The organism is Lysinibacillus sp. FSL R5-0849, from assembly GCF_038595075.1.
GTDB classification, from domain to species: Bacteria; Bacillota; Bacilli; order Bacillales_A; family Planococcaceae; genus Lysinibacillus; species Lysinibacillus fusiformis.
This window is the reverse complement of sequence record NZ_CP152004.1, coordinates 1,095,760-1,326,445: the sequence shown is the minus strand read 5'-3', so window position 1 is coordinate 1,326,445 and position 230,686 is coordinate 1,095,760. Positions and strand designations below refer to the sequence as shown.

Here is a 230,686-nt window from a genome sequence, read left to right as displayed (position 1 = left end):
AAAATGATAAAGCTATTTTAGAAACGAAATTAAATTCATATTTCTTCATTCGTTAAGCTCCTTATGATTTTTTATCGTTCATCCTTTTCTCTATTTTGCAAAGGAATTTACTTGAAAGTTATTATTCAATTACTGTGTGTCCTTCTACAGTTAATCCATCTAAACTGATGTTTACATTTGGTGCATCAATGATTAAATCTCCTGAAATCGTACCCGTACTACCAGCTGGCATGAAAGTATATCTCCCTTTAGCTGTTGGAGCTGTTATCGTTACATTTCCATTCAAGGTATAACCATTCAAATCAAACATTACTAAATCTGTTAACGTTATATCTATAGTCACTGGAGCCATTAACTTAATTAAATCTCCTGCTTTTGCTTGTTTTAATGCTTGTTTTAATTCTTCAGCATTCTTGACATTAAATTCATTTACTTTTTCTGGTGGAATAACTGGATCGGGTGCTACATTTCCTCCGCCATTGTTTGGAACCCCAGTGCTTGGCGAAGAACCTCCAATAACGGCCTTAATTTGGGAAGCAACTGCTGCATAGTTCGTCATAATCTTTGTTACAGTTGAACCCGCTGGAATCGACAACGTATTGATCAGTAAACCTGAACCGATTGTAATTCGAGCATCGGCGTTTAGAACCGATAAATAATTAACTACACCACCAACATTCAACGCTAATTCCACGGCCGTTGAAAGCAATAGTCGTTCAAAATTTATATTTCCAGTCATTTTCAGTTTTGCCGTAGATTCTATTGTTACCTTCTTTACAGCTCCCTCAATATTTATAGCAGAAATAGTAGCTGTAATAATGATTTCTGGAATAACCGAGTTCGACATAATTGAGATATTATTGCGTTTGACATGGACTTTTCCTGTTTGCGAATTTTTGATTGTCAATACAGGTGTAGTGTGACTTGCATTTTTATTTTCTAATGAAGCTTTTGCTCCATCTATGGCTTCTGTTATTATATCGCCAGTAATTGTAGCACCATCAAATGCCACTTTTGCTTTAACATTTGAGCTAATAATTGCATTTCCTGTAATCGATACATTTTTAACTATCACAGCATCTGCGTTAATCGTTATGGAATCGAGCGTTGCATTTGTCTTGAATACAACTTCCTTCGCTGCTGAACCTGCCTTATTTAAAACAACATTATTTACTTTTGTTATAACACCATTTTTAATAGTTGCTGTAATTTCTGCCCCCGTAAGTGCAGTCTTATTTTCAGTAGTAAAGATTGATTTTACCGAATCATCAAAATAATACGTCTTTCCATTAATAGTAATTTCACTCGCCGCATATTCTTCAACTTTAAACGTTACACTTTTTGAAGGTTGGAAAATCGGATGACCAACAGCTTCTGAACGAGTAATAAATGCAGCCATTTGCCCTCGTGTTACATTTGAAGAACCATCAAATAATGTAGTTGTTTTACCAGTCGTTACGTTGTTTTCATATAAAGCAGCGATTGCTTCCTTGTAATCAGCGCGCACATCTGTGAATGGTAATGAATTTGTATTCGAAGCTTTTAAATGGAAGGCGTTCGCTAAAATTTTTGCTACATGGTTACGCTCAATATAATCGCCCTGACGGAATGTTCCATCTTCATAGCCATCAATAATCCCCTCTTGCTTTAAAGCAGCAATAGCTCCAAAGTATTGATGAGTAGTGGGAATATCTTTAAAGTTGGGATTGCTAACATTCAATGTATCCAGTTCTAATACACTTGCAATAATTTTAGCAGCTTGTCCACGTGTTAAGTTTTGTTCAGGTTTAAATGTGCCATCTTGGAACCCATTAATAATGCCCCGATCATTTAAATTTTTAATGTCGTCATAAAATGGATGCGTTCGATGTACATCCTTGAAGCTACTTGCTTCTGATGCAATCGGTGCTACAACTACTACGGCTGAAGCCGTTAAAGCCATTGCTGTTATTGCTTTTAAATACTTCGATTTCTTCGATTTCCTCCATTTACTCATACTTAGAGTAATACCTCCCCATCCCTATTTAATAAGGAAAATTTTAAATCCAATTAACATTACCAAAATATTGGTTAACATAATAATTTTAACAGAAAAATAATAAAAACATTCTAATTTATTATTAATATTCTAAATACTATGTAAAATAATCCATACTAAACTTTTACAATATGAATAAGAGCAGTAATAACAGTGCTTTTTTCCCGTAACGTTTCATTCAACTATTTCGGCTTATATAACTATGAACAAAAGCGTAAATGTGCCCCCTAGTTCCCACAAACATTAAATGGTTGTAACCAAGACATAGGCTCACTTTCTCCTTAATTTTTTACAATGCGATAATCTCATTAACTGTAAAAAGCTGAGGAGTCTAATCTACTCGTCAGCTATTCATGATATTGTTCTCCGTTAGCTTCATTTTATATTAAAAACTAAATTATGTAGTATATTCCATAAATACTATTTATGTTATATACTATACGCTAGAATAATAAAGGAGTTTACAAATTTGGTAAATAGTATTAATTTTTTATTGAAGGTTGTTTTCTTTTGCCATCAAATGCCAGACCGTTCATTTCATTATAATGGGAGAAAATTCCCCCTATGTGCAAGATGTACTGGTATGGCAGTAGGCTATTTTTTATCCGTAATATTAGTCATATGTTTTGGAAGATTTGATTTATGGATTATAGCCTTATTAATTTTACCAATGGCTATCGATGGTATTGGACAATTATTTGGTAAATGGACAAGTAATAATATTAGACGGTTCTTCACTGGATTACCTGGTGGAATCGGTATTATTTATCTCTTCTACACTATTGGCTACCAATTTTTTTTATTTGGTCAATATGTTGGAAAAAATCTATAGCAGGATATTGGAGGTACTATTATGTATTGTAAAAATTGTGGCGAACAAATTTCGGAGCATGCAGAAATTTGTATCCACTGTGGTGTACGTGTAAAAAATGCAAGTGGTGAAGACAAACCAAACTGGGCTGTTAACATAATTACACTTTGCTGCGTTCCACTTGTGGGATTAATTCTGTTCTTTGTTTGGAAAGACGAAAAACCAATTGCTGCTAAATCAGCTTTAATGTTCTTCTTTATTAATATAGGAATTATCATATTATTCTATATTGCCATGCTCCTTATTGGATTTTTGAGTTACTAAAACGAGGGATTACATATGTATTGTAAGTATTGTAGTGAACATAGTTTGGATTTAGTTGAAATTACACTAGAAGAGGCGTACAACCATACGTTATCAGTACTAAACCTATTGCTAAAACAGCAGGCGATAGTTGCAAAAGGGCATTTTTTAAGATGCAGGAGGTATAAATATGTATTGTCCTAATTGTGGTTCTAGCATTAACGAGAATGCCGAAATTTGTGTACATTGTGGTGTTAACGTATTAAAGTTTAGCGGTCAAGTAACTACTGCAAAAGATGATACACCAAACATTTGGATTAATGTACTCAGTTTATGCTGCTCCCCTATACTTGGAATTATTATCTATGTTGTCTGGAAAGATTCACAACCTAAAGCTGCAAAATCAGCATTAATATATGCTTTGTTTGGTATAGCTATTTCAATTATTGTCTTGGTTATTTCATTTGTAATAGGGTTTGCAGTAGAAATGATGGATGATAGCTATTATTACTAATAAAAAAAGAGTGTAGTATATTGTTACCTTTATTTAAGTAATAAAATTCGCAATCAGCCACTAAATAATTAAGAAGGGTAGACATAGTAAAGTCTCCCTTCTTTAATCCTATTACTATAGATAAAATCAACAAGCTGAAAAAATTGTATGTACAAGCCTATCGCTTTTTTATTTTAATAGTTTACTACTTATGTTCAATTAAGATTTAATAAGGTTCCCGTCACTATCAGTAAATTTACCAAGAATAATCATAATTAAATCAATGATTGTCCAAATACCGAATCCACCTAGTGTGAAAAACATTAAAATACCTGTACCGATTTTACCAGCATAAAAACGATGAACACCTAGACCTCCTAAAAAGAAACAAAGTAATACTGTTGTTACAAAACTTTTGTCTGACATTTAAATACCTCCGATAAATTAATAAATACTATAGTATGATACCCTACCAAATAATTATATTACAAAATAAGTATTTTTCAACATTTTTTTCCTCATAATACATTCTATTTTATTGGTATTTTACTCCTATAAAATTATCCTTCAGAAGGTCGATATTCTCTAGTCGATATATTTATCTACAACTATTAATCACCGCCTTTATTCAATAAAAAAAGAGCTGACAATGCAGCTCAATTCTCATGTTACGTTAATGACTATCCGTGTCTACTACTTCCTTTGGTTCCACTAACATGATATGACATTCTTTTTCGGCGAAAGGCTTGTGCTCGGGCCCTCCGGGAATAATAATCATCTCCCCTTGAGAAACTTTCACTTGGCCATCGCGAAAAGTAATAAATAGCTCTCCTTCGAGCACAATAAATACTTTATCGGCGCCTTGATGCTCATGCCACATAAATTCCCCATCAATCTTCACCACTTTGAATTGGAAATCGTGTATTTCACCAACAACTTTCGGAGACCAAAGTTCTTTTATTTGAGCTGCACTCTCATTAAGATTAATAGCTTGATAATTCATAGACATCTCTCCCTATTGTTTTATTTGTTTTCGATAGAATTCTACTTTATTTTTTAGTGCTTTTGCAGAGCATCCGTTATATTTTGCAAAGCGTATTCAATTGCTAATGGACCACCCGTAATAGCAGACGTATCCATCAAATAAATATTCCCTTTCTTTACTGCGTTCATATTGTTCCAAACATTATTTTGATTTAACTCACTCATTAATGTTTCTTTTTTTGTTATGTCACCTATAAGGAAAATGTGGTCTGCATGAATAGTTGAAATTCCCTCGAACGCAGAAAATTGATTACTCTTCCCATTGAATGTGGTATCTGGTGTAAGCCCCAACCCCCTTTCTTTATCAAACGCAAGTGTATAAACAGGATTATCTTCACCTAAAACATTAAAAGTTTTTCCATCCCATGACACGATAAGTGCTACTGTCTCTCCTTCAATCGTTTTTAAATCTTGTCGACCAGTTGTAATTGCTTGCATCATTTTTTCGATTACTTTTTCAGCTTCGTTCTCTTTGCCAATAATCTCAGCTACTGTACGGAGACCATATTGCCAATCTTCATAAATATCCTGGGATTTTAAAGTAATGACTGGCGCAATTTTTTCTAGTGATTCATACAGTTTTTCATGATGTTCTGTTGCTAAAATAAAATCAGGCTCAATCGATAGAGTTTTTTCAATACTAGGAGACAATTTATCTCCTAATTCCTCGGTTGAAGCTAGCTTTCCGTTTAAATATGCTAAAGAAGATAAATATTCTTTATCTGTAGAAGCAGCAGGAGGCTCACCCAATGCCACTAATATTTCCGGGTAAAAATACCAAAGGGAAGCTATTTTTTCAGGTTTCTTCTCGATCACTATTTCTTTACCCAAGGCATCCTTAATTGTTCTTGGCCAATCATTAGTATCCTGCTGAACCGTTGAAGTAGATGTTTCATTTGTAGATATTTCTTTATTTACAGTTGGTGTTTCATTACAGCCTCCTAGTATTCCTGCTAATAATAGTATTGAGAAACATAGTCCTTTCATCTTTTGCATCCAAAATTCCTCCAACATATGATCTTGATATGCCATTAGTATAGTAAAATCATTTATCGTTTTGAATGGATGCTTGTTGAAACTAGCATGGATTATTGATGAACTTCTCTCGATACTCTTTAGGGGGAATACCAAATTGTTTCTTAAACACTCTACTAAAATAAAAAGGGTCTTCAATTCCAACAGCCTGTGCAATTTGTTGGACAGGGGCCTCACTTGTATATAGCATTTTTTGCGCCATGTTTATCCGATATTTTAATAAATATTCTGCTGGTCCTATCCCTGCATGTTTTTTAAATACATAAGAGAGTCGATTTCGATTAACATGATTTTGTTCTGCAAGACAAGAAATGGTAAGGCTTTGATAATAATGCTCATGAATATAGTTACATACCCGTTCGAATAAAGTATGTGATTCACTGCTATATTGACTATTCACCACACATAATAAAGCCTCATTCAGTACATCTCGAAATAGCATCTCGGTTTGAAACCTCGAAATGCCTCCACGCTGATTGTACACCTGCCAAAGACGCAAAATTAATTCGATAAGACGAGGAGATTGTCCAGTCAATAATTCAAAATGCTGCTGTGAAAAGCTGGAATCTTGTAGCTCTGTGTTACATATTTGGTATTGAACAAGAATATATTCCCAGTTCGCATATTCAAATTTTTTTTGATCTAGCTTCATATTTGCACCACCATGTACAATTTTTCCTGGTGAAAAGATATACGGGGTGCCATTAAATTGAAATTGTATTTTTCCGTTAAGAGGAAAAACGAATCCAGGAAAAGAATCTGTATATTCAGCATAGGGCACACCAGTGCTTTTAGCATATCGGTATACCCCCTGTACTTGAAATGGAATATGTGCTAAATGCTCTGCTAATTGCTCAACATCGATTTTCAAATTAATTACCTCATTTCAAAATTGTATTTACCGCCTATAATGGTGGAATCTTAGCTGTATGTTCTGTGCGTTTTTGACTACAAACTGTTCCATCTAAGGGATACAGACATAAAAAGCCGATGTGTAAGGTCAATTCCTCTTCCTCTGAAATGCAAAAAGGTGGGTTGACGACCTTCGCCTATCCCCACCTTATCGATAATGATTATCATTGTCAATTTGAAATATAACCACCCATCTACTAATTGGTGGCTTACATTACTTATGAAAAGCTTGAACATAGAACCATTTCTCTAAAAGCCTTTCTAATCATTTTCCATATGTGAACCCTTGCTAAATTCAAGATGCAAATCCATTCTTGTTTGCTTTCAACAATCAATTTCGTTAAACCTTTTGATATAAAATAACATCAAATACATCCTGAGGATGCATAATCTCTTCTACTATATGCCATTTGGTATCATCTACCTTCTGCATCGGATAATTAAAAAGAGACTTTAACCCATTTCCGTAGCGCATAGCAACAAGCACATCTTTATTTGTTACATCGTATAGTTGATTTAAAATGTCATATTTATTGCTGACCGTTGAGCTAAATATAATATGACTAACTTGTTTTATTACTGCGAGCTCCGCTACCGTCTTTTTATCAATTTGAATGGATAAATGATCCCCTAATTTATTGACTACCTGTTTTCCTAATTGAATGGCTTCATCATCAATATCTATTCCAAAAACGTCTGCTCCCGTGCGCTCCGCAACCATTAATAAGGTAATCGGAAAGGATCCAGATCCAATTAAGAGTACCTTCGACTGACTAGTTATTTCAAAATCGCCAAATTCCTTTCCAATACAATTTTCTATGTTACGAAAATAATCTGTGACTGCTTCCTGTTCATGACTTAATAATAACGCTCGATATTTCTCCAAGATTTGCACACAAACAGACGCGTTCATTCTTAAGTTGTCGGTTAATAATAGGATTTCTTTCGATTCCTTCATATTCGCCCACTGTTCTTCATTGTCACGATTTATGATAAAAGAAGAATATTCATCCATTAATTCACACAGCTCAAAATAATTAATCTGTTGCTGCTCCATATTTTGCTGGATAATGAACTGAAATTTCTTATCAAAGTTCAGTAGTTCTTTTAAAAATAACATCCTATCCTTCACTTACCCCACTCCTAATTTGAGAATTAAAGTTCAATATATGCCATGCCTTGTAAAACTATTTCAGCATTTTTAAAGGTATGTGAATTATTTGGCCACTCTTCAAAATTAGGAGGATACAGTGTAAAACAATCAAAATCTATTTTTGATTGTTTTTTTACGTGTATTAATAGAATTATTGCTAGGTTTTCTATGAAACTAGTTTGAATGAGAGTAATATAGGAGCCTAAAAATTGCGAGAGGTGAGTATAGATTTCATTAGAAGCTCCAAGGGGTTAGATGGCAACCAATATGGGCAATATTGTTAGAAGGAGGTTTAAGATAAAATGAATAAAGTTATACAGCCAATCCATGTATATTGTTTGTTATTTTTATCAGTTAGTTTTTTAGCACATTTCATTTTAATTCCTACCATTTTCACAATCGTCGAACGTGAAGCATGGATAAGCGCTTTGGCAAGTTTAATCCCAATATTAATTTTAGCATTCCTTATTTCTAGAATTACCAATAAATTAAATAATACTTCGTTTTTTGAACAACAATTTTCACAAGATAATAGACCACTTTATTTATTTATCATTACTTCATATATCATGTATTTAATTTCATCAACGTTCGTCTCACTCAAATTTACAATTATTTGGGCAGAAGAAAGTTTTAACTCTGATTATCCATATTTTATTACAGTTATTTTATTTATATTATTATGCTTTTATGGTTCCCTAAAAGGGATCAAAACTATAGCTATCCTGTCTTTGATTATTTGTTCACTATACATTTTTTTATTTGTACTCCTCAATTTAGGGAATTCAATGAACAATGAATACGAACTATTATTACCAGTAAATACAAGTAATACTCCGTCCATTTTATGGGGAATATTATACATATGTATTGGTATTTTAGAAATGGGCTTTATTTTAATCGTTTTAAATAGTTATGTAAAAGAGCAAATGAAAAGGACAGGAATACTCGTTTTCTCTAGTATGTTTGTCTTATTAGTTTTTATCGCTATTGTGACTACTGTATCTGAATTTGGCATTTATCTCACTAAAAAAATGCTCTTTCCTATAAACGAGCAATGGAGAGTTTTGTCATTTGGTAAGTACTTTACAAGATTAGATTCTTTATCTGTTCTCCAAATATTATCAATGGCTTTTATTCGTATATGTTTATTTATGTATATTGTGTCATCCTTCTTTAAAAATCGAAAATTTATATTAATTATTGGTTATCTAAGCTTAACAATAGGATTATTAATTCCTTGGTCTGTTTCTGATTTTTTGTCATTTATAAAAAGCACTTATCTTCTTTCTATTTTTTTATTTTTATTCTTTTTTATGACTGTTTTCTACGTATTAGAAAAAAAGCAAAAGGGAGTTCATCATCTTGACTGAAAATAAGGATTTTTTTTATAAAGAATTTGACCACCAATCAGATTTAACGGTAAGTAGTAAATTCTATATGTTAAATAACGAAAAACATGAAGTTATATTTATCTATTGCCATAGTTTAATTGATAGTGTACTTTTTTTAAATTCATTATTACCAAATATTAGATTTCTGGCTGAACAAGGAAATTTATATGATGTGGAAATTATAAATCGCTATTTAGAAGTACAGGAGATCCAAGAGTACAGAATGAAGACAGATGAAATAAATAGAAAAATTTTCTCAGGTTTTTTATATTTTTATCATGTTCCATCGAATAGCTTATATTCAACCAATTTAGCTAAACTACCTGAACGATCCATTGAAGAATCAAATATGGAAGTCTCATTAAGAGGGCCTAGAGACGGGTTTGTTGAAAATATAGATACAAATTTTTCTTTAATAAGAATGAGATTAAAAAGTAAAAATTTATCAAGTGACGATTTTACAATTGGCGACACCAGTAAAACAAAAGTTTTATTGCTCTATATTGAGAACTATATTGATCAAAACACTTTAAAAAATGTACAAAACAAACTTAATAAAATAAAAGTAGATAATATTGCAAGTAGTTATCATATTGAAGAATTACTTTATGATAAGTTGACACTCTTTCCCCTCCTTGATTATTCAGGAAGGCCCGATTTTGTAGTAAGTTCCCTCAATAAAGGCCGTTTTGTCATATTGGTAGATGGAAGTCCAAGCTGTTTAATTGGACCTGTAAATTTATTACTTATTTTGAAAGCAGCTGAAGATGATCAAACGAATTTTTTATTTGTGAGTTTTTCACGAATTTTAAGGATTACCTCTTTATTAACAAGTATATTTTTACCTGGGTTTTGGATTGCATTAACTGTCCATCAACTTAACCAGCTACCCTTTCCCTTACTAGTATCCATATCTGCATCTAAAATTGGACTCCCTGTTTCCTCTTCGTTCGAAATTCTTATTATGCTCATTTTTTTTGACCTCTTTCGAGAAGCGGGAATACGCTTACCTAAAGCTGTAGGTCAAACTGTTGCAGTTTTAGGAGGCTTAATAGTTGGGGATGCTGCTATAAGAGCGGGATTTACATCACCATCAACATTAGTAATTGGAGCACTTACCGTTATATCTAGCTATACATTAATTAATCAAAATGTACTAGGCAATGTATTTTTAATAAGAGTCGCAACATTAATAATTTCCGCATTTTTTGGAATGTATGGCTTTGTTTTAAGCGTCTTATTTTTCTTAACATATATCTCGTCATTAGAAAGTTTCGGGCATCCTTACCTTTCTACATTTTATAAAGTTAGTATACCCAATCTTATTAGAGGTTTTTTAAAAATGCCATTTAGAATTAAAATAAAAGACTGACTGTTTTTTCAGTAGAAGGGAGATTATAAATGTCCCATTACTATACTTCCACATTCAAAATATCATTAATTTTTCCTTTATTATTTATTCTAGGCGGCTGTTTAGGTACGAAGGAAATACAAAGTGAAGTTTATATTACCGCTCTTGGTATTGATTATTCTAATGATGTGTATCATTTATATTTTCAAGCTTTCGGATTTACGAATGTTGCTGGCTCAGATCCTGGCATTGCATCTGAGCCAGCTCCAATTGTTGTTGGACATGGAGAAGGTGAAACAATTCAGGGAGCAATCGATGATATAGAAAAGAATTCTGTTAATCCTTTGTATTATGGACATATACAAACTTTCTTTATTTCCAAAAATATATTGGATGGTCATCTGGATGAATTTTTTGATTTTTTTAGTAGAGATTATTATCTACGTTACAATACGTTAGCTTATGGTTATGAAGATGATATTAAAGAGATAATGAATGTACATGGTCTCTTTTATAAACCGCCTATATTAACATTTCCTTATGATCCAAATGAACAATTATTCTTTAATTCATTCATCTCAACCAGTACTGTACAAGACATGATTAAAAGATATTATGAACCAGTTGGATCAATTATGGTTCCTACAATAAAAATTAGTGAAGATTATTGGATGGAGGATAATAAATCTAAAAATATATTAAAAATAAGTGGTGCTTATTTTCTTTCACGACAAAAATTCAATGGTTGGATAAAGGAAGAAGAACTTTCAGGGCTAGATTGGTTTAATAAGGATTTTAATAACATGAAATTATCAATAAAGGATCAATCTGTTTCCATGTTTATTGACAATTTAGATTATGATATAGAAATTGTCGGTGACACCATTCCTAAATTCATTTTAAATTTAGATGTAAAAGCTTCAATTAGAGAAAATCCAAAAAACATCGGAATAAAAACCATTGAAAAGGATGTCAAAAAAATTATTTCAGCACAGTTTCAAAGTACATTTATGAAAGGGTTGGAAATAGACTCCGATATTTTCAATCTTTCAGAAAAGGCTTATCGTTTCAGACCCCAATCATGGACTGTCGATAAATTAAATACCATTACTGAAAATTCTATTGAAAAAATAAATATAAATGTTTTCATAAAGGATAAAGGTGCTATTAAATAATATGGCACCTTCACCTTTTTTGCGTATGGCTACCGTTAAAACATATCCCGTTAGTTGGTGAAGGAGGAATGCAAAAATCGCGACTCTTCGTTCCAATCAACTCCATCATAAAGTTATGATGGAGAAAAATAACAAGAGCTATCGTGGAAGCCCCTCGAAGCTAAAAAATAAATAGTTGTATGATTTCAAGCCTTTGAATGCTGGGGACTAACCCAGGTTCATACTATCTTCTTTTTAAAAATATATGGTAGTTCCTCTAGTAACCGTCCGCGAGTAATGGGATCATCATAATTCCATATAGCATCTAAAAAATGAGTCTTACCGGGACTTAACTCGGCTAAAGCTGAAATATATGGACAGTGAGAGACAGTATGTAATTCCTTACGAGAAGCTAAGACAAAATTCCGATCTCCAGCATAGTAACTTATTTGATGGTGCTGAATTTCTAACCATGCCTCCCCTTGCTCGATGAGTTGCATCACTTTTTCTGAGGGACGAAAGCCTAGTGATTCATATAAAGAGCTCGCCAATCCATTCATGCCCATAATATAAAGTTTTTCACCTAACTTGAGATAAACAGTAGCTGTTTCTCCAGTTACATAGGCATCTGCTAACTGTCTACGCACCAATCTTACTTTGTCTTCATATGTAGTAATCCATTTCTCCGCTGCCTTACTGCGTTGAAAAAGTTTGGCGATATACCGTAACCGCTCAAATAATCTAAACTTTTTGTCCAGTATAACCGTTGGAGCAAGCGTATTTAGTTCCTGCAAATCTTTTGGATAATAGCTAAGTAATATAAATTCAGGCTGTAGCTGTGCTATTTTATCTGGATCGGCCCAATACCCGATACTCTGAATATTGCGTAGCTTATTATGATAAATTACGTTTTCTTTCATAATAGAGATAGCCGCTCCTATGGGAGATATACCTAGTACTAATAATTCGCCCAGTGTATGTTTGCCATCTGTTACAATACGTGTGGCATCTTGAGGAACAAGAATCCTTCTACCAAGTGAATCGATAACTGTTCTTTGCTGCGTACGAAGATGGATATTCGCATATTCACGTGGAGTGTTGCCAGTTAATTTATGAAAACACTTACTGAAATAATATTCATCCTTAAATCCTATTTGTCGAGCTATTTTGTTCAATGGCTCTGTGGAATTACATAGAAGTTTTTTTGCCTGGTCTATTCGTACATGGACTAGAAAATCAGTTGGTTTTTTGCCTGTCAAAATTTTAAACTGTTGACTATATTGCCACCTGACAATGCCAGCCATATTCGCTAGCTGTTCTACCGTTAAATCTTCATCATAATGTTGTTCCATATATTGGATCGTACGTTGAATCATTTTTGTCTTTTCTTCGCTCTGCAAATCGACAGCTTGCTGATCTAACTGGGCCATCATCCCTAGAATCAGTTGAAGTCTACCTTGCATCATAGCCATTTCTGATGAGGTTAGAGAGGAGAAAAATTGATTCTTCACCCATATTTCATTCCCTAGTACTTGCTTAACTTGAGAATATAATAGCCTATAAGGATAACCACAAAGTAAGGGTGGATGAGCAGCCGGATGTAAAGCCCTTCCTTTTACTTCAAAGGTTTCGAAGGTAAAACGTGCAAGCTGTGCCTCTCCAGTACTCGATTCCACAGTGTAGCGTTGTACTGGTAAAACGAGAATGCAGCTCCCTTGTCTTAGATCGATTGCAATTTTGTCTACATAGAGGCGTATGCCATGGCTAAGTGCTATTAATAATGTGCACAAATTCGTTTCATTGTCATTCCTCTTTTTATAGCTCATCGCTGCCGTCTGCTGATTAACTTGAAAACTATCATAGTGTTGTAGCCTAGTATATAGGCATGCAAAATTCATAAGCAACTCTCCAACAATTGAAAATGATTATCATTATCGTTATTATAACACAGAATGATTCACTATCAACTTTTGACCGAGGATGCTTAATTTTAGAAAACTAGCGGTTATAATAATTGATTGGATAGATACAATTTTTACTGTTTGTGCATCCATTCTGGTAGCTTTTTATATAATTGCTCCAAAGCTAGCAATTCATCTGTATTCCATTCATTAGCAATCACATAAACATTTCCCTTTTGGACTGCAGGCAATGTTCCCCATATTGGGCTTTGTAGTAGCCGGTCAGCTTCTGATTCACTTTCATCATCCTCTTGTACGATTACAAACAAATGATCACCAGCAAACTGAGAAAGCACCTCTTCTGAAACCGTAACGAAAGACACGCCTTCTACATCAATAATATTCTTCTGTACTGCTGGAGGGACAGCAAAGCCATTTTCTCCATAAATAATAGCACCAAGGCTACGATCGCCCATAACATAAAGCGTTTTACCTAACTGATAGAAAACTGTTGCAGTCTCCCCTTCTGCTAATTGAAGCTTTTCAAACATTTCTGTAAAACGTGTTTCAAATTTAGCAATTACTTGAGCTACTTCTTCCTGCTTGCCCAAAATATTCCCCATTTCCTTTACACGTTCTGTATAAGGAAGAGCTGGGTTGAAGGGAATCGTAGTAGCTATTTTTGCCAATTCTTCATTCAGGTTTGGATCCGCCTTGTAATAGCCATTAATAATCAGATCGGGTTTTAAGGTAAGTATCGTCTCTAAGTCAGCAGGATTTCCAATATCAACGATTCCTTCGAGTTTACCTTCATAGTAACTAGCAGGCTCTTTCGGAAGATTATTACCAACAACCGGAATATCCATTGCCAAGAAATCACCAATTGTCTGACCAATATAAACCACTCGTTTTGGATCCGCAGGTATTTCTACTTGTTCACCAGTAATCGTTGTATATAATACTGTTTTCTCACCTTCCTCTTTCTGTTCATCAGCCACATTGCTATTAGCATTAGAAGTACTGCATGCTGATATGATTAACAACAGGAGGAACCCCCCTACCCATTGTATAATTTTCTTTCCATGTTGTTTTGTCACACTTGTTGCTCCTTTCGATCTTTAATTGAAAATGATTATCATTTACAACATTATTATAATTTGTGTGAAAAGGTGAAACAATGGAAAAAACGCAACGATTTCTTTGTATAAATGTCAATTCTTGTCCAAAACAACGCTTTTCAATAAAGAAGAAGAAAAACCTATGGTCATGAAATGAAATTATCCCTACTACTATTTATGGAGCGCATTTATTGGAGGTGCAACTACCTTGTAGTTTGTGTGAGCGGAGAAGTGGAAATGACTAGTGAAGATTTGGTGGCTTCATGCAAAAAATATACGAAAGGAGCATGGCTGTAATTAGCCATGCTCCCATTTAAAAAATAGAAATAGATGAATCTATTAGTTTTCTCCGCTAATTGCAACTAAAATTTTAGATTGCGTTTTGTCGCTTGTTAATGTTTTAAATCCTCTGTCCACAATTTCATCTAGTTCAATTTGGCTTGTAATGATACCTTGTGGATTTAGTTGACCCGAGCTCATTGCATCAATCGTTCTTTGGAATATGGACGGTGTATATACAATCGAGGATAGTATATTAACACCAGTATTTGTAAGTTGCATTGGATTCCATTCGATTGGTCTAGCAAAAATTGAAACAATCATCATATTACCTCGAGGTTTTGTTACATCAATTGCTTGCTTAAAGGTAGGAGCAACTCCCGCCACCTCAAAGGATACATCCACCCCATCTGCAACAATTGACCGAACTGCTTGTACAGGATTTTCTTTACCTGAATTAATCGCATGGGTTGCGCCTAATTCTTTTGCCTTTTCTAAACGGTCATCAGATAAATCCAATACGATAACTTTGCTTGCGCCAGATGCTTTTGCAGCGATCACTGTTAATAACCCAATTGGTCCAGCCCCAAATACTGCGACCGAATCACCTAATGTAACCCCAGCATCTTTGACAGCTTGGACTGCTACAGCCATTGGTTCTACTAATGCACCATCTTGTAATGTTAAGTTATCGGCTAGACGGTGAATATTTGTTGCAGGAACATTAACATATTCCGCAAATCCACCATCTCCATGTAATCCGATAAAGTTAAATCCATCATAGCGATCAACATCTTCATGTTTGTTTCTATAAGTCAAAGTAGGATTGATGACAACTCGGTCGCCTACCTTTAAGTCCGTCACGTTAGAGCCAACTTCTTCAATGATACCAGCAAATTCATGACCCATTGTCAGTGGGGCAACTTCACCTGTTAATTCTGCTTTTACATCAACTGGTACGAAAACTGGACCTTCTTCGTATTCATGCAAATCACTTCCACAAATACCTGCCCATGCTACTTTTACTTTCACTTCATCTTCTCGTAAAGCGCGTAATTCAACCTCTTCTACTCGAATATCTTTTACACCATGCCAAACTGCAGCTTTCATTTATGTTACCCCCAAAAAATTATTTAAATTGGTACCATAAAATAACATCTTTAATAGCTACTCGTGCATGATCAAAATCCGATGCTTCTATACACCTAATAAATGTATTAATGGACATATGGTAGGATTCAACTAGATTCATTTTCCATTTTGTTTGGGCAGCTACATTTGTAACAAAGATTGTTTCTTTAAAGAATCGTAGCATCGCAATATTTCCTGAAACATCAAAAAACAATTGTAATAAGTGAGCAAACGAAACAACATATTCATAAATATTTTCAGCAGACTTTTTTTGTTTCATCGCTTCAAAACGAAATAAAAGTTCATTTTGCAAATCATCCGTCCATTTAGCTTCACACTTTGTCAGTGCAAAATCCAAAAGGTTATAAAGCGCTTCCAAATAATCCTTCAATTCCTGATCCGATATGGTCTTCACTCTTACACCTTTATGCTGTACTTTTTCAACTACACCATCTTTTTGTAAAAGATAAAGCGCCTCACGGACAGGTGCATGACTTACTTGTAACTCTTTTGCAATTTCCGCTTCTATTAAGCGCTGACCTTGTTCATAATAGCCCGAAAATATGCGAAATAATAATTGTTCAGCTATTTGCTCAGAAATTGTCTTTTTTGAAATTGAATTTTCATCAAACCCCATTAAACCACTCCAATAAATTTATATGTTTTATTTTAACATAGTTCAGTGTATAGAGTGATTAGCTACAGGTGTTATATATTATGGATTATAGATTATCGATAATCTATAAAAGTATTCTATTATAAAAATCCATATCTTTCAATTAACTTGTTTTGGGTATGAGAAAAACCACTAATGGAATAGTTATTACGTTGATTACTTTCATGGAGTTTGTTTAGAAGTTGTGTAACACTAAGTTGTAATCAATTAGTGCCCCTTTCGATCAAAGTACCCCCTGTAATCCCCTATATGAATTGTTTGTTTTTTTGCCAATTTGCAAATTACATTCCCCTTCACTTAGATTGAAATTTTTTTAAATTTATCACCAACTTTTTTCCCCTTCATATTCTATAGAATCAGATCGAATATTGAGGGGGAAACGTATGGGGGTTGAATTTACTGCTCTCCATTGGATTTACGTTATTTTTATTGTGCTTATCATCGGATTTATGGTTAAACGTCGCGATACCACCCTCATTTGTGTAGTAGGCATATTCATGCTAGCAATTGTTGCGACTGGCGATTTAACTTCATCCATTAGTGGTGTATTTAACAGCTTTATTTATGCCATTACAGAGTTGTTATCTACCATTCTTATCATTTCTATTATTGTTGCTATGAGCCGGGTCATGATGACTTCAGGAATTAACGAGGTTATGGTTGCACCATTTACGAAAATCATTAAAACACCCGCTCTTGCCTATTGGACGATTGGTCTATTAATGATGATTATTTCTTGGTTTTTCTGGCCTTCACCTGCTGTGGCATTGTTAGGGGCAGTACTCTTGCCTGTTGCCATTCGTGCAGGCTTGCCAGCACTCGGAGTGGCGATGGCGATGAACTTATTTGGTCATGGGATTGCATTATCAAGTGATTTCGTCATCCAGGGGGCACCGAAGCTAACAGCAGATGCTGCTGGTATTCCTGTTGGAGACGTGGTTTCTGCTAGTATTCCGCTCGTCATTACTATGGGGGTTGTAACGACAATCGTTGCTTATATTTTCTTGCGGCGAGATATGAAACGTGGAACTTTACTTTTAAACACAGCAAATTCCGCGGAAGAAAACGGTGAGCAAGAAACGCTAGAAAATCTACTGTCAATTGGACATAAACGTTTCTTCGCTGTGCTTATTCCTTTTGCTTTTATCTTAGATGTCATCGCCATGTCGGTTTTCAAATTACAGGGTAGCGATGCAACTGCATTAATTGGTGGAACCTCCGTTTTCATATTACTTTTGCTTAGTATCGTAGCCCATAAAACAGAGGGGCTCGAAAAGACAACAAGCTATTTAATTCAAGGGTTTCAATTCGGCTTTAAAGTGTTCGGACCTGTTATCCCGATTGCTGCTTTCTTCTATTTAGGAGATGCAGGCTTCACACAAATTCTCGGAGATCATTTACCCGCTGCCTCGCACGGTATTGTCAATGATCTCGGTGTTGGTCTTGCAGCAATAGTCCCTTTAACGAAGGAAATTGCAGTAATCACTTTGGCTGTAGTTGGTGCCATTACTGGATTAGATGGTTCAGGCTTCTCAGGAATTTCCTTAGCGGGCTCTGTCGGAAGCTTATTCGGCAATGCACTAGGCGGAGGAACTGCTACTTTAACGGCATTAGGGCAAATTACTGCCATTTGGGTTGGTGGCGGAACATTGATTCCTTGGGCATTAATTCCAGCAGCTGCCATTTGTAATGTGAGCCCATTTGAGCTCGCAAGGCGGAACTTAATCCCTGTAATCATTGGGCTTGTTGTGACAACAATTGTAGCGGTGTTTTTGATTTAAATAAGGCAAAAAGAGATGGCTCCTTAGAATAGGAGCCACCTCTTTTTATTTAACGCTCATTGTAATATTTCTGTAAAACCCCTTCAAACATCTGCCTAAGGTAAATTTCATTAATCCCTAAAACAGAAGATTCTATTATTATATGTTCGATACGTATAGATATTTGTTGAAGGGAAATATTTATTGCTTCCCCAGAATCTACAATAACAATTGCTTTTGAATGGGGTTTAATGGTGATGATCCCGCTCTTCTGAAGTTCCTTATAGCTTTTATGAACAGTATGAAGGTTAAGATTTGTTTGTGCAGCTAAATTTCGAATGGATGGTAAATGGTCACCCTTTTTTAAATTCCCAGTTATTATTGCTAATAGCAATCGTTGGTTTAGCTGCTGATATAGTGGAACCTTACTTGTTCGATTTACTTTCAGATTCATTGGCCAGTCTATCCCTTCATTTAAGAGCTAACTCTATAAATTTATATAATTGTACATAGTAATAAGATACAAGCTTAACAACTGATATCAATGGGTATGTTCAAACGAAAGATGGTCGATTATGAAAGTAGGTGCTTCGAATAATAAGTGTATTAATACAGTTGAATGGATATAATGGCTTCCGATGATTTTGACAAAGTACCTATAACAAATTCGCCATTACTCCCATTTAAAACTTCCTTTTTGCAATGAAATGGCGCATGGTTGCAATCATCCATATAACTAGGAGCATGGTAACTGCACTATGGAACCCATACCAAGCTTTCATACTCCCTGACATCAATATAGTAGTAGCATGCAAGCTATTACTGGCAGGATTAACAACATCCAAAAGCGGATGTAAACCAGCAATGAAACGGCAGATAAATAGGACGACAATACTTGCTAATGCTATAAAAGCCGAACTATTAAAAAACGTGCTCATCATGGCAACAAACGTAATAACAAACAATAGCCACACACAATAAAATAGCAAAGCCAGCAAAGCATGCGTCACTGGTACCGCCGTAAATAAAAAAGATGTATAGCCATATGACATACCATAGCCTAGAGCTATACAGAAAACAGCTACTAGATAATGGACAATAATTTTACTATTTAAGTAGGATGAGATAGACACTGGTCTTGTAAGAATAAATGCCATCATTCCATTTGCTTTTTCACCTTGTATAATGCTCATTGCTGCAACTGCCAAAATAATAATTCCTAACTGATCAAACTGCGAACTTAGGGTTGTGGCCAGTACTTCGCTTCCCTCCGGCTTTGCCAAGGTTGGGTCAATCATAATACCCTCCACACCACCCATTGATTGCAAAATAACCGGCATGTAGTACATCATAATCGGCTGAGTTAACCCAAGTAAAATAAAGACAATTGGTAGCCAGACAATTTTAAATTCCTTCGTCATTTGAGTTACTTCTTTTTTACTTAATGCCCAAAAAGTATTCACAATTTCACACCACCAATTCTAAAAATATTTCTTCTAAGCTTTCATGAATGCCCAATTCAAACTTTAACAACATGACATTTGAATCTATCGCATACTGTAACAATTTTTGAGCGTCTTCCTCCAATTGATGGACGTGTATTTTAAAGCCATTTCTTTCATTTTCAATTTTTCTGACATAGGATAACTGTTCAACCGTTGTTACCCAATTAAGGTCTTCTTGGCGAACCATCAAATAGATTGCAGATTCTTGGTGACGCTCCAGCAACTGACCTTTTGTAGCGTCCTCTATTTTTCTACCATTTTGAATAACGACAAAGCGCTCACAAATTTCCTCTGCGTCATTTAATATATGGGTTGAAAGTAAGATGGTCGTTTCTTTTTTAATTTCTTTTAAAAGATTCAACACTTCCCGTCTTCCAATTGGATCTAGAGCTGACACTGGCTCATCCATAATCATCAAAGCTGGTTTATGCAATAAAGCTTGTGCGATGCCAAGTCGTTGCTTCATACCACCTGAAAAAGTTCCAACCTGAAAATGGGCTTCTTTCCCTAAACCAACTTTTTCTAAAAGTAATGGAATTCTGTTTTGTAATTCATTCTTTGGTAAACCAGAAAGTGTTCCCATAAAGGATAATGTCTCAAATGCTGTCATCCAGGTGAAAAAATTAGGATACTGAGGTAAATAGCCAATCTGATTTTTCATCCTTGTAATTTGTTGACCATCTAGAAGAATTTCCCCCTCATCTGCATATAAAATATCTGCAATGATTTGAATCAATGTCGATTTCCCTGCTCCGTTTGGTCCAATTAATCCGACGCATTCATTCGCATTAACGACCATTGAAAAATCATGCACTGCCGTCTTTTGTTTAAACCTTTTTGTAATGCCTTTAATTTCTAAGCGCACGTGTATTGACATCCTTTCTACCAATCATGAAATATAAAACAGGACCAATTGTATTAAAAAACACAATAATAATTGTCCACATTAGTACGTTTTCTCTCCTATTTCTGTGACGGTATAAATCGATTAATGCAATTAGAATGAGGATAGATCCCACCAATAAAAATGGCAAAAGAATAGGAAGTATACTCGCCCAATCGAGTTGACTGATTTCATCAAAACCATAGTGTAATTTCATTGCTAAAACCTCCATTCATTATCATTATCAATAATGATAACAAAGTTGTTGAAAATTTTCATTACCTTTTTACTGTACATCTTCAAAAAATATCTATAGTATATTTTTTGATAATGTTCTCATTTTGATAACATTCGAATGCTTTCCTTGATACCATCTCATTATTTTATTAGGAGGATCGGTTTATGCGCAATAAAGCAGAGGTATTAATGCACCCTGTGAGAATGAAAATTTTACAAGCTCTGATGCACAATAAAGAAGAAGGTTTAAGCACTTTGGAGATGATTTCGGTCATTAAGGATGTACCGCAAGCTACTTTATATAGACATATCCAAATTTTAGTGGACGAAAACATCATAAAAATTGTGAAGGAGCGAAAAGTCCGTTCTGTTACAGAGAAGTTTTATGCATTAAATGAAGGAGCAGCAAAACTTAGTAAGGAGGATTGGACACAGCTCACAACTAAGCAAAAATTAAATTACATTTCCTACTATCAATTAGCACTACTATCTCAATATCAAAATTATTTACATTCACTTGATGAAAAAGAAAGTATTACAGATTTAGCTACTTTTTCTTTCATTGACTTATCGTTAACAGCTGATCAATTTAAGAGCTTTGAATATGAATTGAACGACTTATTAACTAAATACTATAATATGGCCGACTCAAGTAAAGGTTCGGAGACTAAAACAATTGCAATAAATATTATTCCAAAACCTTAGGTAGTATTTTACGTAAAGAAATGGAGAAGATTTATGAAAAAAGGAAAGTCACTAGAAAACACTCGAAAATTCATGATGATTATTATTGGGGCAGTAATTGCTGCTTACGGACTAGAAGCTGTATTAATTCCAAATGCTGTCATTGATGGTGGTGTAACGGGTCTCAGTATTATGGGGGCACACCTATTTGGACTCCCATTAGGGTTACTGCTCTTTGTCTTAAATATTCCGTTCATCTATATCGGTTATAAGCAAGTTGGAAAAACCTTTGCCCTAATGAGTAGTGCTGGGATCGCAGCATTATCCATATCAACAGTTCTTTTACATGATGTCAAAACCATTTTAGGCCCAAATGATCCCTTACTAATTGTCCTATCTGGTGGTATGCTGCTTGGGGTAGGTATCGGGATTGTCTTACGTAACGGTGGTGCTTTAGATGGTTCGGAAGTTTTAGCTGTATTACTATCACGGAAAATTCCATTTTCAGTCGGCGATATTATCTTATTTATCAATGCCTTTATTTTCTTAGGGGCAAGCTTCATCTTTGGCTTAGAGAGCGCTTTATACTCAGCGTTAACATATTATATTGCAAAAAATGTTATCGATATTATCCAAGTTGGTTTAGAGAAATCAAAAGAAGTCCGTGTTGTTAGTGCTAAATCGGAGGAGATTGGGGACGCAATCCAAGCTCGTCTCGGACGTGGTGTTACCTATACCCATGGACGTGGCGGCTTCTCCAATGAACCAACAGAAATTTTAAACTGTGTCATTAACCGTATGGAAGAAAACAAGTTAGTTACTATTATTAAAGATATCGATGAAGGCGCCTTTGTTGTGATTTCTGATGTTTCAGAAGTTCGTGGCGGGAACTTTAAGAAAAGAGATATCCATTAAAATAAGAGTAAGTAAGACGCCAACAGTCTTACTTACTTTTTTTCGTATTTTACCCCACCCAATAAACTCAACGCCCCAATGATTACAACTGTCGCTGCACCAACTAATGAATATTGGTAGCTATTAGTAGAGTTAGCAAGTACTCCTGCTACAGTAGGTCCTACCATCTGACCTAAAGCATAGCTAGCTGTTAAATAGCCTAAAATTTGATGACTGTTTACTGGGACAATGTGTCTTGCTAATGTTGTAACAATTGTTGTAATCCCCATAAAGGTTGCCCCAAAAATAAAGGCACTTAAATAAAGCGTAATTGTATTTGTTGCTAATGCCGGTAAAGCTATTCCGACTGCTTGAACAACCATTGAAATCAGTAATATTTTCACATAACCAAAGCGCTGTGATAGCTTGGAACATATGATGCACGATGGAATAGCAGCTAAACCAGCTACAAACCATACTAGTGCTGCATTTCCATGAAAGCTTGTTGATTCCTGAGCAATCGAAACAATAAAAGTTCCTGTGACAATATAGCCAAGCCCCTCTAAACTATAGGCGACAATTAACCATTTCAACCATGACTTCGGTGGCATTTTTGGTACTGGTATAGATTGATTCCCCCACTGTTTTTTACTGTGTGGGATGGGTTTGATGAATAAAGCAATAAAGACAAATAATAAAACACACATTAACGCTAAAGCTATCCATGTTCCATTCCATTTAAAGATTGCATGAATGGGCGAAACGATGATGGCACTGATAGCTATTCCAATTCCCACACCACTATAGAAAAGCCCTGATAGATGCGATTTATTATTATCCGCTAATTGATCGAGAACAAGACTAGCAATGACTACAAAAATAAAAGCACTCATTACCCCAGAAATAAATCTGAGGACATACCATATAATAATCGTTTCTGTAAAACCCATAAAGATCGTAGTCAACATACTGATGATAAGACCTACTTGCAAAAAGGGAACACGTTTTTGTTCAATTGATAATCGTCCCACCACTAATGCCCCAATCAGGTAGCCTAAATAATTGCTGGATGCTAAATAGCCTGCAGTAGCTCGACTAAACCCAGACGCTTCTTGCATATAGGGTAGAATGACTGTATATGAAAAACGTCCGATTCCCATCGCGATCATTAAAGCGAATACGCCACCTATTAAATAGTGGATGGTTTGCTTTTGCATAGTACCACTCCTTCTCTTCTCCACTATATCGAATTTTAGGTATCACAAATATGCTTAATTCGTTATAATTGATATCAATAAAATTGATAGATGGAGGGCATATGAATATTAATGATTTGACTATCTTTCGAACAGTCGTTCAAACAGGAAGTTTTTCTAAAGCAGCTGCAACACTTAATTACACACAATCCAATATATCTATGAAAATTCAAAGTCTTGAGGCTATGTATAATACAACATTATTTTATCGTGGGCATCGAGGTATTCAGCTAACAGCTAAGGGGGAACAATTTTACGAGGTCGCCTTAAAAATGCTTCATCTCTATGAGAAATCCTTTGAACTTTTACAAGATGATGAGCATTCAAGTGGTATTTTACGGATTGGCTCAATGGAAACAACTGCCGCTTTGCATTTACCTACCCTATTGACGACATTCCATCAAGCTCATGAAAAGATCGATATTACTATTTTAACAAGTCCATCTCAGTACAATATAGACCGGTTAATAAACTATGAAATAGATGGTGCCTTTGTGACTGGCCCCGTTTATAAAGAAAATATATTGATCAAGGAATTTGTCAACGAAGAGCTTGTCATCATTACATCAAGCAATCATAAACCTATCCAAGATTTGCTTGATATCGAGGACAGTACAGTAATTTCCTTCAGACATGGCTGCTCCTATCGAGCCGTTTTCGAGCATTGGTTACATGAGGACGGCGTACAGCCAAAAAATAGAATGGAATTTGGTACGCTTGATGGAATTATTGGCTGTGTGGCGGCTGGTCTAGGCATTACCTTACTTCCTCGCGCCATTGCAGAGAAGTATATGGCAGCCTATGCATTAAAACTACATGAAATAACAACCAAGCAAGCCCAAATTCCTACTTGGTTTATTTATCGTAAGGATGAAGTACAATCGCCCATCCTCCACTATTTTTTAGAAGCTATAGAAGCTTATCATCCTTTTTAGGGGGGATCTAGGATTTTTCGTATTTCTTTTCCCCAGCACTTTTGTGGGGCTATCCGTCATTCTCATAGTTTTATCCACTACTTTGGGCACTATAAAAAAGCTGTTCAGTAGTTTTTACTCTACTGAACAGCTCATTTTAGGAAATAACCGTTTCCGCTATATTGGATGCATGATCTCCGATTCTTTCCAAATTACTTACGATATCAGCAAATACAATTCCCGCTGAACCTGAGCATACGCCTTCATTTAATCGCTTAATATGCAATTTACGTAAACGTCTCTCCATATTATCTATTTCATTTTCCTTTTCTATCACTTGCTGTGCTAAAGATAAATCCTGTTTGTCAAGAGATTCAATAGCGACTTTTACAGTTTCTAATGTAAAAATAAACATATCTTCTAACTCTTTCAGCGCTTGATCGCTTAAGCGGACGCGGTTGCTATCTTTGTATTGTAGAAGCTCGATAATATTTTCTACATGGTCACCAATTCGCTCGATATCACGAATATTGTCAAACAAAGCATGATGCAGCTGAGAATCATGGTTCGATAGAGATTGCTTGGATAGCTCTATTAAATAGTCTGTAGATTGACGATCTAAGTTATTGATAGCTTCTTCCAATTGTTCGACCTTGCCTACCAATTTTGTGTCAGCTGTTTTTAAAATCGTTAACGTTTCTTCTAATCCTAGAATACTATATTCCCCCATACGCACGACTTCCATTTTTGCTTGGCCTAGTGCAATTGAAGGTGACTTGACAATTAAATTTTTATCCAAGAATTTTGGTTTATATTCGATGACTGAATCTTCACCAGGAATTAATTTTGTTACGACATATGCCCAAACGCCAATAAACGGCAGTTGAACGAGCGTATTAATGACATTAAAAGTTCCATGAGCAAAGGCTATTTGCATTTTTGGTTCTAAATTAAGCAACCCAGCAATCCATTCTACATAGTTCGTAAATAAGCCAAGTATCAGCATAAAAATAATAGTACCCACTACGTTAAATAGTAAATGAGTGGCAGCAGCTCTTTTTGCTGCTATAGAAGCACCTAAAGCCGCTAAGATGGCAGTAATAGTTGTTCCAATATTATCTCCAAACAAAACAGGTAATGCTCCGTGTAAAGAAATTAAGTCCTCAGCATAAAGTCCTTGTAAAATACCTACTGTAGCAGAAGAAGATTGAACAATTAACGTAAATATTGTCCCAACTAGCACACCTAAAATCGGTACATCGGACATTTGGACAGTCAAATCTAAAAATGGTTGCCAATCACGAAGGGGCTTCATCCCACCACTCATGAGCTCTAAACCAATAAATAAACCGGCAAACCCGAAAAGTACTTGTCCAATATTTTGAATGATACTTTTCTTAAAGAAAAATAAGCAAATGGCACCCACTGCCATAATGGGATATGCATATGCACCTACGTCAATCCCTATTATAAAGGCAGTAATAGTTGTTCCAATATTGGCACCCATAATAACGCCGATTGCTTGGCGCAATTTCATAAGTCCAGCACTTACTAGCCCTACTGTAATAACAGTGGTTCCTGAACTGGACTGTATAAGAACCGTAACAATAATACCAACTAGTACACCCATTAATGGATTTGTTGTAAATTTATCTAAAATATCTCGTAGACGGTCACCAGCAGCCTTCTGTAAACCATCTCCCATAAATTTAATAGCAAAAAGAAATAAGCCTAACCCTCCAAGAAATTGGAAAATCATCTCCTGTATATTGATATCCAATCTATTCAACCCTTTCCTTGTTGTCAGACTTTATTATTAATAGTTTTAAGCTTTCTGTACATATCATTTACAATGGATTAAATAAATGTTTACACTACCTTTACAATTAGTCCAAAAAACGGACATAATCAAACAAAATTCAACAAAAAGCAAACAAAAAAACATGAGAAAATTGCTGTTAAGATTTCCACATGTTTTCTTTTGACGACTGAGGAATTTTCCTTTAGGCTTGAAATAGACATAGAAGGGGGCTTTTTATGGATATTTTTATTGCCAGTAACCGTCAACTACCCATCCGTTATTATGTACAAGAAGCTGTTTGGATTCGCCGCGGTGGTAGTACCAAGCTTCCTGATTTAACATTGCCATTTTTCGTTGAAGTGGAAATTAACAGTCACTACAACCTTTCAATCATTAGAGATTATATTATTGATTTTCAAAAGCAATACAAACAGACAGAAATTCAAATATTAATTAAAAACACTGCTTTTTTAGCTGCCATGCAGGATATGCTTGCCAGACATGAACAACCACATCATGCTATAACCATTTATCCACTTTGGACAAATTAGTTACGTCGTAAAGGGCAGTGAGATAACAAAGTACAATGTTTCGTTCTTGTATTTCGCGTGAATTGTTCCTCCGTGAAGCTCCACGATGCTTTTGGCAATCGCTAGTCCAAGCCCCGAGCCCTCCGTCACATTTGTTCTTGATTGATATAGAAATATATATCCTACAAAAAAGCAAAAAAACCCTCCACAGATTTGTGGAAGGCAAAAGAAAACGTTGAAGCATTCTTTATCTATAGTTTTATTGGAAATTAAACGTCCAGGTCATCGTGCCCGTTTTGTTGTTGCTATCCGTGTAATCAAATGTTATTTGAACTGCGCCAACACCCTTTTTTTCTACGTTCAAAAAAACATGCCCCGATGGATTTGGACCCACAATCACTGCAGTTGCAATATTTATATCGTTACTTCTTGGATTACTAAACAGGACAATTGCGTTATCTTCTCCTACTATTACACCTGTCAAATTTACATTAGTTGATGATGAATAAGTTCCACCAATAGTCCCTTCATCAACATATGGTGCTGAAATATTTACTCTTGGTGTATCAGGAATTGAAATCGATACTGGAGCGGACTTGTAGACCACTACTTTTGTGTTAATATCCACAATTTTATAGGCTACAGTTACATCACCGGCTGTTACACCTCTGATAGCCCCAGTACTCGGGTGGATAAAAGCAGAACCTGTTCCATTGTTTGCTGTCCAAATGATAGATTGACCAGTAACTGGAGTCGTAAAACCTGTTGCCGCCGAGCCCCATCCGATAACTGAAAATGGTGCTGAAACTGTCGGTACTGCACCCACTGCTGCTTGGGAATAAACTGTCACCGTTATCGTTCCTTTTTCTACTACTACTCCATTATTGTCCTTCCCTACATACGTAATAACAGAACTTCCTGGACTTATTGCAGTTAATTGACCTGTCGTAGCATTAACCGTTGCCACACTCGTTGTACTAGATACAAAGCTTTTGTTTGTTGCACTGGCAGATAACCCTGTTCCCACTGTAGCTGTAGTTACTTCGCCCATTTGCAATACTTGCGTATAGGTTGGATTTTTTGCCATTGCTTCTCCATGTACGTTAAGATTGATAAAATTTTTTTTACCGTTACTACTTGTATACGAAATTGTTGCTATACCAGGAGCTTTAGCAGTAATTTTACCTGTGGTAGAATTGATTGTCACAACATTAGGATTGTTTGATGACCAAATAATTGTGCCTAACTCTATTGTTGCAGCAATTAATTCAGTAGTTTCACCCATTTGTAAAACAGATGAAGGGGTTCCTACTCCTGTAATTGCTGCACCTATGCCATTCTCGTCTTATCCTTCTTTTTCTTTAGGTTTATAACGAGCCTTCACCGCACAGGCGACTTTCATCGCATACGGCGATCCGTCAGCGAAAGACTTCTTAACTTACTTCCCCTACTATTAATTATATGCATGAATTTAAAATATAATATTGAGGAATGTTAATAATATTTATATATTGTTAATATTTTGGTTTATATAAACGTAAAGGCACTTATTGCACTAGAAGGGTATAGGATCAGTAGAAATATGTGAGACTACATCTATTTTTCCATCTAATATATGTGTGTTTAGTTTTATTGTGAAAGTCGATTTATCCCAAAATGTCATAATTAAATCATCTTCTATATTTGTTTTATAGTTTTCACCAAATTCTTTCTTATATTCTTCTAAATATATCTCATGTATATTTCTAATTGAATTGGATGCTTTCACTTGTGATTTCCAATTATATATATTCGTAATACTTTCAAGTTTTCCATCAAAAAACCCATAAGTAGTTTTCCCATCTAAACCATTCCTACCAACATTTGTAGAATACCACCTATCAGTTTGTTTATTAGTCATACGATGTTTAATTAACTCATATACTTCTGACTTAGATAAACCTAATTTTATCTTAGCATCATTAATCGGTTTATATCTTTCAGTACTCTCAATCAAAGGATCATTCAAAGGTACTTTTATGTTTTGCTCTTCTAAGTATTTAACTAATCTTGCCATAAACACATGTAAATGCATTTTCGTTAAAGGTTCATTGGGCTTAAATGTTCCATTACCATAACCTGTTGTAATCCCTGCTCCAACTAATTTTTTTACAGCTTTGTAAGCATCATTTGATTTTGGAACATCTCTGAACTCTTGATTACCCTCAGGCAAATATTTACCGAATGCTCTAACAATGAATAAAGCAAGATGTCCTCGCGTAAGACTGCCATCAGGCTTGAATGTGCCATCAGAATAACCATTTATAATCCCTAACTTAGATAATTCTAAAACGTGTCCACTAAATACTTCATCATAATCTACATCCTTATATGGAGTATATGTAGTGTACATTTTATAGCCCATTGTTTTTCCTATCATAGTCACAGCATCACCTCGTGTTGCTTTCCTATCTTTGCCAAAAGTTTGTTTCTTACCTACAACAGAATCAGATAATAAATCTTTATCATATAAAAATTTTAAGTCATTGTAATTAGGATTGGTTTCTTCAACATCTTTAAAAACAGATTCCGCACTTGCACTATTAGCAAAAATTGCAAAAAAGCTCAATAAAAATAAAAATGATAAAATCGTTATTTTCTTCATTATAATTCCCTCCATAACCAATAATATACATAAAAAGAGAGGTTTTGACTATATTTCAACAAAATTAACAGGGATAAAATACTAGTTTCTTCAATACTTTCTCTAGGTAATTAGTGACCACCAATTCATTCATGTGCAATATTGATATTCTCAATTTACTAATGGTCATCTATCTTTTCTATCTTTATATATACTGTCGTAATGAAGTGAACGGATATACGCTAAATGTTTCTTTCCTAAAAAGAGTGTCGATGTTTTTTCTCAAAAATCAAGATTTTAACTCGCTCACTGTCAGTTTAGTTAATTAAATCATGGTATACTATTAGTTAATTATTTCATAGTTTAGGAGATGATTATCCATGACATTAGAAGAAAAAATAGTGCAATTAACTAAAGAAACACTCGTTGATCTAGTAAATCTTCGCTACGATAAACTTAAAGAGGAGAATAAGATTAATGATGAGACTGCAGAGTTTTTACACGAAGTTTTTCAAATGCAAGGTACCCTTACCTTACCGAAAAGTGATGAAGAGATGGTCATAGATGTATACGAATATAATGATAAAAGCGGCTTTGGTACAGAAGTAAGGTATTTATGGTTTGACGATGAGGAAAGTGCAATAGTACTATTTTGCGAAGCTAAAACAAATGTTGAAAAAACTGAGGTAACTAAGTTTTTTATTGAAACCATTGATGCTTAGGGGCAATTAAGCCCTTTATCAATTTCCCAAATACTCGCTCCACTACGATCTATCTTAATTATTGTTAATTTGTGTATGACTTTACTTTGAACTTTTTATAGCCTTTGAAATATTGGGTTGAATCATTTTTCAACTTCCTTGTAGCTTCAATTCATACCTTGCCAATCCTCTATCTATTTAAAACATAGCGAATACTTTCAAACCAGTTTCATCTAATAAAGCTGGATGGTAACCATCCAATAAGTCCCCTCTCCCAATAACTCCACACATCTCCTCTTAGGACAAATTATTTTTTTTCGAAAGAGTCATAAAAGGTTAAAAGGTACATTGTTCTAATGATTATTTCCTACACAAATTAGGCATACAATTGCTACCAATCGAATAGAAACCTATATAGGGAACATTTTGTTATGGGAAAAATAAAGTGGGGTGTGAAAGGATGCTTAAAGTAAATGATGCAAAAGAGATGGTACTTGGAATTGTGCAAGATGACCCATTGTTTGTTGCGCTACAGCATACGCCTTTAGAGGAGAGCCTCTACAATGATGATTATTTAACGAACATCGATGAAACTAATCACTATACAATAGCAGAAATCGCTGGCTGGTTCGATATTACAGATGCCATGCTTCGCTACTATTTAAAGCCGTTTGAGCAGTACATTTTCGACAATGCTACACCGAATGAGCATGGAAATATCCGTTTAGACTTACCAGCTATATTAAGGCTAAGAATGATTTTATTATTAAAGGATGAATATCGTGTGAAGGGTATAAAATTATTGCTTGGTATTGATGATAATGGTCAGCTGTTGAGGCATCAAATTACGGCAACGACTATGGACTCCGGGGATTTATCCAATAAAATTGATGTTCTTGGGAATGTCCTACAGCAAATGATTCAAACAGGGCTCTTTCAGATTTTGCCGGATGAGAAGCATGGAACATTACAAGTTAACATTAATCAGGAATTTCTTGCCGAGAACATTCAACGATTATCCTCCGATTCGGCCCTTCAGTTTGAGGAAATTCAAAAGGAAACCTCGGAATTAAAACAGGAAAATGAAAATCTCCAACAACAGATTACCGAGCTACAAGAAAATGGTGTCAAGGAAATTGTACAGAAAATTAGAGAGCGTCATATCGAAAATGAAATCGTTTCTACCTTACGTACAGAAGCATTACAGCAATTTTCAATGAATAATCAAGTTAGTTTTTTCAAAAGGATGTTCAGATCCTCTCAAATTGAAATGGAAAAAGAGCAATTCGTTTTAAATTATATTTCTACACACTTAGAAGAACGCTTGGAAGTTGCATTAAATGATTATTATGGAAAATAAATTTGAATACGCTTAATTAGAACATGAGGTAGGCGATGTGAATGATGCCAATCATGTTCTTTTTCATTTTCCCATTGTTCTATTTCGCATACTTAGCGTTATTCTAGTTTTTATAAGGAGCAAAAATCTACATGGCCCATTCTACGTTATGTAGATTTTTGTGTTTAACTGCTAGCTACTACATTCCCTAAAAATCGCATTAACCGAAAATGCATCGTGACCATTTCTTCTACCGTTAAATTGTCATTGCCCTTTTCCAACCATTCTTGAATCACTCCTAAAATGGCAGATGCTATAAAGGCTTGTAAGTATTGCTGGAATTCCGGGTCCTTCACTTCCTCGCGAACTACCGATAATCTGTCCAAAATATGATTGCCAAATATGGTTTTCATCTTTTGTGTAAAGCTAGGTCTTCCCTGTTCACCTAATAACATACGATAGGCGGGTGCATGCTCTTTTATGCAGGTGATAACCTTGATGAACGGTTGATAGAGTTGTCCCATTTTCAATGTTTGAAAAGCATCTACTGGTTGTACATGCTTCACATAGCGTTCTAATTCCATCAACAGTTCCTGCTGCAAATCTTCCATTACTTTATATTTATCTGAGTAATGCAAGTAAAAGGTTCCTCGATTAATTTGGGCTGTTAGTGCTAAATTTTTTACTGTCACACGTTCAAAGCCCACCTCCTCTACTTGCTGGATCAATGCCGATTTAATGGCTTGTTTTGTTTCAAAATTCATCTTGTCATGTACGGACAATGTACTTCCCTCCATATACTTAACACATACTGGCAAACTGTTTATTGTATTTGCTCACATGCTACCTTAAAATTTTTATCAAATCAACATTGTGTTCAGTGAAGGAGTGAAATTTGTATGGTCGACCATGCGATCTTAATAAAAGACCTTGAAAAAAGTTTCCAACATAAGCAGGTTATTGCCCCCCTTTCTTTAACGATTCCAAAAGGGCAATTAATGGGTTTACTGGGTCCATCAGGCTGTGGTAAAACAACGTTAATTAAAATGATAATGGGCATGCTGAAACCTGATAACGGCACTGTTGAAGTATTAAATTTGGTTGTACCCCACCAACAATTATTGAAAGATATCGGCTATATGGCACAATCAGATGCTCTTTATACAGATTTAACGGGGGAGGAAAATTTACATTTCTTCGCTAAGCTTTATCCCTTATCGAAAGCCGAAAGAATGGAGCGTGTTGCCTATGCTGGCAATCTTGTCCGTCTTACCGATGATTTACAACGTAAAGTGGGGAATTATTCAGGCGGAATGAAAAGAAGATTATCGTTAGCGATTGCCCTTATTCAAGATCCTAAGCTATTGATTTTAGATGAACCAACAGTAGGAATTGATCCTGTCCTCAAAAAAGAAATTTGGCAAGAGCTCATTCGTTTAAAAGATCAAGAACAGAAAACGATTTTAGTAACGACTCATGCAATGGATGAGGCAGAAAGATGTGATCAATTAGCTATGTTAAGAAATGGTCGAATTATTGCACAAGGTACACCCCAAGCATTAAAGGATCATTACCAAGCAAAGGATTTTGATGAAGTATTTTTAATGGCTGGAGGAGACGTATTATGAGAATGGGTGCAATTGTAACAAGAATCATCCAACAGATGAAACGAGATAAACGGACACTTGCATTATTGTTCTTTGCCCCACTGCTCGTACTGTCATTAATGTACTTTATTTTTAATAGTAACGAAGCGACGATCACACTAGTTGTCTCCGATGCCCCCGCGCCATTAATAGAGAAACTTAAAAATGCGGATTTTTCGATTGTTGTAGACGATCATTTTACGAAAAAACAACTGCAGGATAAAGAGTATGACGGATGGCTAGAAATAGAGCCAAATAGTAGTAAATTAACTTTATTAAATGATGATCCTTCCCAGTCAAAAGCTTTAACCATGCAGCTTGCACAAATTTTACAGCCATCACAAGCCGCAATGAGGAGCTTGAAAACAGACTATGTGTATGGTGATGAAGATACTGCCATTTTCGATATTTTTAGTCCCATGCTCATTGGCTTCTTTGTCTTTTTCTTTGTCTTTTTAATTACTGGCATTGCCCTGTTAAAGGAACGCACCTCTGGAACATTGGAACGTTTACTCGCCACACCGATTAAACGTTCAGAAATTGTAGTAGGTTATATGGTCGGCTATGGTCTATTTGCCTTTCTACAAACGATTATTATCGTGTTGTTTGGTATTTATGTACTAGATATTGTTCATGTAGGCTCTATCTGGCTTGTTTTACTCATTAATATGGTAGTCGCTCTTGTGTCCTTATCATTGGGTGCGCTATTATCAAGCTTTGCCGCTTCCGAATTTCAAATGATGCAATTTATACCATTAATTATTGTTCCACAAGTATTCTTTTCGGGCATTTTCCCACTTGATAGTATGGCTGAATGGCTTCAAAGTATCGGCAGAATCATGCCCCTTTACTATGCAGCAGACGCATTGAATGGCGTTATGTATAAAGGGTATGCCTTCCTGGATATTATCCTGAATCTCAGCATACTTGCTTGTTTCGCCATTGTTTTCATCACTTTAAATATTATTAGTTTAAAAAAATATCGCTCGTTATAATAAAACGTTAAAAGTTCTGCTCCATTCGGCAGAACTTTTTTTATTGCGGGTATGATAATATCTAAATATAGGGAATTTATCCAATTTCATTGAAGTGAAAGACCAAATTTCTTTATAATAATTTTATAGTCGAGATTTATCTAAAGAATAAAGGTGAGTGAAGATGGCTACTATTTTGGAAGTACAAAACGTTAGTAAACAATTTAATGGGAAAACAGTTTTAGAGCATGCATCGTTTTCGATTGCAGCCAAAGAAATTATTGCGCTTGTCGGAAAAAATGGATCTGGAAAAAGCACTTTACTCAAAATTATTGCGGCTTTCATTAAACCAGACAGCGGTAAAATTGTGGCGCATAAAACTTCGCTAAAAGTCGGTTATGTCCCAGAAGTCACCCCTTCCCATATTTTATTTACCCCGCAAGAATATCTTTATCATATGGGGCGGATTCGGGGTATGCCTAAAAAGCGTCTTTTGCAGAAAATAGATGAATTGCTTGAGATGTTTCAATTAAAAGAGTCTCAAAATACAAGGATCGTCCACTTCTCAAAAGGAATGAGGCAAAAGGTGATGATCATGCAGGCAATGCTAGAAGAAACAGATTTACTAATAATGGATGAGCCATTATCGGGGCTTGATGCCAAAGCACAAAATGATTTCGAACAAATATTGGCCACAGTAAGAGATAAAGGACTAAGCATCATCCTAACTTGCCATGAAACGAAATTACTCGAAAGTCTTGTCGATTCAGTTTTACTTATTCAAGAAAATCAACTCATTCAAGCAAAGGATTTGAATAGCCAGCCTGTATATCGACTAATATTTGATATTGCAAGCCTAGCATTACTCGATGAAATTGTACCTTTGATGGAAATTCAACAAAAACAACCTTTAGCGAATGGTCATTATGAAATCGTATCGATAGTGCAGGCAAAGGATTCAGATCAAATTTTGCTAAAACTACTACAAAAAAATGCCTCTATTAAATATTTAGCTAATGGCCATCACAAAAAAGAACAATTTTCTTCTCATTTTTAATAGGAGGTATCGAAAAAGATGAGCAGTTTATTGCGCTATCAATTTATTAATTATTTAAGAACCTATCAATACGTTCCACCTTTTACAATATTCATCCTCTGTCTTGTCGTTAACTATACGTTTGTGCCTAATCCAATATTAGATAGCTATTCATTTACATCGCTTATTCTGTTCTTTTTAATGGGCTGGTTTACTGTTACATTATTTCATGCTGAGGATGAGGGGCAAAAGTTGATTACTACTCTTCATGCCAAAAGTCCAACACATTACAATATTGGAGTTTTCATTATTTGTGGTTTAATTGCTTTTAGCTTAAGTTGTGTTTCAGTCTTCTATCCTATTCTCATTGATGCGTTTTTCGAAAAACCAACACCATTACATATAGGATTAGGTTTCTTGTCTCATTTTAGTTTATCGATTCTTGCTATTGCACTCACTGCCTTGTTCACAAGAGAGATTGTGAACAATAGGCAAAATACTTGGTGGGGTGTCATAAGTATCCTAATTATTTCTGTCGTTATCGCTACTTTAAAAAACAATATCCAAGCTGGTCTCCTGTGGCTACTACCGCCTGTTCATTTTTCACTAGAAATAATGAGCATTGGCGATCAAATAGAAGTAGTCCCTAACGTATTTTACTGGCATTTTGCTTGGATAATCATTTACGCATTCCTTATCATTACTTTATTTTTCTTCCTCGTTAATCGGAGAAGAAAATGATTTAGACATTAAATTAAGGAGAGATCATTTTAATGAAGAACATCAACGTTCTAATTGTGGAGGACGAAAATGATATTGCCAATATTATAAAGGATTACTTAAGCGTTCATCAGTTCGATTCACATATTGTAAGAACTGGCCATGAAGCTATCCTTTATTTGCAAGAATCCGCTCCAGATTTCGTGATCCTTGATCTTTCTCTACCCGATTGTGATGGGATCGAAATATGCCGTAAGATCCGTGAACATAGTAATGTGGCAATACTCATTTTAAGTGCTAGAGGGAGTGATACCGATAAAGTATTGGGGCTAGGATTTGGTGCGGATGATTATATGACTAAACCATTTTCACTAAGTGAACTAGTGGCAAGAATTAATGCCCATTTACGAAGGCAGGATAGATGGCTTCAAGATCATGACGTTCAGAAGGATGTCCTTCACATTGATAATATCATTATTAATAAGCAGGAATATCTTTTTTTGCGCGATAACAAGCCTATTCCCCTGTCAGCAAAAGAGTTCGAGTTACTATTTTTTCTAGCTAAAAATAGAAATCAAGTCTTCTCCAAAAGTCAGTTGCTTGATGCAGTTTGGGGTTATGACACCTATGGAGACGAAAATACAATTACAGTCTACATTAGACGGATTCGAGAAAAAATTGAAATCAATCCTTCTCATCCTGTTTATCTTCAAACCGTTTGGGGAGTTGGTTATAAATTCAGTACATCCAATCACGTATAGGAGACTCAAATGTACTTAAAAAAATGGATCAACAAATGGATATGGACGCTTATCATCTGTGTTGGACTATTGTTTATAGGAACTCTTATTCTATTCTTTGCTACCAACAAATCTCAAGAAGTATCAGAGGATCAATATGTCATCAATCAAATTCGATTATCCGTGAACCAGTTATTATTGTACATAGAAGATCATCTTTCAATTCTAGAACGAGATTCCGAGATACGTAGTATGCTGCAACAAATGAGCGATGACCAAGAAATTGATATGACCGTACTTCACCTAGATGGCAAAGTAATATTCCATACAAAAGAGAATGACCTTACATCTACGATTCAAATTAAAAATGATATACATTATGATTTATTTACATCACAACAAGAACCGGGAAAAATAAATATTGCTTTTCCTATTGTTAATGATGAGAGTCATGAACAAATAGGAAATGCTATTTTTACCCTAAACAAAGATAGTCTATTTCCATCCAAACAACCAAATTCAAACTACTTATTTTTAGTAGTCATGATGGGCGCTCTGAGCTTCTTTATTATATGCTTCGCCCTATATATGAATAGGAAAGTACAGAAAGACATTTTAACACCATTACATGAGCTGAAAAAAAACACCGAGGAAATTGTCAAAGGGAATTACGAACAAATGAGTAGCTATCCGAAATTGGATGAGCTTGGTGAATTGTATGCCGTATTTGACCAAATGCGATTAGAGATTAAACAATTAGTCATCCAACGAAATGAACAGGAGCAACATCAAAAAAAGCTCATTTCGAATATCTCTCATGATGTGAAAACACCTCTAACTACTATAAAAGCTTATTTGGACGCTATATCTGAGGGCGTTTGTCGAGATGAAGATTCACTTATGTCCTACATTCATATCATGCAGATAAATACGGAAAAAATGTCGAGACTCATTGATGATTTATTTATTCATACATTAAAGGAACTCGGCCACATCCCCATCCATTTAAAAGAACAATATAGCCGAGACGTCCTTACAAACATTTTGCAGCCGATTCACTATTATGTCCAAACAACCAATATTCATTTTATCAAACCTGCAATGATTCCTAATGTCCTTATTCAAGTAGATGAGGGACGGCTAGAGCAGGTTATATCCAACCTTGTTACCAATGCATTAAAGCATACCTCCAATGGAGATACCATAACTATTACTACTTATATTGAAGATCAAACACTTTATATCCAAGTAATAGATAATGGCAATGGGATGCTTCCCGAAGATATGCCCTTTATTTTTGAACGTTACTTTAGAGGTCATCAGGCCGAAAGAGAATCTGCTATTAAAAACGAAGGAGCGGGGCTTGGCCTATCCATTTGTCAGCATATTATGGAGGAACACTATGGTTCAATTTCATTTCATAGCAAGCACAAGGAAGGCACTACCTTTACACTTACACTCCCTATCTCGTAAAAAGACTCCCATTTTAGGTAGTCTTTTTATCGTTCATCGTTCTTTTCCGATATGCTAAACAGATGGAAAGGGTCAGTACACTACAAAAAAATGAATCGATGATACGGACAACCCATACCCCGTAGCTGCTTAACGGAATGCCATTGATCCACTGCCAAAGACATACACAAACAAACGTTAAGAAAGCTAGCGCACTCCAAAAAACTATTTTTTTCTGAGGAGATACCGCCGGCACTTTATTATGTTTGATCAAAGATGCCCTGTAATACATATATCCAAAAATAAGCGTAATGCCTAACAATGTACTTCCGTGCTGTAAAAACTTATAAATGGGGATATGAAATCCAAATAAAGTAAATGTTTGAGAAAGAAAACGAAGATTGGTCACCATATACCCATTTTGATGTGTAAATGAATCCCATATGACATGGGTTAGCATACCTAATAATGCTGAATAACTAAAAACAATGATTTTCCATGTTTTAGTCCCTGAAATTTGATAGCTATTAAAATCCTGTAAAAATTCTGGTAAATGGCTCATGATTGGTTGATGGATAAACCGATGATAAATCAAGTAGATTATTAGTACGAGTGGAAGATTGAATAAAAAGAACCCTGCAAATGTATGACCAATCTCCCCTATTGGGCGTCCCCTTAAAAAGTATTCGAAATCTGGAGCCATGCTACCTAATACCAAGGCAGAAAAATGAATATATTTACTTTTTCGAGAAAAAGGTAGGACTGCTGCTGGATGAGCAAATGTTAATGGCATAACTTCCATCTCCTTTTATGACATCTTTCAAATCGTTTACTACAACGTTTTTTTGTTCAAAAGGTTACTTTGACTGTAAGAATTTATTAATAATTTCATAAGGACCTACTAATAATTACATATTACACTAAAGAAAATAAATCAAAAGGAGGCCTTACTATGGAAAAAGAAGTACTGATACGAGCCCAAAATGTATGTAAAACCTTTTCAACGGGTAGCGAACAATTCCATGCCATTAAAAATATGAATATTGATATTTATAAGGGGGATTTCACTGTTATTATGGGGAATTCTGGTTCTGGTAAGTCAACGCTTCTTTATCTTTTAAGTGGACTGGATACGATTACGGCAGGTGAAATTTACTTTCAAGGGGATAAGCTAGATACCTTTTCAGAAAGAAAGCTAGCGTCCTTTCGCTCACAGAAGGTTGGTTATATCTATCAAAATAGCAATCTCATCCCTGATTTGACGCTGCTAGAAAATATCGCCCTTCCTGGATACATCGCCAAAACTAATAAAAAAGTAATTATCCAAAAAGCAGAACAGCTACTACATTTAATGGGTCTTGATAAGCAACGAAATCGTTTACCTTCTCAAACATCAGGTGGTCAGCAACAAAGAGCTGCAATAGCTAGAGCATTGGTTAATAATCCTGAAGTGCTTTTTGCGGATGAACCAACTGGTAGTTTAAATTACGATCAAGGGGTAGCCGTATTAGATATCTTAACTAATTTAAATAGAAAAGGGCAATCTGTTGTTATGATAACCCATGATATAAAGGCAGCTTGTCGTGCAAATCGTCTTATTATCATTCAAGATGGAAAAATAGATGGGGTATTAAACTTCGAAAAATATGATCATCTTAATATACAAGAGCGAGAACATATTATCTTTTCTTATGTTGCTGGAAAGGAGTAGTCGATGTACGCAATTGTCACTCTTTGTTCCTCCCATTTAAGAAAAAGAAAATTGCAAAATAGTCTGATGGTTGTCCTTATTTTCCTATCAACGCTTTTACTCGCTACTTCTGTAACCATACTAATAAATACGAACAATATTTTTGAAAAAGCCCATTTTGATTCAAATGGTGCCCATCAAATTTTAACAATGGGTGATGATGTTCATAACCCTTTTGCCGTAAACGATTGGTGGCAGGAGCAGCAAGGGGTAACTTCCTCCGACTTAATACCCTATAGAAATTTATCTGGAATTACCTTCGATGGGAAAGAAATGCCCAATCTCTATTTATTTATGATGGATACGCAAAAAATGCCTTCAATGATCGATCAATTATTATTTTCTGAGGGAGAAAAGCAAACATCTCCACCTAAAGGGACCATATGGATTCCTACCTCATTGGCATCAAGTGCTCACATTTCACTTGGCGATGCAATTGAATTTAATACAGGTGAGAGAACGTTTAGCTTAATGGTTTCAGGTGTTGTAGTAGATATGCCCTATGGTGGTCCTTTTACAACAAACGCTCGTATTTGGATGAACAATATTGACTATCAGTTGCATTTAGCATCCATGATCGGTACTGAACAATACATGATGGCACTACGCTTTGACGATTATCAGCAAAGCTCTAGCTATTGGCGTGATTTTGAAAACTATCTGCAAGGACCTTATCTCGAATCTAAAATGGAATATGAAGAAATAGCTTCTTTTTATTTAATTATTAATAAAATCATTGGTTTTATCATGATTGCCTTTGGTATAGCTATGCTTCTGGTATCTTTATTTATCATTGGTTTTAGCATTTCCGACGCCATTTTAGCGAACTACAGAACAATAGGCGTTATGAAATCTCTCGGTCTATCGTCTCTACAGATAAGTGCTACTTACGTATTACAATTTGGCTTGTTATCTGCTTTCTCGATCATACCTGGACTCATCGTAAGTAAATTTCTTTCCAGAATCATTATAGAAAGCTCCTTATCCTACCTTAAAGCAGGAAATCATTTAGCCATTCACCAAGATACTCGACTAACCGTGCTAATTGCCCTCATCCTATTTGGGATTGTGCTACTCACCGCCTTTTTCTACTCGAACAAGGCACGCAAGGTGGAACCTGTCCAAGCAATCAAATATGGTATGTCGGAAAGTGCAAATAGTAAAATAAATCGTCGTAGAAGCAGCTCGAGTAGACTATTTCGTTTATCTAATCTACCTATTCAACTTCAAATTGGACTGAAAAGCATAACAAAAAATTTAAAAAGTTCCATACTAATTATAGCGCTTACCTCTATAACATCTGCCATACTCGTCTTTAGTGTGGTCATATTGAATAGTTTTATCTCCATCAAAGAGACTTCACCCTCGTGGGGGTATGATGCATCACATGTAGTAGTAACCGTATTTAATAAAGAGACATTTTCAAAACAACAATTTGAAGATTTTTTACTGGAAGATGAACGTATTAAAGATTATGCATGGCTAGATCAATTAACGGGAGTACTTCCTAACGACAACAATTCGCCATTAAATATCAGTGTCAATGTCATTGAGGGTAGCTTTGATGCCGTTGGCTATGAAACCATGTTTGGACGTAATCCTGTCAGTAAAAATGAGATAGCTATCGGCATTAATGTCGCGCGGTCTTTAAATAAAAATATTGGAGATATTGTAGAAGTTTACATTGAGGGGAAGCAGCACTTTCTGATCATTACAGGAATCTATCAATCTATAGCAAATATGTCCAACTCAGCGAGAATTTCAGCAGATGTTATTAAAGTTTATAACGCTACCTATTCTGCTTCTGAAATTAGTATGATGAATCTATTAGATGTAACATCCGCTCCTCAAATTGTCGAGGATTTGAATGCTCACTTTAAAAGCTCTATATCAGCAGTCACACAACAAGTATTACTAGATGCTGTTTTTAAAGAAGTTGCAGCCGTATTAGTTATCCCACTTTCAATCGTTGGCTTTTTATTTATCATCGTAACATGCATCATTATTTTTAGTGTATCGAGAATTAATGTTAGAAAAGAAAGTAGTACGTATGGAATTTATAAATCCATTGGAATGACCTCTCCAAATATTAGGTGGTCGATTACATCCGGTATTTTAATTCTTTCTATTTTCGGCGCAATCGGAGGATTTATTATCGGTATAAAATTAATTCCACTTGCTCTCCATTCCATTATTTTAGAATACGGCTTACTTGAACTTCCGCTTGTGATCAACTGGCCGATGAGTATCGGAATAAGCCTTGTAAGTGTAATGGCAGCTTGTTTTGGCGGCTGGGTCTCTACAAAAGTTATAGCTAAGACTTCACCTCGAATATTAATTGTGGAATAAGCTTGGCCCCTACAAATTAGGGGCCATTTCCATGGAGTGATTTTTGGAGGAACCGTAATTCATTAAATATCTTCTTCCGATAGCACGACAATATTATTTCTTCGAAGTAAGGCAGTGGTTACGCCTTCCCCGACTATTTTAGTACCGTTGAACTCGCCATTATAAATCGCTGCACTACCACAGGACGGGCTATCTTCCTTTAAGAAGACCTGTGTCGCTCCCACCTCTAGCGCTTTCTGTAAGGTCGCATACGCCCCCTTCATATATAGCTCTGTGACATCACGGCCAGACCTTTCAATAACGGTAGCTTTGCCATCAAGAACATCGTCTCCATTGCCTCCCACTATTTCAGCAGGCTCACGAGGTGTTGAAAATCCTCCCATGAGCTCAGGACAAACGGTGATAGCCTTTTTCTCTAACACAAGCTTTTGTAATCTGTCATCTATACAGTTCGTACTGTTATAACGAACATTTAATCCTGCTAAACAAGCACTTATTAAAATCACTCTATTCCTCTCCCCTTTACGATCATCGTCTATATGAATAACATCATTTTAACATGTGTCTCTGAAAAATTACTAAGTGGCCTAGTATTTTCTCTGATACAATACGTATCAAAGCAGTTCTAGTTTCTTAGAAATGGAAAGGGAATTTATAAAGAAAAGAAGGAGGAGTAGATTGTCGTGGAATTTACGATTTGTTTTTTAAAAAAGGGTGAGCACATCCTATTACTTAATAGAGACTATCCAACTTGGATGGGCGCATGGAATGGTGTAGGTGGAAAAATTGAACAAAATGAAACACCTTTAGCTGGTGCCCTAAGAGAAATTAAAGAAGAGACAGGTATTACGGTTGAGGATATTACTTATAAAGGTAAAATCACATGGACAGATGGGGTCATTGATTATGGCTGTATGTATGCGTTTATAGCAGAAATTCCTGATTCATTTACATATGTTACACCGATAAAGGTTGCAGAGGGCATTCTTGATTGGAAGGAGCTTACTTGGATTTTCCACCCTGAAAATGTAGGCATTGCAGATTTAAAGTATTATTTGCCTACAATGCTTAATGAAACTACGAACTACGAATACATCTTTACTTATCAAGACAAAAAATTAGTCAATATCTCTTCAACACCGATTGAACAAACATCTAACGTATAATAAATAACTAAGCCTCGTCTATGTAAAAAATACATGACGAGGCTTGTTTACTTAATATCTTGGCTGGGCGCAGCGCATTCGACACATTGACCAATGTAACGTTGTATGCTGAATTTCATCATGAATGTCCCATAGGCTATCTACTATTCTCAATTCGACATTACGTTCTAACATTGCACTATATATATCATCGATTTCAAATAACGCAATAGGAATTTGAGGCGTTTCACTAACCGAATAGCCCGCATTTTCATCCTGTAGCGTAAATCCGTTACCCTCAAACTCATATAAGTATAATCTTGTACTTTTCAATACCTCCACCCATTTGCGTTCGATAACCACTACATGAGGCGCTGTAGTGAGATAATGCTGTCTGTCCTGATTTGTCGTTTTACTCCCAGCATGAAAACAAACACGCGGACAATCTCTCGGAGTTAAATAATTAGGCAGGCAGCTCTCGTTGATCGCCCATACAAGACCTTTGCTTGCATCTAAATCTGGTCGCTCAGGTATACGAGGATGAAAAATCGATATCGTAGGGTCTTCACTAACATGAAATAATCTCACGGTCTCTCCTCCTTAATTTTTCAGTTTAAACACTATAAAATCAGCACAATGCAAATCTTCCTCAAATTGAGGGTACTTTTCAAGCATCTCTTGTGACGGTCTCGGCTCTATAATTTTTTCTATATGAAAGCCCGCTTCCGTAATTGCTTCCACATAGCTTGTTAATGTGCGATGAAACAATACAATAGGTGGGTCTGCAGCTAGTTGTTGATAAACACCTTCATAAAAGTAACGCTGTACCTTCCAATACTGCTGATCCAGCTGCTCATGTCTAATCCATCCACTATTTGGCGTGACAAAGCAGGGATGCAATATTGAAAAAACAAAAGTGCTATTCGGCTTTAAAAGACGATACATCTCACGTATTGTAGCACGATAATCCTCTAAATCTTGAAGTACCATATTCGAAACGATACAATCAAATTGATTGTCTGCTAAGAACGTTAAATTTTCACAATTACCATGAAAAAATTGAACGGGCAACTGCTGTGGTGTTCTTTCCATAGCAATGTCTAGCATTTTTTGTGAAAAATCAACAGCCGTTACGATAGCCCCTTGTTTCACTAGTAATCTACTTAAGTATCCTTCGCCACACCCCGCATCTAATAGATGCTTTCCATCCACCTCTCCCAGTAGAGAAAATATAGTGGGGTTTAATAGTACTTCACGATGGATATCACCATACTCATGATAATTAGCGGTATACCTTTCCGCATATTGATTCCAACGTTTAATGGCTTGTTCTGTATTCATAAAAATACCTCATTTCAATGTAAAATCGTAACGTTACGTCCCATGTGCACTTGTCTATTTTTCCATATAAAGAAAAAAATATATAGACTTTTATTTAATTTTTTAATATCATGTAGATAGAGGCACGCCTTCTTTAAGTAAATGACTCAAGCCAGAAATCCATATAGGATTTCTGGCTTTTATGCTTTATATCGAAATGGTATGTTCAGCAACAGCTTCTTTTTTTATGGTCAGCCATCTGCCCACTAACATCACTAGTAATGCCACAAAGACGATTATACCCGCAAAGACTAGCGCTGCCTTATAGCTATTATAAATATTGACCAGCTGACCCGCGACAATAGGTCCAATTATTTGTCCAAACGCATAAAACGTTGTTAGTAATGATACAACAAATCCACTTTGTGTAGGAAAAAGTTGCCGTGCATAGGATGTAGTCAGTGTCACAATACCTACAAAGGTTAGACCGAATAAAAATGATGCTACTAATACACTCCATACAGTTTGTGAAAATACAGGTAACAAGATGCCTATTACTTGAAGTATGTATACCACAAACAAAATTTTTATTGCTGAAAACTTCTCTAATAAGATCGTCCAAACAGGTGCCGATGGGATTGCCGCTAATCCTACAATGACCCAGCTATACGAGGAGTACGCTTGGAGAGAAGGAATATTATGAATAATATCCACTAAAAAAGTACCTGTAATAATATACCCTAGTCCCTCAAGTCCATATGACAAAATAAGCCATGGCATAAAGCCCTTTGTCATTTTCGTATTAGAAGAATTCGCTACTTTTAACGTATCTTGAATCTCTAAACCTCTCCATAAAATAGTAGTAATCAGTAAAAAAACAACTGATAGTATGCCTAGTCCTAACCATGTTCCTTGCCATGCAAGTCTCGCTTCAATAAGAGGAACGCATATGCCTGAAATGGCAATTCCTAGCCCTATACCACTAAATACATAGCCCGACCATCGGGATAGTGAGTGTTTCGCCAAATAATCCATGACAATACTAGACGTTAAAACAAAAATTAGTCCACCTGTAATACCAGCGATTAATCGAAGAATTAACCATATACTATACAGCTCCATCAAGCCCATTAATCCAACTGATAGGACATTAAAAATAACACTTACCATTAAAATTTGTTTACGCTGACGATGAATAAAGCCCGCCCATAGTGCACCAATGAAATAGCCAATATAATTACTTGAAGCTAAAAACCCAGCAACTTCTAAAGAAAATCCTACATCCTGTCGCATAAACGGTAGAATCGGCGTAAAAGCAAATCGACTAATGCCCATAGCGATGACGAGTAATAAAATTCCTCCGAAAACAATCCCCATATGTTGACGATTCATAGTGTCCCCCCTTTCCCCTATTGTAATTAAAAGGATACCGAGCAAAAATTAATAAATCTAATATATAATCTATATAAATGCATAAAAATAATTTATAAAAGGTGTGTCTATCATGAATCTACATGCACTGCGGTTATTTACAAAGGTAGCCGAGCTCAATAGTGTTTCCAAAGCTGCGCAAGCCCTTATGATTAGTCAGCCCGCTGTAACCATTCAAATTCGAAATTTAGAAAAAGAACTAGGTTTAACATTGCTAGAATCGAAAGGTAGAGGTATTACACTAACTCAGAGCGGTGCCTTTTTATATAAACAAGCACAGCGCTTATTTGATTTAGAAATAGATATCGAAAATAAAGTAGAACAGTTAAAAAATACAGGCCATGAGGAATTACAAATTGCTTCCACACATGTGCCCTCTCATTTTTTATTACCTAAATTATTAGCCCATTTTAAACAAGTCTACCCAACTACGCATATTCATTTAAAAACAGCTAATTCACAGCAAGTAATAGAGGAGTTACTCCATTATAAAGCAGATTTAGCCTTTATCGTTAAAGAAGATGGTCATCACCCTGATATTCATTACCAATTTCTGATGAATTTAGATTATTGGTTTATTGTGCCATACAATCACTCATTAGCCGGTCAAACGGTTTCACTTTCCGAACTCATGCAACAGCCCTTTGTCACAAGAGAAGATGGTAGCTCCACAAAGGAATATTTAAATGCATTATGTAAAGTACATAAGATACCCCCACCTAAAGTGGGACTACAACTAGATGGAATCAATGAGTCCATTCATGCAATTGCAGCTGGTTTCGGGACGATGCTTGCCCCATCCATAGCAGCATCCAGCTTTATCCATCAGCAACAAATAGCACGAGTGTTTATTGAAAATATTGACATTCAGCGCCCAGTTTATCTTTGTACACGGAAAAATGAACAACCTCATTCTTCTTCATTTAATAACTTTCTTCATATCATTCATGAAACAACTTCTTAGAAAAAAAGGCACTCTAGCATCAAAAAAGAGTGCCTTTTTCTATCTTTCAGCGTCTGTCAAAGCTGTAAAAATGTAGGCTGAGCCATTTTTTTACCACTAACCACTCCCTATTATTATTCGTTTTTTTATAGACTTAATAGTTTAAATAGCCTATAATAATCCGTGTTATTATCAATAAACGAACATTAAGGTGGTTTTTATGGCTGAATATACGCAAATTTTCAAAGGAACAGCTTTTACTAGTAAATCTGCTACTGAAGTTCAGATTTTAAAAGATTATTTATTTTTCATTAATGCAGATGGCATGATTGAAAAAACAGTCTCTCCTGAACATGTTGATTACCAACAACTATTAACTACATACCAACACCATAAACATTTTCATCCATTAGATGAAGGTCAATATTTCTTACCAGGATTTGTCGACTTGCATGTACATGCACCACAATGGGCGCAATCTGGTACAGCTTTAGACATACCACTTTATGATTGGTTGAACACATATACCTTCCCTATCGAATCAAAATTTTCGGATTTAGTATTTGCTCAAGAGGTTTACGAAGATTTAGTGAGCACACTCCTTGCTAACGGCACTACAACATCCTTATATTTTGCGACGGTTCATAAAGAGGCTAGTATTCTTTTAGCAAAAATTTGTGCTGAAAAGGGGCAACGAGGATTAGTCGGAAAAGTGGTGATGGATGATCCTGAACAAAATCCTCATTTTTACCGAGATGCTACTACACAAACAGCTCTTGCTGATACAGAAGAATTCATTTTAGCTGTTAAGGATTTAGCAAAGACAACTAAGCAAGGTGTATATCCTGTTGTCACTCCTCGCTTCATTCCAAGTTGTACCGACCATGCTTTAAAGGGCTTAGGGGAATTAGCAGCAAAATACAATACACATATCCAATCTCACTGTAGTGAAAGTGATTGGGAACATGGCTACGTCAAGGAAAGATTCCATAAAAATGATGCTGAGGCTCTCCATGATTTTGGTTTATTAGGCGAAAAATCTGTTATGGCCCATTGTAATTTCCTAAGCGATGATGATGCACGTTTATTTGCTGAGACAGGCACAGCTATCAGTCATTGCCCAATATCTAATGCCTATTTTGCAAATAGCGTTATTCCCATTGCCCGTTTCCATGCACTAGGCGTTGATATTGGATTAGGTTCAGATATATCTGGTGGATTTTCCCCTAGCCTTTTCGATAATGCAAGACAAGCTGTCATGTCATCGAGAATGCTTGAAGATGGGGTAGATACAGCAATCGCAGCCAATAAACGTGGTGTTCCAAATTCACGTATTACGATTAATGAAGCCTTTTATCTAGCGACAGCTGGTGGCGGTGAAAGCTTAAGCCTTCCAATTGGTCGTTTACAGGAAAACTATACATGGGATGTACAAATCATTGATACAAAGACCCATTCTGCAAAACTTCCGATTTTCGATAGCCAAGAAGCATTACACGATATTTTCCAAAAAATGATGTATCTTGTCCGTCCTGAAAATATCCGTGAGGTTTGGGTCCAAGGGAATAAAGTTCATTCTAGGGACTAATGATTCATCAACTGTCTATTAAAAATTTATCAATATGAGGTGCACATTTTCGTGGAAACGCAACATAGCAAACTAACTAATACAACGAGAAAAACAACCAAATTAACCGTACTGCCAGATGAAAAAGTTTCGATTGGTCAATCAGCGTTACTAGGTTTACAGCATGTCATGGCAATGGATGTTTACGTTGTCCCATTTTTAATCGCCATGCTAATTGGCTTACAAACTGGTCAAGCCAGTGCATTAATCCAATCAACCTTTATTGCTGCAGGGCTTGCAACTATTATACAAACACATTTCTGTATGAAATTACCAATGGCGCAGGGCCCTTCCTATGTTCCACTAGGAGCAATCGTTGGTATTTACGCAGCCAGTGGCAGTGGGGATTTAGGGTGGAGCACAATATTAGGCGCAAGCTTAGTTGGTGCCATTTTAGTAATTATTTTAGGCTACACAGGTATCTTCAATAAAATTGTACAAACATTTATTCCGCCAATTGTAGGGGGAACAATTATTTTTGTTGTTGGTCTATCGTTAATGCCTGTCGGTTTAAGCGATAATATTTTTAATGGAGCAGGTGCATCCATTCAACAAAATATTTATTTAGCATTGATATCAGCAGTAGTCCTAATGATTTGTGTAATGCTAGGTACAGTCTTCCATCAAAAGGGGCGTCTATTCCGTATTGGCTCCGTTATTATTGCTTTAATAGTTGGTAGTATTGCTGCAAATAGGATGGGAGTTTTAGATTTATCAGCTGTTTCACAAGCAAAATGGTTTAGTATGCCTCAAATTCCATTCGCGGATTTCAGCTTTAGCTTTAATATTTCTGCCATTATTACAATGGTCATTATTTATATTGTCTTAATGGCGGAAACAACAGGAACATGGTTTGCTATTAGTAATGTTATCGATAAACCTTTAACGGATCAGCAAATTAATCGAGGTGTTGTCGGTGAAGGGATTGGCTGTTTTATTGCTTCATTACTAGGTTCTACACCAGTAACTGGTTACTCAACAAATGCAGGGGTAATTTCCATTACAGGAATTGCCAGTCGTCGCGTATTTATCGCTGCGGGTATTTGGTTTATTGTTTTTGGCTTCTCTGGTAAATTAGCCGCTCTCATTTCAGCCATTCCCTCGGCTGTCATTGGAGGAGTATTTGTCATTGTTTGCGGCATCATTGCTATTAGTGGTTTACAGGTCATGAAAAATGAACATATTGGCGAAAAGGAAATGTATGTGATTGCTATTCCAGTTATTTTAACGTTAGCATTGACATTATTACCAGATGATTTCTTGTATTCATTACCGACAACTGTTCAATATTTATTCGGCTCACCAATTGCCACAGCTGCACTTGTAGCCATTATCCTCAATAAAATATTACCACGCTCAAAATAATCAACAATTTCATGCACAACCCACTTTCACTATTAGTGAGCGAGGGTTGTGCTTTTTTAATTTTTCGAAAATTTCTGTTTCATTTTCTAGCAATCTGTTATACTTGAGCAAAAAAGTAGGGATTATTATGGTATATGATGTCATTATAGTTGGGGCAGGCTCTATGGGGATGGCGGCAGGTTATTATTTAGCGAAGGCAGGAAAAAATGTCTTGTTGCTGGATGCTTTTGATCCCCCACATGAGGAAGGTAGCCATCATGGAGAGACAAGAATTATTCGCTTTGCCTATGGGGAGGGAGCTAGCTATGTACCTTTCGTGAAAAGAGCTGGGGAGCTATGGCAGGAGCTCGAATCTTTAGCAGATGAAAACTTATTTTTACAAACTGGTGTAGTAAATATCGGAGAACCAACCTGCAGTTTTATTCAAAATGTAAGAGCCAGTGCTACACTTCATGAATTAGCACTCGAACACTATTCAGCAGCTGAAGCCATGAACAAATGGTCTGGATTATCTTTACCAGCTAATTTAGTGGCCTGCTTTGAGCCGACAGCTGGTGTCCTTCGAGTTGAAGCATGTATTCGAGCCTATAAAAAGCTAGCTTTGGAAGCTGGGGCACGCTTACAAACAAATGAAAAAGTTGTTAGCATCCAAGCGGGAGAAATGGTGCAAGTTCAAACGGCCAATCAAGTCTATGAAACAAAGCAATTAATTGTCACTGCTGGGGCATGGGCAACTGAGCTACTGCAAACGTTGGATATCTCCCTCCCTGTTACACCAACGCGAAAAACCTTTGCATGGTTCGAAGCGGATGAAGAGCTTTATAGTGAAGAGGTCTTTCCAGCCTATTGCTTTGAATTCGCCGATTCCTCTTACTATGGCTTCCCTAGCATTGATGGTGCAGGACTAAAGCTAGGTCGACATGATGGTGGCGAAGAAATAAATCCAAATATGCCTCTTCATCCATTCGATGACAAGGATCGTGCAGATTTACAACATTTTATTCAGCAATTTATGCCTCGGCATGGCGCATTAAAATACGGGAAAACATGCAAATATTCCATGACGCCAGATGAAGACTTCATCATTGATTTCTTACCTACTCATCAAAATATTATAATCGCGGCAGGTTTTTCAGGTCATGGCTTTAAATTTAGCAGTGCTGTTGGAGAAGCTCTCGCAGAATTAACGTTATATGGTGAATGTCAGCAGGATCTAACACGCTTCCACCTTAGTCGATTCCATTAATTTTGGATACATGTGGGAAACGGCATTAATTGGATGCTTCATCATAAAAGCAGATGGGAACGTAAGGCGGCAATTTCAGTCCTGGAAATAAGCGACGTTACTTTAATTCATTCTAAATCAATCTACTATTTCATTTTTATTAGACTAAAAAGAACCCCAAATGATAGTAACTTTATCAGTCACTATAATTTGGGGTTCATCCATATAGAGAATCTTACGCTTCAATAAGTGCTAAAAAATCCTGCCAATGATGCAATCTTGGTAACTCAACATGCTGATTATACGATTGATTTTTTAACACTACTTTTGTCTGTATATTGTGAAGTGTCTCCAGCACTGCTGGTTTATCATCTACATAAACATCTAAAGCAAGATCTTTTATAATCGCTACCTTCTCTGCATCTTGCATACCACAGAAAAAATGGCCCTCTTTTATTGGAAATCCTTGTGCTCCCATCCATTCTTTTGTTTGCGTACAAAATTGCTTCGGACGAGAGGTAATGTAGTAAATATCATGGCCATGCTCCGCTAAAGCTTGTAGCATTTTTAATGACCCTTCAAAAGAAGGACAGTTCGTAAAATAAATCTCTTCTAATGAACTGTTCCACATCGCTGCTCCCTCTGCATCTGATAAGCCAAATGGCTCATGAATTTCAACTCTTTTTAGCGTATGAAAAATATCAATCGGAATATTTTTTCCCATTTTTTTATTGTAAATAGCAAAGGCATGTGCCCGTAAATCTATTAGTGTATCATCAATGTCAAAACCAAATTTCATTAGGTGTTACTTCCTTTCATGATGCTCTATTGACAAAATGAGCAGAAAAAGTTTGTTCCCTCTCTATTTGTACTGCTAAGACATCCTCAATAGCTTGCTTTCGCATATGCTGAAAATCTTGAACATTAAAATGAGCTAATGATTCCTTATCTAATAGAGACGCCAAACAATCAGCATCTTTTAACGCACTGTTCAGGCCAAATGCTCCGGTTGGCGTCATCGTATGAACCGCATCGCCTAATAGCACAAGACCTTTCGTACCCCAACAGTTACAGAGGCAGCTGAAAACATCTAATAGCACAAAATCTTTCCAAGACTGAATATGTTCCTTTACTGGCTCAGATAATGCGGGAAATTGCGTCGTAAGCTGTTGGATAAAAGGTATAAATGATTGTTTTCTGAGCTGTGGATAGCTCCCCTGTTCAATATTCCACCCAATTTGAATAAAGCCACCAGCTTGCGTGAACAATGATAGTTGCTTATCTCCGATTAATGCCATTTTAATAGAGGGCTCCCAGTCTGAAGGAGCTGGAATTTTAGCCCATAATAAGTCAAAGCCATGTTTTTGTTTTTGAACATCAATATGTGCTGCCTTACGAATCGTAGAATAGCGTCCATCAGCACCGATTATTAGTTGACTATTGATCTTTATGGTTGTTCCATCTTTTATGGCGATTACGCCTTTATAATTACCTGATGCGTCCTGGATGAGCTCCGTTACCTTCGTATGTAGCAGGCAAGTAAAGTGAGAAAATAGCAGCGTTTTTTGTAAAATTCCTTTTAATAGATTAGCTTGAGGAACATGAATTCCTAGATGGCCGACAGAGTCATTAGGAAAAATTGTTTTAAAGGCATTACCATCTGCATAATATTCTAGCTTTTCCATACGTAGTAAGCCGAGCGACTCGACTGCTTCGAAAAGTTGATGACTTTTTAAAACAGCCTCGCCTTCTTCATTTAAATGTTCGCCACGAAAAGACTTACCTAGGACCACATTTTGCTCTAGTAGAATGACCGATAGCCCTTTTTTGACTAGTAAATAAGATAAAAGAGCACCAGCTGGTCCAGCCCCTACTATACAAACATCCGCTTCATAGTTCAATTTCCTTCACCTTGCTTTGGATAAGCGATAATACGTAAATCCTCGCCTATCTTATCAAATGAGGCAAATTCAATATCCCATGCCTCATTCATGAAAGAGGGGTTATCGCCCGCAAATGGCGTTAAGGATAAATTCCCTCCTAGAACCTTTGGCGCTACATAAATCACATACTTGTCAATGGCACCTTGCTGTAAAAATGAAGCATTCACTTTACTACCACCCTCTAGCAAAATATCTGTAATGCCGTGTTCATAAAGTCTTGCAAGCATTTCATCAATATTTAGCCCACGTTCGTTCTTCTCTATAGGTAAAACTGTAAGGCCTTTATCTGTAAATGAATCGACCTTTTCCTGGCTAACCTCATTGCTGCAAACAAGAATTGTTGGGGCTTCTTCCGTATTGAACACATTCGCATCTAATGGTGAACGTAATAAACTATCCATAATGATGCGTGTTGGGTTTTTCCCATAGCCTTCGCTTAATCTTGTTGTTAAAGACGGATTGTCAGCGATGACTGTACCAACACCAACTAGAATACCATCTACCTCATGGCGAATATGGTGAACATCCTCACGCGCAGCATCACCTGTTACCCATTTAGAATGACCTGTATGCGTAGCAATTTTCCCATCTACAGTCATAGCAAATTTTGAAATAACAAACGGTCTTTTAGTGAGCATATTATGGATAAAGCGTTCATTTAAACGGCGTGCTTGTTGCTCCAAAACACCGACCTCCACTGCTATACCTGCATCGCGTAGCAATTGAATGCCACGACCTGCTACAGTAGGATTAGGATCTTGCATGGCAACCACCACTCGACTAACACCAGATTCCTTCACTAAATTCGCACAAGGAGGCGTTTTACCAAAATGTGAACAAGGTTCAAGCGTGACATATAGTGTAGCATTCTTTGCATGTTCACCAGCCATACGAAAAGCATGAACTTCTGCATGTGGTTCGCCTGCTTTTCTGTGTAAACCAGTACCTACAATAATGTCATTTTTGACAATTACCGCCCCGACAAGTGGATTAGGGTTTGTATTGCCTTTTGCACTAGCTGCTAGGTCTAGAGCTAGTTGCATGTATTTTTCGTCTTTATTAGTCATGGTCGCCACCTCCACTTATTGTTTTTCTCGTAAATGTCCAGATTTCTCAACCTTCGTTTCCAAATAAAAACGATTCGTTTCCGTTAAGCCACCCCATAAAGGAACATGCCCTTCTGCCGCTAAGCCTCGAGCCAGTAAAGCAGCCAATTTTTTAGGATTATTTGTAATAAGTGTCACAGGCTTTGCACGTAGAGTAGCTAAAACTGCGAGTGCTTCTTCATATGAACGTGTATCGTCAGGGAAGCCAAGTGCATGGTTTGCCTCTACTGTATCTAGCCCTTCTTCTTGTAATAAATAAGCGAGTGATTTAGAGAATAATCCGATGCCTCGCCCTTCATGATCAGCTAAATAAAAAATAGCTCCACAGCCGTGCTCTACAATCATTTTCATAGATTCATGCAATTGATAGCCACAATCACAGCGCTGACTGCCAAATATGTCACCAGTGTGACAAATACTATGCATGCGGATTAAAGCATCTTCTGAATGGGTAAAATCACCATATACAAGAACTGATGATTGCTGTAAAAAAGCCAAATTGGCTGTAGCTAAGCCATCAATGATTTCTTCTTTCGATACATTCACATCTACTGTAAGCCAGTTATACCACTGAAATGTAGCAGAAAAGTCACCTTGTTTAACAGGCAAATTCACAGGACCAACTAGGCAAATATTTTCTGTATTCGTGTGCTTTATAACTGTCATTTTATCTTTCACTATGTCCATAATTTTAGTAGTAATTGTCATATTAATCTCCAACCTTCTATAGGAAACAGTTGGTTAAAAACACCAACTGAGCACATGTATTTTCACAACACTTACATAACGTAACTTAGTTTATAATAATAACTAAAAAGTGTCAAACAACAGCTACTATCCTATGATTTTTAATAGTAAATACAAAAATTTTAGCATTACTTTTTCATCATATACTACTAGCTTATGGAGATGCTATTTTTTCTGTGCAGGCTAGTCTATAATAAGCTGTGGTACCTGTAATGACGAAAGGAAGTTTAAAATGAACTTAGAAAAAACTGTGCAACTGAAGCAGCCAAAATATCAACAAATCGCTATCGACCTTGCCTCCAAAATCGTAGAAAGAAAATACCGCATCGGCGATAAAATATATGCAAGATCTTCTCTTGCAAGTCAATATAATGTGTCTGCTGAGACTGCGAGAAGAGCAATCGCTGTCTTACAAGACTTAGAAATTGTAGAGGCATCGAAAGGTAGCGGTGTAATTATTAAGTCGTATGAAAAAGCAGCGCATTTTGTCCGACAATTTCATGACGTTCAATCCATTCATGAAATACAAAATGAACTTCTGACTAGTATTCAAAAGCAACAGCATGAATTAATAAATTTACAAGACAAGGCAAAGCAGCTAATTAGTCGTACGGAGCATTTCCGTTCAGTAAATCCATTTATTCCTTATCAATTAGAAATGACTGCTGAAAGTCCATGCATTCATCAAACTGTACAAGCCTTAAATTTTTGGCAAAATACATCAAGTACCATCGTCGGTATTCGTCGTGGTAATGAATTATTACTATCACCTGGTCCTTATGTATCATTCGAAGAAGGTGATATTATTTATTTTGTTGGAAATGATGAAAGCTTCGCTAGAGTACAAAGCTTTTTATACCCAAATTAAAAACCGTTTAAGCGCTGATATCACAGCGTTTAAGCGGTTTTTTTCTTATTGGTCGGTTTGACAAAAGTAACAACCCTTTGTTACAGTAAGGTTGTTACTTGTTTATTTTTGGGTATCACTATCTTCAAATAGTAATAATCTACGAAAGGAGTGCTTCTATGGAAAAATTAAAAGTAGAACACGTATCAAAAGTGTTTGGCAAACATATTCCCCAAGCACTAGAACTCGTCAAGCAACAAAAAAGTAAAACTGATATCTTAAAAGAAACAGGTGCAACTGTTGGTGTATACGATGCAAGCTTTACAGTGAACGAAGGAGAAATCTTCGTTATCATGGGATTATCAGGAAGTGGTAAATCAACATTAATACGGCTCTTAAACCGCCTTATTGAACCAACGAGCGGAAATATATATATCGATGGAGAAAATATTTCTAAAATGGGTAAAGAAAGTTTACGGACCGTAAGAAGAAACAAAATGAGCATGGTTTTCCAAAACTTCGGTTTATTCCCTCATCGTACATTACTTCAAAACACCGAATACGGCCTTGAAATCCGAGGCATTTCAAAGGATGAACGCCAAGCAAAAGCAGAGCAAGCTCTTGAAAATGCTGGATTACTCGCTTATAAAGATCAATATCCAAGCCAATTATCAGGTGGTATGCAGCAACGTGTTGGATTAGCGCGTGCTCTTGCCAATGATCCTGAAATTTTATTAATGGATGAAGCTTTTTCAGCATTAGACCCATTAATTCGTAAAGAAATGCAAGATGAGCTACTCGATCTACAACAAAAAGTCAAAAAAACAATTTTATTTATCACTCATGATCTGAATGAAGCATTACGCATTGGGGATCGAATCGCTATTATGAAGGATGGCTCTATCATTCAAATTGGTACGGGAGAAGAAATATTAACCAATCCAGCGAATGATTATGTCAAAACATTCGTGGAAGATGTGGACCGCTCTAAAGTATTGACGGCTGAAAATGTCATGGTGCGACCTGTTTATGTCAACGTAGATTTAGACGGCCCTAAAGTAGCACTAAAACGTATGCGACAAGAGGCTGTTAGTTTATTAATGGCTGTCGACAAAAACCGACATTTAAAAGGCTTTATTACAGCAGACGACGCATTAGCTTCTGCTAAGAAGCAAGAGCAAACTGTCCATTCCATTGTGCAATCAGAGGTGTTAACAGTTCCACCAGACATGCTATTACAGGATATATTAGGGATGATTTATAATTCACCTACTCCTATTGCCGTCGTAAAAGATGGTCGCTTGCTTGGTGTGCTGATTAGAGGCGTTGTCATCCAAGCACTTTCAACGAGTGACGAGGAGGCCGATGTACATGAATAATTTTTTAGATAATATTCCAACAATACCACTAGCTCCATGGGTAGAATCAGCTATGGACTGGTTGACGAGTAATTTTTCAGCGTTCTTTAACTCGATTCAGCAATTTGGAAAACTACTCATGAATCAGGTCACTGATTTGTTAAATAGTATCCCAGCCATTATTTTAATATTACTTGTCGTTGTTTTTGCCTTTTATGCAACTGGTAAAAAATTCGGGCTTGCCTCATTTTCATTAATAGGCTTGTTGTTTATTTATAATCAAGGTCTTTGGACAAATCTGATGGAAACAACCACGCTCGTCATCTTTTCAAGTATTATTTCCATCATCATCGGTATTCCACTTGGGATTCTAATGTCGAAGTCTACAATCGCTGAAAGTATTATTAAACCAATACTCGATTTCATGCAAACAATGCCTGGCTTTGTCTACCTCATCCCTGCCGTTGCCTTTTTCGGCATAGGAATTGTACCTGGTGTCTTCGCATCCGTTATCTTTGCTTTGCCACCAACTGTACGCATGACAAACCTAGGTATCCGTCAGGTACCTAAAGAATTAGTGGAAGCCGCAGACTCTTATGGTAGTACAGCTAGTCAAAAACTATTTAAAGTAGAAATCCCACTTGCTAAATCAACGATTATGGCAGGTATTAACCAAACTGTAATGCTGTCCCTTTCTATGGTAGTTATCGCCTCGATGATTGGTGCTCCAGGTTTAGGACGTGAAGTCTTAACAGCCCTACAACGTACACAGGTTGGGAATGGTTTCGTTGCAGGTTTAGGTTTAGTTATTTTTGCTATTATTATTGACCGTTTAACACAAAGCTTTAATAAAAAGAAAGCCTTATAAAATTAGTTTATTTTCTTGCCATGAAGGCAGTTTAATAGATAGAAATGATGTACAGAAAGGGAGATTAGATGAAACTGAAAACACTATCGAAATTAGGAATGGCTTTAGGTTTAGGCTTCATGCTCGCTGCATGTAGCGGAGGAGACTCTGGTTCTGGAAAAAATAGTGATTCTAAGGAGGTAAACTTAGCCTATGTAGAGTGGGATACTGAAATCGCCTCTACAAATGTAGTGGGGCAAGTCCTTGAAGATTTAGGCTATGATGTGACATTAACTCCTTTGGATAATGCCATTATGTGGGAAGCAGTTTCTAAAGGCGAGGCAGACGGCATGGTCGCTGCATGGTTACCACATACACATGAATCACAATATGAAAAATATAAAGATAAATTAGATGAGCTGGGCGAAAACCTTGCTGGCGCAAAAATTGGCTTAGTTGTACCAAGCTATATGAAAGCAAACTCTATTGAAGATTTAACAGATGAGGCTGATCGTACAATTACTGGTATCGAGCCTGGCGCTGGTATAACAGCCGCAACAGAGAAAGCATTAGATGAATATGATAGTTTAGCAGATTGGAATTTTGTTACGTCTTCGTCTGGTGCAATGACTACTTCTTTAGCTAAGGCTTTGAAAGAAAAGGAAGAAATTATTGTTACTGGTTGGTCACCACACTGGAAATTTGCTAAATATGATCTTAAATATTTAGAAGATCCAAAAGGTGTTTTCGGTGGTGAAGAAACAATCAATACTTTTGTTCGTAAAGGTTTAAAAGAGGATTTACCTGAAGTGTATTCCGTATTAGATAACTTTCACTGGACAGCTGAAGATTTAGAAAGCGTTATGCTAGAAGTAATGGATGGTAAGGATCCAAAAGACGCTGCTAAAGATTGGATTGAAGCAAATCCAGAAAAAGTAGCTGAATGGACAAAAGATGTAAAAAAATAATGTAAAAAAATGCACTTCCTTTTTTCAACGGGAAGTGCATTTTTTATAGGCCTCTTTTATGACAATATTTTCAACATGACGGCTGCTCCTAAAACAAGCACTATACAAACAACTCTTCTCCAATCCTTTGATTCATTAAAGAAGAACATTCCTAGCAAGGCTCCTCCAGCCGCACCTATCCCTGTCCAAATTGCATAAGCAGTACCCATTGGTAAGGTTTCCATAGCATATGCAAGACCTGCAAAGCTTAATGTAAATGCAAATATCAATAACCCCAAGTTTTTTTTATTCTTTTCGTTATTATATTTACTAATCATATAGACACCCATCATCTCACATAAGCCTGCAATTATTAATGCCATCCACGCCATTATTCAGCCACCTCTTTTTCCTTCGGCTCTCCTGTCACAAGCTTTAAGCCAACAACCCCTGCCAATAAAACAACAATACATAGTATTTTTGCTAGCTTCCATGGCTCTCCAAACAGCAAACTATCCGCGCATACAGTGCCCGCTGTCCCTAAGCCTACAAAAATTGCATATACCGTGCCAACTGGTAAATGCTCTCCCGCTTTAATAAGCAAATAAAAACTAACATAGATTGCAATTGCAGTGCCTATCCATTCCCATACAGTTGAAGCATGCTTTAAACCAATGACCCAGCCTACTTCAAAGCAAGCAGCGATAATGACACTTAACCAATGCTTATTCATAAAAAATCCCTCCATTTTATAGGACACGATGAATGACTACCTAGATGACTATCCTTTCTCAGCTTTCGCCAAATCACCTGATTTTAGCCAAAGAAAAAAGCCTAGAAGAAACTGTCCATCGACAGTATCTCCCAGGCTTTTATCCCTCCGTGTCACAAAAAAATTGTGGTTTTCTCTCGGACCAGACTAGCATCAGCTACGGAACCCTAGAAAACTTTACAATATTTTATTAACCTTAGTATAGCAAACTATTTAATAATTTTCCACTGGAACATAGCCGACTTTTTCTACTAATGCTTGACCTTCATCGGTACGTATCCAATCGATTAGCTTTTGAACATTTTCATTTTCTGTCCCTGCAGTGACTGCATAAAACTCGGATACTAAAGGATATGTTCCATTTCGAATATTCTCTTTAGTTGGAGCTACTCCATCAATGGATAGTAATTTGATTTTTTTATTTTGAACCATTTCTGTCGAATAATATCTAAAGGTATAGCCCATCGCATTTTTATAGTTTCGATATTGTGATACTTCATGGATAATGCCCCCCATTCCTGAAGCAATATTTTCAGAAGGTGCCTTCATAATCGGCATGTTGCCCATTAATTTCTCTAATGCCGTTTGACTTCCACTATCCGCCAGACGCTGGAAAGCACGGATGGCTTCATCCTCACCGCCTACATCACGCCAATTGGTAATGTCACCAGCATATATTTTCTTCACCTGTTCTAATGTAACATTATCCACATTGTTTTTATGATGGACGAAAAAAACAAATGCCTCTCGCCCTATTGGTGTCATATCAAACGTAAGTCCTTCTTTTTCTGCTTGCCATTCTTGCGAGACAGAAGGTGCTGCCACAAAAATAAGATCCACATCTCCCGCTATTAAACTTTGATAGGCTTCTGGCGTACGGCTCACTTGGACCCTACTATTATATGGCTGGTAGTCTCCTTTAGGGTAAGTAGCCTCCACAAAAGCTGCATATAAAGGATACATAGCCGTGGCTCCATCTAATCGCGGTAATGACTCTGTCAATTGTAATGAGGCTACTTCGTCAGGCTTTACCACTAGATTGCCCCGCGTAAATGGTTGATAGGCAGATATATCAATTTCTGCATCTACAGTGGGAATACTCAGTTTATAATAATGTTGAATAGGAGTAATTAAAGCAATTACTATTGCTACACCTAATACACTCATTAACCATCTCCTTTTCTTTTTTGTATGTATCCAATTAAATATTCCACCAACAAACAACACAAATAAACAAACGGGAACTGTATAAACTAGTGGTAGAAAGTGCATATGACCATTCAGAATGACAATAAGTGCTACCATTACTGTCACTACTGATAAACCAATCATAACGCTCACGATTTGTAAAAATTTAATCAAGACGCAACCCTCCAGTGTAATTTTACACTTTCAAATTCATCGTACTAGAAAAAGCAGGCATTCGCAACATTATAATCTGAAAATTATGTTAAAATTAAATTTATCTTGATTCGACATCTATTTGAAACAAGATCATGCCTAAGGTGATGGAAGAAAAATCGCCAAGGCGTAACTGATGATTAGGAGGAATGTACATATGGCAATAGAAAAAGTACGCAGCCATTTAGCCCAATGGCATGTGGAACACAAAATACAAGAGTTAGAGGAGAGCTCTGCAACTGTTGAATTAGCAGCTCAGGCACTTGGCTGTGAGCCTGCCCGCATAGCAAAATCTTTATCCTTTCTTGTCAATGATGGCGCTATATTAATTGTGGCAGCCGGTGATGCAAAAATCGATAATGCCAAATATAAAGCAGTGTTTGGGACAAAAGCAAAGATGCTAGGCAAAGATGATGTGGAAGCTATGATTGGTCATGATGTCGGTGGAGTTTGTCCCTTTGGTGTGAATGAAGGTGTTGTTATTTATTTAGATGAATCCCTTAAACGGTTTACAACGGTTTTTCCTGCATGTGGCAGTAGTAATTCCGCGATAGAGGTTACTATTTCTGAGCTTGAAACCTATACGCCCTATGAAGAATGGATTGATGTCTGTAAGGGCTGGCATGATTAGACGAACAAAAATCGGTGAAACTTTTCAACAGTCTCACCGATTTTTATTGTAGTTATTTCTCCTATTCTCTTTCATCAATGAAAAAAATCATAGAGCTTTTATGATTGCTTTTTCACAATTTTTTTACCATATGTCATATAGCGCCATAGCTTTTCAAATGGACCAATGGAAAAGAATTTGAACCAAATCATGCTAAAGATAATTTGGATGATAAAAATAATGCTTGCGATTACTACAATATCTGATGGTGAAACGACTTCTAAGCCCATAATCGAGATGATGGCCATACCAATAAAGCTTTGGGCTAAATAGTTGGTAAATGCCATTTGTCCCACTCGTCCGATTGGCTGAAAAATTTTCTCTATTTGACGATTCTCTAAAATAGTAAATAAACAAGCTAAATAAAAATATGTTGTCGGAACTACTCCTAAACCAATAATAGATTGTAACTGTTGGTCATCAGCTTGTGAGGCAAACCATATCCATAGTGAAAAACCAATAAAGAATGGGCCCGTAACAAGAAGCAGCCATTTTATTTGTTGGATATGAGCGCCAATATGACCAATCCAACCAGCTTTCGCTACTAAAAATCCACTTAAAAACATGATAAATATAGCGATAGCATCATTCCCTAAAAGACCTAAAATAGTGGCCATTATCGAATTAGTTGGCATATACAATTGACCTAATATAGCAAGAATATGAAGTGTAATGATTGTAAAAAGCCATTTACAAATTGTTGAAATTTTCGCAGAGTAAAATGGTAGCAATAAAAATCCAATAACTGCATAGATAGCTAAGATTGAACCCCAAAACAGGAAAATATGAATGATACCAATAATCAATAATGCAACTAAACGTCTTGCAAAGCGTCGTTTTGGTTTATCCCCACGAGCTTCTGCCCGAGAAGCAAAAATATAAAAACCAACACCGAATAGGAATGAAAAGATTGAAAAGAATTTCTTTTCAATAAAGATATCAATAAGTGAATCGATCACTCCATTGATGCCACTATAATCAGGCATAGGGCCGCCCTCTATTATGACCTGATAGGCGCCTACATTAATAAATAAAATACCAAATAATGCTAATCCTCGAATAATGTCCAAGGAAAGAATTCGTTCTTTTTGTGTAACGGATGGATTCATGTTCAAATAACTCCTTATCTTTTATGCTATAGCTAGCATAACTCTTCATCCTTACAACTATTTTTTTTTAAGCTTACAGGAACCTTACAAATCAAAAGATTAACTTTATAGTTTTTTATCCGATTCTCCCGAAAAAAATAACATATTTTATAGTAAGAACATAGTAGAAAAGAGGTTTCTCCGATGAAAAGAAATCGCAAATTTGGTTTTTGTTACCCGGGCTATCGATACTGTGGACCTGGTTGCTCGGGACCAGGTGAACCCACAAATGCTGTGGATAGTTGCTGTAAACAACATGATGAATGTTATGATCGTTACGGTAGCATAAGATATTGTGATGAACTATTTCAGAAATGCCTCAGACCTCACATGCATGCACCCAATAAGATGGCGAGAGATGCAAGACTATTCAATCGGGTATTCGAACTACGTAATCGATTCTTTTAACAATGAAGCTCACGTTATGTTGAAAACAGCGTGGGCTACTTTTTTGTATAAATCGCATATTTCTGTGGACCCATAAAGCCAAGCTTTGTCCCTAAATAAATGGATGCTGTATTGGAGATATCACAATCCCAGCAAGGCTTTAGCTCGTTGGCCAAACAATGATTGATAAATGTTGTCGCGATCAAACTAGCCAATCCCTGACCTCTATAATTCGAATCGGTCATAATATCAATTTCAGCATAGTCATTTGATTTAAAAATAGAAACGGCTTCACTGACGATTTGCTCCTTATGTATTAGACAAAAGCCAAAACCATTTGTCAGGAAATTAGCCGTAGAATCCCAATATTCATCATAGTAAGCACATGTAAACTCCATTGCGTTATTTATATGATGTTGAGTAATTGGCATGACCTCAAAATTGGATACTTCTTGCTTCTCCTTCCCACCATACAAGCTTTTATCAAATGTAAAGGTATAGCGTTCTAATTTTCTAAGCTGCCCATTTACAAGTTGTTCAATTTTAGTATTCCATTGCTCTGAATAAGAAAATAAGGTAAAACGCTTCCCTTGCTCTACAGATTGCTCGAGGCAAATGGCAAGCTGACGGTCAAACTCAGTTGTAGTTGAATCACCATATACAAAATAAATTCCTGATTTTGTATGTATTAGGAGCGTTTGAAAAGTAGCTGTATCTGCATAGACTGTCCCTTCTATTAATTGATCAAGAATACTATAAACAAATGTTGGAGCCCTTAGAATGTTTTGTTTAATGATTGGATAATGATTCGCTGTAACTTTTATCACGACGTTTCCCCCTTTTATTGGCATTAAGCACCTTATATTTTATAATAAAATATAGATCTAGTTGAAGGGACTGAATGATGCACAGATAGCAATATTTTTCATCCAACACCATTAAAATCTTGGAGGTAAAAGTATTGATTGAATGTATGGACACGGAAAGATTATTATTACGAAAAGTGGCTAGTGCTGATGCTAAAAGTTTATGGGCGATTTGGTCAGATCCTGCTGTGACCAAATTTATGAATATCTCAAACTTTACACACGAAGAACAGGCGCTGGAAATGATTGAATTACTCAATCAATTAGCTAATGAACATAGGGCCATTCGCTATTCTATCATTGAAAAGATAGGCAATTGTATCATTGGCTCCTGTGGATTTAATAACGTAGATTTCGATAAAGCTACCGCAGAAATTGGCTATGACTTGGCGAAGACTCATTGGGGCAAGGGCTACGCCACAGAAGCTATTATCGCTTTAATCGATATTGCTTTTACACATTTGGAGATGAAGACAATTGTAGCAAAGGTCGATGCCTCGAATATTAATTCCATCAAAGTCTTGCAGAAATTGAATTTTATTTTGCAGGGCTATGATAGCAATGAAGAAAATTTACAAGTATACACACTATGTAAAAGGTAATATAGAAAGCTAAGAATGGTTAGATAACCATTCTTAGCTTTCTGCTTAGTGATACATGCCGTGATAAATTTTCCCCGTCAACTTTTCTATTTGTACTTCGAATAACTCTATTTTAGGCATAATTGGATAGCCCTCTTTTTTCAAATGTCCATTCAGGATTACCGTATTTCTCTAAAAGCGCATCAAAGAGCCATTCCTTCCTTGACTCCTCTTCAATTCTTACAACTTGTCCAAATAGTACTACACTTTGGTAGACAAGTGCAGATTGACAAGCATATTTTTTCCCTGAGTGTAAATCGCCCATTTCACTTACTTCTATACTGATTTTAGGGTTTTGTTTAATATTGGACCAAAAATGGCTTTCTCGCATATTACCGATATGCAAATAAAGTTTATCATTTCTCTCATACACATAAACAAATGGAATCACATAAGGATATCCTTCTTCATCAACCGTCGCAACATGTGCTACTTTCCCCATCTTTAAAAATTGCAGTACTTCATCATGAGAAATTTCTACCCATTTGTTTTGAATCATACCCCTTATCTTATTTTAACCCCCACATCCAAATATGGAACGATTAAAAAAAAATCGTTCATTCTAAACATATATATATTTTACATCTTTGTGACACCTAAAAAAAGGATATTTTTTCTTTCAACAATAAGTAAAGCCAAGAATGCATTTGTTTAGCATTCTTGGCTTTACTTTATCGTTATTTAATTGGAATCCAAATTTCTGAGTATGAATCAGGACTATATGCATCTTCTTCAGGGTACACCTCAAGCTCCGCTGTTCCTGCTGGCTCATATGGATTGGATGGGAACCATTCTGAATATATTTGTTTCCACGTATTTTGCATGGCATCTGGCATAGGGCCATGTACCTCAAATACAACCCATTTTGATGCAGGTACTTCCATTGTTAATAGATCTTCTCCTACATCCCCTTCATGATTTGTAGCAATCCAATAATCAATGAACCCCTGTTGTCCTTGGCTTGTATTAGGTACACATACGCCCAGTACCCCATTGATATTGCCATTATTTAATTGATATAGATGGTGATCGAAGGCACTCTCATTGATTTCCTGCCAGAATAATGGTATTTCTCGAGTATTCTCTCCATCTTGGCAGTTGTACGTTCTTTTTACCCCAACAACTTGAAACTTGTCTTTTTCTACGATTTTATACTTCATTGGTTCTGCTCCCTTCAAGCTTACCTGTATAACCAGGCGATTGTATGATTGTAATGGTCCTTGCTTCTTTCTCGCTTCACTCGGCGTTACATAATGCTGTTTACGAAACGCTTTTGTAAAGGCTTCAGGAGTTTCATAGCCATATTTGTAGGCGAGATCGATTATTTTTTGATCTGTATCCATTAATTCCTGAGCTGCTAATGTTAATCTCCTCCGTCTTAAATAATCCGCAATCGACATATCCGTTAAAATCGCAAACGTTCGCTGAAAATGAAAGACAGATGAATTTACCTCCTGTGCAATTTGTTCAATGGTTATGTTTTCTAATAAATGATCCTCCATAAAATTAATGGCTTTTTGAATCGACTCAATCCAACTCATTGCTCTCACTCCCTGATAACATCTTAAAATAGTTCATGCTTTCCAGCCTGTCTTTTTATGCTAACTTTGGACAGGTATGTGTAGAAGCAGTTTTTCATCACTAACACTCCTTCTATTTTCGTTACTTTACATACGATTTTCGCTCTTTCTCCACTAAAATCCATTGTACTAACTATCAAAAAATATCGAAAAATAACCATTATATTTATAATAACGGACAAGGCCTTTATTGTCCTTAAATCAAGGATAGTCAACATCGTATCTTACCAAAGGAGGAAGAAAAGACTTAGGCTATGCCTTCAGATGAAAAGGAGGCAATGGGAAATTTCCAAGCACGTTGTAATCATGAAGTATACGAAGGATTAGGCTACAGGTAGTATTGATGATAAATCAAATGCAGCTGTAGAATTCTGTTACTTTGAAGCCATCATAATTGGCGGACAAATGACCCTTCTTAATCTTGAATAAATTAATGTACGATATCGCATGGCAATCTAAAGATGATGTTGCACGACTACCATTGACATTCCCAGAAGATCGACCATTTCTCTTATCTTTATTTCCATAAAAAAAAGTCACGTCTTCTCGACATGACCATCCTTTTACATATAAATTTATTGGCTACTCTCGTCTGGATGTTGATAAATAATTAAGGCAGAATGGATGACCGTTTGTTCTCCGATATAGAGGGTATTGTATTTGATATCAAGTATGAAAAAGTAACTTAAATCTAATAAAGCCCGATTAATATCATGTTCAAATTGCACAATATCGTTGTTTTGAATTGTCACAACTTGAGTCGTTTGTGTCATTGCCCACACCCCTTTTCTTTAATAAAGGGTATGAAAGTCAGTATAAAAATATTGGAGCTTTTTAGCTCCAATATTTTTTAGTACATCGTTAAATATTCCTCACGCTCCCAGTTATGGACCCGTGTGCGGTATTTATCCCATTCGATTTCTTTGGCAACATTAAACTTTTCATAAATATGATCACCTAGAGCATCTCGTACAACTGAATCCATTTCTAATTCAATTAACGCATGTTCTAATGAAGAGGGTAAGCTATCAATGCCATTTAATTCACGCTCTGGACCTGTCATTTTATAAATATTTCGATCTACCGCTGCTGGAGGCGTTAAATCCTTGCGTATGCCATCAAGCCCCGAAGCCAAGATCACAGCCATTGCTAAATAAGGATTCGCCGCTGGATCCACTGAACGTAATTCAACACGTGTTGATAATCCTCGAGCTGCTGGTATACGAATAAGTGGTGAACGGTTTTGAGCAGACCAAGCAACATAGCATGGGGCCTCATAGCCTGGGACTAATCGTTTATAAGAATTAACAAGTGGATTCGTAATTGCCGTAAATCCGTGTACATGCTGGATGATTCCTGCCATAAAGCTACGAGCTGTTGCACTTAATTGAAGTTCTGCGTGTTCATCATAAAATGCATTTTTATCCCCTTCAAATAATGATAGATTAAAATGCATACCAGAGCCGTTAACTCCGAATAGTGGCTTCGGCATAAATGTTGCATGTAGCCCATGCTGTGCAGCGATTGTTTTTACGACTAATTTAAATGTTTGAATATTGTCGCATGCTTCAATGGCACTAGCATATTTAAAATCAATTTCATGCTGTCCAGGTGCTACTTCATGGTGAGATGCCTCAATTTCAAAGCCCATCCCTTCTAGCTCTAAAACAATATCCCGACGACAATTCTCTCCTAAATCTGTCGGAGCTAAGTCAAAATAACCTCCGCTGTCATTTAGCTCAAGTGTCGGATGCCCCTTTTCATCCAGCTTAAAAAGGAAAAATTCTGGCTCTGGGCCCAAGTTAAAGGAAGTGAAACCTAACTCCTCCATTTCCTTTAAAACGCGCTTTAAATTGGAGCGTGGGTCTCCTTCAAATGGTGACCCATCTGGCCTTGCAATATCGCATATAAGGCGTGCCACCTTACCTTTTTCAGCTGTCCAAGGAAAAATGACAAATGTATTGAAATCTGGTCTCAAGTACATATCAGATTCCTCTATACGTACAAAGCCTTCAATCGAAGAGCCATCAAACATAACCTTATTGTCTAAAGCTTTTTCTAATTGACTCACAGGTACTTCTACATTTTTAATCGTTCCTAATATATCAGTAAATTGTAGGCGAATAAACTTCACATTTTCTTCCTTTACTCGGCGTATAATACCTTCTTTTGTATAATGTTTCATTTTCCACCACTCCAATGTAAATTTAGTTAACACATTTTTTATAACTGCTTTTAAAATACATCATTTTATTGTTATTAGCAATATGTACGTAAGGTTTTATAACATCGTTTTTTTAGAATATATTTATCTTGAATTTCGATACATAAAAAAAGGCGTACCCATTTACTAAATGGATACACCTTATATATATTTTTAAAATTGAAATAGCATATTAACGAATACTACGAGTATGACAGCAGGTACTATGATTAACATTAACATCCTGTAAATCGCATAATACCCCTGCCCCATCTGGCTTCCCATTAGCAGTTCTCTTTTCACAAATTCCTTATCCACTACATATGCAATAAAAATCGCAATGAACAAGTTCCCCAATGGCAGCATTAAGTTTGATACTAAAAAGTCAGTTGCATCAAAAATATTCTTTCCAAAAATCGATACATCCGCTAGCAGGCTAGAGGAAAGGGATGCTGGGATGGCCGCAAGAAAGACGACTACACCAAGACATGAAGTCCATACCAGACGAGACTTCTGACTATTTTCCATAAATGCCGCAACAATAATTTCGTATAAACTAAATGAGGACGTTAATGTGGCAAATAAGAATAATAATAAAAACATCGCTAAAAATACTTCCCCAAATGGCATTTGGCTAAACGCTGTCGGTAGTACCATAAATAACAAACCCGGCCCAGCTGCCGGCTCTAAATCAAAAGCAAAAACAACCGGGAAAATAGCTAGTCCAGCTAAAAATGAAACAAGTACCGTTAGCATAACGACAGAGCCCGCTGAATTCGGTAAACTCACATCTTTTTTGAGGTAGGAACTATATGTAACAAGACAAGAAAATCCAACGGCTAACCCAAAGAATGATTGTCCTAAAGCTTCTAATAAGGCTTTTCCGGTAATATTTGAAAAATCAGGCCATAAAAAGAATTTTACCCCTTCCATGGCGCCATCTAATGTGACAGCACGTATCACTAGGACAATGAACATAATAAAGAGCAATGGCATCATCCATTTATTCGCCTTTTCAATACCATTTTGGACACCTAACGAAATAACAAGTACGTTTGCTAATGTAAACAAAGCCAAACCTACAATTGTAATCCAAGGTGTACCAATTATCTTTCCAAATAGTTCTCCAGGATCAATAGCCGGATCAATGACAGCACCCGCTACGCCTAGCCCACTATAAATAAAAATCCAGCCACCGACAACGCTATAAAATGTTAGTAATAAAAAACATCCGAGAACACCCATGCGACCAATCCATGCCCATCCCTTTTTCATAGGAACAATTTTTTTATAGGCAGTGATTGCCTCTGACTGTGTACCTCGTCCTAAAATATATTCAGATAATAGCATCGGGAGCCCAATTAACAATGTAAACAATACAAAGATTAAGAAAAATGCGCCTCCGCCACTTTGTCCGGTTACATACGGGAGCTTCCAAATCGCTCCTAGTCCAATTGCAGCACCTGCTGATGCTAAAATAAATCCTAACTTACTAGACCACTGTCCTTTTTTTCCGCTCATCTCTTCAAACTCCTCAAACTTTCTAAACTCTTCTCTAATTTTACATGAAAATATAGCTTTCGACTAGGTATTACTAAAAAAGAACTAGTTATACTTGGACAACCCATTACCTTTTTCTATTTTTTCTACATTTCGCCATAAAAAAGCCTCGAGTTCATCCCTCGAGGCTTAGTGCAATTTATTTTGTTATATACATAGAACGCTGGCGGTCAATCCATTTACGCATTGTCGTAAATAATAACGCCATAATACCCGTTAATAAAATCCCTTTGACAATATTAAATGGTAAAATACCAGCGATAATCATTTTATAAAGTGAGTCACCTACAACAGGCTCCATTCCTAAGAAGTAAGTGTACATTGGTAAAAATACAGCATAGTTTAAAACACTCATTCCTACTGCCATCACAACTGTTCCCATTGCTAAACCTCCAACAAGACCAGCGATTGTTTTAAAGCGATTAAAAATAAAGCTTACTGGCAAGATGAATAAAATACCTGTTACAAAATTGGCCATATGCCCTACCGGAACGCCTGTTGGAGTGCCTGAGAAAATCCAATCCAACACATTTTTAAACAATTCTACTAAAATACCAGCTACAGGTCCCATTGTGATTGCTGCAAGCAAGGCAGGCATATCACTGAAGTCCACTTCCAAAAATGCTGGGAATGGCGGAATTGGGAAATTAAAAAGCATTAATAAAAATGAAATACTGCTCAGCATGCCAATCGTAATATACGATTGAAGTTTGACATTTTTCTTCATAGAAAACTCTCTCCTCTTTGCTGATTCAATCTCGCAAGAAGAAAGGTGACGATCTTTCAATTGTTTCATGAAAAAACCCTTATGCGTTTAATAAAGCATAAGGGAGAAAGGCATAACGAATAAGCGTCCTCATCAACTAATTTTTGAGCACAGTTTAATAAAACATACAAAAAAAGCGCTCGGTCATAGTTCATTTCATGACAATGAATGACGATCGTACCTTCATCTTCTCCCATCCAGACTTTAACTGTCGGCCTTGGAATTTCACCAAGTCAGCCATGCGAAAATTCGCACAGGTCGCGGGCTGAAGAGTTTAACATAAATCAAGCGAGCTAATGAATATATTCACTAGCGATTTATGACTCTATTACCGCCGGTCGGGATTTTCACCCTGCCCCGAAGATGAATCATATTATTTTATTCTACAGCTTTACTATAATGAATTACGAAGTAAAAGTAAATAGTTCTGCTCAAAAAATCCGATTAAATTGCTATGTTTTATAAATAGAAAAGGCACTCCCGCCATACAGGAATGCCTCTCTTGTTTTTTTCTTCCTTCGACTATGGTAAAAATTGTTTATTTGGTCCCACTGGCTTTGGTAAATAACCCTTTAAATCAAAGCCTTCCCAGCCTTCTTGCACAACATTATCTAAAAGGAGCTGTTGATTAAAGCTAGCAGCAGTTAACATCATGGCCTCAATTAATTGAGTAGCTCGTATTGGTTCCATAGATGTTAAATCAAGCGGAATATCAAAAGTAACAACGACACCTTCCGCTTGTTCAGTGACTGTGTATGTTACATTTTCAGGCACTACGGATGTATAGACATCATCATTTTTATTTTTCATCAGTGTAAGTGCCTCTGTGACTGTCTCAAAAGATTGACGGAAATCTGGTGATAAATATTCTGCACCATTGGAATCATGGTACAAGTAATAATTATAGTGCTTTGCATTCGTTAAGGACATTCCTTGACTTGGCTCACCTTCTTGAGAAAACTCATACGGGGTTCCATCTTCATTTTGGATTTCCACTTCGGTGTATTCAGAGTCCGAGAATGTGTCTTCCATTGTGCCTTTATATTCATTTACTGCAGCAGAGGCAACATCATAGTCATTCCCCTTTGGCAAGACATGGATAAGCTTATCATCCTTTTCCTTCAGCTCACCTTTATAAGGATGATACTCTGTAAACCCTTTGGCCTCCTCGTCAATTTGAGGAGCATACTTTTCATATATCCGTAAGGTAGAAGGCTTCTCTTCTCCAAAATCCGTAGCCACACGTTCATTTGGAATCACATACGTCATAGGAACACTTTCCGCATCACGCCCTGCCAAACCAATACGGAATACGACAGCATCTTTTACATCCTCCTCATAGACAGATGTACGTAAAGATAAAATGCGCTCATGTTCCGCAACAATACTTTTGGAATCCAGCATTTCATCCTGCGTGGCCGCTTCCTTTGCTGCTGAATCCTCTTGCATCGTCGAAAACTGAGCCGTTTCAGGCATACTCGCTTGATCTTTTTGCTCACCTTGATTGTTCTTCAATATTGTACCAACTAGTATTGTTAGCACAAAGACTGCGGCTACACTCATATAAATCTGCATATTACGTACTTTTGATTTCGTCGCAGGCTTTTGAATGATAGCACCTTCCTGTTGAGATGGTTCATCTTCTATAGGTTCTTGCATAGCTTCTTGAAGGTGGATATTATCTTGCAAGCGAGCATCTGCCATTAACCGATTTAATATATCTTCTTTCGAACGGTGGTCAGAAAGCTTAGGGGCATTGTTCAGTACATGTTCAAGCTGCTCATCATCAAATGCCTTATGTGTCATTGCCGTTTCGCCTCCTGTTCTCTGATCGGCTGTAGGTGTTGCCTTAAAAATTTAATGGCTCGATGCTGGGTTGTTTTTACCTTCGCTTCTGTCCAATCAAGTATTTGCGCCGTTTCTGCAATCGATAAATCCTGGAAATAGCGCATAATAATGACCATTTTTTGATCGCCAGTACAGTTTTCTAATGCTGACTCTACTTGCATAAATTCATCACTGGCCTGTAGCATTTCCTCCGGTGATGGTGTGTTTGAATGGAGCTGTTCCGTTTCCCAGTCAAAGAAATCAAGCGAATGCTTCTGACGCACTGCTTGCTTTCTAAAATGATCAATCGCAACATTTTTGGCTATTGCAAAAAGCCATGTTTTCTCACTACTATTGCCTGCAAATTGATCGTATGAGCGCAATACTCTTACATAAACTTCATGCGCTAAATCTTCAGCAAGTGTACGGTTTTTTACTAGATAGATTAGAAACTGGAACACGTCTTGATGATAGGCATCGTATAGTCGATGGAACACGGAGTCATTCAATGCACTCCACCCCCGTTCTATATTATTTGTCGTCTTACATTCACAGAAGTTACAGTCAATTAATAACAAACCATGTTATTAATCGAACGGTAAATAAAATGTGAAGGTAGTACCTTCCTTAAGCACACTATCTACCATAATATTTCCTGAGTGTGCCTTTATAATATTTCGTGCAATGGCTAAGCCAAGTCCCGTACCACCCTTAGATCGAGTACGTGCCTTATCTGCTTTATAAAAGCGTTCAAAGACATAAGGTAAATCATCTTGAGGAATACCATGTCCTGTATCTTGAACAGAAATTTTAGCGAATGTTGGCTCCTGCTCCACTTTTACTGTGACAGATCCCTCTTCCGTATGTCTTAGTGCATTGTCGACTAAATTTGTGAGTACTTGCTCGATGCGATCCTCATCTATATTAATCATCGCATCGTCATTAAATTCACTATCAAATAGTAGACGAATATGCTTTTCTTTTGCAACCTGTGCAAATTTTTGGGTAATACGTTCGAATGTAGAATTAATTGGCAATTCATCTTTATAGAGTGTCATATGCCCTGATTCCATGCGTGCTAAATCTAATAAATCCGTGACAAGGCGACCCATTCGTTTGGATTCATCATAAATAATTTTTGTTATTTCATTACGTTCTTCCTGATCTTGAATAAAATCATCATCCATCAATGCTTCAGAATAGCCTTGAAGCATGGCGATTGGCGTCCGCAATTCATGAGAGACGTTCGCAATAAAATCGGATCGAAGTTTTTCTAAGCGGTGTTGTTCAGTCATATCACGAATAACAGCGACTGCACCACGAATGTTTTCTCCACTATAAAGAGGACTAATTGTAAACGTATAGTAATTACCATCCATTTCAATTTCCTCTTCTAGCTTATCCTCAAACATGAGTACATGATCCAGCATATGATACAGCTCTGGCGGTATTGGCTTCGCACTTTGTGAGCCTTTGTTTACAAACCATTTTTGCATCAGACGTTCCGCTGGTGGATTACTTAATAATATTGTACGGTCGCGATTAAATGTAATCACTGCATCTGTCATAGATGTCAAAATATTGGATAGCTGTTCATTCTCTTGATTGATGACCTCTAAATTATGCTTTAATTGACGACCCATTTGATTGAAAGCAACTGCAAGCTGTCCAATTTCATCATTTTGAGTCGTAGGCATTTTCGCTTCAAAATTCCCTTTTGCAATTTCAAATGCCAGCTCACGCATTTTTCTAAGTGGAGAAGTAATACGTGAAGACAAGAAGAACGCAAAAAATGTAGTCAAAACAAATGCTATGAAAGCTGCCAAAAAGACAATTTTCGTCGTTTCCTTGGACGTTTTATGTAGGGCATCGGGGCTTTGATAGATGAAAACTGCTCCATGTACAGCATTCTCTACATTTAATGGGAAACCAAGTACAACGTAAGATTCCATTTTCTCTTGATCTGTAGAGGAGGGCATCATCATTTCTTTAGTAATTGGTTCATCTGATTGAAAAACCTCACGGAAAGATTTATTTGCCAAAATAGTATCTTGAATTTCCTTTTTATTGAGTCCCTCTTGCATGGCAAAGGATACCTCTACATGGCTGATTGCGATTAGTGCGTTGGTGCCTTTAGGTAAAATATCTTTTAATAATTCCGAAGTCGATTCAGCTGTTTCATTGTCATCCACTATACTTGCCACAGTGGCAGCGGTTTGACGTAAAGATATTTCCGCTTGCTGCATATGGTAGTTTTGAAGAAATTCAAGCATTAATACCGTGAAAACAAATAATACAAATGAAACGAGAAGCAATATGGTTACCCATAGCTTCCCGACAACACTATTCCATATTCTATTCATTGACAACCTCAAATTTGTAACCAACGCCCCAAACCGTCACGATCATTTTAGCAGCGTTTTCAGAAACACGGTTGAGCTTTTCACGTAAACGTTTTACGTGTGTGTCAACTGTACGTAAATCACCAAAGAAATCGTAATGCCAAACCTCTTTTAGTAGTTGTTCACGGTCAAATACTTTGTCTGGCGATTTCGCTAAGAAGTAAAGTAATTCATACTCTTTTGGTGTTAAATTCACCTCAATGCCCTCTGCCGTTACACGGTGTGCATCATGATCGATCATCAAATGCTGGAACACCACTAAATCTTTTGAAGAGGATGCATTTGTCGTTGGTGAGAATGCCTGTGAACGACGTAAAATGGCCTTCACACGTAACACTACCTCACGAGGACTAAATGGTTTTACAATATAATCATCTGCTCCTAGCTCGAAGCCTTGAACACGATTAGCTTCCTCGCCTTTAGCAGTTAATAAAATAATAGGAGTTGCAGCGCGTTCACGAATTTCTGCACACACTTCTAGCCCATCTTTTTCAGGCATCATAATATCAAGTAAAATACAGTGATATTCTTTTTCTAAAGATTTTTCGATCGCTTGTTCACCATTTTCTGCCTCGTCAACAAGGTATCCTTCTCGCTCCAGATACATTTTTAATAAGCGGCGAATTCGATCCTCGTCATCTACTACTAATACTGAAATATTTTCTGACACTTTCACGATCCCTCTCTTCCAATCTTTCTCTAACTTCTATTGTACATGGTGTGACACATATTGAAAAGAAAAGAAAGCCTCTTCGCTAGAGCGAAAAGGCTTGTTGTTTCACAGGTTATGCGTAGGAGTGTAAACCTGCAAGAATTAAGTTAACAGCAATTAGGTTAAATAATATAATACCAAAACCAATTAATGCTAACCAAGCAGATTTTTGACCTTCCCAGCCTTTTGATAAACGTAAATGTAGGAATGCCGCATAGAATAACCATGTAATAAGAGCCCATACTTCCTTAGGATCCCATCCCCAGAAGCGACTCCAAGCAATTTGCGCCCAAATCATCGCAAAGATTAAAGCACCTAGGGAGAATACAGGGAAACCAATTAGCACTGAACGATAACCAATTTCATCAAGTAATTGTAAATTAACACGCTTCACAAGTGGTTGGAAAATAGCACTTATTCGACGACGTGCAATTAAGCGAATTAATAAATACAATACTGACCCTACTAATAATGACCAAAAGACAGTTGTTAATTTCTTCGCATTAATTAATGCTGGCATTTCTACTATTGGTGACATGCCATGCTCTTCAACCGCCTCATACTCATTCATACCGAAAACTGGTGGTAAATTGTAAATGATTTTACGCGTAGTTCCTTCTTTATCCACATAATTGTAGCTAGATTCATAATCCATTGCACTGAATGTAGATGTCACAGCGACAAACCCAACAACTACTACAAGACAGTACATAACGGCTTCTAACCAAAATCGTTGTTTAGAAGGCTTCGTTAAATCTACAACCTTTAATAAGTAAATAAGTCCAGCCACAGCACTGATCGCTAAAATAGATTGCCCTAATGCCGCTGTAATCACGTGAATTGTTAACCAATGGCTTTGTAATGAGGGCACTAATGGACTTACTTCTTTCGGGAACATTGAAGCATAAGCGATAATTAAAAGTGCTACTGGTAATGCTACCAATCCAAGTGCAGATAAACGATAAATAAAGTAAATTAAAATAAACGCACCAACAATGAACATACCAAAGGCAGTTGTAAATTCAAACATATTACTTACTGGCGCATGTCCAGTATAAATCCATCGTGTAATAAAGTAGGCAAGCTGTGATACAAATCCAATAATTGTTACCACAATGGCAAGCTTACCCCATTTACCAGTGTTTTTACCTGTAGCATTCGCTTGTTTAATGGAACCACCAAATAATAACGTCGCAACTAAATAAGCAATAAAAGCTACAAATAACAGGTTTCCACTTATGTCAATCAAACTCATAAGGTGTTGTCACCTTCCTTTTCTTTAATGCCACCATCAGTGGACTCTTCGTCAGCCTCTTCTTTCTCTAACTGATCTTTGTATGAAGGCAATGCAGCAAATGCTGTAACAGCATCTAAATCCTTTTTCATGCTGAACATATTTTTATTAACATGGGCAGCCATTAAAACACGGCCATCCGGCTCTACTTGAAGCCATAAACGACGGTGATTCCAGTAAGATCCAATTACGACACCAATCATAAAGATAACGCCACCAACAAATAAGATAGGAATTGTACTATCTTTACGAACCGTAATACCAGACATATCACGCATCTCTGCTGCAGCAAATTTCATTCTATATTGATTTTCCCCCAGCGGTTCTAGTGGTGGCTGCATAATTTCCACAAAGCTTACTTCGCCTTCTGGTGTTTCTGGCGTAGTCATTTTAAATAAAAATGCTGGATTATTTGGAATCGATGTTTTTGTTTGGGGTTCTCCATTTTCAAAGCCATCAAAATCTGGTGTATAAACTAGAATTTGCACGGAAGACCCATTACCTAAATCATATTCTTTTTTAGGATTTGTTAAATCAATTTCCACTTTACCAAGTGATTTTTCACTCGCCTTATTAATTAATTCAAAATTCATTTGCTTTAATTCATTCAGACGATAATCCATTTGATAAAGAGCATAGCCATCTTCTTTTAATGGGTGATTGACACGAATCGAATAATCTTTAACTTTTTCCAGATTTTCCGTATCACCCGGGATTGCATCTTTAGGCTGTTTGTAAAGCGTAATGTCAGTTTGGAAGTTTTTTGCAACCACATTAACATTTTGCTTTACTTGCTCTCCTTGGGGTTCATTATCATGAGTTTCTAAAATAAAATCTCTGTTTTCAATGAAATAACCGTCCATGCCAGTAATAGCACGTGTTTCTCCCTCGCGGACCCATATCGACTCATCCACATAGAAGCCTGGTACAAGACGTAACATAACCCCACTTATGAAGATAATGAGCCCAACATGGTTTATGTACGGACCGTAACGAGAAAAGCGACCTTTTTCAGCTAAGAGAGCGCTACCATCTCGACGGACAGAGTATCTCATTTCAGTCATCTTTTGAGCCACTTTATCAAGCGTTTCCTCAGCGTCAGCCGTTATTTGACCCTCACCAAAAATGCGTTGACGCTTCATAAAGCTTTCATGTCTTTTAACACGTTGATTCTTTAGAGATTTATAGAGCGGGATTCCTCGGTCCAGACTGGCTACAATAATTGACACAGCTAACATGCCAACTAAAATTTGGAACCACCATGAACTATATAAATCTGAGAGTCCTAGCGTGTAATAAATTTTACCGAACGTACCATATACGTCAGCGTAATAAGCTCCCTTCTCCATATCAGAGGCTTTTACGTAAAACTCTTGTGGTAGTAATGTTCCGATTGAAGCAGCAATTAATGTGATAATAATTAAAGATATACCCACTTTAACACTCGAGAAGAAATTCCAAATTTTGTCGACAATCGATTTATTATAAGTCTTAGAACGAATGGCAGTACCATCATAGCGCATATCGACAACTTTATTTTGCTTCTCTTCTTCCGTTAAAGGACGACCACATTTCTCACAGAGCTTCGTGCCGTAAGGGTTACTATGACCACAAGCACAAATGATTTTTTCCATCGTCATTTACTCCTTATTTCGGCTTCACTAATTCCATGTACGAAGCAATATTTGCATCTGTCATTTCACCAGTAATAATTTTTGCCACTTTTCCTTCTGGATCAATTAACACTGTAGCAGGTAATTGACCTACGTTATAAGCAGTCATAACACTTTTTGTTTTATCAATGACAACTGGGAAAGACAATTTATATCGATCAACAAAATTCTGAACTTCAAAATCTGTTTGAGCGATATTGACCGCTAAAGTTTGTACACCTTGATCTTTAAATATTTGATACTGTCTGTCCATCGCAGGCATTTCCTTTTCACACGGCTTACACCAAGTTCCCCAGAAATTTAAAAATACCCCTTGTCCTTTATAATCCGACAATTTATGTTTTTCACCGTTTAAATCTACTAACGTGAAGTCAGGTGCTTCTGAGCCAACTGCTACTAACTCTACTTTTTCCTTTGTTGCTGTTCCATATACCGTGTACCCGATTGCCAATGCTAATACTGCTAAAATGACAGTCCGTAGTACGAGACGCTTTTTCTTTTTCTCCAAGTTAATAAACCCCCTATCATTTACGACTTTGCGTAAACATTGTAGACATGAAGCTTTTACATTATAAAGACTTTAGCATAGAACTTTTTCATTTTATAAACGTCTTTACGTATGTACAAACATCTATGAAAATTGTACGTTAACGATGTACGAAGTTCTTCTGGCTAAAATGTAACTAGGTGTACTATTCTCACCTATTATAGCAAAATGATACAAAAACACTTAGCTATTAATTATGAATGATTTATGAACGATTTCACCAAAAAGAAAGTGAAAATAGTTTTTATTACCTTTTAAGGTACTATCACTTTCTTCTGGCAAATTATTTAATCCAGTTTCCCTGTCTCTGCTAACACGCGTAATTGCTTGACTTCGTGCTTCGACAATTCACGGAACTCACCTGGTGCAAGGCCAAATAAATCTAAAAAGGCAAATCGTTCACGTTTTAATTTGACAACAGGTGTACCAATTGCTTCAAACATACGTCGAACTTGGCGATTACGGCCTTCATGAATTGTAATTTCGCAAATTGCCTTGCCAGCTTTTTCGTCAAAGGACGTCATACTTACTTTGGCAGGTGCAGTTTTGCCATCCTCTAATTTAATACCACGTTGAAGCTTTTTCAGACCTTCAATTGTTGGAATACCTTTGACACGAGCGATATACGTTTTGTCAATTTTAAATTTCGGATGCGTCAACATATAGGAAAATTCTCCATCATTTGTTAATAGCAATAATCCAGATGTATCATAATCAAGACGACCAACTGGGAAAATACGTTGCGGAATATGATGAAATAAATCTGTGACAGTTTTGCGTCCTTTATCATCCGTCACGGCCGAAATTGTTCCGCGTGGTTTATACAGTAAGAAATAAACTTTATCTTCTTTTTCAAGCTTTACGCCTTCCACTTCAATTGTATCTGAGTTAGACACCTTTGTTCCTAATTCACGGATAACTTTACCGTTCACTTTAACTTTACCTTCTAGTATCAATTGCTCTGCTTTTCGCCTTGAAGCAATCCCCGCATAGGCAATGACTTTCTGTAATCTTTCCATTTCTTCACCTCTAGTTTTCTTTCACATTAACAATTTCGTCGAAAATCGATTTCTCGTTCAATTGAATAGGGTTAATTTTCCCGCTAATCTGTGAAAATTATGTCATACTTTAGCGTAATATTAAAGAAAAACAAATTTCACATTCATTGTTGGAGTATTCGTAATACTTTTTCATTAGCGCATTGAACACCATATTGATCAATATTAGAATAGAATTTTCCTTGCACCATGCTAGTAGTATACTCTTTTTACCAAAAAGCAAATCGTTTTAAAAAAATGTTTATATTTCCTGTTTGCACTCCGATGTAGTGGAAATTTTTGTAGAACAAAAAAATCAGCCAATCGTTTTTCAACGATCCGCTGATTCAACTTTTACTGGTATTGCATAAATACGTTCTTCGCCTAGAAAGATGGATAAGACAGCTTCCTGACGCTTTCTTGAAACATGTAAAACTTGCCGCACTTGCGCTTTTTCCTCTTTATTTAACTGCAGGCGAACTGGCTCTTCTAATCGAATAGCCAACTTTTTATTCACGTTGTATTTGCCCTTCTTCACCACTGTTTCAAGATCATAATCTGTCCACACTTGATTGGAAAAGCTTCGATGAACATTCCAATCATCCGATACATTTAACGTGACAACTATGCAGGTTTGCCCGTCCTTTTGAAAGGCTGTTGCAAGCGTACGACCAGCTACCTTTGTAAAACCTGTTTTACCTGCATAAGCAACGCCAGTAGCAGATTTTAAAGAACTCACAGGCTGCTCCGTCTCATCATCAATTTCCGCAGCCATTCCTGAGCCTTCTCTTAATAGTCGATGCTTATTTTCCCATAGCATGCCGTTCACCGTATTCGCTCGATAAAGAACCGTTGAAGCAATTTTTTCAAATGTTTTGTTTTGCAAGGCAACTCTTAGCATCTCGGCTGTATCCCTTGCAGAAGATAAGTGGTCTTCATGATGTAAGCCAGAGGGGTTCATAAAAACCGTATTGGTAAGACCCGCAATAACAGCTCTTTCATTCATTAATTTGACAAAGCCTTCTACAGAACCACCTACATGCTCTGCCAAAGCAGTCGCAGCATCATTGCCTGAACGCAGCATTAAACCATATAATAACGTTTCTACGGTCACCGTTTCGCCTGCCTGCAAATAAATGGAGCTCCCTTCAGCCATGGCAGCCTTAGGTGAAATGACAACTTCCTCTTGCAAATCACTATTTTCGATGGCCACTAGGGCCGTCCAAATCTTCGTTAAGCTAGCAATTGGTAGCCGTTCATTACTATTTGAACCTATTAATACGCGACCTGTATCTCCATCTAAAACCGCGTAGCCACTTCCACCTCTCGCAAAGCTTGTTTGCGGAAGTATTACCATTAACACAATGATCATCAACATTATTAATCGAAATAACCGAAGCAACGAGCCACTCCTTATTCAATATGATAGGAAAGTATAGATTTATATTTATGTTGGTCGTTATGCTTTATTCCTATACATTACTTTGCACCATTAAACGCTTCTTGGAATTTAGTCATAAATAAATCGGTTTCTTGTTCATTTTCTGCAAGCTCTTCCTCAGGCAGAGGTGGCATTTCCTCTACGCTGTTTAAACCAAAATAATGTAAAAATTCTTTAGTTGTTCCATATAGGATAGCACGTCCAGTTCCCTCTGAACGTCCTACCTCTTTAATCAACCCTCTAGACACTAAAGTCTGAATAGGTCTTTCGCATTTAACACCTCGTAAATCTTCTATAGCTACCCTAGTAATTGGCTGTTTGTAAGCTACAATTGCTAATACCTCAAGAGAGGCTTGGGATAATGATTGTGCAGTAGGGTTTTCTACTAATCTTTGAATAGTATCTGCTAAATCGGATTTTGTAATAAGCTGAAAAACGCCTGCCATTTCTTTCACAGTTATTCCTCTAGCTAAATCTTCATCATAGACTTTTCGCAAGGCATCCATTGCCTGTATAATAATCTCATCCTGTTCACCTAACAGCTGAGAAAGTTGTTTAATCGTTAAGCCATCATCTCCGACAACGAACAATAAGGCTTCAATTTTACTCTGTAACATCGATGTTTTCGTCATCTTCCCATTCCTCCTTCTGTAGGGTAACCATTAATTCTTCAAAGTTACCATCTTGCTCTACGATGACGACTTGACGTTTCATCAATTCAAGAAGGGATACAAACGTCAAAATAAGTGTCGGCTTATCTTCATAGGGAAAAAGCTCGAAAAATGATGCACGTCCACCTGTTGATCGTAAAGTATCTACAACCGAACGCATTTGATCCTTCACGGACCGTTCTTGCCTCGTTACTGTCGTTTTTAGAGGCTTCTTTAATTTTTTTCGACGCATCAATTTTTGAAATGCTCCAAGCATATCATAAATATTTACATTCAAATCAAACAAAGCCATTTGTTCATCTGAAGCTAAACCTGTTAAATCGGCTGGCGGCCTTGTAAATACTTGTGCTCGATCTGTTTCAAGCTCTTGCAGATTGCTAGCAGCTTCCTTGTATTTCTTATACTCGATTAATCGCTGCACCAGCTCCTCACGCGGGTCTGGGCCATCTACTTCCAATTCGGCATCCTCCATTTCACCCTCATGAATAGGTAATAGCATACGGCTTTTAATCGCCAGCAGTGTTGCGGCCATTACTAAATATTCACTTGCTTCATTTAATTCCAATACTTGCATGGCATGTATATGGTCGATATATTGTTGTGTGATTTCAGCCATTGGGATATCATAGATATCAATTTCCAACCTGTGAATTAAATGCAATAATAGATCAAGAGGCCCTGAAAAGGCATCTAATTTTACTTCATAAGACATTATTTTACCACCCTGAGATTCTATGTTCTTATAGTATAGTGGAAAGGAGTTCAAAATGCATCCACAGCATCATACTTTATTTATCGAATACTGTGCTTATTTTAATGGCAATCAGGATTTTTTCGAATGCCATGAAGTGCTTGAGGAATATTGGAAGGAAATCGCGCCTGGTGATAAAATGCACCCATTGGTTGGCTATGTACAGCTCGCAACAGGCTTATACCATTGGCGGCGTGGTAATGATACTGGCGCTATACGAATTTTAGAAAAAGCACTTCATAATTTTCAACAAAATGAAGGTCATATCTTTTTCCATGAAATTAGTTATTATCAACTCCTGACCGAACTAAAAAATTGTCTCGCCGCGATCCAAGCAGGCAAGTCCTTCCATGCATTCCAGCTCCCCCTTTCACCCAAGTTGCTGGAATTAGCACTAGCGCGTATAGAAATTATGCCACCTAGTAACTCAAACTATCTTCTTCATAAGCATATGCTAAGGGATCGCTCACATATACTTGCAGAGCGACAAGAAAGCAAACAAAGAAAAAGTAGACGTTAATTTCCACTTTAGACAGACGCTTTCGGCTTGTGGAAATGAGTTGATTTCATCGCTTCCCTAGCTTCACTCTGACCAGAATCTCGATTTCATCGCTTTTCCCGCAGGTGTTGCCGGCTTTTATTCCATTCAACTAAACTTTGGCGATGCTAACCAATAATAGCCGAGTAGTGAATGAATGAACGTGGTCAATTAGTAGTTGACCACTTATAGAACGACAAAAACCATCGATAAGAGTTTACTCTCGATGGTCTTTGTTTACATTATGTGCAGACGATGTTACTCGTCTGCTTTTTTATCGATGCAATTGATACATTTTTGAACTAGTTGACGTGTTTCATCTGTCGCACGTACATTTTCATATTGGCCTAGCTCTCCTATTTCCTGAAGCATTTCCTTCGCAACACCCTCGCCTCTATAGGAAGGCACAACAGATACATGTTGGATCGTAGCAGTATTATTCTCATCTGTTACAAGCCCAACAATGCCAACATATTCATCATTTTTTTTCCATAAGTATAAAACCCAATTATCATCATTTTCATAGGAGTGGATGGTCTCGGTAAGCTTTTTTACGTCTTTTTCGTTCGGCATAAACGAAAGTAGCCCCATTGCTATTTTCTCTAAAGCTTTTTTATATCGAATTAACATATTTGTCTATTCCCTCTTTTTCTAGCTGTACATAATCTTTGACTATCCTACACGATTTGTACTTTTACCGCAAGCCAATTTCTGTCTTACGAACCAGGTCCGAGAATTCCTTTAGACGCCAACACCCAATAGACAATACCCCACAACACAATAAAAGTTGAAATGGATGCTAGTAATACCCATTTATTCTTTCTCAATTTTACTCACCCTTTTTTAAAGTTAGCGGGAGATCGTTTTGCACAATATCTTCATAACTTTCGCGGCGAATAGCTAATTGATGCTGTCCATTCTCTACAAATACAACAGCAGGTCTAGGAACACGGTTATAGTTACTTGCCATAGAATAACCATATGCGCCTGTACAGAAAATGGCTAAAATATCACCTGAAGCTGCATCTTGTAGTTTAGCATCAATAATTAATTTATCGCCAGATTCACATAATTTACCAGCAACCGTATAAATTTCATTTTTTGGCTCATTCGCTTTACTTGCAATGATTGCCTCATACTTAGCGTCGTATAATGCTGGGCGGATATTATCACTCATCCCACCATCTACAGCAATATATTTTCGCACATCTGGTACTGTTTTTTGTGATCCGATTGTATAAAGAGAAGTTCCTGCATCACCGACAAGTGATCGACCTGGTTCAATCCAAATTTCTGGCATTTTCAGTCCAAGTACAGTTGCTTTGTTTTTCACTACTGTAATCATGTCCTCTACATATACTTGTGGTTCAAGCGGTGCATCTTCTTCAGTATAACGAATACCAAAGCCCCCACCTAAGTTTAACACAGTACATGTAAATCCGTGAGCCTTGTTCCAATCAGAAATTTTGTCAATCAATTTTTCTCCTGCTAACCCAAAGCCAGCAGTGTCAAAAATTTGTGAGCCAATGTGACAATGTAAGCCCAATAGCTCTAGGAATTCATGGTTAAATGTTTGTTGGAATGCCTCATCCGCTTGACCATTGTTTAAGTCAAAACCAAATTTAGAATCAGCTTGACCTGTCGTAATGAAATCATGCGTATGTGCTTCAACCCCTGGTGTAACACGTAATAATATACGCATTTTTTGTTGACGACGTTCAGATATTTCTTTTAAAAGCTGAATCTCATAGAAATTATCTACAACAATACAACCGATTTTGGAGTCAAAAGCTAGCTCTAATTCTGAAATGCTTTTATTATTGCCATGGAAATGAATGCGCTCAGCTGGAAAACCTGCTTTTATGGCTGTAAATAATTCTCCACCTGATACAACATCCAAAGATAAGTTTTCTTCTGCTGCTAATTGATACACAGCTACACATGCAAATGCCTTTGAAGCATAAGCTACTTCTGCTTTTACGCCTAGTTTTTTAAACGTATCGATAAAGCTGCGAGCACGCTTACGAATAAGTGCAGTATCATACACAAAAAGTGGTGTACCGTACTCTTTGGCAAGCTCTAGTGTGTCTACCTGTCCAATTGTTAAATGACCATTCTCAGAAATCGCTTGTGTTCCATATAAATGCATGTGCATCTCTCCCTTTTCACTTCGTTCCATTCTGTCACTTTTACAGAAATATGATAGGATCTACCATTGGAAATAGAGCTATCCCATCAAAAATTAATTTCATCCAGCTTCAAGAGGCGTATGTATAAAACCTCCCTTTTGCTGAATGAAAATAATTTTTGCAAAAATCACAAAATACTATATGTGAACTTTATCACATGAAAAAAACGAGTGCAACGGCTCCTATGATCTTTTTCGCTGTTTGGAAGCGACTACATAAGGTCTTAATGCATCTGCCGTCATTGGGAAACGAATTAGGACACGTAGCATCGCCATTGGGAAGAATGGAACAAGCGGCCAAAAATAGGGTGCCTGCATTGGTCGTAATGAACATAAATACGTAAACACTAAGAATATGCCAATGAATAAACCATTAACTCCCCAAATACCTACCATAAGCAATAAGAATAACCTAAATATTTTTATGGAGATACTTAGCTCATAGGACGGAATAATAAAGATGAGAATAGCTGCAACAGCCGTATAGAGGACAACCTCTGCTGAGAACAGTCCCACATCGATCGCAATTTGACCAATAATTACCCCCGCAACCAAGCCCATCGCTGTAGACAGTGGTGTTGGAGTATGAATGGCGGCCATCCTCAAAAATTCAATACCAATATCTGCAATAAGTATTTGCAATAATAAGGGTACATGCGATTTCTCCTGCGTCCCTAAAAAAGAAAGAGCATCAGGAAGCAATGATTCATTTGTTGCAAATACATACCACAAAGGTAATAAAAGTAAACCCATAATGGCGCCGAAATACCGCATAAAACGTACAAATGTACCAACTAGTGGCGCCTGTCTATATTCCTCCGCATGCTGTAGTAAATGGAAAATCGTAATTGGCACAAGAATAACAGACGGTGAAGTATCTACCATTATGGCGATATGCCCTTCCAGTAAATGCGCCGCAGCAATATCTGGCCTTTCCGTGTAACGGACAAACGGAACTGGATGGAATTTTTGCTTAAACAGCCATTCTTCTAATGATTTATCAGCCATTGTCAAACCATCATGGTTAATTTGGTCAAGGCGCTGTCGTAATTTTTCGAGCATATCTTCATTGGCAACATCCTTCATATACGCTATGGCGACGTCGGTTTGGCCGATTTTGGATATTTTATGTAGCTCGAAACGTAAATTACTATTGCGAATCCGCCTACGAATTAAAGCTGTATTTTGAGATATTCCTTCTGTAAAACCATCCCTTGAGCCACGTATAACCTTTTCATTGTCGGGCTCCTCAGGGGAACGTCCTGGATAGTTTCTGAGCTCGGCAACGTAGCAATAGCCACTTTTAGTAATAAAGGTCACTTGCCCGCTTAAAATGGCTAATAAATAAGCTTTACGCTCAGTTTCCTCTGAACGTCCGTGAAAGTTAAAATAGGACTCGAAATACTCCTTCTCATCCTCCACATCAATTTCATAGTCCTCATCTGGGAGCATACTTGAAAGTAATTGTGTTAGGGCTTCTCCATCCACAAGTCCACTAATATAGGCACAAAGAACCGGCAAATCTTTGACAAATAAATGCTTAATTCCAACGTCAAATGATTCGCCGTCACCAAATTGCTCCTTAAGAAAATCTTCGGCTGCTTCTAAGTTGCTAAATAATTTATTTGTCATGCTGTCACCATTTTCTTAGATGTCTTTTTTTATTGCTTCTTGCTCTACAGTTGCGCTTGTAGCCATCCAACTTTTTAATTGAGCAAGAATTTTTTTCTCCAAACGAGATACTTGCACCTGTGATATGCCTAACCTATTTGCAATTTCAGTTTGCGTACAATCTGAAAAATAGCGTAAATAAATGATAGACTGTTCTCTCGGTTCAAGCCTTGTAAGCACTTCTTTAAGGGGGATATAATCAAATGGCTGCTCAGATTTTTCATCCTTCATTTGATCCATCAATGTGATGGAATCTCCTTCACTTTCATACAATTGCTCATGTAGAGATGCTGGATCTCTTAATGCATCCGATGCTGTCACGATTTCCTCGGTTGTCACACCAAGTACTTGTGCCAGCTCCTGTATCGTTGGCGGATGTTCATTCTTTTTAATAAATTCGTCTGTAGCATGTCGGATTTTAAAGTTCAGCTCCCGGATAGAGCGACTCACCTTCACCATGCCATCATCCCTTAAAAAGCGTTGAATCTCACCAATAATCATAGGTACTGCATAGGTTGAAAATTTAACATCATACGATAAATCAAACTTATCTACTGATTTCATGAGTCCTATGCAGCCTATCTGGAATAAATCCTCGAGCTCAACACCTCTCGTTGTAAAACGTTGAACAATGGACCACACAAGCCTCGTATTGCCTTCTACCATTCGTTTACGAGCCTCATGATCGCCCTTCTGTGCGCGTGCTATTAAATCACGCATTTCCTCCTGAGACAAAAGCTTTTCGGACGACTGTTCTAACGGCTTCACGATGATACCCTCACATTACCGCTGTGCGAACTGTGTAAAATTTCTTCGTAAATGTTACAGTTGTGCCTTCACGCCACTTGGACATAACTGTTAGCTGATCAGAAAAACTGTCCATAATCGTAAAGCCCATACCTGAGCGCTCCATTACACTTTTTGTAGTAAATAACGGCTCCATTGCTTGACTCACGTCTTCAATGCCTACTCCTTTATCCATCACAGACACCGTTACAATGTCATCTTCACGTTTAGCATGAACAGTAACAACACCTCTGCCATCCTCTTCATAGCCATGAATAATGGCATTGGAAACTGCTTCTGAGACGACTGTTTTAAATTCAGATAGCTCATCAATAGTTGGGTCTAATTGAGCAATAAAGCCAGTGACTGCTACACGGGCTAAGGCTTCATTTTCACTAAGTGCTAAAAAAGTTAATGTCATTTCGTTATCCATTTACAATCCCCCTTACGCGATCAATCGCTTGTTCCTCTGTTGCATCCATCATCCAAGGCCCTAAACCTGAAAATTGAAAAACTTTCCGCATGGTTGGCGATGGATTCAATAAAATAGTTCGCCCAGCAACTGCCTCTAACTCACGCATACGACCAAGCACTAAGCCTACTCCCGAACTATCCATAAAAGATAGCCCTTCTAAGTTCCATATGATGGTCGTCACAGTGCCTTGGAAAATTGCTGCAGAAATTTTCGCTCGAATTTGCTCTACTGCATGATGATCGAGCTCCCCAAATAAACGTATAACGACTGTCTCTCTTGTGACCATTTCTAATTGAAAATGCATGAACATCGCCTCCTCCTCGTGCAATTCCACATTTAATACGCTGATTCCTTGCGGCTGACAGAACTAGTGCAAAGTCTTCTGAAATAGTGTCAAATCGACATACTTATAGCTTTTTAGGTTTAAGTGCAGTATGGGATAAGTGAACGTGTTTTAAACAAGCTGCTGTTATCTCAATATGAAATTTCTACGAAAATGTAAACATTTCATAGGTTTAATGTTGGAACGATAAAAAAAGCGAGAACCCTCGTATGTGAGAGCTCTCGCAAATAAAATGTTATGCAATTGTATAAGCTTGCTGTATTTTATGAATCGTATCTTGATCGATTTGGTTATTGGAATATAAATAAGCAATAATATCCCCATTTTTTACACGATCGCCTTTTTTAGCAATCAGCTGAATGCCTGCATCGTAATCCAGCGCAGATTCCTTCGTTAAACGTCCAGCACCTAGACTAACACTAGCTTCACCAACTAAAAGGGCATTAATTGTTTCCACAGTACCCTCTGTCACTGCCGTTACTGAAACTTTATGGGCTGTTTCATTTTGTACGATATCTGATACGTCCCCACCTTGAGCAACAATAAACTCCTCAAATTTAGCAGCGGCAGAACCATCTGCCAGTACGCGCTTAACAGCGGCTGTTGCTTCCGTTTCATCAACACCTGCGGCAACTTGATACATTAAAGAAGCAATGACTACACATTCATCTAGTAAATCCTCATGTGTTTCTTCCATACGACCGCTTAATAATGCATAGGCTTCCAATACCTCAAGTTTATTGCCAATCATTTTACCTAGTGGATTATCCATATCACTAATATGAGCAACAACTCTGCGCCCAAGTTTTTCCCCAATAGCTGTCATTGTATCAGCTAATCGCTGAGCTTCTTCTTGCGTTTTCATAAACGCTCCTGATCCACATTTAACATCTAGCACAATACCATCCGCACCACTAGCGATTTTTTTACTCATAATGGATGCAGCAATTAATGGAATCGAATCGACCGTTCCTGTCACGTCTCTTAATGCATACAACTTTTTGTCAGCTGGTACAAGATTGCCTGTTTGCCCAGCAACTGCAATTTTATGTCTATTGACATTGTCAATGAATTCCTGTGAGGAAAGCTCTGTTTTGAAGCCTTGGATTGACTCTAATTTATCGATTGTACCACCTGTAATACCTAGACCTTTACCACTAAACTTGGCTACTGGAATTCCTAGAGATGCAATAATAGGTGTGACCACAAGTGTTACTTTATCTCCAACGCCACCTGTTGAGTGTTTATCAATTTTAAAACCATCAATAGACGTTAAATCAATAACATCTCCTGATTCAATCATTGCTTTTGTTAAATAAAACGTTTCATCATCAGACATTCCTAAAAGTCGAATCGCCATTAACAGTGAGCTTGCTTGATAATCAGGAATCGAACCTGTCGTATAGCCATCTACAAAATACTGAATGTCAGCTTGTGAGAGCTCTAATCCTTGTTTTTTCTTTTCAAACAATTGCACCATATTCATTCTAAAATCCCCCTTATTTCAATTCTTGTAAGAAACTTTTGCCGAATGCTGGGGCCTCTACTTGGAAGTTCTCAGCCACTGTAGCTGCAATATCAGCAAAAGTTTCACGAAGCTCTAATTCAGCTCCACCATTAAAACGTGGAGAATAGACAATTAACGGTACATATTCACGTGTATGATCTGTGCCATGGAAGGTTGGGTCATTCCCGTGGTCTGCTGTAATAATTAATAAATCATCCTCTGACATTGCACTTGTAATTTCTGGTAGTCGTGCATCGAATTCTTGTAGAGCTTGTCCGTAGCCTAGTGGATCACGGCGATGTCCAAAATTAGCATCAAAGTCTACTAAGTTTAAGAAGCTCATTCCATGGAAATCACGGCGGACAACTTCAGCAAATTTGTCCATTCCATCCGTATTATTTTTAGTACGTACAGCATCTGTAACACCTTCACCGTTGAAAATATCAGAGATTTTACCAATTGCAATTACATCTAAGCCTGCGTCTTTCAAAACATTCATCGTTGTACGACCGAATGGCTTTAGTGCATAGTCATGTCGATTTGAAGTACGCGAGAAGTCCCCTGGAGTACCTATAAATGGACGTGCGATTACGCGACCCACTAAATATTCAGGCTGTAATGTTAATTCACGTGCAATTTCACAGATTTTATATAATTCATCTAATGGTATGATTTCCTCGTGAGCAGCAATTTGTAAAACTGGATCAGCTGATGTATAGACAATAATTGCTCCAGTTTCCATATGCTCTTTACCGAAGTCTTCTATAACCTGCGTACCACTTGCAGGTTGATTGCAAAGTACTTTACGACCCGTACGTTTTTCTAGCTCAGCAATCAACTCTGCAGGAAATCCATCCGGATATACTTTAAAAGGCTTATCAATATTCAAACCCATAATTTCCCAATGTCCTGTCATCGTATCTTTTCCGACAGAAGCTTCTTGCATTTTTCCATAGTATGCTTTCGGCTCATTTGTCGCTTGCATACCTTGCAGCGGCTCGATATTTGCCAAACCCATTGACTCCATTACTGGCATTGTAAGCCCATTCATTTTTTCAGCGATATGTCCTAATGTATGTGATCCTACATCGCCAAAATTTGCAGCATCTGGCGCTTCACCAATTCCTACAGAGTCCATCACAACTACATGGATTTTGTTAAACGGTTTATTCATTATTATTGCCTCCAATCTCATGACTCTATTTTACCAAAAAAATGCGAAAAATAAAGGTCAGACATCCGACCGAAAAAAATTTTCTGAAATTTTTAAGCACGGGGATGAAATTGCTTATATACTTCCGATAATCTTGTTTTGCTAATATGTGTATATATTTGCGTTGTTGAAATATCTGCATGACCTAGCATCTCTTGTACGGCGCGTAAATCAGCCCCATTTTCGACTAAATGAGTAGCAAAAGAGTGACGCAATGTATGTGGTGTTAACTCATGTTGGATGCCAGCTTTTAAAGCATGCTCCTTCATTAATTTCCAACAACCTTGTCTTGTTAAACGTTTCCCTCTTTGATTAATAAAAAACGCATCAGTTTTTGGATATTTTCCCTGTAATTGACCACGAGCATTGTTTAAATAGGTGCTTATGGCTGATAAGGCGCTTTTGCCAAGAGGAATGATTCTTTCTTTTCCACCCTTCCCAAACACCCGAACAAAGCCCATTGTTAAATGAATATCAGCTAAATCTAAAGCAATAAGCTCACTGATTCGCATACCTGAGCCATATAATAATTCAAGCATCGCTAAATCACGGATACCTTGTGGCTTACTTCGATTCGGCGCCGTCAATAAGGCTTCAATTTCTTCTATAGATAAAATATTCGGTAATTTTTGCTCAATTGTCGGCATTTCTAAGTGTACTGTTGGATCTGATTCAGCACGCTTTTCTCGGAGTAAAAATTGGTGGAAACTACGAATAGATGAAATATGGCGAGCAATCGTACGGCTTGTCTTCCCTTGTGCACGTAGTTGCTCTAAATGTCGTAGTATGGTCGTTCTTTCTACACGATTAAAATCAGCCATACCTTCTGCATTTTGCAAAAAATTCACATAGCTTTCTAAATCTCGGCGATAGGATGCTAATGTATTAACAGATAACTGCCGTTCCACTTGGATAAAATGGATATAATCCTCTACTGCATATTGAAATTCATTCATCACAACGCCCCCTTACTGTCAATTATTTTCTATTTTAGCATGGCTATTAGAAATGTGCTAAAGCCTCCTCTATTCGACATAAACTAACGGTAATAAGGATTTATTATTTCATAAAAAAACAAAAAACTGCCCGATTTAATCTATAACAGAGATTAAAACAGACAGCTTTTCGTTAATTTTCTTCATTCGATTCGTCGTTTTTATCATGACAGCGCCAGCATATGCCGTGGAAAGTTAGTCGGTGATCCTTTATGATAAAGTTCCAACGCTTTTCAACAACGGCTTCCACATCTTCAAGTAAATCTTCTTGAATTTCATCAACAGCTCCACATTCAATACAAACTAGATGATGGTGGAAATGGGCAGCTCCCTCTTGGCGTAGGTCATAGCGCGACACGCCATCGCCAAAGTTGATTTTGTCGACAATTTTGAGCTCAGTTAATAATTCTAACGTTCTATAAACAGTAGCTAGACCGATCTCTGGTGCTTTTTCTTTTACTAAAAGATATACATCCTCAGCACTTAGGTGGTCTTCTTCGTGCTCAAGCAAGACAGCAACTGTTGCTTCTCGCTGCGGCGTCAGCTTGTAACTAGCACTATGCAACTGTTTTTTTATACGATCAATTCGGCTCTCCATGTGACGCCCCCCTAAACTCTTTCCATTATACCAAAGGAGTAAATCCTATTACAAGATAGTGAATAGATTTCTAACATGTTCTACTTTTTTATCTGATCACAATGTCTGTCTATTAAACCCATCATTTTAACACATAAGAAACAACAATAAACTCAGCAACTATTATGATGAAAAATGCGATAAAATTCAACAAAATTGTCCGACCAGATACTTGTTTCCCGATTTTTCGCTTTGACCAAGCAGGTACAAGTAAATTGCATAGGACTAGCAACAATATACAATAGATAAGCTGAAATGGAAACCACCAAATCGTATAAAGCCAAAAAGCTTCAAGTTTTTGTAATAAAAAAACAGAACTAAAGCCAAAAAAAGTGGCACGCATGGCTACAGTTACACGTACTAAAACTTTTAAAACACTGTGAGTTGCTAGTAATAATACAAGACCTATGGAAATGGCGACAGGAAGCACTAAACGAAAAATCGAATGCCTGTCCCCATCGGCTAAACGAGGTTCTATAAATAAAATAAACGGTTCCGCTTTCGGTCCACCAAAAATATGAAAGAAAATAACGCCACAAACAAAGCTAACGGCAATGATGGAAGCGTGATAAAATATAGACACCGTACGAGACATAAACATGCTCCTTTTCTATCAAGGTTTGTACAGCTTATGCTCGTCCGTCTCTATTATGCTAAAGATTATTTTCTAAATGGGCAGCAAGCCAAAGTACAGCAAATGCAGTTTTAGCATCAAATATACGTTGATCTGCGACCATTGATTGTGCTACTTCCAACGAAACTTCTAAAAGTTCGACAAACTCATCCTCATCTAATGCTGCTTTATTGTCGATGTTATACAAATCCTTCGCTACATATAGATGAATGACCTCGTCTGCAAATCCCGGCGACGTTGCAAATGTTTGTAAATATGTAAGGCTATGCGCGCCGTAGCCTGTCTCTTCCTCTAATTCACGGCGAGCTGTCATTGCTGGTTCTTCACCAGGTTCAAGTTTCCCTGCTGGAATTTCAACAATAGAACGTTCAAGTGCCTTACGATATTGCTCCACTAACACTAATTTACCCTCATCTGTCACGGCAATAACCGCAACCGCTCCAGGATGTTTAATAATTTCGCGCTTTGCAACCTGACCATCTGGCAACATGACATCATCAACTTGTAGTTTTACAATTTTTCCGTCATAGATTGGTGTCGTTTTTGTCGTTTTTTCCTCAAACTTTTTCATAGACGATAACCTCGCTTGTCCTTCAGATATGTTCATTGTACCATTACAAGTAAAGAAGTCGAAGGAGGTCGTTTCATGAAAAAGAGGAAGCTTGGCACTAGTGAATTATTCATTTCTGAAATTAGTTTAGGAGGCATGTCACTTTCGACAGATAAAGAGCAAGCAGCTACTATTGTCGATATGGCATTAGATGCGGGCATAAATTATATGGATACTGCCGATTTATATGATTTAGGGGCTAATGAGGAGATCATTGGCGCGGCATTAGGAAAGCGTCGTCAAGAGATTATCCTTGCCACAAAGGTAGGTAATCGTTGGACTGAAGGTGTAGAAGGCTGGCAATGGGATGCTTCGCCATCTTATATAAAACAAGCTATTCATGCTAGTTTGAAACGGTTAGGGACGGACTACATCGATGTTTATCAGTTACACGGTGGTACAATCGAAGATGACTGGGATGGTATTATCGACACTTTTGAGGGCTTGAAAAAAGAAGGACTTATCCGTGAATATGGCATTTCCTCCATTCGTCCAAATGTTTTACAACGTTTTTTACCTGCAAGCTCTGCTAAAAGTGTCATGATGCAATATAGTGCATTAGATCGCCGCCCCGAAGAGTGGTTGGAGCTCATTGCGAACGAAGGTGCTTCTGTTGTAACTCGTGGCACAGTGGCAAAGGGCTTATTAACAAATAGCTGGCAGCAACGCCTTCAACGAGTAAACGGTTTTAACAACTATTCTTCAGAAGAGTTAACAACAACGTTAACAAACTTAGCTTCACAGTATAATGATTTACATGCATTGGCACTAGCCTTTAATTTAAAAGAGTCTGCAATCGCTTCTACAGTAATTGGAGCAAGTTCACAGGAGCAACTAGCACAGACCCTCTCTGCCTATGAAAATATGGCTGCTATAACCAATTTTGAAGCAGCAAATACGTTAACAAAAAATGAGCAATATGTAGAACATCGATGAAAAAGTGGTTAATCTTCATCATCTGTCTAGTTGTGCTTATCATTTCCTCGAGCATGACTTACGAACAACAAAGTATTTTACCAGAGCTTAAAGATTTATTAGCTAATAAACCTTTTGAAAAACAACTATCCGTTTTAAAGATCCCTTATTGGGACACAGTCGTATCAGTTGAAGAACGTGGTTATTTTCCATTTGTTGAATTTTTAATTCGTAAACTAACACATTTTATCGGTTTTGGATGCATTGCGCTTGGTTTGTACTTTGCATGGGGAAGACACCGTTTTGCAGCAACTATTGCTATTACTGGAACGGCTTTTATTGCTATGCTTGATGAATTTCGTCAAAGCTTTACACCAGGTCGCACAATGAGCGGCCAAGATGTACTTGTTGATACAGCTGGAGCCATTATTTTTGTTGGTGTCGTTGTGGTCTTCAGGAAATTGTTGAAAAATAAAAGACAAAAGGCACTAGTTTAGCCTTTTGTCTTACCTATATAATCCTTATAGGAATCTCCAATAATAAAGAGACTCAGTTTCTTTATATTGAACTGAACCCCGAATAGTGGACACTTTAAAAAGTGACCCTATTCGGGGTTTTTTGTTCATTTCACAAAAAAATCTCGTTATACTAAATATACGAAATTAAGAACGGGAGAAATTAGCATGAGTAAAATCATTTTTAACGAACATCAGATACGACAAATAGAAGCGAATCGATTTGTAGCATCTGTATCAGATCGTTCTATTCAATATACAGCGGAATATAAAATCTTTGCGGTCAAAGAAAATCTAGCTGGTAAGGGACCTGTACAAATCTTTAAAGAAAACGGGTTTGATTTAGAAGTGATTGGTGTGGAAAAAGCAAGGTCATCGATTAAACGCTGGAGAGCATCTTTTAAAACTCATGGAGAACAAGCATTTTCAGAGGAAAGACGCGGAAAAGGAGGTTCTGGTCGACCAAAAAAAGAACACATGTCAGCTGAAAAGAAATTAGAAAAAGCAGAGGCACGTATTCGTTTACTTGAAGCTGAATTAACACTGTTAAAAAAGCTAGACGAGATGGAAAGGCAGGCAAAGAAACGGCTATTTTAATACCAAGGGAAAAGTATCAAGCAATTAATGATACCGTTCGGCTGTATCAGTTGAAAAATATGACACGTTATTTATGTGATTTGGCAAATGTAAGCCCCAGTGGTTATTATAAATGGCTCCAAAATAGTGAGAAACAAGCGATGCGAGAAGAAGCAGATTTTCAGGACTACGTCCTACTAAAAACGATTTATGATGCGTCAAAAGGAAAAGTTGGTTATCGGGGTCTTTACATGGCACTAGAAGAACTACTTGAAATCCCGATGAATCATAAAAAAATTCTACGATTAATGCGTAAATTCAATCTATATTCGAAAGTAAGACGTGCAAACCCTTATCGAAATCTTGCCAAAGCTACAGAAATCCATCGTCAAGTACCTAATCATCTAAATCGTAATTTTCATCAAACAGAGCCAGGCAAAGTGTTTTTAACAGATATTACGTATTTACAATATCGTGGCGGACAAACAGCGTATCTATCGTGTATAAAGGATGTTGCAACACGAGAAATCGTTGCATATGAGGTATCGACAAATTTACGCATGGAGTTTGTTTATCGTACGCTAAAAAAATTAGAAGAGCATATCAATGACAATTTACATCCTGAAGCGATGATTCATTCAGATCAAGGTTTCCATTATACACACCCAGCATTTCAAAAATGCGTCAAAGAAATGGGATTACTTCAGTCAATGTCTCGCCGAGGAAACTGCCTAGATAATTCGCCAATGGAGTCATTCTTTGGGCATTTTAAAGATGAAATAGAATATAAAGAAGCTGGAAGCTTATCAGAATTAAAATATATGATAGATGATTATATGGAGCACTACAACAATACAAGAAAGCAATGGACGTTAAAAAAAATGACTCCGGCAGCATACCGAAGTCATTTAATCGCTGTTTAATGTAGCAAATGGTCTTTTATTAAACTGTCTACTTTATAGGGTTTAGTTCATATAAGGTAGCCCCTGCTTTTTCTAAAACTCGATGGGAAGCGAAATTATCTTTTTCTGTATCTGCAATAATAGACTGAACATTTGGTTGATGATGTAGCCAGTTTATCATTGTTATAATGGTTTCTGTCATATAACCACGTCCTTGAAAACTAGGAAAGGTATAATAACCAATCACCACTTCCTGCCTCTCATTTGGCATCCCTTTTAGCAAAATGCCCCCAATAGCACAATTCTGTTCTTTACATACAATCAACCAATTCGTATGCCAAATATAATTTTCTTCATCTTCCAAAACTTTGGAGCGTCTATAGTCCAATGCCTGTTTTAGCTCATCATCAATAATTCCCTCTAGCTTATGTAAAGAGAATTCAATTGCTAAATCATTCTCATGCTCAATTAGCAATTGTAAATACTTAGCATTTAAAGGAATTAATCTTAATCTTTTAGAATATAATTCAAACATCATTGTTCTCCTATCATAATTTAATCTACTTACTAAACTATAATAAGGTATATGTTATTGGCAGCGTCTCCCACATCATGAATTGTTACTTATATATTATCGGCTTTTTCTGTTATCCAAAAACAGTGAACCCACATGCGCGAATTCACTGTTTCCTTATTAATATTTCGTGCCTTTATCGCCATACTCGTTTAATAATTCTTCAAACGATTTATTTTTTTCTCGTTGCTTACGTTCAAAAGCTAGTTTTGCTTGGCGCTCTTCTTCTGCCGCCTGTTCTTTCACGGTTAAATCTTGCTTTGCCGCTTTTAATTTAGCTAACACATCGCCACCTAGTTGGTCTGCTAATGTGACTGCCTCCTGCTTTGGCAAGCTTGCTGTCATGCTATTGCTTGTCTGTTGTTGTTTTCGTTTCTTTCCCATTTCATTCACCTTCTTATTGACATCAAGGACGCTTTACTACTGTGGCTACACCTTGACCACCACCGATACATAATGTGGCTAAACCCATTTTCGCATCACGCTTTTCCATCTCATGTAAGAGTGTGACCAAAATACGAGCACCACTTGCACCGATCGGATGACCAAGAGCAATCGCGCCCCCGTTGACATTTAGTTTATCATGATTAAAGCGTAATTCACGATCAACAGCAATCGATTGTGCTGCAAATGCTTCATTTGCTTCAATTACATCTATTTCATCTATTGTTGCTGCTGCCTTTGCCAGTGCTTTTTGGACTGCTTTAACTGGACCAGTTCCCATAATTGCAGGATCTACTCCTACGCTTGCATTGGCTGAAATAATTGCCATTGGTTGAATACCAAGCTCTTGTGCCTTTTTCTTCGACATCACAACAACTGCCGCTGCCCCATCGTTAATGCCTGAAGCATTCGCCGCTGTTACGGAGCCATCTTTTTTAAATGCGGGACGTAGCTTACCTAGAGATTCCTCTGTTACACCTGCACGTGGAAATTCATCCTTGGCGAATACAATAGGCTCTCCCTTACGCTGTGGAATCTCAACAGCGACGATTTCATTTTCAAATTTGCCTGCTGCAATTGCTGCCTCTGCGCGTTGCTGAGAACGAGCTGCAAAAGCATCCTGCTCTTCTCTTGAAATTTCATACTTATCACATAAATTTTCAGCTGTAATTCCCATATGATAATCATTAAAAGCACACCATAGACCATCATGGATCATAGTATCCACCACCTTTTGATCGCCCATTCGGAAGCCTTCACGCGCATTTTTTAAAACATAAGGTGCCTGGCTCATATTTTCAAAGCCACCAGCCACGATAATATCAGCATCACCTGCTAAAATAGCTTGCGTTGCTAAATGCACAGCTTTTAAACCTGATCCACATACTTTATTAATTGTTAATGCTGATACCTCATGTGGTAAACCAGCCTTTATCGCTGCCTGACGAGCTGGATTTTGTCCAAGACCAGCCGATAACACATTCCCCATAATGACCTCATCGACTTGTTCCCCTGCTACTCCTGCACGCGCTAAAGCGTCCTTAATAACAATGCTACCTAAAGTTACAGCTGGTACGTCTTTTAATGTCCCCTGAAATGAGCCTATAGCTGTTCGTACAGCACTCACGATTACTACCTCATTTATCATGTCCATTCTCCCCTTTTCCCCGTTCAAAAATCAACACTGCTGCATATGCTACTAGCAGATATGTATATTTTAACAAATATTTTGACGATTTTCGATAATAGAAATAATCGCAGTTTTGCCAAAGTTATTGTAAAATGTTGACGTGTTTTAAACAATCTCAGTTGGGAACATTACAAATAAGAAACAGCATGTGGAGGTGTTTTATGATGAAAAAAAAGATGCTTTTATTCTCTGGTATTACAACAACGCTTGCCGCAGCAGCTACTGGTCTGTTCGGCTTCGCGCTTTCCAATAAATTAATGTATATTCAACAAAAAGATCCTGAATTTGTTCGTGAACGAGAAACGACAGCCAAACGCTTTGATGAGGCTTGGTACAATAAAAACTTGAAATGCGAATTAAATATTGATTCTCCTAATGGTTATACGATTCGAGGAATTATGCTTCAGCCGTTGCAAACCAATAACACGATCATCATATGTCACGGTGTTACCGAAAATAAAATAAATTCCGTTAAATACGCTCGGTTATTTGAAAGGCTTGGCTATAATTCGGTCATCTTTGACCATCGCCGTCATGGCGAATCTGGTGGCAAAACAACTAGCTATGGCCACTATGAAAAAAATGATCTTGATGCTGTAGTCAATACAGTGAAAGCCATGATTGGTGAAGATGCAATACTAGGTATTCATGGAGAATCAATGGGTGCAGCAACAATGTTACTTTATGCAGGTACGGTTGAAGATGGTGCTGATTTTTATATATCTGATTGTGCATTCTCCGATTTTTCCATGTTGCTCAAGCAAATTGCCAAAACTGAATTTAAATATGGCTCTATTATTCCCATCCGTTTTGCCGATTTCTTTGTCCGCCTCCGGGACGGCTACTCCTTCAAAAGTGTGACCCCCGCCGAAGCAGTGACCCATATTGAAAAACCTGTACTTTTTATCCATAGTATCCCTGATTCATTTATTCCAGCGTCCATGTCACTAGATCTTTACAATAAAAAAGTAGGTCCTAAAAAATTAAAGCTTTTTGATACTGGGGCACATGCTCAATCCTTTAATGAAAATATGGATGAATACGAAGATTTAATTCATGATTTTTTAGAAAGTTTTATTTACCAAAAAATAAATCGTGATTCCTCCTCCTCCAATGTCATTCCATTCCATTTTTAACGCAAATAAAAACCTTGCTTATATTATTCCCGCAAGGTTTTTTTCCATATTTATTCTTCAAAAACGATATGCCATTCTTCTCGTTTCGCTAAAAATTCCTTCGCTAATGCTTGTGCTCCTTCTAAGCTATGACTCGCAGCCCAGCCACATTGTACCTCATTACATGCAGGCACTGCTGTCGCCTTTGTCACGTCAGTAAATGTCTTTTCTAAAATAGTTAATAGGTCCTCATAATCTTGATGATTAATAAGGGATACATAGAAGCCTGTCTGGCAACCCATTGGACTGAAATCAACGATATGGTCAGAATAATTACGAATGATATCCGCAGATAAATGCTCTAAGGAATGCAAAGCCGGCATTTCCATATGCTCTTTATTAGGTTGCTTCAAGCGAATATCATATTTGTACACTTCATCGCCGTTTTTCCCTGCTTTAACTCCCGCTAACCGAACATACGGGGCTTTTACTTTTGTATGATCTAGATCAAAGCTTTCTACATTTGTCTTTTCGCGTTCCATATTTAACAGCTCCTTTTCTATGAATACTATTTATTATAGCTAGTTTTCCCAAAATTAGTGGGAATATTTTAAATTGCTAGTTTTTTTATGTTTTCATAGAATATTTCAAACGAATAGAGTTAAAAAATTTTTCATTCTTGTTTCTAAAAGACTGCTACACATCTTACCAACATAAGAAATTGCGTTGTAAAAAATTTTTTACAGCCTTTTATTAAAGAATTTTTCAGGATTTACTTCCGTATAGACGGCTTGTAATATCATAGTCAGTTTCAAATTTCTAAATCGCTGAAACCAGTTGAGACGGGGGAACCAAATATTTACGGATCATTAGAAAATCCAAGGGGTGAATCCTTTTTAGGTAGGGCTACTCAAAGGTCCGAATCCGACATGACATCCATACAACATTTATGCTGGGTGCAGTCAAGCTTCTAAAGGCAAAAGAAAATGACATTAACGGTATAGTAAAAATCATGTTTCAGCCAGCAGAAGAAATTGGACTAGGCGCAAAGGACATGATTGAAGATGGATTACTCGAAAACCCAAAAGTAGATGCAGCCTTTGCTCTCCATGTGAGTCCTGATTTAGAAGTTGGAAAATTTGGCTACAAGCCAGGTGTAGCCGCTTCTTCACTTGATGGCTTCTTTTTGAAAATACAAGGTAAGGGTGGCCATAGCTCAGAGCTACAGAAATGTGTGGATCCTTAAAAGAAGTCGACCCAAAAGAAAGAGCCATACTCATTATTGGGAAAATGGGCGGCGGAACAGTTGCCAATATTATTCCCGATACAGCTGTTATCGAGGCAACATTAAGCTCCTTCAACCCCGATGTTGTCAAAGAAATAGTCAGTGAGGAAAACTTACAGATAGACGAAGAACCTTTAGCTGGTACATATTAGCCAGCGTGTACCAACGATGTTTATGTGGGCTGGATCAAACGGTTTAGGAAATCAAAACTATCCACTTCATAATCCAAGTATTATTTTAGATGAGGGTGTTCTACCGTTAGGTGTAGCAGTTGTTGTACATAGTGCAATTAACTGGCTGAACGCTTCTCATCACTAAAAACAAGGGGATGTCTCAACGATTTTGAGACATCCCCTTTTATTATGAGTCCATGAAAAAAGCAACCAGTTACCTTAACCAGCTGCTCCTTAAAAATTCCAATTATTTTTGGAATTTATTCATTTGTGCCATCATTTGACGTACTTGCTTTTCAGACGGCGTACGACCCATTTGTGCCATCATCATACGAATCATTTGCTCATTAATAGGTGGGTTTTCTTTTAAATATTTCATCATAGCTTGACGAGCGAAATAGAAACCAAGTGCCGCTCCCGCTGCTAATGCGATAATTACGATAATAATCCAGCCCCATGTAGGCATATACAACCAACCTCCTCCACTACAATATACCGAGAAAAAACTCTCCACGCTCCATTATACACCAAATGATAGCATGTTACTATATATTGTAGTGAAATTTCCTAGTGCATTGTATACTTCATAGGTTTCAACCACCCACATTCATTATCTTGTTTATTGAAAGCAATGAATCGTTCACTCATCTTGGCAAGCATTTGAAATAAATCTAAATCTAGCATTCGTGAACCTTCACAATAAACACAAATCTTACGATCGACTAAATAAATAGCCATTTTGCCTTTTATCGGATGTTCTAAAAACAAAGCATTACGAGCTCTTTCTAAATGTGCATATTTGGAATCAAGTTGATGCTCCAACATTGCTGCTATTTCATCAAAACGAACGGATTCACATATATACGCAAGCTCTTTTAAGGATTTCTCATTGGCGTCTTCACAGCCTTGCATCATCTCTAACAACTTTCGCTCTCTGCCAAAAATAAACGTTAAATGCTCTTCTTTTATCTTATATATGGAATAGGTTCTCACCAGAAATCCTCCTTCGCTCAGTTTATTTTCCATAAGTATAGCTCATCCCATCTTGTTAATTTGTCAAACGGAGGAAGGTTTCATCTTCTATTTTTGTCGAAAAGCTTCTAGTTTAGGATCTAAAAATTACTTTATGGCAGATGATAATTAGCTCTTAAAATGAACTGCTATTTTTCAATGAAAACAAGCAAGATACACTCATTGTGTACGCCAAAAACCCACTTTTGTTGCAGCCTAGATAGTTCTCAGCCTCAAGACCTAGTAGAAAATCAATTTCGAGTCCGTTTTAGACAATCTTGTAAATAGGTAACATAAAGGTACAAACGAAAGGAGCTAAAACAAATGAGAAAATTTCTTTTATTAACTGGAGGGGTTATCGCAGCATGTGTTGCACTAGCCTTAATCGGACCATTGGCAGGCTTACTATTCTCCGGATTATTTGTAGCACTAGGGATGCATTTTTACATGGCGAGCAAGTCTAATTTTGGTAAAATCTTTTGGTTCGCGGTTGGTCTAATCGGTATCCTATCAGCAGTATCGAACATTCCTGCAATGATTGGTCTTGCAGCAATCGCAATTGTCTATGTCATTTATAAAAAATGGAATGGCGAAGATGTAAAAATCCCAACAATTGAAAATAAAAAAGAAGAAGATCCATTTACAAACTTCGAAAAAGAATGGTCAAATTTAACAAAATAAAAGGAGAGAATGAATATGAATTTATTTCAACGTTTTAGATATACAGTAGAGGCAGACTTACATCAGTTATTTGATAAGAAGGAACAAAAAAATCCAATTGCTATGTTAAATCAGTACATCCGTGAAGCTGAAAAACAAACGGAAGAAACAGGTAAATTATTAGAACGTCAAGGACAATTAAAAGAAAAGCTTGAGCAAGAATATCAACAAAATGCAGATTTACTTGCTAAGCGTGAATCTCAACTGACATTAGCACAAACTAGTGGCGAGCAAGATTTAATTGATTTTGCAACAGATGAAGTGACAGCTTACACTGCCCGTAATCATACGTTACAGGCGAGTATCGAAGCAAGTACACGTGAATATTTCGAGTTAGAGCGTAAATTTGAAACAATGAAACATAAAATTAAAGACATGAAAGTTCGTCAATTACAGTTAATGGGCAAAGAAAACGTCACTCGTGCCCATCATCAAATGGATGGTATGATTGCCAAAAATAATAAAACAAATTTTGAAGATTTGGAAGCTTATATTGATAAATTGGCTTATCAAATTGACAAAGATCATGAAGTTACAACATTTGAAGCAAGATTGGCACAATTAGAAAAAAAAGCTTCAGAGGAAAGCTCTCCACTGCTAATTGAAAATAAATAACATGTTATAATGGAAGCAATGCGCCAACTCTAACCGGCGCATTCTTTCACGTTTTAAAACAGAGGGTCCCATTCCCTCTTTTATACTATTAGTAGAAAGAAGGGTGACCCTCTTGCAAAATTTCACTACAAATAAGCTCACATTTTGGGTACTATGCTTCTTTTTACTCGTTTTTGTGGAGCTTACTATTTTTAATAATGGTGGCGCCTTTTGTTTATTGATTGGGGCCGTACTGCTTTATTTAAGCTTTTCTAAAAAAGTCCGCTTTTTTAAATGGACCGGCATATTCTTCATTGCGATTGCATTATTCACAATGTGGAGCCTCCGTCTATTCATTGTAATTATGCTCTTATATATGCTTTATCAATACTTACAACGAGAAAATGAACCAAAAATAGTTGGTGCTGAGCTTTTTGAAAAACTATCTACCTCGAAAAATGACTTAATTGGCACCATACCAGCACCAACTGAAGCATACAAATGGCAAGATGTGCAAATTCAACGTTTAGCAGGAGATATTACAGTTGATACGACGCAAACGATTTTGCCTGCTGGCACAAGTCTAATTACAATTCGTCAAGGTATCGGTAAAGTTCAAATCTATATCCCCTATGAAATACCTTTTCGTATACACTATACAACCCTATTTGGTGAGCTTACTTGCTTACATGTGGGTCCACAACGTATTTTAAATGAAAGTGTTAGCTTTTCTGATGGAAATCCTGAGGATGCAAAACGCATTTTAATTATTCATGTTGCAACATGGCTTGGAGATTTGGAGGTGCTGCGTAAATGATTGCCTTTATCTCAAGATTATTTACCTTATTATTCATTTTAATGAGCGCTACATTCGGATTGCTTGTTGCAGTATGGGGAAATCCTGATGAGAAAACTTGGGAACCTTTATGGCGACAAAATTATGATAATTTTCCTCTTGGGGGAATTATTGTAGTCAGCTTATTTGCTCTTAGCTTCCTCTTTGCCAGTTGGATTAGTATGACTGCTCGTGCCCGAGAGGCTCAAGCAACGAAAATTGTAAAGCAGTTAATCGAACCTGATTTTGTGCTTTCTAAAAAGCAAGCCCTTCCGAAACCATTAAAAAAAGCACTTGTGCAAACAAGTGAATTAATAGATACACAGCGTAAAAGTCTACAGCGCTTATCCAATGAACGTGCAGAAGCTCATGACAAAATTATACAGGAACGCATCATTGCTGAACGTCAACGTCTGGCTAGAGAATTACATGATTCTGTGTCGCAGCAATTATTTGCGGCCTCCATGTTGCTTTCTGCATTAACGGAAAATGACGAAAATGCGACTAGCTTAAAGCAAGTGGAAAAAATAGTTCAGCAAGCACAGCTCGAAATGCGTGCATTATTATTACACTTACGACCTGTTGCACTTCGCAATAAAACACTTGCGCAAGGCTTAGAGGAATTAATTATTGAGCTTCAGCAAAAGGTTTACTTCCATATTGAATATGAGCTAGAAGAAATGGCATTAACGAAAGCAGAAGAAGATCACCTATTCCGCATTGCCCAGGAAGCCCTCTCTAATACACTTCGACATGCCAAAGCCAGTGAGGTTGAATTGTTGCTTGTTGCACGAGATGACTTAGCCATTTTACGCATTCAAGATAATGGTTTAGGCTTTGATGTAGAGGCAGATAAATCCACTTCTTACGGCTTGCAAAATATTGCCGAACGAGCTGTTGAAATTGGCTGCACATATAAAATTGTGTCAGTCCCTGAAGAAGGAACGATTGTCGAAGTTAAAATTCCACTACATAAAGAGGAGGTCAATGACAATGATACAAGTGCTCATAGTGGATGATCATGAAATGGTGCGTATCGGCGTTTCGGCGTACTTATCCGCACAGCCAGATATTACAGTTGTGGGAGAGGCTGAAAACGGGCAAGAAGCAGTTGAGCGTGCCCTTGCCCTAAAGCCTGATATTATTTTAATGGATAATGTTATGCCCATTATGACTGGTGCTGAGGCAACAGCAGAAATTTTAGCCGCCTGGCCAGAGGCAAAAATCATGATGGTGACTAGCTTTTTAGATGATGACAAAGTCTACCCTGCTTTAGAGGCAGGAGCAGTGAGTTATATATTAAAAACATCTAATGCAAAACAAATTGCGGAAGCCATTCGTAAAACAATGGGTGGCGAAACGGTATTAGAACCAGAAGTTACATCTAAAATGATGCACCGTATGCGCCACGGCAATAATACACCCCTTTACGACCATCTTACTGACCGTGAAATGGAAGTTTTATTGCTGATGGCACAAGGCAAAGCCAATCAGGAAATTGCTGACGAGCTATATATTGCTTTAAAAACTGTCAAAACACATGTAAGCAATATTCTAGCAAAGCTTGAGGTTCAAGATCGCACACAAGCCGTTGTCTATGCCTTTCAGAATGGGCTTGCGAAATAATTTCTACATAAAAAACTGCATAACCATATGCAGTTTTTTTAATTAGACATATTTTAGAAGACCCTTGCCACCGGATGTATTCCTTTAGTGATACGACAGCCAATAGTAAAAAAAATACCGCAACACCCTGCGAATTCATACGTACGCTGAGTGTTGTGGTATTTTATTAAAAATCTTATAGTGCTTTTACTTTTGCAACTACATTCTCTACAGTGAATCCGTATTTTTCCATTACAATTTCCCCTGGAGCTGATGCGCCAAATTTATCGATTGCAAGCACATCACCTTCAAAGCCGGTATATTTATGCCAGCCGAATGATGCACCCATTTCTATCGCAAGACGTTTAGTGACAGCTTTTGGTAAAACAGATTCTTTGTAAGCAGCATCTTGTTTTTCAAAGCGGTCCATAGATGGCATTGAAACGACAGCTACATCCATGCCTTCAGCTTTTAATGCTTTTTGTGCCTCAACAGCAAGTGAAACCTCTGAGCCTGTTGCAATTAAAATCGCATCCGCTACTTCTTTAGTAGCAGGAGATACTGTGTAAGCACCCTTCGTCACACCTTCACGTACTGTTTCAATAGAAGCGTTAAGTACAGGTAAGTTTTGACGAGACAATACTAATACTGTTGGCGTATTTTCTGATGCAACGGCAAGCTCCCATGCAACAGCTGATTCATTGGCATCCGCAGGACGAACAACAGATAAATTAGGCATTGCACGTAATGATGCAAGGTGTTCGATTGGTTCATGTGTTGGACCATCTTCTCCTACAGCAATCGAGTCATGTGTAAATACATACGTTACAGGAAGACCCATTAATGCTGAAAGGCGAACTGCCGGACGAACATAATCTGAGAACACGAAGAATGTACCACCAAATACATTTAAACCACCGTGAAGTGCCATACCGTTTAAAGCAGCGCCCATTGCAAATTCACGAACACCAAACCAGATGTTGCGACCAGCATAATCGTCTGCAGAAAAATCGCCTGCACCCTTCATCGTTGTTTTATTAGAGCCTGCAAGGTCAGCAGAGCCACCAAAGAATGATGGTGTTTTCTTAGCGATAGCATTAATCGCATCACCAGAAGAAGAACGTGTTGCTACAGATTTACCAGCTTCATACACTGGTAATTCAGAAGCGAAGTCTGCTGGTAATTCACCATTCATAGCATGTTCAAATTGAGCTGCTAACTCTGGGAATTCTTGTTTATAAGCAGTAAATTTCGCATTCCAAGCTTCTTCAGACTGTGCTCCTTGCACTTCAGCTGCAGCATTAAACGTATCATATACTTCAGCAGGGATTTGGAAAGGCTCGTGTGCCCACTCATAAGCAGCTTTTGTTAATACCACTTCATCTGTACCAAGTGGAGCACCATGAGAATCTGCTTTACCCGATTTATTTGGAGAACCGAAACCAATCACTGTTTTCACTTCAATCAATGTTGGTTTGCCAGTTGATTTTTTAGCTTCTTCAATAGTTGCATTAATCGCATCAACATCTGTGCCATCTGCAACTTTTAAATAATTCCAACCATAAGATTCAAAACGTTTTTGTACGTTTTCTGAGAATGACTTTTCTAAGTCACCATCTAAAGAAATATCATTAGAATCGTAAAGCACGATTAATTTTTCAAGTTTTAAGTGACCAGCTAATGAAATAGCCTCTGCTGCAACGCCTTCCATTAAGTCACCATCACCACATAATGCAAATGTATAGTGGTCAACGATGTCATGACCTGGTTTATTGTAAGTAGCTGCTAAATGACGCTCAGCCATTGCCATACCTACAGTCATGGCAATACCTTGTCCTAGAGGACCAGTTGTCGCTTCCACACCTACTGTATGACCATATTCAGGATGTCCTGGTGTTAATGAATCCCATTGGCGGAAGCTCTGAATTTCCTCCATTGGTAAACCATAGCCGCCTAGATGAAGTAGGCTGTATAGAAGCATGGAACCATGACCAGCTGATAATACAAAACGATCGCGATTATACCATTTTGGGTTCGCTGGATTATGGCGTAATTGTTTTGTCCAAAGCGTATAAGCCATTGGCGCTGCCCCCATTGGTAAACCTGGGTGACCAGAATTTGCTTTTTCAATAGCATCGATTGACAAAGTTCGGATAGCATTAATTGCTAATAAATCCGCATGTTGAGTCATTATATTGTGACATCCTTTCTCGTCCTATAATTGTTCTTCTACAGTTTAGTCAACATTGCTTTAGAAAACAATGCTTTTGTAATACTATTTGTATTTTCATACATACTTTATTGAATTGTGTCACATTAATTTAGAAATTTATTTTTTTTCGCTTGTCTTACCTTCTCAGGCGTGACATCATTTCCTTCTGCATCAACCACTTTTACGTTTTCAATCGTATCACGCATTGTTGCTCTAAATGTATCTAAGTATTCCTTACGAAGCGCTGTTCGCTCCTTTGCCTCTTCATCCGTTAGTTGACCGCTTTTCGCTTTAGCAGAAAGTTCATTTATACGGTTAATTTTTTCTTTTGATAACATCGTTACACACCTTTCAGTACCTACCTTATTGAACTCAGTATGCAAAGTATAGCACGGTTTCCCATTAAATGCAGTTATACCAACCCCTATTCAAGCTGTTGAAATAAAAAACACATGACTTCCAGATGTTTGAAGTGTATAAATATTATATGGAAGGAAAAATTTAACTATCTATTGGAGGATATACATGTGAACGTGACAACTAAGCGATTACTCATTCGAACATTTCAAGAGCAGGACTGGGAAGCTGTTTATAGCTATACTTCAGATGAAAAAGTGATGCACTATATGCCTGAAGGTGTTTTCAATGAAGAACAGGCAAAGAAATTTATTGCAGAAAATAGTAACGACAAAGCAAAACATTTTGCTATTGTTTCAAATAATTGCGAGCAAGTGATTGGTCATATCGTTTTCCATCCTTGTTTCGGCGATCATACTTATGAAATCGGTTGGGTACTAAATCCAGCTTATCAAAATCAAGGCTTTGCTTCTGAAGCTGCTCGTGCTGTATTAGACTATGGATTTAATGAAAAGAAACTTCATAGAATTATTGCAACGTGTCAGCCCGAAAATATCGCTTCCTATAAAGTTATGGAAAAGATCGGAATGAGGCGTGAAGGATATTTTAAAAAGTGTATACCATATGGGAATGAATGGTGGGACGAATACTATTACGCAGTTTTACATGAAGATTGGAATATTTTATTAGAAGATTAGAAGAACGTTAAACGCTTGTGAAAATGCGCGCCTATAAACGTTGTTGGGCACTGCATCTATGATCCGACCATACAATTTAGCTTGATGAACTTCTGAAGAAGTCCTATTGAGGAGGTATGTTTCGATGGCAAAATTTCATCCTGATTACATGATTACTATGAAAGATTTTGTAAAAGAACACTCAGACCTATTACGAAAACAAACGCAAGACGTTGCCATACCAGTTCCCTTAGAGGACCGACATATATTATTTTCTATGCTTCAATATTTAAAAAACAGCCAAGACCCGATTTTAATAAAAAAGTATAAACTCCGTCCTGGTAGTGGCCTCTCTGCCAATCAAATTGGCGTAGATAAGAGAATGTTTGCTGTACTTTTTGAGAATCACGACCAAAAACATGAAATGATGTTCATTAACCCAAAAGTAATGAGCCATTCTTTCAATATGATCTATTTGCCTGAGGGTGAAGGGTGTCTGTCTGTTAATCGACCTGTTCACGGTTTTGTACCAAGATATGAACGAATTAAAGTAAAAGCCTATAATATTGATGGACAGGAATTTATTATGTCTTTAAAAGGCTATGAATCTATCGTTGTACAACATGAAATCGATCATTTAAACGGCATTATGTTTTATGATCGAATTAATAAAGATAACCCTTTTCAGCTACCCAAAAATGTTATTATTGAAAGCTTATATTAAAAAAAATTAGCGGGCTATATTATTTGCCTGCTAATCTTTCTTGATGCTCTTGGAATCGGCGATGTACGGTTGCCTTACTTACCTCAAAGCCTAGTCCTCTAAGCGTAATGGAAATTTCCTCAAAGGTAAAACCACGATTCCGTAGCTTCACAATTTCATCAACAGGGAGTTCTTTCCGTTCCTGACCATGTGGATTGCCACGATTGGATAGGTTATTTTCAGGGCGATAGCCATTTTCAACAGCACGTCGCATACCTCTGCGGATTTTTGCATTATGTATTCTACGTTGATATTCCTCTACAATTGCTAAAATCTCTAGTAGCATCGTATCCATTTCGTTTAATTGGACTGGTCCTGCATCACGCATCGAATAAACATCTGTTGCTGATTTTTGTAATAAATGCAATACTGCCATTCTTGCATTTCCACGACCTAAACGAGTTTCATCTTGTACAAAAAGAGCTTTTATTTCCTTCTCTTTTATAAAATCAAGCATTTCAAGTAAGCCTTCGCGTTCAACATCATAACCGCTATGCTTATCTTTAAAAACACCCTTTACTTCATAGCCTTGTTCTTTAGCATAGTGCACTAATTCTTCTTGTTGGCGCTCTAATGAGGAGCTTTGCGTTTCTTTTTCAGTACTTACTCGGCAATAGACAACAGCCGTCATTTGATTATTTTTCATTGTTCGTTTCTCGCAATTTCAATAGTTTTGATGGGACTGGCTTGATCACTCAAAACTGGAATGACTAGAGATTTACCTGCCACGATTTTAATGTCTGCTAACTCATTTTCTGATTTGACAAGCTTAATCCAATCTTCTTTACTCATTTTACCACGGTATTGTTCTGCTAACGACCACAAGCTATCCCCATGTTCGATTTGAATTTCAGCGTAATTAACATCCCCCGGATCAGTGATGTAAAGGTAACTTGCGAAGAGTAAACAAGCACCTAATAATATAGTGATATGTGTATTTTTCTTTAGCCATGTCATCATTAAAACCTCATTTCTAGAATGTTTGTTCGGAATGTATGTTCTCATAATAAAGCGAACAAACGTTTTTGTCAAACACTTTTCGAACCTATGTTTGCATACGTGTTCGCATTCTGTTATACTATCAAATAAGAAGATTGATATTAGAAAAAAGAGGTGAGCAATCATGAAAAAAGTATCGAAAAGACAAGAGGACATTTTAGCGTTCATTAAAGACGAGGTACGAGCTAAAGGGTATCCGCCATCAGTCCGTGAAATCGGGGAAGCTGTTGGACTTGCTTCAAGTTCAACTGTTCATGGTCATTTGGCTCGATTAGAACAAAAGGGTTTTATTCGTCGAGATCCAACTAAGCCACGTGCTATTGAAATTCTTGAGCCTGAGGAATCCATCCAAAAGCAACATGTCATCCATGTACCACTTGTAGGGAAGGTTACAGCAGGTTCTCCTATTACAGCTATCGAAAATATTGAAGAGTATTTCCCACTGCCAGATACATATGGCACGAGTGAGGATCAGTTATTCATGTTAGAAATTATGGGTGAATCGATGATTGAAGCAGGAATTTTAGATGGTGACTTAGTGATCGTAAAGCAAAAGTCAACGGCCATTAACGGAGACATTGTTGTAGCCATGACAGCTGAGGATGAAGCTACTGTAAAACGCTTCTTTAAGGAAAAAAACCATTTCCGTTTACAGCCTGAAAATTCATCAATGGAACCGATTATCGTCGATCAAGTATCAATTTTGGGACAAGTTGTTGGTCTTTACCGCCGTGTACATTAATTAAATGAGGGTTTGAGGATTGTGTTCCTTCACTGAGCATATATCCTCTTTTTTACGCAAAAAAAAGAATCCATTAACTATTGGATTCTTTTTACAATGACCTCTCTATGCTTCTTTTTTAAATTTCAAGCTCGCTTCAACAAATGCTGCAAATAACTTTTGTGCATGCTGATCTCCCGCTACAGCTAATTCCTCTGGGTGCCATTGGACAGCCAAACAGAATGGTAATTCTTCATGCACCACTGCTTCAATAATGCCATCACTTGATTTCGCTGCAACTTTTAAATTCTCCGCTAGTACATTCACTGACTGATGATGAAAAGAATTGACGGCAATTTTCTCTTGTTCCAGAATAGTCGCTAATAAATTCTCCGCAATAATTTGTACATAATGCGTTGCTACTGACCTACCAGCTTGTTGCATATGTTTGATTAGCTTCGTACTATAATGGTCACTATCAATGTCCTGATATAACGTCCCACCTAATGCAACATTTAATATTTGGATACCCCGACAAATGCCAAAAATAGGCATTTTACGTACAAATGCAGCCTCAATTAATGCTAATTCCACGGCATCTCTAGCTGGATGAATTTTACCTAGCTTTGGTGAAGGCTCCGCTCCAAATAGAAAAGGATGTACATCATAGCCTCCCGATAGCATTAAGCCATCCGTAAGGGCTAAAATTTGAGCAGCATCTTCCTCCACACCTAACGGAATAATAAGGGGGATACCACCCGCCTTAATAATACTTTTGCTGTAAGCAGCATTTAAATGAGCTGATAAATCATCTTCTACAAAAGCTGTAATTCCAATAATCGGCTTCACTTGATTCCCCTCCACAACATTGAAGATTAAACACTTACCAATAACCTAAATACCAATTGATGAACGAATCTCCGTAGAAATAAACAATAGTAGCGGCTAATGCAATAGATGGACCAAAGGGAATATGTGTTTGTCTTCCTTGTTTATGCTTTAATAAGACAACTATTCCGATTATCATACCTATGATAGCGGCAATAAATAAAGTCAACAACGTATGAATAGTACCGAGAACGAGACCAATTAAAAAGAAGAATTTAATATCGCCCCCTCCCATTCCACCTTTCGATAAGACCGCAATACTGTATAATATGCCAAAACCAACGAGTGCACCCACTAGGCTGTCCCACCAAGGTGTTAAGGGTGACAGTACACGTCCTATGACCAAAAAAGGCAAAAAGAATAAAAGAATCTTATCTGGAATTAACAGATAGATAAAATCTGAAACAACTATAATGACTAACAATGAGATGAACGATAAAGCTACTATAAATTCTAAACTCCAGTTTAGCTCCAAATAAGCAAAGGCGAATAATCCCCCAGTTAACAATTCTATCACTGGATATAGCCAAGAAATTTTAAAGCCACAGCCTCTACATGTTCCTCTTAAAAACAGATAAGACAATACTGGCACTAAATCAAGAGCCGTCAATTGTCTCTGACAGCTCGTACAATGGGAGGAAGGATATACAAGAGACTCCTTCCGCGGCACACGTAAGCCAACTACATTATAAAAAGAGCCAAAGACTAGACCAACTAAAAAAATGATAATTGTATAAGCCATTTCCAAATTTATGTCCTCCTAAACCAATAGGCGCCCATACAATAAGTATGATGCGCCTATTCATATAATTATTGTAGTCTTGCTCAGCAATCCACGTATCGAATGTTATTCAAAACAATGGACATTGAAAATGAGTGATGTATTTGAAGAATATTTCATAAAAGGTTTGAAGTCATAAGGTACGAAGAAAGAGGGAGTAGAGTAAGAGTAGTATCAGTTTAGCACAATATAAAAGAGATTCCAAAAATTATTGGAATCTCTTCAATTTATTTCCTCAGCAACCTACCAGACAACAGCATGCCAATGCCACCAATTGTTATAAATAGAACAGCTCTAATTAATAAATCAAGGGCTGATAAGTCAAAGAAAATAAGCTTGATAAACGCAATGACTAAAATAACAAAACCTGTAGTACGAAGCGTTTTTAAATGTTGTGTGGAACTAAGCCATAGCGAAATGCTCGCTGTGAGGAATAATGTAATCGTTGTAAGAGCTATACTTAGCTTCCAATCAAGTAGATGACTATACGTAAATTGATGAACAAGCCCCCATATTGAGATCATTGTGAGTACGACACCTGAGCTAACAATAGTGTCTACATATTTCCCCATTCGCTCTTCATACAGCCGATAAATACGGCCCTTTACTAGAACGTCTACAATAATCGCCATAATTACTGCTATATAAACTAATCTGGTCATCATATTTAAGCTATCCATCATAGAAGGCTTTGTGCTGATCATCAAAGATAATACTATAAAGAATGCTCCAAGGACAGGTGTTAAAGCACGCCCTTTGAATTTCTCTGACACGAGCAGAGATCCTGCAAACAAAGCAGCTAGTGCAATACACATCAAATACTGAATACCATTTGTTGCCGCGAAATAGGCTGAATCTAGTTTGCTCATATATGCTAAGAAGTAGCCTGTGGCTATTACTGCTAAAATATCTATGGCATATAAATCCTTCATGACTTTCTCAAAAGGTGATAACGTTTCTTTTGGGCGTCTAGCATACAAGTAAATGACTACTAGATAAATAATTGGCATGAACAGACTTAAATGCTCAAAGCTAATAAATGGTGTCGGTTCATGGAAAATGAAGTTTAGCAATAATGTAATCACAAGGAAAAATGATGTGACTACCTTCATCATACTGGCACGTAATCGTAAGCTCATCATTACACCTGCAAAAGCGATCAATGGATATAGTAAATCATCCACTTTATCAGGGATATTCATAATAAGTAGCGTATTACATACGGCAATAAACGCGAGTGTTATAGCACTATCAAATACTTCCTGCCATTTTTGACGATGACTATAAAACGCTAATGCTATTAATAAACCAATGAAAATAAGTAGCACCGCTTCTCCATATTCGAGTGAACGTATGATCAGGTTCATCAGCAATAAACTAAATGACCCTAACGAAAATTGGAGACCAATATGAAGAGGTTTCCATTTAGATTGTGCATTATATAATCGACACCAGCTTACATAAAAGATTGCTAGTATAGCAAGTAAACCAAAAGCAAAGACAACTTGCTTGTCATGATTCATAAATGCTACAACACCTATTGCTAGCACTGAGAAAAAGGTTGAAATATAAAGAGCAAGCTTTTGCTTGTGCTGTTGGACAACCAATTGCAGCATGGCAAATAAAACGATAACAAATAGTAAAATAATGACGGTACTAAAGTCCATATATTCTAATAAATAAGGTAGTAATAACGAGGTAAAAGCAACAAAAACAGTTAATGCCTCATTTTTCTTTAAGTAACTTATGGCAATACCATAGCCAATATAAAGAACCGTAATACCAAGTGCTGGTGTAAGATGGATGATTTCATACAAAATGGCACTAGCTGCAGTCGTTAATATCCCAACAATGAATGCTCCACCATATAATGAGACCGTAATAGCAGGTGAGCCTACTTTTCTACGTTCCAGAATATAAGCGATAATCGCCAATCCTACCGATAATGAATAGGCAAGGATGATTTTCACGCCATTCGATAAATAACCATAGTCACTAACAAGTTTGAGACCCCAAAGTACCCCCATAACTAAAATAACCATGAATACTTTTGGAAGTGCCCACATAACACGTTCCTCCATCGATGGCTGTGGTTGCACCTCTTTTTGTGCTGTTTTGACTGGGGTAGACTTCGGCTCCACTGTCGGTTTCGGTGTTGGTGTTGGTGTTGGTGTTGGTTGTATTGGAACCGATTGCTCGATCATGGACTGTCTTGCATCAAGAGTATTTATTTTTTCATTGCTTTGAATTCGCCTTAATTCACTTAACTCCTGACGTAAATCTGCCATTTCCTCCTCAAGTTTAGCCACTCTTCGTTCCATTTCAAGGGACATTCAATCATCCTCCCCACTTTATCAATTTTCTAACATTATAACATATTTATCCTTATTGTAAAATTACACTTTTTTGAATAATTTATCGTGGTCTCCTATACATTAATGCCTTTTCACTATCACTTGTACCTTTTGTCGTTGGGTCCACTATGACACCCATTAATACAAGAATAGATAGAACTGTATTTAAAATAGATGCAATTTGCTCACTCATTGCAGCTGTCAAATCAAAGCCGAAAATAGCCCCTACTTGTTGTGCGAGTAAGAGTAACAATGAAAATAGCCCTAGTAAAAATGGTATATGTTGAAGACGAACCTTCCAGTTAATTCTCATAAAAGCTCACCTCCCCCCCTCTTGACCCAGTATATGCAGGGAGGTTATGTGACACATATGCAAAAATGGAGCTTTTGACAAGTTTACTAGGTGTTTTTAATAATAATTTGCGAACTAAACTATTTTCGAGTGACGAGACAGACCAGTTGTAACCAGAATGCCAAATTCATATAGTTAGTTAGGTTGCATCCTGGAGGAGATGCTCGCCAATTTACTGAAATCGAGGGTGATTGAGATAGTGTACGAGTGGAACGCATTGAGAGCTATTGCTTGTTTAAGTATTGTGCTATTGCACGCAACGACAAATATTGAAATTATTAATGGCTTTATTGATCAACCATTCTATCAATTTTTTAGACTATTACTATGTGCCGCTACACCCATTTTCATTTTATTATCTATACTAATATTAGCTAATCGCTATCAACATCAGCTACCTTCCCATTTTTTATGGCATCGATTTCAGTTTATTGTCATGCCGTTTGTAGCTGCTGGTATTTTATATGCGGCTAATGCAGCCTTTCATTATCGCGAAAATTTTTGGAATGCCTTGTATCGTCACATTATTTTAGGGGATTTTTCTGGCTGGTTTGTCATGACCATTTTTCAGCTCTATATTCTCTTTTTTATTGTGAAAAAATATCAGCTATCCAGTATATGGTTTGCTCCTATTATGTTCTTACTGGGGATTTTTTATATGACACTAGCAAAATTAAATCTAGATACCTTCGTAGAAAATGATCATTTTATGCGACTGCTCTTCATAGGCTGGCTTCCTTATTTTGTATTTGCCTATTTCATTGGTCGTCATTATGAAAAATTCACGTATTATATCGTTAAATATAAGTTCTTTACCGTTTTATCGGTCATACTTGCAACAGTCATGATCTATATAAATTATTATTTAGGCGACCAGCAAATTACATCACGAAGAATCGATATGATGCTATTCGTGTTAGCGATGACGATTTTTATTTTAGCGTTTGCTCAAATTTTGCCTAAGCTCCCCTTCATCCATATCATCAGTCGTTATTCCTTTGGTATCTTTTTAATTCACTGGCTTATTCAAGAATATCTAGCACCCTATAGTGCCTTACTCCCTACTACTTCTCTACAAGTTACTTCACTTTTTCTAGCTACTTTACTCGTCTGTATGCTGCTCATAAAAATTATTTCCTTTCTCCCCTTTAGTGCTTACTTGATCGGCAAATCTCACCAAAAAAAGCCAATCCGTGATTAAGGTAAAAATTTGATACAATGGATAATAGTTCATTAATTATGGCGAGTACATTTATTACGTGTTGAGAATTTTAACATCATTTTAGAATGTATTTCCCTATTCTTTTCGGAAGTACTTTCTTTTAAGTGTCTTCTTATTAATTACTGCTAGCATGATTAGGAGGAAATGAACAGAATGAAACAAAAAGTGATTGCCAAAATAATTGGCTTAGAGTTTCTTATCATACTTTTCTATGTTGGTAACGGAGCTTTTGTTTCTATTAAACAACCATCTGGCCCTTTGTTACAGTTTGTTATGTTAGTTCCGCTAGCATTGGGACTCTTCTTTTATATTGCTCTGAAAAAAAACTGGCAAATGTATTTCTTTCATCCCATTCAAAAGAATCATTTATTAATGATTTTACCGCTACTTTTCGTTTTAGGAATCATCTTTGTAAGTACAAAAGGATTAAATCTCACATCATTTAGCGATCTTATTTTTATGTTTTTAATGCAAGTGCTTATTGTGGCATTTATAGAAGAGACCGTATTTAGGGGCCTTATGCTGCGAATACTTCTTGCCAAAGGTGCATTTACAGCGGTATTCATTTCTAGTTTATTGTTTGGCATTACACATGCTTTACAATTACTTGGTGGGCAATCGCTTGAAGATACTATTATTCAAATCATCTATGCCCTTTTAGTGGGCCTTGTTCTTTCTTTACTTATTTTAGATGGGCAATCGATTATTATTACGATTCTTTTCCATGGATTCAATAATTTCTTTAACTTTATGGGAAATGTAGAGAGCCCTACGCTTAGTGGTTATCTTATTATTTTAGTGTTATTTGTCTATATGCTTGTTTTATGGAAGCGAGTAAAGAAATCCTATGCTATTAATTTCATGAAAAATGCCAAGTCCACCTAGGGCTTGGCATTTTGATTAGAATAAAAGGTGTCCCACTAATGCAGCAATTGGAAGTGAGATAAGTGTACGTAATATAAATATCACCACTAAATCGAAAAATTTCAATGGAATTTTCGTACCTAAAATAAGTCCACCCACCTCAGACATATAAATTAACTGTGTGACAGAAACAACTGCTATGACAAATCTAGTGGTATCAGATTCAATACCCGCACCTAAAATAGAAGGGAGGAACATATCTGCAAAGCCCACCACCATTGTTTGTGCAGCTTCTGCCGCTTCTGGTAAGCCAAGTACCGTTAAAATAGGCTCGAAGGGTTTGCCTAAAATCACAAAGATACTTGTAAATTCAGCCAGCATCAGAGCAACCGTACCAAAAGCCATTACAATAGGCGCAACACCTATCCATAAATCAATGACATTTCTAGATCCATCTTTTATAAATTTGCGTGGATCACGATTGGCATGGGCAACAGCTAGTGCATTTTCTAAACCATGTGAGACTAAATTATAGCCCTCTGGTAATTCCTCACGTGAATAGTCTACAGGCGTACCATCTATATAGGTATCTTCCTTTTGTGCAAGTGGATAGATACGAGGCATAATAATCGCTAATACAATTCCACAAAAGACAACTGTTAAATAGTAAGGAATAAAATAGCGTGCCAAATGAACCGTATCCAATACTACGATACAAAATGTAATAGATACTACAGAGAAGCTTGTTGCAATAATGGCTGCTTCTTTTTTGGTGTAGTTCCCCATTTCATATTGTTTACTTGTCATTAACACACCAATCGTTCCATCACCGACCCATGATGTAAGGGCATCAATGGAAGATCGTCCTGGACTTTTAAATAGGGGGCGCATAATTCTCACCATCATTGTACCGAAAAATTCAAGAAGTCCGAAATTAGTCAAAAACGGCAGAAGGAATCCTGCAAACAAGAAGATGGTAAATAAAAATGTTACAAGTCCACCATTAGGGTCCATCAGTAATCCACCAGTATTTTCGTTATTGATGGCAAAAGGACCAAAGTTAAAGACAACCATCGAAGCAAAAACTAAGCCGATACAGCGGGTAATCGTCCAAAACCAATTAACATAAAACAATGTATCTAAAATACTTGGCTCTTTCACGTTTTTACGTGGTATGAATTTAGCCATAAGTGCGCCAATTGCTGAAATGGCAAACATAATAATTGTAAAATAACTAATGATAGGAGCAACAATAGTTGCTAAAACATTTGCTAAAATCGCAATCGGTACCTTCCAGCCTTCTTCTGTTAAGACAGGTGTCATAAATAAAAAAATACCAATTAAAGAAGGGATAATAAAATAAACATATGTAGAAACAGCATACTTTTTCATTTTTTGATTAAAACCTCATTTCTATTAAGCATGAAATTGCAATTTGATCTATTTCCCAATCTACTATTCTACGAGCTCGACATGTTGTGTCCATTCAAAATCTCCCATCATACCTTGTTAAAATACTATTACAAAAACAATTGAGTTTTGAGCTTTAAACAGAAAAACACTTACATCATTCATGTTTTTATAACATTACTTTGTTATAAAACTAGTTAAAAGCCACAAGTAAATTGGTTAAAACTTACAGCTAATTGAATTTTTATACAGACAAACTACTGACACTTCAATCTAGTATAACAATATTTCAACATAACAAACAGAAATTTTTTAGGAAAAAAAAGTGAATAAACACGACATTTATTCACTTTGAGGAATGATATACTTTATGAGGTTAAACGAGCCTTTTGATTTTAGGACAGGAGATACAATAGTCATTTGTTTCGTCAGATGTATGATAATAAAAACAACATGTTTTTCTTAAGCGTATAGGGTGCTTGGATTCCTTTATCTTCACTTTCGGTCCACAATATTTCGTCAAAGGATTCTTCTTCTCGCCAAAGAGAGCACCTGGTGCCTGATTTACAATGTAGTCATAGTCCTCTTGTAGGCGATTGATTTCTTGCTCATTGGCCCCTTCTCTTATTTTCGTTTCGTATAGCCAATTGACATAAATAGCGGTATTTTCCCATAAAATTGTTTTTGGAATTTTACTTATTTTCGTTAATGACTGCCACGCTTTTGCTAGATTATCCGCAAAAATCCCTTTAAGCACCTCGTCACGCCATGCGTTACGATCTGTTGTAGGTTCTGACACCGTATGATCAATAAACCGAACGTTAGGCAGCCATGGTTTCGCATGACCTTCTGCTTCTACCCAAATATTTTCGATAGCAACTTGTAGCCCTTTATCATATCTCGACATGGCATAGAATGCTGAAGCCATCGTCAAAACACTATAGCGCTTTCCAAATAACGATGCCGTCACTAATAAAGAAGGCGATTGAAAAAAAGGAGCGATTGTTTGTAAATAGACTAGAGCCTGTTCAGCGTCCAATAGATTTTTGGCACTTATGGAGTAAGTAGCGTCTATTGCTGGCTCAAACGTCAATCGATAATCCCTTAATAATATTGGTATTTCTTCAGCTGACAGTTTGTTGCTCAAGTGGCCGCAACCTCCTCAAATGCTTCCATCTGAACTGTTCGTCCCTTACCATGCGGAACACATAACGGCGTTCCAAATAGAGGGTCTCTCATTATGGTACAGTCCATCCGAAAGACAGCTTGTACCATCTCAGGTGTCACCACTTCCTCTGGCTTACCTTGTGCGTACACCTGTTTATTTTTCACAGCTACAATATGATGAGCATAACGACAAGCTAAGTTTAAATCGTGCAATACCATAACAACTGTACGGCCTTCATTTTCATTTAAATCAAATAGTAAATCTAAAATTTCTACTTGATGAGCCATATCTAAATAAGTTGTAGGTTCATCAAGTAAAATAAGATCTGTTTTTTGAGCTAATGTCATAGCAATCCACACACGCTGGCGCTGCCCCCCGGATAATGCATCTACTGGGCGATCTGCAAATTCGGTCATCTGTGTCACCTCAAGAGCATTGTTCACAATATTTTCATCCTCTGTAGACCATTGCTTTAACCAGCTTTGATGAGGATAACGACCTTGTTTAATCAATTGTTGAACAGTTAATCCTTCTGGCGCAACAGGTCCCTGTGGGAGAATGGCTAAACGTTTTGCCACCTCTTTAGTTGAAATCGCATCTAGTGGATGATCTTCTAAAAAAATTTCACCCGACTTTGGTTTTTGCAGTCGGGCAAACGTTCTTAGGAGCGTAGATTTTCCACAACCATTGGCACCTACTAGTACCGTAATTTTCCCTTTTGGTATTTGAAGATTCAAATCTTCCAAAATAAGATTTTCACCATAGCTAACATCTAGATTTTGTACTTCTAAGACGTTTTTCAAAATCCCTTCACCTTCTTCTCTCACGCTTTTAACTCATTTATCATTAGGCATTATTGATTGCGCGTTCTAAATAGTAAATAAATAAAGAATGGTGCTCCAATAGCAGCCGTAAAGACGCCTGTTGGTAAATCCTTTGGTAAAAAGGCTGTTCGTGCAACAATGTCAGCTACAATGACAATAATGCCACCAATTATAGCAGTAACGGGTATTAATCCTGCAAAAGAACGCCCTACAAGCAGTCTACTCATATGAGGGGCTACTAATCCAACAAAGGCAATTCCACCTGCAAAAGCAACCGCAGAACCAGCTAGCATGACACTAATGAGTAAAAAAAGCAAACGGTACACTTGAACCTTTACGCCCAGCCCTGTCGCAATGTCATCTCCTAATTCCTTCACATTGACTGTTCTCGCTAATACAAATGTTAAAGGTAATAAAAGAGCCACCCACGGTAAAAGCAAATAGACATCTGTCATATTCGCCCCATACAAGCTTCCAGTCAGCCATAGATAGGCCTTCGTAGTAGCAGCTACCTCGCTGATGACCAGTAACATGGTTACAACTGCCTTTGCTAATGCGGAAATCCCAATTCCAATAAGCACCATGCGAATAGGTGTGACACCTTTTCTCCATGATAGCAAGTAAATGATAAAGGAGATAATGGCCGCACCTGAAATGGCCGCTAATGGTAAAAATTGAATACCGACTGATCCCATAAAGTACACGATAAAAATAATTGCACCCATAGACGCTCCACTCGTTACACCAATAATATCTGGAGCAGCTAACGGATTGCGTATGATTCCTTGTAAAATTAAACCAGCAACTCCTAGCGCAGCACCAACTAATAAGGCCATCAATATACGTGGGAGCCTTAATGTATGTAAGACAAAATCATACTCTCCGTTCCCGTAGCCTAATAACTCCTTCACTACTATGAAAGGATGAATAAAATCGCTACCTGCAGATAAGCCAATAATCGTAATGATGACTAATAATAAGCTTAATAATAGTATAATCCAACAAGTTCTTTTGGCGATTTGAAAAGATATGCGATCGGATTTCATTCGAATCGTCCTATAATTAGACATTTTTTGCTAACCCCTTTCGTGCAATATAAATAAAGAAAGGAGCACCAATTAATGCAGTCATTACACCAATTGGCATTTCTAATGGCATAATTACGTATCTTGCTGCTATATCTGCAAGCAGCAGCAAGATAGCTCCTAATACCGCACTGAACGGTATAATCCAACGATAATCCATACCAACAAGATGAATCGCAATATGAGGGACAATTAAACCAATAAAGCCAATTGAACCTGCTACAGCAACTGAGCTACCTGCAAGAATAATAATGATGATACCAAGTGTGAGTTTCGTCAGCATCGTTCGTTGTCCTAAGCCTTTTGCAATATCATCGCCTGATTGTAAAATATTTATTGAACGACCCATACCTATTGCCACGACTGTGCCCCCTAAAATAAATGGTAGGACAGGTATGAGCATGTCAATGCTTCGACCGGATACTGACCCCGCTAACCAAAAGAGTACACTTTGTAAACCTTGCTCATCAATCACTAAAAGCCCCTGCGTAAACGAGACAAATAGAGCTGTAATCGCTGCACCAGCTAACACTATTTTAATCGGTGTTAAACCATCTCTCCCTAATGATCCAAGGAAAAACACCATAGCTCCCGCTGCACCAGCACCTAAAAAGGCAATCCACATATAACTCATTAAGGAATTAACAGAAAAAAGAGTAATGGCACTGACAATAAAAAATATTGCCCCTGCATTAATACCTAAAATATCAGGAGCTGCTAAAGGGTTTCTAGTTAATGCCCGCATTAATGCTCCCGAGATAGCAAGGCTTGCGCCAACTACTGTAGCGATCACAGCTCTTGTAAATCTAGATGTTCGAATAATGACATGCTCCTTATTAGCAGCATCATAATGAAAAATGGCATCATAGATTGACGAGAAGGGAATGGATGTTTGACCAATAGTTATGCTGAACATAAACGTCAGCAAAAGGATCAAACAACTGATGAACAACCCTAGTTGTTTCATCGAGGTAGTAGAAAGAAAAATTCTCATTTTGCGCCAACTTTCTTGATCCACATTTTAACTTATGAGAAAAGTTGCAGGTTTTTATAGGTTAAACACTACAAGGAGAGGGCTGTCATTTAAACAGCCCTAATCACTTTCTCTATTTATCTAATTCAAATTTGTCATAAATATCATCTAGCATTAAATTAGCACTAATAAATCCACCAGCTAGATTCCAATTGATTTCATCTACTTGATAAACTTGATTTGCCTTCACAGCATCAAGCTCTTTCCATAGTGGATGATTTGTCCATTCTTCATAATTCTTTTTCACTGCCTCATCATTTTCCATGAACATATAAATGACATCGGCATTCATTTGCGTAATACTCTCTTTATCCGTTAGCTTGACGATCTCCAATGAGTCATCTGTTAAATTTTTAGGACCTTGGAAGCCAAGCTCCGACAATATAGACCCTGCATACCCAGTTACATAAATACGTGCATGGTCTGCTCTGAAATTGACAACCGAAACATGGAATGGCCATTTATCGCCAAGCTTCTCTTTAATTTTTGTTTGGAAATCAGCAACTCGCGTATCCCATTCTCCAAATAACTCTTTAACCTTTTCTTCTTGATTCATTGCTTGACCCATCATTTCAGCTGTACCTTTGAAATCAAATACCGTTTCATGAGCAACAGTTGGTGCAATTTGTGATAGCTGATCATAAATTTCCTCATGACGAACTTTCGATGCAATGATTAGATCTGGTTTAAGCTTTGCAATTTCTTCAAGATTTGGTTGTGTTTCTTGTCCAACAACCGCAACACCATCTAAATCTTTCTTCAAATAATTATAAAAAGGTGCTTCAGCCCAAGATTCTACTGCTCCTACTGGCTTAATGCCCATTGCTACTGCTACATCAGTAGCCCCTTGGTATAGAGTAACGATTTTTGTAGGTGTTCCTTCAATTGTCGTAGTGCCCATAGCGTGGGTAATTTCACGGCTAGAAGACTCGTTATTACCTTCTTCAGCTTTATCCGTTTCTTGTGAACTACTACTAGAGTTTGTTGCTTTATCTCCACATCCAACCATCAAGAGAGATACTATTGATAATAAAGCAAAAAGAATAAAAATATTTTTATTGCGTAGTGATAATTTCGACATACATTTCCTCCTAAGTTATAATCAATAACGATAATCATTATCAATTAAAGAGTATACTGTATGACTGTTTTATTGACAATATCTATTTTTTCAAAAAATATACTTTTTTATTAATTTTTTATGCTCATTTAGCTTCCAGCTCGATTATCTATAGTTTAGAAGCATTAGGTTTGTTGTTTATTTGTAAAAATTTCGACACAATCATGCCAAGATGTAGGGAATTATTATTTCAACATTAGGTCGATTCAACATCATTATGACAGCGGTAAAATGTGAAAAAAGCTTTTGGTAGTTCATTCTTTCACCTAATTTGTAGGCAAATCAACATTAGATTTTCTACCATTTCAGCGACTTGTTAGATTTACCTATTCAATAATAGGCAAATAAATAGTCCCTATTGACGTCTATCTCATATCTTAATAATGAACGACAACTTATCAAAACAGGAGGTTATAACATGTTTCAACGAAGACGCCATCCGGCAAAAGGTCCACACTGCTGTCCGCCACAAACAATGCCAATGCAATTTGATCCACCACAATTTTTACCACCCGAGCAATATGTCCGTACAAATTATATCCATACAGTTGTTCCACATGTACAACCAGCACATGTCACAACAGTGAATAAACATATGATTGATCATCAATACTATTTCCCATGCACAGAATCAGTTGTTAATGAATGCTGTGAAACACATACAATGTGCGGTATGCCACCTAACCCTTGTCATATGCCGCATCATCCCCATAAACATATGGGCTATTAATAGATAGTGAGGGGCGAGTAATGCCCCTTTATTATTTCAAACAAATCAAAAACCGAGTAGCCTCTCTCAGAGGTACTCGGTTTTATGCGTTATTAATACATTTTTAAATATTGATCGCGTTCCCATTGATGTACAGTTGTACGATACATATCGAACTCGATTTCTTTTGCTTCTTTAAAGTTAGCGTAAATATGCTCACCTAAAGCAGCTTGTGCTACTTGATCTTTAGCCAATAATGTTAAAGCATCATCAAGTGCCGCTGGTAGGTTTTCAATGCCATTTGCTTGGCGCTCTTCTTCTGACATCACGTAGATGTTGCGGTTAATAGCTGCTGGTGGCGTCAAGTTTTGACGAATACCTTCTAGACCTGCCTCTAAAATAACAGCCATTGCTAAATATGGGTTTGCAGAAGGGTCCACTGAACGAACTTCTACACGAGTTGAAAGGCCACGTGCTGAAGGAATACGAATAAGTGGTGAACGGTTTTGTGCTGACCATGCTACATAACATGGTGCTTCATAACCTGGTACTAGACGTTTATAAGAGTTAACTGTTGGATTTGTAACCGCTGTGAAACCTTGTACGTGTGCAAGGACACCAGCCATAAATTGCATAGCTGTACTAGATAGTCCTAATTCTGTAGATTCATCATAAAATGCATTTTCTTTACCTTTAAATAGCGACACGTTGAAGTGCATACCAGAACCTGCTTCACCAAATAATGGCTTTGGCATAAATGTAGCATGTAGACCGTGTTTACGAGCGATTGTTTTCACTACTAATTTAAATGTTTGGATATTGTCACAAGCTGTAACAGCGTCCGCATATTTAAAGTCGATTTCATGTTGTCCAGGAGCAACCTCATGGTGAGAAGCTTCGATTTCAAAGCCCATTTCTTCTAGCTCTAATACGATATCACGACGGCAGTTTTCACCTAGATCTGTTGGAGCTAAGTCGAAGTAACCACCATGGTCATTTACTTCTAATGTTGGTTCGCCTTTTGCATCTAATTTGAATAAGAAGAATTCAGGCTCTGGCCCTAAATTGAAGCTTGAGAAGCCCATATCTTCCATTTTTTTAAGAATACGTTTTAGGTTGTTACGTGGGTCACCAGCAAACGGTTCGCCTTTCGCAGTATATACATCACAGATAAGACGTGCTACTTTCCCTTTTTCGGAAGTCCAAGGGAATACTACGAAAGTATCAAGATCAGGATATAAATACATATCTGATTCTTCGATTCGAACGAAGCCTTCAATAGATGAGCCATCAAACATCATTTTATTTTCCATTGCTTTGTCTAATTGACTTACAGGAATCTCAACGTTTTTGATTGTGCCAAGAATATCTGTAAATTGTAAACGAATAAAGCTTACGTTCTTTTCTTCGATGAGACGTTTAATGTCCTCTTTTGTGTATTTACCCACAGTTTTCCACACTCCTATAATTTGTCTAGCTTTTATGTTTACCCTACCCTATTTTTAATAGAATCGAGATAAATCCCCTCGTCGGATGGATGATTTTTGCATGCGCTGTGCTTGTCGCATTTCTTCGCGCATAATTTGACGTAATTCAGAATCACTTAAATCTTGTTCTTCAATTGTAGCAACAGGATCTTTCCTTTTAGCAAATATTTTTTTAATCTTCGCCATATTCATACCCTGTTCTAAGTAGTCTTTAATTTCAAGCAATGTGTCGACGTCATTTAATGAAAACATTCGACGGTTGCCTTCTGTTCGGTGCGGCTCAATTAAATGGTGTTCTTCATAATAACGAATTTGTCGTGCCGAGAGCTCAGTTAATTGCATTACAATACTCATTGATAATAACGGCATAGTTCGTCTAATTTCACGACTCATTTAAGTCCTCCTCCAATACCCGCTTATCATATAACGAAATTTTTTCACTGTCAACCAACCATGTTAGGTTTCCTAACATGGTTGGCACTATTTTTTTCAATCCGAGAGAAAATTGTAAAAAACTATTCAAATTTACGGTTTGTCCATTTCCTCCTCTCTATTTTTGAATAGCTTGTACCGCACTACAAATGGCAAATTTTACATGCTCATATGTTAGTCCACCCTGTATAAAGGCTGTAAAAGGCGGACGTATTGGACCATCTGCTGTAAGCTCTATGCTAGAGCCTTGAATAAATGTTCCCGCTGCCATAATGACATCATCTTCATAGCCTGGCATATAGGCTGGTTCTGGTGCGTAATGAGCATTAATTGGCGAGTTGGCTTGTATTTCCCTACAAAAGGCGATCATTTGCTGTGCGGTTTGGAAAGAAACCGATTGTATTAAATCTGTCCGATGTGCCTGGTAACTTGGAGATGTATTCATCCCGATTTCCTCCAGCATAGCAGCCGTAAAAATGGCACCCTTTAACGCTTGTGATACAACATGTGGAGCTAGGAAAAATCCTTGATAAAAATCACCTAATGTATTTAATGTCGCTCCTGCTTCTGCCCCAATCCCTGGTGATGTCATCCGGTACGCACATTTCTCCACTAAATCTGCTCTGCCTGCAATATAGCCTCCAATTTTCGCTAATCCTCCACCAGGATTTTTAATGAGGGAGCCTGCCATTAAATCAGCACCAATCTCTGTAGGCTCTTGCTTTTCTACAAATTCACCATAGCAATTATCAACAAAAATAATGGCCTCCGGTGCTAACTTACGAATGTTTGCACACATATCAGCAATTTCTGCAATAGAAAAGGATGGACGTGTTGCATAGCCTTTTGATCGTTGAATGGCAATCATTTTCGTCTTTGCTGTTATGGCCCCTTTCACACCGGCCCAATCGATGGTTTGATTATCCAGTAAATCAACATGTGAATAACCGATTTGATAATCTTTCAGGGAACCTGTATCTTTGTCACCACCATCGACAATGGATTGTAACGTATCATATGGCTGACCAGAAATATACAGCAGCTCATCACCAGGACGTAGCACACCGAATAGACTAAGCGTAATTGCATGTGTCCCTGAAATAATCTGCGGTCGAACAATGGCAGCCTCAGCTCCAAACACCTCGGCATAGACACGCTCTAAATTATCGCGTCCCTCATCGTCATAGCCATAGCCATTGGATGGGTGTAAATGATAATCACTAACTTGATGTTTTCGAAATGCCGCTAGCACTTTTTGCTGGTTATAAAACGCCATCTCTTCCACCTTAGCATGAAAAGGTCTCACTCTCTCTTCTATTGTTGCCGCTAAAGATAGCGTCGATGCTGATAAATTAGATGTAAACGTCATTCTTTTTCTTCTCCATTTCACAATTGTCATGCATATCATTCCGTAAACTTGAATCTAAATGGACCTCGATTATGCTAGAATTCCCTAATCGTCTACTTGTAATGAACGCTTATAACAGATGTTTTTCTTTATTTCATTAACATCTTATCAATTTGTATAGGTACCTGTAAAACTTGCCTATTGTTTCTCAGCGAAATTTACGCTAAGCTAATGTGCGGACTTATTTCAAGAAGAGTATTTAATGATGGATTTTGGCTATTAAATTCATAGATTTTGTTACTTACAGGATCTTTCTGCTTTAGGAATGAGATTCATTTATTTATAGAAGGGGTGAAAGGGATGGCTTGGGAAGTTTTTAGTATTATTGGTACAATTGCCTTTGCTATTTCTGGGGCAATTATTGCAATGGAAGAGGAATACGATTTATTCGGTGTTTATATACTCGGTATCGTCACTGCTTTTGGTGGAGGGGCTATCCGAAATTTACTTATCGGGCTACCTGTCACAACATTATGGGGACAGGATATGATGTTTCAAATTGCACTTGCAGCAATTACCATATTTTTTATTTTCCCTCATCATTTGATTCAACACTGGCATCGTTGGGGCAATTTCACAGATGCAATTGGCTTATCAGCATTTGCTATTCAAGGCGCACTCTACGCTGTAAAGCTGGATATGCCGATTAGTGCTGTCATTGTAGCTGCGGTCTTAACAGGGTCAGGTGGTGGAATCGTGCGTGACTTATTAGCTAGACGAAAACCACTTGTTCTTCGTGACGAAGTCTATGGTGTTTGGGCTGCTCTCGCAGGGCTTGTTATTGGATTTGATATTTTTACAGGAGACATTTTCCTTTATATGTTATTTGCGGTAATTACAGCATTACGTATTCTTTCCTATATGATGAAATGGCGTTTACCTTTGCGAAGGTTGAATCGGGCATAGAGTCTATCATTGATTAAATAAGCGCAAATTGTTCCTTAACTATTTGCGCTTAATTGTTTTTCCGTAACTATTTAGCCAAAAGATTCATTGCTTCTTCCAGTGTCACCATATTTTTCATCATTGAGCAAGCAGCATCTAATAGAGGAAAGGCTAGTGTTGCACCGGAACCTTCTCCTAGCCGCATATTCATGTTTAGCATGGGTTCCACTCCTAGTAATTCAGCGGCAATTTTAGCCCCTGGCTCCTCCGATGCATGAGAAGGTATAATAAAGTCCTTTACTTTTGGTTCAATTTGATAAGCAATAAGCGCAGCAATAGTTGAAATAAATCCATCAATCACAACAGGTTTTCGGTAACTTGCGGCTGCAAGGATGATACCAGCCATAGCCCCAATCTCTAGCCCTCCAACTTTAGCTAGAACATCAATGATATCGTTAGGATTGGGCTTGTTGAGCGTAATTGCTTTTTCAATGACCTCTGCTTTATGAGCAATTCCTCCTTGACCAACACCTGCTCCAAACCCTGTTATTTCAATTGGGTCATAGCCAGTCAAAACAGCTAAAATCGCAGTACTCGGCGTTGTATTACCGATGCCCATCTCTCCTGTTCCAAGTAGATTGGCTCCTTTTATAATTTCATCTGTTGCCACACGAATCCCCACTTCAATAGATTGAATGGCCTCCTCTCTAGACATAGCAGGGCCTTGTGCCATATTATCTGTACCATATTTTACTTTATGAACGATTACGCCCGCATTGAGTGGAAGATCATCCTTTACTCCAACATCTACCGTTACAACCTTCGTATTCGTCACACTTGCAATCGCACAAACACCCGTACCTCCTTTTGGAAAATTTAATGTTTGAAATAAAGTAACATCTTGTGGGTTCGTCGTCACACCTTCCTTACAAACTCCATGATCTGCTGCACAGACAATCATCACCTTTTGATCAATCACCGGATATAATTGTCCTGTAATCCCAGAAAGTTGCACAGCAATGGATTCTAATTTACCTAGGCTACCTGGCGGCTTACATAGAATATCTATTCGCTTCCTTGCTTGCTCCCTACTATTTTTATTAGCGCCTTGAATGTTTTGAATTGTGTCATGTAATAATTGCATTGTCATTTCTCCTCTCGTTCTTCATGAAGACAAAATAAAAAGCCTGTAGTTTATTGTCATGACAAATAAACTACAGACTTTTCCATCATCTATATCCACTTAAAGCAAATAGGCAGGTCTCCTGGCTTAAGTTCAACATTTCATAGTACCTTCCCAGCAATGAGCTAGTGGTCTTCACTATTAAACTCCCTTTTACAGTGGCGGGTCCGCTAAAGCTTTTCACTTTATTCCCTATTCTCCCTTAATGGGCACCTAATGCTTGTATTAAACTACTTTTAATCTACGACAGCATATTTCTTCTGTCAATATTTAAATGCGATACTCGTATGCCTATTCTTTTTCTAGCTCGCTTAGCAATGTTGACCCTAATAATAGGACCGCTCCTATTATTTGTAGATGCGTCATTTTTTCTCCAATAATCATCGTTGAAATGACTAATGATGTTAGTGGAGCTATATAGCTAAGTATGGCTATACTTTGCCCTTTCAGCTTTGACATGCCCCAAAAGAACAATAAAAATCCAACCCCTGCATGGACAATACCTAATGTCATTAATAATAGGACTGACTTAAAACTGAGTGTCATAACCTGAAACCCTGTTGTCCCAAGTATATAAAAACAAAGGAAAAAAGCTGCTAAAGATAGTTGAATAATTGTATTTTCCGGTTCTTTTAAGCCACATATACATTTATTTGTAAATGTTAGAGCTGTATAAAAGCATGCGGCGATAAGACTGTAGACAATGCCAATAAAATGTTTACTGTCTCCAGTGCCTTGACTTTGGACAATCAAAAATAGGCCAAAAATGGCCACACAGACATACAGTATTTTTCTGCTAACTAGCTTCTCTTTTAAGACTATTGGAGATAAACAGATTACTAGTACTGGTGCAAAATAATAGCTGAGTGCAGCATTAGCAATTGTTGTTTCTTAGCCTGAAATAAGAAAATCCAATTCCCACATAAGGCAACACTAGAAAGTATTAATCTCCACTTATTTTTGAGAATACTTCTTTTCGTTAAACTTTCCTTTATATAAATAAAAATCACTATCAAAAAACAAGCACCAATCAAACTCATCCAAAAAGCGATTTCACTTGAAAACAAAGGGATATACTTGGCAAAAACACCAACTGCGCCAAAAATAATCATGGATAATACAAACGCTAATTTTCCGCTCATTACAATTCCTACTTTCTACGTATAAGCATTAACCTACACAGTAGAATCTATTGAAAATGAGCAAACTGTTATTGTATGCCTTGACAGTAGATTCTACTGTCAAGACATTGTTGGGGGTGCTATTGAACGAAACATACAAAATCCCTCCTTCACCGATATAATTGTAACATATTTCTGAAAATTATAGAGTACGATTTATAGATAAAGGGAAAAGGAATCGCTAATTACTTCATAGGTATGGATAAAATTTTCTTTTAAGGAGGAGTTAGAATGAATGCAAGAGAATTAAGAAACGCTATTGCAGAGACTTGTGAAAATTATGATAGTCATTACGCTCAGTTAGTGAAACCGATTAATCAGTTATTAATGAATGTTGATGCTTCCATCAGTGAAGAAACAGCGTATGTCATTATGGAAAATTTGAAATTATTTTATAATGGAGATAAATACATGGCGGAATGTCATTTCGATGAGAGTGAAAATTTCTTAAAGGATGGCATTGAGCTTTTACAAAAGGGAGATCTTGCGAATGGCGCTTTACAAATATACGGTGCTGGTTTAAATTTTGCCAGCTATGCTTCAAAGGTTCGCGGGCAAAAAAATGTGAACCCGTACAAGAACTTTGAAAAAAACTTTAGCCTTATCATGGACTCACTCCAAAAATAAGCATATGAAAAAAGAAAGAGTATACACTCTTTCTTTTTTCATTATGTCATTATTTAAATTCTAATTCACCATCGTAAGCTAACATGCCGCCTTCTAGGTTTGTCACATCAAATCCTTGTGCCTCTAAATAAGAACAAGCATTAGCTGAACGACCACCAGCCTTACAAACGATAATATATGGCTTAGTTTCATCTAATTCCTCTAGACGTTCTGGGATTGTCCCAAGAGCAATATGCTGAGCACCAGGAATCATGCCATGTGCAACTTCATCCTCTTCACGTACATCAATAATATATAGGTCTTCATTTGCATCTAATAGTTCTAATAATTGTGTTGTTTCCATTGATTTCATCAAACTCGTCCTCCAAATATCTATTTCCTCTATCATTATAGCCTGTAGCAAAAAAAACAGCCAGTGTGGAGAACACACTAACTGTTTAACAATTTTTTTAAGCTTCTGTCTCTAAAAATTCTATTTGTTTAGCTGGAACGAATGTAGAAATGGCGTGCTTGTAAATTAGGTGCTGCTTATTTTCAGCATCCAATAATAAAACTGTAAAATTATCATATGATTTCACAGTCCCTTTTAACTGAAATCCGTTTAATAGAAATACAGTTACAAAAACACTGTTTTTACGTAGTTGGTTCAAGAACGTATCTTGCAAGTTGATTGATTTCATCAAATAGCCTCCCTACTAACTTTCTACCTCTTCATTCCTATAGTAGCACGTTCTACCAATTTATCAATTAGTAATTTTTAGAAATTTTTCTTTAATTTTATAATTGCTCATCTGTCATCACAAAATGGACATCCATTTTATTGCGGAAATAAGTAAGTTGCCTTTTCGCATAGCGGCGAGAGTTTTGTTTTAAGCTGTCAAGAGCGCCTTCTAGCGAACATTTACCATCTAAATAATCATATAATTCCTTATAACCAATGGCTTGTATAGACTGCACACCTCGGATATTTTGTTGCCATAGCCCTCTGACCTCTTCTAAAAGCCCATTCTCCATCATCAAATCGACACGACGGTTAATACGGTCATAAAGCACGTCTCGTGACATATTTTGACCTAGACCTAAGATCAAGTGATTATAGAGAGGCACTTCACCTCGATTTTGAGCTTCAGCTGCCTTCGATACACCGCTTAATTCTAGCATCTCTAATGCGCGAATGACACGACGTGTATTATTTGGATGAATGGCCTCTGCAGTTTGAGGGTCTAGTTGTTTTAATTTACCGTGCATGGCCTCAGGACCAAGCTTCGCTAATTCATCATAATAGGCTTGACGTGCTGCCTCATCCACTTTTTCATCAGTAAATTGAAAATCAAACAGAACAGCTTGTACATATAAGCCTGAGCCACCTACTATAATCGGTAGCTTATGACGAGCTTGTATGTCAGCAATTTTCGCTCTGACTAGCTTTTGATAATCGGCCACTGAAAATGATTCTGTCGGCTCCAGAAAACTTAATAAATGATGAGGGACTCCCTCCATCTCTTCTTCCGTAATTTTCGCCGTACCTATATCTAACCCTTTATAAACTTGCATGGAATCACCGTTAATGATCTCTCCATTATACTTTTTGGCAAGTTCAATACTTAATGCTGTTTTTCCAGAAGCAGTTGGTCCCACTATTGCTACAACCTCTGCCTGCTGTAATTTATTTTCTATCATATTTTTCTAACCACCGTAATAATAGTTGAAAGACTGCTTCTTGATTGTCTTCATTTAAAATTTCATGTCTCTTATCTTCAAATAAATAAACAGTGACATCCTCCACACCAGCAGTTGCTAATTGTTCTGCCACTGCGTACACGCCTAGTCCCTGTTCACCGACTGGATCTTGACTGCCACTTATCAAAAGTATTGGAAGATCCTTTCTTACTTTGGCAATCTCCTTTTTGCGATTCAATATTGAAAAGCCTGTAGTCAAATCTACAAAAAATTGATTGGTTGGAATAAAGCCACAATATGGATCATCTATATACTTTTGAACTTCTCCCTGTACGGAGCATAGCCAATCATAGGCAGTCTTCGGATTTGGAAACTGCTTATTAAAACTACCAAAACTTAATTGATTGAGGAGCCTGCTTTCTGTCTCTTTACCAAGACCTTTTGCTAAAGCCTTGGATACAATATTACCAATTGCATGTAAAGCTGTAACATTGCCAGTTCCACAGAGCACAACATTGTCTACCTGTCCCCCATACCGTTGGATATAGCGTCTCGTAATGAATGAGCCCATACTATGACCAAAAATAATGAGCGGTTTGTCAGCAACCGGTGCATGTAATTGAGTAATGACTTCATGTGCATCTTCTACAACACGTTCAAAGCCGTTATTTTCAGCAAAAAATCCTAAAGTTCCATTATAAGCAGCTGTTTCACCATGTCCACGATGATCGTGCATCGTCACTACATAGCCGGCATTTTGAAGCGTGTGAGCAAATGTTAAATAACGACCACTATGCTCTGCCATGCCGTGTAAAATATGGATATGTCCAATACATGTCCTTTTAGATTCTAGTGTTCGTGTGAATACAAAATGTCCATCCGACATTTGAATATAACGCTCCATCGCTTATTCCCCTTCTTTCACGAAAATAGTGGCATCCATGATGGCTTGATCTAATTCAGCCATATAAGCATTTCGTTGTTCCTCCGTATAATTCAAGTGTTGTTGCATCACTTGAAGCACTTGTTGCTTATAGAGCTTGACTGCTTCAATGTCAAAATATAGCATGCCAGTACGACGAATAAAGAAGTCACTTGGAGTATAGACCATTTCAGCTTCTAAGCCATATAATAGCATCGCATGTAAAGTAAGTGGCATTGTACTACCATGCTCATGTAAGTATTTTACACGATCAAATAAAGCATCCACATTCGTGCCATATTTTTGGACAAGTTGCTTGGCTTCATCATAATTTAAACCATACTGAACACCCTCTCGAGCTTTATAAGCAATATAATCTGGGAAATTGATGGCGTTAATACCCTTTGCTCCTGACAATGATAATTCTCGAGTGATGGATGCACTCGCATGCTTATAACGACGGGTTTTTACGATTTTATCTACAATCGATTCTGCCATTTGGCGGTAGCCTGTTAGCTTGCCACCTGCTATCGTCATTAAACCACTCGGAGCCGTCCAAATTTCATCTTTCCTTGAAATTTCTGAAGGATTCTTTCCTTTTTCATAAATTAATGGACGAACGCCTGCCCACGATGATTCAATTGTAGCTCTTGTAATATTGGCGGTAGGGAAAACTTTCTTTGCCGCCTCAACTAAATAGTCCACATCTTGCTGTGTTGCAACAGGATGTACTGGATTGCCCTCAAAGACAGTATCCGTTGTACCTACATAGGTTTTACCATCACGCGGGATTGCAAATGCCATAAGTCCATCAGCAATATCGAAATAAACTGCTTGCTTTAATGGAAAATCTTTTTGATTCAGGACAATATGAACACCCTTCGTCAATCTTAATTGCTTATTATCAGCTACTTTATCCCTTTGTCGTACATCATCCACCCAAGGACCTGTAGCATTGACAATTTGAGCAGCATGTACATTCAACATGCGTCCTGTTAAATGATCTTCTACTTTAATTCCAACAAGCTTTTTCTTGTCGTAGATGAACTCCTTCATCTCCGCATAATTAAGACAAAGTGCCCCATATTCAACAGCTTTTTTTAATACTTCAATTGTAAGACGTGCATCATCTGTACGATATTCAACATAATAGCCTCCACCCACAAGTCCTTCTTGATTGAGTAAAGGTTCTAATGCTAATGTTTCTTGCACATTTAGCATCGTTCTACGTTCCTGTTTTTTGACACCTGCTAAACGGTCATAAACTCTTAAGGCTAGAGATGTTGTCATTGGGCTAAGGGAACCCTTTTTATATAAAGGCAAAAGCATTTTTTCTGGTGTTGTCACATGAACAGCATTGTCATAGACGATTTCACGTTCACGTCCCACCTCTGCTACAACTCCTACATCAAATTGCTTTAAATATCGTAGTCCACCATGGATGAGTTTAGTCGATCGACTCGATGTTCCAGCAGAGAAATCCTGCATGTCGATACATGCGACGGACAATCCCCTTGAGGCAGCATCCAGGGCAATACCTGCACCCGTAATGCCTCCACCAATGACTAAAACGTCAAAACTATAGTGCTCTAAATAATATAAAATTTTTGGACGATGCTCATATGAAAACATACCTTTTTCCCCCAATAGCTAAGATTTAAAAATTCGTGTTGCCTCTACAGCTCTTTGCCAGCCAGCATAAAGAGCTGTCGCTTGGTCTTTTTCCATTTTTGGCTGGTAGGTTTGACCATTTACCCACAGTGCTGATAAAACCTCTTGATTTGGCCAAAAATTTGTAGCAAGTCCTGCTAAATAAGCTGCACCTAGTGCTGTTGATTCATTGAGTTTTGCCAGTTCTACATGCAACTGTAAAACATCACTTTGGAATTGCATTAATAACTCATTTTTTACAGCACCACCATCTACACGGAGTACTTCAATAGGTGCACCGGCTGCTTCCTCCATCGCATCGAGTACATCCTTCGTTTGATAGGCTAATGATTCAAGTGTCGCACGGATGAAATGTTCTTTAGACGTGCCACGCGTTAAACCAAAAATGGCACCACGAGCATCTGTATCCCAATAAGGTGTACCTAGTCCAACGAAGGCAGGTACAACATAGACACCATCCGTATTGGCTACTTTTTTAGCATAGGTTTCTGAATCCTCAGCAGTCCGAATCATACGTAGTCCGTCTCGTAGCCATTGGATCGCTGAGCCTGCTACGAAAACACTTCCCTCTAATGCATAGGTCACCTTACCATCTATTCCCCAAGCAATTGTCGTCAATAACCCATTTTCCGACTTTACTGCCTGTTGCCCTGTATTCAATAACATAAAGCAGCCAGTACCATAAGTGTTTTTAGCCATTCCTTTTGTAAAACAAGTTTGACCAAAAAGTGCTGCCTGCTGATCACCCGCAATACCGGCAATCGGAATTTTTTCGCCAAAGAAAATACTTGCTGCCGTTTCAGTGTAAATTTCTGATGAATTTTTCACTTCAGGAAGCATCGACATCGGAATATCTAATAGCTGACAAAGTTCCGTATCCCATTGTAATTCATGAATATTGTATAGTAACGTTCGAGCCGCATTTGAATAATCGGTAACATGGGCCTTTCCCTTTGATAATCGCCAAACAATCCAAGAATCAATCGTGCCAAATAATAAATCTCCATTGTCAGCCATTTCACGGGCGCCCTCTACATGATCTAACATCCATTTAATTTTTGTGGCTGAAAAATAAGCATCTAGTCGTAATCCCGTTTTTTGCTGAAAAAGCTCCTCATGCCCTTGTTCTTTCAGGTCATTCACGATTTCCTGCGTTTGACGCGACTGCCAGACAATGGCGTTGTAAATAGGCTTTCCTGTATGTTTATCCCACACTACGGTTGTTTCTCGCTGATTCGTTATTCCAATAGCATGGACCTCACTAGCATCATGCCCACTTTCTGTTAAGACAGTTGCAATTACTGAAAGGACCGAACCCCAAATTTCATTGGCATTATGTTCTACCCAGCCAGCCTTCGGAAAAATTTGCTGAAACTCCTTTTGTGCTACATGAACAATTTCACCTTTTTTATTGAATAAGATAGCTCTTGAGCTTGTTGTGCCTTGATCAATTGCTAAAATAAATTCGCCCATTATTTTCCCCCTTTTCACTACATGACCCGTTTGAACATTTTCTCCACTTCATACGATGTAAAATGAATGAGCACTGGACGTCCATGTGGACATGTAAATGGATTATCAGCTTTGCGTAAATCTCTCAGCAATATTTCCATTTGTTCTTTCGTTAAATAATAGTTGGCCTTAATAGATTTTTTACAGCTCATCATAATCGCAGCGGCTTCACGTAATTTCTTTACATCTGCCTTTTTAGTCGTCAGCACCTGTTCAATTAAATCTTCAATAATTTCCTGTTCCTCACCTTTAGGGAACCAGCTAGGATGCTCGCGTACAACAAAGGAAGATTGTCCAAATTCCTCTAAGAATACGCCTATTGCTTCTAATTCATGTTTGTGTTCTCGTAATAAAAGTGCCTCATCGGCCGCATAATGGAATGTTAGTGGAAGCAGTAATGCCTGACGCTCATGTGGATTAACTTGTCCGACCTTTTCCCGGAAAAATTCATATTTAATGCGCTCTTGTGCAGCATGTTGATCAATTAAATAAAAACCATCCTCCATTTGGGCGACAATGTATGTGCCATGGATTTGCCCGACTACTTCTAGCTCAGGGAACGGTTCCTTAGCCATCTCATTTACTAATTCCTCATGTTGCTCCACAACAGTTACTTCTTCTATTTCTTCAGCCTGTAATGGCTGAATAGGCTGCGCGTAATCCTCCACAATAGTAGAAACAGGCTCTGGCTCTACTGTAGTTTCTCGATTGTTTTCTTGAACGGTTTGCACATCATATAACTTCTCTACAATTGCATTCATCTTCTCCACATCTATCTGAGGTGCAGGCTTCCAAATATTTAATTGCTCTGTAGCCGGCTTGACGATTTTTTCTTTTTTCTCCATTTGTGGTACGCGAATAACGCTACGTATTCTTTCACGGATAGTGTCTTCGATTAATTTTAAAAGCTCTGGCTCCTTACTTAAACGAATTTGATGTTTCGCAGGATGCACATTAACATCTGTCAAAAATGGATCTCCCTCTATATAAAGAACCACAATAGGAAAACGTTCAATCGGTAAATACGTATGGTAGGCATCAACAATAGCTTTCTGTACTAAATAATGCTTAACCCAGCGACCATTGACGAATAGAGACATATAATTTTTTGAAGCCCGCGTCACCTCTGGTAGGGTCACATAGCCAGAAATGCGATAATCGTGTGACTCCCCTTGGAATGACACCATTTTCTTAGCATTATGTACCCCATAAATGGCAGCAAGCACTTGTTGCACATCTCCTCGTCCATTTGTTTGGAGTAATATTTGACCATTATGCAATAATCGAAAAGCAATTTGAGGGTTACTAAGCGCAAGACGATTCATTAAGTCTATAGTGTGCCCAAGTTCAGTTTGAATAGTTTTCATATATTTTAAGCGAGCAGGTGTGTTAAAGAATAATTGTGATACCGTCAGATCTGTCCCTTTACGTAAAGGGCCGGGCTTATGCGTCAACATATGACCACCCTCCAGCTCTAAATGTGTACCGGATTCACCGTTCGATGTAATTAAAGTCATTTTTGAAACAGAAGCTATAGATGCTAATGCCTCACCACGGAAGCCCAATGTCCGAATACGAAATAAATCATGTTCTTGATGGATTTTACTTGTTGCATGGCGAGAGAATGACATGATGGCATCCTCTTCATCCATACCGCTACCATTATCAATTACTTGAATGGAAGTGAGACCCGCTTCTAGTAAAAAAACATCAATGGACGTACTTCCCGCATCAATCGCATTTTCTACAAGCTCTTTGACAACTGAAGCTGGTCTTTCAACTACTTCTCCTGCTGCAATTTTATTGGAGAGCCATTCGTCCATAATTTGTATGTTTCCCACTAACGAATCACTCCTTTATTTTTTCATGTTTAATAACTCTTGCTGTAACTCATATAAAATATTCATTGCCTGCATCGGTGAAGTTCCTAAAATATTAACTTTCTCTAATTTTTTTAACACCTCTGCCCCAGCTTCTGCCCCAGCTGGTGCAATTGGCTCTTCTTCAGTAAATAAGGACATTTGCAGTGGCGGTTCTACTATTTTCTGTGTTTCAGCCACTACTTCGTTCCCAGCCTCAAAGTTTTCCAATAGCACACGTGCTCTTGCCAAAATTTCTTCTGGTAATTGCGCTAATTGTGCCACATGAATACCATATGATTTATCAGCAGCACCTTTTTTCACCTTATGCAGGAACACAACCATGCCATTTTTTTCGGTCGCTGCGACATGTACATTTTGTAAGCGTGGTAAATCCTTTTCAAGAGCTGTTAATTCATGATAATGCGTAGAAAACAACGTATTAGCACCGATTTTGTCATGAATATATTCCATCATGGATTGAGCTAAACTCATCCCATCATAAGTAGAGGTACCACGACCTATTTCATCAAATAACATTAAACTGTTTTTTGTAGCATGCATAATGGCGTGTTGAGATTCAAGCATTTCTACCATAAATGTAGATTGCCCTGCTGCTAAATCATCAGCTGCACCGATGCGAGTGAAAATTTGGTCAGTAATAGGTAGCTTCGCCTTTTCAGCAGGTACATAGCAGCCCATTTGTGCCATGACAACAATTAATGCTACCTGACGCATATAGGTACTTTTACCAGACATATTCGGCCCAGTAATAAGCATCATATTATTCTGTTCTTCTAGCACACAATCGTTTGGTACATACATTTGCTTATTCAACATTTTTTCTACAACAGGATGGCGACCTTCAATGATTTCAAGCGCTCGTCCATTATGGAATTGTGGTTTTGTAAAACGATATTTTTCTGAGATGCTCGCAAAGCTTAGCAAAACATCTAACTCACTTATACTTGCTGCCAGTGCTTGTACACGTGGAATAAATTCCTTTAATGCATCTCGAATTTCTACAAATAGGTTGTACTCTAGTGTAAGGCTTTCTTCTTCAGCATTTAAAACCAATGCTTCTTTTTCTTTTAATTCCTGTGTAATATAGCGCTCTGCATTAGCTAGCGTCTGTTTGCGCTCATAACGAGTTAAATCCGCTAAATGGATATTCGATTTTGTAATTTCAATATAATAACCAAAGATGCGATTATAGCCAATTTTTAAGTTTTTAATGCCTGTTTTCAAACGCTCTTCTTGCTCGAGCTGAGCAATCCAATCCTTACCATTGCGAGCGGCATATCGAAGCTCGTCTAATCGTTCATGATAGCCATCTCGAATCACATCCCCTTCTTTAATGGTAATTGGCGGATTATCCGTTATAGCATTTGCTAAAAGCTCCTCAACAGCTGTACATGTATCGAGAGCTGCCCCTAGTTGTTGAAGTGTCTCCTTACCCGCACCTAATAACTGCTGCTGAATAGCTGGCACTTGGCGCAACGAATCACGTAATTGCGCTAAATCACGGCCACCTACATTGCCAAAAGCAACGCGACCAGCTAGCCGCTCTAAATCATATACCTGTTTTAAGGCAGTTTGTAACTCTGTTCGAACAAAATATTCTTCTAATAAATCAGTCACAATCGCTAGTCTAGACTCAATAGCTGAGCGTGTGGCAAGCGGCTGATGGAGCCATTGTTTTAATTTACGGCCACCCATTGCTGTGACGGTATCATCGAGCAACCATAACAGTGTCCCTTTTTGATCTCCACCGCGAATGGATTGAATGAGCTCTAAATTTCGCTTTGAGCTAGAATCAATGCGTAAATAATGTTTCATTTCATTAAACGTAAATGCTTGAATATGTGATAACGAACGCATTTGTGTTTTATCTATATAGGCCAATAATCGAAGGCATGAAATTTGTAGGGCTGATGGAACAGCTTCTACATAGCTAGCTGCTTTATCCACCGTCATTTCATCGGTTTCCACTGACAGTACAATGGCGGCATTTGCAGCATGTTCTGCTAACAATAACTGTAAACCATCCGTTACAATAAGTTCCCGAATACCATAGGCCTGCATTTGCATTAATAATGCTTTGCCATCGCCTTCAATGGACGAAGCCACGGCTTCACCTGTTGATAAATCTAGATATGCATAGCCAAATGTTGTGTCATCCAGTTGTTCGGCTGCTCCAATAAAATGATTGGATTTCCCTTCAAGTGTCTTACCTTCCATAATTGTACCGGGTGTGATGAGTTGAACGACTTCACGTTTGACCACGCCTTTTGCTTGCTTTGGATCTTCTGTTTGTTCACAAATAGCCACTTTATAGCCTTTTTGCACAAGTGTTTCAATATAATTTTTAGCCGAATGATGCGGCACACCACACATTGGAATTCGTTCTTTTGCGCCAGCATCCCGGCTCGTTAACGTAATTTCTAGAATTTGTGAGGCATTAATGGCATCCTCAAAAAACATTTCATAAAAGTCACCTAATCTAAAAAATAAAAAGGCATCCTTGTAATCTTCTTTAACCTGTAGATACTGTTGCATCATTGGTGTATATGTTGTCATATAAATATTTACCTCGCTCTTACCTATAGATAGTTTTATTATAACAAAAGATACATGCGAAACGCTTCATTCACCTTTTTTAAGATGCTAGCGTTTCGCATGTATCGAAAAATAATGGTTTCTAAAATTATCTTGGTCGTTCATCAGGAAACGATGATGACTCTAATACATACCTACCTTCTCCATCAGAGCTTGACGATGAGCTTGAGCTTGAGCTAGATGAGGACGATGATGATGAACTCTCATCATTAAGGCTCCAGTCTTCTTCATAATCTAGCGGATGTACACTAATACAAATTGTTGTTTCACCCATTACTTCCACAACCACTTCACGTTCTACTACAATTTCAAATTTCGTCCCACATGAAGAAATTACTGCTTCAATACAATTCGGTTCTTGTATTACCCGTACACGAACATCATCACCAACGCTAATTTCCCCTTCTCGATAGTGAAGCTTCACTTTGTCTTTATAGTGAATTGTTTCCGAAAACACAGCTGTCTTTGAATGATTACTATAGGCATACCATACATTGACATCAAATTTCCCTGTTACTTCTACAAATTTCCCGACTCTTTTAGCAGAGCAAGTATGGTTAATTACCCAGCATCCTAAAATACTTGTCGGTTTATTTGTTGGTGATAATGTTACACGCTCTTCCGTTCTCTTCTTCCCTTTGGCAACTACTGCTTTCGTCACGATTTGTCGTAAACGTTTCAGCGCAATTCCTCCTTCGACTCTTTTCACTCCATCATATGCAGGTAGCGCCCATTGGGTGAACATATATTTTAGAGAATTAAATGATTCCTCCACAACTCTTTTCGAAAGATGACTGCTATAGCGAGAGCATTCCCCCATAGAAATAAACATAAAAAAGCTCGAATGCTGTCATTCGAGCTTTACTTCTATAATCTGTTAAGAACAGCTACCTGGTTGAGAATTGTCTACATATGAACCCGTTTCACCACGTAGCACATCGCCACCTGTTGAGCGGATAATTTCATTTGTTACATTATTAGCGATCGTATTTGATACTAATTGCAATAAATCATTTACATCGCCTTGCGATTCTTTAAATTGTTGAACAACTGGAATGTCATTAATTTCTTCTTCGATTTTAGCAATTTTATCTTCTATCATTTTTAGCGCTTTTTCTTTTCCTAAGTGTTGGAAATTAACCGCTTGTTTTTGTAAACTTTTTAAACTTGCGATTCGTTCACGTACTTGTTGATTTTCATTGATTTGAGCTTCTGCCTTTTTGAAAAATTCAACCTCTGGTGTATTTGCAATCATATGTGCAATTTCATGTGATTTTTTAATTAAATCTTCTTTTGTGAATAAGATTTGTGTCATTTACGCTTCCACCTTTTCATTTTTTACGACTTCCAAAAACTCACCAGTAAGTGAATAAGATGTAGTCTCTATAATTTTAACTTTTACTAATTGACCAATTACTTCTGCTGGTGCTTTAAAGTTAACCAGACGATTTTTTCGCGTATAGCCTGCTAGCACATCATCTCGTCGTTTACTTGTTCCTTCAACTAATACTTCGACAACCTCACCATTTAAACGCTCTAAGGCTTTGCGTGAATACTCACCCACCACTTCATTTAAACGTTGAAGTCGTTCCTTTTTCACCTCTTCAGGTACATTATCGACCATTTTTGCAGCCGGAGTCCCTTCACGAGGAGAATAGATATACGTAAATGCTGCCTCAAAGCCAACTTCACGGTATAGGGAAAGCGTTTCCTCAAATTGTTCCTCCGTTTCGTTTGGGTAGCCAACGATAATATCTGTCGTTAATGTTACTTCAGGAATTGCAGCTTTAATTTTTTCTACTAATGTCAGGAAATGCTCACGTGTATATTTACGAGCCATAATTTTTAAAATGTCATTAGAGCCAGATTGTACTGGCAAATGAATATGTTCTACTAAATTACCACGTTTTGCAAGTACTTCGATTAGTTGATCATCGAAATCTCGAGGGTGACTCGTTGTAAAACGAATTCGTGGAATATCAATTTTTCTTAAAGCATCCATTAAATCCCCAAGACGATATTCGATATCCTCAAAGTCTTTTCCGTAAGCGTTGACATTTTGACCAAGCAACATAATCTCCTGATAGCCCGCTGCCGCTAGCTCTCGGACCTCAGCAATGATCTCCTCTGGACGACGACTACGCTCTTTTCCACGTGTATACGGTACGATACAATACGTACAGAATTTATCGCAACCATACATAATATTAACCCATGCTTTAATGGAACCAAGACGTTTCTTCGGCAGATTTTCAATCACATCGCCTTCTTTAGACCAAACTTCTACGACCATTTCTTTCGACATATACGCTTCTTTAAGAATGTTTGGAAGGCGGTGAATATTATGCGTTCCAAAAACCATATCTACATGTGGATAGCTTCTTAAAATTTTATTTACAACCGATTCCTCTTGCGACATACAGCCACAAACCCCGATTAGCATCTCTGGGTTTTTTCGTTTATATTTCAACAGGAAACCAAGTTCTCCAAATACTTTGTTTTCTGCATTTTCTCGAATGGCACATGTATTCAGCAAGACGACGTCAGCCTCTTCAATTATTTCAGTTGGTGTGTAACCCAACTGCATAAAAATACCAGCCATTACTTCTGTGTCATGCTCATTCATTTGGCAGCCATAAGTACGAATGTAGAAAGTACGATCTTTACCCATTCCTGCAAATTGATCATCAATGCTAAAATCCTTATGGTATTTCACATCTTCTTTACCACGTTTTTTAGCATCTTTTAAGGAAGGTGCCGTAAAGACCTTCTCAAAATATTTACTGTAATCCTTTTCAGGCTTGTCTTCTTTTTTTGGTTGATTGACCTGTTGATTAGCTAAGCGTTGTTCCTCATTCATCGCAATCAGGTAACTCCTTTCAAACGAAATCCATGCACTTGAATTTCCATCTTACTATTATACTGAATAGTTGATACTTCCTACAAGGCTTGCGCTTCAAATGTCGTGGTTTCGACTTAATTACAAGTAGCTGAAAGGATAAATCCGTCCAATTTCAAGTTTTATCTTATCTAATAAGAGAGCTAAACGTTACGATCAATAAAATACTTCCTATGCTTTATATATAAGTATCCATTGTATAATTTCAGCTTGACCCAACGCTTCATACTCATATCCTCTTTATAAAATAAAGCATTTGTATATCGGCCTTGTTTCACTAATCGTTTGGCTTCAATTTTTAATTTTTCATTTCCCATACATTTATATAAAGTTTTTGGAGGCAGTAGTGACCACAAATGCTTAGTTTGGACATATGTTCGTTCAAGCGGGATGTGGAATAAATAATCATCCACTACATATTGCATGAAGTTATGGCCGCTCGCTGTTACATAATAGCTGGAAGAACCGGCTCGTAAATTGAGCTCAAATAACTTATACTCCCCATCACGCGGATCATATTTCATATCAAAATTGGCAAAACCCGTATAACCGATGTCCTCTAACAGATGCCGGATTGTATCCATCAATTGCTCATCATAATCGATCATGACAGCTAAAGAGATACCTTTGTTTTGCGGGGAGGGGTCCTCAAAAAGCTTATTGCTTAAACACATCAATTTCACTTTTTTATCTCTCCCTACATAGATGTCTAATACGCGAATGAACGAATCATCACCGGGGATAAACTCTTGTAAAATTAAAGTGTCCTGATAGCTTGAGCTATAAATACTGCGAACAATCTGTTGCATCTCACTGTCATTATGGACTAGATAAATTTTTTTCTTCTCAGGAAAGGAGCAGCTAGAGTACGCCACAGAATTGGAAGGTTTAATAATGATTGGGTATTGGAATGGTATGAAGCAGTTTGTCTGTTGTTCCTTTGTTACAGTCACTGTTTGGGGGTATTTTAACTTATACAAGTCACAAAGTTGATAAAATTTTTCCTTTGTTTGAACCTTCTTGAGCAAAACTTGGTCGATATAGGGTAAAATAAAATATTTTTTTAGCTGCTCTTTATTTTTAATGATCAGCTCTGCGTAGAAGCAGTCGCAAACTAATAATATCAATCGTTGATGCTGAAACTGCTTTGCCAGCGTCAACAGCGCTTGTACAAAATGGTTAGGGTCATCTAAATTCTCTACATATCGAAAGTCAAGGATACGACTATTTTGCGTAGCGATTCCCCGCGTACCACTGGAGAAGAATGATTGGAAATTCCCCCGCTTTCTAGCTGGCTCGATGACAAGGCTCTTAATAGTATAGGCCTCATAAAATGAACGAGCTACCCCGTAGGCATGCTGTCCTGATTGTATAACAATAGGCAAAAATGGTTGTACATGTAGGTATGACAATTGGATCACCTCTCTAGTAAAAATGAATTTATTCATTTGTATGCGAACTAGATTGGACATATGTAGCACAAATAAAAGACACTAATATAAAAACTTTAGTGCCTTCTCCCGTATCTATATTTCTATAAATTTTTTAATGCGTTGTTCAAAAGAGACGATGGATTGAACCCCATGGCTTTTTAGCAAGTCTGTATTGGCAAATGTATGCTTTCCTAAATCATCAGGGAAATGGGCATCTGAGGAAACTGTAAAAATAACCCCATAGTCAAGTAAGGTTTGTAAAAAGCGAGGGCCAGGGCACATTTCTTTTACAGGATAACGATAATACAACCCGGCATTGATCTCCGTGGCAGTTTCAGTTGACGTTAAAGCTTGTGCGATACGTTCATACCAAACTTTTAGAAATGCCTGATCCTCTACCTGATAATTAAATACTTTAAAGTTGTCAAGATGGGCCACAAAATCAAATAGTTTGGACTGAATCATGTTTTCAACAGTCATAAAAAATCGCTCATAGTTTTCTTGTAATGCTTGCGGACTCATTTGCTTAAATAGATATTCTGTTTGGGGATTATCAAAGCCCCAGCCATCTACAAAATGGACTGAACCGATTACATAATCCCACGGATGTTCGGCTAATAATGAAGTTAGCTCCATTTCCCCACCTATAAAATAATCTGCCTCTATACCTAGCTTCAAGGCAATGCCTTCTCGGTGCCATTTTTCCTTCGCCTGCTGAATGGTAGAGACAAAAGTATCGATATTTTCTGTCATGACACGATCTAGCCAATATCGCTGTAATTGACCAATCTTACTATCGTCCAATTTCATAAAGCGCTCGAAGTAAGCACGAGTCTCCTTAAAACGATATAAGTGATCAACAATGCCAACCTCTCGTAAACCAAGCTGCTTTGCTTGCTGAAGATATAAATCCAACCATTCCTCACTATAGCAGCCATTTTGAACCCTCTTTGTTAACCTCTGTAGTTGAAAGGTCATCTGCTCCTTTGAACCCTGTGCAGTAGCATCCACATGTTGAAAGAACTCAAGCGCCTGTGATGTACGCTCTAGCCAGCGCGATGAATAAGGCCCCTCTTCTAAATGTACATGATAATCAATTGTCATCAACTTTTCCCTCCATTACATACCGTCCATTTTTCTTCATAAGCCTGCCATTCTAATGGACAGGTATTTTCACAAAAAATTTCCGTACATTCTTCAAGATGACAAATTTGAAAAAATGATTTTCCATTCATTTTCGATGCATCCGCTAATAAATAATTGACCTTACTATGCTTTTGCATTTTTTTTGAAATGAGAGATTCATCTAAATCATAATCGTAAACAACACCATCACTAATGCCACCACATGAAATAAATGCTTTATCAAAATTCATATTATCTAACATTTCCAAAGTCATAGCTCCTGCGACAGAGGATTGTCGCGGATTCGCGGTACCACCTAGTAAAATAACCTTCCCAGTCATGCGTCTTTCCTCTATAGCTAAATTAAACTGGACAGCTGCTGCAATCGAGTTTGTAACAACTGTTATATCGTCAACAGCTAGTAGAAAATCTGCAATATGAACCGTTGTCGTCCCCGTATCAATTGCTATCGTATCTCCATCGCTAATCCGTTTTGCGGCCATACGAGCAATTTGACGCTTAGCCTCTTTCTGCATTTGTAGCTTACGCAAAAAGGCAGGCTCATTGCGTACGTTCGTATATTTAATAGCCCCACCATGCACTCTTGTTAACAAACGCTGTTGCTCTAATTCATCAAAGTCTCTTCGTATTGTTTCAGGAGCTACTTGAAGCGCATCAGCAATATTCGCAACAATAATTTTCCCTTCCCACTCTAATTGTTTTAATATGAATTCGAATCTTTCTAGTTTTGCGTAAGTCATGATAATGCAATCACATCTTCTTTTGCGACATAACACTTATAGGTTGCTCCCATTTCAATTGAATAGCCCTGTTGATGCAGCTGCTCGATTGTAAATAAGACCTCCCCCTCAAACATTGTTCGAATGATATTGCCACTCATTAACGATTGTTTCGCTATTCCTGTTAAACACAGATCACCATTTCTTTTATCGAAATGCAAAGCTTCAGGACGAATCGCAAATTTACGGTGTGGCTCTGGTAAAGGTTCTCCGAGCATTTGCTGTAAAACCTGTCGAGAAAAAACATTATAATGCCCAATAAAATTAGCAATAAATTCATTATCAGGTCTTGTATAAATCTCAGTTGGTGTCCCACTTTGCGCAATACTGCCATTATTCATTACAAATATTCTATCTGAAACAGCCATGGCCTCTTCCTGATCATGCGTTACTAAAATCATCGTCATATTGAGCTTCCGTTGAATGGCCCGTAAATCTGCCTGAAGCTTCTTACGTATTTGAGCATCTAGCGCACTAAGTGGCTCGTCTAATAACAATACTTTAGGTCGGACAATTAACGCTCGCGCTAGTGCAACACGTTGTTGTTGACCTCCCGATAGTTCTTTCGGATAAGCGTGCGCTTTTTCGCTTAAATGAACAAGCTCCAACATGTCTTGAACGCGCTGTTCTAGCTCAACTGAATTCTCTTTTTGCATACGCAAACCAAAGGCGACATTTTCTTGCACGGTCATATTCGGGAAAAGTGCATAGGATTGAAAAACCATCCCCACTTGACGATCCTTCGGCTGTACACCATTCATATCTTTGCCTTCAATGGAAATTTTGCCTGCCGTTGCATCCGTTAAGCCTGCAACAATACGAAGAATCGTACTTTTTCCACAGCCACTCGGTCCTAATAAAGTAATAAATTCACCTTTGTCAATTTTCATATTAATATTCGATAAAACAGTTGATGACCCATAGTTTTTATGAAGCCCTTCAATAACAAGATAACTCATAGATTTGTAGCACCTTTCGATCGTTTCGTTACTATTGCAATGACAAATGTTAATAAACCCATCAGCACGATATAAATGAAAACTACTGCACTAGCAATATGTCCACTTGTACTCAGTTTTTTCATTAAATAAATTTGAACGGTTTCAAAGCGAGAGCCCACAACAAGATTAATTAAGACAAATTCGCCAAATAAAACAGAGAAAGATAACAGCGCACCTGCAAATAAGCCGGGATAAACTGTAGGCAGTAAAATTTTTGTGAATGCTTGCCTTTTAGAGGCGCCAAGCAATTGAGCTGCATCAAGAAGTTGCCTTGCATCTATATTTCGCAAACTATTTCGTGTGCCCTGATAGATATAAGGTAGAATGCCAACAACATAGGCCCCTAAAACAACGAAAATCATCGGTATCCCTATTTTACTATAAACGCGGATAAGTCCTACCGCTAAAATGATTCCTGGAAAAGAATAAACCATGACAACGGCCATCTGTATCCACTTTTCATACGTAGGAAAGTACAAGACAATAACGAAGATGGCTGGCACAATAACAAGGAGCGCAATACTAACAGCACCTCCTGCTAATAATACTGAACGTCCAAATGCTTGAATAAAATCACTATCCTGAAACAATGCGGTAAACCATTTTAATGTAAATCCTTCAGGTAATATCGTTTTATTCCATTTTGATGCAAAAGCATAGAGCATCGTTGCTAGAACGGGCAATATAAGATACCCAACTAATAGGAGGAAAAATAAATCGGCCAAGCCCCTCTTCTTCATTTAAGTTTCCTCCTTGTTTTTGAGATGCTCCACTCACTAATTAACATAGCCGTTACCATGGATACGGCTAAAATGACCGCTATCGCACTTGCTAGCTCTGGTTGGGCAAAGATATCACCCTTAATTAATGAGCCAATACGAATCGCCACTAAGTTATAATTACTGCTCGTCAGCGCATAGGCAGAGGCATACGCCCCCATAGCATTAGCAAATAACACACTAAAAGTTCCGACAATCCCTGGTAGCATAACTGGTAAACCAATTTTCATCCAAAACTGCCAACTGGATGCCCCTAAAAGTGCAGCTGCCTCCTTCCACTGCTGCTGGATTCCATCATAAATCGGATATAATAGCATAAGCGATAGCGGAAGCTGAAAGTAAATATAAATTAATAAAAGACCACCCCAACTATAAAGTGAAAATGATGACAGTGCATCAATATCCCATTTTTCAAATAACAGTGTAAATAAACCACTGTTGCCAAGTAACACGATAAAAGCAAACGCTAACGGAATACCCGAAAAATTAGATGTTAAATTTGTTAGTATTAAAATTTTCTCCCTTACTGGCTCAGAAAACTTCATCATGGCATAGACCGCGAACAATGTAACCATTAACGCGATAATAGCTGAAATGACGGATAAGGTAATACTATTTTTAAACCCCTGTAGAATATAGCCGTTTGTAAAAACCCCCTTGTATTGTGCCAGCGTAAAGCCATCACTATTTTGAAAGCTAGTTATGAGCATATACAATAAAGGGACAAGGAAAAATAATAATAGTAATACTAGAAAAGGAGAAAGCCAGGCAATGGATTGCCGCTTCGATATCAACACAATCACTTCTTTCTATAATTACTGCTGCTCAAGGGGATAATAGTCGCTCCAGTCAGTCTAATAGGAGCGACTATTATTAGTTAAACCTCTTTTGCTGCATACACACCTTCAATCAAAAGTGGCACCATCTCATCAGTAGGCTCCATATTCAATAAATGACAGCATAGTGGTGCAATTTGTAATTGTGAAACGACACCCTCATTTATCCCTGCCTTGATAGAATCGGCTATCACAAACAGTGGAACATAACGATCCTCATCCGTTGTTCCTCCATGATTGCCATCACTCGTCATGCCATGATCCGCTGTTACAATAACCTCATACCCTTGCGCCATACATTTTGGGATGAATAATGATAATAAGGCATCCATCGCTAAAACACGATTGCGATATTGTGCGGAATCCGCAGTGAATTTATGACCATCATCATCAACATTCATCGGATGAATATAAAGGAAATCAGGCTGCTTTTCATCCATTAGCCACGCTGCATCTGCAAATACATGACTATCCGGATAATGATCCTCAAAATAGAACAATCCATTGTCAATTGGTAAGGATGTATCCAATTGAATTCTGTCAGCCATATGGTTAAATGGTGCTCTGTTATAAAGTTCGCTTACCCAATAATAGGCTGAGGCTGCAGTAGTCAATCCGTGTTCCTTCGCAACATGAAAGACACTTTTTTGAGTCGATAAACGGACGGTCATATTGCTTGTGACACCATGAACGATGGGGGGTGTCCCTGTTAAAATAGTTTCATACAATGGTCGGGATAACGCTGGAACCTCCGAACAAATTTTATAGCGCGCTGCTACCTTTCGCTCTACTAAATGGTGTAAAAATCCCATATGGCTACAAGCAGTATCAAAGCGTAGTGCATCAACGACAATAAGAACTAGTTTCTTATTTTGCATGGATTAACACCTGCTCCTGAAATAATTGTGGAATTTGCTTCGTTGTTTCTTCCCATTGCTTTTGATCGTTTACTGGCTGAGCATTGTTATACATATCAGCTGGTAATAATAAATCTTTAACATCCTGTGGTAGGTCTACTTTGTCTCGAATTGGTCTTGCATAGCCTTTTGCTAAATTTTCTTGACCTGCATCAGATAAAATATATTCACGTGCTAGCATGGCCGCATGTGGGTTTTTCGCATACTTGTTAATGATCGTTGCATAGCCTGAAGTAACAGATCCCTCATTTGGTATCACTACCTCAAAACGGTCCTCATCAATTTGGTGACGATAGCCTAAGGCATTGAAATCCCATAAGATCGCGACATCAATTTCTCCTTTTTCTAAGTTTGCGACCGATGGATCACCCTGTAATCTACCTTGCTTCGCTAACTCAGCAAAAAAATCAATCCCAGGTTGAATATTGGATTCATCCCCACCAAATGCCATAGCAGCTGCTAAAATAGCAAACTGTGCTTGGTTAGCTGTTAATGCATCCCCAATGCTGACTGTATAATCGCCATTTTTTAAATCCTCCCACGATTTAGGGGCATCTTTTACATTATTTTTATCTGTTAAAAATGAAATAGTTCCAGTATAGCCTACGATCCAATGGCCTTCATCGTCTTTAGCCCAATCTGGTATCTCATCCCAGTAAGAAGTTTTGTATGGTAACGTTAGACCCTTGTCCTTGGCAATTGGACCAAAAGCAATCCCTACATCACCGATATCTGCTGTAGCATCATCTTTCTCCGCTTCAAACTTCGCTAGCTCTTCAGCACTCGACATATCTGTATCTTTGTGTTTAATGCTATATTCAGTTCCTAGCTCCTCCCAAGTTTCCACCCAGTTCGCCCATGTATCAGGCATACCAACAGAATTGACAGTTCCCTCTTCCTTTGCTTTTGTCGTAATTTCTTCAAGCGTTACATCTTCATTTACCTCGTTTGCACCTGATGAACTGTCTGAACAAGCTGCCAACATGGAAATAGCTAATGCACCAATTAAGCCTTTTTTCCACAACTTTTGAATTGCCATGTGTTGGACCCTCCATTTGTTTTTGTTTATTTTTATTTGCTTACACCTGTAATGGTATAAAACAAACATTAAGCAAGTATGGAGGTCGTTAAAATATTTAGTAAAAATTATTGAGAAATTATAAATATCTATGAATGAATAGAATGATCTATAGAGAATTAAAAATTAATTGAAGAACATAGGGGGTGTTGTATGTGTACGTGTGATTGACCAGACGTACACATACTTAGATTATTTGGAGAGACCTAAAAAATCAGCATATGTATGCGGCTCATTTTCCTTTAAAATTGTTAAAAATGTAAACGCTAGTTGAACAACAGACCACCATCTCATATTGTAAGACATTTCAAAACGAGCGGGTTCTAAAGTAAAGACATCCTGAAATATAGTCATCGGCTCTATATGCTCATCCTTTAAAATGGACAGAAAGCCCAGAAATAACGAGTGGTCCTTGACTTCTATCAGTTTGCCCTCAACGAGTGCATCAATATTTTCTGGTTGTTCGAAATTGCAGTGTGTCGCCACATAACGCTCTAAATCCTGCGCACGCTGCCTTTCTTCACGTTCTTTTTTCTTTGCAATAAAATCAATGACGTTATTCACGTGCATCGCCTCTTTTTTTCTTTTATTGTAGCATTTTCGGGGAGATTTTTACCTCTACTAGCCCCTTGTATTTGTTTTAGTTTCACAACTTGAATATGAATTCACATATTTTTGTATCATTACTGCTGTTTTCTAACTCTACATGCAATACATTCATACAACAAAAAAAGCATTTGGACTATTACCAGTCCAAATGCTTTGACTCTATCATTTTACATAAATTCTTTTACTAGCTCATTGAAATCATTTTCACTCATTTTAATATCGATATCTGTTAATGGTAACTCGGAGTAGCCAGGTACTTTCTCTTGATAAGATGCTGTTTCTGTATCATGATAAATAATTCCTGTTACTAAGCCCTCATTTTCCATCACTGTACGCATCGCCATACCACGATCTGAGTGATCATAACCTTCAACATCCGCTAATTTTGTTAAATTCTCTTTAAACCAATCGTATGTGTTCACTTTGTTATATGTGACACAAGGTGAAAAGACATTAATGAATGAGAAGCCTTTATGGTTGATCCCTGCTTCAATTAAAGCCGTCAATTCTTTAATATCTGTTGAGAAGCCTTGTGCCACAAATGTAGCACCACTTGTTAATGCAACTTCTAAAGGTTTTAACGATGGCTCAATTGCTCCACCTGGTGTGGATTTAGTGATGAATCCAGCAGCAGAACGTGGAGATGTTTGGCCCTTTGTTAAGCCGTAAATTTGGTTATCCATGACAATATACGTAATATCAATATTTCGACGGATTGCATGAATCGTATGCCCCATACCGATCGCAAATCCATCGCCGTCGCCACCAGAAGCAATAACATGTAAATCACGATTGGCCATTTTTAATCCTTGTGCAATGGGAAGTGCACGACCATGAATACCATGGAATCCATAAGAATTGATATAACCTGAAATACGACCTGAACAACCGATTCCAGAAATTACTGCAAGTTCATTTGGTTCAATTCCAACATTGGCAGCAGCACGTTGAATAGCTGCCTGTACAGAGAAGTCTCCACAACCTGGGCACCAGTTTGGCTTTACTGCATTACGAAAATCTTTAAATGTTGCCATTAGCGAGTCAACTCCTTCACACGATTTTCTAATTCACCTGGCAAGAATGGTGTACCATTATATTTAGTGATTGTCGCGATTTTATCGTGACCACCTATGTTCATTTTCATAATATTAGCTAATTGACCTGTATAGTTATTTTCTACAACGATCACTTTTTTCGCCTGTGCTACAAGAGGTGCCATTTCCGCAGATGGGAATGGGTGAACTAAACGAATATGTGCATGATTCACTTTCATACCTTGAGCATTTAGTCGTTCTTGCACTTCTTCGATAGCTCCTCTTGTTGAGTTAAAGCCTACTAATAAAATCTCGGCTTCCTCATGTGGTGCATTTACAAATACAGGGTTATCAAATTTCAAACTTTCTAATTTACGGAAACGTTTATCCATTTGTGCTTGACGATTACCTGTTGCTTCAGATGGCTTTCCTGTTTCATCATGCTCAACACCAGTAACGTGGTGAATACCATGTAATGTACCAGGTAATACTCGAGGTGAAACCCCATCTTCAGTATCTTCATAACGTTTGAAGTAGGCTTTATCAGTGGCTTCTTCAAGATCATCAATCACAATTTTACCGCGACGAATTTCAATCTTACTGTAATCAAATGGTTCTACAGATTGTTTCCCTAGCGATAATTGTAAATCTGTCATTAAGATAACTGGTAATTGCAATTCCTCTGCAATATTAAATGCTTGGATTGTATCAAAGAATGCTTCCTCCATTGTAGAAGGTGCAATAACTACTTTAGGGATTTCTCCATGTGTTCCGTAAAGCATTGCCATTAAGTCCGATTGTTCTTGCTTTGTTGGTAGCCCAGTTGAAGGACCTCCACGTTGTGTATCAACGACAACTAATGGCTGCTCTGTCATACCTGAAAGACCAATTGCTTCCATCATCAGTGAAAGACCAGGTCCAGCTGATGCTGTAAAGGAACGAACACCACCAAAGTTAGCGCCAATCGCCATTGTTGCTGCGGCAATCTCATCCTCTGTTTGAATAACTGTCCCACCAAATTTCGGTAACTTTTTAATTAAGTATTCCATAATTTCTGAAGCAGGCGTAATTGGGTAGGCTGCCATAAAGCGTGTCCCAGCAGCTAATGCACCAAGCGCCACTGCATCGTTACCAATCATAAACATACGACGCTTGCCATCTGCAGGAGAAATTTCCCATGCACCTACACGATCACCTAACAGCTCATTCATGATTTGACGACCACGAGTAATGGCTTCCATATTTTTTTGAACGACCTCTTCGCCCTTTTTCCCAAAAATATCATCGACAACATTTTGGAACACGGCATCTTCTAGATTTAGCAATGACGCTGTTGCTCCGATTGCTACCATGTTTTTCATCAAAGACGTCCCAAGCTCTGCTGCTATTTCCGTAAACGGTACAACAAATAATGGTGCCTTTGAATCTTCTGGTTTAACAGGATCAAATTTGGCATCCGCTAAAATAATACCATTTTCTGTAAGTTCTTTATAATTGACATCGATTGTTTCCTGATCGAACGCCACTAAAATATCTAAATCATCCGCAATTGCACGTACTTCTGTTGGACGAACTGTAATTTTATTATTCGTATGGCCACCTTTAATTCGAGAAGAGAAGTGACGATAACCGTATAGGAAATACCCTAAACGATTCATTGCCATTGAGAAGATTTCACCTGTACTCTCAATCCCTTCACCCTGTTGCCCACCGACTTTCCATGAAAGCTGATGTAACATGTCAACAACTCCTTAAATCCAATGTGTACTATTATTTTTCCTTCATAAGTTTAACACGAAGAAACCTTCTGCACTATTGTTTCTCAACGATTTAGGCGAAAATCAGACCTTTGACTGAAAATCCTGTTCATAAAGTTGTAATTTTCAAATCCAAGCAAAATAACGCGCCTATTTCAAGTGACATCTATCATATGTAAACAGGAAAACGAAAAAATGCCCGTCACTTTATTATGTGACTAGGCATTTTACTTATTACACTTTTTTATCGATTACGTTTTTCCACTAGCAGCTTCAAGGCTGTACGTTCTTCACCAGCAATTAAAATATCGGCAAACGCCGGTGCGCAAATTAAATCTGTGCCACTTGGCGCTACAAATCCGCGTGCGATGGCCACTGCTTTCACGGCTTGGTTAAGTGCACCTGCCCCAACTGCTTGCATTTCTGCTTGCCCTTTTTCTCTGATTACCGCGACTAATGCACCTGCAACTGAATTTGGATTAGAGCGTGATGATACTTTTAATGAATCCACAATTATTCCTCCCCGTTTCGCGAATAGTGTTTACGCTCAACAACTCATGTCCCCCTTTTTGGACCTCAAGTTATTGTCCGTAGCACATTTTATGCTCCGCAGAACGGAAATAGACTAGTTTCACAAAGAATCCTGTTTCCTCGGTAAAAGCGCTGTAAATCAACATTCTTCGACTTTTTTATCCTTGGAATGGATAATCCTCATTTATATAAATGCGTTCACAGGTTTTAGCCTTCCCTGTTTGATTATCAATCTCTACAAAGAAACCACTCAATACTTCTCGGCCTTTTTTCGGTACTTCAAAACGAGATGGCATATTTGTTTGGAATTTATAAATAACACTTTCCTTCGTCATCCCTAAAATCTCATCATATGGACCTGTCATACCTACATCCGTAATATAAGCTGTTCCATTAGGATAAATGCGTGCATCTGCTGTTTGCACATGTGTATGCGTCCCAACAACTGCAGAAGCCTTTCCATCTAAGTGCCAGCCAAGAGCGATCTTTTCACTAGTTGCCTCCGCATGGAAATCTACAAATACAAGCGGTGATGTTTGACGAGCTTCTTCAATCAATTTTTCTGCCATCGCAAATGGGTCCTCATGAGGTGGTAAAAATACACGACCATGTAAATTAATGACAGATAATGTCACGCCATTTTTAGAAATTTGCACCATGCCTTTACCTGGTGCTTCTTCTGAAAAATTTGCTGGACGTATTAAATAATCAGCATCATCAATAAAATCAAATATATCTTTATTATCCCATGTATGATTACCCATCGTAATAACGTCTACACCCATTTGTAGCAGGTCATTATAAATATTATGTGTAATTCCGCGTCCTGCCGCAGCATTTTCACCGTTGGCAATGACAACATCCACATTATATTTCTTTTTTAAGCGAGGTAAATATTTCTCTACTGCATCCCGACCAATTGAACCAACAATATCGCCAATAAATAAAACTTTCATTTTTTCAACCACTCTTTCTTTCCATTACGTCTCTAAAAAACAGACTTTACGTACCTTGAATAACATCATTAATTGTAACGCTAGGTGGAGGATTAAGCAAAATAAAATAAATATCTGGGCATTATATCACTTTGCTCTTTTCACCTTCATGTAAATTAATGTTGAGGATAAAGTAAGCCAATTCATTTTTATGAGCTTTAAAAAAATAAATTGTTGTAGTTTACGGTTCATTAGCTTCACCTTCAATACTTCTGGATACGCTTGTAAAAAGGATTGAAGGGCATTTTTAATGGCCTGTGGTTTAGCTGGGCATTGATGAAGAATAACAAGGAGCCCTTCAAATTGGTAATTTAAAAAGCTATTTTTTACTTTCTCATAAACCTCTCCACTCTGTAATTCCTCAGAAAGCTTTTTATACAACAAATCATAATTATTTCTTACATTGCTCATAGCTCTACTTGTGAGGGAATTTTGATTGCCTACATTATAGTAATAAAGCTGTTTTGGGACATAGCAGATGGATTGATTCTTTATAACAGCTCTCGTTAGAAACACTGTGTCTTCTGCAAAATTCATCGTTTCATCAAATTTTAGTTTATGCAAATCTATAAAGGATTTTTTATATAGTTTACAGCTGGCAAAACCAAAATGCTTTTCGCCTATTTCTGTAAATAATTTATTTAAACAAGCGGTTGCGCTATAAGTAAAGTATGTCTTTGAGGGATAATATAGCTGCCTACTTCCTATTTCCTCCTGCCAAAATAAATCGCATTTAACAATATTGCTACCTGTCAGTCTACAGGCGAGAAATAGTTCTTCCAGCATAGTTAGCTCTAGCCAATCATCCGCATCAACAAAAGTAATATATTGTCCCTTGGCTTGTTCCATCCCTAAATTTCTTGCCTTACTCACACCACCATTGTCAGTATCTAAAACAGTTATTCGAGCATCCACCTGTGCGAAATTTTGTAAAACCGTCAATGATTGATCTTCGCTACCATCATTAATCGTAATAATTTCAATGTCCTTTAAACTTTGATGACAAATACTCGTAAGACATTTGTTCAAATAATTCTCGGCATTATAAACAGGGACAATCACACTTACTAAGACCAAAATTTTGCCCCTCCTTTACGTAATAACTCTATCCACTTTCTTCTGTGCTCTTTTGTCATGCCAATAAAGAAAAGGCTCCCACCAGCCAGAACAGTATAATAACAAATATAAAGGATGATAGAGACCCAAGTAATGGGAGGTTTCGTTAAATCCCATAAAAGCTGACTACAGCAAATAGCCATTATAAATGCTAAAACGAGCCTGCTAATTGTTCGCCAAAAACCCAAAATATCTAAACCAATTTTTTTATAGTAATAAATATTCATGATTACTACATTTCCAATAAATAAAGAACATGCTGTAATAATTGCTGTGCCCATTTTTCCATAAAAATAGATAGCCGGTATGGATACAATGATATTGACGACCGCCACTATCATTAACAAAATGGTTCTAAATTTAAAAAGATTCTTCGCCTTCAACACATTAATACCTAAATTTTGTATGAGATCAATACTGAATGGCACCATAATAATAAGAACAATTGCATAGATGGCCATAAAATCCTTGCCTAACCACAGTAATAAAAATTCTTTTCCAAACAGAAAAAAACCGCCTAGTATATAGCCAACTACTAAAAACTGAATGGCGCCCACTTTAATGAATAATTGGTTAATTTCTAATAAGCCATCTTCTTTTGTGACAAGCATAGAAATACGAGGTAGAAATAAACCGCTTATGGCTAACGCAAGTGACATAAATATGAGCACTATTTGCATAGCTACCGCATAAACTGCCACATCCTCAGTCCCTTTGAATATGCCTAATAGTACTTGATCCGTTTGCCAATAGATTTTATCGACAATGACTGTAATGAAAATGAAAAAAGAATAGATAAAAATTTCCTTTATAAGCTTTATGTTTTTTAAAGTAAATGTAAATCGGATGGATAAGACTTTCATACAATAAACGGCATCCAACACTAAAAAGAGAATATTATAAATAGCAATAATATAGATTAATGTTACCGCATCGGTTCCCTGTAACAGAAAAAACAACATTGTCAAAGGCTGTACAATCACCTGTAGTAATGTTGTTAATTTAATAAAAATAAATTTTTCATATGCTTGTAAGATGGAAGTAAAAACACCTAGTGGAAATTGCACCGCTACACTAATCGTCATGATATAGCCCATTACTTTGGCTTTGGCTAATTGGTCTCCAGATAAGCTTTGTCCAAAAATAATATGTACTTGTGAAAATAGGAAAAAGCCTATCAATAATGTAAGAAAGCCAATACCCATAAATAATTTCAAAAAAAATCCATTTAATGATGCTTCTAATGCCTTATCTGCTATTGCTCTATTTCTAGCAATATAGCGTACAATCGCATTGCCCAACCCTAAATCTAAAATAGAAAGATAGCCAACAAGGACAATCATTAAGGAATATAATCCAAATTCTTCCTGTCCAAGAAGCGAAATCATAAAAGGGGTAAAAAGAAGGGAAGAAATCATCGTGCAACCGATTGTCAGATACGAAAGAATGGCTCCCATCTTAATTTCTTTCATGAGCACACCTTTCTGTTAGTAAGGATTGTCTTTCCTATCAATAATAGCTGGATATAGAGATTGATATTGCGCCACAACATGCTTAATTTCAAAATTTGCTAAAACATGTGCACGACCAAGACTAGCTTTTTGTTCATATTGCTTTGAATCGTAATTTAATGCCCTATTGATGGCCTGCGATAAAGCTATTGCATCTTTGGGTGGTACAACCTCCCCGTAACCCCCAACTAAATATTCACAATCCCCCACATTTGTAGTCACACAGCAAGTGCCACTGGCAAGTGCCTCTACCAACACATTCGGTAGCCCCTCCCCTGAGGAGGATAAAATGAATAGATCTGCTGCTGCCATTAATTGTGGAATATCGTCTCTACTACCTAATAGGAAAGTGAATGGCTCTAATTGCGCGTTCTCAATCATTTGCCGCAATACCTCATTGGAGCCATCTATTTCATAGCCTACTAAAAATATATAAAAATCTTGTCGTTTCTGCCTTAATCGCTTCAAACTTGCCAGCAAATTTTCATAATCCTTTAAAGGGTCCCATCTACCAACATGCAATAAAATAGGTTGGTTCAGGATGTTGAATCGTTCCATATAATATTCGCGCTTTTTACTAGGCTTATAAAAATCAGTATTTACACCATTCACAATAATTCGGTGTTGCTTATTTTTGTACCCAATCGCTTCATGGATTTCTTTCACCTTTGGACCACAAGAAATAATAGCATCTACATGTTTAGACAATTTAGCACAAAGCTTTGCAATAAAAATTGTCCTTCGTTTATTGTCATACTTATTTAAATTACTATGATGGATACCCCAAATTAATTTCTTTTTCAGTAATTTTGAAAGAATGTATCCAAGAAAATTAGCATGATACATCCAAGTTTGAATAATATCACTCTCTCGACATCGTTTATAACATTGAATAAAGGCACTACCCATACTCCTTCGCATATCACATATAGTGACGTTGATGTTTAATTGCTGTTCGATAAACTCACCATAAGTTCCCATCTCTGTTAGACAAATAACCTCTATCTCATATAAGTCCCTATCGACGTTTTGTAAGAGACGATACAGCATCGCTTCTGCTCCACCAAGACCTATCGTAGTGATGATATGAGTAATTTTAATTTTCTTTTGGATAGTCTCATCCTTTGAATTAATTTGCTAGCTAAGTGTAAAGAGCACATAATCTAGTTGCTATTTCTTGTGCATCAAGACCTTTATTTTTAAGACTCTTTCTAATAATTTGCGGATCTATCTTTTCATTATTTTCCGAAATAGCTTGCAGCCAATGATCGACCTCTCCCTGTAGATCTAAATATTGTAGTAATCCAACATTCAGATCGACCTCTTTTGGCAGTGTGGAAGAAACGATGGCTGGTGTACCACAAATTTGAGCTTCTAATAATACAATGCCAAAGCCCTCAAAATGAGAAGGTAAAATAAACTTATCCATGAGCTGAAGGAGCTTAATAATATCCGCACGTGGGCCTAAAAATCGAACACAATCCTCTACGTTTCGTTGCTTGACGAGATGACGAACTTCCTGCTCTAAAGGGCCATCCCCTATCAAAAGTAATTTGAATGGAATTCCTTTTTGCTTTAATGTAGCAGCAAGCTCAATTAAAAACGGATGATTTTTCACAGGTACAAAACGACCAATATGCCCTATGACTAAATCTCCATCTTGAATCCCTAGACCTACTGCTAAACTCTTTTTCTCCGCTGACGATAAACGCTCTATCTTCTGCATATCGATTGGATTAGCGACAACCTCATAGGATTTTTTATCAAAGCAAAACTCACCCGCTTTTTGACTACACGCTACCAGTCTTGTTGCATTTCCAACACTCAGTCTTTTCAGCAAGGCTAACAGAGCTTTATTGTTCCATTCTTCAGCAACATTCGTATGGCTATGTAATACACGGCATGATACACCAGCCAAACGAGCTGCTAGCATGGTAAAAACTGCACGGTAGCCTGTATGATCATGAACGGCATCATATTGATATTGTTTGATGATCCGGTAAATGTTCCGCATATATGAAAGTGGGCCTTGCTCCGTAATATACGTTTCGTAAAATATTTTCGAACCTTGCTGTAAGAGAATATCATGGTAAGTACCTTTATTAAATGACACAAAATCAAAATGATACAACGATTTATTAACATTCAACCAAGTATCTACGATCATGGTCGTTATACCACCAAAATCAGTGGTGGGGATAATATGCAAAATCTTTTTCACTGTCATTCTCCATTTTATTCCTTTCCATAATACTGCTCGTACGTACTGCCCTTCATTTTATAATTATTCAAGATGACACCTAATATATTGGCCTTGGAAATGGTTAAGATGGATTTTGACTTTACGACAGCTGCTTTTCCTACAGTCCCCGTATTAACAACTAAAAGAGTACCATCACATTTATTCGATAAAATTTGTGCATCCGATAAAAAAAGCAGTGGTGGGGCATCAATCATCACAATATCGTATTGTTCTTTCACTTCGTGCAGCAAGAAGGTCATTGTTTCAGAGGCTAATAATTCTGTTGGATTAGGAGGAATAGCACCACTCGAAATAATATCCACACCTTCTACAAAGGTTTCTTGAATCACCTCTTGTAAGGTTGCTTGGCGTGATAACACAGATGATAAGCCAAATATATTATCAAGATAAAATGTATGATGAAGTGTAGGCTTACGCATATCAGCATCAATAATGAGGACACGTTTCCCTTCCTGTGAAAATACAACTCCGATATTCGCGGCATTTGTCGATTTTCCTTCACCAGCGATAGAGGAGGTTACTAGAATAGTTTTGACATCTTGATTGGGTTGTGAAAATTTAATATTCGCGCGAATGGTACGATATTGCTCTGAGGGAATAGACATTATATCAGAAACGGTAATCAGCTTGCGAGCCATTGGGATTCGTTTTGTTTTTCTTTTGAACAGCATTAGGAGGACCCCCTAGCTCTTGATTTTTTACTATGGAGTAATTCTATATTACTGACTACCCCAATTACTGGTAATGATAATATTTCCTCGATATCCTGCTCTGTTTTAATAGTCCTATCAAGCGTTTCTAAAAAATAGGCGAGTACGAGTGCTAAACTGAAACCACTAATAGCTGCTATTAGGAGGTTCAGCAATTTATTTGGTTTCACCGGTACTGGATGTTCACTGGATTGGGCAATAAAGAGAATATTAATATTGTCCACATGCATTAAAACAGGAATTTCCTCTTTAAAAATCTCTGCAATCGTATTGGCTATCTTCACAGCCCTTGCTTCATTCTCATCCTGTACTCGAATATTAACTACTTGGGAATTATTGGCGCTTGAAACCTCAATTTGCTTCATTAAAGTTTCTGGAGATGTATCTAGTGCCAGGACATCGATGACCTTTGTTAAAATAACAGGACTTTTAATAATGACATTGTACGTATTTATTAAACGAAGGTCCGTATCCACATTCTGTGCCCCTATTAGTTGCTGATTCTCGTAGCTTTTTTGATTGACCAATAATTGAGTTTCTGCCTCATAAATAGGCGTTTGAAGAAAATAGCTAATGAACACGGCAATGCCGATCGACAGCATCATCAGTATTAGGATGAGGAACCAGCGCTTTTGCAATACTTTTACTAGACTTTGGATTGTCATTTCTTCATTCACAAAATGGATCCCTCCTAATATAGGCAGATAACGGCAATGCTAATTAAGTATATTAAACAAGCCTAGCGCTTATTCGGTCAATATTGTCTTTTTGCCCGTATCTCTCAAGCTACCACTGACAACAAACGCAAGAATATGGAGCACGTTAAAATAAAGAATTTCAAATGTGGAAACCCCTAGCATCGCAACTATAATTAACGCCATTAAAACGGCAAGCTGGTCATTCATGTGACGATAGCCTTTGGCAATGGCTAGCAAAAAGCAGCAATAGCTAACCAATGCCAGTAAACCTGCCTCCTGTAAAATATTAATCAATGTATTATGAGCATGAGATACTCCTATAGACCATAATGATTCCACACCATGTCCCCAAAATTGAACATGCTCAAAAACATATTGCCAAATTTCAAGACGACCATCTGTTATGTTCGTAGATTTTTTTTCCATTTTCAATACAATACTTTGTATGGCATCTTGCATCCTATCCATTTTCATAAAGGCTATGAATACAACTAAAACGGTGGCCGCAAAAAGAGCACTAAACTTTAGGAGTGGCACAAAGGTTTTATTCAAGTTTTTAATACTGGAAACAATCACTACAATCGTCACTAGTGCAGCGGTTAACAATGAAGTACGAGCATTTGAAAGTAGTATAATATATAAGCAAATTAAATAAATGGTCGCATAAAAAACAAATAATAAAATTAATTTTGGCTGTTGTCGCTCATGTAAAATTTTCATGGTTAGCTGATATAGCCTTATAAGTACGGCAACCATTAATCCAATCATAGAAAACCCCATTGTATTGGGATTTTCAAATACACCTGCAAAGCCCCCAAACATATAGCGTGCTTGTAGGAAACATAAACAAATAAATGGGACGTAGGCTAGTAAAACACTATTCACAACAATCTGCATAACATGCTCTTTCACAAGATCATTAAAGAAAATAGAAACGGCTAAAAACATGCAAAATAATTGAAGACTATTCTTTAATAAATTCATATCTTGGTTTACCCCAGCTGCAATGACACAAAAAAACGTATACATACTAAAAAAAACACTAGCTTGTACATTTTGAATACTAATTTTTTTATGCTGAAGTATAGAGATTATAATAATGAAAAGGCTAATAATTAAAGATACTTTATGGTAAATGCCATCGACGGGCTGCATAAGGCTCATAAAAATAAGTGCGCTAAACACTAATGTGATGAATAGTTTCATATTATACTCACACTCATTTCTACATAGGAGATTAAAATATAAGCCATCGCTTCTTCACGACAAGATCCTCTAGTTCAAATCGCATGATAGGCTTGTTAGCTAAAACATTTGCATTATTCATGAGGAGCCGCTCAACCATCTCTATTTCATTCTTTTTCTCTAGATATTGGAGTGCCTCTTGGTAGCAGAATTTTCTTGTACTTACATTATGGGTGTCAGAGCCTATCGTATGAATGTAATTTGCTCTTACTAAAGCTAATGATAAACGCTGTACCTCCTTACCAAACAAACCTGTTAAACTACCTGTCGTTATTTGTGTAAACGCACCTTCTTGGATAAGGACATCGAGTCTTTTTGGATTTTCTCTAATGGCAAGATTTCGTTCAGGGTGTGCCAAAATTGGTGTATATCCAGCACATTTTAAATGTCTAATCATCTCTTTCGTATAGGCAGGAATCGTATTTGAAGGAAGTTCTAATAGAATATAGTTAGTGTGGGCTAATGTATGGAGTTGCTTCTGCTGAAGATGTGCCAAAAGCTCATCATTTAAACGAACTTCGTGTCCTGTGTGGAGGGTGATTGGAATTTGGTTTTGTAGCAGTAGCTGTTGTAAATCATGTACTAGCGCTTGAACCTTGCTATATTGGACATGATATTGTGGATGCATAGCATGTGAGGTACAGACAATATCTGTTATCCCCTCACGTGCAGCTTGCTCCAACATGTTTAAGGATTCTGTTTTGTCTTTTGGCCCATCATCCACATCAAATAATATATGGGCATGAAGATCTATCATTTTGATCACAACTTTCCTCTTTAATCCATCTGCAGAAAATCTAGCCTTTTTCTTTTTTATGATGGATGCTCCTCAAACATGACTCTGGCTAAATTAAAAAAGAGGCTCTCTAGATATGAATCTAGAGAAACCTCTAACTTTCAATATTATTTCGCGTACTCAACGGCACGAGTTTCGCGAATGACTGTTACTTTTATATGACCTGGATAATCTAATTCTTCCTCAATACGTTTGCGAATATCACGAGCAAGACGATGAGAAGCTAAATCATCAATTTTTTCAGGTTGTACGATTATTCGGATTTCACGTCCAGCTTGAATTGCATAAGATTTCTCTACGCCATCATAGCTTTCTGAAATTTCCTCTAATTTTTCAAGTCTGCGGATATAGTTTTCAAGTGTTTCACTTCGTGCACCTGGACGAGCTGCTGACAAAGCGTCAGCTGCCGCGACTAATACCGCGATCACAGACGTTGCTTCTGTATCACCATGATGCGAAGCAATACTATTAATAACGACTGGATGTTCTTTGTATTTTGTTGCTAATTCCACGCCAATCTCAACATGGCTACCTTCTACTTCATGGTCAATGGCTTTACCAATATCATGTAATAGGCCTGCGCGACGAGCTAACGCCACATCTTCACCTAATTCAGCTGCCAGTAAACCTGCCAAATGCGCGACTTCAATTGAATGTTTTAGGACGTTTTGTCCATAGCTTGTACGATATTTCATGCGGCCTAAAATTTTCATTAAATCTGGATGTAAGTTATGAATGCCAATTTCAAATGTAGTTTGCTCACCAGTTTCGCGGATTTGTTCGTCCACTTCACGGCGAGATTTTTCCACCATTTCTTCAATACGTGCTGGGTGAATGCGGCCATCCTGTACAAGTTTTTCAAGTGCAAGTCGAGCCGTTTCACGACGGATTGGATCAAAGCCTGATAAAATAACCGCTTCTGGAGTATCATCAATAATTAAATCAATGCCTGTTAACGTTTCCAATGTACGAATATTACGGCCCTCACGACCAATGATTCGACCTTTCATTTCATCATTTGGCAAGTTTACAACAGATACGGTTGTTTCAGCTACATGATCTGCTGCAAATCGTTGTAGTGCCAATGATAAGATTTCACGCGCCTTTTTATCTGAGTCTTCTTTTGCACGTGTTTCAGCTTCCTTTGTCATCACAGCTATATCAGTTGCTAGCTCTTTTTCTACTTCATTTAAGATAATTGATTTTGCTTCTTCTCTAGTTAAAGCAGAAATACGTTCTAGCTCTGTTTTTTGTGATGCAACGAGCTCGTCCACTTTGCTCTCCATCTGTTCAATATGCTGTTGTCTTTCAGCTAGAGCTTGTTCTTTACGCTCTAAGCTTGCTTCTCTCTTATTTAGAGCATCATCCTTGCGATCAAGATTCTCTTCTCTTTGCAATAAACGGTTCTCTTGTTTTTGAAGTTCTAAACGACGTTCACGAATGTCATTTTCGGCTTCAGTACGAAATTTGTGAGTTTCATCTTTGGCTTCAAGTAGTGCTTCTTTCTTTAATGCCTCCGCTTCTCGTTTTCCTTCTTCAACGATTGTTTCAGCGACATGTTTAGCACCAGTGATTTTTGAGTCATTCACTTTTTTCATGTAGATATAGCTAACAGCGGCACCAACGATGAGTCCAAGCAAAGCGGAGATGATAGTAATTCCATCCATATGAACACCTCCTCTTGCTATTTGGGTATTACAGTTTCAGTCGGCGCATACATCTATGTCGCCTTGGCAAATTGCGCAATAATTTGTTAGTCTTCATACAAAACTTGTTTAATTGGCCAAAGGTATTATCTGCATTCAGTAGGCGTTTTGACATCCTTCGAAAAGGACATGTAACTATAAAACTTTTGCTAAATGAAGATAAAATGTACTGCCTATTTAAAGTCATAATTCAGAAATTATACATATTTAATTGTATAGCTAGCCATCAGCTCTGTCAAGGATAGTCGGGCACCTGTTCGCCCTTTGAGAAGAAAAAAAGTAAGTCCTATCCATTCAGTGAATTTTTTCCCTGTTACTTTTATACTAGGAAAAAATTCTCCTTTTACACCTTTTACATTAACCCAGTACATAAGAAATAATTTCTGAGGCATATAGCTTCTATCTTATTATGTGTAAAAATTTTAGATTATAGACAAAAAAAGCATTGTTCCCGTAATAAATTGGGAACAATGCAATCGTTTGATTATTCTTCATCAAGAAGTGACATTAATTCTTCATCCATCTCGTCTTCTTCATGTGCAGCAATTGTATAAGAATTAGCAGCAATACCATAAGAAGATCGAATTTTGTTTGAGATTTCTTCCAAAACAGCAGTGTTTTCTTTTAAATATTGTTTTGCATTTTCTCGTCCTTGACCTAGACGCTCATCGCCATATGCATACCAAGATCCACTTTTTTGCACGATGTCTAATTCTACACCTAAATCAACTGTTTCGCCTTCTTTAGAAATTCCTTCTCCATACATAATATCAACTTCAGCTGTACGGAAAGGCGGCGCTACTTTATTTTTCACAATTTTAATTTTCGTACGGTTACCAACAATATCATTACCTTGCTTAATAGCTTCTGCACGGCGAACTTCTAAACGTACAGAACTGTAGAATTTAAGGGCACGACCACCTGGTGTTGTTTCCGGATTTCCGAACATTACCCCGATTTTTTCACGAATTTGGTTAATGAAAATAGCAATCGTTTTTGATTTGTTAATAGAACCTGAAAGTTTACGTAATGCCTGTGACATTAAGCGGGCTTGTAAGCCGACATGAGAATCACCCATATCCCCTTCAATTTCAGCTTTTGGCACTAAAGCAGCAACGGAGTCAATAACAATGATATCAATTGCACCACTACGAACTAGTGCTTCTGCGATTTCAAGTGCTTGTTCCCCTGTATCTGGCTGTGATAATAATAACTCATCAATGTTGACACCCAATTTTTGAGCATAGATTGGGTCCAATGCATGTTCTGCATCGATAAATGCTGCTTGTCCACCTCTTGCTTGTACTTCAGCAATAGCATGTAAAGCAACTGTTGTTTTACCTGATGATTCAGGACCATATACTTCAATAATACGTCCACGTGGATAGCCACCTACGCCTAATGCCGCGTCAAGTGCTAATGATCCACTTGAGGATGTCGCAATTTCTAAGTCGGTTTTTTCACCGAGTTTCATGATTGAACCTTTACCAAAATTCTTTTCAATTTGTTTTAAAGCCTGTTCTAAGGCTGCTTTACGATCACTCATTCATTTTCCTCCTTCGAAAACTGTTCACTGTTTTTGTCTATCTCTACTATACTTGTTTTTGAGAAAACACGCAAGAAAAAAGCGAACATTTATTCGTTTTTTCTACAAAATAAAAATTTGGATAGTTTTCCTCTACCCAAATTCCTATTTTTCACTCTATATTAATATCGTTTTGTATAGCCGCGTTCTTCCAAACGCTGCATTAAATAATGGCATGTAAATTTCACTGCACGGAGTCGATTTGTATTACGCATACCAGATAAATGAAGTAAGTATGTAAGTGGCTCCTCATCATTGATGGCAATACCAATCCAAACCGTTCCTACTGGCTGATGGTCATGTGCTGTAGGCCCTGCTTCTCCTGTTAACCCAATGCCGATATTTGTCCCAAATTGTTTTCGAATTGCACTTGCCATTGCAGCAGCACATTCATCGCTCACAACGCCGTGTGTATCTATTAATTCTTGTGAAATACCAAGATGCTTTACTTTTGCTTCTGCCGCATAGGTCACTACACCACCAATGAGTGCGTTCCCTACCCCTGGAATTTCCGCAAGCTCTGATTGAAACAACCCTGCCGTTAAACTTTCCGCAGCAGAAATAGTTAGATTATTGTCTACTAGCATTTCAACTGTCTTTGAAACAAGTGAGTCATCATCCACACCATATTGATAGTCACCAACAAGGGCTTGTATCTCTGCTACTTTGGCGGCAATAAGTTGTTGGGCTTGCTGTTCGGTTTCTGCTTTAGCTGTTACGCGTAATGTTACCTCACCATCCGACGCAAGTGGAGCGACAGTTGGATTTGTTTGGGCATCTAAAATATCCTGTACCTGGACTTCAAGTTCGGCCTCACCAATCCCATAAAAACGCATCACATGAGAGGCAATGATCCCTCCATCATTAAGCATCGCAGCAAGCTTAGGTTTCGCCTCAAATTGAAACATAGGCTCAAGCTCTTTTGGTGGCCCTGGGAGTAAAATATACGTACGATTATTATTTTTAAAAATCATACCAGGTGCCATTCCGTGATAATTGGCTAATATTTCGCTTCCAGCTAGAATTAAAGCCTGTTTCCGGTTATTCTCCGTCATAGGACGTCCTCGCTTGGCAAAAAACTGCTCAATATATGTTAATGCAACTTCATCAAATTCTAGAGAAACACCGAGATGGCGTGCAATTGTTTCTTTTGTTAAATCATCTTTCGTAGGTCCTAGTCCTCCCGAAAATATAATTAAATCTGCACGAGATTCTGCCACTTCAATAGCTTGTTCTAAACGTTTTGCATTATCACCAACTACTGTATGGTAAAAAACATTAATGCCTAGCTCGGATAACTGGTTCGAGATAAATCTCGCATTCGTATTCGTAATTTGACCTAATAATAGCTCTGAGCCAACCGCAAGAATTTCAGCATTCATGATTCACAAGACCTTTCTTATTTAGACTCAAGTAAAACACGTCGATTAAGGTAGAAGTAATCCCACCCAGACCATAGCGTAAAGAACAATGCTACATATAGCATAATCATATCAAAAGGAATACCAATGAGTATAAAAATTGTGTTGTGTAAAAGAGCCGCAGCGATTGCTACAATTTGTGCCCAAGTTTTAATTTTGCCAAGCTGATTGGCGGCAACGACCTCTCCGCCACCTGCTAAAATAAGGCGTAAACCCGTAACAGCGAATTCACGGCTAATAATAATGATGATCACCCAGGCTGGTGCCATATCAAGCTCTACCATTAAAATGAAGGCTGCTGACACAAGTAATTTATCAGCTAAGGGATCTAAAAATTTCCCAAATGTAGTCACAAGATTATACTTACGTGCATAATAACCATCTACCCAATCAGTTGTCGAAGCTAAAATAAAAATAAGTGCACCTATAAAATGATGGATTGGCATCTCTGCCCCAAATAGAGTCAATGTTCCCCAGCCAAAATCAAACATCATAACAATGACAAAAAATGGAATAAGTAAGATTCGTGAGATGGTAATTTTATTTGGTATGTTCATTTTTCTAACACCTTTCATGATGAAAGAAAGTAGTCATCACATGATGACTACTGTTCTTTATTGAAATTGATGACGATATTTTGAGTTACAACTTGCTGTGCATACGTGAGAAGCTCGTCATTAATATAGATTTTAGCTTGCGTAGAATTACCAAGACGTATACGAACATAATTTTCAGTCGTCGCGTCGAATTCTACCACTTCACCAGCATTATAAACACGAGTATCCGTTAATAATTCTTGTTGCTGCTGATTACGAATACCAACAAATGTAGGACCTGAAACTTCGATTTTAAGTTTCAATGTATCTGTACCTGTTAACGTGTAAGAAGTTGTTTCTCCATCTGCTTCAACAGTACCTGCGGAAATGGTTTGCTTGATCTCTTCAGTTTGATCAGTTTGATCTTCATCAGTTGGTGTTTCTTCTTTAGAGTCTGTATCTTTTTGGTCATTTTTCAGAGCATCTTTTTCTTCTTTTTCTTTCTTATCTTTGGCACTATCGATAGGCTTGGCATTTGTATCATATTCAATTTCAGGGGATGTTGTGTTGCCCTCGCTTGTCCCTGGACTGTTTTTGGATTGCCATAGCACCCATATTACCACGATGATCACAACAATAAATAACCCAACAATGATTTTTGGCATTGCCTCCATCATTTTATTGGAAGGGCCTTTTGTGACCTTTCTTCTGCTTGGACTATTCGTTATGGATTGACTTACTTGATCATTTGGAGTACTCGGTAGTTCTTTTTTATAAGTCTCTAAAATTTCTTCCGCATTTAAACCAACAGCATCTGCATATTGTTTAATAAAAGCTCGTACATAAAACGAGCCAGGCATAATGGAATAATTGCCCTCTTCAATTCCTACTAAATAACGCTTTTGAATTTTCGTTATTTCTTGTAAATCGTCTAAGCTGTAGCCTTTAGACAGTCTCGCCTCTTTCAGTCGAGTCCCTAATTCTGCCACTAATAACACCTACTTTAACATCAAATTAAAAATTAAATCCACCAAATGAATCGGATTCGGACATATGATTTTTTTCCATTATTTCATAAGTAATTTCTTCATCTGTGTGATGACGTAATTCAATAATATAATCAAAATCCTCTATTTTATATTCGGAATGCTGAACAAACATATCAGGATGCTCTACAACCTTAATGCATGGCATATTCATCATTTCACGCACTAATTGTAGATGTCGCTCATCAGAAGAGCGACGAGTCACAATACCATCTAAAATAAAAATATTATTACGACTAAATTCATCCCCCACTAGTTTATTACGAACGGTTTGTTTTATCATTGTGGATGATAGAAAAATCCACTTTTTATTGGCACAAACACTTGCTGCTACTATAGACTCCGTTTTACCAACGCGTGGCATGCCACGAATACCAATCAGCTTATGTCCCTCTTTTTTAAAGAGTTCGGCCATAAAATCGACTAAAATACCAAGTTCATCTCTTACAAAGTGGAAAGTGTTTTTTTCATCTGCATCTCGAGGAATATAACGACCGTGTCTAATAGCTAAGCGGTCTCGAAGTTTCGGTTGTCGAAATTTGGTCACGTTAATATGTTCCATTGTCGAAACAATTGTACGAAAACGTTCAATTGCCTCATCATTGTCTGTATGCACTAACATACCACGTCGATCCTCATCGACACCATTAATTGAAATAATATTGACACGTAGCATCCCTAAAAGTGAAGCAATATCTCCTAATAATCCAGGGCGATTCACCTGAATCTCATATTCAAAGTACCAATCGCTCAACACACTCGTTCCCTTCCTATTAGTTAACGTAAAAAATCCTTTATAAGTTCCATCATAGCTGATTTTTTATGTAATGGAAAGTTAGAATACATGGAATTACGGCGTTATTTTTAAAAACTTACTAATTTTTTTGAATGCATAGAAATAAGGCTTACATACGTTCCCGTTTTCACTAAAAAATAAATTTTTTATATAGAAAAAAGAGGAGATAAGCTCTCCTCTTTTTTTATTGCACGTGCTTATTTTGGACAAGCTTAACGACACAATTCGCCAAAGCATGCTTTTCATCTTCAGAGGCAACGCCCCATAAATCTGATAGCACTCGCTCTTGCTCGTTTTTAGGATCTACATTTGAAGCTAAATATTCACCAATTTGGACAGCAGCTGCTTGAATCATTTTCTTAGGCATACCACTTGATTCAGCTTGCATAACGTTTTGTCCTAAAAACGATGTCCATTTTTGCCAGTTTTCTAAAATGGTCATATGTTCCTCCTCCTTTACACATGTAGTATGTGTAAAAAAGAATATTATATGTACCAGCCACCATTTAATCGAATGATTTGTCCAGTTACATAATCGGCTTTCCCAGATAAATAAAAGCGAACCATCTCAGCTACGTCTTTTGTTTGCCCAATTGACCCTAAAGGGATATCCTCCAATATATAATTAAGCTCATCTTTACTTAAATGACTGTTCATGGATGTATTAATGAAGCCAGGAGCAATGGCATTTACTCGAATACGAGATAATGCCGCTTCCTTTGCATAGGATTTAACAAATGCATGTTGTGCTCCTTTTACCGTTGCGTACAGCGCCTCACCAGCTGACCCAGCTTCGCCCCATATAGAGCCTATAAATAAAACATAGCTGACATCATGCTGACGAAGCTTTTCAGATAGTAAAGCGGTCAGTCTCATCGGATTTTGAACATGGACTCGCCATAGTGCGTCCATATCTTTTACTGTTGTATCCTCTAGCAGCGAATAATGCGCTTGTCCATTTGCGAAAATAATAGCCTGCACATTAAAAATCTGTGCGGCTACCATTTCTGCTCCTGTTTCAATTGAAAAATCCCCCTGTACAAGCATAAATTCTTGCGCAGGGAAAGTTTTAAAAAGTGTATGACATAAAGTTTCTGCAGCATTTTTATTAGTTGAATAATGTAAATAGATGGACCAGCCTTCTTCTGCTAAGCTATGACAAATAGCGTGACCAATCTCACCTGAAGCACCTAGTACAAGAGCAAACTTTTTCACTAGGCATCCTGCTTACTTGGTAAAATTTTAAACACGGTTTGTTGAGATTCACCTTGTACTGAGGCAAATGCTTTATATAAATCATCAACTGTTAATTCCTCAAGAACCGGGACAACATCAAATAAATTCATGTCATTAAAGGAGTAACGAGTAAATTGATTGGCGATAAACTCAATAGAATTCAAAGCGCGTAAGAAGAAACCAATTTTTTTACGTTTAATACGTTCTAAATCAGCACCTTCAAAGTGTGATTTCCCTTCAAATTTAGCCAATTCTTCTTTTATTGCAGAAGTTAATTTATCAGGCTCTGATGAATCAGAACCGATCATAGCAAATCCAAAACCATTTTCTAATGTAAAATCAAATGCATACGTTTCATCAATTAAACCTTCCTCGTAAACACGTTCATAAAAATTAGATGTACGTCCAAAAATAAGTTCTAGTGCAATTTGAACAGATAGCTCATGCTTTAACATTTCTCGCCCTGACAAATTGGTTTCTTTTGCCTTCAATCCAACATAAACTTTAGGCTTTTGTACATCCATGTTTAATGTCCGTTCATTTATCGCTACCTCTGTTGGTTCTTCATCAAAGAAACGTTGAATGGATACCGGTTCTGAGAACTCCTTTTTTCTTTGATTATCACGAATAAAAGTCATCATTTCCTCAGGGTCCACTGCACCAATCACAAATAATAGCATATTAGATGGGTGATAAAATGTATTGTAGCACGTATATAAATGATCGGCCGTAATGCCATCAATCGATTCAATTGTACCAGCAATATCAATTTTTACTGGGTGATGATGATACATATTTTCAATCGTGCCAAAATATAGGCGCCAATCTGGTTGATCATCATACATGGTAATTTCTTGCCCAATAATTCCTTTTTCTTTGTTGACAGTCGCTTCCGTAAAGTAAGGCTCTTGCACAAAATTCAATAATGTTTCGGTACTTTTGTAAATATTATCAGTTGAAGAGAATAAGTATGCCGTACGCGTAAATGATGTAAAGGCGTTAGCTGAAGCTCCATATTCACTGAACTTTTGGAAGACGTCGCCATCTTCTTTTTCGAACATTTTATGCTCTAAGAAGTGAGCAATTCCATCTGGCACAGTAATGCTTTCTGTTTGACCTATTGGTACAAAAGTGCGATCAATAGAACCGTACTTCGTTGTAAATGTAACAAATGTTTTAGAAAAACCTTTTTTCGGCAAGATATATACATCTAATCCATTTTCAAGCTTTTCATAATAAAGAGTTTCATCTAATTGCTTAAATTCAATTGTTTTCATTGTGCGGCTTGCTCCTTTCCACATAAGAAATAGACCGCTTCAAGCTGCACTTGCTTCGCCATATCCATAACATCTTCCTTCGTCACAGCTTTCCACTTATTAGCCCAAGATTCCACAGAGAATTCCTCTGGTAAATCTTTATATTGATCAAAAATTTCAATTTGTCCACGGGCAGAATCCAAGGACTCTTTTAATTGATTCGTGAGCATTGCTTTTGTTTGTTCTAGCTCTAAATCAGTAATGTTGCCAGATTGCAATGTCGCAAGCTGTTCTTTAATTAGTGATAACGCCTTTTCCTCATTTTTAGCCTCGATACCAGAAACTACAAATACGAGACCATAATGAGAAGCATAGGAGCTAGAAGCATAATAAGCCAAACTTTCTTTTTCACGAACATTCATAAACAATTTAGCGTGTGGATAGCCGCCGAAAATACCATTAAAAATCTGCATTTTAGCAAAGTCCGGACTACCAAATCTTACTGGCGTACTAAAGCCAATGTGAAGCTTCCCTTGCTTCATCTCATGCTGTTCTCGAACATAATCGTTTTGAGGATGTTGTTGCGGAAGAACAGCTGGTACTTCCTCAGGTGTACGATCATTAAATGGTAGCGCTTTTTTTAATTTCGCTACAATTTCCTCTTCATTAATATCCCCAGCAACATAAATATCTATTTTATCGTTAGCTAGCATCGATTGATAAGCCTCAAATAAGGAGGAAGGGGTAATTTTTTGAATTTCCTCAACACTACCATTTGCCGAAATAGATGCTGGTTCGTTTGGTCTTAGGATTTGTTGTAAGCGGAATTGTGCAAAGCGAGATTTATCATCAAAAATAGATTCAATACGTTGTATAACTGTCTTCTTTTCACGTTCCACAATGGATTCCTTAAAAACTCCATTTTCTAAATTTGGCTCAAAAATAGCCGTGTGCAATAAACCAAGCATGTCATTTAACACACTTGTATTTGCTAAATAATGATCATTTACCGTCTCCACATTCATAAGCACTGTATGTTCATTACCTCGTTTAGACGTATCAAAATATAAAACAGTGCCATATAGATCATCTAAGAAGCTTCTGAAAGCAGCAGTTGTTTTATATTTAGCATTACTATGCTGCAGTACATTGGTTAACACAGTACGTTCCGATGCACTTTTAGCTGTTAATGCTCTTCTCCATTTAATTGAAAAATTTACGGTTTTAAATTGGGTCGTTTGTCGGATATGCAAATTGACACCTTTGGCAAAAGGTATAGTTTTAAACATATGAAACCCTCCTATCCTTCTTAATATAACGATGTACTACACATACTATACATGTCTACTGTCTATAATTGCAAAAAGAATCCAAAGTATGTATGGGAAAAATTATAAATTATATGAATTCAACATGAAAAAAAAAGACTGAGCATATTTCACTCAGTCTTTGATCATGACTTATTTTAACGCTTACCTTTAATATATGGTTGACCACTTGCCTTAGGAGCATTCGCTTTACCAATAAAGCCTGCTAAAGCAAGGATTGTTAATACATACGGTAAGATTTGTAGATAAACGGCTGGAACATTTTCAATGAATGGAATTTGGTTCCCTGCAATACTTAATGTTTGTGCTAAACCGAAGAATAGGGCTGCACCTAGCGCGCCAATTGGATGCCATTTCCCGAAAATCATGGCAGCAATCGCCATGAAACCTTGACCAGCAATTGTCGCATGTGAGAAGTCGTGCGTAATTGTTTGTGCATAGACAGCACCACCAAGTCCACCTAGAGCTCCAGAAATCATAACAGCAATATAACGCATTTTATTGACGTTAATTCCCATTGTATCTGCCGCCATTGGGTGTTCACCTACAGCGCGAAGGCGTAAGCCAAATGGTGTTTTATAAATAATAAACCAAGCACCAAATGCTACCACAAACGCCAGAATAGACGTACTGTAAACATCATGGAACAATAAACGGCCAAAGAATGGAATGTCCTCTAAATAAGGAATACCAAAACGGCGAATCGGTTGGTCAATCATATCTGTTTGACCTTTATCATAAATCATTTTTACTAAGAATACAGTAGCAGCTAAGCCTAATAAGTTAATAGCTACCCCTGATACTGTTTGATCGGCACGGAATGAAATAGAAGCAACGGCATGGAAAAGTGAGAAAATCGCACCAATTACAACAGCCGCTAGCATTGCTACCCAAACAGTTGCCGCACCTAATGATGAAGCAAATTCTAAATTGATAAATATACCAACAAAAGCACCAACAATCATTAAGCCCTCTAGCCCGATGTTGACAACACCAGAGCGTTCAGAGAATACCCCACCGATGGCTGTAAAAATCAAGGGTGTTGCATATAGAATCGCTGAAGGGATGATGAAATATAACATTTCTAAAAAGCTCATGTTATTGTCCCTCCTTTTTCTTGCTCAGCTTCTGTAAGCCTACTCGAATAATATAGCCTGATGCTACGAAGAAGATAATTAACGCGATGATAATCGATACAATTTCTTCCGGTATACCAGCAGCATTTGGCATATTTAAAGCACCATATTTTAATGAACCAAAGAGTGATGCCCCGAATACTACGCCAAGCGGTGTATTTGCACCAAGTAAGGCTACGGCGATACCATCGAAACCAATTCCAGTGAAGCCAGGTTTAATGGATGCGTTTTGGAATGTACCTAGAGCTTCCATCGCTCCGCCAAGACCTGCAAACATACCTGAAATAGTCATGGCTAAAATAATGTTTTTGTTAACGCTCATACCAGCATAATCTGCAGCGTTTTTGTTGAACCCTACAGCTTTCAGCTCATATCCACGCGTTGTTTTTTCTAAAATGAACCACATAACAACAACCATTAATAGTGCAACAATGATCCCATAGTGAAGACTTGAGTTGTCTGTAAGCTCTCTTAAAAACGGAGAACGTAATGAAGCTGATTCATGGATACGTTCTGTTTTAAAGCTACCATCTGACAATTTTTTAATGACCGCGTTTGCAATATATAACGCAGTATAGTTAAGCATAATTGTCGCAATTACTTCATGCACTTTAAATTTCGCTTTTAAGAAACCTGCAATAAAGGCCCAAAATGCACCTGCTGCTGCTGCTGCAAGTAACGCCAAAGGTAAGTGTATAACTTTAGGTAGCTCAAATGCATAACCTACCCAAGCTGCTGCTAACCAACCTAAAATAAGCTGACCTTCAACACCAATATTAAACAGCCCTGTACGGAAGGCGAATGCTACTGCAAGTCCTGCTAATATATATGGTGTAATTTGACGAATTGTGTTCCCTATTGAATATGAATCTCCAAAAATACCTGTCCAAAGAGCGATATAACCTTGTACTGGGTCATAGCCACTGACTATCATGACGATAGCCCCTACAATTAAACCGATAATGATAGAGATGATAGGAACGAGTATATTAATGACACGATTTGACATTAGTCGTTCCCCTCCTTCGCATCATGCTTGTTATTTTTTTTACTTTGACCTGCCATTAATAATCCAAGCTCTTGTTCTGTTGTTTCTTTAGGATTTAATTCGTCCACAATTTGACCATCATAAATAACGGCAATGCGATCCGATACATTCATAACCTCATCTAATTCAAAGGAAATTAACAGAACAGCTTTCCCTTTATCACGTTGCTCAATAAGACGCGAGTGAATAAATTCAATCGCCCCTACGTCAAGACCTCGTGTTGGTAGAGCGGCAATTAATAAATCTGGATTACGATCAATTTCACGACCAATAATAGCCTTTTGTTGGTTACCACCAGATAATGCACGAGCAGGTGTCATTTCACCATTACCTGTACGTACGTCGTATTCTTTAATAATTTGATTGGCTTTCTCCGACACTTTTTTATAGTCCATTACAAAGCCTTTAGCTATAGGAGATTGGTAATACGTTTGTAGCGCAATATTATGACCAATCGGGAAATCTAGTACTAAACCATGCTTATGACGGTCTTGCGGAATATGCCCAACGCCTTCTTCTGTTATACTACGAGGCTTCAAATTTGTAATATTTTTACCATTCAGTTCAACAGTACCACTTTTAATTTTACGAAGACCTGTAATCGCCTCGATCAATTCTGATTGACCATTTCCATCTATACCTGCTATACCGACGATTTCACCCTTGCGAACCTTTAAGTTCAGACCTTTTACCTTATCAATATTACGGTAATCCGTTACGACTAAGTCATGGATAGCAAGTACTTCATCAGTTGGATTCGCATCCGTTTTTTCTGTTTTAAATTCAACTTGTCGGCCAACCATCATTTCAGCTAGCTGATCAGGATTTGTGTCAGCGGTTACAACAGTGCCAATTCCTTCACCTTTACGGATAATTGTTACACGATCGGACACTTCCATAATTTCTTTTAGCTTGTGGGTAATCAAAATAATAGATTTCCCCTCAGCAATAAGACGACGCATAATTTGAATTAATTCCGTAATCTCTTGTGGTGTTAAAGAGGCTGTTGGTTCATCAAAAATTAAAATTTCTGCACCACGGTATAATGTTTTTAATATTTCAACACGTTGTTGCATACCAACAGTGATATCTTCAATTTTGGCATTAGGATCTACATCCAAGCCATATTTCTCAGAAAGGGCTTGTACTTTTTTAGATGCATCTTTTATATTGACAATACCCATTTTAGTTGGCTCGGAGCCTAAAATAATATTTTCTGTTACTGTAAAATTCTCTACCAACATAAAGTGCTGATGCACCATACCAATCCCTAAATCATTGGCAACATTTGGGTTTGTAATTTTTACAGCATTCCCACGAACGCGAATTTCGCCACCCTCTGGTTGATACAAACCAAAAAGGACGTTCATCAAAGTCGATTTACCCGCACCATTCTCTCCAAGCAATGCATGGATTTCGCCTTGTTTCAGTTGGAGGGTGATATTATTATTCGCCACGAAATTACCGAATTCTTTCCGGATTCCTAGCATTTCAATCACATATTCCAATATTGTCACTCCCTTAATAGGCACTTTTATAAAGTAATTTCGCCTTAGCGTTTAGTATCTGCCTCTACTATGACTGATGGCACAGATTAGCAATACATCCAGTATTCGAAATGTACATAAACTAGATGACCGTTAGAGCTTTTTTGCTACAGTTCTCTAATTCTTTAGACCGCTTTCGTTACCAAAGGCTATCTTTTATTTACTGATATAATCCCACCTATAGAGGTAGGTGTTTTGCTAAATTAATACAGGAAAGGTCATCGTTAGAAACCTTTCTTCTATTAACTTGTTACCATCATTATCAAAATCTTAATACTACCTCTAAAAGGTTCATATAAATCTAGTTAAATAGAGAATTGCGAATAATCTAAATATAACGATAGATTGAAAAATCATCATAAGGTCCTTCTTAAAAGTCCCTTATGATGATCAAAAGATGAATTATTTTTCCACTTTTTCTGGAACTTCGATTTCACCCTTAGCAATTTTTTCTTTATATTCATCGATTACTTTTTGTACATCTTCTGGAATTGCACCGCGAGAATCCGCAAGTTTAACTCCATCTTCAGCTAAACCATAAACAAGTGTTTCTCCACCAGGGAAGTCACCTTTTTTCGCTCTGTTTGAAATATCTACTACTGCTGTGTTAACTCCTTTTAACATAGAAGTTAAAGTTACGTTTGTTTTATCGTCTACTTTACCTTCTTCGTATTGGTCAGCATCTACACCGATAACCCATACATCTGCATTCGGATCTTTTGCTTTTCGTTCTTTTGCTTCAGAGAATACACCATTACCAGTTGCACCAGCAGCGTGGAAGATGACATCTACACCTGAAGAGTACATGCTGTTAGCAGTGATTTTTCCTAGATCTGCTTTATCAAATGCACCTGTGTATTTTACTTGGATGTCGATATCTGGATTTACTGCTTTAGCGCCTTCAACAAAACCAGCGTGGAAGCGGTTAATAACTGGAATATCTACGCCACCTACGAAGCCGATTTTACCTGATTTAGACATTTTAGCTGCAGCAACACCAGCTAAGAAAGCACCTTCTTGCTCTTTGAACAGTACGTTTACTACGTTGTCTGCTTTCACTTCAGCATCAATCAACGCAAAGTGATTGTCTGGATTTTCAGCTGCTACTGCATCGATTGCATCAGCCATCATGAAACCGATACCATAAACTAAGTTAAAGTCACGACGCACTAAGTTGTTTAAGTTTGTTTCATAGTCAGCATCTGAAGCTGATTGTAGGTAGTCGAAACCACCATCACCTTTTTTAAGACCGTGTTCTTTTCCGTAAGCTTGAACACCTTCCCATGCAGATTGGTTGAATGATTTGTCATCAACGCCACCTACGTCAGTAACCATTGCTACTGAAAATGATTCTTCTGATGTTTCTCCACCTGAAGTGTTATCATTTTCTTTTGCAGGCTTTTCGTCTTTTGTACCACAAGCACCTAAAATTGCACTTGCCGCTAATACTGATGTTAATACTAAACCAAATTTACGTTTTTTCATTTAATTAACCCCCCAAAGGTATTGTAATTAGCAGGAAAAAAATTTAGAAATGTTCTACACCCGTTTACGAACTACATGGAAGCTGAATTTATCAGCTCGGAAATAATTTTTTGAATAGAGCACTACTTGATCATGGTCATCGTAATGCAACTGCTTTAACACTAAAAGAGCTGTTTCACGTCCACAGTTTAAAATCGGTGAAGCTTGTTCATGATACCCAACTGGATCAATGTACGTAACCGCATAGGCCACATGGATTTTTCCAGATTGCTCAAGAGCAGAGAACAGTGAAACTTCTTTTTTTTCGACAAAGTCAGTAGGCAGGAAGCTTGCGGGTAGCTTGTCTATACAGTAAACTACGGGCTCACCGTCCGCTGTTCTGACACGTTCAATTGTGAGTATTTTATCGTCGCCATCACATTGGAAGCGTTTTAAATCTTCCTCAGAAGGGATGTGCTCGGCCGCTTTTAAAAAACGCGAACCAGGCTCCATACCCGCTGCCTCGATCATAGAAGAAATGCTCGATAAATGCTCGATGCCTGATGTAAACAACGGCTTAGGGTTGACAAAAGTCCCAACCCCGTGTCGGCGCACAATCACATTTTCCTCTTCCAACAGTCGAAGTGCCTCTCTAAGTGTTGCTCGACTGACTCCGAGTGATTTCGATAATTCAAATTCTGAAGGCAGCTTTTCATTTTCTTTAAAAATGCCAGCCTCAATGTCAGATTTTAAACGATCGATTACTTGAAGATAGAGATGACGATGATCTGCTTTAATAGTCACATATATCACCACCAAAATCAGAGATCAGACATCTGATGTACAACATTCCTACTAATCGTTCATAAATATAACATTTTTGCAGAATGAAATAAACAGTTTTAAATAAAATCTGTTATAGAATTCATTCTTTCTTCAAATTCGTTGCAAATAAATGGACAAATATACAGAAAGGACCATCCACTTAATGTTTAATTGTCGTATTGATGAATAAGCACCTGACGAGGTTTACTGCCCTCAGGAGGCCCGACAATACCGCGTTGTTCCATCTGATCAACAATACGTGCTGCCCTTGAATATCCTATTCGGAAGCGACGCTGAAGCATGGAGACAGATGCTGTTTGCATACTTACCACTAATTGTACAGCTTCGTCATATAATTCATCTGTTTCCTCTAAAATCGTTTCTTCTTCAGTAGGAATCATCTCCTCTTGATACTGAGCCTTTTGCTGTTCTATAACAAAATTCACTACAGCCTCAACCTCTTGATCCGATAAAAAGGCTCCTTGTACCCGTTTTGGTTTCGATGCACCGGCTGGTAAAAATAACATATCTCCGCGACCAAGTAATCGTTCTGCTCCACCCATATCTAAAATCGTTCTCGAATCAATAGCTGAAGAAACTGCAAAAGCAATTCGGGATGGAATATTAGCTTTAATGACACCTGTTAAAACATCTACACTTGGTCTTTGCGTTGCAATAATCAAATGGATTCCCGCTGCACGTGCCATTTGGGCTAAACGGGTAATTGAATCCTCCACATCACTAGATGCGACCATCATCAAATCTGCTAACTCATCTACAATGACTACAATATAAGGTAGCTTAGGATGCTTTTCATCTGTCTGTTCATTGACCTTTTGTACATGATTATTATAGCCTTCAATATTTCGTGTTCCAGTATGTGAAAACAGGTCATATCGACGTTCCATTTCAGAAACAACTTTTTTCAAGGCTTGAGAAGCTTTTCGTGCATCGGTCACAACAGGCGCCAATAAATGGGGAATACCGTTATAAACGTTTAACTCCACCATTTTCGGGTCAATCATCATAAGCTTTACTTCATGTGGTTTTGTACGCATTAGTATGGATACTACTATGCCATTTATACAGACACTTTTCCCACTACCCGTTGAACCCGCTACTAGTAAATGCGGCATTTTATTGAGCTCTGCTAGCACTGCTTGTCCCGTAATATCTCGTCCAAATGCTACCTGCAACAATGCTTCTGGCTTAGCGCCATCCTTCGATTCTAATACCTCTCGTAAAGTAACAATGGCTACCTCACTATTTGGCACTTCAATACCAATGGCGGATTTCCCAGGGATTGGTGCCTCCATACGAATATCCTTGGCAGCCAGCGCTAATGCTAGATCATCTTGCAGATTGACAATTTTACTTACCTTGACACCAATATCAGGTAAGATTTCATATTTTGTAACGGCTGGTCCTAAATGAACTTGTGTGACCTTTGCCTTTACGCCAAAGCTTTGCAATGTTTGTTCAAGCTTTTTGGCGTTCGCCTGGATGACGGAATATTCTCCACTTTGGTCATGTTGTGGTGGTAATTGTAATAGATTATAAGATGGAAGCTGGTAGTCTGCATTTTCTACAGTATCTGTCCCTTGAATATGGACCTCATCCATAGCTTCATCGTGTTCATTGTCCACTATTTCTGTCTGATCAAATATAGTTCTTTCCTGAGATACATTTTGGGTAAATGCAGAAATAATAGGCTCATGATGTATTTCTTCTTCTTCTTGCTCAGGCATATCCGTAGTTTGATTGACCGCTGCAATCTCGTCCACACTTTCTGCTCTAGAACGACGATTGCTTGGCTTTTTAGGTGCATTTTTTTTCTTATCTCGATGTTTCTTTTTCCATTTACCAAATAAATCTGGCATTTTCTCTGCCAAATATGGCACTAATGCTTTTCCAGTAACCAAAATCAAGCCGATAAAGAAAATAACCCAAGCAACGACTCTTGCCCCTGATGCTTCAAATAGAACGTGAAGACCACTAAATAAAAGAGCACCAATCATTCCACCACCTAGTGCATTACTGCGATGAATAATCCCCTCGGTATTGATGAGAATTCGCCATGATTCACGGAGAACCGAATCAGATAATAAGCCACCTGATTTTGATAATTGTTCAAATAATATGCCATGACTAAAGATGGTTAAGCTCATAATAATGAGGAGCATACCTAGAATTAAGCGGTCTTTCATACCGACTTTTTTTCGACCAATCATCATTAATAACGCAACAAATATTAGCATAAATGGAACCGCAAAATGTAAATTTCCTAATAGAAACATTGCGAATGTTTGTAGCGTACGCCCGATCATACCATATTCAAAAATCATGATGACCGCAAGCGCAATTAAGAGCAGTCCTAGAATTTCATACATAAGTGGAGACATTTCTTTTTTTTCTGTTGTTGCTTTGCTTTTAGTAGCCTTTTTTCTTTTACTAACCGCCATTTCTATCACCTTCTTCTGCAATCCATTTTATATATGTAGCGAATCATACCATGTAGAACTCGAACATTTCAAAAAAAGGATTTTCCACCGCAATTGGGAGAAAATCCTTTTCCATTTACTTTTCCTCAAAGCCTTGACGATGAGTCATTTGTATTAATATTCCATAATAATTGGGATAATCATTGGACGACGCTTTGTTTTCTGGAATAGGTACGTATTTAAAGTGTCACGAATTTCTTGCTTAATATTCGTCCATTCAAATGTATCTTTCCCTACATATTTTTCAATGACAGTCCTTGCGATGTCCGATGCCTCAACCATTAACTCTTCTGATTCACGAACATATACAAAGCCGCGTGATAAAATTTCTGGACCAGATGCAATTTTCTTTTGGGCACGATTTAAGGTCACGACCACAATGAAAATACCATCCTGTGATAATAATTTACGATCACGAAGAACAATATTCCCCACATCGCCAACACCGATCCCATCAATTAAGACGTTACCAGCTTGTACACGTCCACTCATGCGCATCTTATTATTTTTATATTCAACAATATCCCCTTTATCAGCGATAAATATTTGGGATTTTTGCATGCCTAGCTGTTGAGCTAATTTAGAGTGGGCAATCAGCATACGATATTCCCCTTGAACAGGAATAAAATACTTTGGCTGCATTAAATTTAACATAAGCTTTAAATCTTCTTGACTACCATGACCTGATACGTGCACATTTTTGCTAGAAGTTAGAATTTCAGCCCCTGCTTTAGAAATGGAGTTCATCGTATTAGCCATTTGCACTTCCATACCAGGAGAAGGTGTAAATGTAATTAAAACTGTATCACCTTGCTTAATTTTAATGTCACGGTGATGCTTACGTACGATTTTTTCTAGAGCATCTAAAGGCTCCCCTTTATTGCCTGTTGTAATAATGATAATTTCATCGTCTTGATATTTTTGCATTTCTGAAATTGGAATAATCGTATCTTCTTCGACTGTTAAATAGCCAAGCTGTACACCTAAATCTACAGCCTTCTCTAATGGCTTCCCGACAATCACTACTTTACGGAATGATTTTTGAGCTTGAGCAAATACTTGTTGAATTCGGATAAAATTCGATGCATAAACAGCTACTAAAATACGACCTGGTGCTGAATGGAATGTTTTTGATAATTGTTCTTCAATGACAATTTCCGATGTTGTATAACCTGGTCGTTCAGCTTCGCAAGACTCAGATAATAGAATAAAGACGCCGTCTTCCCCTAACTGGGCCATTTTTGCTAAATCAGGTTTAAATTTACCTGTCGCTGATTGATCGAATTTGAACTCTCCTGTATGAACAATCGCGCCTTCAGATGTATGGAACACTACCCCTAACGAATCGGGAATACTATGTGTTGTGTGGAAGAATGTTACATACGTTGAGTTAAAATTCATACGACTACGGTTTGTTACTTCAAAAAACTTTACCTGATGTGGTGCAGGTAATTCTTTCAAATGTTCCTTTGCTAGAGCAATTGTTAATTTTGAGCCGTACACTGGTGCCTTTATTTTTTGCAATACATAGGCAATCGAGCCAATTGCATCTTCATGTCCGTGTGTTAAGAATATACCTTTCACACGCTCTTTATTTTCTTCTAAGTACGTAATGTCAGGGATCACGATATCGATGCCTAGCATCTCGTCCTCTGGGAACATTAAGCCGCTATCTACTACAAATAGCTCTTCATCAATTTCTACTACGTACATTGCTTTTCCAATTTCGCCCACACCCCCAAGAGGGATGATTCGAATCAGTTCATTTTTCTTTTTTGTCAATTTATTTCCTCCTAAAAAATATCCCGAACAGCAACCACTTAACATTTATTATACGGTTTGCTAAGCTTTTGCACAAATTAAAAATACATGTTTCACAACAGAAATATATTTTCTTATCTTTTCCTTATTGCTAGCAGATGGAAAGACAGATATTGGAATCCTTATCGAAATAGAGTCATTAAAGTATTTTTGAGGATGAGAAGTTATGGATTTCTGAAATAAAAAGGAAGCCGATTTGAATGATCAGCCTCGCAGACTGTTGAAAAAGTCCATCGAGAAGTTCACTCTCTATACTTTTCTTCCTCTTGCACCTTCAATATTTGGTAAATCACTGCCGATATCCACATACGCTTCGAGCAAAGTTGCTCTATTAAGTTACTTGCCATGTCCAAATTGCCAGTTTCTTTAAATTCATGGCAGCCAAAGCAAGCATCGCCTGCATGGACAATTTTTTAGAGGATATCTAAATAAAAAATCTATAGCAGCTTTTAGTTTTCGCACGAAATGATCTTTGGGAATTCATTGATCAATCGAAGGGGCATATTCCTAGCGTACAAGCAATTAAGCTAGTTCAAATTGTTCACGTTCATTGATTTGATTTTCCGTCATCATGGTTGACCACCTCATAACTTTAAATGAATAAGAAGTTCTTTATGTAGAAATTGAGTGGAGTGAATTGCGGGAAAGTCGAGATTCTGGACTGAGCGGATATTTTCTGTGCGAAAGCAAAGCAGCAACAAAGTGAGGGAAGCAGATCGACCCCGCACATAGTGGAAATCAACGGCTTTACTTTTTTTATCTTATGGTAAAAGAAAAAAGACTGTAGCCAACTCAAAATTCATTGAGTTCGTCTACAGTCCGCGAGACTGATTTGAATGATCTGCCTCGTTTTTATTTATCTAAAACTTCTCGCTTTTTCTTGATACGTATCCCAAATGTTATCAAAGTTAGCCTTCTCTTCATCGGTCATTTCCATCATTGGCAAGCGAACATTGAGTGTATCAAAGCCTAGTTTTGTCATTGCATATTTAATAGGTGAAGGGTTTGGTTGAGCGAACAGCGCGCGTACAAGAGGTAATAATGCTCGGTGAATTTTAGCTGCTAGCTTATGATTTCCTTCTTCAAACGCTTTAATCATTAATTGCATATCATTGCCTACTACATGAGCAGCGACGGAAATAATGCCTGCCCCGCCAATCGCCATTAGTGGCAATGTTAGGCCATCATCTCCGCTATATACTAAGAAATCATCATCTGGATCAACATTTTCAATAACATCACCCATCTGATCCAAATTGCCGCTTGCTTCTTTAATCCAAGCAATGTTAGGAATCTTACTTAATGCAACAGAAGTTTCATAGGCCACATTCACACCAGTACGCCCAGGGACATTATAGAGCATAACTGGTAGACTCGTTTGTTTAGCAATCGTTTCAAAGTGAGCAAAGATCCCACGTTGATTTGGTTTATTGTAGTAAGGAGCTACAAGCATGATGCCATCTGCTCCATTTTCTTCTGCTTTATGGGTCATGGCTATAGAGTATGCTGTTTCATTGTCCCCTGTACCAGCAATAACTGGCACACGACCAGCTACCTTTTCTACTGTAAAACGAACAACCTCTATTTTTTCTTCAGTAGACATTGTTGGATTTTCAGAAGTCGTACCACAAGCAACAATACAATCTGTACCATTGTCGATCAAATGATTAATAATACGTTCTAATTCTGGATAATTTATCGTGCCATCATCTTTAAACGGCGTAATCATAGCCGTTCCAATTCGACCTAAATTCATCCTTACACCCCTCTTATAGTAAGTTATCCTCAAGCATTGCTTCTGCAATTTGGATAGAGTTTAATGCAGCGCCTTTTAATAGATTGTCAGAAACGATCCATAGATGGAATCCTTTTTTGTTGTCTAAATCTTGACGGATACGTCCTACAAAAGTAGCGTCTTCCCCTTCTGCATAAATAGGCATTGGGTAAGTTTGTGTTGCAATATCATCTTGTAATACTAAACCTGGTGCATTGCGTAATACGTCAAAAATCTCTTGGATTGATGTTTCTTTCTCTACCTCAATATAAACAGACTCTGAGTGACCTGAAACGACCGGCACACGAACGCAAGTAGCAGCAACTTTTAGCCCTGGTGCATGCATAATTTTTTTCGTCTCATTAATCATTTTCATTTCTTCGTATGTAAATCCGTTATCTGTGAATTTATCAATTTGTGGAATGACATTACGAGCGATTGGGTAATGGCGCTTATCACTACCAGATGGTAAAATATTTGCTTCTACATCCCTACCGGCTTCCCAGTTTGCGCTTTGTGTTTTTAATTCTTCAATAGCAGAAATACCTGCACCTGAAACCGCCTGATACGTTGAAACAAGCACTTTTGTTAATCCAAATGCTTTACGAATTGGCTCAAGTGCAGCTACCATTTGAATTGTCGAGCAGTTTGGATTTGCAATAATCCCTTTATGCTTCGCCAGATCGCCTCGATTCACTTCAGGTACAACAAGTGGTACCTCTGGATCCATTCGGAAATGGCTCGTATTGTCAATAACTACCGCACCACGCTTTGCTGCTTCGGGTGCAAGCACAGCTGATACTGAACCACCAGCTGAGAATAAAGCGACATTGACGCCTTCAAAAGCTTCAGGTGTCGCTTCATCAATTGTATATGTTTGACCATTAAACTCGATTGATTTTCCTGCTGAACGTGCAGATGCTAGAAATTTAATGTTCCCTATTGGAAATTTACGTTTGATTAATTGCTCCATCATTTTTGATCCTACTGCTCCTGTTGCTCCAACAACCGCAACTGTTAACTGCTTTGTCATCTGTCATCTCTCCTTGAATACAAGTTCCATAATGTGTGCTATTGTATCACAAAAATACTGAAAATTGTGTGTAATCTATGATTTATTTGAAATATTGTATCAACAGCGGTTGCAATTGCTTTTTCTGCGTAATTGCTGCATGAACAGTATCTACCATTTGGTCAAAATCAGCAATTAGAGAATTTGGTTTGGAGTGAGGAGAGTCCTGACCAAATGGGATAAAATAAATATTTTTGGCATTTAACAACTTCATTATATTTATTCCATTTAAGCCCAGTGCATCATTTGTTGAAATTCCTAACACTACAGGTGATCCATTACGTAAAGTTGCCTTTGCTGCCATAAGAACAGGGCTATCTGTGGCCGCATTGGCAAACTTACTAATACTATTACCTGTCATTGGAGCGATTACCATTGCATCCAGTGGATTGGATGGACCAAATGGCTCCGCTTCTTTTATAGAAGAAATAACTTTTTCTCCAGTTAAAGCTTCTATTTTTGCAATCCATTCCTCCCCTGTACCAAAGCGTGTAGCTGCATGTAAAACGGAATGGGTAATGATTGGTATAACTGTTGCACCAACATCCATAAAATTTTGAATTTTAGGTATGACATCTTCATACGTACAATGAGAGGCTGTAATACCTAGGCCAATTCGTTTCCCCGTTAACAATTTTCTTCCTCCTCTATGGCCTTGCACAGAATTTCAGCAGCATCATGTGCAAAGTATTTCCCAGGCAATGATGGCAACAGTACATATGTTTGCAGTTGCTCAGCATCTATATCCAAACAGCCTGGCTCTGAGGCTAAATCATATAAAACTGCTGGAACATGATCTTTAAACGATTCTGTAATCCATTTAGCTGGAATGGTATTAATAAATGTACCTTCATTAATTGACCATAAACGATCATCTAAGTCCGTAGCTTTATAGCCATATGCTTTAGCTTCACTCACTTGTACAACCGAACGTGCAACAATATGAACATTTGCCCCCATTTTAACTAGTAAAGAAGCGAGCATTTTTGCGATACGTCCGAAACCTGCGATTGTAAAGTTTTGTCCGTAAATACATTTTTGCTCGAGTCCGTAAAACGTGGCGATAAACCCCTCTGCTGTTAATCTAGCATTTTGCCAAATAAACGATTCTTGTTGCAAATAGCAAAGGGATTCATTTTTTTCTAGCAGATGCTTCCAGTGCATCGTTAAACGACCTGTATAGAATTTAACCTGTGATATACCATATAGCTGTTCTACTTCTATTTTTAAAGGCAGGATAGGTAGAATAATTTTATTTGGTTGAAATTCTAAAACAAGTTTATTTAACTCCTCGTTCCAAACTGTCGTTCTTTTATAAAACACTGTTCTCGATGGACTTCTTAACATTGTTGCTAGTTCTTTTAATCTGGAGTCCTCACCGATAACGAGCCATTTTTCGTTTTCCAAAAGCTCACCTCACTGTAAATATTCTGACTGTACTGTAGATGTCTTGTTAAATAAAATTCGATCTTCACCAATTAATATAATTTCGTGCCAAGGTATCATTTCACTAACCTTCATTTTCTTTTTTTGGAAAGGTAATTTATCTTTGACAATCTCAAAACCATGTATTTTTCCTGTTTGCACATCTAATAGGCATTCTGTATGAGCCAGGATGCCAAAATGTACACCACCCTCAATTTGAATTAACTCTTTATCCACCATCTCAGATAGTAGCATTCCTCATCTCCCTCCTTGAGCCGTTACCTCAATATATGCCGAGTTTTTGTAAATCGTGCCCCCTACCAAAAGTAGGAATATATTGCATTTCCGCTCCAAGGTGTATATAGTGTATATATACAGTTATAAGAGGTGAGGATTTTGCATATCCATTTAAGCAATGCCAGTGATAAGCCCATATATGAGCAAATCACCATCCAGCTCAAAGAAGCCATTCTAGCTAATAAATTGCAAGCAGGTGATGACCTACCATCCATTCGTGCTTTAGCTAAAGATTTAAAAATAAGCGTAATGACTACTAAACGAGCCTATGCCGATTTAGAACGGGATGGCTTTATTGAAACAGTCGCTGGGAAGGGAAGCTTTGTAACGGAACGTAACCAGGATTTCCTGCGTGAGGAGCTCTTGCGACAAGTAGAGGAACATGTACTGAAAGCCGTAAAATTAGCGAAAACAGCTGGTCTATCAAATGAAGAATTACAAGATTTAGTCACTTTAATGTTAGAGGGGGATCATTAAGATGAATGCTATTGAAATTCATGACTTACATAAAGGATTTGAAGGTTTTTCACTAAAAGATGTAAGTTTTTCAGTACCTCAAGGAACAGTAATGGGCTTTGTTGGAGAAAATGGAGCTGGAAAATCGACAACGATTAAATGCATGCTTAATTTAGTAAAAAAAGAATACGGCGATATATAACTTTTAATAAAGATCATGTCGAACATGAGCAATCGATAAAAAAGGACATTGGCGTGGTTTTTGACGAATTACACGTACCCGAAACGCTGACTGCTACTCAGCTCGACAAAATTATGAAAAAGGTATTTAAAACATGGGATACAGACTATTACTTCGAACGATTAGCTCAATTTAACGTACCAAAGAAGAAAAAAATCAAGGAACTATCGCGAGGCATGAGGATGAAGCTATCAATTGCATTAGCATTGTCCCATCATCCGAAGCTCTTAATTTTAGATGAACCAACAAGTGGTTTGGACCCCATTATTCGCGATGAAATTTTAGATTTATTTTTAGCATTTATGCAGGATGAAACACACAGTATTCTTTTTTCTTCCCATATTACAAGTGATTTAGAAAAAATAGCCGACCATATCACCCTTATTCATAATGGAGAAATTTTATTGAGTGAAAGTAAAGATGCCCTTTTATATGAGTATGGCATTTTCAAAGGAAGTCTTGAGGAGGTAAACGAATTACCTGAGCATGCGATTATAAGAAAGCGCAATGGCGTATTTGGAATCGAGGCATTAGTACTTAAAAAGGAAGTAAATGAGATTTTTAAACTTGAAAGACCCTCTATCGAAGATATTATGCTATTTTTCGTGAAAGGGTGTGTTTGATTATGATTGGTTTACTAGTAAAAGATTTTATGACCATTCAGCGTCAAATGAAGTCACAATTATTTGTCATACTTTTTCTCCTTATTATGGCTATTCTTATGCGAGAAACTTCTATGCTTTTAGCTGTTATTGTTTTTATTGTTACCATTCAAGCCATTACTGCCCTTGCGTATGATGAACAATGCAACTGGGATAAGTACGCTAATACCTTTCCAATTACGAAAGCTGATATTGTGCTTAGTAAATACTTACTAAGCGTGTTATTAATGCTAATCGGTCTTGTCATTGCTCTACCAATCATTTTTCTTATTCATCAATTGAGCAGTAATGAGATGACTGCTCAATTTTTCCTCACGTTTATGATGATTGTAACATCGGCCCTTTGTCTTTTAGCCGTTTTTTTACCTATTTATATTAAATATGGCTCTCTAAAAGGAAGAATGGTTCTGATTGCACTTTGTCTTATCCCTGGCTTTTTAATGGGGATGTTTAAAGGGGATATACCCACAATGATTATGACATTTTTAGATTTAAAGCAATTAATCTATTTTACACCTTTCGCTGGACTTCTGTTACTGTGGCTATCCTCACTCATTTCTACAGAAATCTATAAACGAAAAGAATTCTAGGGGTGATTCCATGCGTGCCTTATTAGTACAAAGATTTATCGTACAAAGATGGACTATCCTTTTTGCAATCACTATCTGTTTCGTTCTTTATTTCATACGCTTGCCTTATTTAGATAGCCCATCCATTTGTCTATTTGTTGTAGTTGTTTCCGCTAGCCTCGTTGAAAATTTATATAAAGGGGATCGTCAAGTAAAATGGGAAGTTTATGTTAATAGCTTGCCTCTTTCAAAGAAAGTCCAATTACAGTCGGATTTCCTTTTTTGCTATGCCTTTGTTGCAAGTCTCTTTATTTTAATTGCACCATTGTACTTTTCACAGACTGAAGCGTCTACAAATTTTATTGGGCATTTTGCCATGTATTTTGGTTTTATCAGTAGCTCTTTTTTTCTTCTTTCTAGTCAATTTTATATTCAACAGCTCGAGGAAACGGAGAAAATGCGATCTTTACGGATGCTTACAGCTACAGTGCTAATTATAGCTCTTAATTCAGTTGTTCATTTTTATTTATCACTAGTAGGAGGGAATCTTTTCGTCTTGTTAATCCCTACGCTTATAAGTATCTTTAGTAGCTGGTTAGTTTTTCAAAAATGTCTTCATTTATTGATGACACGAGAAATATTTTAACAGTCAAAAAAATAGGCTGCCCTTAAGGCAACCTATTTTTTATCTACAACTACATGAATTAATGTATCATTGGCAATATCAATCGTAAAGGCTTTCCCAAATCCAACAACATAACGCCCCTCTATTGGCGTTAGTTCGAATAAAGAAAAATCAAGTGAGCGCAACAACTCCATCATTTTTGCATTAAACAGTTGATCGAATGTCGCAAATATATCCTCATGACCTTCGTTACCTAATTTTTTCGGCCTACATTGCCAACGTGCTCGCTCTGGAGCAAATGGATTGGCTGTTACGGCCTCATCTGCTACACATATTAAATCAACCACTTCGGATTGATCCATGAGTTGGTAATGCTCTGCTACTTGGCTAATATAAACATAAAACTTTCCGTTGAGTCGCACAAAAGGCGTAGTACTACTAAAAGGCTTACCTTCCCCATTCACGAAGCTTAACACACAGTTTTTTTTACTTTGTATAAAGTTTTCATAATCTTGTTTTACTTGTTCAATATCAACTGCTTTTGGCATATTATTTCCCCTATACTCTTACCGTATTTTTTAATTGAATTCTCGGAGCATTATCCCAAGATACATATTGAATTTCAGCTTCCATACGATATATTTGTTGGATCATTTGTTCAGTCATAACTTCATCCGGTGTCCCTAGTTGTGCTCGGTTACCATCCTTTACAACGACGATTTTATCGCTGTAACTAGAGGCTTGGTTCAAATCGTGAAGCACCATCACAACTGTCATACCCATATCACGATTAAGCTCCCGTACTAATTCTAGCACTTCATGCTGATGAGCAATATCTAAAAAGGTCGTGGGCTCATCCAATAATAAGACTTGTGGCCGTTGTGCCAAAGCCATCGCAATCCATGCTCGCTGTGCCTCACCACCAGACAAAGCGGCTATTGGTTTTTCTTTATAATGGGAGAGATAGGTTTTTTCTAATGCCCAATCAATAATTGCCTCATCCTCTGCATTCAGGCGTTCAAACCACTTTTTATGCGGATATCGACCATAGGCCACTAAATTTTTGACAGAAATATCACTCGGTGCTTGGTTTTGCTGACTCAGCATACACATTTTGCGTGCGATTTCCTTTGAGGATAGTCGACGCATATTTTCTCCTTCAAACAGGATATTCCCACCACTGTACGGCTGCATCCGTGCAATCGCCTTTAATATCGTTGATTTACCAGAGCCATTCGGTCCAATAATCGATAGAATCTCGCCTTGTTCCACTTCAAATGAAAAATTATGGACAACTTCCTTTTGTTCATAGCTGATGGATAGCTGTTCAATTTTTAACATTAAAACGCCCTCTTTCTCATTAAGTATAAGAAGTAAGGTCCACCGATTACCGCCATTAAAATACCCGCCGGAATATCAAGTGGTGCAAATAATGTACGTCCGCCCGTATCGGCAACCAATAAAACAATCGCCCCCAAGGCCATACTCATAGGCAACATGTATTTATAATCAGAACCAACTAATAATCTCGCCATATGAGGTACAATTAATCCAACAAAGCTGATCATTCCCACTGCAGCAACAGATATCGCTGCTAAAAAGACAGCTAATATTGATAGCATAATACGAATACGTGTTACACTTTCCCCTAAATTAGTAGCGACCTGATCGCCCAAACGGATAATGTTAGCTTTGCGAATCGCAAATATGGATAGTATCCAGCCTATAATGGCGTACAAATAAATCATATGCAGCGATGCATTTCCTTTTGCAGCGAGACTACCATTCATCCATTGTACTGCTGATGGTAGACGATCACTATATAAAATCGACAAAAATCCAATGACGCCCCCACATAAAGCATTTACTGCAACCCCTGATAAAATAATGGTGATTGGGGTAATGCCTGTCCGTCTCCAGGCGAGTGCATAGACAATTGCTGCGGCAATTAAACCACCAACAAAGGCGGCGATAGGAATTAAATGAGTTAATTCTGGATTTGCTAAAAGGATTATCAATACAAATGCTGCAGCACCACTTGTTACCCCTGTTAAACCCGGATCTGCTAATGGATTTCCCATGACTGCCTGTAGTAAAGCCCCTGATATAGCTATACTTGCGCCAATAATTAAAGCTAGTAACACGCGGGGAAGGCGGATATCCCATATAATCGTTGTATACACACCCTCTTGACCACGACCATTGATAAGGGTCGATAAAATATCAGGTATAGAAATATGGACACTACCTAATCCTATTGCTATTACTGCGGCTAATATGGTTACCACAAATGTCGTGATAATAATCATGCGACTTCTTGCTGTAAGAATCATACCTCTACCTCACGAACTTATTTATAGAAATAATCTGCAATTGTTGTTAGTGCTGTCTCAGCATTTGTAATAGATGTGACACCGAAAATACTGTAATCAAGCATATAGATTTTGTCATTTTTGTATGCTGATAATTGTTGCCAAGCACTATTTTTTTCAATCTCTTGTTTAAATTTATCTTCATTCGCTCCATGATCGCCAGACGCTAAGACAAACACAATATCTGGATCTGCTACAACAATATCTTCTAAATTCATTGGTGAATAAGTAGATTCTGCTTTCAATACTGATTTCGCAATATTATCTGCTCCCAATCTTTCGACTAAGCTTCCTAAATAGGATTTGTCGTTCATTACCATAAAGGAATCAGATGTTCCGATAACCAGCATAACAGATGGTAGTTCTTTTCCTTGTGCTTGCTCTTCCAGCTCTTTTTCTTTTGCTACAAGATTTTGCAAGATTTCATTTACTTTGTCTTCCTTATCAAAGTATGTACCTAGCACCTTAAAACTTAATTTTAAGTCATCATACGAATCTGTTGGTAAATAAGCTGTTGGAAGATTCATTCCCTGTAGTGCTTGATCTAATGAGCTTTGTAGAGAAGAAGCGCCAAGAATCAAATCTGTTTGTAAACTAGAAATAACTTCTAAATCTGGTGACATAGGTGAACCAATTTTTGTAATCGAATCAAAGTCTGATGGTATCGGATTTGTCGATGTTGGTACTCCCACTGGTGTGATCTCCAAAAGATGTAGCATTTCTGTTAAAGGAACTGATGTCGTCACAATTTTTTCTGGAACGGTTGTAGGAAAGCTTGCTAATGCCTTCTGAAAGGCTTCTTCATCAACACCATCTTGAAATTCCTCTTTTTTGACTGTCGAAGTATCAGCAGCTTCATCTTGCTTTGCTACTTCTTCCTTTTGAATTTCTTTGTCTGCAACTTTCTCTTCTTGGTCTGCACAGCCAACCAGTGCTAATGATAATGCGAATGTACTAACATATAGCCATTTTTTCATATCTACTATTTCCTCCGTGTAAATGAAAATGATTTTCAATATCAATTATACTATCAAAGTTAATTGATAATTACAATGCCTAATTGATAATATAAATAAAAAGGAGGTGTCTCAATAATCATTTGAGACACCTCCTTTAAGACTATACGATGAGGTATTTTATTCGCTTGGTCCAATAATTGAAATGGCCGGCTCTGCTTTCAAAATTTTAGCAATCAATCGATCCACTGAGTCCATGGATACAGCCTCTATAGACGCCAGTACCTCGTCTACTGTACGATGTTTACGATGAACAAGCTCACTCGTACCATTTCGATTCATACGTGCGCCAGTTCCCTCCAACCCTAGAACAAAGCTACCTTTCAGCTGCTCTTTTGCATTATCAAGCTCTTCTTCTGTGACACCACCTGCGACAATATCGAGTAAAGTAGCATCAATAGTATGTTGTAGCTGTGATAATTGCTGACGGCTAGTACTGCCATAAATGGTGAATGCCCCAACATCTGCATAACAGGATTGGTAAGAGAAAATAGAATAAGCTAGACCTCTTTCTTCACGCACCTCTTGAAACAATCGTGAGCTCATATTACCACCAATAATATTATTTAACGCAATAAAGCTATACATATCAGGGTCCTTTACACCAATAGCCGGATAGGATATAGCTAAATGTGCTTGCTCAGTATCTCGGATTTTCGAAATTTCTCCAGGATGAAATGAAGGATTTGTCAGCACAGGCGCAATCGCAACTGTGGAAGGCTGATATTGTCCAAATAATTGTTCAATCGTTGCCATGAGTTGAGGTGAAATATTGCCCACAATGGAAATCACCACTGACTCTGGACCATAATGTTTGGCCATATAATGGCGAATCGCCTCTGCAGTAAATGTCTTTAATGTAGCTGCACTGCCCAATATCGGACGGCCTAGTGCATCATTGGGATACATGACACTCCACAGCTTTTCATGCACATCATCATCCGGAGCATCTTCGCTCATTAAAATTTCCTCTAATACGACTTGTCGTTCTTTTTCTAGTTCTTCTTCTGCAAATGTAGAATTAAAAAACATATCAGCCAAAATAGAGACTGCTAGCTCTGCATGATGGTCTAAAACTTTTGCATAATAACACGTATTTTCCTTAGATGTGAAAGCATTTAATTCTCCACCTATCCGATCAAATTCTTCCGCAATTTGACGAGCTGAACGACTTGGTGTTCCTTTAAACAACATATGCTCTATAAAATGTGTAATACCGTTCTCTTCAGGTAGTTCATAGCGTGAACCCGCATTTACAAAAATACCTAAAGCAACAGATCTTACATGGTTAATTTGCTCCGACACAATACGAACACCATTCTGACATGTATGTACTTGAACCAAAAAATCTCCCCCAACTATATATTTCTTTATGATGATAAACTATTTAAAAAGGCTGCGCATTAGACGCAGCCTTTTATCTTTATTATTTTTGTTGTTCAGCGCGTTCTTTTTCCTCTTGTAGTACTACTTTACGAGATAAATTCACACGACCTTGTTTGTCAATTTCAATTACTTTTACTAGTAATTGATCGCCAAGTTTTAAGACGTCTTCCACTTGCTTTGTACGTTCCTCCTGAATTTCAGAAATGTGAAGCAAGCCATCTTTACCTGGGAAGATTTCACAAAACGCACCGAATTTTTCAATACGCTTTACTGTCGATAAGTAGTATTCCCCTACTTTAGCTTCACGTACGATATCTTCAATAATTTGTTTTGCGCGTGCATTCATTTCTTCATTAGCAGAAGAAATATAGATTGTACCATCTTGTTCTGTATCAATCTTAACGCCCGTTTCTTCAATAATTTTATTAATTTGTTTTCCGCCAGGTCCAATAACATCGCGAATTTTATCTGGATTGATTTTAACAATCACGATTTTTGGTGCAAATTCAGATAATTGTGTACGTGGCTCTGCAAGTGTCGCAAGCATTGATTCTAAAATATGCATACGACCTACTTTAGCTTGTGTCAATGCTTCTTCTAAAATATTGCGTGATAGGCCATCGATTTTAATGTCCATTTGTAGAGCTGTTACACCTTTAGCTGTACCAGCCACTTTAAAGTCCATATCACCTAGATGATCTTCCATACCTTGAATATCTGTTAAAATAGAATAATGTTCACCTTTTTTAATAAGGCCCATTGCAATACCTGCAACTGGTGCTTTTAAAGGAACACCAGCATCCATCATAGCTAATGTAGATGCACAAATAGAGGCTTGAGATGTTGAACCATTTGATTCAAGTACTTCTGATACACAACGAATTGTATATGGGAAAACAGACTCATCAGGAATAACTGCTTCCAGTGCACGTTCTCCTAAAGCTCCATGACCAATTTCACGACGACCTGGTCCACGAATTGGTCCTGTCTCACCAACCGAGAATTGAGGGAAATTATAGTGGTGCATGAAGCGTTTTGATTCTTCGACACCTAAACCGTCAATAATTTGTACATCACCAAGCGCACCTAACGTACAGATAGAAAGTGCTTGAGTTTGTCCACGTGTAAATAGACCTGAACCGTGAGTACGTTGTAATATTCCTGTTTCAGAGGAAAGTTGTCGAATCTCGTCTAGTTTACGACCATCTGGACGAATTTTATCTTCAGTGATCTGACGACGTACTTCATCTTTTACCATCTTATCAAGTATTGTATAAACCTGCTTCATCGTATCATCATCTGCTTCTTGCTCTTCATAGGAAGCAATAATACGATCTTTTACAGCTTGAATCGCTTCGTCACGAGCATGTTTCTCAGCAGTTTGAATAGCATCATGCATATCCGTCTCACAAGCAGCCTTTATATCCGCTTGGATTGCTTCATCAATTTCAAATAATGTAACTGGTTTCTTTTCTTTTCCTACCTCAGCCACAATTTGCTCTTGGAATGCGATAATTTTTTTAATTTCTTCATGTCCAAACATAATCGCTTCTAACATCACTTCTTCTGGAACTTCAAGTGCGCCAGCTTCAACCATGTTGATAGCGTCCTTGTTCCCTGCTACAGATAAATGAATTGTCGATTGGTTCGATTGTTCCACTGTTGGATTCACAATGAACTCCCCGTTAATATAACCAACTTGTACACCTGCGATCGGTCCATCAAATGGAATGTCAGAAATAGCCAAAGCTAATGAAGAACCAACCATTGCTGCCATTTCAGACGTACAGTCAGAATCATTTGACATAACCATAGAGATCACTTGAACTTCGTTACGGAAACCATCTGGGAACATCGGACGGATTGGACGGTCGATTAAACGGCTCGCCAATATAGCTTTCTCAGATGGACGCCCTTCACGCTTAATAAAGCCGCCAGGAATTTTACCTGCAGCATATAGACGTTCTTCATAATTTACTGTTAATGGGAAGAAATCAAGTGGTTTTGGTGATTTTGACATTGTGGCTGTAGATAATACGGAAGTATCGCCATAGCGTACTAATACAGCTCCGTTTGCTTGTTTTGCTAACTGTCCTACTTCAATTACAAGTGGACGGCCAGCCCATTCGTAGGAATAGACTTTCTTTTCGTTCATTCAATGAACCCCTCTCTATTATAAAAACACTTACTTCGTCTGTATGTACTAATTGTAAGTGTACCAAAAATGCTTGTTCTATGCTCAAAAATATTTCTTGAAATAATCATACATTTAAATTCAGTTATTGCCAATTTATTTAAGATTTATTTCTATATTTTATTGAAAAAACATTTTTATACTTTTGTTATATGGAATTGACTTAAATTGATCCTTCCTGACGAAAAGTAATGTATGTAAATAGATATAAATGCTTCTTCACATTATTATTTCAAGTGCAGGCTATACACAATAGATTTATTATACCACGGTACTTGTCATACAACATCCTACTAGTATAAAGAAAGTTAAGTATGTAGTAAAGTTTAAGTGTGTCAAGAGAGAAAAATTAAAATAAATGCCCCGTCAAACTAGCATTCACGGGGCATTTCATGTCTCTTTTATGTAAATTATGTAGTTTTAGACAGCGGTCTAGCTATTTTATCTTTGTTTTTTGCTGTTTGAATCTTATTGCTGATAGCTGGAATGACGAAACGATCCAATCCAAACTTACCGGCATTGAAACCAGCTGCTGCTATAAAGATAGCGAGTAAAATATCCCAAGGATTACTTGATATAGTACCTGCCATTAAAAATGCAAAGTTCATAACCATCCCAAAAAATGCAGCATACGTTGTTAAACATCCAAGTATTAATCCTAGGCCAACTAAAAACTCTCCCCAAGGAATAAGGAAATTAATAATTTCAGCATTGGGTAAAGCAAATGTTTCAATAAACTTTACATATAGTGGATATGCTAACTCCTCGCCGCCAGTTACTGGATTTGCTATTGCATTTGCTAAAAAACCGGATGCATCAAATCCATTCATCAATTTTCCCCAACCCGCTGTTAGCCAATGCCAACCTAGATAGATGCGAATAATTGTCAAAATCCCTGCAACAATATTATTCTCTCTTAATATTTTGTTAAACATCCAACTGCACCTTCTCACCATAAAATTTTGTTTTCACATTTCACAAGCTGAAGTAATCTGTTAAAGGCCATTCATGGCTAAATAAAAACGATTACTATTCAATTCGTTCTTGATTCAACTCGATTGGACAATAAAGCTAGATTCACATAGGACTGGTTGAATTTGGTTGCGAAATGTGATTAGAATATATCACCCTTTTATTGGTTAGAACATGTTTTTTCTAGCTCGTTCACCGGAGCGTAAAAAAGTTATGGCTTATTATCGAACAAAATAAAAATGGAGATGAGAAGTGAGCTACCCTAAAAGGTCATTTGCATTTTTCAATAAAAAAAGACTGTAGACAAAACATAAGTTTGTCTACAGCCCGCTGTAATTAGCGACGTAAGCCTAAACGGTTGATTAGTTCACGGTAACGTTGTACGTCAGTTTCACGAAGATATTTTAATAAGTGACGACGACGACCTACCATTTTAAGAAGACCACGCTCAGAGTGGAAATCTTTTTTGTGTGTACGTAAGTGAGTATTTAGAGCATTGATTTCTGCTGTTAATACTGCAACTTGTACTTCTGGTGAACCAGTGTCACTTTCGTGAGTACGGTACTCAGCGATAATTTCGTTTTTACGTTCTTTTGTAATAGCCATTTGTATGGACCTCCTAAGAAAAATTATTTATCCCCACTAGCACAGTAAACGTTGGAGTCTTCGATATACCGAGCTAAGGTTGAGCATTATGCACTTATGAATGTTACCATAAATGATTGGGTCAAGCAAGTATAAACCATTACTTAGTTGACTCTATTGTAGATCGTTAAAATATTGTATAGCTTCTTGTTTATCTTTTTCGATTTGCGTTTTTAAAGCATCAATACCGTCAAATTTTCTTTCGCTTCGAATACGTTTATACCAAGCTACATGTACTTCTTCGCCATAAATATTCTTATCAAAATTTAAAATATGAACCTCAATGGACAATTGCTTATCGTTTGGATCTTTAAACGTTGGTTTGTAGCCTACATTGCAGACACCATCATACCAAGCATTTTGGACTAGCAGACGAACAGCATAGACCCCACTTGCTGGAATAAAAGTACCTTCTAAAGCTTGGACATTTGCAGTTGGGAAGCCAATTGTTCGACCACGTTTATCACCATGTACAACCATTCCGTTAATTTCAAATGGTCGTCCTAATAATGTTCTCGCTGCTTCCATATCACCCTCTTGTAAAAGTTGGCGAATACGGGTTGAGCTGATTTTCTCCACATCATCCGTTCTCTTCTCAACAATTGTCACACCATAATCACCATTGCTTAATGCACGCATATCTTCCATTGTCCCTTTACCAAATGCCCCAAATGAATAATCGAAGCCAGCTGTCACATGTTGAATATTTAATCCACGGATAAATGTATCAATAAATGCGGCTGGAGATAGCTTAGCAAAATCAGATGTGAAATGAACAACAAATACTGTATCCACGCCTTGTTCTTCAAAAAGCTGCAATTTCTGCTGTAAGAGGGTAATATAAAAAACCTTTTCGTTACGCCCTCCAAGGACTAATGATGGATGCGGGTCAAATGTCATTACTGCGCTTGGAATTTGACGCTTCTCTCCCTCTTCCTTTGCCGCCTTGATAACAGCCTGATGCCCTCTATGTACACCATCGAAAAAGCCAAGCGCTAATGAATAGGGTTGCATGCTTTCTCTTTGCTGTAATTGATGTGGGTATTTTAAATGAATGACCTCCATTGAAAAATCCTCCTACTCTATCGTCGGAAACATCTTGTGTGGTTTCATCAAACCTGCCTTTGTAGGGTGAGCTTGATAAACCGCAACTGCCTTTCCATTGATTCCAAAGACAATTTTATCATGTATCTTTAACAATGTATCTGCTGGAAGCACCTGTCCATTGAAAATTTCTTTTTCAATGGCAGAGGTAATCTCAATATATGGATAGTCTGTTAATGCATACTCGACAGGTAAAATACAAGTAGTCACCTGCTCTGCATCCATAAGCTCCGCAACCTGTGCTAGCGTAAAACAGTTATCGCGCGTAAAGGTACCTGAAGCAGTACGTACGAGCTCTTTCATATGCGCTGGATAACCAAGAGCCTCCCCAATTTGGACAGCTAATGTACGAATATAAGTCCCTTTACTACAATCGATACGAACTGGGAATGTTATCTCCTGCCCCTCGTAGGATTCATGGTCATCGAGAAGCTCTAAAGCATAAATGGTAACTTGACGAGTAGGTCTTTCAACTGTTTCACCTTTTCGAGCATATTCATAGAGACGTTTACCATTTACCTTGACCGCTGAAAACATTGGTGGAGTTTGCTCAATAACACCTGTTAATGAAGCTAAAACCTCTTGCAACTGCTCACGAGAAACCTTCTTAACTGAATGATCCTCTGCAACCGTTTCGCCCTCTGCATCCTCCGTTGTCGTTGTGCGACCAATGGAAATAATAGCTTCATAGGTTTTCCCTGCATCTGTTAAATATTCTGCAATTCGAGTGGCTTGGCCAATACAAATTGGTAGTACACCTTCCACACCTGGATCCAAAGTTCCTGTATGCCCAACCTTTTTTGTACGTAAAATTTTACGCAGCTTAAAGACACAATCATGGCTTGTCATGCCTCTTTCTTTCCAAAGCGGTAAAATACCGTTCATATACATCCTCCCAAATTGCCTTTAAAATAAAATTTACCTTGCATTATTACCAGATCAAAAATCTTCTTTATGAAGATAAAAAGCCTGCCTGCATGAACATGCAAGTGGCAGACTTTTTCAGCTTATTCTTTGTGTAAACCTCTTAGCAATGTATCAATACGGTTTCCGTACTCAATCGATGAATCGAATTCAAAGATTAATTCTGGTGTGCGTCGTAAACGAATACGTGAACCAATTTCTGATCGAATGAAACCGGAAGCTTTTACTAAAGCTTTAATCGTTTCCTCGCGTTCACGTTCATTGCCTAAAGATGTAATATAAATAGTCGCTTGCTGTAAATCACCCGTTACCTCAACACCTGTAACAGTAACAAAACCAACACGCGGATCTTTAATTTTACGGCCAAGAATATCACCAAGCTCTTTTTTCATTTGCTCAGCAACACGGTTTGAACGTAGAGACATAATTTGTCACCTCTATTTCGATGTACAGATAGTTGATCTTTTTATGCTACTTAGCTATCTCAACTACCTACTATTCCTTATAAATAGTCTCGCCACACATTAAGCTGTTCCCATGACGGATTTGACTCTAAATAGTGGAGCGCGTGATTAATTTCCCGTTCAGCTGCCTCTTTCGATGAAGAAACAGCTACAAGTGCTAATTTGGTGCGCTGCCATACGTTTTGATGGTCAATTTCCGCAATAGAAACATTAAACTTCTGCTTAGTGCGGGTAATCATACGCTGTAAGACAGCACGTTTTTCTTTTAACGAATGGGCAGTTTGAATGATAAATTCAACCTCTGCGTATACAATCATTATACTCGTTTAACTTCTTCCATAATGTAGGCTTCAATAATGTCGCCTTCTCTAATATCGTTGAAGTTTGTAATCGTAATACCACATTCGTATCCTCTTGCTACTTCTTTTACTTCGTCTTTGAAACGCTTAAGCGTATCTAATTCACCTTCAAAAATAACTACGTTATCGCGAATTACACGAACGCCTGAATCACGTGTTACTTTTCCTTCAATTATATACGAACCAGCAATTGTACCAACTTTTGATACTTTAATTGTTTGGCGAACTTCTGCTTGACCAATAATTTTTTCTTCAAATTCAGGATCAAGCATACCTTTCATTGCTTGCTCAATCTCTTCAATTACTTTGTAAATGATACGGTGTAAACGAATATCTACGCCTTCTTCTTCTGCAGCACGTTTTGCATTGACATCTGGACGTACATTGAAACCAATAACAATAGCATTGGAAGCGGCAGCAAGAGAAATATCAGATTCCGTAATGGCACCTGCACCAGTGTGAATAATTTTCACATTTACGCCTTCTACATCAATTTTCATTAATGAAGCAGCCATTGCTTCTACAGTACCTTGTACGTCTGCCTTAACGATTAAGTTCAGCTCTTTCATTTCGCCTTGGCTCATTTGCTCAAATAAGTTATCAAGCGTTACACGTTGTTTTTCAGAACGTTGTGCTTGGATAGCTGACATTGCACGAGTTTCCCCAACTTGACGAGCTGTTTTTTCATCTTCAAAGACAACAAAACGGTCCCCTGCTTGAGGTACATCATTTAAACCTGTAATTTCTACTGGTGTTGATGGTCCAGCTTCTTTCACACGACGGCCTTTATCATTCACCATTGCACGAACTCGACCAAATGTATGACCGACAACGATTGGGTCACCCACTTTTAATGTACCGTCTTGCACTAACAGCGTAGCAACTGAACCGCGTCCTTTGTCTAGCTGAGCTTCAATTACTGTTCCAAGAGCTAAACGGTCAGGATTTGCTTTTAGCTCACCTACTTCTGCAACAAGTAAAATCATTTCTAGTAATGTGTCAATGCCTTCACCTTTTAATGCTGAAATTGGTACGAAAATCGTTTCGCCACCCCATGCTTCAGGAACTAAGCCATGTTCAGTTAATTCTTGCATCACACGATCTGGATTTGCAGATGGTTTATCCATTTTATTCACAGCTACAATAATTGGTACTTCTGCTGCTTTTGCGTGATTGATTGCTTCTACCGTTTGTGGCATTACACCATCATCAGCAGCTACTACTAAAATTGTTAAATCCGTTATTTTTGCACCACGTGCACGCATTGTTGTGAAAGCAGCGTGTCCTGGTGTATCAAGGAAAGTGATTTTCTTGTCACCTTCTGTTACTTGGTAGGCACCGATATGCTGCGTAATACCCCCAGCTTCACCTGCAGTCACTTTAGTATTACGAATAGAATCTAATAATGTTGTTTTACCGTGGTCAACGTGACCCATGATTGTCACAACTGGCGGACGCTCTGATAATTCAGCTTCATTTACTTCTTCTGTTTGCTCGAAGTGTGTTTCTAAGTCCGTAATATCTACACGAATCTCTTCTTCCACTTCTACACCATAGTCTGCGCAAATTAATTCAATTGCATCCTTATCTAATTCTTGGTTAATTGTTGCCATTACCCCAAGCATGAATAATTTTTTGATAATTTCAGATGGCTCACGGTGTAATTTTTTTGCTAATTCTGCTACTGATAATGATTCAACAAAAGTAATTTTTTCTGGAAGTTCCTTTTGTTTAAGCGGTATTGATGGTTGATGCGTTTTTGGATGGCGACGTTTGCCTCCATGAATCCCTGGTTTTGGACGTTGGTTGTAACCACCGCCACCTCTACGATTATTATTATTATTATTGTTATTATTATTATTATTTTGTGTCATATTTCTGTTTTGATTACCTTTTGCATTCTTAGATTTTTCGTTAGACGAATTTGAGTGTTGCTGTGTGTGTTGCTGATTATTTGCTTTAGGCTTAGAAGTAGCAGATTGCTGCCTTTGACCTTCTTGCTTTTTCACCGAATGGTTTTGTTGACCATTCGATTGAGGTTTTTGTGATATGTTTTGAGTTGCTTGTTTTCCTACATTTTTCTCAGGTGTTGCTTTAAATGTTTGGTTTAACTTTGACACGATGTCTTTCTCTAACATAGACATATGATTAGTTACACTCACATTTAATTTACTAAGTGCTTCAATAACCTCTTTACTCGTTTTATTCACTTGTTTCGCATATTCATGAACTCTGATTTTGGTCATCTGCTCACCCCCGATTATTTTTCGTTGAGTAGACTAGACAATTTACTTGCAAAACCTTTATCGGTAATCGCTAAAGCCACTCGGGCCTCCTTACCTGTAGCATGTCCTAGATCGTAACGATCTCCAATTACATGATACTCAACGTTGTAGTACGTGCACTTATCTTGAATTTTCTTACTTGAGTTTTTAGAAGCATCGTTTGCAAGCAGTACTAACTTAGCATTGCCATTCCGGACTTCCTTTACTACTAACTCTTCTCCTGAAATCACTTTACGGGCTCTTGCCGCAATTCCAAGCAAATTAAATATTGCTTGATTAATCATAAAATTGACTCCCTACGAATTAGCAAAATAAGCTCCTCGTAAATTTCTTCAGGAATTTTCACATCAAGTTGGTGCCCCAATACATTTTTCTTACGAGCGATATCAATTGCCTTCTCTGATTTAGAGACATAGGCACCACGCCCAGGTTTTTTCCCGGAGATATCTACACTTACTTCGCCCTCTTTTGAACGAACAACACGTATCATTTCTTTCTTTGCCAGCATTTCTCCAGTTGCTACGCATTTACGAAGAGGTATTTTTTTGTTAACAGCCATAAGAATCACCATTCCTCTCTGAAGCTTGTCGTAAGAGGTGGACAAGTCGTGCTCTACTTGACGCTCTGACAGTATTCAGTCGGCGTAGGGGGCCCACTGAATACTGTCAGGTAACTCGTCACACGGGCTTTCTTACTTATTCTTCGTCGTCTTGATATAAATCTACTGCCACTTCATCAAAATCACTTTCTTCATCTTCAGCAGGTACGAAAGTGCTTGTAGCAGATGGATAGATACCTAATTCACGAGCATCTGTCTCACTCTTAATATCAATTTTCCAGCCAGTAAGTTTCGCAGCTAAACGTGCATTTTGGCCACGTTTACCAATAGCTAGCGATAATTGATAGTCTGGTACAACAACCGTTGTGGATTTTTCTTCTTCGTTTACTTGAACATCTAAAACTTTCGATGGGCTAAGTGCATTGGCAACGAATACAACAGGATCTTCTGACCATTCTACGATATCGATTTTTTCGCCGTTTAATTCGTTAACAATTGTTTGTACACGTGCACCTTTTGCACCAACACAAGAACCTACTGGATCTACTTCTTCGTTATGTGCATAGACAGAAATTTTTGAGCGATCTCCTGCTTCACGAGCAATCGATTTAATCTCTACAATTCCTTCATAAATTTCAGGTACTTCCATCTCAAATAATCGGCGTAATAATCCTGGATGTGTTCGAGATACAATCACTTGTGGACCGCGTGTTGTACGTTCAACTTTTGTAATATATACTTTGATGCGATCATGCGGACGATAGGTTTCGCCCTGGATTTGCTCATTGACTGGCAATGCAGCCTCTACTTTACCTAAACCTACATAAATATTTCGCGCATCTAAACGTTCCACAACACCTGTTACGATATCATCTTCACGATCGACATATTGCTCGTAGATTAAACCACGTTCCGCTTCACGTACGCGTTGTGTTACTACCTGTTTAGCTGTTTGAGCAGCAATACGGCCGAAGTTACGTGGCGTTACTTCTTGTTCCACGATATCTTCTAATTGATAAGCTGGGTTAATAACCTTTGCGTCCTCTAAAGAAATTTGTAGACGATCGTCTTCTACTTCTTCCACAACATCTTTACGTGAAAACACGCGGATAGAGCCCTTATCTAAATTTAAGTCCACTCGAACATTTTGTGCTTGGTTGAAGTTGCGTTTGTAAGCTGTGACTAATGCCGCCTCAATTGCTTCAATTAACACATCTCTTGAAATTCCTTTTTGTTCTTCTAGCGCATTCAGCGCATCTAACAAATCACTACTCATTTTGTTTTCACTCCTAAATATGCATTATGCTTAAAAATCGATGGCTAATCGTGCCAATGCGATTTTTTCTTGTTCTATTGTTACTGTAATTTTACGCGTTTTAATGCGCACTTCCATCACTAATGTATGTTCATCGTAGGATGTTAAGTAGCCTTGGAATTCCTTCATGTCGTTTATGGGCTTATAGGTTTTTACATAAATAAACTTACCAATTGCCTTTTCAAAATCAGCATCCTTTTTTAAGGGACGCTCCGCTCCAGGTGATGAAACTTCTAAATAATAGTTTTGTGTAATTGGATCTTTTTCATCCAATAACAAACTTAGTCGTTCGCTTACTTGAGCACATTGGTCAATGTCGATGCTACCTTCTGGTGTATCAACATAGACGCGTAAAAACCAGTTACGCCCTTCTTTTACGAACTCAATATCCACTAACTCCAGATTTAACTCATCTACTATTGGTTTAGCGAGCTCTTCAATTAAAGATGGTACTTTGCTCATTATTTCCTCCTGTATCTATTCTAGCGTGTCAACCATTCATTACAGTATTCGTAGTGGAATGAACCATAATAAAACAGAAATTCCACCAGTTGCTTTGGTGAAATTTTACGGTCTTACCTGCTGTTAGTCAAAATTTGTTTGCTACGGTATAACAACAGAAAAGAGCGGGTAAGCCCCACTCTTTTGCTGGAAAAATATCAACAAATTATTACCATTAGAATAGCATAGTTCTTGGTATAATGCAAATTTCCTTCATTAAAGATAACCATATTGTGACAGGATTTTGAAATTGGCAATGGTTTTACAGATTAAACTTTGAATGAATCCAGCTCATTCCATTTTAAAAGAGAGATAACTGATTAGCATCAGGCATGCCTTCTAAACAGCCCAGCTGATCCATGTATTCGATTAGTGTCTTCGAAACACGGCCTCGTTGCTGTAAATCCTCCTTTGATAAAAACTCTCCATCTTCTCGAGCAGCCACTATCGTTTTGGCTACGTTCGTACCAAGTCCTGGGATTGCATCAAAAGGTGGAATTAATGTATTGCCTTCAATGACAAATTCACTTGCCTGCGAACGGTACAAGTCAACTTTCTGGAAGCTCATTCCTCGTTCACACATTTCTAGTGCTAGCTCCATTACCGTTAATAAGTTCTTCTCTTTTGTAGAGGCATCTAGACCTTTTAAATTGATTTCGTCAATACGGGCACGAATCATTTGTGAACCTTGAACCATAGCAATTAAATCAAAGTCATCTGCACGTACCGTGAAATATGCTGCATAGTATAGGATTGGAAAATGGACCTTAAACCAAGCAATACGAACCGCCATTAATACGTATGCGGCAGCATGGGCTTTCGGGAACATATATTTTATCTTTTTACATGACTCGATATACCATCCTGGTACTTTATTGGCGAGCATCTCTGCTTCAAATTCCTCTGATAAGCCTTTCCCTTTACGTACAGACTCCATGATTTTAAATGCTAACGATGGCTCTAGACCTTGGTAAATTAAATACACCATAATATCGTCACGACAACCAATTACTTCTTTCAAGACACATGTCCCGTTATGAATTAATTCTTGTGCGTTACCTAGCCATACGTCTGTTCCATGAGATAATCCGGAAATTTGCACAAGCTCTGAGAATGTAGAAGGCTTTGTATCCTCTAACATTTGTCGTACGAAGCGAGTACCGAATTCAGGAATACCTAATGTTCCCGTCTTACAGCCAATTTGTTTTTCAGTGACACCTAACGTTTCAGGTGAACTAAAAATTTGCATGACGACAGGATCATCAGTAGGAATCGTTTTTGGATCTATTCCTGATAAATCCTGTAGCATTCTAATAACCGTCGGATCATCGTGTCCAAGTATATCTAGTTTCAAAATATTATCATGAATCGAGTGGAAGTCGAAATGGGTTGTACGCCATTCTGCATCCTGAGCATCTGCTGGGAACTGTACTGGAGAGAAATCAAAAATATCCATATAATCAGGTACTACGATAATTCCCCCTGGGTGTTGCCCACTAGTTCGCTTGACCCCTGTACATCCTTGCACTAAACGATCCACTTCAGCTCCGCGGAAATGCAAGTTGTGATCATTCGCATAGCCTTTGACATAACCATATGCTGTTTTCTCCGCCACCGTACCGATTGTTCCTGCACGGTACACATAATCCTCACCAAATAATACCTTGGTATAATTATGGGCCTTCGGCTGGTATTCACCAGAAAAGTTTAAATCGATATCGGGTACCTTATCCCCTTTAAAGCCAAGGAAGGTTTCGAATGGAATATCTTGTCCATCTTTTTTATAAGGTGTTCCACATTCTGAACAGTCTTTATTCGGTAAGTCAAAGCCTGAGCTAACCGAACCATCATCAAAAAACTCAGAATGCTTACAATTTGGGCAAACATAATGCGGAGGCAATGGGTTAACCTCCGTAATTTCCATAAAGGTTGCAACTAATGAAGAGCCCACGGAACCACGAGAACCTACTAAATAACCGTCAGCTAAAGATTTCTTCACCAGCTTCGCAGAAATTAAATAAATTACACCAAAACCATGTCCTAATATAGATTTTAGTTCTTTTTCAATTCGAGCTTTTACAATTTCGGGTAGCTCCTCACCGTAAATATGATGAGCCATTTCATACGTTAAATTGGTTACTTCATCATCAGAGCCTTCAATTTTGGGCGTATATAAATCATCCTTAATCGGCTTAACATCTCCAATGCTGTCAGCTACTTTTTGTGCATTCGTCACAACAACTTCTTTAGCCAGATCTGGTCCTAAGAAATCAAATTCTTTTAGCATTTCATCCGTTGTTCTAAAATGCACCTCAGGTAGTTTGGATCGATTTAAGATGTTTGCACCACCTTGAGAACCAACGAGTATTTGTCTAAACATAGCATCTGTCGGATCCAAATAATGAACATTTCCCGTTGCCACAACTGGTTTATCGAGCTTCTTCCCTAACTTAACAAGCTTTCTTATGATATCCTCTAATGTCCATTCATCACGCACGACATTACGTTCAATTAATGGTGCATATACTGCTTTCGGTTGCACCTCAATATAATCATAGAATTTAGCCACTTGTTCAGCTTCCTCAGGTGATTTATTCATCATCGTTTCAAATAATTCACCATTACTACAACCAGAACCGACTAGTAAACCTTCTCGATATTGCTCTAGAACAGCTCTTGTCACACGAGGAACTCGATAGAATGTTTTTGTATGGGCGTGTGAAACAATTTTAAATAAATTCTTTAAGCCCGCATTATCAACAGCTAAAATAGTACAATGCATGGGTCGACCTTTTTTATAGGCGTCCCCACCACCAATATGCTTATTAAAATCATCATGGTATTTAATGACTAATTCATCGGCATCTTTTAATAATTGTAATAGTAAATAGCCTGTCGCCTCTGTATCGTATATCGCTCGGTGATGTTGTGTTAATTCAATATTGAATTTTTTACAAAGTGTATTTAAACGGTGATTTTTCATTGTTGGGTACAGCAATCTAGCTAGCTCTAATGTATCAATGACTGGATGTGTTGTTCCTTCAAGACCAAATTTTTTATAGCCCGTATACAAGAAACCAATATCAAATGACGCATTATGAGCAACAACAATCCCATCACCAATAAATGCATGAAACTCTTTTATAACTTGCTCTACTTCTGGTGCATGACGAACCATATCATCCGTAATACCTGTTAATTCAATAGTCGTTGCTGAAAGCGGATGATGTGGGTTTGCAAAGCTTTCATATTTATCAATGACTTGGCCATCTTTAATTTTTACTGCCGCCAGCTCAATAATTGTATCGTAAGCAGTTGATAACCCTGTCGTTTCCACGTCAAAGACAACATAAGTGGCTTCTTCTAATAAGCGGTGCTCTGGTGCATAAGCTATAGGGACACCATCATCAACTAAATTAGCCTCCAAGCCATAAATTACTTTAATACCATGCTTTTTCCCTGCTGCATATGCTTCAGGGAAGGATTGTACAACAGCATGATCTGTAATAGCTACTGCTGGATGACCCCATTTTGCTGCCTGTGCAACTAGGCGATCAACGGGCGTCACAGCGTCCATTTGGCTCATTGGTGTATGCAAATGTAGCTCTACTCGCTTTTCACCCTCTGGTGCTAGATCCTGACGTGTTTCTTTTTTTATTTCATTAATATCATTAGCCATGACGATTAAATCACGAATAAATGTATCTGTTTGGACGGAGCCTCGAACTTTAACCCACATTCCCTTTTTTAGGTGCTGCATCAGTTCAGCATCGTCATTATCACGTGAGAACATTTTGACGATGATAGAGTCCGTATAGTCGGTAATTTTAATTTGTAATAAAGAGCGTCCACTTTTCAGTACTTTAATTTCTGCATCAAAGACAAAGCCCTCAACAATTACACGGCGTTCCTCTTCAACAATGCGTTTTATTTCCATAATTTCATCGTCTTTAATAAGCATACCAAGCTGGAATGGACGATCACCAAGGTTCGCAATAGCTGGATTGTCCTTCTTCTCTTGCTCTCGTTTTTGGAAATCCTGCATCGCTTGCTGAGATAGAGCTGCTTCTTCCATGCGCTTTTGTTCCATAAACGCTTCCTGAGCAGCAATCATTTCTTCCGTTTGTTCTTGAAGCACAAAATCTATCGCCATTTTTGGAAAACCGAATTGACAATAGCTTTCTGCTAGCTTGTCGGAATACTTCGTTTTTAACATCATGAATTCCATTTCCTGCATACAGGCTAATGTGATTTTCTGACCATTCCACATCGGCACTTGAGAGATAAGGCAATTTTTCAATGTTGGTGCCATCTCATCAATTTGCTCAACAACATTTAGCCAATAAGCTTGGACAAGTTCCTCTGTTACACTTTTCTCTTGTGTCTCAATGGTTGTATAAACCTGTGCGATTGCTGAAAATTTATCTGTTAAATGGGTACGGAAAAGCTGGTAAAGCGGAAATGGCAGTATATCACGTAATTGAATAGTAAAATGCCATAGTCTATCCTTTTTATGGACTGTTAGCCGTGATAACTCACCTTCTTCAAAAAATGACATGTACACATCATCTGTTAACTCTAGTTGCTGCAAAAGCATCCGAAATCTCGTTCTTGCCTCTTGTTGCTGTTCCAATCTATCGACACCTACTTTCAGAAGGAGGCATTCCGTATAAGCCTCTTTTCTAATTCATCTTCAACATAGGACAAGAATGCCAGAAAAAAATTCGCTCCCTCACTGCGGGCGCTCTTCAAGCTTAACAGAGAGTCTAGACTATCTGTTTTTCTTTGCTTGGCTCACCGTCCCGCAGAATTGTCGCGAATTTATTTATTCCTATTTTATCAAAATTACATGAAAGCCTCTATTAGAAGCATTCACTTCCATTTAAAACCAACCATAAGAGGTTATTAATTTTTACGGAAAAATTCATTTAAGTGGTCAATCACTTCTTCTTTTTTCCATTCAAATGTTTCCCCAGTTTGTCGGAACTTCACTTCCACAATACCTTCTATTGCTTTTTTACCAACCGTTACGCGAACAGGTAAACCAATTAAATCAGCGTCCGCAAACTTAACGCCGGCACGCTCGGCACGGTCATCTAGTAGTACATCATAGCGATATGATTTTAATAAGCCGTAAAGCTCATCTGCTAAAGCTACTTGCGCTTCATCTTTAGTATTCACAGGAACAACATGGATATCGTACGGTGCTAATTGCGTTGGCCATGTGAAGCCATTTTCATCTTGGAAATGCTCAGCTACCGCAGCTAGAATACGAGAAACACCAATACCATAGCAACCCATAATAAATGGTTGGGATTTCCCTTGCTCGTCTAAGAAAGTACCATTCATTTTAGCAGAATATGTAGTACCTAGTTTGAAAATATGACCAACCTCGATGCCTTCCGCGAATTTAATCGTACCTTGTCCATCTGGAGAAGGATCACCCTCTTGAATAAAACGAATATCTAAGTAGTCATTCACAGCAAAATCACGCTCAGGATTAACATTTACTAGATGGAATCCATCTTCATTCGCACCTGCAATACCATTACGAATAGATTTAATCGCATGATCAGCTACTACTTTTACGTCTACCGGTAACTTCACTGGTCCAATGGAGCCAACACCACAACCTAATAGCTCACGAATCGCTACTTCACTTGCAAGCTCTACAGAACCCGCTTCAAGAGCATTTTTCAATTTAATATCATTGATTTCATGATCTCCACGCGCAAGAACAACTACAAGCTCTCCATCTACATCAAAGACAAGAGACTTTATAACATTAGCAGGTTTTACTTGTAGGAATGCTGAAACTTCCTCAATTGTTTTTTGATCTGGTGTCGCTACTTTTTCAACTTCTTTTAATGCTTCATCAGATGTCTGGTAATCTGCAATGACTTCAGCCATTTCAATATTTGCTGCATAGTCAGATGTATCTGAGTAGGCAATTGTATCTTCTCCAATTTCAGAAAGTACCATGAACTCATGTGTACCTTTTCCGCCGATAGAACCTGCATCAGCGATAACAGCGCGATAGTTTAAGCCAAGACGTGAGAAAATATTAGAATAAGCACGGTACATATCATCATATGTTTCATCTAAACTTTCACGAGATGCATGGAAGGAATACGCATCTTTCATAATAAATTCTCTTCCTCGTAGTAAACCAAAGCGTGGACGTTTTTCATCACGGAATTTCGTTTGAATTTGATAAAGTGTTAACGGTAATTTTTTATAAGATTTAATTTCATCACGTACTAAAGTTGTAATTACTTCTTCATGTGTTGGCCCCAATGCAAAATCACGGTCATGACGGTCTTTCAAGCGCATTAATTCTGGACCGTATTTTTCCCAGCGACCTGACTCTTGCCAAAGCTCAGCAGATTGTAGAGATGGCATTAATAGCTCAATCGAATTGATGGCCTCCATCTCTTCTCGAATAATTGTTTCAATTTTTGATAACACACGTTTTGCAAGCGGTAAATACGAGTATACCCCACTTGTATTTTGACGAATAAACCCTGCACGTAGTAATTGCTTATGTGACTTTACCTCAGCATCAGCAGGTACTTCACGTAACGTTGGGATAAATGTTTTACTTTGCTTCATTCAGTGTTCCACCTTTTTTAATAGATAAATTTATACTCTCAATAGCATAAACAAATTTAGCTTTGAGCGCAATGTTTCGTAGAAATTGCGCCCAAAGCTATAAATAAAATTCCTTTTAATTGTAAAGCTAGAATTTGCTAGTCATTTATTAAAAGAAAAATCTCTGTATATCATTCCATGTGACAACTACCATTAAAATCATTAGTAGAACAATTCCTACAAAATGAACAATTCCTTCTTTTTGACGGTCAATTGGTTTCCCTCGTAAAGCTTCAAAACCAAAGAATAATAAGCGACCACCATCTAAAGCAGGTAATGGAAGTAAGTTCATAATTCCTAGATTTATACTTAACATTGCAGCCCAATTCATTAGATTCATAATACCGTACTGAGCTACTTGCTCGGTTGCTTTATAAATACCTACAGGACCAGATAAAGCGTCTATTGTAAACTTACCAGTAATCAACATACCTAGAAGCTCAAATATTTTGACAGTCATATTATAGGTTTCTTGTGCCCCATAGACAACAGCCTTTAGTGGATTAAATTCTCTCGGGCTATCGTAAAGCACACCAATTTGACCATACTTTTCTCCATCCTGCTGGACTTCCTTAACAGTCATATTTAAGTTGATAGATTGTCCATCTCGATCTACGGTCACCATAATCTCTTCGTTTGGATGATCCTGAATAATTGCAGCTAAATCCTGCCACTTTTCAACAGCTTGTCCATCAATGGCTGTAACTCTATCACCTGCAAGCATCCCAGCCTCCGCAGCTGGATTATTTTCTACTACTTCAGAGATAACTGGCTCATATGTTGGAACTCCGTGAATTAATCCAATAACTAAATAAATCACGAAAGCTAGAATAAAGTTAAAAAATGGTCCTGCAAAAATAGTCATCGCTCGTTGGCCAACCGTTTTAGAATTAAATTGACGATCATGAGGTGCAATGACAAGCTCTCGTCCATTTTCCACAAGGACACAATCTCTCGCTACTTGATAACGAACTAATCGTTCTTCTTCATCATAGCCCTCTACAAACAAATCTTTTTCTAAATCAGCACGTTCAACTTCTAAAAATAATAAATCTGGTAATTGCTTATTATTTTGATTGAAAATGATTTTTTTAACAACATTATCTTCATTGACAACAAGCCCTATTCGATATCCTGGCTGTAATTCAGTGCCATCCATATCTTCGCCAGCCATTCGTACATATCCCCCGATAGGCAATAAACGAACAGTATACATTGTTTCTCCATGCGTTCTCCCATATATTTTGGGTCCCATTCCAATGGCAAATTCACGTACTAGAATACCTGCTCGTTTGGCGAATAAGAAGTGTCCAAGTTCATGGAAGAAGACGAGCAAACCAAATATTAAAATAAATGCAATGGCTGTTTGCATAATACCCCACCTTTAAAAGCGATTAGTTAACGATACATTGCTCTCGTTATTTTACCATGTCTAACACTATTTTTCTTGTTTCACTGTCCACCTGTAAAATCGTTTGTAAATCTGGTATTGCAATGTTTTGGTGTGCTTGCATCACACGTTCAATTGTCTCATCGATTTGAAGGAATGTTATTTTCCCTTGTAAAAAAGCTGCAACTGCTGCTTCGTTCGCTGCATTCATTGCTGTTAAAATGGTACCACCAGTACGGCCAGCCTCATATGCTAATCGCAATGCTGGATAACGTTCAAAGTCCATTTCTTGAAAATGTAACTGACCAATTTGCGCTAAATTCAGTCGCTGACCATTATGTAACGGGATTCGATCAGGATAACTTAAAGCATATTGGATAGGAACGCGCATATCTGGTGTACCTAATTGAGCAATCACACTAGTATCATGATACTCAACTAGAGAGTGAATAATACTTTCTCTATGCAAAAGTACATCAATTTTTTCGTATGGCATATCAAATAAAACATGCGCTTCAATCACTTCTAAACCTTTATTCATCATTGTTGCAGAATCTATTGTAATCTTTGCGCCCATCGACCAATTCGGGTGATTCAGTGCGTCAGCGACAGTCACATGTTTTAATTGGTCCCTTGTTTTATCACGGAAGCTGCCACCTGAAGCAGTAATAATTAAACGTTCAATATATTTTGGGTCTTCACCATTCATCGATTGGAAGATAGCTGAATGCTCACTATCAACAGGCAGAATAGTTGCGTTATATTTTTTCGCTTCAGCCATCACTAAATGCCCGGCTGTCACAAGTGTTTCTTTATTAGCAATAGCAATTGTTTTGCCCATTCGAATGGCTGCTAAAGTAGATTCCAGCCCAACACTTCCGAGCACTGCATTGACAAGAATCGTCGAATCTGGATGTGTAGCAACCTCCACTAAGCCTTTTGCGCCAAATGTAAAGTGAATTGTCGGATACTCCTTAGCAAGCAGCAGCGCATCTTCTTCTAGCTGCACAGAAACCAATTCGGGCTTTAAGTTATCAATCATCTCTCGTGTTTTCTTTATATTTTTCCCTGAAGAGAAAGCTACTAATTGAAAAGCTTCACGTTGTTCTTTTAAAATATCGTAGGTTTGCCAACCGATTGAACCAGTTGCACCTAATAAACTAATCTTTTTCACAACACATTGTCCCCTTTTTCTATCTAAGCAAATGTATGAATAGATGTCCTTAAAAGTTCGGATTAACTACCAAACAAATTTAAAAAATGAAGCAAAGGCACGACGAACAATAGACTATCGAAACGATCTAATATCCCGCCATGCCCTGGTAAAATATTACCTGAATCCTTTACATCAAAATGACGCTTAATAGCAGATTCTACTAAGTCGCCCATCTGACCAATAATGGAGGCGAAAATTGTTACGACTACAAGTGATATATAACCATCTTCGAATGGGTAAATGAGTTGCATACAGACAGCGAAAATGACGGCAATGACAATTCCACCGATGAAGCCTTCAATCGTTTTCTTAGGTGAGATTTCAGGCCATAACTTATTCTTACCAAATTTTCTTCCGACAAAATAAGCACCTGAATCCGTTGTCCAAACGACTAATAAACAATAGACAACGTACTCTAAGCCTACGTTCCTTGTTTCAATTAGGTAATGGAACCCTAAGCCCACATAAAATGCACCTAATAAAATAAAACCAACTTCATCAAAAGTTATTTTATTTTTTACTAAAACGACGTAAATCAGGAGTAACATCATTAGACCATAGACTACCATTAGATTAGACGAATAGCCTATTAAATCTACAACCTTTTCACTCCAGTCGTTCGGTATGACAAGTAAAATTAAAGTGACAAGCCCTAAGAAGCCAGGCACAGAAAAAATCGAAATACCTTTCATCTTTAGTATTTCATAAAAACCGACAATAGCCATTGCTAGCACAAGTATGGCAAATGGTACTTTTCCATAAATAACGAATGGAATGAAAAGTGCTGCTGCAATTATTGCGGTAATAATTCGTTGTTTCAAGTTGTTTCTTCTCCCTTCAACCCACCATAACGGCGATTACGCTTTTGATAGTTTTCCACCGCTTCCAGTAAGGTTTCCTCACTAAAATCTGGCCATAATGTATCTGTAAACCAAAATTCCGTATAGGCAAGCTGCCAAAGCATAAAGTTACTTAAGCGTACTTCACCACTTGTACGAATTAATAAATCCGGTTCAGGCAAATGGGCCGTCATTAAATGAGACGTTAAGCATTCTTCTGTTAGGTCTTGCATTGTTAATTGACCGTCCTGCACTTTTTGAAGCATCATTTTCATGGCATTAACCATCTCAGAACGACTTCCATAATTCAGCGCAAAATTTAAAATAAGGCCTGTATTATGCTTCGTTTCTTCCATTGCCTCATACAACGCTTTTTGTGTATGGGCAGGTAATAAAGATGGATCTCCAATCATTTCGACACGTACATTACGTTCCATCATCTCGGGTAAAAAGGAACCTAAAAACTCGACTGGTAGCCGCATGAGAAAATCTACTTCAGGTTTTGGGCGTTTCCAGTTTTCAGTGGAAAATGCATATACGGTTAATACCTTTATGCCTAAATCAGACGCAAATCTCGTGACCTTACGTACTGTCTTCATTCCCTCATGATGACCAGCAACACGTGGCATAGCTCGTTTTTTTGCCCAACGTCCATTTCCGTCCATAATAATCGCTACATGGGCAGGAATCGGCTCGCTTTTAGTTAGGGCCACACGCTCCTCCAATGATAGTGTATCCATATTTATTTGTTTACCTAATAGCTTTTTAAACATGCTAACTCCCCCACTACAACTAATCGGACGTATACTAACCTATCATAACAAACAAAAGCGCTTTTTGTCTTTTTTTTCCCCTCTAAATTGACTATGTATGTACTAGCGTATTTTAGAACTATACACATTCTTAAAGAATAAGTTTGTTAAAAAATTAATCAATATTTATGTGATGCATAACATTGTATATTTCATCTATGCTTTTCTCTATGATTCAGCTCATATTCGAACGGTAAAGAGAAAAGACGTCCTGTAAAGTATAGGACGCCTTCATCTCATCAAAAAGTTCCATCATAAACATGTAAAACCTTTGTTTTACACCTCTAAAATTTCTTTTTCTTTATCTTTCGTTACTTGATCCACTTTGACAATGAATTCATCTGTTAATTTTTGAATATCATCACCATAGCCACGTAGATCGTCTTCTGTGATTTCGCCAGCTTTTTCAAGTTTTTTCAAATCATCATTCGCATCACGACGTACATTACGTACAGCAATTTTTGCGTCTTCTGCTTCTTTTTTCACTTGCTTCACTAAATCTTTACGACGCTCTTCAGTAAGAGCAGGGATCATTAAGCGAATGATAGAGCCATCATTTGTTGGTGTAATACCGATATCAGATCTCATAATTGCTTTTTCAATTTCACCTAAAATTGTTTTATCGTAAGGTGTAATCACTAATAAACGAGCTTCTGGTACAGAAACACCTGCAAGTTGATTGATTGGTGTTGGAGCTCCATAATAATCAACCATAATACGATCTAGTAATGATGCGTTTGCACGACCTGCACGAATTGAAGATAGTTCACGTGTGAAAGCTGCAATTGTTTTGTTCATTTTATCTTTTGCTTGTTCTAATACTTGTTTTGCCATTATGCATTCCTCCTAACAACTGTTCCGATTTTTTCACCTAGTACAGCACGTTTAATGTTGCCTTGTTCCGTAATTGAGAAAACAATTAGTGGAATATCGTTATCCATACATAGGGTAGAAGCTGTTGAATCCATTACTTGTAAGCCTTGTTGAATAACGTCTAAGTATGTGAGTGTATCATATTTAACGGCTGTTTGATCCACTTTTGGATCTGCTGAATAAACGCCATCAACATTGTTTTTAGCCATTAAAATCGCATCTGCATCAATTTCTGCTGCACGTAATGCCGCCGTCGTATCAGTTGAGAAGAACGGATTACCTGTCCCTGCTGCAAAGATAACGACACGCTTTTTCTCAAGATGTCTAACTGCTTTACGACGAATGTATGGCTCCGCTACTTGAGTCATCACGATAGAAGATTGAACACGTGTTTCAATGCCTAATTTTTCAAGAGCATCTTGTAACGCTAGGGAGTTCATGACTGTTGCAAGCATGCCCATATAGTCAGCTGCAGCACGATCCATCCCCATTTCACTACCTATTTTTCCACGCCATATATTACCGCCACCTACAACAACAGCAACTTCTACATCAAGATCCACTACTTCTTTTACTTCTTCTGCAACAGACTTGATTATTTTTGGTGATAAACCGAAGCCCGCTTCTCCAGCTAACGCTTCACCACTTAGTTTAATAACTACTCGTTTATATTGCGGTACACTCATTGTAAACCTCCGTAAGACTTTATTTAAAAAATCTCTATTCCCTTTTCCATTATAGTATATCTAACAATAATTGCTAGTTGTGAATAAGGCAGAATAGAAAATTCTATTACTATTTTCTTTATTTCGGAAAAATAGGGAACACGCTATGTTGTGTTCCCCATTTTTTGTCTAGAAAATCTAGATATTATTTGATTAGGATCAAATGCCCGCTAAATTAGTTACCTTTAACTTGGCTCATTACTTCTTCTGCAAAGTTATCTTCACGTTTTTCGATACCTTCACCAACAGCGTAACGTACAAAGCCGTTTACTGAACCACCAGTAGAAGCTACAAAATCACGTACTTTTTGATCAGAGTTTTTAACGAATGATTGATCAAGTAGGCAAACATCTTCGAAATATTTACCAAGACGACCTTCAACCATTTTAGCAACGATGTTTTCTGGTTTACCTTCGTTAAGAGCTTGCTCAGTTAATACTTTACGCTCACGTTCAACTTCTTCAGCAGAAACTTCATCGCGAGAAACGTAAGTTGGGTTGATAGCAGCAATGTGCATTGCAACATCTTTAGCTGCTGATGCATCAGTAGAACCTTCTAAAGTTACTAATACTCCAATGCGGCCGCCCATGTGTAAGTAAGCGCCGAATGAATCTGCATCAGTTTTTGTTTTGATTTCAAAACGACGAAGTGTGATTTTTTCACCAATTGTTGCTACAGCTGTAGAAATTTGATCTTCAATTTTTACGCCATCAGCATTTGTAAGCTCTAATGCAGCTTCAACTGATGCTGGTTTAGCAGTAAGTAATTGCTCTGCTAAAGATGAAACTAATACTTGGAATTTGTCATTTTTTGCAACGAAGTCAGTTTCAGCGTTAACTTCAATGATGATTGCTTCGTTACCTTGTTCTAAAATATAAGTTGTACCTTCTGCCGCGATACGGTCAGCTTTTTTAGCAGCTGAAGAAAGACCTTTTTCACGTAGGAAATCGATTGCAGCTTCTAGATTACCATCAGTTTGTACTAGCGCTTTTTTACAATCCATCATACCAGCGCCAGTTTTTTCACGTAATTCTTTTACTAATTGTGCAGTAATGTTTGCCATTTAGTGTTTCCTCCTCAAATTGTTTGAACATAGTTTTAATGATAGGTTCTAAAAAAGGTGATAAGGGTTTTGAGCCACTTATCACCTTTTTGTAAACGTGAATTACTCAGCAGCAGCTTCTACAGCTGGAGCTTCTTCTTCACCTTGTTTTGACTCGATTAAAGCGTCAGCCATTTTAGCAGTTAAAAGTTTAACAGCGCGAATAGCATCATCATTAGCAGGGATTACGTAGTCGATTTCATCTGGATCACAGTTTGTATCAACAATACCTACTAGAGGGATGTTTAATTTACGAGCTTCAGCAACCGCAATACGTTCTTTACGTGGGTCAACCACGAACATTACGTCTGGAAGATCGTGCATATCACGGATACCGCCTAAGAATTTGATTAGACGTTCGTGTTCTTTTTTAAGTTGGATTACTTCTTTTTTAGGAAGAACTTCGAATGTACCTTCTTCTTCCATTTTTTCGATTTGTTTCATACGTGCAACACGTTTTTGAATTGTACCGAAGTTAGTAAGAGTACCACCTAACCAACGTTGGTTGATGTAGTAGTTGCCTGAACGTTCAGCTTCATCTTTGATCGCTTCTTGTGCTTGTTTTTTCGTACCAACGAAAAGAACTTTACCACCGTCTTGACCAACTTGACGCATGAAGTCATAAGCTTCCTCTAATTTTTTAACAGTTTTTTGTAAGTCGATGATGTAGATCCCGTTACGTTCTACGAAGATATATTTCTTCATTTTTGGGTTCCAACGACGAGTTTGGTGACCGAAATGTACACCAGCTTCAAGTAATTGTTTCATAGAAATTACTGACATGTGAATTTCCTCCTAGTATGTTTGGTTTTTATCCTCCGCATTTATCTTTTGCAACAAGCTACCCTAATCTTAGAGCACCACTTACTACATCAAAATGCGTGTGTAGTAATAACACCATTTGCAACTATATCATAGCTTTTGCCGGTTAGCAACAATTTAGTGATGAAATTTCAGTAAAAGCTCGATTTCTGTTTTTCCCTTTTGCAGCTGTTTCGCTATTTCTTCTGTTGATTTACCCTGCTTTGCTAAATTTAATGCCTGTTGCTCTATTGTAAGCTCTTTAACCTGCTCCTGTTGCTCTACTTTCAAAGGCGTTGGCGAGGATGCTGCTGTTGCCGTTGTCTGTTGCTGACGCGAATAAGCATTGGCTACTATATTTTTAGGTACATAGATACGAGCATCTTTATCTAAGCTTAATGGACTGTCATTTTTCAGCACTTGCTCTGAGGGCGAAGTAGCCTGCTCCTGTTGAGGCTCATTGCTTACGGTTTGTTGAACGCGAGTCGCCGCTATGTCTGATGATGAGACATTTTGTAGCTCCTTAATAAGACGGTCGTTTTCATCTTTCATTTCTGTTAAATAGACACTAATGGTATCGTCCATTTCGCTCATTAAGCGTTCTTGCTTCTTTTCTAAATCCTTAAATTTTGCTAACTTAGTATTTAAAATAATAAGGAAGTAAAATGTAAGTAGCTGTAAAAAGAATAGTACCGCTATTAGTATGGTTGTCATTATAAGCTCCTATCCACTAAAATCCACGAAATTGCCTTTAAACGGATGTTGTGCCTGTTTTTCTTGTTGATCCTGTTGCTTTTTCTTCTTTTTGTAAGGATCCGTTAAGTATTCGCCACCTGCATCTTCATCCTCACTTATTTCATCCATACCTTCTGATGTATTTACAATTTTTTGCTTGCGCTCTATTTCCTTTTTTAACGCTTCATTAGCATGTGCTTGTTGAGCTAAAGCTTGTTGCTGTACTTGATCAGCCATTTTCCCAGCTTCAAATGTTTTAGGAATCGCAATTTGCAATTCAACCCCTTTTAAACTCATCGGAATCTCTCCCTCAAGGATATTTACGCATTCATCATTTCGCTAGATAATAATTTACGTAATTTTAAAAGCGCTTTGGAATGGATTTGCGAAATACGTGATGTCGATAATTCAAGCATTTCACCAATTTCAGTCAGCGTCAGTTCCTCCGTGTAAAATAAACTTAGAACCAACTGTTCCTTTTCATTTAGCTTTTGAATATTTTCTGCTAAATCATCTAGTAATTCAGATTTAACCACCGATTGTTCAGGAGTTTTTGTCGTATCATCTCGAATGACAAACGACTTTCCATCTACCTCTTCTTGGTCTTGTTGTTCATTAATGGAAAGAACATTGGAAAAAAAATGCTCTTGTACTGTCTGATAAACGTCTTCCACAGGTACTTCCATATGCTTCGCAAGTTCCTCAGGTGTCACATGACGCATATATTTTTGCTCTAATTGCTCAATCTGAGCATCTAATTTTTTGGCTTTTTCTCGCGCTGAGCGTGGTAGCCAATCTTCCTTACGAAGCCCATCTATAATGGCTCCCCTTACTCTAAATGAAGCATATGTATCGAATTTCAAATCTCTATTAATATCAAATTTATTTAATGCATCAAAAAGTCCTATCATACCTAAGCTCGTTAAATCGTCTCGCGATACACTCTTTGGTAATCCCGCACTAATACGTTGAACATGGTAAGATACTAAAGAAATATATTTTTTTATGAGTAAATCACCAGCATCTGGATCACGCTCATGTATCCAGCGATTCCACAGTTTTTGCTCATCGTTCAGAATTGGTTGTGTCATGAAATCCACCTCTCTAAAAAACGCCTTTACGCGCCCGTTTGCTACTGACTACTTGCGCTCATAAAACTTTTCTTTCATCAGGATTTCTCCATAGTTTTTTTTAAAAATCTATATCCGGGTTACTCTTACTAGTACCTAACAGAGTAAAAAAATGGATAAACTATTGCCATCTTTCCTACTATTATAACAAAAATCGACTATAATTTCATTTGTTTCTGTTCGTCTCTCTTTATTTTGTACAAACAAATTAAAACTGTACCCTAGCTATACATTAACCTAGGATACAGTTTTAAAATATGTCTAAATTATTAAGCTTTTACATTTTAATTTTGTTAGGTTTTTTTGTAGGAATTATGAATCTTATATAGCGCCCTTTTGCTCTTTCTTCACCGAGGTTACTAGGTATAAATACACCCAGCAAAGTAGCATTCTCACCATTTGTCCACAGAAATTCAAATCATCTCCTATCGAACTAAATGATACTAGTTCAAATCTGGCCTTATTTTCTCCACCTTTTTTAGCCTAAAAAAGGATGGCTATTTGACCGAAGTCAAACAGTACCACCCTCTTGAAGATATTGCTTTAAATCGAACTAAAAACCATTTTACCATTAAAGATGGTTGCCTTACGTTGACCTTTGCGGGCGATTGCTTCAGCAGCGCAAGAAGCATCCACTAAAACTAGATTGGCACTATCTCCAACCTTTGGCCAGATTTGTTCACCTGCTTGATTCAACGGCGTTTTCCCACCTGTAATAAACTGCAAGGTTTGCGCTAATGAATATTCATCTCTCCACCCTGAACTATTAGCTAAACGGCCTGCTCTTTCTAACAGATCTCCGTTCCCAAATGGTGACCAAACATCAAAAATATTATCACAACCAATTGCAACCGGTACCCCTTTGCTATGTAATAATCCAACTGGAGGAAATTTTCTGCGAATAGGTACACTAGTCACTATCGTAATCCCTGCATCTCTTAATATGTCAGCCATTTCTTCTGCTTCAG

At 37.5% G+C, this 230,686-nt stretch carries 233 protein-coding genes, 1 pseudogene and 3 riboswitches (2 of these 237 running past the window's edge); of the genes and pseudogenes, 59 read left to right on the top strand and 175 right to left on the bottom strand.

Translation table 11 applies throughout. The features are described from left to right. Positions 1-49: the 5' portion of a chitobiase/beta-hexosaminidase C-terminal domain-containing protein gene (locus tag MKY80_RS06280; RefSeq protein WP_342532363.1), read on the bottom strand. The gene continues 3,779 nt to the left of window position 1, outside the view; 49 of the gene's 3,828 nt are visible here — the first part of the coding sequence; its start codon is at positions 47-49; its stop codon lies beyond the left edge, outside the window. Between the two features lie 72 nt (positions 50-121). Next, positions 122-1,996 (bottom strand): S-layer homology domain-containing protein, encoded by a 1,875-nt coding sequence (locus tag MKY80_RS06275; protein WP_342532362.1) that lies wholly within the window; start codon positions 1,994-1,996, stop codon positions 122-124. Positions 1,997-2,507: 511 nt separating this feature from the next. Between MKY80_RS06275 and MKY80_RS06270 the strand changes: the two genes are divergently transcribed. From MKY80_RS06270 to MKY80_RS06260, 3 genes are all read left to right on the top strand, one after another. Next, a complete protein-coding gene (locus MKY80_RS06270; RefSeq protein WP_237068749.1) occupies positions 2,508-2,870 on the top strand; it encodes a DUF2085 domain-containing protein in 363 nt (120 codons plus the stop codon). Positions 2,871-2,891: 21 nt separating this feature from the next. Further along, the gene (locus tag MKY80_RS06265) at positions 2,892-3,173 is read left to right on the top strand and encodes a zinc ribbon domain-containing protein (protein WP_107921748.1); all 282 of its coding nucleotides are present in this window, start codon (positions 2,892-2,894) and stop codon (positions 3,171-3,173) included. 169 nt (positions 3,174-3,342) lie between these two features. Beyond that, on the top strand, positions 3,343-3,666 hold the full coding sequence (locus MKY80_RS06260) for a zinc ribbon domain-containing protein (protein ID WP_107921747.1): 324 nt from the start codon (positions 3,343-3,345) through the stop codon (positions 3,664-3,666). Positions 3,667-3,864: 198 nt separating this feature from the next. On the opposite strand, the gene MKY80_RS06255 is transcribed toward MKY80_RS06260, so the two are convergent. From MKY80_RS06255 to MKY80_RS06235, 5 genes are all read right to left on the bottom strand, one after another. Then, positions 3,865-4,071 carry a TM2 domain-containing protein gene (locus MKY80_RS06255; RefSeq protein ID WP_107921746.1) on the bottom strand — a complete coding sequence of 69 codons (207 nt, stop codon included), beginning with the start codon at positions 4,069-4,071 and terminating at the stop codon, positions 3,865-3,867. Between the two features lie 247 nt (positions 4,072-4,318). Further along, positions 4,319-4,648: a cupin domain-containing protein gene (locus MKY80_RS06250; RefSeq protein ID WP_239354324.1), complete on the bottom strand. Its 330-nt coding sequence runs from the start codon at positions 4,646-4,648 to the stop codon at positions 4,319-4,321. A 53-nt stretch (positions 4,649-4,701) separates the two neighbouring features. Continuing rightward, the gene (locus tag MKY80_RS06245; protein WP_239354322.1) at positions 4,702-5,685 is read right to left on the bottom strand and encodes an ABC transporter substrate-binding protein; all 984 of its coding nucleotides are present in this window, start codon (positions 5,683-5,685) and stop codon (positions 4,702-4,704) included. Positions 5,686-5,767: 82 nt separating this feature from the next. Beyond that, a complete protein-coding gene (locus MKY80_RS06240; protein WP_089985469.1) occupies positions 5,768-6,595 on the bottom strand; it encodes an AraC family transcriptional regulator in 828 nt (275 codons plus the stop codon). A gap of 381 nt (positions 6,596-6,976) precedes the next feature. Then, complete coding sequence (locus MKY80_RS06235; RefSeq protein ID WP_239354321.1) at positions 6,977-7,768, bottom strand: nicotianamine synthase family protein; 792 nt, start codon at positions 7,766-7,768, stop codon at positions 6,977-6,979. 323 nt (positions 7,769-8,091) lie between these two features. Between MKY80_RS06235 and MKY80_RS06230 the strand changes: the two genes are divergently transcribed. Genes MKY80_RS06230 through MKY80_RS06220 form a run of 3 tightly spaced genes read left to right on the top strand, consistent with a single transcriptional unit; the run spans position 8,092 to position 11,709 of the window. Next, the gene (locus tag MKY80_RS06230) at positions 8,092-9,162 is read left to right on the top strand and encodes a GerAB/ArcD/ProY family transporter (protein WP_239354319.1); all 1,071 of its coding nucleotides are present in this window, start codon (positions 8,092-8,094) and stop codon (positions 9,160-9,162) included. Continuing rightward, positions 9,155-10,555 carry a spore germination protein gene (locus MKY80_RS06225; RefSeq protein WP_342532361.1) on the top strand — a complete coding sequence of 467 codons (1,401 nt, stop codon included), beginning with the start codon at positions 9,155-9,157 and terminating at the stop codon, positions 10,553-10,555. Before MKY80_RS06230 ends, MKY80_RS06225 begins: the two co-directional genes overlap by 8 nt. Positions 10,556-10,584: 29 nt before the next feature. Then, positions 10,585-11,709 (top strand): Ger(x)C family spore germination protein, encoded by a 1,125-nt coding sequence (locus MKY80_RS06220; protein WP_008174471.1) that lies wholly within the window; start codon positions 10,585-10,587, stop codon positions 11,707-11,709. A gap of 218 nt (positions 11,710-11,927) precedes the next feature. Here MKY80_RS06220 and MKY80_RS06215 read toward each other — a convergent pair whose 3' ends face one another. The 4 genes from MKY80_RS06215 to MKY80_RS06200 all read right to left on the bottom strand — a co-directional run bounded on the left by MKY80_RS06215 (position 11,928) and on the right by MKY80_RS06200 (position 16,754). After that, complete coding sequence (locus MKY80_RS06215; RefSeq protein ID WP_342532360.1) at positions 11,928-13,586, bottom strand: AraC family transcriptional regulator; 1,659 nt, start codon at positions 13,584-13,586, stop codon at positions 11,928-11,930. A gap of 137 nt (positions 13,587-13,723) precedes the next feature. After that, the gene (locus tag MKY80_RS06210) at positions 13,724-14,686 is read right to left on the bottom strand and encodes an ABC transporter substrate-binding protein (protein WP_170844075.1); all 963 of its coding nucleotides are present in this window, start codon (positions 14,684-14,686) and stop codon (positions 13,724-13,726) included. A 360-nt stretch (positions 14,687-15,046) separates the two neighbouring features. Beyond that, positions 15,047-16,096, bottom strand: coding sequence for a 2,3-butanediol dehydrogenase (locus MKY80_RS06205; RefSeq protein ID WP_090001229.1), 1,050 nt, complete (start codon positions 16,094-16,096; stop codon positions 15,047-15,049). Between the two features lie 19 nt (positions 16,097-16,115). Beyond that, complete coding sequence (locus MKY80_RS06200) at positions 16,116-16,754, bottom strand: GntR family transcriptional regulator (RefSeq protein WP_089985464.1); 639 nt, start codon at positions 16,752-16,754, stop codon at positions 16,116-16,118. 422 nt (positions 16,755-17,176) lie between these two features. Here MKY80_RS06200 and MKY80_RS06195 point away from each other — a divergent pair, with 422 nt between their 5' ends. Next, complete coding sequence (locus MKY80_RS06195) at positions 17,177-18,574, top strand: hypothetical protein (protein ID WP_089985462.1); 1,398 nt, start codon at positions 17,177-17,179, stop codon at positions 18,572-18,574. Between the two features lie 49 nt (positions 18,575-18,623). Here the strand turns inward: MKY80_RS06195 and MKY80_RS06190 are convergent, their stop codons facing one another. From MKY80_RS06190 to MKY80_RS06175, 4 genes are all read right to left on the bottom strand, one after another. Next, positions 18,624-19,007, bottom strand: a complete 384-nt coding sequence (locus MKY80_RS06190; protein ID WP_008174484.1) for a GntR family transcriptional regulator — start codon at positions 19,005-19,007, stop codon at positions 18,624-18,626. Positions 19,008-19,236: 229 nt separating this feature from the next. Further along, positions 19,237-20,016, bottom strand: coding sequence for an ABC transporter permease (locus tag MKY80_RS06185; protein WP_239354310.1), 780 nt, complete (start codon positions 20,014-20,016; stop codon positions 19,237-19,239). A 4-nt stretch (positions 20,017-20,020) separates the two neighbouring features. Further along, the gene (locus MKY80_RS06180; RefSeq protein ID WP_107922891.1) at positions 20,021-20,923 is read right to left on the bottom strand and encodes an ABC transporter ATP-binding protein; all 903 of its coding nucleotides are present in this window, start codon (positions 20,921-20,923) and stop codon (positions 20,021-20,023) included. Then, on the bottom strand, positions 20,907-21,158 hold the full coding sequence (locus MKY80_RS06175) for a PLD nuclease N-terminal domain-containing protein (protein ID WP_043989760.1): 252 nt from the start codon (positions 21,156-21,158) through the stop codon (positions 20,907-20,909). The genes MKY80_RS06180 and MKY80_RS06175 overlap by 17 nt, the downstream gene beginning before the upstream one ends. Before the next feature lie 185 nt (positions 21,159-21,343). On the opposite strand from MKY80_RS06175, the gene MKY80_RS06170 reads away from it, so the two are divergent. Next, positions 21,344-21,883, top strand: a complete 540-nt coding sequence (locus tag MKY80_RS06170) for a transcriptional regulator (RefSeq protein WP_036147586.1) — start codon at positions 21,344-21,346, stop codon at positions 21,881-21,883. Between the two features lie 33 nt (positions 21,884-21,916). Continuing rightward, complete coding sequence (locus MKY80_RS06165) at positions 21,917-22,777, top strand: YitT family protein (RefSeq protein ID WP_342532359.1); 861 nt, start codon at positions 21,917-21,919, stop codon at positions 22,775-22,777. Positions 22,778-22,809: 32 nt separating this feature from the next. Here the strand turns inward: MKY80_RS06165 and MKY80_RS06160 are convergent, their stop codons facing one another. Then, entirely contained in the window at positions 22,810-23,973 is a 1,164-nt protein-coding gene (locus MKY80_RS06160; RefSeq protein WP_342532358.1) for a YbfB/YjiJ family MFS transporter, read from the bottom strand. 116 nt (positions 23,974-24,089) lie between these two features. On the opposite strand from MKY80_RS06160, the gene MKY80_RS06155 reads away from it, so the two are divergent. Beyond that, positions 24,090-24,947, top strand: a complete 858-nt coding sequence (locus tag MKY80_RS06155) for a LysR family transcriptional regulator (protein ID WP_342532357.1) — start codon at positions 24,090-24,092, stop codon at positions 24,945-24,947. 136 nt (positions 24,948-25,083) lie between these two features. Here MKY80_RS06155 and MKY80_RS06150 read toward each other — a convergent pair whose 3' ends face one another. Next, positions 25,084-26,685 carry a Na/Pi cotransporter family protein gene (locus tag MKY80_RS06150; protein ID WP_342533001.1) on the bottom strand — a complete coding sequence of 534 codons (1,602 nt, stop codon included), beginning with the start codon at positions 26,683-26,685 and terminating at the stop codon, positions 25,084-25,086. Between the two features lie 278 nt (positions 26,686-26,963). Here MKY80_RS06150 and MKY80_RS06145 point away from each other — a divergent pair, with 278 nt between their 5' ends. Next, positions 26,964-27,278 carry a hypothetical protein gene (locus MKY80_RS06145; protein WP_342532356.1) on the top strand — a complete coding sequence of 105 codons (315 nt, stop codon included), beginning with the start codon at positions 26,964-26,966 and terminating at the stop codon, positions 27,276-27,278. Here the strand turns inward: MKY80_RS06145 and MKY80_RS06140 are convergent. The 3 genes and pseudogenes from MKY80_RS06140 to MKY80_RS06130 form a co-directional block, all read right to left on the bottom strand. Further along, a pseudogene (locus tag MKY80_RS06140) lies at positions 27,279-27,422 on the bottom strand (ATP-binding protein); the annotation flags it as partial. A 94-nt stretch (positions 27,423-27,516) separates the two neighbouring features. Beyond that, complete coding sequence (locus MKY80_RS06135) at positions 27,517-28,542, bottom strand: Ig-like domain-containing protein (protein ID WP_342532355.1); 1,026 nt, start codon at positions 28,540-28,542, stop codon at positions 27,517-27,519. A gap of 270 nt (positions 28,543-28,812) precedes the next feature. Then, positions 28,813-29,901 carry an S-layer homology domain-containing protein gene (locus MKY80_RS06130; RefSeq protein ID WP_253734852.1) on the bottom strand — a complete coding sequence of 363 codons (1,089 nt, stop codon included), beginning with the start codon at positions 29,899-29,901 and terminating at the stop codon, positions 28,813-28,815. 359 nt (positions 29,902-30,260) lie between these two features. Here MKY80_RS06130 and MKY80_RS06125 point away from each other — a divergent pair, with 359 nt between their 5' ends. Together MKY80_RS06125 and MKY80_RS06120 are read left to right on the top strand one after the other, a co-directional pair. After that, positions 30,261-30,602, top strand: a complete 342-nt coding sequence (locus tag MKY80_RS06125; RefSeq protein WP_342532354.1) for a hypothetical protein — start codon at positions 30,261-30,263, stop codon at positions 30,600-30,602. A 439-nt stretch (positions 30,603-31,041) separates the two neighbouring features. Beyond that, the gene (locus MKY80_RS06120; protein ID WP_008174535.1) at positions 31,042-31,941 is read left to right on the top strand and encodes a hypothetical protein; all 900 of its coding nucleotides are present in this window, start codon (positions 31,042-31,044) and stop codon (positions 31,939-31,941) included. A 164-nt stretch (positions 31,942-32,105) separates the two neighbouring features. On the opposite strand, the gene MKY80_RS06115 is transcribed toward MKY80_RS06120, so the two are convergent. Further along, positions 32,106-32,702, bottom strand: a complete 597-nt coding sequence (locus MKY80_RS06115; protein WP_342532353.1) for a TetR/AcrR family transcriptional regulator — start codon at positions 32,700-32,702, stop codon at positions 32,106-32,108. Positions 32,703-32,819: 117 nt separating this feature from the next. On the opposite strand from MKY80_RS06115, the gene MKY80_RS06110 reads away from it, so the two are divergent. The 6 genes from MKY80_RS06110 (at position 32,820) to MKY80_RS06085 (ending at position 38,509) form a co-directional block, all read left to right on the top strand. Next, complete coding sequence (locus MKY80_RS06110; protein WP_090001109.1) at positions 32,820-33,548, top strand: ABC transporter ATP-binding protein; 729 nt, start codon at positions 32,820-32,822, stop codon at positions 33,546-33,548. Further along, positions 33,545-34,561, top strand: a complete 1,017-nt coding sequence (locus MKY80_RS06105; RefSeq protein WP_342532352.1) for an ABC transporter permease — start codon at positions 33,545-33,547, stop codon at positions 34,559-34,561. Before MKY80_RS06110 ends, MKY80_RS06105 begins: the two co-directional genes overlap by 4 nt. Before the next feature lie 163 nt (positions 34,562-34,724). Next, the gene (locus MKY80_RS06100) at positions 34,725-35,597 is read left to right on the top strand and encodes an ABC transporter ATP-binding protein (protein ID WP_008174539.1); all 873 of its coding nucleotides are present in this window, start codon (positions 34,725-34,727) and stop codon (positions 35,595-35,597) included. 18 nt (positions 35,598-35,615) lie between these two features. Beyond that, the gene (locus MKY80_RS06095; RefSeq protein WP_043989765.1) at positions 35,616-36,317 is read left to right on the top strand and encodes a resistance to Congo red protein; all 702 of its coding nucleotides are present in this window, start codon (positions 35,616-35,618) and stop codon (positions 36,315-36,317) included. 26 nt (positions 36,318-36,343) lie between these two features. Then, on the top strand, positions 36,344-37,057 hold the full coding sequence (locus tag MKY80_RS06090) for a response regulator transcription factor (RefSeq protein WP_085961711.1): 714 nt from the start codon (positions 36,344-36,346) through the stop codon (positions 37,055-37,057). A gap of 9 nt (positions 37,058-37,066) precedes the next feature. Next, positions 37,067-38,509 carry a HAMP domain-containing sensor histidine kinase gene (locus MKY80_RS06085; RefSeq protein WP_089985446.1) on the top strand — a complete coding sequence of 481 codons (1,443 nt, stop codon included), beginning with the start codon at positions 37,067-37,069 and terminating at the stop codon, positions 38,507-38,509. Positions 38,510-38,522: 13 nt separating this feature from the next. Here the strand turns inward: MKY80_RS06085 and MKY80_RS06080 are convergent, their stop codons facing one another. Further along, positions 38,523-39,281, bottom strand: coding sequence for a DUF4184 family protein (locus tag MKY80_RS06080; RefSeq protein ID WP_220388013.1), 759 nt, complete (start codon positions 39,279-39,281; stop codon positions 38,523-38,525). 159 nt (positions 39,282-39,440) lie between these two features. Between MKY80_RS06080 and MKY80_RS06075 the strand changes: the two genes are divergently transcribed. Both MKY80_RS06075 and MKY80_RS06070 read left to right on the top strand, forming a co-directional pair. Next, entirely contained in the window at positions 39,441-40,199 is a 759-nt protein-coding gene (locus MKY80_RS06075) for an ABC transporter ATP-binding protein (protein WP_089985443.1), read from the top strand. A gap of 3 nt (positions 40,200-40,202) precedes the next feature. Beyond that, positions 40,203-42,587 carry an FtsX-like permease family protein gene (locus tag MKY80_RS06070; RefSeq protein WP_342532351.1) on the top strand — a complete coding sequence of 795 codons (2,385 nt, stop codon included), beginning with the start codon at positions 40,203-40,205 and terminating at the stop codon, positions 42,585-42,587. A 62-nt stretch (positions 42,588-42,649) separates the two neighbouring features. Here the strand turns inward: MKY80_RS06070 and MKY80_RS06065 are convergent, their stop codons facing one another. After that, on the bottom strand, positions 42,650-43,093 hold the full coding sequence (locus MKY80_RS06065; RefSeq protein ID WP_342532350.1) for a DUF523 domain-containing protein: 444 nt from the start codon (positions 43,091-43,093) through the stop codon (positions 42,650-42,652). A gap of 177 nt (positions 43,094-43,270) precedes the next feature. Here MKY80_RS06065 and MKY80_RS06060 point away from each other — a divergent pair, with 177 nt between their 5' ends. Further along, on the top strand, positions 43,271-43,753 hold the full coding sequence (locus MKY80_RS06060) for an 8-oxo-dGTP diphosphatase (protein WP_008174551.1): 483 nt from the start codon (positions 43,271-43,273) through the stop codon (positions 43,751-43,753). Positions 43,754-43,804: 51 nt separating this feature from the next. Here the strand turns inward: MKY80_RS06060 and MKY80_RS06055 are convergent, their stop codons facing one another. The 3 genes from MKY80_RS06055 to MKY80_RS06045 form a co-directional block, all read right to left on the bottom strand. Next, the gene (locus MKY80_RS06055) at positions 43,805-44,320 is read right to left on the bottom strand and encodes a DUF6886 family protein (protein WP_342532349.1); all 516 of its coding nucleotides are present in this window, start codon (positions 44,318-44,320) and stop codon (positions 43,805-43,807) included. A 12-nt stretch (positions 44,321-44,332) separates the two neighbouring features. After that, entirely contained in the window at positions 44,333-45,073 is a 741-nt protein-coding gene (locus MKY80_RS06050; protein ID WP_008174553.1) for a class I SAM-dependent methyltransferase, read from the bottom strand. A gap of 186 nt (positions 45,074-45,259) precedes the next feature. After that, positions 45,260-46,444: a YbfB/YjiJ family MFS transporter gene (locus MKY80_RS06045; protein WP_342532348.1), complete on the bottom strand. Its 1,185-nt coding sequence runs from the start codon at positions 46,442-46,444 to the stop codon at positions 45,260-45,262. A gap of 112 nt (positions 46,445-46,556) precedes the next feature. Between MKY80_RS06045 and MKY80_RS06040 the strand changes: the two genes are divergently transcribed. The 4 genes from MKY80_RS06040 to solA all read left to right on the top strand — a co-directional run bounded on the left by MKY80_RS06040 (position 46,557) and on the right by solA (position 51,664). Next, positions 46,557-47,447: a LysR family transcriptional regulator gene (locus MKY80_RS06040; protein ID WP_107921477.1), complete on the top strand. Its 891-nt coding sequence runs from the start codon at positions 46,557-46,559 to the stop codon at positions 47,445-47,447. A gap of 199 nt (positions 47,448-47,646) precedes the next feature. Beyond that, a complete protein-coding gene (guaD, locus tag MKY80_RS06035) occupies positions 47,647-49,014 on the top strand; it encodes a guanine deaminase (RefSeq protein ID WP_342532347.1) in 1,368 nt (455 codons plus the stop codon). A 51-nt stretch (positions 49,015-49,065) separates the two neighbouring features. Next, entirely contained in the window at positions 49,066-50,418 is a 1,353-nt protein-coding gene (locus MKY80_RS06030) for a solute carrier family 23 protein (RefSeq protein WP_107921478.1), read from the top strand. A gap of 127 nt (positions 50,419-50,545) precedes the next feature. Beyond that, complete coding sequence (gene solA / locus MKY80_RS06025; protein WP_342532346.1) at positions 50,546-51,664, top strand: N-methyl-L-tryptophan oxidase; 1,119 nt, start codon at positions 50,546-50,548, stop codon at positions 51,662-51,664. Positions 51,665-51,878: 214 nt separating this feature from the next. Here the strand turns inward: solA and MKY80_RS06020 are convergent, their stop codons facing one another. The 4 genes from MKY80_RS06020 to MKY80_RS06005 are packed head-to-tail and all read right to left on the bottom strand — an operon-like array spanning position 51,879 to position 55,400. Further along, entirely contained in the window at positions 51,879-52,442 is a 564-nt protein-coding gene (locus MKY80_RS06020; RefSeq protein ID WP_008174559.1) for a hypothetical protein, read from the bottom strand. 16 nt (positions 52,443-52,458) lie between these two features. Further along, on the bottom strand, positions 52,459-53,544 hold the full coding sequence (locus MKY80_RS06015) for an FAD-dependent monooxygenase (RefSeq protein WP_107921481.1): 1,086 nt from the start codon (positions 53,542-53,544) through the stop codon (positions 52,459-52,461). Further along, positions 53,541-54,653 carry a bifunctional diaminohydroxyphosphoribosylaminopyrimidine deaminase/5-amino-6-(5-phosphoribosylamino)uracil reductase RibD gene (ribD, locus tag MKY80_RS06010; protein ID WP_107921482.1) on the bottom strand — a complete coding sequence of 371 codons (1,113 nt, stop codon included), beginning with the start codon at positions 54,651-54,653 and terminating at the stop codon, positions 53,541-53,543. The genes MKY80_RS06015 and ribD overlap by 4 nt, the downstream gene beginning before the upstream one ends. A 15-nt stretch (positions 54,654-54,668) precedes the next feature. Further along, positions 54,669-55,400 (bottom strand): GTP cyclohydrolase II, encoded by a 732-nt coding sequence (locus tag MKY80_RS06005; protein ID WP_008174564.1) that lies wholly within the window; start codon positions 55,398-55,400, stop codon positions 54,669-54,671. A 271-nt stretch (positions 55,401-55,671) separates the two neighbouring features. Between MKY80_RS06005 and MKY80_RS06000 the strand changes: the two genes are divergently transcribed. The 4 genes from MKY80_RS06000 (at position 55,672) to MKY80_RS05985 (ending at position 59,459) form a co-directional block, all read left to right on the top strand. Further along, entirely contained in the window at positions 55,672-56,307 is a 636-nt protein-coding gene (locus MKY80_RS06000) for a TrkA C-terminal domain-containing protein (protein ID WP_008174565.1), read from the top strand. Between the two features lie 158 nt (positions 56,308-56,465). Beyond that, on the top strand, positions 56,466-57,665 hold the full coding sequence (locus tag MKY80_RS05995) for a glycine betaine/L-proline ABC transporter ATP-binding protein (RefSeq protein WP_008174567.1): 1,200 nt from the start codon (positions 56,466-56,468) through the stop codon (positions 57,663-57,665). Beyond that, on the top strand, positions 57,658-58,512 hold the full coding sequence (locus MKY80_RS05990; protein ID WP_008174570.1) for a proline/glycine betaine ABC transporter permease: 855 nt from the start codon (positions 57,658-57,660) through the stop codon (positions 58,510-58,512). The genes MKY80_RS05995 and MKY80_RS05990 overlap by 8 nt, the downstream gene beginning before the upstream one ends. Before the next feature lie 68 nt (positions 58,513-58,580). Further along, on the top strand, positions 58,581-59,459 hold the full coding sequence (locus tag MKY80_RS05985) for a glycine betaine ABC transporter substrate-binding protein (RefSeq protein WP_008174572.1): 879 nt from the start codon (positions 58,581-58,583) through the stop codon (positions 59,457-59,459). A gap of 56 nt (positions 59,460-59,515) precedes the next feature. On the opposite strand, the gene MKY80_RS05980 is transcribed toward MKY80_RS05985, so the two are convergent. From MKY80_RS05980 to MKY80_RS05970, 3 genes are all read right to left on the bottom strand, one after another. Continuing rightward, a complete protein-coding gene (locus MKY80_RS05980) occupies positions 59,516-59,830 on the bottom strand; it encodes a multidrug efflux SMR transporter (protein ID WP_008174577.1) in 315 nt (104 codons plus the stop codon). Then, complete coding sequence (locus MKY80_RS05975; protein ID WP_342532345.1) at positions 59,830-60,171, bottom strand: multidrug efflux SMR transporter; 342 nt, start codon at positions 60,169-60,171, stop codon at positions 59,830-59,832. The genes MKY80_RS05980 and MKY80_RS05975 overlap by 1 nt, the downstream gene beginning before the upstream one ends. 126 nt (positions 60,172-60,297) lie before the next feature. Then, a riboswitch (guanidine-I (ykkC/yxkD leader) is annotated at positions 60,298-60,392 on the bottom strand. A 31-nt stretch (positions 60,393-60,423) separates the two neighbouring features. Then, positions 60,424-61,572, bottom strand: a complete 1,149-nt coding sequence (locus MKY80_RS05970) for a substrate-binding domain-containing protein (protein ID WP_008174580.1) — start codon at positions 61,570-61,572, stop codon at positions 60,424-60,426. A gap of 196 nt (positions 61,573-61,768) precedes the next feature. Here MKY80_RS05970 and MKY80_RS05965 point away from each other — a divergent pair, with 196 nt between their 5' ends. Then, positions 61,769-62,242, top strand: a complete 474-nt coding sequence (locus MKY80_RS05965) for a YbaK/EbsC family protein (protein ID WP_008174582.1) — start codon at positions 61,769-61,771, stop codon at positions 62,240-62,242. Between the two features lie 98 nt (positions 62,243-62,340). On the opposite strand, the gene MKY80_RS05960 is transcribed toward MKY80_RS05965, so the two are convergent. Further along, complete coding sequence (locus MKY80_RS05960; RefSeq protein WP_089985422.1) at positions 62,341-63,390, bottom strand: DUF418 domain-containing protein; 1,050 nt, start codon at positions 63,388-63,390, stop codon at positions 62,341-62,343. A gap of 183 nt (positions 63,391-63,573) precedes the next feature. Here MKY80_RS05960 and MKY80_RS05955 point away from each other — a divergent pair, with 183 nt between their 5' ends. After that, the gene (locus MKY80_RS05955; protein ID WP_083796472.1) at positions 63,574-63,837 is read left to right on the top strand and encodes a Parvovirus coat protein VP1-like protein; all 264 of its coding nucleotides are present in this window, start codon (positions 63,574-63,576) and stop codon (positions 63,835-63,837) included. A gap of 35 nt (positions 63,838-63,872) precedes the next feature. Here the strand turns inward: MKY80_RS05955 and MKY80_RS05950 are convergent, their stop codons facing one another. Beyond that, positions 63,873-64,643 carry a GNAT family N-acetyltransferase gene (locus MKY80_RS05950; protein ID WP_043989774.1) on the bottom strand — a complete coding sequence of 257 codons (771 nt, stop codon included), beginning with the start codon at positions 64,641-64,643 and terminating at the stop codon, positions 63,873-63,875. Between the two features lie 134 nt (positions 64,644-64,777). Between MKY80_RS05950 and MKY80_RS05945 the strand changes: the two genes are divergently transcribed. Next, positions 64,778-65,284, top strand: a complete 507-nt coding sequence (locus tag MKY80_RS05945; protein ID WP_342532344.1) for a GNAT family N-acetyltransferase — start codon at positions 64,778-64,780, stop codon at positions 65,282-65,284. 112 nt (positions 65,285-65,396) lie between these two features. Here MKY80_RS05945 and MKY80_RS05940 read toward each other — a convergent pair whose 3' ends face one another. The 17 genes from MKY80_RS05940 to MKY80_RS05860 all read right to left on the bottom strand — a co-directional run bounded on the left by MKY80_RS05940 (position 65,397) and on the right by MKY80_RS05860 (position 83,748). Then, on the bottom strand, positions 65,397-65,822 hold the full coding sequence (locus MKY80_RS05940) for a pyridoxamine 5'-phosphate oxidase family protein (protein ID WP_258954913.1): 426 nt from the start codon (positions 65,820-65,822) through the stop codon (positions 65,397-65,399). Positions 65,823-66,000: 178 nt separating this feature from the next. Further along, positions 66,001-66,864, bottom strand: coding sequence for an AraC family transcriptional regulator (locus MKY80_RS05935; RefSeq protein ID WP_008174590.1), 864 nt, complete (start codon positions 66,862-66,864; stop codon positions 66,001-66,003). A gap of 614 nt (positions 66,865-67,478) precedes the next feature. After that, a complete protein-coding gene (locus MKY80_RS05930; protein WP_342532343.1) occupies positions 67,479-67,676 on the bottom strand; it encodes a hypothetical protein in 198 nt (65 codons plus the stop codon). A gap of 77 nt (positions 67,677-67,753) precedes the next feature. Next, complete coding sequence (gene glnA / locus MKY80_RS05925; RefSeq protein WP_008174595.1) at positions 67,754-69,088, bottom strand: type I glutamate--ammonia ligase; 1,335 nt, start codon at positions 69,086-69,088, stop codon at positions 67,754-67,756. Between the two features lie 192 nt (positions 69,089-69,280). Then, the gene (locus tag MKY80_RS05920; RefSeq protein WP_342532342.1) at positions 69,281-70,627 is read right to left on the bottom strand and encodes a sodium-dependent transporter; all 1,347 of its coding nucleotides are present in this window, start codon (positions 70,625-70,627) and stop codon (positions 69,281-69,283) included. A gap of 178 nt (positions 70,628-70,805) precedes the next feature. Beyond that, the gene (locus MKY80_RS05915; protein ID WP_342532341.1) at positions 70,806-71,393 is read right to left on the bottom strand and encodes an ECF transporter S component; all 588 of its coding nucleotides are present in this window, start codon (positions 71,391-71,393) and stop codon (positions 70,806-70,808) included. A gap of 220 nt (positions 71,394-71,613) precedes the next feature. Beyond that, a riboswitch (FMN riboswitch) is annotated at positions 71,614-71,801 on the bottom strand. Between the two features lie 153 nt (positions 71,802-71,954). After that, the gene (locus MKY80_RS05910) at positions 71,955-73,238 is read right to left on the bottom strand and encodes an RNA polymerase subunit sigma (protein WP_342532340.1); all 1,284 of its coding nucleotides are present in this window, start codon (positions 73,236-73,238) and stop codon (positions 71,955-71,957) included. After that, on the bottom strand, positions 73,235-73,789 hold the full coding sequence (sigX, locus tag MKY80_RS05905; protein WP_107921730.1) for an RNA polymerase sigma factor SigX: 555 nt from the start codon (positions 73,787-73,789) through the stop codon (positions 73,235-73,237). Before sigX ends, MKY80_RS05910 begins: the two co-directional genes overlap by 4 nt. Positions 73,790-73,846: 57 nt before the next feature. Beyond that, complete coding sequence (locus MKY80_RS05900) at positions 73,847-75,622, bottom strand: ATP-binding protein (RefSeq protein WP_342532339.1); 1,776 nt, start codon at positions 75,620-75,622, stop codon at positions 73,847-73,849. Next, on the bottom strand, positions 75,615-76,331 hold the full coding sequence (locus MKY80_RS05895) for a response regulator transcription factor (RefSeq protein WP_004232215.1): 717 nt from the start codon (positions 76,329-76,331) through the stop codon (positions 75,615-75,617). Before MKY80_RS05895 ends, MKY80_RS05900 begins: the two co-directional genes overlap by 8 nt. Positions 76,332-76,446: 115 nt before the next feature. Then, the gene (gene ccsB / locus MKY80_RS05890) at positions 76,447-77,628 is read right to left on the bottom strand and encodes a c-type cytochrome biogenesis protein CcsB (protein WP_008174608.1); all 1,182 of its coding nucleotides are present in this window, start codon (positions 77,626-77,628) and stop codon (positions 76,447-76,449) included. Then, complete coding sequence (locus tag MKY80_RS05885) at positions 77,625-79,301, bottom strand: cytochrome c biogenesis protein ResB (RefSeq protein WP_043989778.1); 1,677 nt, start codon at positions 79,299-79,301, stop codon at positions 77,625-77,627. The genes ccsB and MKY80_RS05885 overlap by 4 nt, the downstream gene beginning before the upstream one ends. Positions 79,302-79,314: 13 nt before the next feature. Then, on the bottom strand, positions 79,315-79,848 hold the full coding sequence (resA, locus tag MKY80_RS05880) for a thiol-disulfide oxidoreductase ResA (protein ID WP_008174612.1): 534 nt from the start codon (positions 79,846-79,848) through the stop codon (positions 79,315-79,317). A gap of 326 nt (positions 79,849-80,174) precedes the next feature. Further along, positions 80,175-80,906 (bottom strand): pseudouridine synthase, encoded by a 732-nt coding sequence (locus tag MKY80_RS05875; protein WP_008174614.1) that lies wholly within the window; start codon positions 80,904-80,906, stop codon positions 80,175-80,177. Positions 80,907-81,255: 349 nt separating this feature from the next. After that, entirely contained in the window at positions 81,256-82,302 is a 1,047-nt protein-coding gene (locus MKY80_RS05870) for a serine hydrolase (protein ID WP_008174615.1), read from the bottom strand. A 101-nt stretch (positions 82,303-82,403) separates the two neighbouring features. Then, positions 82,404-82,997 carry an SMC-Scp complex subunit ScpB gene (gene scpB / locus MKY80_RS05865; RefSeq protein ID WP_043989780.1) on the bottom strand — a complete coding sequence of 198 codons (594 nt, stop codon included), beginning with the start codon at positions 82,995-82,997 and terminating at the stop codon, positions 82,404-82,406. Continuing rightward, positions 82,969-83,748: a segregation/condensation protein A gene (locus MKY80_RS05860; RefSeq protein ID WP_008174619.1), complete on the bottom strand. Its 780-nt coding sequence runs from the start codon at positions 83,746-83,748 to the stop codon at positions 82,969-82,971. Before MKY80_RS05860 ends, scpB begins: the two co-directional genes overlap by 29 nt. Before the next feature lie 55 nt (positions 83,749-83,803). Here MKY80_RS05860 and MKY80_RS05855 point away from each other — a divergent pair, with 55 nt between their 5' ends. Then, complete coding sequence (locus MKY80_RS05855) at positions 83,804-84,307, top strand: DUF309 domain-containing protein (RefSeq protein WP_008174621.1); 504 nt, start codon at positions 83,804-83,806, stop codon at positions 84,305-84,307. A 276-nt stretch (positions 84,308-84,583) separates the two neighbouring features. Here the strand turns inward: MKY80_RS05855 and MKY80_RS05850 are convergent, their stop codons facing one another. The 12 genes from MKY80_RS05850 to MKY80_RS05795 all read right to left on the bottom strand — a co-directional run bounded on the left by MKY80_RS05850 (position 84,584) and on the right by MKY80_RS05795 (position 95,345). After that, positions 84,584-84,955: a GNAT family N-acetyltransferase gene (locus tag MKY80_RS05850; protein ID WP_008174622.1), complete on the bottom strand. Its 372-nt coding sequence runs from the start codon at positions 84,953-84,955 to the stop codon at positions 84,584-84,586. A gap of 199 nt (positions 84,956-85,154) precedes the next feature. After that, on the bottom strand, positions 85,155-86,474 hold the full coding sequence (gene lysA, locus MKY80_RS05845; protein WP_089985414.1) for a diaminopimelate decarboxylase: 1,320 nt from the start codon (positions 86,472-86,474) through the stop codon (positions 85,155-85,157). Positions 86,475-86,696: 222 nt separating this feature from the next. Next, a complete protein-coding gene (locus MKY80_RS05840) occupies positions 86,697-88,145 on the bottom strand; it encodes a spore germination protein (protein WP_036124270.1) in 1,449 nt (482 codons plus the stop codon). A 15-nt stretch (positions 88,146-88,160) separates the two neighbouring features. Further along, complete coding sequence (sigF, locus tag MKY80_RS05835) at positions 88,161-88,952, bottom strand: RNA polymerase sporulation sigma factor SigF (protein ID WP_008174628.1); 792 nt, start codon at positions 88,950-88,952, stop codon at positions 88,161-88,163. Positions 88,953-88,962: 10 nt separating this feature from the next. Continuing rightward, positions 88,963-89,403: an anti-sigma F factor gene (gene spoIIAB, locus MKY80_RS05830; protein ID WP_008174630.1), complete on the bottom strand. Its 441-nt coding sequence runs from the start codon at positions 89,401-89,403 to the stop codon at positions 88,963-88,965. Further along, a complete protein-coding gene (spoIIAA, locus tag MKY80_RS05825; protein WP_025114066.1) occupies positions 89,396-89,749 on the bottom strand; it encodes an anti-sigma F factor antagonist in 354 nt (117 codons plus the stop codon). The genes spoIIAB and spoIIAA overlap by 8 nt, the downstream gene beginning before the upstream one ends. Before the next feature lie 274 nt (positions 89,750-90,023). Next, positions 90,024-91,274 (bottom strand): thymidine phosphorylase, encoded by a 1,251-nt coding sequence (locus MKY80_RS05820; RefSeq protein WP_008174633.1) that lies wholly within the window; start codon positions 91,272-91,274, stop codon positions 90,024-90,026. Positions 91,275-91,287: 13 nt separating this feature from the next. After that, positions 91,288-92,469: a phosphopentomutase gene (gene deoB / locus MKY80_RS05815; RefSeq protein WP_008174636.1), complete on the bottom strand. Its 1,182-nt coding sequence runs from the start codon at positions 92,467-92,469 to the stop codon at positions 91,288-91,290. 92 nt (positions 92,470-92,561) lie between these two features. Continuing rightward, positions 92,562-93,464: a site-specific tyrosine recombinase XerD gene (xerD, locus tag MKY80_RS05810; protein ID WP_008174638.1), complete on the bottom strand. Its 903-nt coding sequence runs from the start codon at positions 93,462-93,464 to the stop codon at positions 92,562-92,564. Between the two features lie 172 nt (positions 93,465-93,636). After that, entirely contained in the window at positions 93,637-94,101 is a 465-nt protein-coding gene (locus MKY80_RS05805) for a Fur family transcriptional regulator (protein ID WP_008174639.1), read from the bottom strand. A 121-nt stretch (positions 94,102-94,222) separates the two neighbouring features. Then, a complete protein-coding gene (locus tag MKY80_RS05800; protein ID WP_025114062.1) occupies positions 94,223-94,735 on the bottom strand; it encodes a hypothetical protein in 513 nt (170 codons plus the stop codon). A 58-nt stretch (positions 94,736-94,793) separates the two neighbouring features. After that, positions 94,794-95,345 (bottom strand): NUDIX hydrolase, encoded by a 552-nt coding sequence (locus tag MKY80_RS05795; protein ID WP_008174644.1) that lies wholly within the window; start codon positions 95,343-95,345, stop codon positions 94,794-94,796. Between the two features lie 75 nt (positions 95,346-95,420). On the opposite strand from MKY80_RS05795, the gene MKY80_RS05790 reads away from it, so the two are divergent. From MKY80_RS05790 to MKY80_RS05780, 3 genes are all read left to right on the top strand, one after another. Beyond that, positions 95,421-96,320: an aldo/keto reductase gene (locus tag MKY80_RS05790; RefSeq protein ID WP_090001075.1), complete on the top strand. Its 900-nt coding sequence runs from the start codon at positions 95,421-95,423 to the stop codon at positions 96,318-96,320. Beyond that, the gene (locus MKY80_RS05785) at positions 96,317-96,796 is read left to right on the top strand and encodes a VanZ family protein (protein WP_342532338.1); all 480 of its coding nucleotides are present in this window, start codon (positions 96,317-96,319) and stop codon (positions 96,794-96,796) included. Before MKY80_RS05790 ends, MKY80_RS05785 begins: the two co-directional genes overlap by 4 nt. A gap of 186 nt (positions 96,797-96,982) precedes the next feature. Beyond that, positions 96,983-98,313, top strand: a protein-coding gene (locus MKY80_RS05780; protein WP_085961712.1) for an IS3-like element ISBsp3 family transposase whose coding sequence is annotated in 2 segments (ribosomal slippage) — positions 96,983-97,361 and positions 97,361-98,313 — 1,332 coding nt in all. Because the reading frame shifts where the segments join, the coding sequence is not laid out codon by codon here. 28 nt (positions 98,314-98,341) lie between these two features. On the opposite strand, the gene MKY80_RS05775 is transcribed toward MKY80_RS05780, so the two are convergent. The 3 genes from MKY80_RS05775 to MKY80_RS05765 all read right to left on the bottom strand — a co-directional run bounded on the left by MKY80_RS05775 (position 98,342) and on the right by MKY80_RS05765 (position 100,457). Continuing rightward, positions 98,342-98,830, bottom strand: a complete 489-nt coding sequence (locus MKY80_RS05775) for a GNAT family N-acetyltransferase (RefSeq protein ID WP_342532337.1) — start codon at positions 98,828-98,830, stop codon at positions 98,342-98,344. Positions 98,831-98,986: 156 nt separating this feature from the next. After that, positions 98,987-99,250 (bottom strand): YqkE family protein, encoded by a 264-nt coding sequence (locus MKY80_RS05770; RefSeq protein WP_008174653.1) that lies wholly within the window; start codon positions 99,248-99,250, stop codon positions 98,987-98,989. Positions 99,251-99,272: 22 nt separating this feature from the next. Next, positions 99,273-100,457, bottom strand: coding sequence for an acetyl-CoA C-acetyltransferase (locus MKY80_RS05765; RefSeq protein WP_342532336.1), 1,185 nt, complete (start codon positions 100,455-100,457; stop codon positions 99,273-99,275). A gap of 206 nt (positions 100,458-100,663) precedes the next feature. Here MKY80_RS05765 and MKY80_RS05760 point away from each other — a divergent pair, with 206 nt between their 5' ends. Beyond that, the gene (locus MKY80_RS05760; RefSeq protein WP_036127701.1) at positions 100,664-101,635 is read left to right on the top strand and encodes an alpha/beta hydrolase; all 972 of its coding nucleotides are present in this window, start codon (positions 100,664-100,666) and stop codon (positions 101,633-101,635) included. A gap of 50 nt (positions 101,636-101,685) precedes the next feature. On the opposite strand, the gene MKY80_RS05755 is transcribed toward MKY80_RS05760, so the two are convergent. Continuing rightward, on the bottom strand, positions 101,686-102,156 hold the full coding sequence (locus tag MKY80_RS05755) for an S-ribosylhomocysteine lyase (RefSeq protein ID WP_008174660.1): 471 nt from the start codon (positions 102,154-102,156) through the stop codon (positions 101,686-101,688). A 380-nt stretch (positions 102,157-102,536) separates the two neighbouring features. Here MKY80_RS05755 and MKY80_RS05750 point away from each other — a divergent pair, with 380 nt between their 5' ends. The 3 genes from MKY80_RS05750 to MKY80_RS05740 are packed head-to-tail and all read left to right on the top strand — an operon-like array spanning position 102,537 to position 103,217. Further along, the gene (locus tag MKY80_RS05750) at positions 102,537-102,860 is read left to right on the top strand and encodes a M20/M25/M40 family metallo-hydrolase (protein WP_309545011.1); all 324 of its coding nucleotides are present in this window, start codon (positions 102,537-102,539) and stop codon (positions 102,858-102,860) included. Next, positions 102,845-103,051 carry a hypothetical protein gene (locus tag MKY80_RS05745; protein WP_090001069.1) on the top strand — a complete coding sequence of 69 codons (207 nt, stop codon included), beginning with the start codon at positions 102,845-102,847 and terminating at the stop codon, positions 103,049-103,051. The genes MKY80_RS05750 and MKY80_RS05745 overlap by 16 nt, the downstream gene beginning before the upstream one ends. A 22-nt stretch (positions 103,052-103,073) precedes the next feature. Beyond that, a complete protein-coding gene (locus tag MKY80_RS05740) occupies positions 103,074-103,217 on the top strand; it encodes a hypothetical protein (protein WP_342532335.1) in 144 nt (47 codons plus the stop codon). Positions 103,218-103,319: 102 nt separating this feature from the next. On the opposite strand, the gene MKY80_RS05735 is transcribed toward MKY80_RS05740, so the two are convergent. Both MKY80_RS05735 and sirA read right to left on the bottom strand, forming a co-directional pair. Beyond that, positions 103,320-103,538 (bottom strand): YneF family protein, encoded by a 219-nt coding sequence (locus MKY80_RS05735; protein WP_004232154.1) that lies wholly within the window; start codon positions 103,536-103,538, stop codon positions 103,320-103,322. A 101-nt stretch (positions 103,539-103,639) separates the two neighbouring features. Beyond that, on the bottom strand, positions 103,640-104,065 hold the full coding sequence (sirA, locus tag MKY80_RS05730; RefSeq protein ID WP_025114054.1) for a sporulation inhibitor of replication protein SirA: 426 nt from the start codon (positions 104,063-104,065) through the stop codon (positions 103,640-103,642). Between the two features lie 342 nt (positions 104,066-104,407). On the opposite strand from sirA, the gene MKY80_RS05725 reads away from it, so the two are divergent. The 5 genes from MKY80_RS05725 to MKY80_RS05705 all read left to right on the top strand — a co-directional run bounded on the left by MKY80_RS05725 (position 104,408) and on the right by MKY80_RS05705 (position 107,858). Beyond that, positions 104,408-104,764: a hypothetical protein gene (locus MKY80_RS05725; protein WP_008174677.1), complete on the top strand. Its 357-nt coding sequence runs from the start codon at positions 104,408-104,410 to the stop codon at positions 104,762-104,764. 15 nt (positions 104,765-104,779) lie between these two features. Next, positions 104,780-105,418: a PspA/IM30 family protein gene (locus MKY80_RS05720; RefSeq protein ID WP_036124247.1), complete on the top strand. Its 639-nt coding sequence runs from the start codon at positions 104,780-104,782 to the stop codon at positions 105,416-105,418. Between the two features lie 112 nt (positions 105,419-105,530). Further along, on the top strand, positions 105,531-106,214 hold the full coding sequence (gene liaF, locus MKY80_RS05715; protein WP_043989784.1) for a cell wall-active antibiotics response protein LiaF: 684 nt from the start codon (positions 105,531-105,533) through the stop codon (positions 106,212-106,214). After that, on the top strand, positions 106,211-107,251 hold the full coding sequence (locus MKY80_RS05710; protein WP_025114050.1) for a sensor histidine kinase: 1,041 nt from the start codon (positions 106,211-106,213) through the stop codon (positions 107,249-107,251). Before liaF ends, MKY80_RS05710 begins: the two co-directional genes overlap by 4 nt. Continuing rightward, positions 107,226-107,858 carry a response regulator transcription factor gene (locus MKY80_RS05705; RefSeq protein WP_008174684.1) on the top strand — a complete coding sequence of 211 codons (633 nt, stop codon included), beginning with the start codon at positions 107,226-107,228 and terminating at the stop codon, positions 107,856-107,858. Before MKY80_RS05710 ends, MKY80_RS05705 begins: the two co-directional genes overlap by 26 nt. Before the next feature lie 175 nt (positions 107,859-108,033). On the opposite strand, the gene tkt is transcribed toward MKY80_RS05705, so the two are convergent. Together tkt and MKY80_RS05695 are read right to left on the bottom strand one after the other, a co-directional pair. Beyond that, a complete protein-coding gene (gene tkt, locus MKY80_RS05700) occupies positions 108,034-110,028 on the bottom strand; it encodes a transketolase (RefSeq protein ID WP_089985406.1) in 1,995 nt (664 codons plus the stop codon). A gap of 125 nt (positions 110,029-110,153) precedes the next feature. Next, on the bottom strand, positions 110,154-110,387 hold the full coding sequence (locus tag MKY80_RS05695; protein ID WP_008174688.1) for a DUF896 domain-containing protein: 234 nt from the start codon (positions 110,385-110,387) through the stop codon (positions 110,154-110,156). 189 nt (positions 110,388-110,576) lie between these two features. On the opposite strand from MKY80_RS05695, the gene MKY80_RS05690 reads away from it, so the two are divergent. Next, positions 110,577-111,104, top strand: coding sequence for a GNAT family protein (locus MKY80_RS05690; protein WP_171365257.1), 528 nt, complete (start codon positions 110,577-110,579; stop codon positions 111,102-111,104). 124 nt (positions 111,105-111,228) lie between these two features. Next, on the top strand, positions 111,229-111,807 hold the full coding sequence (gene def, locus MKY80_RS05685) for a peptide deformylase (protein ID WP_089985403.1): 579 nt from the start codon (positions 111,229-111,231) through the stop codon (positions 111,805-111,807). Between the two features lie 19 nt (positions 111,808-111,826). Here def and MKY80_RS05680 read toward each other — a convergent pair whose 3' ends face one another. Both MKY80_RS05680 and MKY80_RS05675 read right to left on the bottom strand, forming a co-directional pair. Further along, on the bottom strand, positions 111,827-112,492 hold the full coding sequence (locus tag MKY80_RS05680; protein WP_090001061.1) for a recombinase family protein: 666 nt from the start codon (positions 112,490-112,492) through the stop codon (positions 111,827-111,829). Further along, positions 112,489-112,851 (bottom strand): LysM peptidoglycan-binding domain-containing protein, encoded by a 363-nt coding sequence (locus MKY80_RS05675; RefSeq protein ID WP_253734855.1) that lies wholly within the window; start codon positions 112,849-112,851, stop codon positions 112,489-112,491. Before MKY80_RS05675 ends, MKY80_RS05680 begins: the two co-directional genes overlap by 4 nt. A gap of 118 nt (positions 112,852-112,969) precedes the next feature. Between MKY80_RS05675 and lexA the strand changes: the two genes are divergently transcribed. After that, on the top strand, positions 112,970-113,587 hold the full coding sequence (gene lexA, locus MKY80_RS05670; protein ID WP_008174697.1) for a transcriptional repressor LexA: 618 nt from the start codon (positions 112,970-112,972) through the stop codon (positions 113,585-113,587). 105 nt (positions 113,588-113,692) lie between these two features. Here the strand turns inward: lexA and MKY80_RS05665 are convergent, their stop codons facing one another. From MKY80_RS05665 to MKY80_RS05650, 4 genes are all read right to left on the bottom strand, one after another. Next, the gene (locus MKY80_RS05665; protein WP_043989788.1) at positions 113,693-114,415 is read right to left on the bottom strand and encodes a gamma-glutamyl-gamma-aminobutyrate hydrolase family protein; all 723 of its coding nucleotides are present in this window, start codon (positions 114,413-114,415) and stop codon (positions 113,693-113,695) included. 34 nt (positions 114,416-114,449) lie between these two features. Then, positions 114,450-115,202 (bottom strand): A24 family peptidase, encoded by a 753-nt coding sequence (locus MKY80_RS05660; protein ID WP_090001060.1) that lies wholly within the window; start codon positions 115,200-115,202, stop codon positions 114,450-114,452. Positions 115,203-115,462: 260 nt separating this feature from the next. After that, positions 115,463-117,568 (bottom strand): DUF2339 domain-containing protein, encoded by a 2,106-nt coding sequence (locus MKY80_RS05655; protein WP_342532334.1) that lies wholly within the window; start codon positions 117,566-117,568, stop codon positions 115,463-115,465. Positions 117,569-117,650: 82 nt separating this feature from the next. Then, positions 117,651-117,902 (bottom strand): phage holin, encoded by a 252-nt coding sequence (locus MKY80_RS05650; protein ID WP_025114039.1) that lies wholly within the window; start codon positions 117,900-117,902, stop codon positions 117,651-117,653. Between the two features lie 226 nt (positions 117,903-118,128). On the opposite strand from MKY80_RS05650, the gene MKY80_RS05645 reads away from it, so the two are divergent. Continuing rightward, the gene (locus tag MKY80_RS05645; RefSeq protein WP_342532333.1) at positions 118,129-119,142 is read left to right on the top strand and encodes an acyltransferase family protein; all 1,014 of its coding nucleotides are present in this window, start codon (positions 118,129-118,131) and stop codon (positions 119,140-119,142) included. Positions 119,143-119,316: 174 nt separating this feature from the next. After that, a complete protein-coding gene (locus MKY80_RS05640) occupies positions 119,317-120,048 on the top strand; it encodes a CPBP family intramembrane glutamic endopeptidase (RefSeq protein ID WP_089985393.1) in 732 nt (243 codons plus the stop codon). A 15-nt stretch (positions 120,049-120,063) separates the two neighbouring features. Here MKY80_RS05640 and MKY80_RS05635 read toward each other — a convergent pair whose 3' ends face one another. The 6 genes from MKY80_RS05635 to MKY80_RS05610 form a co-directional block, all read right to left on the bottom strand. Beyond that, entirely contained in the window at positions 120,064-121,419 is a 1,356-nt protein-coding gene (locus MKY80_RS05635) for a YjiH family protein (RefSeq protein ID WP_008174711.1), read from the bottom strand. Positions 121,420-121,813: 394 nt separating this feature from the next. Then, a complete protein-coding gene (locus tag MKY80_RS05630) occupies positions 121,814-122,584 on the bottom strand; it encodes an IucA/IucC family C-terminal-domain containing protein (protein ID WP_342532332.1) in 771 nt (256 codons plus the stop codon). Beyond that, positions 122,581-123,408 (bottom strand): ABC transporter ATP-binding protein, encoded by an 828-nt coding sequence (locus MKY80_RS05625; protein WP_342532331.1) that lies wholly within the window; start codon positions 123,406-123,408, stop codon positions 122,581-122,583. Before MKY80_RS05625 ends, MKY80_RS05630 begins: the two co-directional genes overlap by 4 nt. Before the next feature lie 50 nt (positions 123,409-123,458). Then, positions 123,459-124,499 carry an iron ABC transporter permease gene (locus MKY80_RS05620; protein WP_008174715.1) on the bottom strand — a complete coding sequence of 347 codons (1,041 nt, stop codon included), beginning with the start codon at positions 124,497-124,499 and terminating at the stop codon, positions 123,459-123,461. Next, the gene (locus MKY80_RS05615) at positions 124,492-125,508 is read right to left on the bottom strand and encodes an iron ABC transporter permease (RefSeq protein ID WP_342532330.1); all 1,017 of its coding nucleotides are present in this window, start codon (positions 125,506-125,508) and stop codon (positions 124,492-124,494) included. Before MKY80_RS05615 ends, MKY80_RS05620 begins: the two co-directional genes overlap by 8 nt. Positions 125,509-125,620: 112 nt before the next feature. Beyond that, positions 125,621-126,628 carry an iron-siderophore ABC transporter substrate-binding protein gene (locus MKY80_RS05610; RefSeq protein WP_008174719.1) on the bottom strand — a complete coding sequence of 336 codons (1,008 nt, stop codon included), beginning with the start codon at positions 126,626-126,628 and terminating at the stop codon, positions 125,621-125,623. A 457-nt stretch (positions 126,629-127,085) separates the two neighbouring features. On the opposite strand from MKY80_RS05610, the gene MKY80_RS05605 reads away from it, so the two are divergent. Then, positions 127,086-127,397, top strand: a complete 312-nt coding sequence (locus tag MKY80_RS05605) for a CotD family spore coat protein (RefSeq protein WP_025114030.1) — start codon at positions 127,086-127,088, stop codon at positions 127,395-127,397. Positions 127,398-127,489: 92 nt separating this feature from the next. Here MKY80_RS05605 and glnA (MKY80_RS05600) read toward each other — a convergent pair whose 3' ends face one another. The 3 genes from glnA (MKY80_RS05600) to MKY80_RS05590 form a co-directional block, all read right to left on the bottom strand. Beyond that, positions 127,490-128,824, bottom strand: a complete 1,335-nt coding sequence (gene glnA, locus MKY80_RS05600; RefSeq protein WP_008174724.1) for a type I glutamate--ammonia ligase — start codon at positions 128,822-128,824, stop codon at positions 127,490-127,492. Positions 128,825-128,878: 54 nt separating this feature from the next. Next, positions 128,879-129,256 (bottom strand): MerR family transcriptional regulator, encoded by a 378-nt coding sequence (locus MKY80_RS05595; RefSeq protein WP_008174727.1) that lies wholly within the window; start codon positions 129,254-129,256, stop codon positions 128,879-128,881. A 157-nt stretch (positions 129,257-129,413) separates the two neighbouring features. After that, entirely contained in the window at positions 129,414-130,664 is a 1,251-nt protein-coding gene (locus MKY80_RS05590; protein WP_089985390.1) for a methionine gamma-lyase family protein, read from the bottom strand. Positions 130,665-131,003: 339 nt separating this feature from the next. Between MKY80_RS05590 and MKY80_RS05585 the strand changes: the two genes are divergently transcribed. Continuing rightward, complete coding sequence (locus tag MKY80_RS05585) at positions 131,004-131,609, top strand: trimeric intracellular cation channel family protein (RefSeq protein WP_043989801.1); 606 nt, start codon at positions 131,004-131,006, stop codon at positions 131,607-131,609. Between the two features lie 67 nt (positions 131,610-131,676). On the opposite strand, the gene cobT is transcribed toward MKY80_RS05585, so the two are convergent. From cobT to MKY80_RS05570, 3 genes are all read right to left on the bottom strand, one after another. Continuing rightward, complete coding sequence (gene cobT, locus MKY80_RS05580) at positions 131,677-132,732, bottom strand: nicotinate-nucleotide--dimethylbenzimidazole phosphoribosyltransferase (protein WP_089985388.1); 1,056 nt, start codon at positions 132,730-132,732, stop codon at positions 131,677-131,679. A 93-nt stretch (positions 132,733-132,825) separates the two neighbouring features. Further along, a riboswitch (cobalamin riboswitch) is annotated at positions 132,826-133,003 on the bottom strand. Between the two features lie 59 nt (positions 133,004-133,062). Beyond that, positions 133,063-133,545 (bottom strand): DMT family transporter, encoded by a 483-nt coding sequence (locus MKY80_RS05575; RefSeq protein ID WP_239355307.1) that lies wholly within the window; start codon positions 133,543-133,545, stop codon positions 133,063-133,065. A 65-nt stretch (positions 133,546-133,610) separates the two neighbouring features. Continuing rightward, positions 133,611-133,913 carry a hypothetical protein gene (locus MKY80_RS05570; RefSeq protein WP_239355306.1) on the bottom strand — a complete coding sequence of 101 codons (303 nt, stop codon included), beginning with the start codon at positions 133,911-133,913 and terminating at the stop codon, positions 133,611-133,613. A 270-nt stretch (positions 133,914-134,183) separates the two neighbouring features. Here MKY80_RS05570 and MKY80_RS05565 point away from each other — a divergent pair, with 270 nt between their 5' ends. Further along, entirely contained in the window at positions 134,184-134,579 is a 396-nt protein-coding gene (locus MKY80_RS05565; protein ID WP_089985387.1) for a hypothetical protein, read from the top strand. A gap of 49 nt (positions 134,580-134,628) precedes the next feature. On the opposite strand, the gene MKY80_RS05560 is transcribed toward MKY80_RS05565, so the two are convergent. From MKY80_RS05560 to MKY80_RS05295, 54 genes are all read right to left on the bottom strand, one after another. Then, positions 134,629-134,931: a rhodanese-like domain-containing protein gene (locus tag MKY80_RS05560; protein ID WP_025114024.1), complete on the bottom strand. Its 303-nt coding sequence runs from the start codon at positions 134,929-134,931 to the stop codon at positions 134,629-134,631. Positions 134,932-135,028: 97 nt separating this feature from the next. Beyond that, on the bottom strand, positions 135,029-135,259 hold the full coding sequence (gene hfq, locus MKY80_RS05555) for an RNA chaperone Hfq (protein WP_025114023.1): 231 nt from the start codon (positions 135,257-135,259) through the stop codon (positions 135,029-135,031). 97 nt (positions 135,260-135,356) lie between these two features. Then, a complete protein-coding gene (gene miaA, locus MKY80_RS05550; RefSeq protein ID WP_008182020.1) occupies positions 135,357-136,259 on the bottom strand; it encodes a tRNA (adenosine(37)-N6)-dimethylallyltransferase MiaA in 903 nt (300 codons plus the stop codon). Beyond that, a complete protein-coding gene (locus tag MKY80_RS05545; protein WP_089985385.1) occupies positions 136,246-137,163 on the bottom strand; it encodes an alpha/beta fold hydrolase in 918 nt (305 codons plus the stop codon). The genes miaA and MKY80_RS05545 overlap by 14 nt, the downstream gene beginning before the upstream one ends. A 3-nt stretch (positions 137,164-137,166) precedes the next feature. Continuing rightward, positions 137,167-138,813: a glycerol-3-phosphate dehydrogenase/oxidase gene (locus tag MKY80_RS05540; protein WP_342532329.1), complete on the bottom strand. Its 1,647-nt coding sequence runs from the start codon at positions 138,811-138,813 to the stop codon at positions 137,167-137,169. A gap of 18 nt (positions 138,814-138,831) precedes the next feature. After that, positions 138,832-140,325, bottom strand: a complete 1,494-nt coding sequence (gene glpK / locus MKY80_RS05535) for a glycerol kinase GlpK (RefSeq protein WP_089985383.1) — start codon at positions 140,323-140,325, stop codon at positions 138,832-138,834. Positions 140,326-140,342: 17 nt separating this feature from the next. Continuing rightward, a complete protein-coding gene (gene mutL / locus MKY80_RS05530) occupies positions 140,343-142,205 on the bottom strand; it encodes a DNA mismatch repair endonuclease MutL (protein ID WP_089985381.1) in 1,863 nt (620 codons plus the stop codon). Between the two features lie 15 nt (positions 142,206-142,220). Continuing rightward, a complete protein-coding gene (mutS, locus tag MKY80_RS05525) occupies positions 142,221-144,803 on the bottom strand; it encodes a DNA mismatch repair protein MutS (RefSeq protein WP_342532328.1) in 2,583 nt (860 codons plus the stop codon). A 127-nt stretch (positions 144,804-144,930) separates the two neighbouring features. After that, complete coding sequence (gene cotE / locus MKY80_RS05520) at positions 144,931-145,587, bottom strand: outer spore coat protein CotE (protein WP_225316246.1); 657 nt, start codon at positions 145,585-145,587, stop codon at positions 144,931-144,933. 132 nt (positions 145,588-145,719) lie between these two features. Beyond that, positions 145,720-146,157, bottom strand: a complete 438-nt coding sequence (locus MKY80_RS05515; protein WP_008178888.1) for a RicAFT regulatory complex protein RicA family protein — start codon at positions 146,155-146,157, stop codon at positions 145,720-145,722. Beyond that, positions 146,158-147,702, bottom strand: a complete 1,545-nt coding sequence (gene miaB / locus MKY80_RS05510) for a tRNA (N6-isopentenyl adenosine(37)-C2)-methylthiotransferase MiaB (protein WP_008178889.1) — start codon at positions 147,700-147,702, stop codon at positions 146,158-146,160. Positions 147,703-147,884: 182 nt separating this feature from the next. Next, a complete protein-coding gene (locus tag MKY80_RS05505) occupies positions 147,885-149,189 on the bottom strand; it encodes an ATP-grasp domain-containing protein (protein ID WP_342532327.1) in 1,305 nt (434 codons plus the stop codon). A gap of 78 nt (positions 149,190-149,267) precedes the next feature. Next, positions 149,268-150,278: a histidinol phosphate phosphatase domain-containing protein gene (locus MKY80_RS05500; RefSeq protein WP_090001043.1), complete on the bottom strand. Its 1,011-nt coding sequence runs from the start codon at positions 150,276-150,278 to the stop codon at positions 149,268-149,270. After that, positions 150,278-151,060: a DeoR/GlpR family DNA-binding transcription regulator gene (locus MKY80_RS05495; protein ID WP_089985376.1), complete on the bottom strand. Its 783-nt coding sequence runs from the start codon at positions 151,058-151,060 to the stop codon at positions 150,278-150,280. Before MKY80_RS05495 ends, MKY80_RS05500 begins: the two co-directional genes overlap by 1 nt. Beyond that, positions 151,057-152,058 (bottom strand): ABC transporter ATP-binding protein, encoded by a 1,002-nt coding sequence (locus tag MKY80_RS05490; protein WP_008178894.1) that lies wholly within the window; start codon positions 152,056-152,058, stop codon positions 151,057-151,059. Before MKY80_RS05490 ends, MKY80_RS05495 begins: the two co-directional genes overlap by 4 nt. Continuing rightward, complete coding sequence (locus tag MKY80_RS05485; RefSeq protein ID WP_342532326.1) at positions 152,055-152,840, bottom strand: ABC transporter permease subunit; 786 nt, start codon at positions 152,838-152,840, stop codon at positions 152,055-152,057. The genes MKY80_RS05490 and MKY80_RS05485 overlap by 4 nt, the downstream gene beginning before the upstream one ends. After that, positions 152,837-153,682 (bottom strand): ABC transporter permease subunit, encoded by an 846-nt coding sequence (locus MKY80_RS05480; RefSeq protein WP_342532325.1) that lies wholly within the window; start codon positions 153,680-153,682, stop codon positions 152,837-152,839. Before MKY80_RS05480 ends, MKY80_RS05485 begins: the two co-directional genes overlap by 4 nt. Positions 153,683-153,756: 74 nt before the next feature. Beyond that, positions 153,757-154,593 carry an alkaline phosphatase family protein gene (locus MKY80_RS05475; RefSeq protein WP_342532324.1) on the bottom strand — a complete coding sequence of 279 codons (837 nt, stop codon included), beginning with the start codon at positions 154,591-154,593 and terminating at the stop codon, positions 153,757-153,759. After that, positions 154,583-155,671, bottom strand: coding sequence for an extracellular solute-binding protein (locus MKY80_RS05470; protein WP_342532323.1), 1,089 nt, complete (start codon positions 155,669-155,671; stop codon positions 154,583-154,585). Before MKY80_RS05470 ends, MKY80_RS05475 begins: the two co-directional genes overlap by 11 nt. 231 nt (positions 155,672-155,902) lie before the next feature. Next, positions 155,903-156,280, bottom strand: coding sequence for a 2-oxoglutarate ferredoxin oxidoreductase subunit beta (locus tag MKY80_RS05465; RefSeq protein WP_342532322.1), 378 nt, complete (start codon positions 156,278-156,280; stop codon positions 155,903-155,905). Between the two features lie 206 nt (positions 156,281-156,486). Further along, positions 156,487-157,353 carry a 2-oxoacid:ferredoxin oxidoreductase subunit beta gene (locus MKY80_RS05460; RefSeq protein ID WP_008178901.1) on the bottom strand — a complete coding sequence of 289 codons (867 nt, stop codon included), beginning with the start codon at positions 157,351-157,353 and terminating at the stop codon, positions 156,487-156,489. After that, positions 157,353-159,092, bottom strand: a complete 1,740-nt coding sequence (locus tag MKY80_RS05455) for a 2-oxoacid:acceptor oxidoreductase subunit alpha (protein WP_008178902.1) — start codon at positions 159,090-159,092, stop codon at positions 157,353-157,355. Before MKY80_RS05455 ends, MKY80_RS05460 begins: the two co-directional genes overlap by 1 nt. Before the next feature lie 262 nt (positions 159,093-159,354). Then, positions 159,355-159,621, bottom strand: coding sequence for a stage V sporulation protein S (locus MKY80_RS05450; protein ID WP_008178903.1), 267 nt, complete (start codon positions 159,619-159,621; stop codon positions 159,355-159,357). Between the two features lie 178 nt (positions 159,622-159,799). After that, the gene (locus tag MKY80_RS05445) at positions 159,800-160,597 is read right to left on the bottom strand and encodes a TIGR00282 family metallophosphoesterase (protein ID WP_008178904.1); all 798 of its coding nucleotides are present in this window, start codon (positions 160,595-160,597) and stop codon (positions 159,800-159,802) included. 126 nt (positions 160,598-160,723) lie between these two features. Then, on the bottom strand, positions 160,724-161,713 hold the full coding sequence (locus MKY80_RS05440; protein ID WP_008178905.1) for a glycosyltransferase: 990 nt from the start codon (positions 161,711-161,713) through the stop codon (positions 160,724-160,726). Then, on the bottom strand, positions 161,704-163,224 hold the full coding sequence (locus tag MKY80_RS05435) for an oligosaccharide flippase family protein (protein ID WP_089985373.1): 1,521 nt from the start codon (positions 163,222-163,224) through the stop codon (positions 161,704-161,706). Before MKY80_RS05435 ends, MKY80_RS05440 begins: the two co-directional genes overlap by 10 nt. Positions 163,225-163,239: 15 nt before the next feature. Continuing rightward, the gene (locus MKY80_RS05430; RefSeq protein WP_255250333.1) at positions 163,240-164,337 is read right to left on the bottom strand and encodes a glycosyltransferase; all 1,098 of its coding nucleotides are present in this window, start codon (positions 164,335-164,337) and stop codon (positions 163,240-163,242) included. Positions 164,338-164,404: 67 nt separating this feature from the next. Next, positions 164,405-165,490 (bottom strand): glycosyltransferase, encoded by a 1,086-nt coding sequence (locus MKY80_RS05425; protein WP_008178908.1) that lies wholly within the window; start codon positions 165,488-165,490, stop codon positions 164,405-164,407. An 8-nt stretch (positions 165,491-165,498) separates the two neighbouring features. Next, positions 165,499-166,197: a CpsD/CapB family tyrosine-protein kinase gene (locus MKY80_RS05420; protein WP_008178910.1), complete on the bottom strand. Its 699-nt coding sequence runs from the start codon at positions 166,195-166,197 to the stop codon at positions 165,499-165,501. Beyond that, complete coding sequence (locus MKY80_RS05415) at positions 166,197-166,913, bottom strand: Wzz/FepE/Etk N-terminal domain-containing protein (protein ID WP_008178912.1); 717 nt, start codon at positions 166,911-166,913, stop codon at positions 166,197-166,199. The genes MKY80_RS05420 and MKY80_RS05415 overlap by 1 nt, the downstream gene beginning before the upstream one ends. Before the next feature lie 69 nt (positions 166,914-166,982). Next, entirely contained in the window at positions 166,983-168,140 is a 1,158-nt protein-coding gene (locus MKY80_RS05410) for an O-antigen ligase family protein (RefSeq protein WP_342532321.1), read from the bottom strand. A 31-nt stretch (positions 168,141-168,171) separates the two neighbouring features. Further along, positions 168,172-168,936, bottom strand: coding sequence for a CpsB/CapC family capsule biosynthesis tyrosine phosphatase (locus MKY80_RS05405; protein WP_090001338.1), 765 nt, complete (start codon positions 168,934-168,936; stop codon positions 168,172-168,174). A 146-nt stretch (positions 168,937-169,082) separates the two neighbouring features. Then, positions 169,083-170,642 carry a ribonuclease Y gene (gene rny, locus MKY80_RS05400; RefSeq protein ID WP_008178918.1) on the bottom strand — a complete coding sequence of 520 codons (1,560 nt, stop codon included), beginning with the start codon at positions 170,640-170,642 and terminating at the stop codon, positions 169,083-169,085. A gap of 523 nt (positions 170,643-171,165) precedes the next feature. Then, complete coding sequence (gene recA, locus MKY80_RS05395; protein WP_008178923.1) at positions 171,166-172,227, bottom strand: recombinase RecA; 1,062 nt, start codon at positions 172,225-172,227, stop codon at positions 171,166-171,168. A 161-nt stretch (positions 172,228-172,388) separates the two neighbouring features. Next, entirely contained in the window at positions 172,389-173,648 is a 1,260-nt protein-coding gene (locus tag MKY80_RS05390; protein ID WP_342532320.1) for a competence/damage-inducible protein A, read from the bottom strand. Between the two features lie 17 nt (positions 173,649-173,665). Continuing rightward, positions 173,666-174,244 carry a CDP-diacylglycerol--glycerol-3-phosphate 3-phosphatidyltransferase gene (pgsA, locus tag MKY80_RS05385; protein WP_008178927.1) on the bottom strand — a complete coding sequence of 193 codons (579 nt, stop codon included), beginning with the start codon at positions 174,242-174,244 and terminating at the stop codon, positions 173,666-173,668. A gap of 47 nt (positions 174,245-174,291) precedes the next feature. Next, positions 174,292-175,221 carry a helix-turn-helix domain-containing protein gene (locus tag MKY80_RS05380; RefSeq protein ID WP_008178929.1) on the bottom strand — a complete coding sequence of 310 codons (930 nt, stop codon included), beginning with the start codon at positions 175,219-175,221 and terminating at the stop codon, positions 174,292-174,294. Between the two features lie 16 nt (positions 175,222-175,237). After that, positions 175,238-176,023 (bottom strand): DUF3388 domain-containing protein, encoded by a 786-nt coding sequence (locus MKY80_RS05375; RefSeq protein ID WP_008178931.1) that lies wholly within the window; start codon positions 176,021-176,023, stop codon positions 175,238-175,240. A gap of 226 nt (positions 176,024-176,249) precedes the next feature. Next, on the bottom strand, positions 176,250-176,507 hold the full coding sequence (locus tag MKY80_RS05370) for a DUF3243 domain-containing protein (protein WP_008178933.1): 258 nt from the start codon (positions 176,505-176,507) through the stop codon (positions 176,250-176,252). Positions 176,508-176,551: 44 nt separating this feature from the next. Continuing rightward, complete coding sequence (locus MKY80_RS05365; protein ID WP_089985366.1) at positions 176,552-177,280, bottom strand: SDR family oxidoreductase; 729 nt, start codon at positions 177,278-177,280, stop codon at positions 176,552-176,554. Further along, positions 177,280-178,578 carry a pitrilysin family protein gene (locus MKY80_RS05360; protein WP_089985365.1) on the bottom strand — a complete coding sequence of 433 codons (1,299 nt, stop codon included), beginning with the start codon at positions 178,576-178,578 and terminating at the stop codon, positions 177,280-177,282. The genes MKY80_RS05365 and MKY80_RS05360 overlap by 1 nt, the downstream gene beginning before the upstream one ends. After that, the gene (locus MKY80_RS05355; RefSeq protein ID WP_008178938.1) at positions 178,575-179,846 is read right to left on the bottom strand and encodes a pitrilysin family protein; all 1,272 of its coding nucleotides are present in this window, start codon (positions 179,844-179,846) and stop codon (positions 178,575-178,577) included. Before MKY80_RS05355 ends, MKY80_RS05360 begins: the two co-directional genes overlap by 4 nt. A 176-nt stretch (positions 179,847-180,022) precedes the next feature. Beyond that, on the bottom strand, positions 180,023-180,982 hold the full coding sequence (locus MKY80_RS05350) for an ABC transporter permease (RefSeq protein ID WP_008178940.1): 960 nt from the start codon (positions 180,980-180,982) through the stop codon (positions 180,023-180,025). Position 180,983: 1 nt separating this feature from the next. Then, positions 180,984-182,030 carry an ABC transporter permease gene (locus MKY80_RS05345; RefSeq protein WP_008178943.1) on the bottom strand — a complete coding sequence of 349 codons (1,047 nt, stop codon included), beginning with the start codon at positions 182,028-182,030 and terminating at the stop codon, positions 180,984-180,986. Next, positions 182,030-183,577: an ABC transporter ATP-binding protein gene (locus tag MKY80_RS05340; RefSeq protein WP_043990541.1), complete on the bottom strand. Its 1,548-nt coding sequence runs from the start codon at positions 183,575-183,577 to the stop codon at positions 182,030-182,032. The genes MKY80_RS05345 and MKY80_RS05340 overlap by 1 nt, the downstream gene beginning before the upstream one ends. 441 nt (positions 183,578-184,018) lie before the next feature. Beyond that, a complete protein-coding gene (locus MKY80_RS05335; RefSeq protein WP_312145795.1) occupies positions 184,019-185,101 on the bottom strand; it encodes a BMP family protein in 1,083 nt (360 codons plus the stop codon). A gap of 54 nt (positions 185,102-185,155) precedes the next feature. Beyond that, the gene (locus MKY80_RS05330) at positions 185,156-185,884 is read right to left on the bottom strand and encodes a GntR family transcriptional regulator (protein ID WP_008178950.1); all 729 of its coding nucleotides are present in this window, start codon (positions 185,882-185,884) and stop codon (positions 185,156-185,158) included. A gap of 188 nt (positions 185,885-186,072) precedes the next feature. Then, complete coding sequence (locus MKY80_RS05325) at positions 186,073-188,367, bottom strand: DNA translocase FtsK (RefSeq protein ID WP_090001035.1); 2,295 nt, start codon at positions 188,365-188,367, stop codon at positions 186,073-186,075. Between the two features lie 153 nt (positions 188,368-188,520). Then, entirely contained in the window at positions 188,521-190,188 is a 1,668-nt protein-coding gene (locus MKY80_RS05320) for a ribonuclease J (protein ID WP_012293318.1), read from the bottom strand. 895 nt (positions 190,189-191,083) lie between these two features. Further along, positions 191,084-191,983, bottom strand: coding sequence for a 4-hydroxy-tetrahydrodipicolinate synthase (dapA, locus tag MKY80_RS05315; RefSeq protein WP_008178954.1), 900 nt, complete (start codon positions 191,981-191,983; stop codon positions 191,084-191,086). Positions 191,984-191,996: 13 nt separating this feature from the next. After that, positions 191,997-193,034: an aspartate-semialdehyde dehydrogenase gene (locus MKY80_RS05310; RefSeq protein ID WP_342532319.1), complete on the bottom strand. Its 1,038-nt coding sequence runs from the start codon at positions 193,032-193,034 to the stop codon at positions 191,997-191,999. 82 nt (positions 193,035-193,116) lie between these two features. Then, positions 193,117-193,707, bottom strand: coding sequence for a dipicolinate synthase subunit B (locus tag MKY80_RS05305; protein WP_008178956.1), 591 nt, complete (start codon positions 193,705-193,707; stop codon positions 193,117-193,119). Continuing rightward, positions 193,701-194,480: an NAD(P)-dependent oxidoreductase gene (locus MKY80_RS05300; RefSeq protein WP_008178957.1), complete on the bottom strand. Its 780-nt coding sequence runs from the start codon at positions 194,478-194,480 to the stop codon at positions 193,701-193,703. Before MKY80_RS05300 ends, MKY80_RS05305 begins: the two co-directional genes overlap by 7 nt. Positions 194,481-194,489: 9 nt before the next feature. After that, a complete protein-coding gene (locus MKY80_RS05295) occupies positions 194,490-194,753 on the bottom strand; it encodes a hypothetical protein (protein ID WP_004224966.1) in 264 nt (87 codons plus the stop codon). Between the two features lie 141 nt (positions 194,754-194,894). Between MKY80_RS05295 and MKY80_RS05290 the strand changes: the two genes are divergently transcribed. The 5 genes from MKY80_RS05290 to MKY80_RS05270 are packed head-to-tail and all read left to right on the top strand — an operon-like array spanning position 194,895 to position 197,369. Continuing rightward, the gene (locus MKY80_RS05290; RefSeq protein WP_342532318.1) at positions 194,895-195,272 is read left to right on the top strand and encodes a GntR family transcriptional regulator; all 378 of its coding nucleotides are present in this window, start codon (positions 194,895-194,897) and stop codon (positions 195,270-195,272) included. Position 195,273: 1 nt separating this feature from the next. Further along, the gene (locus MKY80_RS05285) at positions 195,274-195,453 is read left to right on the top strand and encodes an ATP-binding cassette domain-containing protein (protein ID WP_342532317.1); all 180 of its coding nucleotides are present in this window, start codon (positions 195,274-195,276) and stop codon (positions 195,451-195,453) included. 53 nt (positions 195,454-195,506) lie between these two features. Continuing rightward, positions 195,507-196,115, top strand: coding sequence for an ABC transporter ATP-binding protein (locus MKY80_RS05280; protein ID WP_342532316.1), 609 nt, complete (start codon positions 195,507-195,509; stop codon positions 196,113-196,115). 2 nt (positions 196,116-196,117) lie between these two features. Next, on the top strand, positions 196,118-196,744 hold the full coding sequence (locus MKY80_RS05275) for an ABC-2 transporter permease (protein ID WP_090001031.1): 627 nt from the start codon (positions 196,118-196,120) through the stop codon (positions 196,742-196,744). A 10-nt stretch (positions 196,745-196,754) separates the two neighbouring features. After that, positions 196,755-197,369 carry an ABC-2 transporter permease gene (locus MKY80_RS05270; RefSeq protein WP_008178964.1) on the top strand — a complete coding sequence of 205 codons (615 nt, stop codon included), beginning with the start codon at positions 196,755-196,757 and terminating at the stop codon, positions 197,367-197,369. A 32-nt stretch (positions 197,370-197,401) separates the two neighbouring features. Here MKY80_RS05270 and MKY80_RS05265 read toward each other — a convergent pair whose 3' ends face one another. The 31 genes from MKY80_RS05265 to MKY80_RS05115 form a co-directional block, all read right to left on the bottom strand. After that, positions 197,402-197,896 (bottom strand): heme iron utilization protein, encoded by a 495-nt coding sequence (locus MKY80_RS05265; protein WP_342532315.1) that lies wholly within the window; start codon positions 197,894-197,896, stop codon positions 197,402-197,404. Between the two features lie 10 nt (positions 197,897-197,906). Beyond that, positions 197,907-198,689, bottom strand: a complete 783-nt coding sequence (locus tag MKY80_RS05260) for an ABC transporter ATP-binding protein (RefSeq protein ID WP_342532314.1) — start codon at positions 198,687-198,689, stop codon at positions 197,907-197,909. Beyond that, a complete protein-coding gene (locus MKY80_RS05255; protein WP_008178967.1) occupies positions 198,689-199,681 on the bottom strand; it encodes an iron ABC transporter permease in 993 nt (330 codons plus the stop codon). The genes MKY80_RS05260 and MKY80_RS05255 overlap by 1 nt, the downstream gene beginning before the upstream one ends. 17 nt (positions 199,682-199,698) lie before the next feature. Continuing rightward, positions 199,699-200,697, bottom strand: coding sequence for an ABC transporter substrate-binding protein (locus MKY80_RS05250; protein WP_239354280.1), 999 nt, complete (start codon positions 200,695-200,697; stop codon positions 199,699-199,701). 159 nt (positions 200,698-200,856) lie between these two features. Beyond that, positions 200,857-202,080 (bottom strand): pitrilysin family protein, encoded by a 1,224-nt coding sequence (locus MKY80_RS05245; RefSeq protein ID WP_342532312.1) that lies wholly within the window; start codon positions 202,078-202,080, stop codon positions 200,857-200,859. Positions 202,081-202,162: 82 nt separating this feature from the next. Beyond that, a complete protein-coding gene (gene pnp, locus MKY80_RS05240; protein WP_008178973.1) occupies positions 202,163-204,277 on the bottom strand; it encodes a polyribonucleotide nucleotidyltransferase in 2,115 nt (704 codons plus the stop codon). A gap of 449 nt (positions 204,278-204,726) precedes the next feature. Further along, entirely contained in the window at positions 204,727-205,251 is a 525-nt protein-coding gene (locus MKY80_RS05235) for a DoxX family protein (RefSeq protein ID WP_008178975.1), read from the bottom strand. 373 nt (positions 205,252-205,624) lie between these two features. Then, the gene (gene rpsO / locus MKY80_RS05230; RefSeq protein WP_008178982.1) at positions 205,625-205,894 is read right to left on the bottom strand and encodes a 30S ribosomal protein S15; all 270 of its coding nucleotides are present in this window, start codon (positions 205,892-205,894) and stop codon (positions 205,625-205,627) included. A 153-nt stretch (positions 205,895-206,047) separates the two neighbouring features. Next, a complete protein-coding gene (ribF, locus tag MKY80_RS05225; protein ID WP_008178983.1) occupies positions 206,048-206,998 on the bottom strand; it encodes a riboflavin biosynthesis protein RibF in 951 nt (316 codons plus the stop codon). Positions 206,999-207,010: 12 nt separating this feature from the next. Next, positions 207,011-207,922, bottom strand: coding sequence for a tRNA pseudouridine(55) synthase TruB (gene truB / locus MKY80_RS05220; RefSeq protein WP_043990545.1), 912 nt, complete (start codon positions 207,920-207,922; stop codon positions 207,011-207,013). 122 nt (positions 207,923-208,044) lie between these two features. Continuing rightward, entirely contained in the window at positions 208,045-208,386 is a 342-nt protein-coding gene (gene rbfA / locus MKY80_RS05215) for a 30S ribosome-binding factor RbfA (RefSeq protein ID WP_008178985.1), read from the bottom strand. A 77-nt stretch (positions 208,387-208,463) separates the two neighbouring features. Next, positions 208,464-208,742, bottom strand: a complete 279-nt coding sequence (locus MKY80_RS05210; protein WP_008178987.1) for a DUF503 domain-containing protein — start codon at positions 208,740-208,742, stop codon at positions 208,464-208,466. After that, entirely contained in the window at positions 208,742-211,030 is a 2,289-nt protein-coding gene (gene infB, locus MKY80_RS05205; RefSeq protein ID WP_342532307.1) for a translation initiation factor IF-2, read from the bottom strand. Before infB ends, MKY80_RS05210 begins: the two co-directional genes overlap by 1 nt. Before the next feature lie 14 nt (positions 211,031-211,044). Then, complete coding sequence (locus tag MKY80_RS05200; RefSeq protein WP_008178997.1) at positions 211,045-211,353, bottom strand: YlxQ family RNA-binding protein; 309 nt, start codon at positions 211,351-211,353, stop codon at positions 211,045-211,047. After that, positions 211,350-211,628 carry a YlxR family protein gene (locus tag MKY80_RS05195; protein ID WP_025113966.1) on the bottom strand — a complete coding sequence of 93 codons (279 nt, stop codon included), beginning with the start codon at positions 211,626-211,628 and terminating at the stop codon, positions 211,350-211,352. The genes MKY80_RS05200 and MKY80_RS05195 overlap by 4 nt, the downstream gene beginning before the upstream one ends. 136 nt (positions 211,629-211,764) lie before the next feature. Continuing rightward, complete coding sequence (gene nusA / locus MKY80_RS05190; RefSeq protein WP_008179001.1) at positions 211,765-212,904, bottom strand: transcription termination factor NusA; 1,140 nt, start codon at positions 212,902-212,904, stop codon at positions 211,765-211,767. A gap of 30 nt (positions 212,905-212,934) precedes the next feature. Then, positions 212,935-213,405, bottom strand: coding sequence for a ribosome maturation factor RimP (gene rimP / locus MKY80_RS05185; RefSeq protein ID WP_025113965.1), 471 nt, complete (start codon positions 213,403-213,405; stop codon positions 212,935-212,937). Positions 213,406-213,745: 340 nt separating this feature from the next. Then, positions 213,746-218,077, bottom strand: a complete 4,332-nt coding sequence (locus tag MKY80_RS05180) for a PolC-type DNA polymerase III (RefSeq protein ID WP_008181390.1) — start codon at positions 218,075-218,077, stop codon at positions 213,746-213,748. A 272-nt stretch (positions 218,078-218,349) separates the two neighbouring features. Beyond that, complete coding sequence (locus MKY80_RS05175; RefSeq protein WP_089985346.1) at positions 218,350-220,056, bottom strand: proline--tRNA ligase; 1,707 nt, start codon at positions 220,054-220,056, stop codon at positions 218,350-218,352. Positions 220,057-220,204: 148 nt separating this feature from the next. Beyond that, on the bottom strand, positions 220,205-221,467 hold the full coding sequence (gene rseP / locus MKY80_RS05170; protein WP_008181395.1) for an RIP metalloprotease RseP: 1,263 nt from the start codon (positions 221,465-221,467) through the stop codon (positions 220,205-220,207). Positions 221,468-221,513: 46 nt separating this feature from the next. Further along, complete coding sequence (dxr, locus tag MKY80_RS05165; RefSeq protein ID WP_089985343.1) at positions 221,514-222,659, bottom strand: 1-deoxy-D-xylulose-5-phosphate reductoisomerase; 1,146 nt, start codon at positions 222,657-222,659, stop codon at positions 221,514-221,516. A gap of 62 nt (positions 222,660-222,721) precedes the next feature. Further along, on the bottom strand, positions 222,722-223,522 hold the full coding sequence (locus MKY80_RS05160) for a phosphatidate cytidylyltransferase (protein ID WP_089985341.1): 801 nt from the start codon (positions 223,520-223,522) through the stop codon (positions 222,722-222,724). Continuing rightward, positions 223,519-224,313, bottom strand: coding sequence for an isoprenyl transferase (locus tag MKY80_RS05155; RefSeq protein ID WP_008181400.1), 795 nt, complete (start codon positions 224,311-224,313; stop codon positions 223,519-223,521). The genes MKY80_RS05160 and MKY80_RS05155 overlap by 4 nt, the downstream gene beginning before the upstream one ends. Before the next feature lie 315 nt (positions 224,314-224,628). Beyond that, a complete protein-coding gene (gene frr / locus MKY80_RS05150; protein ID WP_089985339.1) occupies positions 224,629-225,186 on the bottom strand; it encodes a ribosome recycling factor in 558 nt (185 codons plus the stop codon). After that, positions 225,186-225,911, bottom strand: coding sequence for a UMP kinase (gene pyrH, locus MKY80_RS05145; protein ID WP_008181404.1), 726 nt, complete (start codon positions 225,909-225,911; stop codon positions 225,186-225,188). The genes frr and pyrH overlap by 1 nt, the downstream gene beginning before the upstream one ends. A 214-nt stretch (positions 225,912-226,125) precedes the next feature. Continuing rightward, the gene (gene tsf, locus MKY80_RS05140) at positions 226,126-227,013 is read right to left on the bottom strand and encodes a translation elongation factor Ts (RefSeq protein ID WP_008181406.1); all 888 of its coding nucleotides are present in this window, start codon (positions 227,011-227,013) and stop codon (positions 226,126-226,128) included. Positions 227,014-227,115: 102 nt separating this feature from the next. Continuing rightward, positions 227,116-227,835, bottom strand: a complete 720-nt coding sequence (gene rpsB, locus MKY80_RS05135; protein ID WP_004269262.1) for a 30S ribosomal protein S2 — start codon at positions 227,833-227,835, stop codon at positions 227,116-227,118. Positions 227,836-227,991: 156 nt separating this feature from the next. Further along, positions 227,992-228,567 (bottom strand): hypothetical protein, encoded by a 576-nt coding sequence (locus MKY80_RS05130; protein WP_090001011.1) that lies wholly within the window; start codon positions 228,565-228,567, stop codon positions 227,992-227,994. A 9-nt stretch (positions 228,568-228,576) separates the two neighbouring features. After that, on the bottom strand, positions 228,577-228,885 hold the full coding sequence (locus tag MKY80_RS05125; protein WP_008180718.1) for a hypothetical protein: 309 nt from the start codon (positions 228,883-228,885) through the stop codon (positions 228,577-228,579). A gap of 23 nt (positions 228,886-228,908) precedes the next feature. Next, entirely contained in the window at positions 228,909-229,679 is a 771-nt protein-coding gene (locus tag MKY80_RS05120) for a FliA/WhiG family RNA polymerase sigma factor (RefSeq protein ID WP_008180720.1), read from the bottom strand. A 582-nt stretch (positions 229,680-230,261) separates the two neighbouring features. After that, positions 230,262-230,686 carry the end of an amidohydrolase gene (locus MKY80_RS05115; RefSeq protein WP_043990756.1) on the bottom strand. 796 nt of this gene lie beyond the right edge of the window, so 425 of the gene's 1,221 nt are visible here — the last part of the coding sequence; the start codon falls outside the window, past its right edge; it ends in the stop codon at positions 230,262-230,264.

Bases quoted from the DNA above. Each gene is read 5' to 3' on its own strand.
- MKY80_RS05725 (WP_008174677.1), top strand. From the start codon at position 104,408: ATGAGAAAATTTCTTTTATTAACTGGAGGGGTTATCGCAGCATGTGTT.
- MKY80_RS06005 (WP_008174564.1), bottom strand. From the start codon at position 55,400: ATGACAATTACTACTAAAATTATGGACATAGTGAAAGATAAAATGACA.
- MKY80_RS05920 (WP_342532342.1), bottom strand. From the start codon at position 70,627: ATGAGCGGAAAAAAAGGACAGTGGTCTAGTAAGTTAGGATTTATTTTA.
- MKY80_RS06265 (WP_107921748.1), top strand. From the start codon at position 2,892: ATGTATTGTAAAAATTGTGGCGAACAAATTTCGGAGCATGCAGAAATT.
- MKY80_RS05390 (WP_342532320.1), bottom strand. From the start codon at position 173,648: ATGAATGCTGAAATTCTTGCGGTTGGCTCAGAGCTATTATTAGGTCAA.
- MKY80_RS05545 (WP_089985385.1), bottom strand. From the start codon at position 137,163: ATGGAGCGTTATATTCAAATGTCGGATGGACATTTTGTATTCACACGA.
- MKY80_RS06105 (WP_342532352.1), top strand. From the start codon at position 33,545: ATGAGAATGGGTGCAATTGTAACAAGAATCATCCAACAGATGAAACGA.
- MKY80_RS06040 (WP_107921477.1), top strand. From the start codon at position 46,557: ATGAATCTACATGCACTGCGGTTATTTACAAAGGTAGCCGAGCTCAAT.
- cobT (WP_089985388.1), bottom strand. From the start codon at position 132,732: ATGCAATTATTACATGACACAATTCAAAACATTCAAGGCGCTAATAAA.
- MKY80_RS05505 (WP_342532327.1), bottom strand. From the start codon at position 149,189: ATGAATAAATTCATTTTTACTAGAGAGGTGATCCAATTGTCATACCTA.
- MKY80_RS05705 (WP_008174684.1), top strand. From the start codon at position 107,226: ATGATACAAGTGCTCATAGTGGATGATCATGAAATGGTGCGTATCGGC.
- MKY80_RS05325 (WP_090001035.1), bottom strand. From the start codon at position 188,367: ATGGCGGTTAGTAAAAGAAAAAAGGCTACTAAAAGCAAAGCAACAACA.
- MKY80_RS05465 (WP_342532322.1), bottom strand. From the start codon at position 156,280: ATGCACGTGAATAACGTCATTGATTTTATTGCAAAGAAAAAAGAACGT.
- MKY80_RS05860 (WP_008174619.1), bottom strand. From the start codon at position 83,748: ATGTCTTATGAAGTAAAATTAGATGCCTTTTCAGGGCCTCTTGATCTA.
- MKY80_RS06165 (WP_342532359.1), top strand. From the start codon at position 21,917: ATGAAAAAAGGAAAGTCACTAGAAAACACTCGAAAATTCATGATGATT.
- recA (WP_008178923.1), bottom strand. From the start codon at position 172,227: ATGAGTGATCGTAAAGCAGCCTTAGAACAGGCTTTAAAACAAATTGAA.
- MKY80_RS05850 (WP_008174622.1), bottom strand. From the start codon at position 84,955: ATGTTAATTCGATATAAAAAAGCTTTAGAGAAAATAGCAATGGGGCTA.
- MKY80_RS06145 (WP_342532356.1), top strand. From the start codon at position 26,964: ATGGATATTTTTATTGCCAGTAACCGTCAACTACCCATCCGTTATTAT.
- MKY80_RS05515 (WP_008178888.1), bottom strand. From the start codon at position 146,157: ATGACACAAATCTTATTCACAAAAGAAGATTTAATTAAAAAATCACAT.
- solA (WP_342532346.1), top strand. From the start codon at position 50,546: ATGGTATATGATGTCATTATAGTTGGGGCAGGCTCTATGGGGATGGCG.
- MKY80_RS05120 (WP_008180720.1), bottom strand. From the start codon at position 229,679: ATGACACAACCAATTCTGAACGATGAGCAAAAACTGTGGAATCGCTGG.
- MKY80_RS05250 (WP_239354280.1), bottom strand. From the start codon at position 200,697: ATGAAAAAATGGCTATATGTTAGTACATTCGCATTATCATTAGCACTG.
- MKY80_RS05975 (WP_342532345.1), bottom strand. From the start codon at position 60,171: ATGAATAAGCATTGGTTAAGTGTCATTATCGCTGCTTGCTTTGAAGTA.
- MKY80_RS05475 (WP_342532324.1), bottom strand. From the start codon at position 154,593: ATGCAAAATAAGAAACTAGTTCTTATTGTCGTTGATGCACTACGCTTT.
- MKY80_RS05570 (WP_239355306.1), bottom strand. From the start codon at position 133,913: ATGAGCGGAAAATTAGCGTTTGTATTATCCATGATTATTTTTGGCGCA.
- ccsB (WP_008174608.1), bottom strand. From the start codon at position 77,628: ATGAGTTTGATTGACATAAGTGGAAACCTGTTATTTGTAGCTTTTATT.
- MKY80_RS05565 (WP_089985387.1), top strand. From the start codon at position 134,184: ATGAATGCAAGAGAATTAAGAAACGCTATTGCAGAGACTTGTGAAAAT.
- MKY80_RS05235 (WP_008178975.1), bottom strand. From the start codon at position 205,251: ATGTTTAACAAAATATTAAGAGAGAATAATATTGTTGCAGGGATTTTG.
- MKY80_RS06135 (WP_342532355.1), bottom strand. From the start codon at position 28,542: ATGGGTGAAACTACTGAATTAATTGCTGCAACAATAGAGTTAGGCACA.
- rny (WP_008178918.1), bottom strand. From the start codon at position 170,642: ATGGATGGAATTACTATCATCTCCGCTTTGCTTGGACTCATCGTTGGT.
- MKY80_RS05195 (WP_025113966.1), bottom strand. From the start codon at position 211,628: ATGGCTGTTAACAAAAAAATACCTCTTCGTAAATGCGTAGCAACTGGA.
- MKY80_RS05405 (WP_090001338.1), bottom strand. From the start codon at position 168,936: ATGATAGATCTTCATGCCCATATATTATTTGATGTGGATGATGGGCCA.
- MKY80_RS05560 (WP_025114024.1), bottom strand. From the start codon at position 134,931: ATGAAATCAATGGAAACAACACAATTATTAGAACTATTAGATGCAAAT.
- ribF (WP_008178983.1), bottom strand. From the start codon at position 206,998: ATGGAGGTCATTCATTTAAAATACCCACATCAATTACAGCAAAGAGAA.
- MKY80_RS05270 (WP_008178964.1), top strand. From the start codon at position 196,755: ATGCGTGCCTTATTAGTACAAAGATTTATCGTACAAAGATGGACTATC.
- MKY80_RS05455 (WP_008178902.1), bottom strand. From the start codon at position 159,092: ATGTTACATCAGCTTTCATGGAAAGTCGGTGGGCAACAGGGTGAAGGG.
- MKY80_RS05900 (WP_342532339.1), bottom strand. From the start codon at position 75,622: ATGAATAGAATATGGAATAGTGTTGTCGGGAAGCTATGGGTAACCATA.
- MKY80_RS05785 (WP_342532338.1), top strand. From the start codon at position 96,317: ATGAAAAAGTGGTTAATCTTCATCATCTGTCTAGTTGTGCTTATCATT.
- MKY80_RS06125 (WP_342532354.1), top strand. From the start codon at position 30,261: ATGACATTAGAAGAAAAAATAGTGCAATTAACTAAAGAAACACTCGTT.
- MKY80_RS05885 (WP_043989778.1), bottom strand. From the start codon at position 79,301: ATGGAAAAAATCATTTGTGCTTGTGGTCATAGTAACCCTTACGGCACG.
- rimP (WP_025113965.1), bottom strand. From the start codon at position 213,405: ATGAGCAAAGTACCATCTTTAATTGAAGAGCTCGCTAAACCAATAGTA.
- MKY80_RS05655 (WP_342532334.1), bottom strand. From the start codon at position 117,568: ATGTCCCTTGAAATGGAACGAAGAGTGGCTAAACTTGAGGAGGAAATG.
- MKY80_RS06050 (WP_008174553.1), bottom strand. From the start codon at position 45,073: ATGAATACAGAACAAGCCATTAAACGTTGGAATCAATATGCGGAAAGG.
- MKY80_RS05760 (WP_036127701.1), top strand. From the start codon at position 100,664: ATGAAAAAAAAGATGCTTTTATTCTCTGGTATTACAACAACGCTTGCC.
- MKY80_RS05910 (WP_342532340.1), bottom strand. From the start codon at position 73,238: ATGACACATAAGGCATTTGATGATGAGCAGCTTGAACATGTACTGAAC.
- rbfA (WP_008178985.1), bottom strand. From the start codon at position 208,386: ATGTCTCTACGTTCAAACCGTGTTGCTGAGCAAATGAAAAAAGAGCTT.
- MKY80_RS05640 (WP_089985393.1), top strand. From the start codon at position 119,317: ATGAAACAAAAAGTGATTGCCAAAATAATTGGCTTAGAGTTTCTTATC.
- MKY80_RS06250 (WP_239354324.1), bottom strand. From the start codon at position 4,648: ATGAATTATCAAGCTATTAATCTTAATGAGAGTGCAGCTCAAATAAAA.
- MKY80_RS05210 (WP_008178987.1), bottom strand. From the start codon at position 208,742: ATGATTGTATACGCAGAGGTTGAATTTATCATTCAAACTGCCCATTCG.
- scpB (WP_043989780.1), bottom strand. From the start codon at position 82,997: ATGACGAAAACATCGATGTTACAGAGTAAAATTGAAGCCTTATTGTTC.
- MKY80_RS05930 (WP_342532343.1), bottom strand. From the start codon at position 67,676: ATGACACAAACGACTCAAGTTGTGACAATTCAAAACAACGATATTGTG.
- frr (WP_089985339.1), bottom strand. From the start codon at position 225,186: ATGGCAAAACAAGTATTAGAACAAGCAAAAGATAAAATGAACAAAACA.
- MKY80_RS06130 (WP_253734852.1), bottom strand. From the start codon at position 29,901: ATGAAGAAAATAACGATTTTATCATTTTTATTTTTATTGAGCTTTTTT.
- MKY80_RS06150 (WP_342533001.1), bottom strand. From the start codon at position 26,685: ATGATTTTCCAATTTCTTGGAGGGTTAGGCTTATTTCTTTTTGCTATT.
- pgsA (WP_008178927.1), bottom strand. From the start codon at position 174,244: ATGAACATACCAAATAAAATTACCATCTCACGAATCTTACTTATTCCA.
- MKY80_RS05800 (WP_025114062.1), bottom strand. From the start codon at position 94,735: ATGTCTCGTACGGTGTCTATATTTTATCACGCTTCCATCATTGCCGTT.
- MKY80_RS06200 (WP_089985464.1), bottom strand. From the start codon at position 16,754: ATGGGGTTTGATGAAAATTCAATTTCAAAAAAGACAATTTCTGAGCAA.
- MKY80_RS05650 (WP_025114039.1), bottom strand. From the start codon at position 117,902: ATGAGAATTAACTGGAAGGTTCGTCTTCAACATATACCATTTTTACTA.
- MKY80_RS06075 (WP_089985443.1), top strand. From the start codon at position 39,441: ATGGAAAAAGAAGTACTGATACGAGCCCAAAATGTATGTAAAACCTTT.
- MKY80_RS05420 (WP_008178910.1), bottom strand. From the start codon at position 166,197: ATGCTGTTCAAAAGAAAAACAAAACGAATCCCAATGGCTCGCAAGCTG.
- MKY80_RS05875 (WP_008174614.1), bottom strand. From the start codon at position 80,906: ATGGAAAGATTACAGAAAGTCATTGCCTATGCGGGGATTGCTTCAAGG.
- MKY80_RS05940 (WP_258954913.1), bottom strand. From the start codon at position 65,822: ATGATTCAAAACAAATGGGTAGAAATTTCTCATGATGAAGTACTGCAA.
- MKY80_RS06000 (WP_008174565.1), top strand. From the start codon at position 55,672: ATGAACTTAGAAAAAACTGTGCAACTGAAGCAGCCAAAATATCAACAA.
- dapA (WP_008178954.1), bottom strand. From the start codon at position 191,983: ATGAATTTAGGTCGAATTGGAACGGCTATGATTACGCCGTTTAAAGAT.
- MKY80_RS05500 (WP_090001043.1), bottom strand. From the start codon at position 150,278: ATGACAATTGATTATCATGTACATTTAGAAGAGGGGCCTTATTCATCG.
- MKY80_RS06070 (WP_342532351.1), top strand. From the start codon at position 40,203: ATGTACGCAATTGTCACTCTTTGTTCCTCCCATTTAAGAAAAAGAAAA.
- glnA (WP_008174595.1), bottom strand. From the start codon at position 69,088: ATGAAACATTATACAAAAGAAGGTATTATACGCCGAGTAAAGGAAGAA.
- MKY80_RS05260 (WP_342532314.1), bottom strand. From the start codon at position 198,689: ATGTTAAAAATTGAACAGCTATCCATCAGCTATGAACAAAAGGAAGTT.
- MKY80_RS05985 (WP_008174572.1), top strand. From the start codon at position 58,581: ATGAAACTGAAAACACTATCGAAATTAGGAATGGCTTTAGGTTTAGGC.
- deoB (WP_008174636.1), bottom strand. From the start codon at position 92,469: ATGAATAAACCGTTTAACAAAATCCATGTAGTTGTGATGGACTCTGTA.
- MKY80_RS06045 (WP_342532348.1), bottom strand. From the start codon at position 46,444: ATGAATCGTCAACATATGGGGATTGTTTTCGGAGGAATTTTATTACTC.
- MKY80_RS05175 (WP_089985346.1), bottom strand. From the start codon at position 220,056: ATGAAGCAAAGTAAAACATTTATCCCAACGTTACGTGAAGTACCTGCT.
- MKY80_RS05585 (WP_043989801.1), top strand. From the start codon at position 131,004: ATGGCTTGGGAAGTTTTTAGTATTATTGGTACAATTGCCTTTGCTATT.
- MKY80_RS05590 (WP_089985390.1), bottom strand. From the start codon at position 130,664: ATGACGTTTACATCTAATTTATCAGCATCGACGCTATCTTTAGCGGCA.
- MKY80_RS05675 (WP_253734855.1), bottom strand. From the start codon at position 112,851: ATGAGAACATACATTCCGAACAAACATTCTAGAAATGAGGTTTTAATG.
- spoIIAB (WP_008174630.1), bottom strand. From the start codon at position 89,403: ATGGATAACGAAATGACATTAACTTTTTTAGCACTTAGTGAAAATGAA.
- MKY80_RS05995 (WP_008174567.1), top strand. From the start codon at position 56,466: ATGGAAAAATTAAAAGTAGAACACGTATCAAAAGTGTTTGGCAAACAT.
- MKY80_RS05735 (WP_004232154.1), bottom strand. From the start codon at position 103,538: ATGCCTACATGGGGCTGGATTATTATCGTAATTATCGCATTAGCAGCG.
- guaD (WP_342532347.1), top strand. From the start codon at position 47,647: ATGGCTGAATATACGCAAATTTTCAAAGGAACAGCTTTTACTAGTAAA.
- MKY80_RS06170 (WP_036147586.1), top strand. From the start codon at position 21,344: ATGCGCAATAAAGCAGAGGTATTAATGCACCCTGTGAGAATGAAAATT.
- MKY80_RS05445 (WP_008178904.1), bottom strand. From the start codon at position 160,597: ATGAAAGTTTTATTTATTGGCGATATTGTTGGTTCAATTGGTCGGGAT.
- miaA (WP_008182020.1), bottom strand. From the start codon at position 136,259: ATGATAGAAAATAAATTACAGCAGGCAGAGGTTGTAGCAATAGTGGGA.
- hfq (WP_025114023.1), bottom strand. From the start codon at position 135,259: ATGAAATCAATCAACTTGCAAGATACGTTCTTGAACCAACTACGTAAA.
- MKY80_RS05955 (WP_083796472.1), top strand. From the start codon at position 63,574: ATGAAAAGAAATCGCAAATTTGGTTTTTGTTACCCGGGCTATCGATAC.
- MKY80_RS05310 (WP_342532319.1), bottom strand. From the start codon at position 193,034: ATGACAAAGCAGTTAACAGTTGCGGTTGTTGGAGCAACAGGAGCAGTA.
- MKY80_RS05855 (WP_008174621.1), top strand. From the start codon at position 83,804: ATGCATCCACAGCATCATACTTTATTTATCGAATACTGTGCTTATTTT.
- xerD (WP_008174638.1), bottom strand. From the start codon at position 93,464: ATGAATGAATTTCAATATGCAGTAGAGGATTATATCCATTTTATCCAA.
- MKY80_RS06100 (WP_008174539.1), top strand. From the start codon at position 34,725: ATGGCTACTATTTTGGAAGTACAAAACGTTAGTAAACAATTTAATGGG.
- pyrH (WP_008181404.1), bottom strand. From the start codon at position 225,911: ATGAGTGTACCGCAATATAAACGAGTAGTTATTAAACTAAGTGGTGAA.
- MKY80_RS05795 (WP_008174644.1), bottom strand. From the start codon at position 95,345: ATGAAAAAGTTTGAGGAAAAAACGACAAAAACGACACCAATCTATGAC.
- MKY80_RS05740 (WP_342532335.1), top strand. From the start codon at position 103,074: ATGTGGGCTGGATCAAACGGTTTAGGAAATCAAAACTATCCACTTCAT.
- MKY80_RS06020 (WP_008174559.1), bottom strand. From the start codon at position 52,442: ATGAAATTTGGTTTTGACATTGATGATACACTAATAGATTTACGGGCA.
- MKY80_RS05485 (WP_342532326.1), bottom strand. From the start codon at position 152,840: ATGAAGAAGAGGGGCTTGGCCGATTTATTTTTCCTCCTATTAGTTGGG.
- mutS (WP_342532328.1), bottom strand. From the start codon at position 144,803: ATGACAACATATACACCAATGATGCAACAGTATCTACAGGTTAAAGAA.
- MKY80_RS05350 (WP_008178940.1), bottom strand. From the start codon at position 180,982: ATGAGCTTTTTAGAAATGTTATATTTCATCATCCCTTCAGCGATTCTA.
- MKY80_RS05275 (WP_090001031.1), top strand. From the start codon at position 196,118: ATGATTGGTTTACTAGTAAAAGATTTTATGACCATTCAGCGTCAAATG.
- MKY80_RS05540 (WP_342532329.1), bottom strand. From the start codon at position 138,813: ATGTTTTCATATGAGCATCGTCCAAAAATTTTATATTATTTAGAGCAC.
- MKY80_RS05605 (WP_025114030.1), top strand. From the start codon at position 127,086: ATGTTTCAACGAAGACGCCATCCGGCAAAAGGTCCACACTGCTGTCCG.
- MKY80_RS05870 (WP_008174615.1), bottom strand. From the start codon at position 82,302: ATGTTGATGATCATTGTGTTAATGGTAATACTTCCGCAAACAAGCTTT.
- MKY80_RS06245 (WP_239354322.1), bottom strand. From the start codon at position 5,685: ATGCAAAAGATGAAAGGACTATGTTTCTCAATACTATTATTAGCAGGA.
- MKY80_RS05765 (WP_342532336.1), bottom strand. From the start codon at position 100,457: ATGATAAATGAGGTAGTAATCGTGAGTGCTGTACGAACAGCTATAGGC.
- rpsO (WP_008178982.1), bottom strand. From the start codon at position 205,894: ATGGCTATTACAAAAGAACGTAAAAACGAAATTATCGCTGAGTACCGT.
- MKY80_RS05130 (WP_090001011.1), bottom strand. From the start codon at position 228,567: ATGACAACCATACTAATAGCGGTACTATTCTTTTTACAGCTACTTACA.
- MKY80_RS05425 (WP_008178908.1), bottom strand. From the start codon at position 165,490: ATGACAGTGAAAAAGATTTTGCATATTATCCCCACCACTGATTTTGGT.
- infB (WP_342532307.1), bottom strand. From the start codon at position 211,030: ATGACCAAAATCAGAGTTCATGAATATGCGAAACAAGTGAATAAAACG.
- MKY80_RS05770 (WP_008174653.1), bottom strand. From the start codon at position 99,250: ATGGGAAAGAAACGAAAACAACAACAGACAAGCAATAGCATGACAGCA.
- MKY80_RS06110 (WP_090001109.1), top strand. From the start codon at position 32,820: ATGGTCGACCATGCGATCTTAATAAAAGACCTTGAAAAAAGTTTCCAA.
- MKY80_RS06190 (WP_008174484.1), bottom strand. From the start codon at position 19,007: ATGAATCTGAAAGTAAATCGAACAAGTAAGGTTCCACTATATCAGCAG.
- MKY80_RS05720 (WP_036124247.1), top strand. From the start codon at position 104,780: ATGAATTTATTTCAACGTTTTAGATATACAGTAGAGGCAGACTTACAT.
- MKY80_RS06195 (WP_089985462.1), top strand. From the start codon at position 17,177: ATGGGGGTTGAATTTACTGCTCTCCATTGGATTTACGTTATTTTTATT.
- MKY80_RS05915 (WP_342532341.1), bottom strand. From the start codon at position 71,393: ATGAAGAAAAATGTCAAACTTCAATCGTATATTACGATTGGCATGCTG.
- pnp (WP_008178973.1), bottom strand. From the start codon at position 204,277: ATGAACGAAAAGAAAGTCTATTCCTACGAATGGGCTGGCCGTCCACTT.
- MKY80_RS05635 (WP_008174711.1), bottom strand. From the start codon at position 121,419: ATGAAAAAGTATGCTGTTTCTACATATGTTTATTTTATTATCCCTTCT.
- MKY80_RS05360 (WP_089985365.1), bottom strand. From the start codon at position 178,578: ATGAAAACAATTGAATTTAAGCAATTAGATGAAACTCTTTATTATGAA.
- MKY80_RS05820 (WP_008174633.1), bottom strand. From the start codon at position 91,274: ATGAATATGGTGCAATTGTTTGAAAAGAAAAAACAAGGATTAGAGCTC.
- MKY80_RS06230 (WP_239354319.1), top strand. From the start codon at position 8,092: ATGAATAAAGTTATACAGCCAATCCATGTATATTGTTTGTTATTTTTA.
- MKY80_RS05990 (WP_008174570.1), top strand. From the start codon at position 57,658: ATGAATAATTTTTTAGATAATATTCCAACAATACCACTAGCTCCATGG.
- MKY80_RS05335 (WP_312145795.1), bottom strand. From the start codon at position 185,101: ATGAAAAAACGTAAATTTGGTTTAGTATTAACATCAGTATTAGCGGCA.
- MKY80_RS05470 (WP_342532323.1), bottom strand. From the start codon at position 155,671: ATGGCAATTCAAAAGTTGTGGAAAAAAGGCTTAATTGGTGCATTAGCT.
- def (WP_089985403.1), top strand. From the start codon at position 111,229: ATGGCAAAATTTCATCCTGATTACATGATTACTATGAAAGATTTTGTA.
- MKY80_RS05960 (WP_089985422.1), bottom strand. From the start codon at position 63,390: ATGAATCCATCCGTTACACAAAAAGAACGAATTCTTTCCTTGGACATT.
- truB (WP_043990545.1), bottom strand. From the start codon at position 207,922: ATGAACGGTATTTTACCGCTTTGGAAAGAAAGAGGCATGACAAGCCAT.
- nusA (WP_008179001.1), bottom strand. From the start codon at position 212,904: ATGAGTAGTGATTTGTTAGATGCGCTGAATGCGCTAGAAGAACAAAAA.
- MKY80_RS05200 (WP_008178997.1), bottom strand. From the start codon at position 211,353: ATGATTAATCAAGCAATATTTAATTTGCTTGGAATTGCGGCAAGAGCC.
- spoIIAA (WP_025114066.1), bottom strand. From the start codon at position 89,749: ATGCATTTTCAATTAGAAATGGTCACAAGAGAGACAGTCGTTATACGT.
- glpK (WP_089985383.1), bottom strand. From the start codon at position 140,325: ATGGGCGAATTTATTTTAGCAATTGATCAAGGCACAACAAGCTCAAGA.
- MKY80_RS05155 (WP_008181400.1), bottom strand. From the start codon at position 224,313: ATGTTTAAAAAGCTATTAGGTAAACAAATAAATATGGATACACTATCA.
- MKY80_RS05615 (WP_342532330.1), bottom strand. From the start codon at position 125,508: ATGAGAATTTTTCTTTCTACTACCTCGATGAAACAACTAGGGTTGTTC.
- MKY80_RS06085 (WP_089985446.1), top strand. From the start codon at position 37,067: ATGTACTTAAAAAAATGGATCAACAAATGGATATGGACGCTTATCATC.
- MKY80_RS05935 (WP_008174590.1), bottom strand. From the start codon at position 66,864: ATGAGTTGGATTGAGTCGATTCAAAAAGCCATTAATTTTATGGAGGAT.
- lexA (WP_008174697.1), top strand. From the start codon at position 112,970: ATGAAAAAAGTATCGAAAAGACAAGAGGACATTTTAGCGTTCATTAAA.
- ribD (WP_107921482.1), bottom strand. From the start codon at position 54,653: ATGACTAATAAAGACGAAAAATACATGCAACTAGCTCTAGACCTAGCA.
- rseP (WP_008181395.1), bottom strand. From the start codon at position 221,467: ATGCAAACAGCCATTGCATTTATTTTAATATTTGGTTTGCTCGTCTTC.
- MKY80_RS06205 (WP_090001229.1), bottom strand. From the start codon at position 16,096: ATGAAAGCTGCAGTTTGGCATGGTGTAAAAGATATTCGAGTAGAAGAG.
- MKY80_RS05980 (WP_008174577.1), bottom strand. From the start codon at position 59,830: ATGGCGTGGATGGCATTAATAATTGCAGGCTTATGTGAGATGATGGGT.
- MKY80_RS05595 (WP_008174727.1), bottom strand. From the start codon at position 129,256: ATGAGTCGTGAAATTAGACGAACTATGCCGTTATTATCAATGAGTATT.
- MKY80_RS05755 (WP_008174660.1), bottom strand. From the start codon at position 102,156: ATGGAACGCGAAAAGACAAATGTAGAAAGCTTTGATCTAGATCATACA.
- MKY80_RS05745 (WP_090001069.1), top strand. From the start codon at position 102,845: ATGTGTGGATCCTTAAAAGAAGTCGACCCAAAAGAAAGAGCCATACTC.
- MKY80_RS05295 (WP_004224966.1), bottom strand. From the start codon at position 194,753: ATGCTACTATCTGAGATGGTGGATAAAGAGTTAATTCAAATTGAGGGT.
- miaB (WP_008178889.1), bottom strand. From the start codon at position 147,702: ATGAATGAGGAACAACGCTTAGCTAATCAACAGGTCAATCAACCAAAA.
- MKY80_RS05965 (WP_008174582.1), top strand. From the start codon at position 61,769: ATGGCAATAGAAAAAGTACGCAGCCATTTAGCCCAATGGCATGTGGAA.
- MKY80_RS05695 (WP_008174688.1), bottom strand. From the start codon at position 110,387: ATGTTATCAAAAGAAAAAATTAACCGTATAAATGAACTTTCTGCTAAA.
- lysA (WP_089985414.1), bottom strand. From the start codon at position 86,474: ATGCATTTATATGGAACACAAGCGATTTCTGAGAATGGTCATTTAACA.
- MKY80_RS05790 (WP_090001075.1), top strand. From the start codon at position 95,421: ATGAAAAAGAGGAAGCTTGGCACTAGTGAATTATTCATTTCTGAAATT.
- MKY80_RS06220 (WP_008174471.1), top strand. From the start codon at position 10,585: ATGTCCCATTACTATACTTCCACATTCAAAATATCATTAATTTTTCCT.
- tsf (WP_008181406.1), bottom strand. From the start codon at position 227,013: ATGGCAAACATTACTGCACAATTAGTAAAAGAATTACGTGAAAAAACT.
- MKY80_RS06255 (WP_107921746.1), bottom strand. From the start codon at position 4,071: ATGTCAGACAAAAGTTTTGTAACAACAGTATTACTTTGTTTCTTTTTA.
- MKY80_RS06160 (WP_342532358.1), bottom strand. From the start codon at position 23,973: ATGCAAAAGCAAACCATCCACTATTTAATAGGTGGCGTATTCGCTTTA.
- MKY80_RS06215 (WP_342532360.1), bottom strand. From the start codon at position 13,586: ATGAATTTTGCATGCCTATATACTAGGCTACAACACTATGATAGTTTT.
- MKY80_RS05610 (WP_008174719.1), bottom strand. From the start codon at position 126,628: ATGTCGAAATTATCACTACGCAATAAAAATATTTTTATTCTTTTTGCT.
- MKY80_RS05355 (WP_008178938.1), bottom strand. From the start codon at position 179,846: ATGTTTAAAACTATACCTTTTGCCAAAGGTGTCAATTTGCATATCCGA.
- MKY80_RS05285 (WP_342532317.1), top strand. From the start codon at position 195,274: ATGAATGCTATTGAAATTCATGACTTACATAAAGGATTTGAAGGTTTT.
- MKY80_RS05620 (WP_008174715.1), bottom strand. From the start codon at position 124,499: ATGTCTAATTATAGGACGATTCGAATGAAATCCGATCGCATATCTTTT.
- rpsB (WP_004269262.1), bottom strand. From the start codon at position 227,835: ATGTCAGTAATTTCTATGAAACAATTACTTGAAGCTGGTGTACATTTC.
- cotE (WP_225316246.1), bottom strand. From the start codon at position 145,587: ATGTTCACCCAATGGGCGCTACCTGCATATGATGGAGTGAAAAGAGTC.
- MKY80_RS05490 (WP_008178894.1), bottom strand. From the start codon at position 152,058: ATGAGTTATCTTGTTATTGAAGGGCTTCATAAAAACTATGGGTCATCA.
- MKY80_RS05265 (WP_342532315.1), bottom strand. From the start codon at position 197,896: ATGCCAAAAGCAGTTGATATTGAACAAGTAAAACAAGATTATGAAAAC.
- MKY80_RS05345 (WP_008178943.1), bottom strand. From the start codon at position 182,030: ATGTCAAATCGTGTCATTAATATACTCGTTCCTATCATCTCTATCATT.
- MKY80_RS05125 (WP_008180718.1), bottom strand. From the start codon at position 228,885: ATGAGTTTAAAAGGGGTTGAATTGCAAATTGCGATTCCTAAAACATTT.
- MKY80_RS06260 (WP_107921747.1), top strand. From the start codon at position 3,343: ATGTATTGTCCTAATTGTGGTTCTAGCATTAACGAGAATGCCGAAATT.
- MKY80_RS05805 (WP_008174639.1), bottom strand. From the start codon at position 94,101: ATGGAGAGCCGAATTGATCGTATAAAAAAACAGTTGCATAGTGCTAGT.
- tkt (WP_089985406.1), bottom strand. From the start codon at position 110,028: ATGACTCAACATGCGGATTTATTAGCAATTAATGCTATCCGAACTTTG.
- MKY80_RS06080 (WP_220388013.1), bottom strand. From the start codon at position 39,281: ATGCCATTAACATTTGCTCATCCAGCAGCAGTCCTACCTTTTTCTCGA.
- MKY80_RS05710 (WP_025114050.1), top strand. From the start codon at position 106,211: ATGATTGCCTTTATCTCAAGATTATTTACCTTATTATTCATTTTAATG.
- MKY80_RS06120 (WP_008174535.1), top strand. From the start codon at position 31,042: ATGCTTAAAGTAAATGATGCAAAAGAGATGGTACTTGGAATTGTGCAA.
- MKY80_RS06275 (WP_342532362.1), bottom strand. From the start codon at position 1,996: ATGAGTAAATGGAGGAAATCGAAGAAATCGAAGTATTTAAAAGCAATA.
- MKY80_RS05775 (WP_342532337.1), bottom strand. From the start codon at position 98,830: ATGATGTTTGAATTATATTCTAAAAGATTAAGATTAATTCCTTTAAAT.
- MKY80_RS05370 (WP_008178933.1), bottom strand. From the start codon at position 176,507: ATGACCATTTTAGAAAACTGGCAAAAATGGACATCGTTTTTAGGACAA.
- MKY80_RS05410 (WP_342532321.1), bottom strand. From the start codon at position 168,140: ATGAAACTATTCATCACATTAGTGTTTAGCGCACTTATTTTTATGAGC.
- MKY80_RS05840 (WP_036124270.1), bottom strand. From the start codon at position 88,145: ATGACAAATAAATTATTTAGCAACTTAGAAGCAGCCGAAGATTTTCTT.
- MKY80_RS06095 (WP_043989765.1), top strand. From the start codon at position 35,616: ATGAGCAGTTTATTGCGCTATCAATTTATTAATTATTTAAGAACCTAT.
- MKY80_RS05435 (WP_089985373.1), bottom strand. From the start codon at position 163,224: ATGAAAGAAATTAAGATGGGAGCCATTCTTTCGTATCTGACAATCGGT.
- MKY80_RS05495 (WP_089985376.1), bottom strand. From the start codon at position 151,060: ATGACTTACGCAAAACTAGAAAGATTCGAATTCATATTAAAACAATTA.
- MKY80_RS05680 (WP_090001061.1), bottom strand. From the start codon at position 112,492: ATGAAAAATAATCAAATGACGGCTGTTGTCTATTGCCGAGTAAGTACT.
- MKY80_RS05255 (WP_008178967.1), bottom strand. From the start codon at position 199,681: ATGATTCTTACAGCAAGAAGTCGCATGATTATTATCACGACATTTGTG.
- MKY80_RS05460 (WP_008178901.1), bottom strand. From the start codon at position 157,353: ATGGCAACATTTAAAGATTTTCGTAATGCAGTAAAGCCAAACTGGTGC.
- MKY80_RS06175 (WP_043989760.1), bottom strand. From the start codon at position 21,158: ATGAAATTACACTATGGTTTTGATGAAATCAGTCAACTCGATTGGGCG.